Below are 201385 nucleotides of genomic sequence, written 5' to 3'. Positions count from 1 at the left end.
GCGATGTCCTGCGCGGCGACGGTGGCAGTGGCGCCGGCGGTGGCAGCTGCGGTCTCGGAGGCAGCGGGGGTGGTGGCGGCGTCGGTGCCGGCCGGAGTCCCGGTCTGCTGCTCGTTCTCGGCGTCCATCTGCGGGCGGGCCCTTCTCTGTACTGAACTCACGGATGCCGCGGCGGCCGCTCGGGCCGCTACGGCGGTGTGGTGGAGGTGGTGCTCTGCCTGGCCGCCCCGGGCGGGAACGGCCGGGCGGGTACTACTTGACGACGACCGCGGCGCCCAGCTTCGACAGCGGCTCGCCCAGCGAGTTCACCGCGTCGGAGAAGGTCTTGCGCTCGACCTCGGTCACCTTGTCGTACGAGGTGTAGGTGCCGTCGGCCTGCTTGTACTTGGCCAGCAGCGCCTGGATCGCGGCGAACTCCGAGTCCAGGGTCTTGGCCAGCTCGGCGTCCTTCTCCGAGGCGACCGGCTTCAGCAGCTCGTAGGCCCTGCGCGCCCCGACGTTTTTTTTTTTTTTTTTTTTTTTTTTTTTTTTTTTTTTACACACACACACACACACACACACACACACACACACACGTTGTTGGCGGCGAAGTCGGCGAGGTCGGTGTGGCTGTAGCGCTCCTCCTCACCGGTGATCTTGCCGGTGGCGACCTCGTCCAGCAGCTCCTTGGCTCCGTTGGCCATGCTGGTCGCGGTGATCTCCGCCTCGGGGATCTTCTTCTGCCAGTCCTTGAGGTCGGCCACCAGCTGGTCGGCGAGCTTCTTCTCGTCGTCGCCGATCTTGGCCTCGGCGAAGAGCGACTTCTCCAGCTTGTGCCAGCCGGTCCACTCCTGGCCGGCTTCGAGGCCGTCCTCGCGGGTGTCGGTCTTCGGGTCGACGTCACCGAAGCTCTCGGCGACCGGCTCGGTGCGCTCCCAGCCGGTACGCGACGGGGCGTACAGCGACTTGGCCTTCTCCAGGTCACCGGCCTTGATCGCGCCGGTGAAGGCCTCGACGGCCGGGATGGTGGCGTCGGCCTGCTCCTGCGCGTACGTGCGGTAGGCGTCGACGGCGGCGGTCAGCCGCGGGTCGGCCGGGGTGGCCGGGGCGGAGGCGTCACCGGTGGCGGTGATCTTCTGGCGGATGCCGTCGCCGACCATGCCGGGCTTGCAGGCGACCTCGTACGAGCCGGCCTTGATCTCGGCGTTGATGGTCGCCTTGGTGCCGGGGCCGATGTTCTCGCGCTCGGTGATGATCTTGTCACCGGCGGCGTAGACGTAGACCTCGGTGGTCTTCGAGCCCTTGTTGGTGATGTCGATCACGACGTGGCCGGCCGGGAAGCTGGTCTTGGAGACCTCGCAGGCGGTGTCGGTGGCGTTCACCTTCACCGCGTCGGCGGACGCCTTGTCGTCCTTCTTCTGCGAGCAACCGGCCAGCGCGGCAGTCGCCACAGCGAGGGTGAGCAGCGTGGCTGTGGTGGAACGACGGGCGGACATGAGGGCTCCAGCGGGAAGGCAGGGTGAACCAGGGCGGGGCTGAGTGTGGGTGCGGGAACCGGAGCCACCCGGACCCCCACTCACTTAGCTAAGGCATACCTTAGGGATATCTGATTTCGCCGTCTACACCGCCCCCCGTTCACGATCCGCCCAGGTGGGGACCGCCTTGGCGGCAGCGTGCCGTCTGCCCACCGACGAGTTCCGGCCACCGGGCCGCCGAACGGCGGGGTTGACCTCGGCGGCCACCTGCGCCACCGCTCCCCTCGGCCCTCCCGTCCGGCGCCCCCGTCCGACGCCCACCCGTCCGGCGCCCACCCGTCCGGTGCCGTCCCGTCCGACGCCCACCCGTCCGGCCCCCTCCCGCCGCGTCAGCGCTCCGGCGTACGGCGGGCGGCCGCGCGGGCGGTCCAGCGGCCCTCGTGCCGGCTGATCCGGATCGGGTGGCCGAAGCAGGTGCTGATGAGCTCGGTCGTCATCACCTCGTCCACCGGCCCGGCCGCGACGCACTCGCCCTCGCGTAGCAGCAGCGCGTGGGTGGTGCTCTCCGGCAGCTCCTCCAGGTGGTGCGTCACCAGCACGCTCGCCAGCCCCGGGTGCTGGTGGCGCAGCAGGTCCAGGCTGTCCAGCAACAGCTCACGGGCGGTGAGGTCGAGGCCGGTGGCGGGCTCGTCGAGCAGGAGCAGGCGGGGGCTGGGCATCAGCGCGCGGGCGATCAGGGTGCGGCCGCGCTCGCCCTGGGAGAGCGTCGTCCAGGGGGATTCGGCGATCGCGGCCATGCCGAGGGTCTCGATCAGCCGCCCGGCCCGCTCGAGCTCCTCGGGGGCGGGCTTGCGGTTGAGGTCCGGTTCGATGGTGTTGCGGGTGCCGGTGAGCACCACCTCGCGCACGGTCAGCGGCGAGCGCAGCGGGTGGCGCGGGTTGACGTGGCCGAGGTGGGCGCGCAGGTCACGGATGTCGACCCGGCCGAGCCTGCGGCCGAGCACGTCCACCTCGCCGTGGGTGGGGTGGGAGACCGCACCGAGCAGCCCGAGCAGGGTGGACTTGCCCGCGCCGTTGGCGCCGAGCAGTGCCCAGTGCTGCCCCGGCTCGATGGCCAGGGTGATCCCGCGCAGCAGGTAGCGGCCGTCGCGGACGACATCGACGTCGCGGGTGCGCAGCAGCGGGCGGGTGGGCAGCGGGTCGGACGTACTCATGGCGGGCGGTCCTCCGGGGGTTGGCGCCGGGCAGGGGTGCGGGGTGCGGCGCCGCGCCGGGCGGGCAGCCCCCGACCGTACGCGTGCAGAGTACAACCGTCCGCGCGGTGGCGGCCGGGCCCGTCCGAGGGGTGGACGGGCGGAGCGAGGGGGCGCACGTGATGCGGTCTGCTGCACGCCCCTGTCGCCGGGCGGCAGTTGGCGGGAGGATCGATGCGAAGCACGGTGTGAAGGGGGCTGGACGGATGGGGTGGGACGCAGAACCGGCGGGGCGGGACGCGAAGCCGGGGGCACAGGACGCAGAACCGGCGGGGCGGTTCGCGAAGCCCGCGGCACGGGACGCCGAACCGGCGAGGCCGGACACGAGGCCCGGGGCACGGGACGCCGAACCGACGGGGTGGGACGCGAAGCCCGCGGCACAGGACGCAGAACCGACCGGGTGGGCGGGGACGCTGCACGGGCGGTTCGAGGAGCAGGCGCGGCAGTCGCCGGGCGCGGTCGCCGTCCGGTGCGGCGTCCGGGAGCTGACGTACGGTGAGCTGGACGGGCGGGCGGACCGGCTGGCCCGTCACCTGGTGGCGCAGGGCCTGGCGCCGGGCGGCCGGGCGGCGGTGGCGCTGGGCCGGGGCACCGAGGTGTTCGTCGCGCTGCTCGCGGTACTCAAAGCGGGCGGCGCGTACGTGCCGCTGGAGCCGGGCGCGCCCGATCCGCTGCTGCGCCATGTGCTGGCGGACGCCGATCCCGCGCTGGTGGTCACCGAGGAGGCCCACCGGGTGCGGCTGACGGACGCCAGCGGGCGGGCGGTGGTCTGCGTGGACTCGGCGGCGGAGGCGATAGCCGCCCTGCCCGCCGGCCCGCCGGAGGTGTCCACCGGGCCGGAGGACCTCGCCTGCGTCTTCTTCACCTCCGGCTCCACCGGTCTGCCCCGGGGCGCGCTGATCGAGCACCGCAACCTGCTGGCCGCCCACCGGGGCTGGCACGAGGTGTACGGGCTCTCCCCCGCCGACCGGATCCTGCAGACGGCGAGCCTGGAGTTCGACGTCTTCACCGCCGACTGGGTCCGCGCGCTCTGCACCGGCGCCACCCTCGTGGTCGCTCCGCGCAACCTCACCCTGGACCGCACCGCCGACATCGCCGATCTCCCGGCGCTGGTGGCCGCCGAGCGGATCACCGTACTGGAGCTCAACGTCCGTACGGCGCGCCGGCTGCGCGACCACCTGGAGGCGGCAGGCGGCTCGCTGCCGAGCGTGCGACTGCTGACCGTGGGCGCCGAGAAGTGGTACCTGGACGAGCAGCTGAGCCTCCAACGGCTGCTCGGCCGCGACGGGAACACCGGCGGCTCCGGCGCGCGGGTGCTGAACGTGTACGGCCTCGCCGAAGCGTCCGTCGACAGCAGTTACTTCGACGCCGCCGGCTCAGCCGGCGGCGAGCTCAGCGAACGGGTCTCACTGGTCGGCACCCCCTTCCCCGGGGCCCGCGTCCACGTGCTCGGCCCGGACGGCGCCCCGCTGCCGCGCGGGGAGGTCGGCGAGATCGCGGTGGCCGGCCCGGGCCTGGGCCGGGGCTATCTGAACCGGCCCGAGGAGACGGCGCGGCGCTTCGTCCGGGCGGTCTTCGACCCCGACGGTCGGGTGCTGCTGACCGGTGACCTCGGCCGGGTCCGCGAGGACGGCGTCCTGGAGTTCACCGCCCGGGCCGAGGGCGTGGTCGGTCCCACCGACTCCGTGCAGGCCGCCGGCGTGGTCGAGCGGGTCACCCGGGCCGCGCGCGCCGAGGGCGTGCTGCGCGCCCACCCGGCGGTGCGGGAGGCCGCCGTCGCCGAGGTGGAGCCGGAGCCGGGGCGGCGCGTCGTGGTCGGGTACGCGGTGGCTGCGTCCGGGGCCGACGAAGTGGACGCCTGGTCGCTCTCCGCCTACCTGGCGAAGCAGCTGCCGGCCGGGGCGGCGCCCGTCGCCGTGGTGCCGCTGCCCGCACTCCCCCGCACCCGGGCGGGCAAGCCCGACCGTTCCGCCCTGCCGCTGCCGGCCCCGCGCCACTACTTCTCGTTCAGCGCGTCACGGGGTTCCAAGGGCGGCAAGGGCGGCGGCAAGGCGGGCGCCGGCAAAGCGGGCGCGTCCGGCGACGGGTGCGGAACGGGCTGCGGCTGGGTCGTCCTCTCGCTGCTCTTCGCCGGGCTGGCCTGGCTGGTGACCGACGGTTTCTGGCCCGGCTCCACCGATGTCTCCACGGTCCCCGACCCCTACGCCTTCTACTTCCGGATCCTCTACCTCTTCGAGTGGCTGTCGTTCGGCGTGGGCATGGCCTTCCTGTTCTTCGGCGCGCCGATCGTCTCCCGGTACGGACGGCCGCCGTGGCTCACCGTCGCCACCACGTTCTCGCTGTTCTGGCTGCTGGCCTCCTGGTGGCCGCAGGACAACCTGTACCGGACCAGCTCGCCGACGGACTGGCCGCAACAGTCGGTGCTGGTCTACCTGTTCAACATCGCGCTGATGGTCGCGGCGGCGATCGTGGTGCGCTTCCTCGCCTGGCGTCCGCGGCCCGAACGGCGCTGATGCCCCCGGCGGTGCGCGCCTCCCGGGGGGCGAGGCCCCCACCGCCGTGACGCCCGCACCGCCGTGACGCTCAGTCATAAACCAGGCCCACTCAGCGCAGCGCCTCGAACATCCGGCCCAGGGCCTGGTTGGCTGCCCCGACCAGCGCCTGGGCCGCGTCCAGGGCCTCGACCGCGCCCGGTGTCCCGGCACCGCGCGCGGCGAGTGCCAGACCGACGACCGGCTCCGGCTCGTAGCCCGCCGTGACGACCAGCGGCAGCAGGGTGACGCCGAGCGCGGTGCAGCGCGGACGCAGCCGGTCCAGGTGGTCGTGGAGCGCCTCCTGGGAGAGCCGGGCACCGAGCGGCATCCCGTCCAGCGTGCGGATCACGTGGCCGGGGCCGCGGACCCGGTCGAGCCGGGCCCGCAGCACGAAGGCGATCGCGGGCCCGGTCAGCCGCAGGTTGGTCTCGGTGGGGGCGAGCCGACGCTCCCGGTCGGTGACGAAGTCGACGTCGTACCAGCCGCGGTGGCCCTCGGCGGCGAGGCGTTCACCCACCGCGAGGCCGAACCGCCCGGCGGTCGCCGCCGCACCGGGCGGCACCACGCCCGGACCGACCGTCACGCCCTGGTACCGGGTGCCGTCCACGTCCATCGCGCCGACACCGACCGGGTGGACCGTCCCGTCCTCGCCGATCACCGCGTCGAAGGTGAGGTCGCGCAGGTGCTCCGCCCGGCCACCGTCGATGTACTCCTCCAGCAGCAGCGCGCCGCCGGGCGGCAGCACCTCCTCCCGGGCCAGCCGGCGCAGCAGGGCCCGCGCGCCGCCGGCCGCGAACAGCTGCTGCGGGGTGACCACGACGGTGCCGTAGCCGCCGACGCCGTGCGGGCTCTTGACCACCGTGGTCAGGCCACGGCCGGCCCGGGCGGTGAGCCGGCGGGCGGTGTGGCGCGGGGAGTCCGGCTGCTCCTGGCGCGGCACGACGATCCCCGGGTGCTCCGGGGCCAGTTCGGTGAAGAGCCCGTGTGCGGCCGCCTTGGACTCGTACCGGCGTACCGCGGCCAGGCCCGGCCCCTCCCCCTGTGCGGCCGTCCGCCCCCAGGGCACCACCGCCTCGGGGCCGTCCGCGATCCGCGCCGCCAGCGCCGGCCGGGCGGCCAGGGCCCGGGCGAGGGTCTCCCCGGGCGCGACCCCGCTGTACAGCTCGACCGGCCCCCATGCCAACTCCCCTGCCAGCCAGTCGATCCAGGCCGCCTCGACCTCCGCCGGCAGGATCACCAGCGCCGGCTCCGGGCTGTAGCAGGTGGCCATGCCCGCGTAGTGGTGCGCCTGCCGCAGCCGCCGCGCCCGCTGTTCCTCGTCCATGCCGGCCGCGAAGAACTGCTCGTTGAAGTCGGCCACGTTGCCGAGGTGCACGGCCCGCCGGCCGCCCGTCCAGGCCCCCACCCATCCGTCCATCCGGCGAGCCTACGGTCTGCCGGGCACGGGCGGGGTCGCAATGGGGCGAGGCGTAGGCGCCAGAGGGCGGCGGCCAACGGCGGGGGGTCCCCGGTAGGGCGTCTTCGGCCGGGGCGTCGGAGGGCGGGGGCGTCCTCGGCCGGGGCGTCGGAGGCGCCCTCGGCGGGGGCGTCAGAGGCGGAAGAGGCCGGCGTCGGTGGTCCGGAAGCCGCAGGCGTCGAGGTAGTAGCCGCGGAGGTGGGGTTCGAAGTCGACGTGGAGCCACTCGCAGCCGGCGGCGCCGGCGCCGTCGACGGCGGCGGCGATCAGGCGGGTGCCGACGCCGGTGTGCCGGGCCGGTGGTGGCGACGACGGTGTCGAGGAGGAAGGCGTGGGCGCCGCCGTCCCAGGCGACGTTGACGAAGCCGGTGAGCGGACCGCCGTCGGCGGGGCGGGCGCAGACCCAGCCGAGACTGTGGCGCTCCAGCCGGGAGCGCCGGTCGATGCTCACGGCCTGGTGGCCGAAGCCTTCGGCGTGCAGGGCGCTCAGCTCGTCGTCGGTGAAGGCGTCGCGCCAGGTGTAGCGAATCGTCATGGGGTCGACCTCAAAAAAGTGTTCGCAGTCGATCAAATTTGATCAGTACAGGACACAACTTGGTCAAGATCTGACGCAATGTCTAGCCGAGGTTGGCTGCCCACCGTCAATCTCGGTCGCAGCTCTTTCCCTGCAGCTACCCCGACTGGAGTCAGAGTGAGCCCCACCTCCTCTCACCGCCGCCACCTCGCGGCCGGAGCCATAGCGGCCACCGCCGCTCTCGTCGCCGCCACCTTCCAGGCCGGCACGGCGTCCGCCGCCCCCACCGGCCGTGACGCGGCGATCGCCCAGGCCAGGGCCAATGTCGCCCACAACGCCGGAGTCTTCGGCTTCGGCGACGGCCAGGACCTTCAGGTCAAGGACGTCATCATCGACGCCGACGGCACCCAGCACGTCCGCTTCGACCGCACCTACCTCGGACTGCCCGTCGTCGGCGGCGACCTGGTGGTCCACCAGGACGCGCGCGGCCGGCTGAAGGACTCCACCCGCGCGGCGGCCCACGACGCCTCGGTGAAGTCCACCGTCCCGAAGGTCCCGGCGCAGGCGAGCGCCGGCCAGGCGCTCCAGGCCGCGCCGACCATCGGCGCCGCCACCAGCTCGCCCGAGCTGGTCGTCTGGGCCGCCGACGGCACGCCCCGGCTCGCCTGGAAGACCACCGTCGCCGGCGTCGGCGAGCACGGCCAGCCGGCCGGCAAGGTCGTCGTCACCGACGCCACCACCGGCGAGCAGATCGAGTCCTACGACTCCGAGCACCAGGCCGCCGGCACCGGCCACTCCGAGTACACCGGTGACGTCACCATCGACACCACGCAGACGACCAGCGGCTTCTCGCTGATCGACCCGGTGCGCGGGACCATCACCAAGGACGCCCACAACGCGTCGTCCGGCTCGCTCAACGCGAACTCCGGGACGCTCTTCACCGACGCGGACAACGTCTGGGGCGACGGCAAGAAGTTCTCCACCGACCGCGCCACCGCGGCCGTCGACGCCCACGCCAACACCGCCTGGACGTACGACTACTACAAGAACACCTTCGGCCGCAGCGGCATCAAGAACGACGGCAAGGGCGCCACCGTCTTCGTCCACGTCGGCACCAACTGGGACAACGCCCAGTGGTCCGACAGCTGCTTCTGCATGATGACCGGCGACGGCGACGGCACCACCGACCCCGAGCAGGTCGACCTCGACACCATGGGCCACGAGATGACCCACGGCGTCACCAGCGCCACCGCCAACCTCCGTTACAGCGGCGAGTCCGGCGGCCTCAACGAGTCCACCAGCGACATCTTCGGAACGATGGTCGAGTGGTACGCCAACAACAAGGTGGACACCCCCGACTACCTGTTCAGCGACCAGTCCACCCCGCCGTGGCTGCGCCGCATGGACAAGCCCTCGCTGGACGGCCGGTCCGCCGACTGCTGGAGCCGCAAGGTCGGCCAGCTCGACGTGCACAACTCCTCGGGCGTCGGCAACCACTGGTTCTACCTGGCCAGTGAGGGCAGCGGCACCAAGACCATCAACGGCTACACCTACAACAGCCCCACCTGCAACAACTCGACGGTGGCCGGCATCGGCAACCAGAAGGTCGCCAAGATCTGGTACCGCGCGCTGACCGTCTACATGACGTCCACCACGGACTACAAGGGCGCGCGCACCGCGTCCCTGAACGCCGCGAAGGACCTCTACGGTCTCAACAGCACCGAGTACAAGGCGGTCGCGGCCGCCTGGAGCGCCGTCTCGGTCGGCTGACCTCCCTCCCGGCTGTGGGCCCGTCACCTCGGCGGGCCCACAGCCGTTTCCGCACGACCCCGGAGGTCCGCACACACGCGGACGGGCAACGGAGACGGAAACGCAGGCGAGAAGCGGGGCCGGGAAAAGGGCCGGGACACCGCGACAGGAGACGGGCGGGGTGGCCCGGGCCCGGGCCACCCCTATCGTGCCGTCCATGACTCCCTCTCCGTTCCATCTCCGCGCGGAACAAAAGCACTTGGCGCACCGCCGGCCGGCTCACCCGCCCACCGGTTCACCGGTGCTCCGGCGACGGACCCGTGCCGGCCGCCCCGTGAGAAGATCGCTCGGCGGCGTGTGCCGCCCCCGATCCCGAAGGGTGACCATGTACGCGATGACGCTGGGCGAAGACGGCGCGGTGCTGGGCCCGCTGGAGCCGTGGCAGGCCGAGGAGTTCCTGGCTCACGTGGACCGGGGGCGGGAGTTCATCGGACGGTTCAACGGCCTGCCCGACGCCGTCACGGACCTGGAGTCGAGCCGGGCGTTCCTCCAGGCGTACGCGGAGAAGACCGCCGCCGACAGCGGGCGGCTCTTCGGGATCCGGACGGCCGAGGGCCTGCTGGTCGGCGCGGTGCTGTTCCGGCGGTTCGAGATCGGGCAGGGCATCGCCGAGGCGGGCTGCTGGCTGGAGCCGGCAGCCGCGGGCAAGGGTCTGGTGACCAGGGCCGTGCGGGCGATCATCGACTGGGCCGTCGAGGAGCGCGGCATCCACCGCGTGGAGTGGTGGGTCTCGGCGGGGAACGAGCCCAGCATCGCCGTCGCCCGCCGGCTCGGGATGACGAAGGAGGCCGTGCTCCGGGAGAGCTACCTGTACCGGGGAGTGCGGCACGACGAGGAGATCTGGTCGGTGCTGGCCCCGGAGTGGCGGACGGCCAAGCAGGCGGCCTGAGCCCTGCCGCCGGACGGACGGGCGCACTGGCGGAGGGCGGAGAGCGGACCAGAGGACATCGGCGGCGGATGCCGGACGCCGGCGTTCTCACCTGGTCGACAGGAATATGCAGACCGGTCTACTGTTTCCGCATGGGAGTCAAGGGTGAGGAGACCCGCGCCCGGCTGATCGCCGGGACGCGCAGTCTGATCGAGGCGCAGGGCTACTTCGGCACCGGCCTGAACCAGATCGTGGCGGAGAGCGGCGCACCACGCGGCTCGCTCTACTTCCACTTCCCCGAGGGCAAGGACCAGTTGGTCGCCGCCGCCCTGCGCCAGGCCGGCCGGGAGATCGAGGAGCTCCTCAAGACCCTGGCCCGCAAGGACGCGGACGCCGCCGCGATCGTCGGACAGCTCACCGAGGTCTTCACCACTCGCCTGGAGGAGTCCGGCTACACCAAGGGCTGCCCCATCGCCACCGTCGGCCTGGAGGTGGCCGGTGCCAACGAGGCGCTGCGCACCGTCTGCGCCGAGGTCTACGCGAGCTGGCAGGCCGTCCTCACCGAACGCCTGACGGCCGAGGGCTTCGACCAGGCCGAGGCGGAGACCGCGTCCGGCCAGGCCCTCGCCCTGCTGGAGGGCGCGGTCCTGCTCGCCCGCGTCCGCCGCTCCCGCCACCCCCTGGAGGACGCCCGCCACGCCGTCCGCCACCTCCTCGTCGTACGGGCCGGCCGGGCGCAGCGCTGACGCTCGGCGTCCGTGCGCGACGGCGACGGTCGTGCGCGACGTCGAGCGTGCGCCCGGCGGGCGGGCGAGCCATAGGTGTGCCCTATGGGGCCATAGGCCCGCGGCGGCTACAGCCGCGGGTGGGGAGCGGGTTTGCTTCAGACACCCGACCTCCCGCCCCCTCTCCCCCCGCCGCCTCTCTGCTCGCCGTCCGTCTGCCCGTCTGCCCGGAGGAACGCCCCGACATGTCCCGCCCGATCCGTATCGCGATCGTCGGAGCCGGCCCCGCCGGCATCTACGCCGCAGACGCCCTGCTGAAGTCCGACGCCGCCCGGGAGCCCGGGGTCTCGATCGACCTGTTCGAGCGGATGCCCGCCCCGTTCGGGCTCATCCGCTACGGCGTGGCGCCCGACCATCCGCGGATCAAGGGCATCGTCACCGCACTCCACCAGGTGCTGGACAAGCCCCGGATCCGCCTCTTCGGCAACATCGACTACCCCGGGGACCTCGACCTCGACGACCTCCACCGCTTCTACGACGCCACCGTCTTCGCCACCGGCGCGACGGCCGACCGTACGCTCGACATACCGGGCGTCGGCCTGGACGGCTCGTACGGCGCCGCCGACTTCGTCTCCTGGTACGACGGACACCCGGACGTCCCCCGCACCTGGCCGCTGGAGGCCGAGAAGGTCGCCGTGCTCGGCGCGGGCAACGTCGCCCTGGACGTCGCCCGGATCCTCGCCAAGACCGCCGACGAGCTGCTGTCCACCGAGATCCCCCCGAACGTCCACGCCGGGCTCCGGCGGAACAAGGCGCTGGAGGTGCACGTCTTCGGCCGCCGCGGGCCCGCCCAGGCCAAGTTCAGCCCGATGGAGCTGCGCGAACTCGACCACTCACCCACCATCGAGGTGATCGTCGCCCCCGAGGACATCGAGTACGACGACGGGTCGATCGCCGAGCGCCGGGCCGCGAAGCACGTCGACATGGTCGCGTCGACGCTCGAGAACTGGGCGATCCGCGATGTCGGCGACCGGCCCCACCGGATCCACCTGCACTTCTTCGAGTCCCCGGTCGAGGTGATCGGCGCGGACGGCCGGGTGAGCGGCCTGCGCACGGAGCGCACCGAACTCGACGGCACCGGCAACGTCCGGGGCACCGGCCGCTTCACCGACTGGGACGTGCAGGCCGTCTACCGGGCGATCGGCTACTACTCCGACGAACTGCCCAAGCTGCCCTTCGACCCCGTCTCCGGCACCGTCCCCAACGAGGCCGGCCGCGTCCTGGCCGGCGACGGCTCGCACCAGGCCGCCACCTACGTCACGGGCTGGATCAAGCGCGGCCCGGTCGGCCTGATCGGCCACACCAAGGGCGACGCCAACGAGACCGTCACCTGCCTGCTCGCCGACCACACCGCCGGACAGCTGCCGGGCGCCGCCGCGCCGGACCCGGAGGCCGTCGTCACCCACCTGCGCGAGCGGGGCGTCCGCTTCACGACCTGGGACGGCTGGCAGCGGCTCGACGCCCACGAGCGGGCGCTCGGCGAGGCGCAGGGGCGGGAGCGGGTCAAGGTCGTGGAGCGCGAGGAGATGCTCCGCAACAGCGGCGCCTGAGAGGTCTCCGGCAGAGGAACCCCCTGGCTGCCCCCGCCGGACACGCGCCGGATCGGCCCGGGGCACCGGACAGGTGCGTCGCTCCCGACCCGGCCCAGGGTCGGGAGCGACGCACCTGCCGACCGGTCCCGGCTCAGTGCCAGGCGGTCGTCCTGCACTTGCTGAACGGGTCCCCGTGCTTCTTGAGCCCGGCCCTGATCTTGGCACCGTCCGGCCAGTAGAACATGTTGCCGAAGTTCGACCCCTCGATGTCGGTCACCTCGAAGTAGCCGACCAGCGTCCAGCTCTTCCCTCCGTCGTAGGAGCGGTCGATCCAGGCGTCGTACCGGCCGCAGACACTGCCGACGGTGAGCCGGCCCCACCCGTACCAGGAACCGTTGTTCTTGCCGGACCGGAGTTCGACCGTCGAGCAGCCGAGGCTCGTCCGGTCATCGGTGTCCTTCTTGTCCCAACTGGCCTTCCCCGGATCGAAGTCGTCGCACTGGTAGCCCGATCCGCACGGCAGCGGCGTGGCCGCGGAGGCGACCCCCGCGAACGGCAGGAGAACCATTCCGACAGCGGCCGCGACGACGGCAGTCTTCTTCGACACCCATGCACTCCTGTTCCTCGGTCGGACCCTGCCTGACCGGCCTTCACCGGGCGTGATGCTCACGGACGCCACTCCCGCGTCGCACCGCCGTGGCAGTCCCACGGGGTGACGGCCGTGCCGCCGGTGAGACTCCACGCGGTGTCGGTGCACCCGTTGCCGCCGACACCGGGGAAGACTCCTCCGGCCGTCGCCGGCGCGAACCGTTTGCGCATCTCGTTCCTCTTTCCTGTCGGTGCTGAGGACTTACCGGTGCTGAGGACTCGCCGCCACTGCGGGCCCGCCGGTCTGCGAGCCCGCCGGCACCGAGGACTTGCCGGTGCTGCGGACTCGGCGGTGCTGACGGCTTGGCGGTGCTGAGGGCTTCCGTGCCATCCGCCCGCAGCGCTCCCGACGCCTGCGAGGAGAGGCGACTCCCGCCGAGCACGGCCCCGGCCGCGAGGCGCGAGTCGTGCGTCAGGAGTCCGCCGGGCGCAGCGGTGACCGGGGCGCCTCCCCGGCATCGCGGGAGACCGGCAAGTTGTCCGAAGAACCGGTGGAGACTCCAGAGTGCGACCTGTTTTGATTGTCCATCTACAAGAATCCGCCGGCGCTCAGGTGAGCGGCGGACAATCCGGTTTGGCCGCGGACAAGGCAGGGGGCACGGGGTGGTTGGTGCTGGACGCCCGCAGGGGCGGCTCAAGGGAGAGACCGAACAGGCGGACGCCCTGGCCCGGTTCGTGCGGGAGGTGACCGCGGGGATCACCGTCCGCAAGCTCGCGCAGCGCTACCCGGCCGGCAGGACCAGCTGGAGCGAGTACCGCTCTGCGGAGAAGGACATCCCGTGGCACCTGCTCCAGCGGCTGATACACGACCACCAGGCGGACCCGCGGGCCCGGGCGGCGTTGCTGGCACGCGCCGCGCACCTGCACGAACAGGCCACCCGGGCGGCCGAGGGGCTCCGTCCACCCGCCGCGGAACGCTCGGCCGCGCAGCAGGCACTGGACCGGGCCCGGCAGGCACAACGGCAGGCCGAGGCGGGCGTCGCGGACTCGGAGGAACTGATCCGGGTGCTGGTGGCGATCGTGGCCGAGTTGCGGCGTGAACTCGGCGCCGGTGCCACGGACGAGGCGGGCCCCGCGGTCCCGGCCCTGAACGACGGCGAGCCGGCGGAGCTGCGGCGGGCCCGGCTGCGGGAGGCGACGCGTTGCCTCGCCGAGGTGCGGCGGATCAGGGAGACCGCGCGCGAGGTGCAGCGGACGGCCGAGCGGGAACAGGACGCCGTAGGTCTCCTGGTCGACCGGGCGCGGACGCAGGCCCTGGCGAGCGGCGACCGGCAGCCGCCGGAAGCCGGGGCGGCGGTCGCCAGGACGCCGGGGGCCGAACCGACCGGCATCGAACCGGCCGGAACCGAACAGACGACCGGGGCCGTGCCGGCCGGGATCGAACCGACGACCGACATCGAACCGGCCGGGAGCATTCCGACCGGGACCGGAGAGGTGGCAGCACACCTCCCGGTGCTGCGGCACCTGGAAACCGACCTGGTCAGGATGCGGGAGGCCCTGGCCGACCGCTGCCGGGAGGTGATGCGGATGGCCCCCGCCTGTGCCGGCCCGAGGATTGTCCGCGGCGAGCTGGTCCGGGCCCCGGACAACCGCCTGACCGCTCCGTTCGTGCTGGGCCGAGCGACGGTCGGCCCACCGCGCGGCGGGGGCCCCGGCCCACGGCGCCGCCGAACGGCCCGCAGCGGCGCAGCCATGGGCGCGGCGGGGGCGGCACTGGCCGCAGTGCTGCTCCTGGCCGGGGTACTGGTGGGCATGCGCGTCGGCGCAGACGCTCCGGCCCGCTTCGACTCGGCCCCCCAGGCAGCCGGGGCCCGGGTGGAGCCCGCAGCCGGTGCGACGACCGCCGGCCCCTCCTCGGCAACGGCAGACGGCACTCCTCCACCGGCTCCGGGAGCGGCGCCGGTCACCCCCTCGTCCTCTCCCCCGCCGAGCGGCACAGCCCCTCGAACCGAAGCGGCTGCGACCGCACCGGCGGCTCAAGCCCCCGCACTCCCTGCCCCGGCGGCCCCCGCACCCGCCACCCCGGCGCCGGTGGGTACGGCGGCTCCGACCCCAGCCCCCGGCACCCTGCCGGCACCCGCCGCCCCCTCGGCGCCGAACGTGAGCGGCGGGCCCGTACCGCCGCCGGCGTCCGCCACCTCCGTGCCGAAACCGGGCGCGGAGCCCTCGATGCCCGACCGCCTCGGTGGCACCCCCGCCGTCCCGCCACCGGTTCCGGTGGCGATCAAGAACGGCAACAGCTCGCAGTGCATGGCCACAGCCGGCGGCACCAGGGAGGAGGGGCGGGAGGTCCAGCAGTACCCCTGCGGGGACTACCCCGACCACTTCTGGGAAGCCCAGAAGTCCTTCACCGACGCCGACGGGGAGACCTACTACCGGATCGTCAGCTACAACAGCGCACTGTGCCTCTCCGTCCGGGACTCCAGCACCGAAGCCGCCGCCCCCGTCATTCAGTCCACGTGCAGGAACAACCCCGGGCAGTCCTGGAAGGTCGAGAAGTGGCCGAACGGCCTCCGCTTCGTCAACGACAACAGCCACCAGTGCCTCGCCGTCTCCTACCGCAGCAGTGCCCCGCAGGCTCCCCTCATGCAGTACCCGTGCGGGGACTACCCGGACCACTACTGGAACTACGGCCCCCGCCGGTGACGGAGCGGCCTCCACCGAAGGCACCGCGACGCCGGCGGCGACCCCGACGACGGCAGCGACCCGCAACGACGGGCGGCGACCCCGACGACGGCGGCCCACCACCCCGGGGCGACCCCCGGCCCCTCCGGCCGGCTGCCGGGCACCGCCACCGTCCGCCTCCGGAACCAGGTGCCGGGTGGGGAGCGCCGCCCCCGCTGAGTAGGCTGGCGGGCCCCGCCCCGAGGAGATGCGCCATGCCGGCCCGCCCGAGCGTCCTGTTCGTGACCGATCTCGCCTACCCGGCCCGCGGGCGGCGCTACTGCGACGAGGACATCCTCCTGACCTCCCGCCTGCGCGACGACTTCGACCTCGCCCTCTGCCACCCCCTCGACGCCGCCGCACTGATGGACGCCTTCGACGCGGTCGTGGTCCGCAACAGCGGTCCCGTGCTGCACTACCAGAAGGAGTACGACGCCTTTCGGGACCGGGCCAGGGCCCTCGACACCCGGGTCTACAACCCGCTGTCCGGGCGCGGCGACATGGCCGGCAAGCAGTACCTGCTGGACCTCACCACCACCGGACACCCGGTCATCCCCACCATCGACCGGCCCCAGGACCTGCACCTGCTGCCCGAGGCCGCGCAGTACGCCGTCAAGCCGAAGGCCGGCGCGGACTCCATCGGTCTCTCCTTCATACCCCCGGACCAGCTGAGCGGCCTCGCCTACGGCCACGTCCTCGTCCAGCCGCGCATCGACTTCCGCTACGAGGTGTCGTTCTACTACGTCGACGACGCCTTCCAGTACGCCCTCCACGCTCCCGACCCCGAACGGCGCTGGGCCCTCGAACCCTACGAGGCCACCGACGCCGACCTCGCCTTCGCCCGCCGCTTCATCGAGTGGAACACCCTCGACCACGGCATCCAGCGTGTGGACGCCTGCCGCACGCAGGAGGGTGAACTGCTCCTGGTCGAGCTGGAGGACCTCAACCCCTACCTGTCCCTGGACCTGGTCGCCGAGCAGACCCGCGACGCCTTCGTGGCCGCGATGACGGACTCGCTCCACCGGTTCCTGGAGGCCCCGGGCCCCGCCTGACGCCGCACGCGCCGCGGGCCGCGTCGGCGCGGCGCCGCCCACCACCTCGCCGGACGATCTCGCGGCCCCTGCAGACCACCGCCCCCTGCAGGGTCGCCGTCCCCACTTCCTCCGGGCCCCCCGGCGGCGGTATGTTCACCTGCGTACGCCGTTGCTCCCCTTGACCCACCAGGCCGGGGGCATGTCGTCGCGGAAAAAAATATGCAGACCGGTCTACAGAAATTTGGGCCAGGGCACGCCACAACGCCCACCCACGCCCGCAGGCCCCGCCCTCTCAGCCGAAAAATATGCAGACCGGTCTACATAAGTGGACCGGTCTACAGAAAAGGAACCCCCTGCGCATGAACGTCCGAGCCGCCGCCACCGCCAAGTCCACGTCCGGATCGGCATCCGCATCCGCGCCCACCCCGGCTCCCCTCCCCCCGCGCACCCTCGTCCTCGGCGCCACCGGGTTCCTCGGCCGCTGGCTCGTCCTCGAACTCCTCGGACGGGGCGAGCCGGTGGCCGCCGCCGTCCGGGGCGGGCGCGGAACCGCACGGGACCAGGAGCTGCGCAGCTGGCTTCGCGAGCACGGCGCCGACGCCGATGCCCTGACCACCGTCGCCGCCGACCTCACCCGGCCCCGCCTCGGCCTGTCGCCCGAGGACGACGCCCGGCTCGCACACGTCCGCGACGTGCACAACCTCGCCGCCCTCTACCGCTTCGGCCTCTCCCGGGCCGAGGCACACGCCGCCAACGTGGACGGCGCACTGCACGCCCTGGACTGGGCTGCCGGCCTCTCCGGCCTCCGCCGGCTGGTCCACCTCTCCGGCTACCGGGTCGGCCGGGGCGCCGCACCGCGGCATCCGCTGCCCGCCCCCGAGGCCGACGCGCTCTACGCCAGGCTCGGCGCGTACGAGGCGTCCAAGCAACTGGGCGACGCCGCCGTCCGCGTCACCGCCGCCCGGCTCGGCGTGCCGCTCACCACGGTGAACCCGAGCAGCGTGATCGGGCACTCGGTCACCGGCGAGGCCGGGCAGTACATCGGCCCGGCCGAGCTGGTGCGCCAACTCTGGCACGGACGGCTGCCGTTGCTGCCGGGGTCAGCGCGCACGTTCCTGCCGGTCGTCGCGGTCGACCACCTGGCCCGGTTCCTCGCGGCCGTCCCCGAGCACGACGCCGGCCCGGCCCATACGCACACCGTCCTCGACCCCGAGACCCCGCCCCTGCCGGAGCTGATCGCGCTGCTGGCCGAGCACCTCGGCGTGCCCGCGCCCCGGCGGCTCGTCCCGGTCGGCCTGGTCCGCCGGCTGCCCCGCGCACTGACCGGCGCCGACCCCGAGACACTCACCTTCCTCTCCGAGGACACCTACGACACCGCCTCCGCCGACCGGCTCGCCCACGCGGCCGGTCTCCAACACCCACCGGTCGCCGACCTGTTGCGCCGCTGGGCGACCCGGCTGGTCACCGACGGTTTCGGCTCCTCGCCGCAGGGTGCGGCGCTCCCCGGCGCATTCGCAGACGTCGCCGGCTCCCGCAGCTTCGTCGCCGGGGACGTCGAGGCTCCCCGCTTCGTCCTGCTGCACGGGCCGGGCGAGGACGCCGACGCCTGGCGCGAGGTGGTCGCCCGGCTGAGCGCACCCGCGCTGGCGGCCGACCTGCCCGGCCTCGGCCGCTCCTCCCCCGCGTCCGTCCCGGACGACCACTGGCTGGCCGACCTGCTGGCGCCCGTCCGCTCACGCCCCGTCCTGGTCGCCCACGCGGCCTCCGCCACCACGGCCTTGCGCCACGCGGCCGCCCACCCGCACGCCGTGGCCGGGGTCGTCCTCGTCGAAACCCCGTTCCTCCGGTCGCGCACCGGCCGGCCGACCGCCCCTTCGGCGTCGCACCCGTCCCATCGCCCCGGCGCCGCCAGGCGCGCCGCCCGCAGGCTCCGCGAGGCGGGGCGCCCGGCCGGACGGGCCGAGGCGGCCGCCCTGATCCGGGCATGCCCGGTGCCGGTCCACGTGATCCCGGGCGTCCCGCACAGTGCCGCGTCGCGGACCACACCCGGGCCCGCGCCCGCCGACTCCCGCCCGCTCCGCTACGACGCCGGACTCGCAGACGGCATCGACACCTCCACTGCGGGCTGGTGATGCTCGAAGGCGTTCCGAGGGGAACCCGTGGGGTGAACCGGCGGGCCGGTCGGCGCGGGCATGGCCCGCCGGTTCGCCCGCTCCGAACCGGCCTGCCCCGGCCGCCTGACCGCCCGTGACCGCCCGTGATCGCCAGGCGCTACCCCGGGACCACCCCTGCCGACCGCCCGCCCACCGCCCGCGCCTCACCGGACATCCGAGGGCGTGAGGAAACCCGCCACCCCGCCACGGACCGCGCACCACGAGTGCCGCCGCCGAACAGGGAGAGAAAGCGGGCGACCAGCCGGGCATCCAACACCGTTCGGGACGCCCGCAGTGGTCAGCACTGGGTCCAGGACCCACTCCTGATCACTTGGTTGGAACGGTGGTGACGTAGTCGACGAGACCGGAGGTGGAGTCGGCGAACATGCGCAGGGTGATCCGGTCGCCCTCGCCGTGCAGGAAGACGGGCAGCCGGCGCGCGACGGGGTCGTCGAGTCCGGCCTTGCCCTCGTCCACCAGCCGCAGGAGCGTCGTGCCCAGGTAGCTGATCGCCACGCTGCCGTTCCGGAGTGCATGGCGGGGTCGGCCGGGACGCCCGTCATCGACTCGCCGAGCGCGGTTGTGATGACCTCGCGACTGTCTACGGTGACCCGCAGGATGACGGACTTGAGGTCCATCTCCGCCTTTGCCTGCTCGGCGATCTGCAGGATGTCACGTGCGGGGCCGCCGTCGGGCAGCCGGGAACCGACGCAGTGCCGGCGGCTGTCGCCGTCGCTCGCCGCACCGCCGGCGGTCGCGATCGGAGTGCTGAGGTCGACCAGTGCGGTGACCGAGGCGAGGCACAGCAGGGAGGTCGGTCGGGCTGGTCTCATGTCCGCACTATCGGCCGGGCGCGCCCGGAACAACGGCCGAGCGGCAACCGACCCGCACGAAGATCCCCCATTGGGCCTCGCACGGTCAGGGGCTTACGAGTTGCCGCACGATAGTGACTCGATCTTGATCGTGTGGGAGTCCCGCGACTTGAGCGCTGGTATGTGGCGATGCTGGCCTGGCAGGATCGGCTCGTGATCAAAACCTCGGTGACCATGCGCGAGCTCGTTGTCGGTGACTGCCACGCTGTCCATGCCTTCGCCAGCCTGCCGGAGGCTTGCCGCTACCAGGCGTGGGGGCCGAACACGGAGGAACAGACGCGGGACTTCGTCCAAGGCGCGGTGGATGCCCGGTTGCAGTCCCCGCAGGCGAGATTCGTGTATGCGGCCTGCCTCGACGGTGAACTCGTCGGTATCGGCGAGCTGAAGGTTCGTAGCCTGGCCCACCGTCAGGGCGAGATCTCCTATCTCGTCCATCCTCGGGTGTGGGGCCGAGGCGTGGGCACAGTCATCGGCGGGGAACTTCTCGGCAGAGGGTTCGGGCTGACAGGACTGCACCGGATCCATGCGACCTGCGATCCCCGCAACGTCGCATCGGCCCGCGTGCTGGGCAAGCTCGGCATGACCCACGAGGGCCGACACCGGCACACCGCGCGGATCCGGGACGGCTGGCGTGACTCCGACGTCTTCAGCATCCTCGACCAGGAATGGGCGCACCGGACCGGGCCTGAATGATCGGGGCATCGGTGGTCAGACTCCGGCAGCGGCCCTGGTCCCGGAAGGCGAAAGGCCGCGCGGGATCATCTGGCGTGTGAAGTCACGTTGGGCCCGCGCGGCCTGCTCCGATTCGGCCCTGTGCGGGATCTCGAAGGAACACCTGGGCGCCCTGATCACCGAGTTGGCCGGGCCGTGGACCGCCGCCCGAGACTCTGAGCTTGCCAAACGGCGGGGCCATGGCCGATTGCGGGCGGCCGGGGCTGGACAGGATCACCAGTAGTCTTCGTGGACCGGGTGCTGGTGACCTTGGTGGTGCTGCGCTAGGCGCTGTCGCACAGGGCGCTCGCGGCACTGTTCGGAGTCTCGCCCTCCACGACAGTCGGGGACCGCGCTGGGAGCACGGTTGTCGGCGTCCACCAGGATCCCTCCGGGGCGCAGGCGGCCGGCCAGTGTGCGGTAGAGCGCGCCGAGTTCGGCGGGGGTCAGCCAGTGGAGGGCGGTGGAGGACACCGCCGCGTCCCAGGATGAGGGCGGGCCGGCCTCGTCGGCCCACCCGGCGGTGGTGAGGTCACGGGCGAGGAGGCGGGCCGTGGTGCCGGTGACGGCCTCCTCGGCGAGGCCGAGGAGGAGGGGGTCGGCGTCCACGCCGACGACATCGGCGTGCGGGAAGGCGTGGGCGAGGCGGGCGGTGAGTGATCCCGTTCCGCAGCCCAGGTCCACCAGGCGGGGCCGGGGCACCTCGGTGCGTTCGAGCAACCAGCCGACGGTGTCGACGACCACCTGGAAGCGTTCGTCGCGGTCGGGGCCGTAGCGCTCCTGCTGCTGGTCCCATCGCTGGAGCCAGCTACGGGCGGCCTCGCCGAGCATGGTCGCTTCTTCCGGGCGGGGGCCCTGCCGGTTCCGGCGGTGCATTTCAACCGCAACTGCAGCCGGACCCGCGTCTCATGGTCGCGCCTTGCCCGCCGGGCAGATCGCTCGACAGCACCCGACGAAGACCAAGGGTGGCAGACGGGAACGGTCTTGAGTAGTACGGGTACGGCGGTCACCGGAGGCAGGCACGAACGCGAGCCCCGGACGCTGGAACCGGAGGCAGGCACCGGACGCAGGCACCGGACGCCGGCACCCAACGCAGGCATCGGACGCCGGCACCGGACGCCCCCGGTGACCAGCCCGCCGGACTACGACGCCTGCCCACCCGCCGACTCGAAGGCGAGCACCGTCCAGTGCACGCCCGGGCGGTCGTGCAGATCGGGGCGTTCGGTGCGGAGCAGCAGGTCCAGCCCGCGGGCCCGGGCGAGCGCGACCGTCTCGTCGGCCGGGACGTCGAACATCCGGCGGCCGGCCGGGACGGGGCCGTGGCGCTGCGAGAGGAGGACCCGGCCGCCGGGGGCGAGCAGCCGGGCGAGGGTGTCCATCGCCAACGGTCGTTCGTCCTCGGCCAGATGCATCCAGACGGCGCAGAGCAGGATCAGGTCGAAGCGCTCGCCCGCCGTACCGAGCACGGCGGCGGCGGGCAGCGCGTCGTCCACCCAGCGGATGGCGCTGCCGGCATGGATGCGCCGGCCGGCCCGGCGCAGCTCCGCCGTCGGCTCGGCCGCGACGACGCGGTGGCCGCGCGCGGCCAGGGCGGCGGCGTCCCGGCCGGTGCCGGCGCCGATGTCGAGGATGTCGGACGGCCGCTCGGGGAACAGGTGCAGCACCTCGCGGTGGACCTCCTCGAATGTCACTTCCTCGTACTGCACGGCGAGTTGCTCCGCCGCCTCGCCGTAACCCGCGTTGCTCGCCAGCCGGTCCACGTATCCCCCTCGCCCGTCGTGTGCGCCGCGGTCAGGCCGGGTCGGCCGCCACGGTCAGGACGATCTTGCCCCGGTTGGCGCGACTTTCCAACTGCCGGTGGGCATCGGCCGCCTCCTCCAGGGGGAATACGGACTCCACCGGCACCCGGTACGCCCCGGTGGCGACGCGGGCGGCGATCTCCCGCAGGTCGGGGCGGGGGTCGTAGCCGTGGTCCAGCAGGTTGGTGATCTGGAAGCCGTGGATGGACACGTTCTTCGGATAGAAGTGCCGGGTGTCGATGGTGCTGGGCTCCAGGGCGACGTTGGCGAGCGCGACCACCCGCCCGGCCTGGCCGGCCTGGCGCAGGCTCCGGCCGAACACCGGCCCGCCGACGGTGTCCAGGACGACGTGGGCGCCGCCCCGCCGGTCAGCCGGAGCACCTCGTCGACGGCGGCGTGCTCCGGGTGGGCGGAGGTGCCGACGGTTGCGTCGGCACCGAAGCCGGCCGCCCACTCGGCCTTGGCCGCGGAGCCGGCGACGGCGATGACGCGCGCGCCCGCCTGGGCGGCGATCTGCACCGCCGCGCTGGCGACCCCGCTGGCCGCCGCCTGCACGACCACCGTCTCCCCGGCGGCCACCCGGGCCAGCCGGTGGAGGCAGTACCAGGCGGAGGGCAGCGCGGCGGCTGCGAGCAGGCCGACGCCCATCCGGGCCCGGACGGCCGGAAGGCCCGACAGCCGTCAGGCCTCGCCGGGGTGCCAGGCGGGCCATTCCCAGGGGCGGTCGGCCCAGTGGACGCGGACGGGGTCGCGCGGGTCGAGATCGGGGAAGAGCTGGTGGACCCTCGGCTCGAACTCCTCCGGGGCCAGCGGCTCCCAGCCGTGGCCCTCGAAGTGGACCAGGCGGTAGCGGCTGTCGGTGCGGAACTCGGCGACCTCGACCAGGGGCTTCGACGTGCTGTTGGTTTCCATGCCCCCAGCATGTGGCGGACCGGGGACCTCCGCACCCGGGGTACGGCAGGCAGCGTACCGGCGGGGCGGACGGCCGGGAGGCGGGCGCCAGAGAACCCTCTTCCGGGTCATGTCCCGGCGTCCACGCGCTCGTTGAGCACGGCGAGCGGGTCGCCGGTGGTCGGCGACGGCCGGCAGGAGGACTCAGGGCATGAGCGGGCAACCAGCAGGCGGGCAGGCGACGGGACGGCAACCGGCAGGCGGGCAGTGGCAGTGGCCCGCGCAGCGGTGGGAGCCGCCGCCGGTACCGCCGCCACCGGCCGCTGCGGCCCCCGCTCCGTCCTCCGCTCCGTCCTTCGGTCCGGGCGCAGCTGCTCCGGGCACATCCGCTCCGGGCACATCCGCTCCGGGCGCAGCTGCTCCGGGCGCATCCGCTCCGGGCGCTCCTGCCCCGGGCTCAGCCGCTCAGGCCGTGCCCGCTCCGGTGCGGAAGCCGCGCTGGGTGTGGGCGGCGACGGCGGCCGGGATCGTCACCGCGATGGCCTCCGTCCTGGTGATGTGCGGGCCCGGGTCGGGCGACGAGACCCCGGGGGTGGTGGCGTTCCCGTCGGTCTCGCCCTCCCCGTCGACGTCCTCCTCGACGTCCTCCTCGACGTCCTCGTCGACGGAGGCGTCCGCCGCACCGGCCCTGCCCCTGGAGCCATCGTTCCCCCTGTCGCCCGACCTGCTGCCGGCCTCGGACGCGCCGCCCACCGGCACGCCCGCCTCATCACCGGAGGCGGACCCCACCCCCGCGCCGCAGACGGCCGGCGAGGACGAGCCCGCCGCGGCGGACCACGCCGCCCCCGGTACCGCCCGGCCCAGGCCGAACCGGGCACCGCGCCCGGCGCCGTCCCGCCCGCCGGCCACCACGGCGGCGCCGGCCCCGCCCGCGGCGGTGCCGGCGCCCGCTCCGGGCAGGGCCCCGAGCGTGCCGACGGCCGTCGGCCCCGGATCCCTCTGCGACCAGGCCGAGCGCTTCGGCCGCTGGCCGGCCGGCTCGGAACGGGCCCGGCTCTGCCACGGCATCTACGGCTGAGGCCCCGGCGCCGGCCCCCCGGCTCACCACGCCCCCAGCAGTTCCCTGTCCAGCCGGGGCGCCAGCACCCGCGCCAGGGTGTCGGTGATGTGCCCGGTGTCCCGGTAGAGCACCACGCCCTCCAGGACCGCCGGGCAGTCCGGGCCGGTGCCCGGGCAGAGCAGCGGGCCGAGGTCGAGGACGCGGACGCCGTAGCGGCCGGCGAGGCCGCCGTCGGTCAGCGGGTCGCGTTCGAAGGCCGACTCGCGGGGGAAGAAGCAGGAGTCCGAGCGGCCGTCGGAGGCGGCCAGGCAGGTGGGGATGTCCTTCCCGGGCATCGGCGTGTCCGCGAGGTAGGCGAGCGGGGCGCCGACGGCGGAGAGCCGGTCGAGGGTGCGGGTCCAGCCCTCGGTGCGCTCGTCCTGGCTGCCGTAGCGGTTGAGGCCGGCCATCAGGACCAGGCGCGGCCTGGGGCCGGTGGCGAGGCGGGTCAGGGTGTTCTCGCGCCAGCGGTCGCACTCGTCGAAGGTACGGCCGAGGACGTTGTTGCGCACGGTCAGGGTGGCCAGCGGGCAGCCCGGTTTGACCAGCACCTCCAGCGCCCACTTCCGCTGCTCGGCCAGCGCCAGCGCGCTCGAGATCCACTGGCCGGCGTGGGAGTCGCCGACCAGCACGATCCGGTCGGGGCTGGACTCGGTGCCGAACAGGCAGCGCGGGCTGGCGTCGGCGCCGAGCGGGATCTCGCAGCCCCTGCCGGGCGGGAAGTCCTCGCGGGCCCGGGCGAGCGAGGGCGTCAGGGTGAGCACCCGGGTGCCGGGGGCGAGCAGGGCGGGGCCGTCGACCGCGCCGGCCGGGACCACCACGGGCAGGTCGGCGCCGCCGAGGGCCCGGACGGTGCCGCCACCGAGGGCCAGTCCGGCGATCAGCGGGATGACCAGGGCGCTGGCACCGACCGCGAGGCCCCGCCGGGGCGCCGGGCTGCTGCCGTACCGGAGCGGCTGCTCGACCAGCCGCAGGGTGAGCCAGGCCGGCAGGGCACTGGCGGCGGTGAGCGTGGCCAGGGTGGTCCACGGCAGGGCGCCGTAGCGGGCCTGGGCGATGGTCAGCACCGGCCAGTGCCAGAGGTACCAGGCGTACGAGAGGCGGCCGGCGCCGCGCAGCGGGCGGGTGGCGAGGAGCCGGCCGACGTCGGCCGGGCCGAGGGCGCGGTGCGCCGGTCCGGCGAGCAGGACGGCCGCCGTGCCGAGGACGGGCAGCAGGGCGGCGCTGCCGGGGAAGGACGTGTTGCGGTCGTAGCCGAGCACCGCGAGGGCGACGGCCGCCGCGCCGCCCCAGCCGAGCAGGCGCAGCGCCCAGCCGGCGGGCCGGGCGGCCCGGCCCGCGCGTGGCAGCCGGCCTGCCAGGGCCGTCCCGAGCAGGGCGGCGCCGGCGCCGGCGGCGAACTCCCAGAGCCGGCTCGCGGTGGAGAAGTAGCCGCGCGGCGCGGAGCCGGCCGTCCAGCGGATGCAGAGCGCCAGCGAGACGCCGCCGATCGCGGTGGTCGCGAGCGCGATCGCGACGGTGCGGCGGCGGCCCGCGAGGTGGCGGGCGAGGCCGAGCAGCAGGACGCCCCAGAGCAGGTAGAACTGGTTCTCCACGCCCAGCGACCAGAAGTGCTGGAGCGGGCTCGGGTCGCGTTCGGCGGCGAGGTAGTCGGTCTGCCGGCCGACGAACCGCCAGTTGGCGAACTGGCCGGCGGCGGCGATCAGGTCACGGGCGAGGTCGGTGCCGCGCAGCGGGTCGAGCAGGGCTCCGCCGGCGAGCGCGGTGGCGACCAGGACGACGGCGGCGGCGGGCAGGATGCGGCGGGCCCGGCGGGCGGCGAAGTCCCGGAGGCCGATCGGGCGGCCCAGCAGCAGGCCGGTGATCAGGAATCCGGAGATGACGAAGAAGACGTCGACGCCGACGTAGCCGCCGGTGAAGGCGGGGACGGCGGCGTGGAAGGCCAGGACGGCGAGCACGGCGACGCCGCGCAGGCCCTCGATGTCGGGCCGGAAGGCGGCCCGCCCGCGGGGCTCCCCGGCACTCGGCCCGTCCGGCTGCGGTGCCGACTCGGCAGCGGCGGCGGCGATGGGGCGGTGGACGAGTTCGACCAGGGTGTCGGGCGGCCCCGGTTCGGGTGCGGGATCGGTGCGGACGGCGCTCGGCGGTTCGACGGGCGGGCGTCCGGCGCTCGGTGGTACGGCCGTGGGCACGGCGGTGCTCCTTGCAGTGACTGGCAGCGGTGTTCGGGGACCGCCGGGCCGATGGGGCGGCCGGGCGGTGGGTCCGCGCCGGTGGGGCGACGCGCAAGGGCTCTGGAAGAGAGATGAATTGACGAAGTGTCAGAAGACGAGCGGGTCGGCCCAGCCGGAGGCCAGCAGGCCGCAGAGCAGCAGCACGGCGGTGAGGGCGACGGCCTCGGCCCGGCCGAAGCCCAGGTCGGAGGCGAGCCGGGCGGGCGGGGCGACTTCGGCGACGGCGGCACCGTTGCCGCCTCGCAGCAGGGGCCGGAGGGCCCGGAGGAGCGGGATCGTGGTGTAGGCGGTGAGTCCGAGCAACGCGGCGAGTGCCCAGTAGGGCTGCCAGCCGTGCAGGGCGACGGCCCGGGCGAGGCCGGCGACACCGGCGAGGACGACGAGGCCGAGCCAGCCGACGCCGATCCCGGCGACGGTGCGGGCCAGCGAACTTCCGCCGGAGACGGCGCCGGTGGGCACCCAGTCGGCGCTGCGCCGACGCAGCGCGTGGGCGATGGCGACCACGTGGCAGAGCCCGCCCAGGAGTTGGACCCGGGTGACCTCGAAGCGCCAGCGCGTGCGCGACATCGCGGGCAGCAGGACGAGCGCGACCCAGATCGGCGGCAGGAAGGGCAGGACCTGCCAGGGCCGGATCTCGTCGGGGCGGAAGAACAGCATGATCAGCGCGGGCAGCGGCACGGCGAAGACGTTCACCGCGCTGGTGAGGTAGCCGAGGATGCCGTTCCAGAAGCAGAGCCGGGCCGAGCGGGACAGCGGGCCGCTGCGGAAGCCGGGGTCGCCGACCAGGGCGAGCGAGCCGAGGCACCAGCGGTACTGCTGGCTGATGAAGGCGGGCAGGCCGGTGGGCGACATGCCCTTGGCGACCAGCGCGGGCACGTACCGGGTGGTCCACCCGGCGCGGGCGAGCGAGAGGCCGGTGTAGAGGTCCTCGCTGTGGTCGATCTCGGCGAAGCCGCCGACCCGCCTCAGTGCGGCGCGCCGGTAGAGCGCATTGGTGCCGCAGCAGACGGTGCCGTCCTGGGCGTCCCGGGAGGGCTGGATCCACCGGTAGAAGATCTCCTGGGTGGCTCCGGCGGCCCGCTCCAGCCAGGACATGCCGGGGTCGGTGTCGAAGCACTGCGGGCTCTGGACGATGCCGACCTCGGGGTTGTCGAGGTAGGGCACCAGGTGGTGCAGGAAGTCGGGGCGCGGGCAGAAGTCGGCGTCGAGGACGGCGACGATCTCGCCGGTGCTCTCGGCCAGGCCGTGGTTGAGGTTGCCGGCCTTCTTGAACCGGCCCCGGTCGGGCCGGGCCCGGTACTGGAAGCCGTGGGCCTCCGCGAGTTCGCGCACCTCGGGGCGGTCGGCGTCGTCGAGGACGAGGACGGTCAGCTCGCCGGGCCAGCGGACGGCCGCGCTGTGCCGGTAGGCGTTGGCGAGGACGTCGAGCGGCTCGCCGGCGGTGGGCAGCAGCAGGTCGACGCCGGGGTACCGGGCCGGCCGCCAGGCCCGCAGCAGCAGGTCGTGCGAGTCGCGGGTGTAGCGGCGGGCGCGCTGGCCGTCGGCGAGGGAGAGCAGCCAGGTGGCGGCGTTGAGCACGGTCAGGACCAGGAACGGCCAGAGCAGTGGCCGGCTGAGTGCGAAGAGACCGAGCGTGGCGGTGGCGCCGGCGTAGGAGAGGGTGGCGCAGAGCAGCACCCAGCGGCGCTGGGGGCCGAAGTACCAGTAGAGCTCCTCGTCGTCGGGCGGGCTGGGCAGACGCTGCGCACCGCCCGCGGACGGGCCTCCGGCAGCGGCGGGGCCGCGCACGACGGCGCCGGCGGAGGCAGCTGCGGCGGAGGCGGCGGGAAGGGCGACGACGGCAGCCGGACGGGTGGCGTCGATCGCGGGACGAGCCGCCTCGATCGCCGGACGGGTGGCGTCGGCGGCGGGCGGAGCGGTGTCGGTTGCGGGCATGGCGGTGCCATGGAGTGCGGGCATGCGGAAATGGCCCCCCTGGGCAGGACGGAACGTGACCGTTCGTCCGCCAGCCTCTCACATTGGCCTAGACCAATCATGAACGAGGTATGACATCTCCACGTTGCCGCAGGCCAGATAGACGAATCCTCAAACCTACTGCCAAGTAAGCTTCTTCACCAGCTTCTCGAACCGCAGGTCGGGGCGGAGCGGGATGCCGAAACGCTCGTCGCCGTACGGGAACGGGGAGTGGACCCCGGTGCGGGAGAAGCCCCGGCGCTCGTACCAGGCGATCAGGTCGGCGCGCTGCTCGATCACCGTCATCTCCAGCTCGACGGCGCCCCACTCCTCCGCCGCAAACCGCTCGGCCTCCGCCAGCACCGCCCGGCCGACGCCGCCGCCCTGGCGGCCCGGGCGGACCGAGAACATCCCGAAGTAGGCGTGCTCGCCCCGGCGCTCCAACTGGCAGCAGGCGAGCAGCTCGCCGGCATGCTCGGCGAGCAGGACCACGCCGTCGGCATGGGTGACGGCGGCGGTGACGTTCTCGGCGTCGGTGCGGCGCCCGCCCAGCAGGTCCGCCTCGGTGGTCCAGCCGGCCCGGCTGGTCTCACCGCGATAGGCGGACTCGATCAGCTCGACCAGGGCGGGCACGTCGGCGACGGTGGCAGCGCGGAAGGCGAGGCCGCCCGGCTCGGGCTGGGCGGCGTCTCGGGTGGTCTCGGGCACGGGGGTCCTCTTCTCTCCAGCGGGCGGCGGGCTCCGGCGGCCGGCTCCCGGCATCGTGCCACAGCCGCCCAGGGGCCCGGCGCGGGCCGGAACCGGAGCCCGCGGCCGGCCGACCGCGGGGCGGGACCTTCCGGGCCAACCGGCCGGTAAGCCCCACAGATGTGACGGTGGTTCAGGATGTGACCCCGGATACCTGGTCAGGCTGGCGGGTACATGGCTAGTCTGCTCCCGGCCGGGCCCACACCGGCTGTACCGCCATCCACGGGTCACCAGCACCGGACCAGAGGAGTGTTCATGTTCAGCACTTCCCGCTCCGCCAGCCCCACCGGTACCACCGGGACACCGAAGTCCCGCAGACTCCCCGCCGTCGCCGCGCTCGCCGCCGCGGCCGCACTCGTCACGGGCGCCGCCGCGCCCGCGTACGCGGCCGAGCCGACTCCCTCCGAGGTTGCCGAGCAGGCCGCACGGCACCTCCCGCCCATCCACCCCGACCTCGACTTCGCCGGCTCCACCGTCGCGGCCCACGAGGGCAGAGCAAGCACCGCGGGCATCTTCGCCCTCGCCGCCACCCAGACCCCCGGGCTGGACGTCGCCAGCTACCAGGGCAACGTCAACTGGTCCTCGGTGAAGGCCAACGGCGCCCGCTTCGCCTACGTCAAGGCCACCGAGGGCACCACCTACACCAACCCGTACTTCGCCCAGCAGTACAACGGCTCCTACAACGCCGGACTGATCCGCGGCGCCTACCACTTCGCCCTCCCGGACCGCTCCTCCGGCACCGCCCAGGCCAACTGGTTCGTCGACCACGGCGGCGGCTGGTCCCGCGACGGCAAGACCCTCCCGCCCGCCCTCGACATCGAGTACAACCCCTACGGCGCCACCTGCTTCGGCCTCAGCCAGAGCGCGATGGTCAGCTGGATCCGGTCCTTCAGCAACACCGTCCACACCCGCACCGGCCGCTACCCCACCATCTACACCACCACCAACTGGTGGAGCCAGTGCACGGGCAACAACGGCGGCTTCGGCACCACCAGCCCGCTCTGGATAGCCCGCTACGCCTCCAGCGTCGGCACCCTCCCCAACGGCTGGGGCTACCAGACCTTCTGGCAGTACGCCGACTCCGGCACCTTCCCCGGCGACCAGAACCTCTTCAACGGCGCCTACGACCGCCTCCAGGCCCTCGCCAACGGCTGAGCGCGATCCGGAGTGGGCTCCCGCACGCGTGCGGGAGCCCACTCCCCCGGCCGGATCAAATGCACCCGACGCACGCAGGGCCGCGCCGCACGGGCACACCGCATGCAGGGCCGCGCTGCCGCTTCGCGGGGAGGACGTCCGCCCGCAGCGCTCAACAAAAGACAAAGGCAAGGAGGTTGCCCACTCCTTGCCACTCTCAACTTATAGCGCACCAGGGGGCTTGCGGCAAGGCCCTGGTCGTACAGCAGAATCACCGGCCTGAGCCGGGTGCTGTGGACGCAGAACCACCGGCCTGAGCCGGGTGCTGTGGACGCAGAACCACCGGGTTGAGCCGGGTACTGTGGAAGTTGACGGGGGTTTGTGATGATCGACGTGATCGTGGCCGGCGCTGGACCGACCGGGCTGATGCTGGCCGGCGAACTCCAGCTGGCCGGGGTGCGGACGGTCGTGCTGGAGAAGCTGGCCGAGCCGACCGGGCAGTCCCGCGCACGCGGCCTGCACGTGCGCAGCATCGAGGTGCTGGACCAGCGCGGCATGCTCGACCGGTTCCTCGCGGTCGGCGAGAAGTTCCAGGCCGGCGGGTTCTTCGCCGCCATCGTCAAGCCCTGGCCGGGCCGGGTGGACACCGCGCACCCGTACGGCCTCGCCATCCCGCAGACGGTCACCGAGCGGCTGCTCACCGACCGTGCCGTCGAGCTCGGCGCCGAGATCCGGCGCGGCTGCGAACTGGTCGGGCTGAGCCAGGACGAGGACGGGGTGAGCGTCGAACTGGCCAGTGGGGGCACCCCCGCCATCGAGGGCGTAGCCGGCGGGGGAGGCACCCGGCTGCAGGCCCGCTACCTCGTCGGCTGCGACGGTGGCCGCAGTGTGGTGCGCAAGCTGCTCGGCGTCGGCTTCCCCGGTGAGCCCACCAAGGTCGAGACGCTGTTGGGTGATGTGGAGGTGACGGCGGAGCCGGCGGCGATGGCCGCCGTCATGGCCGAGATCCGCAAGAAGCACGTCCGGTTCGGCGCCGTTCCCCTGGGGGACGGGGTGTTCCGCGTCATCGTTCCCGCCGAAGGGCCGGCCGAGGACCGGACGGCCGCGCCGACCTTCGAGGATTTCAAGGAGCGGCTGCGGGCGTTCGCCGGCACCGACTTCGGCGCGCACTCACCGCGCTGGCTGTCCCGGGTCGGCGACGCCACGCGGCAGGCCGAGCGCTACCGGGTCGGCCGGGTGCTGCTGGCCGGCGACGCGGCGCACATTCACCCGCCGACCGCCGGACAGGGGCTCAACCTCGGTGTCCAGGACGCGTTCAACCTCGGGTGGAAGCTGGCCGCCGAGGTCAACGGCTGGGCGCCGGAGGGGCTGCTGGACAGCTACCACGCCGAGCGGCACGCGGAGGGCGCCCGCGTGTTGAGCAGCACCCTCGCGCAGGGCGTGCTGCTGGAGGACACCGCGGGCGCCAGGGCGTTGCGGGAGTTGTTCTCCGAGCTGCTGGACTTCGAGGACGTGAACCGCTCCGTGACGGAGATGATCACCGCCGTCGGGGTCCGTTACGACCTCGGGGAGGGCCACGACCTGCTCGGCCGGCGGCTGCGGGACGTGACGCTGAAGCAGGGTCGCCTCTACGAGCTGATGCGCGGCGGCCGCGGGATGCTGCTCGACCGGACCGGCCTGCTCTCGGTGGAGGGCTGGGCGAACCAGGTCGACCACGTCGTCGACGTCGGCGAGGAGTTGGACGTCCCCGCGGTGCTGCTGCGGCCGGACGGCCACGTGGCGTGGGTCGGTGACGACCAGCAGGATCTGCTCGGTGTGCTGCCGCGCTGGTTCGGCGGCGCCGCCGGCTGAGCGCGCGGTCGCGGCCCGAAGGGGTGAGGCCTCGGCCGGGGCGACGGGCCGGCCGGTTCCGTCGAGCGGCGGGAGCGGCCGGGGGAGCCTCAGCCCTCCTCCAGCACGGCCCGGATCACGTGCCGGGCGTTCCGTGCCATCGCCGGGTTGGTCCTGCGGTAGTACGGCAGGGCGATGAGCGCCTGGGAGAGGGTCCGCCCCCGGCCGCGGGTCCAGGTGGCGTCGTCCACCTCCAGGGCCTCGCGGAAGGTCTTGCGGGCGTCGGCCGGCAGCAGATTCCACGCCGGGAAGAGGTCGCAGGCCGGGTCGCCCACGCCGGTGCAGCCGAAGTCGATCACCGCGCTCAGCCTGCCGCCGGCCACCAGCAGATTGCCGGGCATGAGGTCGGCGTGCAGCCACACCGGCGGCCCGGCCCAGCCCGGGGCCCGCAGGGCCTCCTCCCAGGCGGCGGTCACGGCAGCACCGTCGACGCCCTCCTCCGGGAGGCCGCGCAGTGCCTCGATCGCCCGCCGGGTCGCCGCGTCGAGCGAGGCGAGCGGCCCGCCGCGGTGGGCGGGCGGCGCACCCGGCAGGGTGACGGCCCGCATCGCGGTCACGAACCCGGCCAGGTCCTGGGCCAGCAGCACGGGCTCGCTCAGGCCGCCCGCCTCGGGGTGCTCCCCGGCGAGCCAGCGGTACACCGACCACGGCCAGGGGTAGCCCTCGGCGGGCTCCCCGGCCCCGAGGACCTCGGGGACGGCCGTGGGGAGCAGGGGCGCGAGGCGCGGGAGCCACCTCCGCTCCATCGACACGTCCTCGGCACCGCCGCTCATCATCGGCAGCCGTACGACCATCGCGTCGCCCAGCCGGTAGACGGCGTTGACCGTGCCGCCGGACGGCAGCCGCTCCACCGCGAGCCCGGCCCACCGCGGGAACTGCCCGGCGACCAGCCGCCGGACGAGGGTCTCGTCGATGGGGTGCCGGCCGGGGTGCGTCTGCCCTGTGCTCATGGGATGACATCCGATCGCGAACAGCGGGAGGGGTCAACCGCTTTTCGGGCCCGTGACGCAGCCGGTGCCACAGCCGGCAGCACAACCGGTACCGCAGCCGGCACCACAGGCACCGCAGCCGAACCCGACCGGCCGGCACCCCCGGGTGACAGGACCGCAGCACCGAGACGCTCATGATGGCGGTACGCCACAAGTCGTTCCGGTTCTGGGACAGTTACGCGGGAATGAAGTGTTTCCGCACCACCCCGGCAAGCCTTCCACCTGCACCTGACAACGATTCACACTGCTGTCATGCGAACTGCTCTACGCGCGTTGAAGACCCGCGCCGCCTCCGTTGCCGTTGTCGGCCTGCTCACCCTCGCCCCCACCGCGGTGTCCGCCACCGATGCCCACGCCGCCGTCAGCGGCAGCGTCTGCCTGTCCGACCTGCCGAGCCAGGCCTGGGACACCCTGGACCTGATCGACGCCGGCGGCCCGTTCCCGTACTCGCAGGACGGTGTCGTCTTCCAGAACCGGGAGCGCATCCTGCCCTCCAAGTCCTCCGGTTACTACCACGAGTACACCGTCATCACCCCGGACAGCCCGACCCGCGGCGCGCGACGGGTCATCACCGGCCGGGTCTACCACGAGGACTACTACACCTCGGACCACTACGCGAGCTTCTACAAGGTCGACTGGGGCTGCTGACCGCTCCCTCCCCGCCCCGTCCCTGCGACCCCGGGCGGCCGGTCGGCGGGAGCGGTTGCTGTGGCCGTCCCCGCCGACCGCCCGCCCCGCCGACCGCCCGTCCGTGCGGACCGAAGGCCCCGCCCTCCCCCCGGCTCCGAACGTCCCGCCTCAGCCCCGGACGTCGGAGCGGCTGCGTTCCAGGGTGAAGGTGTCCACCGGGGTCAGGTCACCGTGCGGGCCGTCGAAGGTGTAGTACGTCACCCGCATGCGGGTGCGGCCGCTCCGGCGGTCACCGGGGTCGACGTCGAAGGCGGCGAAGCCGTGGGTGTGCTTGCGGTCCTGGACGGCGGCCCAGGGGGCGTCCTCGGTGACCCAGATCGACTCGCGGTACGGCGCGGGCGGGCGCGGCTTGTCCTCCAGGGCGACGACGACCCGGCCCTTGGGCTGCTCGAACAGGTCGTCCTGGGTGGTGGCGGCGTTGCCGCCGGCGCCGATGATCATGTGGACGGTGCCGCGGTCGGTGTCGATCAGGTCGAGCCGGGTGTCGGACGGCACCGGGGTGCGGGTGTCGTTGGGGAGGGTCCCGCGGACGGGGTGGGAGCGCTCGTAGTAGTGCTCGTGGCCGCTGACGACGAGGTCCACACCGTAGGCGTCGAAGAGCGGGCCCCACGTCTCGCGGATGCCGAGGTCGCTGCCGCTGCCGTGGAGGGAGCTGGAGATCATCGGGTGGTGCATGCAGACGACGATCCAGTCGATCGCCCGGCTGTCCCGGGCGGCCCGCAACTCGCGCTCCAGCCAGCGCTGCTGGGCGCCGCCGGAGTAGCCTCGCAGGTAGGTCTCGCCGCTGTTCTGGATCGCCACGTCGTCGTTGGCGAGGCTGATGAAGCGGACCGCGCCGACCGTGAACGCGTACCACATCCCGCGGGTCTCCTCGTCGAGGGAGGCCGAGGAGTCGGGCAGCGTGAAGTACGTCTGGTAGCCCTCGGCGCCGATCGGGCCGTTGCCGGCCTCGTTCTCGTGGTTGCCGGCGCACGGCATCCACGGGCGCAGCCTGGTCGAGCGGCTGTTGTTGATGAACCAGTCCGCCCAGGTCGCGACCCGGCTCTGTCCGTGGCGGCCGCTGTACGAGGCGTAGCAGAGGTCCCCGTTGACGAGGTTGAACAGCGGGCCGACCCGTTCGACGGCCGCCACGATGTCGGCGGACGCGGCGGTCCCGACCTGGCTGCTGGTGAACACGGGGTACCGGCCGAGCGGCGAGGGGACGCCGTCCGGGAACACGACCTGCCGCCGGAGGTTGGGGGTGGCCTGGTCGCCGAAGCTGGTGAAGGTGAAGGCGGCCCGGCCGCGCGGCGCGGTGGTGAAGGATCCAGTCTCGGGGCTCGCCCCTTCGTGGCCGGCGGCGTACAGGTAGGTGGTCGCCGGGCGGAGCCCGGACAGCCGGGCGTGGTGGACGTACACCTCCTCCTTGGAGAGCGCGTCCCGGTAGGTCCGCGTCTCGGCGTCGGCCACCCGGCCGAGGCCGCCGTCCGGCGACCCGAGCCGGACGTGCGGACGCCGCACCGACTGCGGGGTGATCCAGGAGACGATCATCTCGGACGAGGCGTCCGTCCCGAACTGCAGGTGAAGCCCGCTCACGCTCGGCGCCCCGAGCCGGTGCGGGGTGGACTGGAGCAGCGGGGTGGCACCCGGCGCCGCGTCCGGGGCGGGCGCCGCCGCTGCGGCGGGCGCACCGGCCGCCACCAGCGCGGCACCGGCCGCCGAGGAGCCTTTGAGGATCGACCTGCGCGCGATGTCCATGGAACTCCACTCCCCCGGTGGGCTGTTGACGTCGCAGCACTCTAACGTCATGGACATGCAGAGATGAACCCCTATCCATGGCAGACGCGGCCGGCACCGCCGCGGACCGGGCCCGCTATCATGCGTGGACGCCAGACCGGCCGACATCCCGCCCCGCGCGGATGACAGCCGTTCAGTTCACCGGAGGGGACCGGATGTTCGACGCCAGAGGCACCAGCGATGTGACCGACCTCCAGACCGACCGTCCGCATCCGGCCCGCATCTACGACTACTGGCTCGGCGGCAAGGACAACTTCCCGCCCGACCGGGCCGCGGCCGAGCACGCCATCGCCGCCGCCCCCGACATCCCGCAGGCGGCCCGCGAGAACCGCGCCTTCCTGCGCCGCGCCGTCCGGCTCTGCGTCGAGGCGGGCGTCCGCCAGTTCATCGACATCGGCTCCGGCCTGCCCGCCCGGGGCAATGTGCACGAGGTCGCGCAGGAGATCGCCCCCGACGCGCGGGTGGTCTACATCGACAACGACCCGATCGTGCTCGCCCACGGCCGGGCCCTCCTCTCGGACAAGCGCTCCACCACCGTCCTGACCGGCGACCTCCGCGACCTGGACGAACTGCTGGACCGCCCCGAGCTGCGCAGGCTGATCGACCTCTCGCAGCCGGTGGCCGTCCTGCTCCTCGCCGTCCTGCACTTCGTCGACGACGACCACGCCCGCGCCGCGGTCCGGGCGATCCACAGCCGGCTCGCCCCGGGAAGCCACCTGCTGGTCTCCCACAGCACCTCCGAGGGCAACCCGCAGCGGGCCGCCGAGGTGGCGAAGACCTGGGACAACACCGCGTCGGGGATCACCGACCGCGGCCGCACCGCGGTCGAGGGGCTCTTCGACGACTGGGAGCTCCTGGAGCCCGGCGTCGACTTCGTCCCGCTCTGGCGGCCGGACGGCCCGACCACCGGCACCACCCGCTGGATGTACGCCGGCGTCGGCCGCAAGCACTGAGGACCGGCCAGCACGTGGGCTGTATGCCCGATATTTACCTTGTATCCTTGGTCCCATCTCGCCCCATCCGCCTGACCGGCGTACGAGGAGTGCGGACATGGTGGAGCTGGACGGTCCCGAGAAGCGGCGGCGCCTGAGCCGCCCGCTGGTGCTCGCGGCCGCCGTCGCGCTGGTGGACCAGGAGGGGCTGGCGGCACTGACCATGCGCCGCCTGGCCACCGGCCTCGGCGTCGAGTCGATGGCGCTCTACCGCTACACCCCGGGCAAGGAGGCGCTGCTCGACGGGCTGGTCGAGGCGTTCTTCGCCGAGATCAACGACCGGCTGCGCAGCTCGGCCGAGGCAGTCCGGGGCGCCACCCCCGCCGATCCCGCACTCCCGGCCTGGCGCGCGGAGCTGCAGCGGATCGCCCGCGCCTTCGCCTCGGTCGCCCACGCCCACCCCGCGATCCTGCCGCTGGTAGCCACCCGGCCGCTCACCGTCCCGGTGGCCCGCCGCCCCGCGCCGGCGCTCCAGCTCACCGAGCACATCCTCGCCGTGCTGGGCCGGGCCGGGTTCGACGACTCCGCCGCGCTCACCGTCTACCGCGCCTTCGTCGCCTGGAACGTCGGCTTCCTCCTGGTCGACAAGCGTCAGGTGGTCGACAACCCCGACGAGCCGGACCCGCTGCTGCGCCTGGGCCTGCACCGGCTGCCCGCCGCCGACTACCCCCGGCTGCGCGCACTCGTCCCGCGGCTCTCCGACTACGACGAGGAACGGGAGCTGCTGGCCGGCCTGGACCGCCTGCTGGGCGGGATGCCGCAGGATCCCCTTGACTCCTTCTACGGCGGAAGCGCACGCTGAGGATACGAGGTACACATCGGACATACACGTACATCAGCGCCCCGCGCCGTCGGAATCGCTGATGTGAGACCCGACGGCGCCCGAAAGAGGTCGCCATGTCCACTCCCCGCTACGACATTCTCCGTGTCCGCGTCACCGCCAAGGACGCCGACACCCTGCGCGCGCTGCTCCGCGAGGTCCGCCCCGACGTCGGCGGCCATCCCACCCGGGAGCCGGACGGCCGCTGCAGCATCGATGCCTACGTCCCCTCCGACCAGGTCACGGCCCTCGAACGCGAGGGCGTGACCGTCGAGGAGATCCAGAACGCCTCCGAGGCCGGCCGCCTCGCCCAGGCCCAGGTCGGTGAGGGCGACCGGTTCGCCCCTGCCGACGCCCGTCCGCGCGGCCTGGCCGTCAAGGTGAGGGACTGACCCGCCATGTCCTACCTGAACGTCACCGAGGTCGAGTCCGCCGTGGCCAGCCTCTCCACCGCGTTCCCCTCCCTCGCCGGCCTGATCGAGCTGCCCGAACGCACCGTCGAGGGCCGGACGAGCCACGCCCTGCGGATCGGCGCCGAGTCCCTGGCCCCCAAGGACTGCGTCGTCCTGACCGGAGGTCTGCACGCGCGTGAGTGGGGCAGCTGCGAGGTGCTGATCCACCTCGCGGCCGACCTGCTGGAGGCCTACGACTCCCACACCGGTCTCGCCTACGGCGGTACCACCTTCACCGCCGACCAGGTCCAACGCGTGCTGAACGAGCGGGACCTCGTCATCTTCCCGCTCGTCAACCCGGACGGCCGGCGCCACAGCCAGAGCGTCGACACGATGTGGCGCAAGAACCGCAACCCGGCCAACTCCGGGGGCCGCCCGGAATGCATCGGCGTCGACATCAACCGCAACTTCGACTTCCTCTTCGACTTCACCACCGCCTTCGCGCCGACCGCCGGCCCGCGCGTCTCGGCCGATCCGTGCGACCGCCAGGTGTACGAGGGCCCGCACGCCTTCTCCGAGCCCGAGACCCGCAACGTCCGCTGGCTCCTCGACGAGTTCCCGCGGACGCGCTGGTTCGTCGACGTGCACAGTCACGCCGAGGACATCCTCTTCGTCTGAGGCGACGACGAGAACCAGTCCATCGAACCGGCCATGAACTTCCGCAACCCCTTGTTCGACGGCAAGCGCGGCGTGGCCGGCGACCTCGCCTACGCGGAGTTCATCGAGAAGGTCGACGCCGACAACGCCGCCCTGCTCGCCGAACAGTTCTGCCGGGGACTGCACGGCGTGCGCGGCCGCACCTACAAACCGATGTCCGGGTTCCACCTGTACCCGACCAGTGGAACCAGCGACGACTACGCGTTCTCGCGCCACCTCGTCGACCCGGAGAAGGGCAAGATCCTCGCCTTCACCGTCGAGTGGGGCACGATCTTCCAGCCGCTCTGGCCCGAGATGGAGCAGATCGTCCTCGACGTCGACGCCGGGCTCGTCCAGTTCTGCCTGGCGGCGCTCTGAGCGCATCTGAGTGCAGAGGATGGATCTGAGCCCCGGACCGAACACCGACCGACCACAGTGGTCTGAACTGCGATCGAGGCGCCCGCCGATCGGCGGGCGCCTCAACAGTGCCGCGGACCACGCGGCAGTGCCGTGGGCTACGCGGCCCGGTGGAAGAAGAACGGGTCGAGCGAGGTCGGCACCCGGTGGACGCCATCGACGTCGAACAGCTGACGGGTCACGAAGTTGGCCCGGCGCTGGTACGTCACGCCGGCCGGGAAGTTGGCGTTGTCCGGCAGGTTGTCGCCCGCGAACACGCCGTAGAAGTCCCGGCCGACCGTGATCATCCGGATGTAGTCACCGAGGAACGGCTTCCCGTTCAGGCCCGCCGACGGGCTCAGCGCGGCCTGGTGCAGCACCTGCCGTGCCGGCGCCGTCTGCCAGCCGTCGGCCGTCAGTTCCAGCACCGTCCGCCACTGGTCCTCGACGAACTCCTGGTAGAGCAGCCCCACCAGGCCGTCGGAGTTGACCGCCAGCGCGGGGTTGACGGCCGTGGAGAGCGCGGAGTTGACGGGCGGTGTGCGGGCGGCGGACCACGTCCGGCCCCGGTCGGCCGAGTGCTGCAGATGCAGGGTGTTGTCCACCCCCGCCGGCCCGCCGACGCGGTCGCACCAGGCAACCCAGACGCTTGCCGAGTCGCGGGGGTCGACCGCGATCGTCAGGTCACCGCCGAGGCGCTGCCCGTCGATCTCGTCGTCGAACACCACGAACCGCTGGGCCGCGGCCTTCTGACCGGCGATCCCGTTCGAGTCGGTGAGGGACCGGAACGGGTCGGGTCCGACGCCCCCGCTGTCGTCCCGGGTCACCACGACGTCGAAGGTGATGTTGCGGAGGTCGGGTCCGGTCCGGTTCTGCCAGCTCGTGAACACCGCGTACACCGTGCCGTCGGGATGCACGGCGATCCGCACGGGCGGCCCGTCCTGGCCGGTGGTCGAGCGCCGCTCGATCGGCGTGGCCACGAACCCGGACGGCGCCGGCGCGGTCGGGGAGGCGTCCGAGGCATCCACGGAGGCGGTGCGTCCGCCACTCAGACCGAAGTCATTGCTGCCGACGTAGACCCGGCCACGGCCGTTGCCGTTCGCGACGGCATCGGTGACGACCCAGGGCTGGTCCGGCCCGCCGCGGTCGACGAGGATCTGCATCGGCGTCGTCGATCGCGCGTCCGGCGTCCGCAGGATCTGCATCCGGAGACGGGTCGCGGTGCTCAGCCGGGCATTGAGGATCCCCGCGTAGAGGGTGCCGCCCGTGGGCGTGAAGCCGACGCTGATGTCGGCCGTACCGGTGCCGGGGACACCACCGGGGACGACGCTCCTCAGCACCCAGGTGTCGCCACCGTCCGTCGAGACGTAGATCGGCGCGAGCGGGCCGCCCATCGGGTCGGGGGTGAAGGCGGTCGCGACGAGCTCGTCGGGGTTCTCGGGGTTGACCGCGAGGTTGGGCTCTCCCTTCTGGCTGGTGTCACCGCTCAGCGACCTCGGTGTGATGTTGACGATCTTCAGTGTGGGCACGACGGCTCACCTCCGCTCCTGCAGCACCGCGAGCATCCGCGTCGGCTGGCAGTCGTCGGGATGGAGCAGCTGGAATCGCGCCGCATCACGCAGGGCGGCGGACTCGTCGTCGGCGCCCTCCGTGGCGTGCAGGATCCACATGCCCTGCTGTCCCGGACTCGGCTTCGGGACCCGGTACCAGTGGATGTCCCGGCTGTTGGGGTAGAGGACGGAGAGCCGTCCCGGGGGGACGTCCCCCGACTCCACGTGACTCACGTCCAGCTGGGCCCGCCACCAGTCGGGGTCGTGCTCGGAGATCGGGCGGCCCTCGTTGCCCGGCAGCTTCTCCAGGCCCACGACGGTGCCGATGACCACCGCGTCCGCCTCACCGGCGTGGGTGGTCATGTCCTCGTCCCTGATGCCGCGCAGCACGGCCGAGAAGGGCATCGCGTCGGCCGTGGTGGCCGCGAGGGTCAGGTGCGGCTGGACGTCGTCGGCGGGCAGCCGCCCGACCTCGTCCACGGCGAGCCCTTCGCCGTAGACCGCGCCCTTGGTGAAGAACGCGGCCCTATCGCCGACCGCCGGCGGGGCGAGGCCGGCGGACAGCTGGACGGTGACCTCGCTGCCGGCGAGTCTGCGGAACGCGTCGGGTGCGTGCAGCACTTCGTCGACCTGGACGACCGCGGTCCGTTCGTCGGCGGTGACGGCCGCCAGAGGCGTGCCGCCCAGCCGGGTGACCCTGCCGACGAAGCTCAGTGGGGCCTGCCGGACCAGATCGGGTACGGACTCCGGCGTCGCGGCAGGCGTGCCATCAGGCATGGTGGTTTCCTTCCCTGGGTCGGCCGTCACCGCGCTGCCCGGGCGGCGGCCGGATGGGTCCTGCGCCACTCGGTCCGTGCACCGACGGCGCAGGCGACGGTGACCGTGGCAGTGGTGGCGACGATCAGCCACTCGGCCGCGCCGCTGCCGGCATCCGGGTCGAGACCGAGCAGCAGCTCGATCCAGTCCGGCCAGACCAGGGTGACCAGGAAGAGCAGCCCGGAGAGGCTCCCCAGGGCGATCTCCAGCCAGAAGAGCGGGCGGACCGGACTTTCGGAGTGGAAGGGCATCTCGGCGCCTCCCCTCTCTGCCGCCCGGGCCCCGCGTGGCGCCCACGCCCGGCGTGATCGCTCACGGGCGCGACCGGCCGCACCGGCCCGGGTCGGGTGTCGGCCCCGTCGGGGCCGCCGGTCGGGGGGCAGGCCGCCCACGGGGTGGGTTCGCTTCGGGTACGTGGTCGGGTCCCGGATCCGCGGTGCGGACGGGGGCACGTACACCTACGAGGCACGCATACTTTGTACACAAGTCTCCGCGCACCTCCGAGCCCGGTCAAGGGCGGGCCGCCCCCGTCCGCGACACCCGGGCGGGCCCCCGAATCCCGTCCACGACACCCGGGCGGGTGCATCGGGCCAGCGCCGGCGGGGGCGCGTCGGTAGCTTGGGCGGGACGGCGGCGCGCCGCAGACGGCGGCGCACGGCAGCGGATCACCGGGCGGGTGCAGATGGCCAGCGGCGAACTCGATCTCACCGGACTCCGGCGCGTCTACGGACGGCCGGGCAGCCGGCTCTTCTACACGGCGGTCTGCCGCAACGCCCGGCACTGGGGGTGGACGGAGCCCGGGCAGTCCAAGTGGCGCTGCTGGCGGGCGCAGCGACAGTTGGAGGGTGTCCTCGGCCGGAAGCTGGCCCTGCCGGCCGGCTCGCGGGTGCTGGACGCCGGCTGCGGCGCGGGCGTGGTCGCGCGGGAGCTGGCGAAGCGGTTCGGCCTGCGGATCACCGGCGTGGACGTACTGGACTTCCACGTCCGGGAGGCCCGCCGGCTGAGCGTCCGGGCCGCGCTGGAGGACCGGACCACCTTCTCCTGGGGCGACTACCACGACCTGGAGTTCGCCGACGGTTCCTTCGACGGCGCGTACTCCATGGAGACCCTGGTGCACGCCTACGACCCGGCGCGCGCCCTGGCCGAGTTCCACCGCGTGCTGCGGCCGGGCGGCCGGCTGGTGATCCTCGGGCCGGTAGGGGCGCCGGCGGAGGAGATGAGCCCCCATGACCGCGCGGTACTGGAGCCGTACCTGGACGCCATGTCGTTCCCGGGGGCGAAGCGGTACGACACCCGGAGCCTGAACGAACTGCTGACCGGGGCGGGCTTCCGGATCGAGGAGGCGCTCGACGCCACCGCCCGCTACCGCCCGACCTCGGACGCGCTCTACGCGTACTTCCGGGCGCCGTACGCGCTGCTGCGGCTGTTCGGCCCGGCCGAGCGGTGGCTCGGCCTGCGGTCGGTGGTGGAGATGTACCAGATCCGGGACCACGTCTCCTGGTACGTGCACACCGCGGTCAAGCCCTGAGCCGTCAGACCTTCGCGCCGAGCATCCTCAACACCAGGTCGCCGTAGCGCCGGCCGAGCTCCTCCGGTGTCTCGCTGCTGCGCCCGGTGTACCAGCGGGAGACGTCGATGCCCAGCGAAGTGACGGCGCGGGCGGCCGTCCGCACCTCGGCGACCTCGAAGGCGCCGGCCGCGGCGCCCTCCTCGATGAGGTCGCTGACCTCGCGTTCGATGTCCAGCCGCAGGGCGGCGACCACCGCGTACGCGTCCTCGGGGAGCGCGTGCAGCTCGTAGTTGACCACCCGCCCGACCGTCCGGGCGCGGGCGTGCCAGGCGGTGAACTGCTCGACCAGCCGCCGCATCCGGGCCACCGGGTCTCCCCCGCCGGCCACCGCGGACCGGACCAGCTCCAGCGTGGCGGCGTGGCCGGCCCGGCTGATCTCGGCCAGAAGGGCGGCCTTGGAGGGGTAGTGGATGTACAGCGCGGCCGGGCTCATACCGGCACCGGTGGCGATGTCGCGGGTGGTGGTGGCGTGGAAGCCGCGCTCGGCGAAGGACTCGACGGCGGCCTGGAGCAGCCGGTACGCCGCCTCCGGGCGGGCGTCGGCGCCGCCGGGCAGGGCGGGCCAGAGGTCGGCGATGGGCGTGCTGGTCATGGCGCCATCCTCCCAGATCGGTCGTACGGGCATTCCGGTCGCACGGTCCGTCGTCGGTGACGGGCGGGCGCTGCGGACTGTTGACAGGGTCCCGCACCGACAGCATGCTAAGCAAGCGCTTAGTCAGAGCCCGACCCGGACACCCGCCGGGCCGCCACCGGCCGGGAACGACCACCCGGGCGACACCCCCGGGCGACACCGCCCCGGCGACACCGACCGGCCGCCCCCGCGGCCGGAGCACGTGAAAGGACCTCCGTGGTGCACTCCTTCAAGGGCCAGGTGGCCGTCATCACCGGATCCAGCCGGGGCATCGGCCTCGGGATCGCGCGCGAGCTGGTCGCGCGCGGCGCCCGGGTCTGCCTGACCGCCCGCAACGCCGAGCCGCTCGCCGAGGCCGTCCGCGACCTCGGCGGCCCCGAGGTCGCCATCGGCATCGCGGGCAAGGCCGACGACCCGGCCCATCAGGACGAGGCGGTCGCCCGCACCCTGGAGGCCTTCGGACGGCTGGACCACCTGGTCAACAACACCGGCATCAACCCGGTCTACGGCCCGGTGCTGGACACCGACGAGGCGGCCGCCGCCAAGATCCTCGCCGTCAACGTGCTGGCCCCGCTCGCCTGGACGCGCCGTGCGCACGCCGCATGGATGGGCGAGCACGGCGGTTCGGTGGTCAACGTGGCCTCGGTCGCGGGCATCCGCTCCTCGCTCGGGATCGGCATGTACGGGGTGTCCAAGGCCGCGCTGATCCGGCTCACCACCGAGCTGGCCGCCGAACTCGGCGGCCAGGGCATCCGGGTCAACGCCGTCGCGCCCGCCGTGGTGAAGACCAGGTTCGCCGAGGCACTCTTCGAGGGCCGCGAGGAGGAGGTCGCCGCCGCCTACCCGCTGGGCCGGCTCGGCGTGCCGGAGGACATCGCGGGCGCGGTGGCCTTCCTGCTCTCCTCCGACGCGGGCTGGATCACCGGCCAGACCCTGGTGGTCGACGGCGGCGTGACCCTGGGCGGCGGGCTGTGAGCGGCACCGCGGAGACCACGGACTTCACCGGCCAGGGCGTGGTGGTCACCGGCGCCGGCCGGGGCATCGGCGCCGCGCTGGCCCGCGCCTTCGCGGCGGCCGGCGCCCGGGTGGTCGTCAACGACCTGGACGCCTCGGCCGCCCGCGCGGTGGCCGCCGAGACCGGCGGCACCGCCGCCCCCGGGGACGCCGCCTCGGCCGAGGGCGTCGCCGCCCTGGTCGGCCGGGCCCGCGAGGCACTCGGCGAGATCGACGTCTGGTGCGCCAACGCCGGCGTCGCCCCGGCCGGCGGGGCCGGCGCCCCGGCCGCCGTCTGGGCGAGCGCCTGGGAGGTGAACGTACTCGCCCACGTCCGGGCCGCCGACCTGCTGCTCCCCCGGTGGCTGGAGCGCGGCAGCGGCCGGTTCGTGGCCACCGTCTCGGCCGCCGGGCTGCTCACCATGCTCGGCTCGGCCCCGTACGCCGTCTCCAAGCACGGCGCGCTGGCCTTCGCCGAATGGCTCTCCGCCACCTACCGCCACCGCGGCCTGCGCGTCCACGCGCTCTGCCCGCAGGGCGTGCGCACCGACATGCTCACCTCGACCGGCGCGGTCGGCGAGGCGCTGCTGGCGCCCACCGCGCTGGACGCCGAGGACGTCGCCGAGGCGACCCTGGACGCGGTGCGCCGGGAGCGCTTCCTCGTCCTGCCGCACCCGGAGGTCGCCGAGTACTACGCCGTCCGCGCCACCGAGCCGGACCGCTGGCTGGCCGGCGTCAACCGGCTCCAGCAGGGGCTGGAGAGGAGCAACGCGCTGTGAGGGCCTGGCAGGTCACCGAGCTGGGCGAGCCGCAGGAGGCCATGCGGCTCGTCGAGGACGTCCCCCGGCCGGTCCCCGGGCCGGGTCAACTGCTGGTCCGGGTGCGGGCCGCGGCCGTCAACTTCCCGGACGCGCTGATGGTGCGCGGCCAGTACCAGGTGCGCCCGCCGCTGCCGTTCACCCCCGGGGTGGAGCTGTGCGGCGAGGTCGTGGCCGGGGAGCGCGCCGGCGAGCGGGTGATCGGCAACCCGGTGCTGCCCGGCGGCGCCTTCGCCGAGTACGCACTGCTGGAGGCGGCGGCCGCGTTCCCGGCCCCCGGGGCGCTGGACGACGCCGAGGCGGCCGCGCTGCACATCGGCTACCAGACCGCGTGGTTCGCGCTGCACCGCCGGGCCGGGCTGCGGCCGGGCGAGACGCTGCTGGTGCAGGCGGCGGCGGGCGGGGTCGGCAGTGCGGCCGTCCAGCTCGGACGGGCGGCGGGGGCGCGGGTGATCGCCGTGGCCGGCGGGCCCGAGAAGGCCGCCGTCGCCCGGGAGTTGGGCGCCGACGTGGTGGTGGACCGGACGGCCGGGGACTTCGTCGCCGCGGTCAAGGAGGCCACCGGCGGGCGCGGCGCGGACGTGGTCTTCGACCCGGTCGGCGGTGCCGCGTTCACCGGCTCCACCAAGTGCATCGCCTTCGAGGGCCGGATCGTCGTCGTCGGCTTCGCGAGCGGCGAGATCCCGGCGGCGGCGCTCAACCACGCGCTGGTGAAGAACTACGGCGTCCTCGGCCTGCACTGGGGCCTCTACAACACCCGTGACCCGCAGGCCGTCCGGGCCGCGCACGAGGAGCTGACCAAGCTGGCCGAGGCCGGCGTGGTCCGCCCGCTGGTGAGCGCCCGTCTGCCGCTGGCCGGGGCGGCCGAGGCCGTCCAGCGGGTCGCGGACGGGCACAGCACCGGGCGGGTGGTCGTCCTCGGCGGGTGACACCGGCTCGGCGGGTCGGGCGGGTGACACCGGCTCACGGGCGGCTCACCAGGCCGCGTCCGTGCCCTCGGCGATGACGTCCAGGGCCGGGCGCGGCGTCCGGCCGAGCAGCGCGGCGAGGTCGCCCGGCTTGCCCGGGCCGGCCAGGAAGCCGTGCGCGATCACCGAGTAGGTGCCGGCCACCATCGGCACCTGGAAGGCTTCGGCGCCCGAGGCGGCGACCGCCGCCCGCGCCTGGGCCAGCGTGCCGGGCCGGTACTCGACGGGCTTCCCGCTCGCCCGGGTCAGGGCCGCCGCGACGTCGGCGCCGCCGACCGCCTCCTCGCCGACCACACGTGACCGTACCGCCACAGGTGGAGTACGAGCTGACGCCGCTCGGCCACAGCCTGACCCACCTGATCCGGGCGATGGCGGACTGGTCCTACGACCACCACGACACGATCGTCGACTCCCGGCAGGCCTGGGACGCTGCCAACCCGGGCTCGGAGATCCGCTAGCGCGGCGCGGGCGCCGGCGCCGGCACACGGGCGTCAGCGGGCGTCAGCGGGCGAACTCCATCTCGGGAAAGCGCGGCGAGGGCCCGTCCAGCAGGTGGTCGTCGTGCCCGCGCAGCCAGCGGTCGAAGAAGGACGCGACGTACGCCCGGGTGGCGAGCACCGCCCGGTCCGGGCGGATGTCACCGACGTCGGCCCGCACGGCCTCCCCCGACACCGCGCCCTGGCGGGCGAGCTGCGGCAGCAGCGACTGCGCGTCGGTGTACGAGCCGTGCCGGGAACCGGTCAGGGTGACGTCGGCCTTCCAGCCCCGGGTGTGCTGCCAGAAGGCGTCCCAGCCGGGCTGGTGGTGGTAGTCGCCGGAGTCGTCGCTCCCGGTGCCCATCAGCAGGAACGGGCGGTCCAGGCCGTCCTCGGCGACACTGCCCAGGTGCACGCCCGTGCCGTCCGGGCCCGGGAAGTGGAGCTGGCCGTCCATGTTGACGCCGGCCGCGATCCGGGGGTCGTCGTGCATGGTCTGGGCGGCGGTGAAGCCGCCCGCCGAGTGGCCGGCCATGCCGATCCGGGTGAGGTCCAGCGAGGCGCCCAGCCGGGCGGGCAGCCGGCCGTCGGTGCGCAGCGCGGCGAGCTCGTCCAGCACGAAGCGGGTGTCGTCGACCCGGGTCTGCATGGCCTTGCGCAGCAGGGCGCCGATGTCCAGGCCCGGGCCCGCCATGCCGGGGAGGACGGACTCGGCGAGGCGGCCGTCCGGGAACGCCACCTCGGAGGCGTCGTAGGGGTGGTCGACGGTCACGACGACGTAGCCGCGGGAGGCGAGGTCCTCGGCCAGGCCGGTGCCCCAGGTGCGCGGGTCGCCGAGCCCGGCCGAGTAGAGCACCACCGGGCGGGGCCCGCCGCCGGGCAGGACGGGTGCGTCCTGCCGGGCGTGGGTGCGCACTCCGGACCAGTCCGTCCGGCCGGGCTCCGCCCCGTAGTTGAAGACGGAGGCACCGTCCTTGCCCCCGAAGTGCCCGGCGGCGCGGGGCTCCATGTAGCGGGCCCGCTCGTCGCCGTACGCGGGTCGGGTGGTCGGGTACCAGAAGCTGACCATCAGCTCGCGCAGCCGCCCGGGCTGCCACGGGTCCTGCCGCCCGAGGTCGGTCAGGTGCAGCGCGGTGGTGCCGACGGCGTAGGGCCCGGTGGGCTGCGGGAGCCCTGCCTGGGCCTGCCGTTCCGTCACGGCCGGTGCCGTCACCGCCGTCGCCGGGGCGGCCGCCACGCCCAGCAGCGCCGTCGCCGCCAGCACCGCGGCGATCCCCGTCCGCGCCGCCCGCCCCTGTCCCCGCCCGTGCATCGTGCCCCAGCTCCCCGTCATTCCCCGGCTCCCCGTCGTGGTGGCCCGCCGTCCGCCGGCCGGCCCGTACGCCGACAGTACGGGCCGGGGTGGTGCACGAACGTCATACTGCGGTGCCAACCCTCCGGGTACTACCCCGGTATGACACCGGTCAGCGGTACCGCTTCAGCTCGCGCCGGGCCAGCGAGCGCTTGTGCACCTCGTCCGGTCCGTCGGCGAGGCGCAGCGTCCGGTTGCCGGCCCAGAGCTGGGCGAGCGGGGTGTCCTGGCTGACGCCGGCCGCGCCGTGGGCCTGGACGGCCTTGTCGAGGATCCACTCGACGGTGCTCGGGGTGGCGATCTTGATGGCCTGGATCTCGGTGTGGGCGCCGCGGTTGCCGACGGTGTCCATCAACCAGGCGGTCTTGAGCACCAGCAGCCTCAACTGCTCGATCCGGACGCGGGATTCGGCGATCCAGTCCTGCACGACGCCCTGTTCGGCGAGCGGCCGGCCGAAGGCGACCCGGTCCAGCGTCCGCCGGCACATCAGCTCGACGGCGCGCTCGGCGATGCCGATGGCCCGCATGCAGTGGTGGATCCGGCCGGGCCCCAGCCGGGCCTGGGCGATGGCGAAGCCGGAGCCCTCCTCGCCGATCAGGTTGGCGGCGGGCACGCGGACGCCGTCGAAGTGCACCTCGGCATGGCCGCCGTGGTCGGAGTCGTCGTAGCCGAACACCCTCATGCCGCGCCGGACGGTGACGCCGGGGGTGTCGCGCGGGACGAGGATCATGCTCTGCTGCCGGTGCGGGTCGGCGGCCGGGTCGGTCTTGCCCATCACGATGAAGATCCGGCACCGCGGGTTCATCGCCCCGGTGATGTACCACTTGCGGCCGGTGACGACGTACTCGTCGCCGTCGCGCTCGATCCGGGTGGCGATGTTGGCGGCGTCGGAGGAGGCGACGTCGGGCTCGGTCATCGCGAAGGCCGACCGGATCTCGGCGTTGAGCAGGGGTGCCAGCCACTGCTCCCGCTGCGCGTCGGACCCGAACTGGGCGAGCAGTTCCATGTTGCCGGTGTCGGGGGCGGCGCAGTTGAGTGCGGGCGGCGCGAGCTGCGGGCTGCGGCCGGTGATCTCGGCGAGCGGCGCGTACTGGAGGTTGGTGAGGCCGGCGCCCCCGTCACCCGGAAGGCCCTCCCGGTCCGTCAGGAAGAGGTTCCAGAGCCCCTGCTTTCGCGCCTCGGCCTGGAGCTCGGCGACGATCGGCGGGACGGTCCAGGCCTCCCGGGCCGGGTCGGCGAGCTGGGCCTCCAGCACGGGTTCGGCGGGGTACACGTGCTGGTCCATGAAGGCCAGCAGGCGCTCGCGCAGTTCGAGGGTGCGGGTGTCGTGGGCGAAGTCCATCAGCGGTCCTTGAGGGTGGTGAGGCCGTGGTCGGCGAGGACGGGCGCCATCTCGCCGGCCCGTTCGAAGCCGGCGCCGAGGGTGCGGCCCTGCCGGAAGCGGAAGTGGATGCCCTCGGCGACGACGGCGAGCTTGAAGGAGGCGAAGGCGACGTACCAGTCGAGCTCGGCGGCGTCGCGTCCGGTGAGCCCGGCGTAGCGGGCGACGAGTTCGCCCGCCGGGGGGAAGCCCGGGGCGGTGGCGGCGGAGGGGATGATGCCGCCGCCGACGCCGGCCAGCTCGGTGTACATCACCAGCAGGCCGACGTCGGTGAGCGGGTCGCCCAGGGTGGACATCTCCCAGTCCAGGACGGCGGTGATGGTGTCGTGCTCGTCGACCAGGACGTTGTCCAGCCGGTAGTCGCCGTGGACCAGCGCGGGCGCCGGGGAGTCGGGCAGCCGGGCGGCGAGCAGGTCGTGGAGCCGGTCGACGTCGGGCAGCTCACGGCTTCGGGAGGCGGCCAGCTGGGTGGACCAGCGGCGCAGCTGCCGCTCCAGGTACCCCTGCGGGCGGCCGAAGTCGGCGAGCCCGACCGCGGCCGGGTCGAGCCGGTGCAGGGTGGCGAGGGTGTCGACCAGCTGCTCACCGAGCGCGTGGACACGCTCCGCGCCGAGCGCGGCCAGCGGCGCCACGTCCCGGTGGGCGGTGCCGGGCACGTACTCCATCAGGTACCAGGGAGCGCCGAGCACCTCCGTGCCGGCGTCCAGCAGCAGGGTGCCGGGGACGGGCACGCCCGTGCCGCGCAGGGCGGTCATCACGCGGTGCTCACGGCCCATGTCGTGGGCGGTGGCGAGCACGTGCCCGAGCGGGGGCCGGCGCAGCACCCAGCGGGCGGCGCCGTCGGTGAGCACGTAGGTGAGGTTGGAGCGGCCACCCTCGATCAGCTCCGCCCGCAGGGGGCCGTTCACCGTGCCGGGCAGTTCCCGCTCCAGGTGGGCGCGGAGCCGGGCGAGGTCCAGCCCGGGCGGGTCGGCGGGGGTGTCGGGCATGGGCTCACTCTCCTGGTCGAAAGCCTGGTCGAGACGTGTGACTAAGCGCTTGCTTAGCATTCAGCCGAGGGGTGCGCCCTGTCAATGCCGCCGCACCGGCGGCCCGGGCGGCCGCCCGCCCGCCACCACCGCCAGAATGGGCGCCATGAGGTTGATCCACACCCTGGCCGGCGTGCTGCTCCTGCTGCTGACCATCGCCAGCATCCTGCGCACGCTCGTCGTCCCGCGCGGCCTGTACTCGTCCCTGGTGCACCGGCTCTGGCGGATGCTGCGCACACTGCTGCGGCTCTCCGCCACACCGTTCGGTACCTACCGCGCACAGGACCGGGCACAGACCTGGCTGGCCCCGCTGATCCTGGTCGGCATGCTCGGGGTGTGGCTCGGCAGCATGCTGGTCGCCTACACGCTGCTGCTGCACGGCACCTCGGAGCTGGACTGGACGGTCTCCTTCCGGGAGGCCGGGTCCAGCCTCTTCACCCTCGGCTTCGCCAGCGGGGACCGGCTCCGCCTCTCCGTCATCGACTTCCTCGCCGCCGCCAGCGGCCCGCTGGTGATCGCCCTGCAGATCGCCTACCTGCCCACCCTGTACAGCGCCTACAACCGCCGCGAGGTGGAGGTGACCCTCCTGCAGTCCCGCGCCGGCGAGCCTGCCTGGGGGCCGGAGCTGCTCGCCCGCCAGTCCCTGGTGGACACCGAGACCGCGCTCCCCCAGCTCTACCGCGACTGGGAGCGGCTCGCCGCCGACATCGGCGAGAGCCACTCCAACTACCCCGTGCTGCTCTCCTTCCGCTCCCCGCAGCCGAACCGGAGCTGGGTCGTCGGCCTGGTCGCCGTCATGGACGCGGCCGCCATCCACCTCGCGGTCAGCCCGCGCACGGCCCCGCCCGAGGCACGCCTCGTCCTGCGCGCCGGCTTCACCGCGCTGCGCGACATCGCCCGCTCGCTGCGCGTCGACTTCGACCCCGATCCGGACCCGGAGACGCCGATCCGCCTCACCTACACCGAGTTCGACGCGGCCGTCGCCATGATCACCGCGGCCGGCTTCCCCCGTGACCGCGCCACCGCCGACGCGTGGCCGCACTTCCACGGCTGGCGCGTCAACTACGAGGCCCTGGCCTACGAGCTGGCCCGCCGCAGCGACGCCGTCCCCTCCCTCTGGACCGGCCCGCGCGACTTCCACGCCCCGTCCATCCCCCCGGCCCGCCCGGCCGACCGCCGCCCGGGGACGGCCGGGCGGGCGTGACGGCGTGACCCCACTGCCGGGGCGTGGGGGGCGGGAGGCCGGGCGCCCGGTGCCGCGGTGGCACGAAGCGCCGACGGCGCCGCGACGGCTCAGACCTCGACCGGGCCGCCGGAGGCGAGCGAGCGTTCGGCGGCGGCGAGGATCTCCACCGTGCGCAGGCCGAAGGCGGCCCCGCACGGGTGGGCCTCGCCGCTACGGGCGGACTCCGCCAGGGCGTCCAGGGCACGGTGGAGGGCGGCGACCGGGCCCTCGCCACGCTCGGGGAGGTGAACCACGCCGGACTCCCCGCGCAGCTCCATGCCCGTGCCACCGGCCGCGAACGGCGCGGTCAGGCTGAGCGCGAGCGTGCTGGACGCGCCGCCGGCGTGCCGCAGGACGAGGTGGACGGTGTCCAGCGGGCCGGCCGCAGCCGTCACCTGCGTGGCGTCGCCGAGCACCGGCAGCAGCACGGAGAGCGCGTGCGGGCCGACGTCCCACAGCGCGCCCTTCTCCTGCCGCCAGGGCGAGGCCGCGTACGGGCTGGTGCTGTCCGGGGCGAACACCGAGCCGAGCCAGTCGGAGCGGCCGGTGAACCAGCCACCGGCGGCGGCCTGCTTCTCGATCCACGGGATCTGCTCGCCGCCGAAGCGGACGGTGAAGAAGACCACCGACGCGACACCGTGCGCCTCGGTCGCCCGGACCACGCGCCGCGCGTCCGGGACGGTCAGCGCGACCGGCTTGTCCAGCAGAAGGTGGCAGCCGGCCTCGGCCGCGCGCACCGCGAGGTCGGCCTGCACGGTCGGCGGCAGGGCGATGGAGACGGCGTCCACCTCGGCGAGCAGCCGGTCGAGGTCCGCGTACCCGGGGACGCCGTGGGCCGCGCCGAGCGCGTCGGCCGCCTCGGGGCGGCGCGCCCAGACGCCCGCGAACTCGTAGGAGGGGTGCTCCGCCAGTACGGGCGCGTGCACCCGCTCCGCCCAGGGGCCGGTGCCCAGCAGTCCGATCCGCATGCCGTCCGTGCTCCTTGCTCTCGTGCCTTCCGGTCCACCGGCCGGTCTGCCCGTGGACCGTGTGTGTCCGGGGGCCCTGACTCAGCTCTGCACGCGAGCCAGCGTGAAGCCGTCGTAGCCCTTGCTGCCGACGGTCTGCACCGACGTCGCGGCGACGCGCGGCTCGGCGGCGATCAGGTCGTGCAGCCGCCGGGTGGCGGTGATCGCCGGATCGGTGCTGCCGGCGTCGGCCACGGCCCCGCCGCGCACCACGTTGTCGACGACGATCAGCGAGCCGGGCCGGGTCAGCTGGAGCGCGCGGGCGAAGTACTCGGGGTTGCCCGTCTTGTCCGCGTCGATGAAGACCAGGTCGAACGGCTCGACGCCGTCCGCCACCAGGGCGGCCAGCGCGTCGGCGGCGCGGCCGACCCGCACCTCGGCGACCTGCTGCAGCCCCGCCCGGGCGAGGTTGGCCCGGGCGACCTCGGCGTGGGCCGGGCTGATCTCCAGGGTGATCAGCCTGCCGTCCGCGGGCAGCGCCCGGGCCAGCCAGATCGCGCTGTAGCCGCCGAGCGTGCCGACCTCCAGGATCCGCCGGGCGCCCTGGGTCAGGGCCAGCAGGTGGAGCAGCTTGCCCTGGTTGGGGGCCACCGCGATCCGCGGCAGCCCGGCCGCGTCGGCGGCGGCCACCGCGGCCTCCAGCACCGGATCACGGCCGACCAGCTTCTCGGAGAAGTACGCGTCCACCGCGTCCCACGTCTGCTGCGCCTGCTCCGCCATTACGCCCTCCACCTGCCGCTTTACATGCCACCGCCGGGGTAGCTCGATGCTACCCCGGCGGTGTGCCGGCTCCGGCGGTCCGTCAGTCGACGGCGGGCGCGGGCTCCGCGGCGGTGGTCGCGGCCGCCGCCTCCTCGGCCTCGCGCTCCCGCGCGGCCTTGGCGGCCCGGCGCTTCATCAGCCAGGCCGAGGAGATGCCGACCAGCACGGCCAGGACCAGGCCCAGCCAGGAGAAGCGCTTCAGCCACTGCTCGGCGACCTTGCCGACCTGGTACACCAGCAGCGTGGTGCCGCCGGCCCAGATCACGCCGCCGAGCACGTTGGCGGTCAGGAACTTCCAGTACGGCATCCTGAGCGCGCCCGCCAGCGGCCCGGCGAAGATGCGCAGGAGCGCGATGAAGCGGCCGAAGAAGACCGCCCACATGCCCCACTTCTGGAACGAGCGCTCGGCCGTGGCCAGGTGGCCCGGCCCGAAGTGCTTGGGGAACTTCCGCCCCAGCTTCTCGAACAGCGGCTTCCCGCCCTTGCGCCCGATCGAGTAGCCGACCGAGTCGCCGATGATCGCCCCCAGGATCGCGCACACGGCCACCCAGACCGGGCTGACCACACCGCGCGCGGACAGCAGCGCCGCCGAGACCAGCGCGATCTCCCCGGGCAGCGGGATGCCCAGGGACTCCAGCCCGATGATCAGGGCGACCAGGGCGTAGACCGCACCCGGTGGGACGCTCTCGATCCAGGCGTCGATGTGCAAGGCCAGTACCTCCGTGGCAGGACGAGCCGCGGTGGCGGCACGCGGCGGTGCCTGGCCGGCGGTCTCGGCGTCGATCCGATGGCGGCACCCAGGCCGCACCCCGAAAGTTCAGCCTAACGTGCCGAGGCGGCCTGTCCCCCCGGCCGATCACCCGCCTTTACGACGTACGACGCGCCGTCGTAGTTCCAGCTCAGGCACCGGCCGGCGGGGTTCCCGCGGGTTCGGCGCCTTGCGGGCGCTCCGCGCGTTCCGCGAACCGGAGGGCGACGACCTCACGTTCAGCCCGCGGCCGGGGTGCCGGGCGGGCCGAGCCGTTCGAGGGCGAGGTACAGCAGTCGCTCGGCGGCCCCGGCGCTGCGCTGCACCTCGTCGTCCGTTGTGAAGGCGTCCGTGGGCTCCGGGATGAGCTCGAGGGTGAGGATCAGGTTGTCGACTCGTGCGACGACTGTCACCGCGGGGTTGCGCTCCGCCACCGTCGTGATGGCCTCGTTGCCCAGTCCGACGACGCGGCGGGTCATTCGGGAGGTCTGGTAGTCCTGGTCCGTAGCGGCCGAGAAGTGCCACTCCGCGGCCTGCACGGCGCTTTTGCCACCACGGGGCCCATAGCCTTCCACCTGGAGAAACGCACTCTGCCAGCGGAGTTCTCGGTCTCGGTCCTGCAGCCACATGCACGGGCGGCCTGCCGGCGTCACGGAGTCGCCCTGGTGGAGACTGGCGCTCAGCACGTTCTGGAATTCGACGGGGCTCAGAAGCTCGCAAGCCGGCGGCACGGAGAGTCGCGGCCCCGGCGCGCCTGGCAGCGCCGCCGTGACAGTGCACATCGCGACTCCGCCGAGAAGGGTCGTGCCGGTCAGCAGCGCCGCGGCGGCTTTCCTGGCGAGCAGCCGAATGCGCCCTGCCGCGGCGGAAGGCACGCGGTGGAACGGCACGTGTGCGGCCTGGGCGGCGAGCCGCTGCTGAAGCGTGAGGTGGCGGAACCGGTAGACCATGCCGGCCTGGCGCAGGATGCCACGCCGGTGCGCGTCGTCCAGAAGCCCCGGCACATCCCAGGGGAGACGGCCTGTGAGCCACGGCCAGACCCTGGAGGCCACGGCGGCGCTCCACGCCGACAGTGACGCCCCGAGAACCACGAGAGCGAGAGCTGAAGCGCCGACGGCGACGGCCCAGTCACCAGCACCGACCACGTCGCGTCCGCCAGAATCCCGCCACGTCAGCAGCATCGCCACGGGCAACGCGCAAACCCCGGCCGCCAGCAGCACCGGCGTGTTGAAGCGGGCGATGTTTGCCAGGCCCAGCGAGACCATGGTCACCCGGCGGTCAGACCGGAAAGCCTCGCGAGGGCTGCTCGCCGCCGCCTCCGGCAACCTGGGAAACAGGTTCGCGAGGGTGAGTCCGGCGACGGGCAGGGAGCACGGAACGACCAGCGCCGGAACCCCCATCGCCGCGCCGGCCAGCATCAGCAGGCCGCCGATCGGCAGAATGACGGTCAACAGAAGTCGAACGAAAGACTTCGGGCGGCTGAAGAAGCGGGGTGTGCACGGCAGTTCGGGAAACGAGACGACGAGGCCGAGGGCACCGGCCAGCCCGAGTACCGCGCACACGAGCCAGACCGGCAGAGCTGTCCCTTCGACAAGATCCACCTGAGCCGATCCGAACAGGTACCGGACGGCGCCGACCACCACGGCCGAGGCGATCAGCGCGCCGACTGCCCGGCCGACGACGCGCGACACCCACCCCAGCCGCCACCAGGCCAGGTCCTGTTCGCCCCGGGACTCCAGTCGGGCAGCGAGGTAGGAGAGGTGCCGCAGTGCCTCCTCCGGGCGGTCGGCGTAGAGCGCGGGCAGGAGCTGGTCCAGCAGGTGGTGCCCTATCGCGGTCACCGGGACCGGTGCGCCGGGCTGTCGCAGCGTCAGGCACTCCAGGGCCAGGCGCAGAGCGAGGACGGACTTGCCGCTCCCAGCCGGGCCGAGCATGAGCAGGCGCCCGGAGGGCACACGGGAGTAGAGCGCGGCCACGTCGCGGGAGACTCCCGCGAGGTCGAGCGGCTCGTCGGACTCACCTGCCCGGATGCTGGCCCAGTGATCGGAGAAGGCCTCCGCGGTGAGCCAACGCACCGCGAGGGGCTGCGGGTGGCTGAGTCGGCGGACGGCCTCCTCCCGCTCGCACTCGCGGCGCACCTCATGGGCCAGGTTCTCGGCGGCTGCTTCCATCTGCTCGGCGAGGCGCTGTCTGAGCTCCGGACTCGTGCTCAACCGGGCCCGGCGCAGCCGCTGCCACTCTCTGCGCAGCGGAAGGGACGCCGCCGCCGACGCGCCCATCCCCACGACCAGCCAGGTGACCCCGCCCCGACTTCCCAGCACCTGGCCGACCGGCACGAAGGAGAGAACCAGTACGGCCAGCGGTACGGCCACAAGCAGGGCGGCGACGAGCGGGACGCTCTTCCCGGCCCTGATGTTGATGGTGCGGATGACAATGTCCCGATCCGCCTGGAAGACCTTCGCCCGGCCGTGCGCGGTCGCCTCCATCCGGGTCACCTGCGACGGGGGGACCTCATCCCCTGGCGCGGTCATTCACCCGTGATGTGCTGGTCCCGGCCCGCCATGAAGACTCGTGCGTGGTCGTGGGCTTCCGCCCGCATGACGACCTGGGCGGGCCCCTCCCGTCGCTCCTCGGGCAGCATCGGCAACAGGTGATCGTCGAGGAGGCGGCGCAGCTCGTCAGCGAATCCCGGCACGGTGCGCAGGAGCTGTTGGAGCTGCAGGCGCCACGGCGCGGCCAGTGCCTGCTCGGTATCGGCGTCCTCGGCCACCCGCGCGGCCAGCACCTGGCGGCGAAGAACGTCCAGGTCGCTCCCCACGTCGTCGGCATGTTCCGGCCGGACTCTGCGCCACAGTGCCACGGTCGCCGAACGCGCCTGCTGCCACGCGTCGGTGGCCATGGCGCCCACCAACGCGGATCCGGCTGCCAGTGCCAGCGGATCCATCCGTCCTCCCCTGTTGACCGACCACGGTGCCGGCGGCCCCCCTCACCCGTGCCGAGGCTCCGTGCCCGGAGCACCATCGTAGGACGCGTACCCGAACGCTCGCCCGGAAATGCCCGAAGCCGTGGGCGACTTCGGCCGATGACCTCCTCCTTCCGGTCAGCGGCAACGCCCCCCTCGGAGCGGAGCGTCCTCGACGGGACATCGCACCTCAGGCGGACGGTCGGGCTTCACCGCGGCGTCCCTCGGCCGGCACGTCCGGGACGAGAACTCTGTCGGGCTTGCCGAGCGGGCCCGCCCAGAAGGACAGGGTGCTCACCACGACGGCGAGCGCGATGCCCGCGTAGACGTCCGCGACCCGGTCGGTCCGCTGGATCAGCCAGGCGCCGCCCAGCGCGCCGATCGGCTGTCCGGCGCCGGCTATGACCATGGCGACGGACTGGACTCGTCCCAGGTACTCCTCGGGCACGATGCTCTGGCGGAGTGTGAGGGTGCGGATGGCGAACAGGACGGGTAGCCCGGCGGCCGCCGCCCACAGGATGCAGGACGGCCAGAACGAGGAACTGCGGGACATGGCGAAGATGAGGCAGCCCCACGCGGTGGGCATGCCCAGGATGACGCTGCGGAAGGAGAGGCGCCGGGTGATCCGGCCCGCGGCGAAGGTCACGGCACCGATGCCGACGCCGTCCGCAGCGAACAGCAGACTGACCTGGGTGCCGTCGGCGGCGAGGTGTACATGGGCGAAGTAGACGATCTGCGACCAGATGGTCCCGCTCAGGATGTTGAAGAAGACCGACAGCATCGCGACGCTCCGAAGCGCAGGATGCCCCATGACAAGGCGTACACCAGCCCTGATGTCGGCCCGGACCGTCGCCCCGGTACGGCGGCGGCGTCCGTTGAAGGGAGTTCGGATCATCCTCAGTGCGAGCGTCGAGACGAAGAAGGAAGCCGAGTCGAAACCGAAGACCCAGGAGACCGGCATGCCGCCGCCGACGAGAGCGCCGGCGATGACCGGGCCGAACACGGAGGCGACCGCGTAGCACCCCTGGAGCCTGCCGTTCACCGCCGCAAGGTTGCTCTTCCCGGTGAGCGCCGGGACCGCGGTGCCGTCGACCGCTCGGGACACCAGGCCGAGCGACGTGTTCGCGAACGCGATGCCGTACAGCCAGACGGCGTTCAGGCCGTCGACGAGCCACAGGCCGGGGATCATGCCGATGACCACGCCTCGTGTCGCGTTCGACCAGGCGAGCGCGCGCAGCCGGTCCACCCGGTCGACCCACGCGCCCACCACCAGCCCGAACAACACGAAGGGGAGGAACGTCGACAGCGTCGTCAGGGCCAGGTTCCAGGCCGAGCCCGTGAGCTCGAACACCAGCAGTGGGAGGCCGAAGGCCGTGAACGACGAGCCGAGGCTGGAGACCACCTGACCGGTGAGGTACAGCCGAAGGTCCCGCCGACCGGTCGCGGCCGTGCGCCTGGGGTCGGCCTCTGGCGCGGTCGGAGGCCGACGGTCAGCGGGGCGCGGCCGCACGGGCGACGACGACGTCGGCGAGCTGCGCGGGCGTGCTCGCGGCGAAGACCTCGCGGATCGTCACCTTCGCCTGGAACGCCTTCTGGAGCTTCGCGACGAGGACGCCGGCCAGCACCGAGTTCCCGCCGGACTCGAAGAAGTCCGAGTCCGGGCTGATCTCACCGTCGGCGTCGAGGATGTCGGCGAAGATACCGATGATGTCCGCCACCACCGGCCCGTGTTCCGTCGTGGTCGCCATGAAGCCTCCGGTTGTTCCTGGGGCTGCTTCGGGAGCAGCGCTGATTCGGCGTGCCTTGCGAGGTGGATGCTAGGAACACGGCCTTTCCCCTCGCTTTCGCCCGTCGTCCGGCGAAAAGGTGTCGAAAGCGCCTCCGAAGATCCTGGGAGGGTACCCGCGGGTCCAGCTCGCCGAAGCCTGGCGAGCCCCGCAGACCGCTCATGGAGGGGCACGGCGTTGAATCACGAGGAGGTTCCGATCTCTGCGCACGGGGACGCGTCGGACTCTGAGGCACGGTCTTCCGACCACGGCGCGGCCGGTCTGATCGATCTCGGCCGTACCCGGTGGCGGATCCAGCCCGACTTCGTCCTGCGCGGCGCCGGGTTCCCGGTGGCCGATGCCCTGGCGTTGGGCGATCGGGAGCTGGCGGCAGCGGCGGACCGTGAGCCGGACCAGGGGGACCAGGAGAAGTTCGCCCCGGTCTTCGCCGCCGCGGCGGACCGCTCGGTCGCGACGATGCGTGAGCTCCTGGCCGGTCCGCTCTACGCCGAGGCGCTGACCTGGCAGAACCTTCAGGCGGCGAAGACGCTCAGGAAGCTCGTCACCGACGGGGACATGTCCGAAGGGAAGCGTCGGCGGCGGATGACAGCGCTGACGAGCTACATCCAGCGCTACACCACGAAGAACGACACCGTCGGGTTCTTCGGCCCGGTGGCCTGGGCGCGGATCGCACCGGGCGGCCCCACGTTCACGGTGGACGCCGGGCCCGCGCTGGTCCGCTCCCGGGCCGTGTTCTTCGAATGGTGGGTCATCGACACCCTGGCCGGGCTGTGGTCCCAGGACCCGGAGATCGTCCCCGGCCTGCGGCCGGTCGTCGCGGAACACTGGTCGGTCCGGGAGACCGGAGTGCGCGGCCCGCGCGGCCGGACCCCCGACCTGTCGGCCGAGGACCTGGACCTGCTGCTCCGCTGCGACGGGTCACGAACCGTCGCCCAGCTCGCGGAGACCTCGCCGGAGGGCGACGCACTCCGACGGCTCGGCGCCCTGGCGGAGCGCGGGATGGTCGTCATGAGCCTGGCCGGACCGTTCGAGGCGCATCCGGAGCACCGGCTGCGGGACCGGATTCTGGATCTGGCGGACGGACCGGCGCGGACCAGGATGTTGTCGGACCTGGACGAGCTGATCGCCGGCCGGGATCGGATCGCGGCCGGGGCCGGCGACGTGGACGCGCTGGAGCGCGCCATGGACGACTTGAACGGCGCGTTCGAACGGATCACGGGCGAGAGCGCGGTGCGGCGCAGCGGTGAAACCTACGCCGGGAGGACGCTGGTCTACGAGGACACCACCCGGGACTTCGACCTCGTCCTCGGAGCCGGCGTGCTCGATCGGATCGCCGAGCCGCTTGGCTTGGTCCTGGACAGCGCGGCCTGGCTGGTCGACCGCGTCGGGGCGCAGTACGAGGACTGGCTCTGCGTCCTCCACGAACGCCTTCGGGTGAAGTCGGGGGACGGCGAAGTCACGCTCGACCACCTGGTGGGCGCGGCCACCAGGGGCCTGGAGTTCGGACACCGCAGCATGCCGCAGCTGGTGGCCGACCTGTCGGAGGAGCTGCGGGCGAAGTGGACCGGGATCCTGGCCGCCGAGCCCGGTGCCAGACGGCACCGGGTCCGGGCCCGCGACATCGCCGACCGGGTCCGCGCCGAGTTCCCCAGCGGGCCGGCGCGATGGTCTTCCGCCCAGAATCACTCGCCGGACCTCCTCATCGCCGCCGCGGACGCCGAGGCGATCGCGCGCGGGGACTTCTTCGTGGTCCTCGGTGAGGTGCATCCGGCGATGAACACGCTGGAATCCCGCCCCCTGGTGAACACGCACCCCGACCCCGCCCGGCAGATGGCGTGTGCGGCGGCGCTCCACGCCGGCCGCCGGGTCGTGCCGGTGCCGTCGCGCTACTCGGCCAGCGTCACCTCGCGGACGTATCCGCCGGCGCTCCTGAGCGAGGACTACGCGTACTGGTCCATGCACGCGCGGACGACGGGCGTGCCCGGCCGGATCGTGCCCGCCGCCGACCTCGTGGTCAGGAGGGTCGGTGACCGGCTGACGGTGGCGGAGCGGAACGGCGAGCTGCGGGGGGACCTCCTGGAGTTCGTCGGCGAGTACCTCTCGGGCGTCATCGTCAGCGCGTTCGGTCTCACCGCGGCCGGCTCCCACAGCCCCCGGATCACCGTGGACGAGTTGGTGGTCGCCCGGGAGTCCTGGTCCTTCAGGTGCGCCGGCCTCACCTGGCCGGCCGTCACCGACGACGCGGCCCAGTTCCTGGCCGCCTGGCGCTGGCAGCGCGAGAACGGGCTCCCCCAGCAGGTGTTCTTCCTGGTCACGGGCGAGATCAAGCCCATGTTCCTCGACTTCGCCAGCCCGGCCTCGGTGCGCCTGGCCGCGAAGATGGTCCGCGGGTCGCTCGCCGCCGACCGGGACGGCTCGCTGCGGGTGAGCGAGATGCTCCCGACGCCCGACCAGTGCTGGCTCCCCGATGCGCAGGGGCGCCGCTACACGTCGGAACTCCGCTTGGTCTGCTCCGCCATGAATCCCTGATGGACGGTCCGGTCCGTGTGCCCGTGGAGGTAGGCCCGAACCAGGTTGGGGACCCGGTAGTGGACCCGGCCGGGCGACCCGCCGGGGACCTCGTGCAGCAGATGCCCGTCCACCAGGCGCTCCACGATGCGCTGGGCCGTGGACCGGTGACCCTCGAGGGCCCCGGCCAGGCTCTCCGCGTCGGCCGGGCCCGCGCGTCCGGCTGTGAGGAGCACCGTCCTGAGCATCTCCGCGGGGAGTGCCCGGAACTCCGCCTCGATCCCGGAGAACGCGTCCCGGTCACCGAGACGCAGCGTGCTCCACGCCGCCCTCGGATCCTTCATGCTGAGGAGCATCTCGGCCAGCTGCCGGCGCGGTCGGGCCGCGAGCTGTTCGGCGAGCATGCGGACCGCGAGCGCCTGGCCGTCGGCGAGGCGCACCAGGCGGCGCGCGGCCCCCGGCTCGGCGGCCACCCGGCCCCGCCCGATCACCGCGGTCAGCAGGCCGAGCGCGTCGTCATCGGACAGCGCGCCGACTTCGGCCCAATGCGGTCCGGGAAGCCCCGGCAGCCGCGTCCGGGCCGTGATCACCACGCCGCATCGGCTGCCGCCCGGCACCAGGTGGCGGATCTGCGCCTCGGACGCGGCGTCGTCGAGGACGACGAGGACGTCGCGGGCGGCCAGCAGGCTGCGATACAGGTCGGCGCGCTCGTCGACGTCGCGAGGGACGGCGTCGGACGGGACCCCGAACGCCCGGATGAAGCGGCGCAGCGCGTCCGCCTGCGGCACGGGGTCCGGAGTGCTGCCCCGCAGATCGATGTAGAGCTGCCCGTCCCGGAAGCGCCGTTCCGCCAACCGGTGCGCCACGTGCACCGCGAGCGCACTCTTGCCGTTGCCCGCGGCGCCGTGCAGGGCGACGACCGGGGCCCGCTGGGCGAAGAACGCCTCGACCTTCTCGACGAGGCCGCGACGTCCCGTGAAGTCGTCGAGGTCACGGGGCGTCTGGCGAGGGGGGACCGCCGGCGATCGGCTCACGATCCCCGACCGGACGGGCGAGGCGTCCGCACGCGCGGGAGCTGCGAGGTCCGCTTCCAGCGCCCGCAGTTCGGCGCCCGGCGGCAGCCCGAGCTGGTCACCGAGCAGCCGGCAGCCGGCCCGGCACACCTCCAGTGCCTCGGCCCGCCGACCGGTACGGGACAGGGCCTCGGCGTAGCGGACGCGCAGCCGTTCCTGGAACGGATACCGCTCCACCTGCTCGGCGAGCCCGGCGAGGAGCTGCTCCGGTCTCCCCAGGCCCAGCTCCAGGTCGCTGTACGACTCCCAGGCCGCAAGGAGCTCCTCCTCGAGGCGGCTGATGGTCCCGGTGAACGCGATGTTCTCCAGATCGGCGCCGAACGAGCCGCGCCACAGTGCGACGGCCTGCCGCATCAGCGCAACAGCCGCGGTCGGGTCACCCCGGTCGGCCGCGGCCGCGGCCCGGCCGGTCCGGTCCCGGAACAGCTCGAGGTCGACCTGTTCGGCTGACACGTCGAGGAGGTAGCCGGGGGGCGTGGTGTGCAGCAGGCCGACGCCCCCGAGCCGGCTCAGTGACTTGCGGATCGCGGAGATGCAGATCTGGACCTGGTTGCGGGCCGTCGGCGGCGCCGGGCCGGCCCAGGCCGCCTCGGCCAGCGTGTCGAGGCCGACCGTCCTGCCGCGGTTCAGCAACAGAACCGTGAGGATCGCCCGCTGCCGGCGGGAGCGGACGGGCCACTGCCGCTCGCCGTGGGTGACCTGCACCGGCCCGAGGACCTCGAAGCGCAGACCGGTACTCGCCGTCATGTCTCGAGCGCCTCCTGACGCGGTTCGGTGCGCGACTCCGTGAGCACTTCCGTGAGCGCGTGCGTGAACCGGCGCCCGAGTCCCGCGGGGAGGCTCCGGCCCCACTGCACCTCGATGTCCAGGTGGTCGGGGCGCTGGAAGAACCGGACTCCGAGGTCGTTCTTCGCCGACGGATACCGGGGGTAGACCTTGGTGGACATGGCCAGGCCGCCCGACTCCCGCTCCATCACCTCGGGCAGTCGCACATAACTGGCCATGACGCTGTTCAGCCGGGTGGCCCGGGCATCCCGGCCGGGTGCGGTCCGGCCCGCCAGATCGGTGAAGGGGAAGGTGCGGCGGCGTAGATCGGCCCGCCACAGACCGGCGTTCCGTTTCGCCAGCTCTCCGACGGGCGCGTCGCGCGAGTCCGCGCGCAGCGGGACCTCGTTGACGAAGTAGCCGAGCACGTCGCTCCAGTCGCCCTCGCGGGGCCGGACCGAAGTCGCCGCGCACACGTAGGCGGGATCCCCCGAGGCCACCGGCATCGCACGATGGACCGCGGCCATGAGGTACGCGAAGAGGCCCGTTCCGATCTCGTCGGCGCAGTGCCGGAGCCGAGCGGTCTGCGCCGCCGTCAGCGGGACCAGGCGTCGGCCGTCGTCGGCCGCTGATTCGCCGTCGCCGGACTCCCACGGGGCGGGGCGGACGCCGAGCGGCACCCGCTGATGCCAGTGCTCGGCGTCCTCGTCGCGGGCGGCCCGTTCCGCGGACACCACCCGACGGACGAGGTCGAGATGCCGGGCCTCGTCCTGTCCGACGAGCGAGCCGGCGACCGCGTCGCCCATGCGGCGGACGAGCGCGAGATAGCCGACACCGTCGTAGACCAGGTGGTGGGTGATCGCGATCAGGGCGGTGCGGTCGCCGCCCAGCCGGACCGCGATCACCCGTGCCAACGCGCCCTCGTCGGACTCGAACGGCTCACCGGCCCGGCTCACCGCGTAGTCCGCGAGCGCCTCCGGGCTCAGGCCGGGCAGTTCGACCGTCTCCACCTCCGGGACCTCGCGGCTGATCCACTGGACCACCCCTCCGGTGTCCGGGTCTATACCGAAGCGTGCTCGCAGCCCGGGGGTCAGCCGGATCAGCCGCCGACCCGCCGCCGCCAGGTCGGCATCCGTGACGGGCCCTCGGATGTGCATGACCGTGGGCGCGTTGTACGCACTGGCAGACGGCGCACGCTGCTCGGCGAAGAACATGGAGGTCTGTCCCGCAGTCGCCGGTAGGCGGACCGCGGTTCGGCCGGGATTCATGGTCACTGGGGATGTGCTCCTTGCCGACGAATCGTTCCTGGATAGGGCCGGCCTTCCAGATGTTCCGCCATCGACGCGAGGATTCCGGCGATCCGCTGCGGGCCCCATTCGGCGACCGCCGCGTTGACCGGCACCGCCGCCGTGACGAAGTTCAGAATGATCGTGTCGCGTAGCAGCAGGTGCGCCTCGAGAAGGTCGTCGAAGCCCTTCGGCAGCGGTCGGACCCGGGAGTAGCCGGCCAGGTACGCGTCGGCGAACGCCGCGTAGGCCTCCGGTTCGCCTCCCGCGGCCCGGTAGACGGAGGACAGCACCGTGGCGATGTCGAGGAGGAAGCGGCCGGTGCCGCAGTCGTCGAAGTCGATGACGCCCACACTGCCGTCGGGCAGGGCGATCATGTTCCCCCGGTGCAGGTCGGCGTGGATCCGGCCGCTGTCGCCCGGTTCGCCGGACTCGAGCAGCGGTGTGATCGACGCGGCGATGTCCCGCAACGTGGCCACGCCCTGGTCGCCGAGCTGTCGCCGGGCCGCCTCGGAGGTCAGGGCGTGACCGTCGAGGAGGATGGTCCGGGCGTCCCACACCGGGCGGTCGAAGTCCTGGAGGGACACCTCCAGGGCGTTTTCGTGCAGGTGGGCGGTGACCGAGCCCATGCTCTCGGCCGTCCCCGGTCGCTGGTACGGGGGGTCGGCAGTTCCGGGCACCCAGTGGAACACCGCGAGGGAGGAGGCTTCGCCGTGTCCGGGGACCGCCACGGGCACCACGAAGCTTCCGTCGCCGGCTTTGACCGGCTCGGGGACGGCGACGGTGCCGGAGGCCGCCAGCGACTCCAGCCACCTCATCTCGCTCTGCTGCTGGTGGGCGGAGCGGCCGTCGCGAACGGACAGCCGGGCCATGAACGCCGCGTCGGATCCCCGCTCCGTGACCCGCCACACGGCGTTGTCCTCGTACTGTTGGGCTTCCATGGCCAACAACGCGCCGTCGAAGCCGTAGTGCTCGGACAAGGCGTCCCGCGCCAGGCTCTCGAGGCGGTCGAGCTGTGCATCGTGGCTCAGGTCGGAGAATCCGAGAGACGCCATGTGCTTCCTTTCCACAAAACCGTTCGGAGAGTCGGTCCGATCGACCCGGCTCCGAGTCATCCGTGAGATGTCACCGGGCTGCCCGACCGGCCGCGGGACGTGTGGGACGGACGCCGCCGGCTTCGGCGACGATGTCCAGGAAACCTTGCCGGTAGCGCTCCCACTCCTCGGTCAGAATCGTGCCATCGACATGGCGTCGGGCATCCGGCTCGGCCGACGCCTGCAGCACCGTCAGGAGCTCTGCCGCGAAAGCGTCCACGTCGTCGACCGCTGTGAAGACGGCCGGCGACGTCCCTGCGCCGTCCCGATGGCCCGGGATGTCCGTCAGAACGAGGGGGAGGCCGTGCTGACGCGCTTCCAGGACCGATATCGGCACCCCCTCGTAGCGGCTCATCGAGACGAACCCGACGGCGCCGGCCAGGACGCTGTCCACCAGGTCCCGCCGCCACACGGCGCCGAGCCAGACCACCCGGTCGGCGACGCCGAGCTGGTTCGCGAGCAGATAGAGCGGGATGTTCTGGTCGCCCTCGCCGATGACGACCAGACGGATCACCTCGTCCGTCCGGGCCGCCGCCTGGGCGAACGCGCGCAGCAGCGCGTCGTGCCCCTTGTGGGGGTACAGGCTCTGGATCGCGACGAAGTAGCGGTCCCGGGACCACTCCCAGGACGGCGGCTCGGCCGGGGCGGAACGTGGCTCCACGGCGTTGGTCAGGGTTCGGACCTTCCCGGCGGCCACCCCGACGTCGTCGAGGAGGAACCGGGTCGAGCGGCCGCCGACCGCGACGATGTAGTCCTCGCCGCGGGAGAGCGCGCGGTCGAGCAGGTTCCTCCGGCGGGTGCGGTTGTGGGAGTAGTCGGAATGGCAGAACCTGACCACCGTACGGGCGTTGCGGAGCGCGGGGCGGATCGACGGATACAGGCGGCCGTCCCCGAGCTGCATCAGGACCGTGGTGTCGCGGACCAGCCGCTCGAGGAACGCGAGACGGCGCAGTCGGGCGCGCGGGGCGACGACCAGTCGTGCCTCGGAAAGGAGTTCGGCGACCAGGACGTTGCCGCGGCCGGGCTCGAGGACGCACACCGTGACGCGGTACCCGGCCTCGATGAGGATGCGGACGTGGGAGAGCAGGACGCGTTCGAGCCCGCCGACCGTGAAGTGGCGCAGGAGGAGGACGACGGTGGGGGCCTGCTGTGCAGCGGGCGGGTCGGCGATCGGATCTGCTGATGTGTCAGGGGTCATGGAAGTCTCCGGGAAGGGGTTGCTGCGTCTGCCGCACGCCTCAGCGGTCGAGCAGCCATTCGTGGGCCGGGTCGGTGCGGAGGGCGAAGTGGTTGTCCGCGCTCCCGTGGGCCGCCCACAGGTAGTAGATGTCGTGTCCGCCCGCGACGGCGACGGTGTGGTAGCCCTTGGGCACGGCGGCCAGCATGCCGTCGGTGACGATCTCGGTGTGCGCGTCCCGCACCGATCCGTCGTAGGTGAGGAAGATCCCGAACCCGGTGTCAGGCCGCACCCGGAACAGGAACGCCTCCTGGAGCGCGGTCTCGTGCGGCGGGTCGCTGAGCTGGTGGCGATGGGGTGGATAGGTGGACCATCGGCCGTCGTGGGCGAGTGTCTCTCCGAGGAGCACGCCGCACGTCTGCGGGGGTTGCAGCAAGGTCGTGACATGCCGCTCCCACGACCCCCTGCCGCGGACCTCCGGCTCCGGAACGGTGATCGGCGTGATGCGCGCCGGCTCGCGTGTGGCGGGAGCCGGCGAGGAGATCACCCCCACGTCGGCGGCCGACCGGCCTCCCGCGACGGTGAGCGCGGCACCCGGCGGGACGAGCCATCCGGCCGCGGGCGCGGTGAACGGGTCGATCCGGTCGACCACGTGGCGCTCGCCGTCCACGGTGGCGGTGAGCTCCCCGGAGATCAGGATCAACGCCACTTCCCGGTCCACGGCGGCACAGACCCTGAGGTCCTCGCCGGTCCGGAGCCGGTGGTGGGTGAGCCGCAAACCGTTGGGAGTGTGCACACTGGTCGTCGTCATTCCGCTGCTCCGTGGGAAACCGGGTGGGGGATGCTCATGCGTTGTCCTCGCTCGCTCGCCTCGAACATCGAGACGCCCGTGGCCACGGCGAGAGCGGCGTCCACGGCGGTGGCGAAATCCCGCCGCCCGCCGTCGACGACGGTGTCCACGAGGGCCGACAGCATGCGGGCGTCGGCGCCGGCGTGGGTTCCGTACTCCCGGTCGATCCGGTGGACGACGCGGCCGCCCGGGTCGGAATCGAACCGCACACGGTGAGGGCCGTCGGAGGTGTCGTAGTCGATGACACAGCTGCCACTCGTACCGCGCAGCGTGCAGCGGTACCCCTCGCGCGGCGCGTCGGCGGTCAGCGAATACCGTGCCGTCGCACCGGACTCGTACCGGATGTCGGCGCGGATGCCGTCATGGATGTCCGCGTCGGTGGGGATGCTGTCCAGTCCCGGAAGGTAGCGATCGCGTTTCAGGACGGCCTGGACGCTCACCGGGCGCGAACCGAGCCACCAGGCGAGCAGGTCCAGGTGGTGGCAGGACTTGGTGACCTCCAGGCCGCCGGAGGCGGCGCGGGTCCGGTGCCACCGGGTGTAGTAACTCCGCGCGTGCGAAGGCTTGAGTGTGTAGTGCAACTCGGCGTCGACCACGGCTCCGATCCGTCCCTGCGCGAGCCACTCGCAGACCGCCGCGTGGACGTTCGTGAACCGCAGGTTGTGCCCGACGAGCAGTTTCGCGGACGCTCGGTCGGCCTCCGCGACGAGGTCGAACGCGTCGCGCACCGTGGTGGCCAGCGGCTTCTCCACGAACGTCGTGCAGCCGGCGGTGAGGGACCGGCCCACGTGGTCCCGGTGTGTGGCGTCCGGCGAGGCGACGACCACCAGATCCGGCCGGGTGTCGGCGAGGATCCGGTCGACGTCGGACGAGTGGGCGACCGCGGCGCCCGGGAGATCGGCCGCGATGCTGCGGGCGGCGTCCGGGTCCGAGTCGACGACGGCCACCGGGGTCGCGCGGATCGACGTGAACGGCGCGGCGCCGGCGAGCCACGGTGCGTACAGTTTCCGAGCCCGGGTGCCGGCTCCGATCAGGACCACCCGTATCGGTCTGGCCATCAGAGACCGTCCGGGGTGACGGCCGGTACCGGACGGCCCGCCAGGATCACGTCCCGGATCTCCAGACCGGGAGTGAGGATCACCGCGTCGCCGTCGGATCCGGGCAACAGCGCTCCCTTACGGGGATACAGTCCGACGGTGCGGGCCGGTGTCGCGGTCGCCATCGTCAGGACGTCCGCCACCGGAGCCCCGGTCAGGGCCCGCATCCGAGCCAGCGTCATGCCGAGCGGCAGCACGCTTCCGCACAGGCTGCCGCCGTCCTCCGTGGCCGCGTACCCGTCGTGGACGCGTCCGGTGGCGGCCCCGACCCGGAAGGTCCGGCCGACGGCGAGTCCGGTTCCGGCCGTCGCGTCGGACACCAGGCACAGCCGGTCGGGCCCGAAGCAGCGCAACGCGATGGTCAGCAGCGTCCCCGGCAGGTGACGGCCGTCGGCGATGACCTCCGCGGACAGGCCTTCGGACGCCAGCGAGGCCTCCAGCAGCCCGGGGATCCGGGCCAGGCCGGGACGCGTCAGAGTGGACTGGCCGCTCCACAGATGCGCCAGATGGGTCGCGCCGAGGCTGCGGGCCCGCTCCAGCACCTCGGGAGAGGCGCTGCTGTGGCCGACCGAGACCCGGACCCCGTTCCCGGACAGGTGGGAGATGAGCTCGTCGGCTCCGGCGAGCTCCGGTGCGAGAGTGACCATCCGCAGCACGGCCGGCAGCGGGGTGAGCTCGCGCAGCAGCTCGGCCGGCGATCGCAGCCCACTGCTGTCGTGGGCTCCGCGCTGGGCCGCGTCGATGCAGGGCCCCTCCAGATGGACGCCCGCCAGCGTCGGTGCACCCTGATCTGTCAGCAGCGCCGCAGCGGTCCCCAGGGCGGCGGCGGTGACGGTCGGCGCGGCGCTCGCCAGCGTGGCCACCGCGGTCGTCGTGCCGGCGCTCAGGTGCGCTCCCAGGATCGCCCGCCACGCGGCCGCGTCGGGTTCGGTGAAGTCGTGGCCGAGGGCGCCGTGGACATGCACGTCCACCAGCCCCGGACCGACCACGCAGCCGCTCGCGTCGATGCGTAAGCGGTCGTCGTCGTGCGGACAGCGGTCGCGGACCACGCCTCGGCAGATCACGACGTCGCCGACGCCTGGCCGCCCGCTCCGGGCGCCGATCACCGTCCCCGAACGGATGACGGCGCACCCGCCTGCGCTCATCGCTCCGCCGCCGGCCGTGCCCCGGACGGGGTACAGGCGCACCGGGTGCCGACGGGGCCGCCCGGCAGATGCCGGTCATAGGATCCGCCGTCCCAGAGATAGCGGGTGCCGTCGGGGGCCAAGGGGTCCGCGAGCGCCCGCGGCACCAGGTCGTCCAGGGCGCCGGCCAGGACGTCGGCGCGGTCGGCCTTGCGCAGCAGCCCCAGGCCCTGGAGGCGCTCGGAGTGGATGTGCTGCTCCGACTCCCGCAACTGGCGGGGGATGGCCAGGGTATTGGCCCCGGTCGCCAGGACCTCGCCCAGCATGTTCGCCCCGGCGGCCCCGATGAACAGGTCGCAGGCCCGCAGCCAGGGCAGGAGGTCCGGTTCGTAGTCGCGGATCTCCACGCCCGGGTCCTCCGCCCAGAGTTGCCCGAGCGCCAGCCGGTCGCCCGGCTCGAGGTAGGGCCCGGGCACCAGCAGGGCCCGGTCGAACTGCCCGCGTCGGCGCTGGAGAGCCGCGGAGAGCGCCCGCCACAGACCGCCGGCACCCTGGCCGCCGCCCATGGCGGCGACGACGAGACGCGCGTCGGGGTCGATGCCCAGCGCTTCGCGGGACTGAGCGGCGCTGAACGGATACGGCTCGGCGAGATAGCCGGTGTAGTGGAGGCGGTCCGCCACCTCCTTCGGGACGTCGTAGTACTCCGCGAGGTCGAAGACCTCTCGGTGGGTGTGCACGTTGAACTGGCAGTAGTGGTCCAGGATCCACGGGCTCTGGTCAGGCGAGAAGTACTCGCGCGTCGTCTTCGCCCGGTCGAACAGCACGCCGCGCAGGGTCAGCACCGCGTGTTCGGCGTACCCGGCCTCCAGGGCCGGGACGAGCTCGTCTTCGGCGCCCCGGGGAATGTGGTCGCTCAGCAGCACCTCGGGCCGGTAGTGATCGAGGAAGACCGTGATCAGATCCCTGCGGACCCGATGCAGGACGTCCTCGGGAACGGCGAGCCGCGGCCGCAGGTTCCAGCCGGTCGGGTCGTCGAAGTTGGCGAACGACGGGATCTTGACGACGTCGACCTCGGCGGGGAGCAGGTCCAGGCCCCGGTACGCCCCGGTGACGCCGGCGATCGAGTACGGCTCGGGCGAGCGGAGCAGGTAGTGGGCGACCTTGGCCGTGCTGGACGTGTGGCCGAGGCTGCGGCCGTTGTGCCAGTACAGGGCGACCCTGCGGCGTTCGTCGGGCATGGTCCGACTTTCTCCTCGTGGTGGGCGTGGGTGGGGGCTCCGCCTGTGTGACGTCAGAACCTGCTCGCGAGGCCTTCGGCGAGCGCGGCGTCCGACAGCAGGTCGGCGTGGGGGACTTCCGTCGCCACGGCCGTGAGCGCGGGAACGGCGTGCCGCCATGCGGCGACGTCGGCCCCCTCGGCGGCGACGATGGTGACGGGCAGCGTGGAAGGGTTGATCGGAAACCCTTGGAGCGCGCGCACGTGGGCTGTGAAGACGCCGAGCCTTCGCTGGTAGTGCCCGATGAGGTCGACATCGACGCCCAGCGCCCGGAGCGCGTCGTCGAGAGCCCGGGCGGCACCGGACGACTCGATCCGATCGGCCGCAAGCGCGGGCCCGGCCGGGATCCGGTCGCCCTGACGGACGCGGTCCCGGTGCACCTGGTCGATGATCTCGGCGATGGCGTTCGCCTCGACCTCCGCCATCCGCCCCAGGTCCGGCACCTCGCCCGGGTCGAGCAGCAGCGCCCCGTGGACCTCGAGCCCCTCGGCGGCGGCCCGCCGCGCGACCTCGTAGGCGATGAAGCCGCCTGACGAGTAGCCGACGAGGAAGACCTCCCGCTGCCCCGCGGCCCGGAGTTCGTCCAGCGCGAAGGCCACCAGGTCTTCGAGGTCGGCCAGCGGTGTCTCGCCGGGTTCGAGCCCCGGCGGACGCAGGGCCAGCGCGCGCCGCCCGAACGGCCTGAGGAACCGCTGCGCGCTGAAGTCCTGGCCCCAGGCGCTGGGCACGTAGACGAGACAGGGTCCGGGCGCGTCGGGCCACATGACGAGGGAGGACATCGCACTCGAACCCCCGTCGCGCACCATGTCCGCGAACTGCTCGAAGAGCGGTGCCTCGAACAAGGAGATCAGCGACAGCTGGGACCGCAGGCGGGCGTTGACCTCGGTGGCGCAGACCACCGCGTTGATCGACGATCCGCCCAGCGCGAAGAAGTCGTCGTCCAGGTTCGGACGATCGCAGCCCAGGACTTCCTGCCAGATCCACGCCAGTTGGTGGTGCAGCGGGGTCTGGGGGTGCCGCCTCCCGGCTGCCGGGCTCGTCACGACGCCGCTCCTCGGCGCAACGACCAGCTCTGTGCGTCCGCGAGCTGGGCCAGCGGCGCGGGATCGAGGGCCGGGGAGTGCAGCCACCCGGTCGATCGCCTCGCGTAGTGCTCGGCGATCTCGGCGCCGACGTCCGGCGCGTCGCGCCCGGTCCGGACGGGGATCCAGCCGGCTTCGGCCGGTTCCGGCCGCCGCCAGGCGTCGACCAGCGTGCGGTAGAGCGCCCCTATCGACAGCACCGTGTCGGAGTGGGCGACCGACCGAGGCAGCGTTCCCCGCGTCTCGACGTGCTGACAGAGGCTGGACGCGAGGGCGCGCAGGGTCGCCGGGCGGACGGCCGGCGGATTCGCCGGGAGCTCCCGAGGATCGGCGGGATCGGTCGGTCCCAGTACTTCCGGCAGCGGGTCACCGGCCACGAGGCCGCGGCCTGCCCGCTCGCGGCACAGGACGTACGTCAGTTGCGCGGGTGAAGCCCACGTGGACGTCACCGTCACCGTCCCCGCCTCGCGGGCTTCACCGACAGCCGCCGCCAGCCGGCCGTCGTCGAACCCGGGGCGGGCGCCGGCGAGGGACTGGACGACCTCGGAGAACGGGACGACATCGGCGAAGCCGCTCAACTCGGTCAGAAGCAGGTCGAGGTTGGAGAGCATCAGAGAGGTCGACTCCCGGGACCTGCCCACGGGTCGGCGCAGCGTCGGCGAGTCCGGATTGCGGCCGTCCGCGAAGTTCACCGCGTCCCAGAACTCCGCGTTCACGAACATCGTCGGATGCCCGAGGTACAGGTGGACGACGCCGCCGGCGGCGGCGCGTTCGGCCACCAGCAGCCGGATCCGGGCCAGGAGGGCCGCGAACCGTGCGGCGTCGGCGAGGTCGTCCTCGACCGGGCCGATCATCGAACGCCGGGCGAAGCAGAGCGCGCCGGCGTACCAGTGCGGCTGGTCGTCCGACGGGATGCGGCTGAACGAGTGCACGTGCGACGAGATGCCCAACTCCGCGACCGTGGCCGGGATCTGCGGCCCCCAGGATGTGCCGGGCGTCGCGAACGCCCACAGCCGCCGGCCGGTGAGATCGCGCAGGAAGTCCGCCCCGGACGCCTCGCGGGCGATCACCTCCGCCCTGCCCTCGTCCCACGTGCGGGTCTCGAGGTATTCGGAGATCGTGGGGTGTCTCGAATGACGGTCGGAGTGGAAGCCGATGTCGTGTCCGCGAAGGGCGTTCACGACATCGGTCCGGCCCCGTTCCGCCAGCGCCCGCGCCTTGTCCCCGGTGAGGAAGAAGCCCGCTGACATCCCGTGGCGCCCGATCAGGTCGGCCAGCCACACGATTGCGTCGTCGCTCTCGGCCGTCACGACGTCCTCGACGTCGAAGGAGAGGACGATCCGGGGCCGGTCTGCGGTCGGCGTCATCGGGGATCGGCCTTCTGGAAGTCGTTCATCCACAACGTGCCGGCCGCGTCCCGGAGGACTTCGAAGGCGCACGCCGGTTCGATCTCCAGCGCGCACAGCCCCGAGTAGTCCCGTTCCTCCAGCATCTCCCGCACCCGCCGGAGCGGCATCGCAGCGAACGGGGTCACCGGACCACCCTTGAGGTGGATCTGCCGGACCAGTCCCAGCAGATCGGACAGCGCGGCGACGGGATCGACTCCGGCATACAGGCAGTTGCCGATGTCGAAGTAGAGCCCGACGTTGTCGTGAGCGCTCTGCTCCACCAGGCGGGCGACCTCGTAGGGGTCGGCGCCGCCGACGAACTCGACGGCGAGGGAGGTCCCCGACGCGTCCGCGATCGGTGCGAGCTCGTCCAGTGCCTCCGAGTAGACCCGGAACCGGTCGTACTCGTCCTCGACGACACGTGCGGGGATCAGGATCGGGCCGTACCCCGCGGCGGCACACGTTTCGATCAGACCCCCGAGACCGGCGACCGTCTCGTGCCGTTCGGGTGCGGGCAGCTTCGGCAGGGCGGCGAATTCGGCGAGGACGACCGATCGGACGGCCACGCCGTGCCGGGCGGCGGTGTCGGCCACGGCGCTGAGCGTCGCCGCCCCGGTCTCGATCTTCGCCGACGCCTCGGCGAAGCTGAAACCGAGCCGCTTGATCTCTCCGAAGACCTTGTCCAGGCCCCGGGAGGCGTCGACGGAATCCAGGTTCAAGCCGACGTGGGTCACGACTCATCGCCTCCCCGCCGTGCCTCGGCCGACAGGAGATCGCCGACCCGGACCGGAGTGCCGGTGCGGGCGGACTCCCGGTGGGCCGCGGTCGCGGCCAGCGTCCTCAGGGCGTCGGCGTACGGGGAGCGGATGAGTCCGGGGTCCTTCTCCTCGACGGCACGCAGGAATGCCACGTCCTGCTTCGCCATGGAGTCGTCGTCGAACACCGACTCCGTCACGTCGCCGCCGGCGATGACCTGGACGGTCCGGGCCTCTCCCTCGAACCCGAGCACCGAGATGGTGACGCCGTCCGCGAACAGGTGCAGGCCCTTGGCCCGTTGCGGCTTGCCGTGGCCGGAGATCAGGTTGTTCGTCAGGCTGCCGATCGCGCCGTCGGCGAAGCCGAAGCAGGCGGCCTCGGCCGCGAGGATCTCCGTGTCGGGGCTGTCGGCGCTGCGCCGGCGGCCGACGGCGTAGACCGTGTCGATCTCGCCCATCAGGTATCGGAGCATGTCCACCTGATGGGTGGCCATCTCCAGGACCTGGCCGCCGGACTTGGCGATGTCGGCGTACCAGGGGGCCTTGGGCCACGAGGTGTAGCGGTGCGCGACCGCCATGGCGATCCGGCGACCGTCCAGCACCTGCTCGATGTGGTCGATGACGGCCGAGTACCGGGTCTGGTACCCCGCCGCGGCGATGAGGCCGGCCGCATCGAGGAGACCATTGATCCGGATCGCCTGAGCCAGGTCCACGGACACCGGCTTCTCGACGAACATCGGCACCCTCGCCTCGATCGCCGCCAGCTCGGCGGCTCCGTGGGCGTGGGGCGGCAGACAGATGAAGACCGCTGAGAGGTCCTGCTCGTCGAACATCTCCTGCACGGTGCGGTAGACGACCGGCGCGTGCCCGAACTCGGATGCCAGAGCGGCTGCGGCGGCCGCGGCCCCGCTGTCGATGTCGCAGAGCGCTGCCACCTCGACGTTCGAGAGCGGTGCCACTCGCTTCAGGTGCTCCTTGGCTATGAAGCCGGTACCGACAAACCCGATGCGTAACGTCATCGAACTACCTCCGAGGGAACCCCGGCCTTCAAGCCGGGAGGATGGCAAAGGGGAAGGTTTCCGCCACTCAGGACGGAGAGGATGGCAGGGGCGGGTCCGCGTCACCCGGTCCAGTCGACGAGGATGCCGATCGTGGGGGTCAGGTCGTCGTCGAGGCGCTGGAACGCGCCGGCCACGTCGCCCCGGGCGAAGCGGTGGGTCACCAGCCCGGCCAGGTCGAGGCGCCGCTGGGCGACGAGATCGAAGAACAGATCCACGTTGCGGCGGAACGGCCAGCGCACGACCGGCGTCCGCTCCGCACGCTGGATGTGACTGTCGTGCACGCCGACGACGGTCTGGCTGCGCCGCAGCACCTCGCCGCCGATGACCTGCTGAGCCGGGAAGGGCGTGTCGCCGACCAGGACGATGGTGCCGCCGACGGCGGTGTACTCGGACGCCGCCGCCAGGACGGACGGCGATCCCGTCACGTCGTAGACGACGTCAACGCCGCCGGTGGCCCCGAGGATCCGGTCGCGGGCCTCCGCGGCCGTGACAGTGGCGGCACCTGCGCGGCGGGCCGCGGCCAACCGCGCCTCGTCGCCTCCGACGCACCATACCGTCGCTGCCCCGGCCACGGCTGCGTACCGGGCCACCAGCTGGCCGAGCGGCCCGAGGCCGACGACCGCGGCGTGGTCGCCGAGCCCCGGTTCGCCGCGGCGCACGGCGTGCTGGGCGATCGCCGACAACGCGAACCACACCGCGTCCTCGTCGGACACCTCGTCCGGGATCCGGTACGACCTCGACTCCTCCGCGACGGCGTACGTCTGGTAGCCGGCCCGGGTCGCCACACGGTCGCCCACCGCCAGTGACCGCACCGCCGATCCTGTCGCGATCACCTCGCCGACCATGCTGTATCCCGGCGTGAACGGGTAGGTGATCCACTGCGCCCAGTGAGTGCCCGGCGCGAAGTCGCCGCGGAAGCACACGCGGTCCGTGCCGGAACTCAGGAGCGACTTCCGTGCCCTCACCAGGACCTCGTGCGGGCCCACCGCGGGCAGCGGGACCGATCGCATCTCCACCTGCCGCGGCTCGGTGATGACGGCGCGGCTCGTCGTGGTCACCACGTCCGACCCCTGTTTTCCCTGGTCACCCGGTTTCCGGTCGGCTGGACAGACGCTTCCACTCTAATGTCTTCCTTTCTCGCCGAATGTGTTCCGCAGAGAAACTTTGCGCTTGCCGGACGGCGCCGAAACAGCCGCCGGGGCACCATCCGGGGCAGCGCCGATTGCCCTTTCAGGCAGCGCCGCCGGCTCCACCGACTCGACCTGCGCGTTCGTCCAAGAACCTTGCTCGCGAAAGCACGGCGTTGTACGGTCTGGGTCCATCAGCGGATCACGGCCCGGCCGGCCGCATCGCACCGCCGGGTTATGGCGCCGACGGGTCGCAGTGTCCGGGTCCGAGCCCCGAGAAATCCGGCCCAATTCCGCCGTTGAAAGCCGCACCACCCGCTGGGGATTCCCTGACTCATTGCGGCCTGCCTCGCCGCGAAAGGACGCTGTCCGCGTGTCGAATAGAGCGCTGAATATTCAGGTCGAGTTCACCGCCGATATGCCACGGAAGACGTACCGGGCGTTCGACTCGAGTCCGCTCTGGGGGACGCCGGTCAAGGTCGACCCGCTTCGGGCGCCGGCGTTGGCGGAGCGGCTGCTCACGCTGGCCGATCTGGCGTCGTGTTACGCCGAGGAACTCATCGGCCCGGACGACGAGGAGTGCACGGTGATGGGCTACTGCCTGGGCGCCGGCTTCGCCCTCGCACTGGCCGAGGCCGTGTCCTGCCGGATTCCCGTCACCAAGGTGGTCCTCCTCGATCCGGCCGAGCTGAGCCGGGAGCAGTGCCAGATCGTCCTGAACCGGCTCGCCGGCGGACGCGACACCGACCCCGACGCCCCGGACATCCGGGACATCCCCGCCGACCAGGCGTTCTCACTGGGTACCGCCCATCTCAAGACCAGGCTCGACGAGACACTGGCGAACCTGCCGGACGCGGCGCGAGCGGAACTGCTCCGGATGAACACGTCGTGGTTCGGCTTCGTCCTGGCGTCCGCGACCGCCGAGCTGCCGCGGCTGGACGTCGACCTGCGCTCGGTCTTCAGCCGCGACGTTCAGGGCTCCGGATTCATCCCCCTGTCGGACGGCGTGGACCGTCTCGACGTCCCCGCGTCCGAGTTCTTCTCGGCGCTCTGCGGCTCGGACCTCGTCGCCGCGCTGCGGTGACGCCGTACCCGCGACCGTTCACCCGTCATTCATCCGTCGACTGCAGGAGGGCACGATGATCTCTGCCAGCGAGCGATCGGCCGCTCCCGAGACCGTCCGCCGGCTTCTCGGCCCCGCGTACGGGGCCGGCGACCGGCCATGTCTCGACGACGGCGCGGGCTTGGTGACCCGCGCGGAACTGCGCAGCCGCGTGCGCACTCTCGCCGCGAGGATCGGCGATCTCGCCGGGCAGCACGCCCTCGTCGCAGTGCTGTGCCACCGGGGGCGCGACTTCGTGGCGTCCGTGCTCGCCGTCCACCACTGCGGCGGCGCCTACCTGCCGCTCGACACGTCCCACCCCGACGAGCGTCTCGCGACGGTGCTGGCCTCAGCCGCGCCCGACCTCGTCGTGACCACGTCGGACCTCGTCGACCGGCTTCCGTCCGGGACGGCGGCGCTCCTGCTCGACACCGGTGATGTGGTCGGCCGGACGGCCACGCGCACGACGCGGTGCCGCGGCCTCGCCTATGTCACGTACACCTCCGGCACCACTGGACGCCCCAAGGGAGTCGCCGTCACCCACGAGGGGCTCCGCGCATACTTCCAGGCGATGGACCGCGAGATCGGGGAGAGCCGGGACCAAGTGTGGCTCGCGGCCAGCAGCGTGACCTTCGACTCGAGCGTCGGCGAGATCCTGTGGCCCGCGGTCAGCGGGCATCTCGTCCGGCTCGGGGGCAACACGTTCCCCGAACTCGTGGACGAGGTACTGGACCCGACGCGGCGGATAACCCACATGCAGTGCGCACCGACGCTGCTTCGCCTCCTGCTCTCCGAGCCCGGCGCCGACGAACGGCTCCGCACGGCGGAGACGCTGCTCATCGGCGGCGAGTCCTTCCCGCTCGACCTGGTCCCGAGCCTGAGAACGGGCTCCGGGGGCCCACGACTGGTGAACGTGTACGGGCCGACCGAGGCGACCGTCTGGGTGTCGCGGTGCGACGTCGCCCCCGGGGCGACCGGCCCGGTCAGCGTGGGCGCGCCCAGCGAGGGGAACGTCCTGCGGGTGCTCGACGAGCGCTTGGAGCCGGTCGATCCCGGTGGGACCGGCATGCTGTGGATCGGTGGCCGGCAGGTGGCGGCCGGATACTGGAACGACCCGGCCCTGACCGAGAAGGTGTTCCTCCCGGATCCGTTCGCCGGCGGCTCGACCCGGATGTACCGGACCGGCGACGTGGCCGTGGTGACTCCGGACGGCATCGTGCTTGTCGGCCGCGAGGACGACCAGGTCAAGGTCCACGGCAACCGCGTGGAGCTCGGCGAGGTCGAAAGAGCGCTCCGCGCCGTCCCGGGGGTACAGGACGCGGTGTGCCTGGTCGACCGGGACACGGCGGCTGCCTCACTGCTGGTCGGCGTGTGCGCCGGAGCCGGCATAGACCGCAACGCGGTGCGTGCCCACGTGACCGGCCTCCTCCCCGGCTACATGGTCCCCAGCCGGATCGTCATCCGGGACCTCCTCCCGATGACGGTGGCCGGCAAGGTCGACCGGCGACGGCTCGCCCAGGACCTGGGCGTCGCAGCCGACTCGTTCACCCTCACCGGTCCCGCGCACCCGGCCGGGGGGCTCGCACGCTGAAGGCGGTTCCAGCGGTCGTCGCCACCCGTGGTCGGTGGGTCAGGCCGCGAGCCGCCCACGCAAGACGCTCGGCCGGGGTCTCCCAGCCGAGCGTCTTGCGTGGGCGGACCCAGGGAACCCCACCGGGCAGGGCCGCTCGGTGTACGCGTTCAGCGCCCCGGTTCGACGACCAGGACCAGGCAGTCCGGCTGAGCGCTGATCCGAACCGCCTCGTTGATCCGGGAGAGACCGACCCGATGGGTGATCAGCGGCTCCAGGCGGAGCCGGCCGGACGCCACCAGCCCGAGCGCCTCCTCGAACGCCCCCGGCCGGTAGTGGTAGCTCCCGACGAACGTGAGCCGGCGGTAGTGCACCTCGTTGGGGTCGAGGCGGATCTCGGTCCCCGGCGGGCAGCCGCCGAAGCCGACGACCGTTCCGCCTGTCCGGACCACGTCGAACGCCGTCCGGTAGGTGGCGGCCGTGCCGACCGCCTCGACCACGACGTGCACCCCCCGCCCGTCGGTGAGCTCGGCGATCCGCTCCCGGAACCGGTCGTCCGCCGAGACCGGTATGCCGCCGAACTCGGCGACGAGGGCGCTGCGGTCGGCGTGGTTCACCGAACAGAACACCCGGCGTGCCCCTCGCAACCGTGCCAGCTGGATCTGGATCAGCGCCACCGGGCCGCACCCGATGACCGCCACGTCCTGGCCGGGCCCGATCCCGGCGGTGTCAGTGGCGTCCAGGACGCATGCGACGATCTCGGTCAGCATCGCGGCGGGGAGGGACACGCCTGTGGGCACCGGTGTGACGTGCGTGGTCGGTGAAGGCCGGATCCGCACGAACTCGGCGTGCGCACCCGGCTCGACCACGGGCCTGGCGCCGCACAGCGCCTGCTGGCCGTCGCGGCACTCGGCACACGTACCGCACGGCGGATGCGGGTCGAACGTGACCGGCTGGCCTTGGCGGACATGCCCCACCGCCGACCCGACCCGGACGACCTCGCCCGCGACCAGCGTTCCGAGGACCGCGGGCGGGGCGATCCTGGGATGGCCCACGGTCACCGCCCGCGCGATCGCGGCGCCGAACATCGCCGCTCGGACCCGGACCAGGACGTCCTCGGGGTGCTCGATCTCCGGAGTCGGCACGGTCTCGACGGTGAGCGGGAGGCCTGGTCCGGACCAGACGGCGGCCCGCATCCGCGGCGGCACCTCGTACGTCATGCCCCGCGCCCGACGAGTGACCCGGCGAACCATTCGACCGTGCGGTGCAAGCCCTCGTCGAACCCGACCAGGGGCCGGTAGGCCAGAGCTTCGGTGACGAGACCGAGGTCCGCGAGCGCCGATGCCACGTCGCCCTGTCTGGGTGCCGCCGTCTCCGCCTCGATGGCGCAAACGCCGGCGTGGTCGGCGAGGAGCCCACGCAGGAGCGTGAACAGCGTCCTGATGGGCGTGCCCTGCCCGGTGCCGACGTTGAAGACGCCGGGCGCGGGGGCACCGGATGTCTCCGAGGCCCGGGTGGCTGCCAGGATGTTGGCGCGCACGACGTTCTCGACGTAGGTGAAGTCTCGCGACTGGGTGCCGTCGCCGTAGATCACCGGCGCGTCGCCGGCCAGGAGCGTCCGGATCCAGCGTGGGATCACCGCCGCGTACGGTCCGTCGGGGTTCTGGCGCGGCCCGAACACGTTGAAGTAACGCAGTCCGGTCATCGGGATGCCGTAGATCCCCTGGTAGACGGCTGCGAGCTGTTCCATCGCCCGCTTGCTGACGGCGTACGGCGACATGGCGTTGCCGAGCACGTCCTCGCGGCGCGTCGCGGTGGAGACGTCGCCGTAGACGGAACTGGAGCTGGCGTACACGACACGGGCGACCCCGGCGTCCCCGGCGGCCCGGAAGAGGTTCGCGGAACCGCCGATGTTGACGTCGATCACCTTGTCGGGCTCGTGCAGCGAACGGGGCACGGAGTTCAACGCCGCCTGGTGCAGCACGACATCCACGTCCTGCACGGCGTCCCGGCAGTTCTCCAGCGACCTCAGGTCGCCTTCGACCAGCCGGAACCGGTCCCACTGCTCAGGCAGGACGCGCGCCCTGACGTCTTCGAGGTTCGCCGTCGTACCGGTGACGAAGTTGTCGAGTCCCACGACCCGGCGGTCGGCGCCGAGCAGGGTTTCGAGCAGGTGCGATCCGATGAATCCGGCCACGCCGGTGACCAGCCAGGTGTCCGGCAGCGTGGCGCGCTGTCGGGGTGACAGCTGAAGAGTAGACATGGGTCTCCCAATCGACGGGGCAGGTCAGAGCACTGCGACACCGGGACGGCCGCCCAGCCTGCCCCGGGTGTCGAAGAGCAGCCGCGGTGCGTTCTCGTCGAACTGCGCACGGTACTGCGCGTGCCACTGGAGCAGGATCGTGACGTCGGCGGCGCGCAGCGCAGCCTCCAGCCCGTCGACGCGGTCGACCACCCGCCCGTCGACGGACCAGGAGTCGACGAAGGGGTCGTGGTACCGGACGGCCGCTCCCCGGCTCCTGAGTTGCCGCACCACGTCGTCGGCGGGGGACTCGCGCCGGTCCGCCACGTCCGCCTTGTAGGTGACGCCGAGGAGGAGGACGTCGGCCCGCGCGAGGTCGCCGTTCGCGCCGGCGAGCAGGGCGGCGGCGCGCTGGACGACGTACTCCGGCATGCCGTCGTTGATCTGTTGCGCCAAGTCGATCATCCGGGTCGTGACACCGAGCTCCCTGGCCTTGTAGGACAGGTAGAGCGGATCGACCGGGATGCAGTGGCCGCCGACCCCGGGACCCGGCATGAAGCTGGCGAACCCGAACGGCTTCGTCCGGGCGCAGGCGATCACGTCCCACACGTCGACGCCCAGGCTGTGGCTCACCATGGCGAGCTCGTTGACCAGCGCGATGTTCACCTGCCGGTAGGTGTTCTCGAGGATCTTGGCCATCTCGGCCTCTCGCGTGCCCTTGGCCGGCACGACTTCCTTGACGAAGGCACCGTAGAAATCCAGCGCGCGCCGCGTGCACCCCGGGGTGTGGCCGCCCACGATCCGCGGGGTGTTGCCTATCCCGAATTCGGCATTGCCGGGGTCGATGCGCTCGGGGGCGAAGGCGAGGGCGAAGTCCTCCCCCGCCACCAGCCCGGACTCTTCGAGGATGGGCCGCACCACGTCATCCGTGGTACCGGGATAGGTCGTGGACTCGAGGACGACCAGCATCCCCGGCCGCAGCCGGCGCGCCGCCAGCCGTGCGGCCGTGACGACGCTCGTCAGATCGGGCACCCCGTCGGCGGTCAGGGGGGTGGGCACGCACAGCACCATGACATCGGCAGCACGAACCGCCTCCCCTTCCCCGCCGGCGTGGAATCCGGCCGCCAGCATCTCGACGACGTCGTCGTCACTCACACCGTCGACGTGGGAGGCGCCGGCGTTCAGCCGGAGCGCTACGCGGGGGTTCGTGTCGTATCCGCACACCCGCAAGCCGGCGCGTAAGGCCTCGCGGGCGAGGGGGAGGCCCACGTAGCCGAGCCCGACGACCAGGAGGTCGTAGGCGAGTTCGTCACTCATCATCGCCCCCGTGCACCGCCGCGGCCAGGCGTCGGATCTCGGCGACCGGATCCGCCGCGCCCCACGCGCGTCGCCCGATGGCGCCGCCGCGGACGCCGAGACGCGCGGTGGACCGGAGGAAGTCGTGGAGCGCCGTCGCCGAGCCCGAGGGGCCGCCGGCGAGAACGATGGGCACCGAGGTGGACTCCACACACGCGCGGATGATCTCCTCGTCATCCGGAAGCGATGTCTTCACGATGTCCGCGCCGATCTCCTGCGCGATCCGGCAAGCGTGGGCGTAAGCGCCCTTACCGAGGGCGGCCTCCGCCTCCGGACGCGTGTACACGGTCACCATCACGGGCATGCCCAGCTCGTGCGCGCGTTCGGCGAGCAGCGCGACGACACGCGCGTTCTCCAGGTCGCCGCTCGACCCGAACTTGAACTCGCCGCACACCGCGTCCGCGCCGAGCGCCGCCGCGTGCTCGACGGTGTTGAGCTGCACGTGGTCCACGCCCGTGGCGAGCCGGCCGGTGAGTGCCATGATCACGCCGAGCTTCTCGGCCCCCGGCACCGAGAGACACCCGGTGAGCCCGGGACGCAGCATCACGGCGTCCGCCCCGCCCCGGGCCGCGGCGGAGATGATGGTCTCAGGGCTCTCCAGCCCATTCGCCGGCCCCATGGTGATGGCGTGGTCCAAGGGGACGACGAGGGTGCGTCCCGTGGCCGGAGAAAGAATCCTACGCATGCGAATGTCGCGCCCGCTGAAGACCGGCTGGCTCGTGGTCGTTATCGCTGAGTTCATCAGCTGATCGCTCCTTCCCGGCCGCAAGCCGTATCCGTGTGCGGTGCGGCCGATTCGAGAACTTGGTCGGTCTCGAGTACGTGGTCGGTCTCGAGAACTTGGTCGGTCTCGGGACCTTGGTCGGTCAGGCTCTCGGAATGCGTGTGTTCTGCACGGCATTCGGACGGCGGGTCACGGCCGTTCGGCCCTGATGCCCGGTGAGGGTCGCCACTAGATTTTGACCGAGCCCAGGGGCGGCAAGAACAGGTGTCAGGGCACCGGTCGGGTCAGCGTCGGCTGCCTTTCCGGACAGTTTCGACTGCCTTTCCGGTCAGTTCCGCCGGTCATCACCGGGCGTTCGTGCATGTGATGCCGTGACGCGACGAGGCACCGGGGAAGCGGGTTCGACTCTCCGCTGGTCCCGGACGACGACGCCGTGCATACTGACGACGGCTTGTCAGGGTGACGTTGGCGTGTCGAGGGCCGGACTGCCAACTCCCCGTTCGGTGGCGGCCCGTGGGCACCGCTGCGGGCAACCGACGCGCTGCTGCACCCCGAGGTGCTGTGGCCGCAGCCGAGCACCGCCGCCCTGCTCGTCGGCGCCCGCCTTCGACCCCGCCGTCTACGACAGCCCGCGCCGCTCGGCGAAGTCCAGGACGGTGACGGAGGGGCGGCGGGCTGCCAGCACCGGGATTGTCAGGGCGAGTGGCAGGAGAACGCCCAGGAGGCCACGGCCGCCGGTCGGGCGGACGTCTCGGACGGCTGCCACCGCCGGGCTCGCGGTGCGCAGCTTGTCGCGCTCACCGGCGTCCATCGCCCACGGCATGGCAGGTACCCGGTAGCCCTGGGTGCGGATCTTTCCGCTCACGGTGAGGCGCGCGAACCAGCGCGGCACGGCGTCCAGGACCAGCGAGCCTCCCGGGAACCGCTCGGCGCAGCCGGCGATCAGCGCCTTCACGCGGGCGGGAGGGAGATACATGCACAAGCCTTGCGCTGTGACGCACACCCCTCGGTCGCGGTCCACCTCGTCGGTCCACGACACGTCGGTGGCATCGGCCGCCAGGTAGCGCTGGCGCGGACCGGGCGGCAGCAGCCGCTCGCGCAGCGCCATCGCCTCCGGGACGTCGACGGAGAGCCAGTGGGCGCGGCCGTTGTCGACCCGCCAGTACTGCGTCTCCAGCCCCTCCCCCAGGCAGACGACCGTGCCGCTCGGCTCGCGGGCCAGGAAGTCGGCCACCTCGCGGTCGAAGCACCCCACACGGAGTGCTTGCAACTGCGACTGGGTGTCGCTCGTACCGAACCGCTCGGCAAAGGGGTAGTCGATCCGGTCGACCAGTTCGACCGCCTTGGGATCGCGCAGCAGCCCGTCCGGCCGGCGCGCCTCCACCGCCCGGTGCCAGAGCGTCCACAGCGCCGTCTCCGGCACCTCTCCCAGCTCGGGCCGCTCGCCGCTGCTCATCACGCGCTCCCTCGGACCTGCTCTCCCGGCATGGACCCGCCGATTCTGACACTCCGGGGCGTCCGGACCGGGCGCGCGACGCACCGGCGCGCCGGTGTGCTGGCGGGCCGGTGTGCTGGCGGGCTGCGGGCCGGCGGGGCCGGTGGGCCGCGCGCCGGGGGCGGGCGTCAGCCCACGCTGAAGGCGCCGTCCGGGGGCGGCGGGCTGTCCGTCGCCTCGGCGTCCGTCACCGCCGGCGTGCGACCGCAGAACGCCGCCAGGTCGGCGCCGTCCGTCAGCCGCGCCGGGAAGATGTCGGCCGCCAGGCGGCGCGCCAGGTCCGCGGCCGGCAACGGGCCCGCGGAGCCGGCCAGCAGGATGTTGCCGTACCGGCGCCCCCGCAGCACCGGGGCCTCGGCGACCAGGCAGACCTCCGGGAAGACGGCACGCAGGGTCGCCGCCTGGGCGCGGGCGAAGGCCAGCGGCGGTCCGTCGGCCAGGTTGGCGGCGTAGCAGCCGCCGGGGCGCAGGGCGGCGGCTGCCAGTCGCAGGAACTCCACCGAGGTGAGGTGCCCGGGGGTGCGCGAGCCGTGGAAGACGTCGGCGACGACGAGGTCCAGCGAGCCGGCCGGGACGGCCGCCAGCGCGGCCCGCGCGTCACCGACCACCGCGGTGATGTCGGCGCCGGGCCCCTGCCAGGGCAGGTGCTCGGCCACCAGGTCGAGCAGCGGCCCGTCGACCTCGACCACCTGCTGCCGCGAGCCGGGGCGGGTGGCGGCCAGGTAGCGGGGCATGGTGAGCGCGCCGCCGCCGAGGTGGAGCGCGTCGAGCGGCCGCCCGGCGGGGGCGACGGCGTCCATGAGGTGGCCGATCCGCCGGGTGTACTCGAACTCCAGGTGGGTGGGGTCGCCCAGGTCGACGTACGACTGCGGGGTGTCGTCCAGGGTGAGCAGCCAGCCGCCGTCGCGGTCGAGGTCGGGCATCAGCCGGGCGAGCCCGAGGTCGGTCTTCCGGGCGACCGGGACAGGCTCCTCGGCGCTCACTCCGCCACCGGCGCCGGCAGGTACGCGGTGAGCCAGCGGTCGAGCTCGGTGAAGAACTGGGCGCGCGCGTCCGGTCCGGAGAGGACGAGGTCGTGCACGCCGTCCTTGATCCGGACGATGGTGACGTGCCGGCCCAGGCGCGGGCCGACGGCGGCGATGTCGTCCGCGCGCAGCACGGCGTCGGCGTGGTGCAGGGCGGCCCGCCACTTGGTGGTGGAGATCGAGGCCGTGGAGGCCATCAGCAGGACGGGGACGTCGATGCCCAGGCCCCGACGGGCCTGGCGCTGGCCGCGCTGGATGGCGGCGAGCCAGCCGGCGTAGAGGGGGAAGCCCTCGGCGGGCTTGAGGGTGAGGTCGAAGTCCCACTCGCCGCGGTGGTCCCGGTGCAGGCTGTGCACGTAGTGCGGGTTGAGGGTGGAGGGGAGCTTGCGGGTGGTGGCGAAGCGGCCGAGGGCGTCCAGCGCGGGGGCGCCGAGGGCGCGGACGGCCGGGGCCGCGGGCATGGACAGGAAGGGGCTGTTGAGGAAGAGCCCGTCGACGACGCCCTGCCCTGTGCGCCGGCCGGCCCAGAGCGCGGTGACCAGGCCGCCGGTGGAGTGGCCGTTGACCAGCAGCTGCCGGTGGCCGTCCTGCTCGCGGATGATCCGCACGGCCGCGTCCAGCTCCTCGTCGTAGGCGGCGAGGTCGCGGATGAAGTTCGGCGAGTGGTGGGGGCGCAGCGAGCGGCCGTACTTGCGCAGGTCGAGGGCGTAGAAGGAGTAGCCGCGCTCGACGTAGTGGTCGGCGAGGTGGGTCTGGAAGAAGTAGTCGACGTAGCCGTGGACGTACAGCACGGCCCGGTCGCTGCCCGGGACCAGCCGCCGGACGAGCGTGGCGCTGACGGCGCCCTCCTCGTCGGGGGCGAGTGAAAGCTCGACCGCCTCGTAGGGGGCTCCCAGGATGTCTTCTCGGAATTCCATGCCCGACTCCATGCCCGCCCGCACCCGTCCCTCTGCTCTGACCTGCCTGCCCCGGCAGGAACCACCGATCCGGACGACCGACGATACCGGCCGGTAGCCGGGAGCGCGGCAGCACGGTCGGCGCGGTGCCGCCGTGCCGCGGGCCTCCCCCGCTCCCCGTGCGCCTGCTGTGCGCCGGTGGTTCTGTGGAACGCTACCCGGGCCACAGTCACTCCCCTTGTCAATGACGCGAGTTGAGGAGTCAGAATGCCGCACGGGCACGATCCGCAGGCCGGCCACAGCGACCCGTCCCTCTACCGCACGCCCGCCGAGGCGATCGCCGCGCCGCCGGAGAAGCTGGCGTACGTGGCCGGGTTCGACCGGTCGGCGCAGCGGCCGGACGCGCTGCTCACCGTCGACACCGATCCGGCGTCGCCGACCTACGGGCGGGTGCTCAACTTCGCCGAGCTGCCGGGCCTGGGCGACGAACTGCACCACTTCGGCTGGAACGCCTGCTCCAGCGCGCTGGCGCACGCCTGCCACGAGAACCCGGAGCGGCGGTTCCTGCTGCTGCCGGGCCTGCGGTCCTCGCGGCTGCACGTGATGGACACCCGGCCGGACCCGGTGCGGCCGAAGCTGGTGAAGACGGTGTCGGCCGAGGAGCTGGCGGCCAAGGCCGGGTACTCGCGGCCGCACACCCTGCACTGCGGGCCGGACGGCGTCTTCCTGTCCTGCCTCGGCAGCGGGGACGGCACCGACGGGCCGGGCGGGGTGGCGCTGCTCGACCACACCACCTTCGACGTGCTGCGCGCGTGGGAGACCGAGCGCGGGCCGCAGCACTTCGCCTACGACGTCTGGTGGCACCTGGGCACCAACGTGGGTGTGACCAGCGAGTGGGGCACGCCCTGGATGGTCGAGGACGGGGTGGTGCCGGAGCTGCTGCTGGGCCGCAAGTACGGGCACGCGCTGCACTTCTGGGAGCTGGACTCGGGGCGGCACCTCCAGCGGATCGACCTCGGCGACCAGTACCAGATGGTGCTGGAGCTGCGCCCGGCGCACGATCCGCAGGCCGAGTGGGGGTTCGTGGGCGTGGTCACCAACGTCGAGGACCTCTCCGCCTCGGTCTGGCTCTGGCACCGGGACGGCGCGGCGTTCACGGCGCGCAAGGTCATCGAGATACCGGCCGAGCCGGCGAAGACCGAGGACCTGCCGCCGGCCCTGCAACCGTTCGGGGCGGTGCCGCCGCTGGTCACCGACATCAACCTGTCGGTGGACGACCGCTGGCTGTACGTGTCGGCCTGGGGCACCGGGGAGCTGTTCCAGTACGACGTGTCCGACCCGTTCCACCCGCGCCTGGCCGGCTCGGTGCGGCTCGGCGGGGTGGTCGCGAAGACGCCGCACCCGGCCGAGCCGGGGCGTCCGCTGAGCGGCGCGCCGCAGATGGTCGAGATCAGCCGGGACGGCCGGCGGCTCTACCTCACCAACTCGCTGTACGGCGCCTGGGACGACCAGTTCTACCCGGACGGCATCGAGCCGTGGATCATCAAGCTGGACGCCGACACGGAGTCCGGCGGGCTCACCGTCGACGAGCGGTTCTACCCGCACGGGGACGAGTTCCGGGGCCTGCGGGTGCACCAGACCCACCTGGCGGGCGGGGACGCGTCCTCGGACTCGTACTGCTACCGCTGACCTGTCAGCCCCGCCGTCGGCGGCGGGCCAGGGCCGGGGTGCGGCCGTCCACCCCCGGGCCCGGGCCTGCCGCCGCCGGCATGCCCGGGTGGCTTTCCGGTCATGTTGGCCGGCCTTTCGGCCGTCGCCCACCGTGCGCCGTCCGGGCCCACTAGGGTGCGACGAGTCCCCGCTGACCCGCCTCCCCTGCCGTCCAAGCGCGCCGGGGAGGACTACCGATCGGACCGGTGTGCCATGACTTTGACTCTCCGTCAGCCAAGAGACCGCTCACGGACGACCACCGCCCTCGGGTGGATCGCCCGTACGGCCGCCACGGTCGCGCTGCTCGCGGCCGCGTTCACGGGCACCACGGCCGGAGCGGCCGTCGCCGCCGCTCCCGCCGCTGCTCCCGCCGCCGCTCTCACGGCTGCCATACCCGCGGCCGACTCTTCCTCCTCCGCGATGGCGGCCGGCGCTCCGGCTGCGGCCGCCGCGCCCGCCGCCGCGGCTTCGGTGGGCGGGTGGACGTGTCCCGGTGTGGCCGTCCCCCCGGGCTACGTCATCACGATGTTCGACATCCGCGGCTGCAACGGCTACGGCGCCTGGTTCCAGCAGCCCGTGCGCGACGGGATCTGGACCTGCGGGGGCTCGCCGATCGTCCCCGGCTACGTCCTGACGAACTTCGACACCAAGGGGTGCAGCGGCGTCGGCGCCTGGTTCCACCAGCTGGTCCGGAACGGGATCTGGACCTGCCCGTACTCGCCGATCCCGGCCGGATACCGCAGCACCACGTACGACGCACGCGGGTGCAGCGGCCTCGGCGCCTGGCTCACCGTGCGAGTCTGACCGGTTCGCCCGGGGCGTGTCCGGCGGTGCCCGGCGCACGTGCGCCGCGACTGCCGGCACGCCCCGGGCGAGACCCCGCCCGCACCGGGCTCACCGCCCCGCCACAGCCCCGTCACCGGGGCGGGCCGGTGGTCGCCTCCGTCATCCTCAAGGAGCAGCGCGCCGCGTGGCGGGCCGAGCCGCGGCCGGTCGCCCACGGCGGTGCGGTCGGCCAGCGCCGCACTGACGCCGCCGGGGCCGGCGCGCCGGACACGGAACTCCACCTCGTTGTCCGGGAGAGGGCCGTCCGGTCTCCATGGAACGAAAGACTGACGAACCGTCAGACATCCATGGTTCGACGGCAGTTCGCCCACTCGGCAGGACCCGGCCGCATCCGGGCAGGGGTGGGCCCGGACGGCGACAGGTCCAGTAGACGGCCGGGACAGGGCCGGTGGCCCCGGAGGGACCGGGACCACCGGCCTAACGGGACGTCTCCGGAGAGGACTTCCGGCCCACCGCCTCCGCAGCCGACGCGCCGGCCGCCGCATCGGTCGACGTCCCGGTGACGGCACCGGTCGACGTCCCGGTCGGCGTCTCCGTCGCCACCCAACTTGCCAGAAGCCGGAGCGACTCGGCCGAGGTCGAACCGGGATCGGCGTGGTAGGTGACCAGTACCAGGTCCGGCTCGCCGGCCGGGCGCAGCGTCTCGTACCGCAGGGTGAGCCGGCCGACCACCGGGTGGTGCAGCTCCTTACTGCCGTGCCCCTTGTCGCGGATGTCGTGCGCGGCCCAGAGCCGGCGGAAGTCGGCGCTCTTGAGGGAGAGTTCACCGATGAGGGAGGTGAGCCGGGGGTCGTCGGGGTCGCGCCCGGCGTCCAGCCGCAGGATGCCCACCACGTCCGTGGCCTTGCCCTCCCAGTCGTCGTACAGCTCGCGCGCGGCCGGGTCGAGGAAGACGTGCCAGGCCATGTTGCGCTGCTCGGGCGCCATCGCGGAGAAGTCGCCGAGCAGGGCGTTGCCCAGCCGGTTCCAGCCGATGATGTCCAGCCGCCGTCCGAGCACGTAGGCGGGCACGCCCTCCATCGCGTCGAGCAGCTGCTGCAGCGCCGGCCGGACCTGCTGCGGGCGGGCCGCCCCGGCGCGCCCCGTCCGGCGGCGTGCGGGCTTGGTGATCCGCTGGAGGTGCTCGCGTTCGGCCGGGGTCAGCCGCAGGGCGCGGGCGATCGAGTCCAGCACGGCGGCGGAGACGGACTCGCCGTGGCCCTGCTCCAGCCGGATGTAGTAGGCCGTGCTCACGCCCGCCAGCTGCGCCAGCTCCTCCCGGCGCAGGCCGGGGACGCGGCGGCGGGTTCCGTGGTCGGGCAGGCCGACGTCCTCGGGCCGCAGCCGGGCCCGCCGCGACCGGAGGAATTCGCTCAGTTCGGTGCGCTGGTCCATGCGGCCCAGTATGAGGGTGAGCCTGCCAGTCGTACGTTGGGCGTGCGTACGACAAGCTCTGGCCTGGCTACCCCGATCGGGCCGGCGCAGGCTGATGCACATGACGAACACGACGACGACGGACACCACGAACACGACGGGCACCGGCCGGCCGCGGAGCGTCTCCGCGTACGCCGCCCTCACCCCCAAGGCGCCGCTGGAGAAGACCACCATCCCGCGCCGGGCGCTGGGCGAGCACGACATCCTGATCGACGTCCGCTTCGCGGGCATCTGCCACTCCGACATCCACCAGGTCGGCGAGGACTGGGGCGACGGCATCTTCCCGATGGTGCCGGGCCACGAGATCGCCGGTGTGGTCGCCGAGGTCGGCCCGGGCGTGACCCGCTGGGCGGCCGGCGACCGGGTCGGGGTCGGCTGCTTCGTCGACTCCTGCCGGGAGTGCGACAACTGCCTGGCCGGGCTCCAGCAGTACTGCACCGGCAGCTCGGGCACGGTCTTCACCTACAACGGTGTGGGCCGCGACGGCGAGCCGACGTACGGCGGCTACTCGACGCAGCTGGTGGTGGACGAGGGGTACGCGCTGCGCATCCCGGACGCACTGCCGCTGGACGTCGCCGCGCCGCTGCTCTGCGCCGGGATCACGCTCTACTCGCCGCTCACCCACTGGGGCGCCGGCCCGGGCAAGAAGGTCGCGATCGTCGGCCTCGGCGGGCTCGGGCACATGGGCGTGAAGATCGCGCACGCCAAGGGGGCCGAGGTCACCGTGCTCAGCCAGTCGCTGCGCAAGCGGGAGGACGGCCTGCGGCTCGGCGCGGACGACTACCGCGCCACCTCCGACCCGGCCATCTTCAGCGAGCTGGCCGGCACCTTCGACCTGATCGTCAACACCGTCTCGGCCGACCTCGACCTGAGCGCCTACCTCGGCCTGCTGAGGACCGGCGGCACGCTGGTCCAGGTCGGGGCGCCCGAGAAGCCGGTCACGGTGAACGCCCACGCGCTGCTGGTCGGACGGAAGTCGCTGTCCGGCTCCATGATCGGCGGGCTGCCGGAGACCCAGGAGATGCTGGACTTCTGCGCCGAGCACGGAATCGGCGCCGAGATCGAGCTGATCAGCGCCGACCAGATCAACGCGGCCTACGCACGGGTCCTGGCGAGCGACGTGCGCTACCGCTTCGTGATCGACGCCTCGACCATCTGAGGCCGCCCCCTCCGGCCGAGTACGGCGCCCTGTCCCGTACTCTCCGCGAGCGGTTCACTCCGGCACGGCGCTGCCCGTGGGTGACGCGGGCGGGCCACGGTGGGGCGTCTCCCGATCCCTCGCCAGAGGTCACCAGGAGGCCGGGGAGACACTCCCCGGCCTCCTGGCCGGTTTTCCGACCCCGCGCCCCGAGGGCCCAAGCACAGCGGCGTGGGCATCGAGCCCCCTTCCCGCTCCCGGGATGCACTCGGCGCACCAACGATGCAGGCTCGAGTGGGGCGTGTCGGGCGAGAGGTCGGGAGATGGCTGCAGCACGTGAAGTCTCAGGCGTCAGCGCACGCAGCGCGGTGCCTGCCGCCGGGCGGCGGTGGCCGACACCGGAGGCGACATGACCGATCCGGGAACGATCCTCGCCCAGGCGCGCAAGGGGCCCGTACCGACGAACTGGCGAGTCTTCACCAGGACACGGGGGAAGCTCTCCGGCTTGTTGCACGGGACGTCGCATGATCCGGCCCCGCTGCTGGTCATCACCCCTGACGGCGCCGTCGAATACACCGACGAGAGCAAACCGCTGACGATCGTCGGTTTCCACGACCTGACCGGGATGACGCTGCACGTGAGCGGGCGCAGCTTCTCCGACAGTTCTCTCGTGACCCTTTCCGTCTGGGTCGATCTCCACCACCGCGACGGCAGCACGACGAAGTGGCGGTCCGAATCCTTCGCCGACGATCTTCAGACGGTTCAGGGCTTCATCGAGGCGTACGGCGCGCACAAGGCGCTTCGAGGGTCCTGAGACCGCCTTCTGCAAGGGGTCGTTTCATCGGGTGGGCCGGTGGCGGCGGATGATGCGGGCAGACGGACACGGCGCCCCGCCCCCGGTGCTCTCCCATCGCCGGGGGTGGGGCGCCGTGTCAGGCCCGGGGCCGGATCACGCCCGGGCCGGTCCGGCGGCCTTGCCGCGGGGTGTGCGGCGCAGCCGGCGGCGGCGTGGGGGCTGGTCGGGCAGCCACCCGAAGGTGAGGCAGGCGCCCAGCACTCCGATGATCATGCCGATCAGGAAGCCGCCCAGGTTGGAGGTGATCCAGCTGGCCAGCGAGGCGAGTACGGCGAGGATGGAGTAGAACAGCCGCTGGGCGGGGTTGAGCAGGATCAGCACGCCGCAGATCACCATTACCGCCGGTACCAGGTAGCCGGCCAGCCCCTGCATCCCGATGTGCAGGACGACGGGCAGCGGGGCCCGCAGGGTGAAGAGGATCTCTGCGCCGCCCAGCAGCACCAGCAGACCGCCCCAGAACGGCCGCCGGCCCCGCCAGCCGCGCCACCCCCGGGCGTCGCGCGCGGCGACGGGGGCCGTCTCGGCGGGCTCCCCGGGCGCTTCGGTCGCCCCGGATGCTTCGGCTTTCTCGGGCCCGGCGGCACCGGCGCGGGCGGCGGCTTCGGGTACGGGGTCGGCCACCGTCAGCAGCCCTCCGAGCTGAAGCTCAGCCGGAGGTTGGGCAGCTTGAACGCCCCCGCGGTGGTGGCGTAGTTGTGCTGCCGCAGGTTCTTGATGGTGACGGTGTCGGCCTGCTGCCCGAAGACGCCAGGCAGGCCCTTGACGCCGGCCTTGGTGTACGTGCTGGCGTCGCCGCCGATCTCGATGTTCTTGAACGACGCGTCGCCGGAGAGCAGGTCCGAGTCGGTGGTGAGGTCGGTGGCGGTCACGGGGGTGCCGCCGTCGCCGGCCTTGATCAGCAGGTTGATGCCGCCGAGGTCGACGCTCTGGCAGAGTTTGGTCAGCTCGGCCTGCTTGATCGCCGAGACGGCGACCAGCACCTGGCCGCCGGTGTCGCCGGCGTTCGGGCTGCCGTCGATCATGTGGTCCAGGCTGCCGAACTGCTCGAAGCCGACGCCGTCCAGGCTGTCGGCGGTGACGGTGAACGGCATTCCGGAGATGGCGAACTGGGCGGCGAGCACGCCCTGTGCCGTGAGGGTCATCAGGACGGCGCCGACGGCGACGGCGGGGACGGCCATCAGTGCGGTGCGCCGCAGCCGGACCCTCCCTCTCGTGCCGGCGGGTGTCCCGGTGCTTTCGGGTGTGGGGGCGGCGTCCTCGGACGTGGCCATGTGTGCTCCCTCGGGTGGTGGGGGATGTGCAGGCACTGGCACGTTGCCCTGGCGCGGACAGCGTTCTGCGGCCCGGCCGGTGGCCCGCCCCTTGGCAGCGGGGCGGCCGGTCGGACCGCAGTCGGTAACTGGGAAGCTACTGCCGGGTATCCGGCGGGTCAATACGGGCGCACGAAGGATCACCGTCCGCGCGCCTGATGCTGCGTCAATCCTGCTGTGGAACGACCGAAAGCCGCCGCTCGGCCTCCGCCGGGCCGAGGAACGGCGCCAGGCAGAACAGGCTCAACACCGGCAGCAGGTCGGGTAGTTGGGCAGTAGGGCCGGAGTCGACCGCACGATGGAGGGTGCGGTAGACGCCTCCGACCACCGCGTCCACCAGCGCATCCGCCGCGACACCCCCCGGCGGTTCGGGCACCTCGGCGAAGAACGCCCGGAATCGGGTGAGGAGTTGGGCGATCTCACGGCGCCCCGCCGGGCCGACGGCCTCGACCTCGATCACCGCCATGGTGGCGAACGCCGGGACGCCCGCCAGCAGGCCGAGCAGCGCACGCAGGGCCTCGCGGATACCGGTGCACCAGTCCGGCGCCGCCGCGAACGCGGCCGCCATCCGGCGCATCACCACCCCGGTGCCGTGCCGGTGGGCGGCCAGGAAGGCGTCCTCCTTGCCGCTGAACAGCTCGTAGAACACCGGCCTGGTCACGCCCGCCGCGCGGCAGATGTCGCTCACCGTGGCGTGCTGGTAGCCGTGTTGGGCCACGGTGTGGACCAGGCCGTCGAGCAGCCGCTCGCGCTGGGTGGCCGCGACCGCCTCGGGCGGCAGCCGGCTCGGGCCGCGCTTGATCGAGCGGGCCGGGTCGCGGCCGGTGCGCGCACCCGGCAGCAGTAGCGCCTCGGCGCCCTGGAGAGCATCCGGATTCATCGCCAACTCCTGTGCTCTGTCTTGACATTGACGCAAGGGCTGGTTTACAACACTCGCAGGTTTCCCATTCACGGCGAGCAGCCGCCGGAGACCTTCGCGCGTTCCGACTGTTCAGTATGGCGAAACGCATACGGCGGTGGCAGCCGCCGACATGCACCCCACGCACTCCCTGCACCTTCTCGCCGTACGGGCGGGCCCGTGGCGCCGGGCCCGCCGCACCACCGGACACGCCCTGCCCCACCGTGCACCGCCGACGTGCCGACACGCGCCCTGCGCGCCGCCCGACACTGCCCCGCCGCGTCCACCGCGGCAAACCCTGCGCCATCCCGCCGCATTCACCGCAGCGACCCTGCGCCATCCCGCCGCGCGTACCTCCGCGCGACCTCCGCGGGCTCCCCCACCCAACTCCGTTCGGAGAGAGGCACCCCCATGCGCATCCGCCGCACCCTCGGCGCCGCGGCCCTCGCCGCCATCGCCCTGGCCACCGCCGCCGTCACCCCTGCCCAGGCCGCCGGCCCCGCCGTGCTGACCTACGGCAGCGCGGGCGGCCCCGCCGTCGCCGCCGGCGACGTCCTGACCGCCAACCTGGCCCCCGGCAGCTACGCCACCTTCTACTCCAGCGCGACCGGGACGAGCGGCATCAAGTGTGCCGCCTCCTCGTTCTCCGCGACCGTGACCAGCAACCCGGCCGCGCCGGGCGTGGCCGTCGAGCAGCTCAGCAGCCACACCTTCGGCTCCTGCACCGCCAACGTCATCGGAGTCATCTCCGTGCAGAGCATCACGGTCAACAACCTGGCCTACACCAACGCGGTGAGCGACGCCGCCGGCAACCCCGTCACCCTCAGCCCGGGCACCGCGGGCCCGCTGCAGACCACGGTGGTGCTGAACACCATCCTCGGCACGACGACCTGCATCTACCGGGCCCCCGGCAGCATCTCCGGCACCACCAACAACACCGGGCAGACCATCGGCTTCGCCGCCCAGCCGTTCGCCAAGGTCTCCGGCCCCAGCACCTGCTTCGCCACCGGCTACTTCTCCGCCACCTACGGACCGGTCATCGACAGCTCGGTCGCCGGAAGCCCGCACATCTACGTCAACTGACGCCCCACGGGCCGCAGCAGACGGGTAGAGCGGCGAGTGGCGGGTGGCGGGCGGCCCCGAGAGGGTGCCGCACGCCGCTCGCCGCTTCGCAACGCCTTGCCGCTCCGCTCGGCCCTCCTTGGCACTCCTTGCCACTCCTCTCGCCACTCCTCTCGCCCTCCTCGCCACGCGCCGAGCCCCGGACGGGCCGGGCGCCGAGCTCCGTACGGCGGCGCGCTCCGGTGCCCGCCGGCGGACCGGGGAGTCGAGGCGTCCGGCCCTCCGGCCACCCGGGACGGCGAAGTGACCGGCCGGTAAGGTGCGGAGCACAGGCGCACCGGCAGGGCGATCGACGGGGAGTGGAGCACATGGGCGGCGACGGCACCGGGTTCTTCGAGTCGGCGGCGGATGCCGCCGCCAGGATGGCCGAGGTCGGCTACCTCGCCTCCACCGCAGTGGCCACCACCGTCTTCCTCGCCGACCGGCTGGGCAAGCCGCTGCTCGTCGAGGGCCCGGCCGGGGTCGGCAAGACCGAACTGGCCAAGGCGGTCGCCGAGATCGGCCGGGCGCGGCTGGTCCGGCTGCAGTGCTACGAGGGCATCGACGAGGCCAGGGCCCTCTACGAGTGGAACCACGCCAAGCAGCTGCTGCGGATCACCGCCGGCCGGGACGAGGGCTGGGACCAGGCCCGCACCGACATCTTCGGCGAGGAGTTCCTGCTCACCCGCCCGCTGCTGACCGCCATCCGCGGCGACGAGCCGACCGTGCTGCTGATCGACGAGATGGACAAGGCCGACGTCGAGGTGGAGGCGCTGCTGCTGGAGGTGCTCAGCGACTTCCAGGTCACCGTCCCGGAGCTGGGCACCATCGCGGCGACCCGGCGCCCCTTCGTGCTGCTCACGTCCAACGCCACCCGCGAACTGTCCGAGGCGCTGCGCCGTCGCTGCCTCTTCCTCCACCTCGACTACCCGGACGCCGAGTTGGAGCGCCGGATCGTCCGTCTGAAGGTCCCCGGCCTGGACGCCACGCTGGCCGAGTCGCTGGTGCGCGTGGTCGGCGCGCTGCGGGCGATGGAGCTGCGCAAGGCGCCGTCGGTGGCCGAGACCATCGACTGGGCCCGCACACTGCTCGCGCTCGGCGCGGACACCCTCGACGAGGCGGTCGTCCGCGACACCCTCGGGGTGATCCTCAAGCACCAGGACGACGTGCTGAAGGCCACGCAGAAGCTCACCCTGGCATGAGCGTCCCGACCGGATCAGGTACGGCGGGCGCCGGAGCCGCCGACACCGGTACCACGGGCGCCGGAGCCGCCGACACCGGTACCACGGGCGCCGGAGCCGCCGACACCGGTACCACGGGCGCCGGTGCCACGGTCGATGGAGCCGCCGACACCGGTACCACGGGCGCCGGTGCCACGGTCGATGGAGCCGCCGACACCGGTACCACGGGCGCCGGAGCCGCCGGCGCCGGAACCGCCGGAAGGGGTACCGCCGAGGCCGGTACGACCGACCTCGCCGCCCGGCTGACCCGCCTGGTCCGGGCCCTGCGCGCCCACGGGCTGCGGATCGGCCCGGCCGAGACGGTGGACGCGGCCGCCGTGGCCGGCGTCCTCGGTCTCGCCGACCGGGAGCAGCTGCGGGCCGGGCTGGCGGCCGCGCTGCTCCGCTCGGAGGGGCAGCGCGGCGTCTACGACGCCACCTTCGACCTGTACTTCCCGCTGGGCGTAGGCGCCCCCGAGGCCGCCCGGGACAGCTCGGCGGAGAACGAGGCGGCCGCCCCGGAGGCCGTCCGCGACCAGCTGCGCGAGCGCCTGGCCGCCGCACTGGCCGCCGACGACCGGGCGGCACAGGCCCGCCTGGCCGGCGAGGCGGTCGCCGCGTTCGGCCGCTTCGGCGTCGGCTCCGTCCCCGGCTCGGACGGCTGGTCCGCCCACCAGACCCTCGGCCGGCTCGCGCCCGAGACGCTGCTGGCCCGCGTCCTGGCGGCGCTGCGGGAGGGTGCCGCCGCGGATGCCGCCCCCGGCGCCCCGGCCGACGTCTCCGACCTCCTCCTCGCCGACGAGATCCGCCGTCGCATCCAGGGCTTCCGCGCCATGGTCGGCACCGAGGCCCGCCGCCGGGTCGCCGAGCTGCGCGGCACCGAGCGGATCGCCGAACGCGCCGTCGCACCCAGCGCCGACCGGATCGACTTCCTCGCGGCCGGCCGGGACCAGCTCGCCGAACTACGCCGCACCGTGCACCCGTTGGCCCGGAAGCTGGCCACCCGCCTGGCGGCTCGGCGGCGGCGGGCCGCCCGCGGGCGGATCGACCTGCGCCGTACCCTGCGCCGCTCGCTCTCCACCGGCGGTGTGCCGCTGCGCCCGGCGTACCGCCTGCGCCGGCCGGCCCGGCCCGAGATCGTGCTGGTCTGCGACGTGTCCGGATCGGTGGCCGGTTTCGCCGACTTCACCATGTTGCTGGTGCGGGCGATGAGCGACCAGTTCAGCAAGGTCCGGGTGTTCGCCTTCGTCAACCGCACCGCCGAGGTGACCGGGCTGCTGGCCGGGAGCGGCGACGGCGCCGACCCCGCCGTCCTCGCCCGGCGCATCCTCACCGAGGCGAAGGTGATGGGCCACCACGGCAACAGCGACTACGGCTCGGCCCTGGGGGAGTTCGCCGAGCACCACCTCGACGCGGTCGGCCCGCGCACCAGCGTGCTGGTCCTCGGCGACGCCCGCAACAACCACCGCGACCCGAACGTGCCCGCGCTGCGACTGATCGCCGCGCGGGCCCGCCGGGTGTACTGGCTCAACCCGGAGCAGCCCGCGCTGTGGGGCTCCGGCGACTCGGCGGCGCTCGCCTACGCGGAGGCGGTGGAGATGCACTCCTGCCGCAACGCCCGCCGGCTCGGCGAGCTGATCGCCCGGCTGCTTCCTGTCTGACGAGAGGCCGGGGAGGCAGCCGGGCCGTGAGGTTCAGCCGTCCAGGTGCCGGAGGAAGTCCAGCAGGGCGGCGGTGACCTCGGCCGGGCGTTCCTGCTGCGTCCAGTGACCGGCGCCGGGCAGGGTGACGTGCCGGTGGAGCTTGGGCGTGTTCCGCTCCAGCAGGTGGAGGAGCGCGTCGGGCCCGACCATCGCCGTCACCATGTCCCGGTCCCCGGCCACGTAGAGCGCGGGCACCTCGATGCGCAGCCCCGCGAAGGCGGCGAGCAGCTCGTTGTTGCGGTCGATGTTCCGGTACCAGTTGAGCGGGCCGGTGAAAGCGCGCTCGCCGTGCCCGGCGTAGTCGGCGGCGAAGGCCTCGATGTCGTCCTCGGTGAGCCAGTCGGGCAGCTTCTCCGGGTCGGGGACCGTGTCCAGCAGGGTGCGCCCCTCGGGGACGACCCAGACGCGCGGGCGGTCGGCGCCGGGGCGGTCGCCGGAGCCGCTGAACAGGACGCGGCGGAAGGAGGAATGCGGGTCCCGGGCGAGTTCGGCGTCGGCGACACCGGGCCGCTGGAAGTAGTTCTGGTAGAAGCCGTCACCGAACCGCTCGCGGGACTGCGCGAGCGGAGCCAGCCCGGAGACCGGCAACGGCGGGACGCTCAGCCCGGCCACGCCGCGCACCAGGTCGGGGCGGAGCGTGGCGCTGGACCAGGCGACCGGCGCACCCCAGTCGTGGCCGACCACCACGGCCGGCCCACCGCCGAGCGCGCCGATCAGCGCGGTGACGTCACCGACCAGGTGGAGCAGGGTGTAGGCGTCGACGGCCGCGGGCTGCTCGCTGCGGGCGTAGCCGCGCTGATCGGGGGCGACCACCCGGTAGCCGGCCGCGGCGAGCGGGGCGAACTGGTGGCGCCAGGAGTACCAGCTCTCCGGGAAGCCGTGCAGCAACAGGACGAGTGGCCCCTCGCCCTGTTCGGCGAGGTGCAGCCGGACGCCGTTCACCTCGACGTCCCGGTGCCTGATCTCGCCGTACCTGCTGCCCGTCTGCGTGGTCACGTCGCCCACTCCTGCTCCTCAGCTCGTCATCGTCACGGCCCTCGCGGCCGGCGCGGCCGTCATGGCCCGCGGCGGTCCGTCATGGCCCGTCATGGTCCGTCCGCGGCCGGATGGCGTCCGACCGTTCGCTATCCACCCTGCCCAGGCGAACGGCCCCGGAACCCACCGTGTGCCACCGGCCATCCCGCCACCCACCGACCCCCAGCCGTCACCTGCCCCCGACCGACCCCGACCGACCCCCGTCCGCACCCCCGCCCGACCCCTGTCCATCCCCCGATCGGACGCACGCCCGGACGTGCCGGCCAGGCTCAGCCCGCGGCCTGAGCCTGGGCCAGCTTCTCCTGCGCGTCGGCGAGATCCTCGGCGGTGGGCGCGTCGTCCTGGGTGAGGCGGCGGCGCCAGTACCCGGCGAACTCGACCGAGGCCTCGGCCAGCCCGCGCTCCCCGACCAGGTGGCGGCGGAGCGCCCGCACCGCCGCCGCCTCCCCGGCCAGCCAGGCGAAGGGCGTGCCGCCGGGCAGCTCAGCCCTCCGGACGGCGTCGGTCAGCGGCCCGCCCGGGGCGGCACCGTCGCGGTGAAGCCAGTGGACGGTGAGGTCGGCGCGGGTGTCGAGCAACTGCCGCTCGGCCGCGTCCGCCACCTCCAGGTAGGCCACCGTCGGCGTTCCGGCGGGCAGCGCCTCCAGCAGGGTGCCGACCGCCGGGAGCGCCGTCTCGTCGCCGGCCAGCAGCACCCAGTCGGCCCCGGCGACGGCGGCTCCGAGCGGGACCGGCGGGGCATACAGCTCGGACGGGCCGACCATGCCGAGCCGCTCCCCGGGCCGGGCGCGGCCGGCCCAGGCACTCGCCGGGCCGGTGTCACCGTGCAGCACGAAGTCGATCTCCACCACCCGGGTGCCGGGCCGCCGGCGGCGGAGGGTGAAGCTGCGCATCCACGGCCGCTCGGCCTCCGGGACGGCCAGGTAGGCCTGGTACCAGCTCATCGGATCGTCGCCCTGCGCGGGCAGGCGGGGCCCCTCCTGGCCGGGCCGCGGGAAGCAGAGCTTGACCTGCTGGTCGGGGGTCCTGTCGACGCTCTCGACGAGCGCGTCGGCCGCGAGGGTGATCCGGGCCATGCGCGGAGTGATCCGCTCGACGTCGATGACCTGGACCAATGTGACGGGAAGCTGCACGGTCGACCTCTCCGGTTTCGGCTCCACTGGTAACCTTACGGCATAAAGAGTTACCTCGGGCAGAATACTTTATGCCATAAGGAGTTGCCTCCGTGACCGTCTTCGCCGGACAGGGCGATGCCCAGCGCTCGATGGCCCTGCTCTGGGGCACGCCGGACCGCCCCCGCCCCGCGCGCAGCGGCCCCAAGCCCGGGCTGAGCGTGGACGCGATCGTGACCGCCGGGATCGCGGTCGCGGACGCCGAGGGGATGGCCGCGCTCTCCATGCGCGCGGTCGGCGAGCGGCTCGGCCGCACGGCGATGGCGCTCTACACCTACGTCCCCGGCAAGGGTGAGCTGCTCGACCTGATGCACGACCGGGTGCTCGCCGAGCTGCCCACCGCCTACGACCTCACCGCCGGCTGGCGGCCCGCCGCCACGGCGTGGGCCGAGGACGCGTTCGCCTGTTACCTGCGCCACCCGTGGGTGCTGCAGATCTCCCAGGCCCGGCCGGTGCTCGGACCGGCCGAGCTGGGCGCGATGGAGACGGTGCTGCGGATCCTCGCCGGGGCCCGACTGGCGCCCCGCCAGCTGCGGGGCGTGGTCGCCGCACTCTGGCAGCTCGTCCGCGGCATGGCCCGGACGGCCGCGGAGGCCCGCGCCGCGGCGGCCGCCACCGGCACGCCCGACGAGGAGTGGTGGTACGCCCGATCCGCACAACTCGCCGAACTGACACCGGACTTCGCGGAGCGCTTCCCGCTGCTGACGGCCCTGGAGAGCGATGACACCGCCGCCTCCGAGGCAGGGCACGACAGCGGCAACCCCTTGGAGGCCCAGACCCGGGAGGCGTTCCGCACCGGCCTCGCCGTCCTGCTGAACGGCGTGGAGGCGGCCGTCGCCCGCTAGTTGCTCTGACCGAGAAGGTTCACCGGATCGGCGCTTGCGAGACAGGTAGCGGGTGGATGTCGGCGACATCGAACCGAGTCCCGCAGGGTCAGGCAGACTGAAGAGTTCTCAGCGGGCACTCAAGGATGGGCTGTCGTGTTTTCGCGGGGACGGCCTACGAGTTCAGGCGAACACCCGGGTGAGCGTCGAGCGGACCGGCCCCTGGGCAGCCCCCTCGGGAACGGCGCTGGCATCGTAGGAGTCATGAGATCAGCAGGAACGACACCGGAACCGGAAGCCCCAACGCAGAGCGGCCTCACGACTCTAGGTGAGGTGGCGTGCCGTTATCAGGCAGGCGAGATCCGCCCCGATGACCTGCCGATGATCGCTGCCGAGGCACTCGCGGCCGGTCTGGACACCCCGACGCTGTGCGAGCTCGCCGGCTGGCCGCGCAACGCAGGTACTCACGATATCCGCAACGCGTTCGAACAAGCACTCTCCGAGTCCGCGGTGGCGCTGCCCGATCCTGGTCTGGCACGGCGCCACGCCCTGCGCCGGCTGGCGGCGAGACTCGTCGATGGAGAAATCGCTCCCGCCGACCTGGCGACGGACGACTGGTGGGAGACGGAAGTCGAAACTGCAGAGGAGCGATCGTTTGTGCGGCTGATACCGCAATGCGCGTGCTGCCTTGAGTATGCCTTGGGGGTTGACCTGCGGGCGTGGGCTTCCGAGCTGCGGATCGCCGCGCTCGCCCTGACATCGTCTGCGCCGATCGGCCCAGGCTGCTGACTCTGCCGTGACCGCATGCTCACCCCTGAGGAGCGGGTGGGCGGCGCTGACGAGGGTGACGTGGCGGTGCCAGCCGATGTAGGAGCGGCCCTCGAAGTGGTCCGGGCCCAAGCGGGTCTTCAGCTCGCGGTAGTGGTGTTCGGTCCGCCAGCGTGACTTCGCGAGTCTGACCAGGTCCCGGCGGGGATGTCGGCGGGCAGGTCTGAGATCCAGTACGTGACCGGCTCCACCTCGTTCTCGGGCCACGGGGCACGCGCACTGAGCGGAAGCCAATCGGGCACTGCTCGGGCACGGTTCGCCGGGCGCCGCCGGGCGTTCGGTTCAACGGAGCCCGGTCGAGGATCGTGCTCCGGCCCCCACTCCCCTCGTGGTGGGGGCCGGAGCGAGCCTGGGTCGCGCCGACGAGAGAGAGCATGCCAACGGGGACGGCCGGACGGCCATGCATTAGCCTCTGGGCCTAATAGTCAACAACGCGGCAGGTCAGGACGGCTGCGGGGAACCGGAGGAAGGTTCGTGATCGCACTGAGGTTCGGGGTCGCGGACCTCGCGAGGACCCGGTTCGTCATATCCCCGCTCGACCACCTGATGGCCGGCTCGGCCCGGTTGGGCGTTCACCAGGGCAGCGGGTCGCGCAGCGAGCGCTGGTGGCGGGACGTCCGCCGCCACGTGCCCCACCGGGCCGTGCGCTTCCTCGAGGTGGTCAACGCGAGCCCGGTCGGCGTCCCCGACTTCATGGTGGCGGACCTCGACGCCGTCCGCCGGCAATTGACCGACGAGCTCGACGCGCTCCTCTCCGTCCCGCAGCAGGCCGTGGAGGAGGGTGTCGCGATGTTCGGCAACGGCCCGGAAGTCCCGGCCGCCCTGGCCCGGTTGCGCGAGGACGGCAGCCGGGGCCTGCGCGAGGTCAGCGACGGAGCCTGGGCGCTGTTCCGGTCCTGCCTCGCCCCGGACTGGCCCGACATCCGCCGCGCGCTGGAGGCCGACATCGCCGTCCGGGCCCGCACCGCCGCCCGCTCCGGGATCGGCGAAATGCTCGACTCGCTCCACCCGAAGGCCGTCTGGCGGGACGAGGGAGTGCTGGAGTGCACCCTCGGCGAACTGGAGGGCTCCTTCGAGCTCGGCGGCCGGGGCCTGGAACTGCGGCCCAACTACTTCGTCCAGCGGAGCATCAGCCTGCTGGCCGGGCCGGACCGCCAGAGCCTGCTGCTGCACCCGATCGCCGCCCCGACCGCGGAGCCTGCGGCCCGGACTCCGGCCGCCGACGGCCTCGCTGCTGTGCTCGGCCCCGCTCGCGCCCGTGTCCTGCGCGCCATCGCCGGCAGCGCCTGCTCCACCACCGAGCTCGCCCAGCGGCTCGGCGTCACCCCGCCCTCCGCCTCCGCCCATGCCGTCGCCCTGCGCACAGCCGGCCTGATCGCCACCCGCCGCGAGGGCAAGCAGGTCCGCCACACCCTCACCGACGTCGGTCACGACCTCCTCCTCGACAATCCGCCGCCCCTGCCCCCGGCCTGAGCCTCGGTCGGTGGCGGCTCGGACGGACCATGGGGTGAGCATCCTGACGACAGGGGCCCATCGCTTTGCGGTTTCGCGGGAGCGGCCGCATGCCACCGGGGTGGAGTCGACGACCCACACGGTGTCGGTCCACAAGCGAGATGTCTGTTGCGAGGAGGCGGTTGACCTGGGCGATCAGGTCGGTGGCCTTGCGCAGGCGCCGGTTGTAGCCGGACTGTCCGGGCAGGTAGGGGAACAGGTGCCGCAGGTGGGCCTGGGCGTGGCGGATCCAGCGGCGTTCGGAGGTGAAGCCGAGCAGGGCCTGCATCACCGCGGGGGTGGCCAGCTCGGTATCCGTGAGCCGGGGCGGGATCCCGATGACGGGGCGCCACGGCGCCAGGTACGGCGATTCCTTCAGCAGGTCGTCGGTCTTCACGTAGAGCGCGGTCGCGAGGGAGTCCAGGTCTGGCGTCACAACCGACCAAAGATCCGACGGGGATCCGTCAGACGGGCCAGGTGCCTGTCCGGCCGGTCTCGTCGAAGAGGTGCCTGACCCTGTCGGCGACGATCTCCGGCTGCTCGGCCATGATGAAGTGGCCGGAGTCGACGGTTTCGAACCGGCCGTCCGGCAGCGACTCGGTCCAGCGCCGCTGGTGCTCGGCCAGGGCGGCGTGATGCCGTGCCCGGCCCGTCTGGGAACGGGTGGGCGAGAGCAGGACGGTCGGGCACGTCGGCAGGCCGGGCGGCTCGGCGCGGAAGCGCGGAATGGCCGCGGCCACGGCCTTGATCTCCTTCCTCGTCTGCGCGGTGCCGTCCGGGACGAAGTCCTCGGCGAGCATGGTCTCGTAGGTGTCCGCCGGGAAGAGACGTCGGATGTTCCCGCTGGCCAGGCGGGCCAGCGGGCGGAAGCGGAACAGTGCCTGCATCACGCCCAGTGAACGGTCCACCTTCGCGGCCGTCCGGTCGAAGGTGTCGTAGACGGGCGCGGTCTCCGCTGCCGGATCGAGCAGCAGCAGGCCCCGCAGCCGCGGGCCCAGCCGCTCGACGGCGCGACGCGCGACCAGCCCGCCCATGCTGTGCGCGACGAGCACCAGGCGGCCGGGTACCACCGCCTCTACCAGTGCGACCAGGTCCGCGGCCAAGTCGTCGATGCTCAGCTGGCTCGCCGTCCGGCCGCTGCGGCCGAAGCCGGCGCGGTCGTAGGCGACCAGTCTCGTTCCGTCCGCCAGCAGCGGCAGCACCAGGTCCCAGCAGGTGCGCCCCATTCCCCCGCCGGCCTCGAAGACCACCCAGTGCTCCCCGCTGCCGGACTCCTCGACATGGACGGTCCTCCCGTTCACCTGCACCGCCCGCCCCGCTGCCTGACGCATGTCCCCTCCAGTCCACTGTTTCCAGTTTCGATAATAATAGCGAGTGTGGAATCGTGTAGCCATGGACACCACCGACGTTCTTCTCCACCCGCTGCGCCTGCGCGTGGTGCACGCGCTCTCCGGCGGCCGGGTGCTGACCACCGCGCAGCTGTGTGAGCGCATGCCCGAGGTACCGAAGGTGACCATGTACCGGCACGTCGCCGTGCTGGCCGAGGCGGGTTTCCTGGAGGTGGCCGACGAGCAGCGGGTGCGCGGCACTGTCGAGCGGCACTATCGGCTGCGTCAGGACCGCCCGGTCGTCGATGCCGACGACGCCGCGGCGATGACCCCGGAGGACCACCGCCGGGGCTTCGCCGCCGCCATGGCCGTGCTGATCGCGGAGTTCAATGCCTACCTCGACCGCGACGGCGCCGACCCGGTGGCCGACGCGGTCTCCTACCGCCAGGGCACGCTTTGGCTCAGCCCGGACGAACTCGCAGAGATGACCGCCGAATTGCTCACGGTGCTGGGTCCTTGGCTGGCCAACCGGCCGACTCCAGGACGCGCACCCTACCTGCTCAGCCCCATCCGCTTCCCCCTCGGTCCGCCGTCCCCGGCGATGCCCGCCCCTGAAGCGACTGGTGTCGGTGACGCGAAGGCCTCGCAGGCACGCATGAGATGAAGCGAAGGAGTCCAAATATCGGGTGTGACGCCTGACCTGGACTCCCTCGCGACCGCCCTCTACGTGAAGACCGACGACCTACTGAAGGACTCGCCGCATCTCGCCCCATGACGGCCCAAGGTCGGGATCGCACCCCGGCTCAGCGACGCCGAACTGGTCACTCTCGCCGTGATGCAGGCTCTGCTCGGCTTCACCTCCGAACGCCGCTGGGTCCGCCACGCCCGCACTCACCGGCGACACCTGTTCCCGTACATGCCGGGACAGTCGAGCTACAACCGGCGGCTGCGCAAGGCCGCCGACCTGATCGCCCGCATCAACTGGCAGCTCGCCCGCGACACGTCGCTGTGGACCGACACCGTCTGGGTCGTCGGCTCCACCCCGGTCGAGTGCGGACGCTCCCGCGAGACCGTCAAGCGCTCCGACCTGGCCGGCTGGGCCCAGTACGGCTACTGCGCCAGCCACACCCGGTTTTTCTGGGGACTCCGCCTGCACCTGGTGTGCACCCTGCACGGCCTGCCCGTCGCGTTCGCCCTGACCGGGGCCAAGGCCGACGAACGCGAAACCCTGCTCGGCATGTTCGACACCGATCAGGGTCTGGTCGCAGACCGACGCGCACAGACCCTGATCGGCGACCGGAACTACTACGGCGCAGCGGTCGCGCCACTTGTCACCAGATGGTCGACCTTGGTGCCACCTGCTCCGGGTTTCCGGCCCGGTTGTCACCGAGCGCATGGAGATTCGGCAGGTCGGAGGATTGGTGAACAGCAGTGAGGTCTTGCGATTCGGATCCCCGGGTCACGATTGTTGGAGCCGGTAGCGGTGCGGGGCGCTGCCCCGGGCACCGGAGCCGTTGGCAGGGACGACCACCACGGATCTGTTCGAGATGCGTGGGCGCAGCGGCATCAGCCTGGCGGGTGATGGCCGCCGTGCACGTCACCAGGGCACTACGCCGGCGTCGTCGAAGAACTGTCCGGTGGGGCCGTCGTCGGGCAGGGTCGCGAGTTTGATGGCGATGGCCGCGCCCTGTTCGGGGGTGCGCACGCCGCGGAAGCCGTTGAGGTCGGTGGCGACGTAGCCGGGGCAGCCGGTGTTGATCAGGATGTTCGTGCCGCTCAGCTCCCGGGCGTATTGGAGGGTGACGGCGTTCAGGAACGTCTTCGACGGCACGTACGCCGCGGACACCGGACCTGTCGTCTGCTCGGCGGCGGGTCCTGACTGCCGGGTGAGGGAGCCGACGCTGCTGGACATGTTCACGATCCGTGGTGCGGCGGAGCGGCGCAGCAGCGGCAGCATCGCGTTGGTGACGCGGATGACGCCGATCACGTTGGTGTCCACGACCGTGTGGATGGTGGCGGGGTCGATCCGGGTGGGCTCCTGTGGCATGTCGCCTGCGATGGCGGCGTTGTTGACGAGCACGTCGAGGCGTCCGGCCTGTTCGTCGATCAGCCGTGCGGCGGCGGTCGCGCTCGCGTCGTCGGTCACGTCCAGCGGTACGGCGAACGCGTCGATGCCAGCGGCGCGCAGTTTCTCCACCGCGGTGCTTCGGCGCTGGTCGTCGCGGGCGCCGACGCCGACGCTCCAGCCGAGGGCGCCCAGGCCTGCGGCGATCTCGTAGCCGATTCCCTTGTTCGCGCCGGTGACCAGCGCGATCGTCCGTTCAGTCATAAGGACGATGCTGCCTTCGGACCTCGGCGGAGGTCCAAGACCGATCGAGTACGCAACGATACTGTCAGGGTATTGATCCGATAGCGTGGCCGGATGGAGACCCGGGAACTGCGGTATTTCGTCGCTGTCGCTGAAGAGTTGCACTTCGGGCGTGCCGCGCAGCGGCTCGGGATCGCGCAGCCACCGTTGTCACGGGCGATCCAGCGGCTCGAACGCCGGCTCGGGGCAGTGCTGTTGGATCGGACCAGTCGCACTGTCATGCTGACCGAGGCCGGCTCGGTGCTGTTGGTCGAGGGCCGGGCGGCTCTCGACGCGGTCGAGGCCGCCGAGCGTCGGACCCGCCGCGCCGCCCTTTCCGTGACCGGCCGCCCCGGCCTGGTCCTGGTCACGAAGGCCAGCGCGTCCAGGGAACTGCTGGCGAGACTGCTCGACGCGTACGCCGCCGAACCCGGCGCGGTCCCCATCGACGTCATCCTGTGCGGTCCGGGCGAGCAGGAACGACTCCTGCGCGAGGGCCGGGCCGACGTGGCGCTGCTGCACCGGCCGTTCGACTCGACGGCCGGATTCCATACCGAAGAGCTCAGCACGGAGAGTCAGGTCGTGGTCCTGCCCGCCGGGCATCCGCTCACCGCCCGGGCCCATGTGCACATGGCCGACATCACCGGGCTGCCGGGCCTGCCCCTCCCACGCTGGCCCGACCCCGACGGCACCTACCCGCCCGGCCCCGGCCCGCAGGTCCGCGACCATGCGCAGTTGTTGCAGCTCGTCGCGCTCGGCCGTGCCTGTGCGGTCTCACCGGAGTCGTGCCGAGCCCAACTGCACGGTGACCTCGCCGCCGTGCCCGTGCTGGACGCACCGACAGTCACCACCGTGATCGCCTGGCCACCGCACAGCCGGTCCAGAGCCGTCGCCGACCTCATCCGGACTGCGACACGTCTCCAGTAGCTCCCACCCGCCCGGCCAGGCTCCGCCCATCGTGGCCCGGCCCAACAGCTCCTGGCGACCTGGAACGGCCGACGTCCGACCTGCTACCGACCCACCGCCCAACCAAGACCAGCCCCGACCTGACAGAGCACTACAAGGTCGAGCCCGGTCGAGGCGGGGTCTTCACTGTCCCGGCTTCCCGGCGGCACCGGGACCGCCTCCCGGGCGGACGACGCTACTGCCCCCCCCCCGCGACCGCCCTGTTCGGCTCGTGCCGACGGCCACCGCTGCGCCCAGCACGATCAGGACGGCCCGAGCGGCGGGGTGCAGGCGCCGGCGGCCACCAGGGCGCCGATCAGCAGCGGCGGCGCGCCCGGCCGCCAGGTGGCGGCGGCCGTCAGGGCGAGCAGCCCGGCGTACGCCGTGGCCAGTGGCGGCAGCGCGCGCCGGGGGCCGTACCGGTCGACCAGGGCGGCGCGGGCCGGAGAGAGCAGGACGCTGGTCAGCCCGAACAGGGCGAGCGCCGTGCCGGCCACCGGGTAGGAGCCGGTGGCGTCCCGGACGGACAGCAGCAGGGCGAGCGGGGCCATGCCGTACGAGAGCCGGCCGAGCAGCGCGGCGGCGAAGGTCCGTCGGGCGTGCGGGGTACGCAGGACAGCGCGATAGGACGGGGTCAAGGGGGGCAACGGATCGTTCCTCGGTGGGGCGGGACCGGCAGCACAGCCGTGCCCGCGGGCGTGCGGGGACACCGGGGCGCCGCGCCCGGTGTCGGGGCGCGGTCGCGGCGGGCCGCCTAGACACGGTGGAGGAACATGCCCGGCACCGTACCAGCTGCCCCGCGCGGGACGGCAGCCCGGCGAGAGGCCCGGACGGAGCAGCGGGCGCGGCGGCCCGGCGGCGACGCGGGTACGTTCGCCGTGTGCAGCCAAGGTCAGTGCGGCAGAGCTCCGGACAGCCGATGAACGTGCAGCCGACGAACGCGCAGCCGACGAACGCGCGGCGGGGGTCCGTGCGGCCGGCGTCGGCGCAGCGGGGCTCCGTGCAGCGAAGGTCACGCCACGTCAGAAGGCCGGCGGCGGCCTGTGCCGTCGCCGTGCTGGTCGTCGCGGTCACGGCGCCGGCCGCCGCCGCGCAGGACGCGGCGTCCGTGGTCGGCGGCGAGCGGCTGGGCCGGCCCGCCGTCCAGGTGGCGCCGCTGGCCGGGGCGCCCGCGCTGCCGGCGGAGCTGACGGGGCGCTCCTGGCTGGTGGCGGACGCGGCCACCGGGGAGATCCTGGCGGCGCGCAACGCGCACATGCCGCTGCCGCCGGCCAGCACGCTGAAGATGCTGTTCGCGGACACCGTGCTGCCCAAGTTCGACCGTTCGCTGGAGCACAGGGTGGCGCCGGCCGAGCTGGCCAGCCTGGGAGCGGGCAGCAGCCTGGTCGGCATCAAGGAGAACCTGCCGTACCGGGTGGAGGACCTCTGGCGGGGCGTCTTCCTCGCCTCCGGCAACGACGCGGTGCACGTCCTCGCCCACATGAACGGCGGGCTGGCGCAGACCGTGGCCCAGATGCAGGCCCGCGCGCAGTCCCTGCAGGCCCGGGACACCCGCGTCGTCTCCCCCGACGGCTACGACCAGGACGGGCAGGTCTCCTCGGCCTACGACCTGACGCTGTTCGCCCGGACCGGGCTGCGCAACAAGGACTTCCGCGCCTACTGCTCCACCCGTACGGCCCGCTTCCCGGGCGGGGTCGACAAGACGACGGGGCAGCGCACGGCCTTCGACATCGCCAACACCGACCGGCTGCTCGGCAAGTACCCCGGGCTGATCGGGGTGAAGAACGGTTACACCACGGGTGCCGGGGCCACCTTCACCGGAGCCGCCGAACGCGGCGGCCGCACGCTGCTGGTGACGGTGATGCACCCGGAGTCGCAGGCCAAGGTGTACGACGAGGCGGCGAGCCTGCTGGACTGGGGCTTCGCGGCGGCGGGCAAGGTCGAGCCGGTCGGGCACCTGGTGGAGGAGGCGGGCGTCTCCGCCACCGCCACCGCCACCGGGGCCCCGGCCTCGGGCGGGCTGCCGCAGGCGATCCGTCAGGCCCACCACGCGCTGGGCCCGGCCGGCTGGACGGCCGTCGCCCTGTGCGGGGCGCTGGCGCTCTGGGCGGCGGGCCGGGCACGCGGCCGGCGCGGCCTCCACCCGGTGGCCGCCGAGGCCGTGCCGGTGCCGCTCGCGTTCCCTCGCGCCGGGGCCACCGCGCTGGGCGGCGCGACGGCGGTGGGCGGGCGCGGCCGGCGACGGTTCGTCCGCTCCGTCCGGGCCGTGGTGCTGACGGCGCGGCGGCGGGGCACGCGCTCGCGCTGACCTCCGGGAGCAGCGACCGGGCAGGCTACGGGGCGGTGACCGCCACGGTGCGAGGACCGGGCGGCGTCGCCCGACCGGCGGGGGGCGTGCGCGATCCCTCGGGTGCTGCGCGGGTTCGAGCCGTGAGAAGGGCCCACCGGTGCAGTTCCGGCGGTGTTGCTCGACTCCCTCGCGATCCGCGTCGACGGCCCGCGGGCCTGGGCAGAGGATCTGACGATCGACCTGGTGCTGACCGACGAGGAGCGGCGCTACCGGCTGACCCTGCACAACGGCGTCCTGACCCACCGCTCCTGCCCGGCGGCGCCGGCCCGGGCCCGGGAGACGGGGGCCGCACCGGGTCGCCGCCCGTCGCGCGGACGAGGCCGGTGCCGACAGACCCTAGACTTCCGGTCATGAACGACGTGCCGCCCGACCCCGCGACTCCCGGCCCCGCCTCGCAGGAGCGGCTTGAACGCCTCGTCCGCCTCTCCTCCGGCAGCTACCTGCTGGTGACCACCTACAAGAAGGACGGCACCGGCGTGCCCACCCCGGTCTGGGTGGTCCGCGACGGCGACGCGCTGGGCGTCTGGACCGTCACGGACTCCTGGAAGGCCAAGCGGATCCGCAACCGCGCCGACGTCCTGGTGGGCCCCTGCGACGTCAAGGGCCGGCCGACCGGCGAGCCGTACCCCGCCACCGCCGAGATCCTGGGGCCGGAGCGGACCGCCGCCTACCGGACGCTGCTGCGCCAGAAGTACGGCCTGCTGGGCGTCCTCACCCTGCTCGGCAGCCGGCTGCGGCGCGGCGAGCGCGGCACGGTGGGCATCCGGATCACGCTGACGGACTGACCCGCCCGGCCCCCTCCTCCACCCGCGCGCAGGTGTCCACGATCACCCGGGCCACCAACTCCGGGTCGTCGCTCATCGGCACGTGCCCGCAGCCCGGCAGCCGGACCAGCCGGGCGTCCGCGAGCTCGTGCAGGGCGCGGACGCCCTGACGGCGCAGCAGGATGCGGTCCCGGGTGCCCCAGGCGACGGTGACCGGGAGGGCGGAGAGGTCCCCGGTGAAGCGCAGCCCGCGGCCGGCCGCCAGGGTGGGCTCGAAGCCGGTCGCCCCGCGCAGCGCCCCGGTCTCGGCGGCCGCAGCGGCGGCGTCCCGGCGGCCGGGGCGGGCGTAGATGGTGGAGACGAGCAGCGCCCGGCCGGCCCTGGAACGGGCGAGCCGTTCGACCAACGGCTGCGGCAGCACACGCGCGCCGGCCCGCATCCCGCCCAGCACGGTGTAGGCGTAGCGGCGCTCGGCCTCCGTCCAGAAGCCGGCCGGTGCCAGCGCCGTCACCGAGCGGGCCAGCCCGGCCCGGCCGAGCCCGAGCGCCAGCAGGCCGCCGAGCGAGTTCCCGGCGACGTGCGGCCGCTCGATGCCGAGCGCCTCGCAGAGCCCGCCGAGCACCGGGACCACCGCCTCCACCCCGTACGGCACGCCGGGCGGCAGGGCGGGCGAGGCGCCGAAGCCCGGCAGGTCGACGGCGATCACCTCGTGCCGCTCGGCGAGCGCGGGCAGCACCGGCTCCCAGGCCTGCCAGTGGTGGCCGATGCCGTGCAGCAGGAGGAGCGGGCTGCCGGCGCCGAGCCGCCGGTAGCGGACGGTCACCGCTCCCGGTCCGTGCGGGTCGGGCAGCGGGAAGGTGATGTCGGCGGGCATGGGGCTCCTCTGCTGGACGCGATGTCAGCAAGGATTACCGACCGGTAGCCCACGCGACAAGAGGCCGGTCGCGACGCATGTGGCGCCCGCGCTGCCGGCCTCCGCCGTCCACGGCGGGAGCCGGCAGCGCGGCACCTCGACCCGGCCCCCGGGCCGTCGGCGTCGGCCGGGCCCGGTGCCGCTCAGACGCCCAGCCGGCGGGTCAGCGGCCGGGCGACCAGCAGCAGGCCCGCGGCCACCGCCACCGCCGCACCGCCGAGGGCGAGGAAGAGACCCGGCCCCGGCACGTTCCCGCCGGCCGCCTTGAGCGCGTTGCCGCCGACCCCGGAGCCGAGCGCGGCGGAGAGCCAGAACACGCCCACCAACTGGCTCATGAACGCGGCCGGCGCCACCGCCGTGGTGACGCTCATCCCGACCGGGGCCAGCGCGGCCTCCCCCGCCCCCATCAGCAGGTAGGTGGCGACCAGCCAGAGCGGCGAGACCTTCACCCCGTCCTCGGCCCGGTGGGCGGCCAGCGCCATCAGCAGCAGGGAGCCACCGGTCAGCGCCATGCCGACGGCGAACTTCGCGGTGGCGCTGATCCGTTCGCCGAACCGCACCCAGATCCAGGCGAACAGCGGCGCCGCCAGGACGATCGCCAGCGGGGTCGCCGACTGGAACCAGCTGGCGGGCAGCCGGATCCCCAGCACCTCCCGGTCGGTGGAGTCGCGGGCGAACATGCTCAGCAGCGAGCCGCCCTGCACGTGCAGGCCCCAGAACAACGCCGACGCCACGAACAGCCAGGCGTACGCGCGGATCCGGCCCCGGTCGACGGCGGAGATCTCCGGGTGGCGCAGCAACTGCCGGAAGCAGCCGACCGGCACCGCCAGGCTCAGCACCGCCACCAGGACCAGCGCATGCCGGATCCTGAAGGTGCCGGCCAGCGCGTCGGCCGCGAAGACGGCCGTCACCACGGCGACCGCCCAGCCCGCCACCCGGCCGGCCCTGCGCCGCTCGGCCACCGTGGCCGGCCGCTCCGGCCGGCGCCCGGTGTCGCCGAACGAGGCCGAGCCGCGCAGGTACTGCCAGATGCCGAACCCCATGCCGACGGCCGCCAGACCGAACCCGAGGTGCCAGTTGACCCCCTCCCCCACACTCCCGACCACCAGGGGCGCCAGCAGCGCGCTGCCCTGGATCGAGGTGTAGAAGACCGCGAACCCGGCGTCCCGCTCGGCGGTCGCGCCCCGCGGGTAGAACGCGCTCAGCAGGCTCGCCATGTTCGGCTTGAGCAGGCCGGTGCCGAGGGCGATCGCCAGCATCCCGAGGTAGACGGTCGGTACCGTGGGCAGCGCCATCATGACGTGCCCGGCCGCGATCACCACCGCGCCGTAGAGCGTCGCCCGGTAGCTGCCGAAGAGCCGGTCACCGAGCCAACCCCCGGGCAGGGAGGCGAGGAAGGTGGCGGCCATGTAGACGCCGAACAGCATGCTCGCGTCGGCGTTCGAGAGGCCGAGCCCGCCCTCGGCGGCCGGCGCGGAGGCGAACAGGAACAGGATGGCCAGCATCCCGAAGAAGCTGAACCGCTCCCACATGTCCGTGGCGAACAGCGTGACGAACCAGCGCGGCCTGCCGAACAGCGCGCGCTCGGCCGGCCCGGCCGGCGCGGCCGCCGGGCGTACCGTGGTCGGTGACGTCATGGGTGCACCCTCCTTCCGTGTCGGTCCGTCAGTAGCGGTACTGGTCCGCCTTGTACGGGCCCTCGACCGGGACGCCGATGTAGTCGGCCTGGTCCTGGGTCAGCGTGGTCAGCTTCACGCCCAGCGCGTCCAGGTGCAGACGGGCGACCTTCTCGTCCAGGTGCTTCGGCAGCACGTAGACGCCGATCGGGTACTGCTCGGTCTTCGTGAACAGCTCGATCTGCGCGATCGTCTGGTTCGCGAAGGAGTTGGACATCACGAACGACGGGTGGCCGGTCGCGTTGCCCAGGTTCAGCAGACGGCCCTCGGAGAGGATGATGATCGTCCTGCCATCGGCCTTGCGCCACTCGTGGACCTGCGGCTTGACCTCGGTCTTCACCACGCCCGGCAGCTGGGCCAGGCCCGCCATGTCGATCTCGTTGTCGAAGTGACCGATGTTGCCGACGATCGCCTGGTGCTTCATCCGGGCCATGTGCGAGGCCATGATGATGTCCTTGTTGCCGGTCGTCGTGATGAAGATGTCCGCCGACTCGACGACATCCTCCAGCGTCGCGACCTGGTAACCGTCCATCGCCGCCTGCAGCGCGCAGATCGGGTCGATCTCGGTCACGATGACCCGCGCACCCTGACCGCGCAGCGACTCCGCGCAGCCCTTGCCCACGTCACCGTAGCCGGCGACGACGGCCACCTTGCCGCCGATCAGCACGTCGGTGGCCCGGTTGATGCCGTCGATCAGCGAGTGCCGGCAGCCGTACTTGTTGTCGAACTTCGACTTGGTCACCGAGTCGTTGACGTTGATCGCCGGGAACAGCAGGTTGCCGTCACGGTGCATCTCGTACAGCCGGTGGACACCGGTCGTGGTCTCCTCCGTCACGCCCTTGATCGTCGCGGCGACCTCGGTCCACTTGTTCGGCGTCTCGACCAGGGTGCGGTTCAGCAGCTCCAGGATGATCCGGAACTCGTCGTTGTCCGCGGTCGACGGGTCCGGCGCGGCACCGGCCTTCTCGAACTCGACACCCTTGTGGATCAGCAGCGTGGCGTCACCGCCGTCGTCCAGGATCATGTTCGGGGTCTGCCCGTCCGGCCAGGTCAGCGCCTGCTCGGTGCACCACCAGTACTCCTCCAGCGTCTCGCCCTTCCAGGCGAACACCGGAACACCCCGCGGGTTCTCCGCCGTGCCCTCCGGACCGACCGCGATCGCCGCGGCCGCGTGGTCCTGGGTGGAGAAGATGTTGCACGAGCACCAGCGGACCTCGGCACCCAGCGCCGTCAGGGTCTCGATCAGCACCGCCGTCTGCACCGTCATGTGCAGCGAACCGGTGATCCGCGCACCGGCCAGCGGCTGCGCCGCGGCGTACTCCGCACGGATGGACATCAGGCCGGGCATCTCGTGCTCGGCCAGCTGGATCTCCTTGCGCCCGAACGGCGCCAGGGAAAGGTCGGCAACCTTGAAATCGGGCGCGGCGGTCTCGGGGACGGACATGAGCGAACTCCTCGGCTTGGAAGGGATGTTCAGACGGTGGTCAGCGCGGGCGCGGCCCGGTGCAGACCGAGGTTCCGGTGGATCTCCACGGAGGCGGTCGAGCTGTTCAGCGTGATGTAGTGCAGGCCGGGCGCGCCCTCCGTGAGCAGCCGCTCGCCCATCGCGGTGGCGTGGTCGACCCCGATCCGGTAGCCGGCGGCACGGTCACCGCTCGCCGCCTCCAACTGCCGGGCCAGTTCCGGCGGGAAGGCCGCATTGCTCAGCAGCGCGAACCGGCGGATCTGGTCGAAGGAGGTGGTCGGCATGATCTCGGGGATGATCGGGACGTCGCAGCCGGCGGCCGCGACCCGGTCGCGCAGCCGCAGATAGTCCTCGACCCGGAAGAACATCTGGGTGATCGCGAAGTCCGCGCCGGCACGGCACTTGGCGACGAAGTGCCGGATGTCGCTCTCCCAGTCCGACGAGCGCGGATGCCGCTCCGGGAAGGCCGCGACGCCGACGGTGAACCCCCCGGACGCCTTCAACAGCTCGACCAGTTCGGCCGCGTGGCGCAGACCGTCCGGGTGCGCGACCCACTCCCCCTGCGGATCGCCGGGCGGATCACCGCGCAGCGCAAGCACATCGCGGATCCCCGCGTCGGCGTACCGGCCGATGATCCGGCGCAGTTCGGCCACCGAGTGGCCGACGGCGGTCAGATGGGCGACGGGGCGGAGCGTGGTCTGGTTGCGGATGCGCTCGGTCAGATCGGTCGTCCTGGTCCGGGAGGAGCCACCCGCGCCGTAGGTGACGGAGACGAAGGCCGGGGCCGCCGCCTCGACCCGGCGGATCGTCTCCCAGAGCGCCCGCTCGCCCGCGGCCGCCTTGGGCGGGAAGACCTCGAACGAGTAGCTGCGTCCGCCCGCCGCCAGCAACTCCGCGATGCCGCGCCGGTCGGTCGCCGTACCGTCGGATACGTGGTCGCCGGCCATGGTCACCTCGCGTTGAAGTAGGTGGCTTCGGGGTGGTGGATGACGATGGCGTCGGTGGACTGTTCGGGGTGGAGCTGGAACTCCTCGGAGAGCACCACACCGATCCGCTCGGGCCGCAGCAGCTCCGCGATCTTGGCGCGGTCCTCCAGCTCCGGGCAGGCCCCGTACCCCAGCGAGAACCGGGCCCCCCGGTACTTGAGCGCGAACATGTCCCGCACGTCCTGCGGGTCCTCGTCGCCGAAGCCCAGCTCGTAACGGACCCGGGCGTGCCAGAACTCCGCCAGCGCCTCCGCCAGCTGCACCGACAGGCCGTGCAGCTCCAGGTAGTCGCGGTAGGAGTTGTTCGCGAACAGCTCGTTCGCGGCCTCGGAGATCCGGTTGCCCATGGTGACCACCTGGAGACCGACCACGTCCTTGACGCCCGACTCCTCCGGACGGAAGAAGTCCGCCAGGCACAACCGCCGCCCGCGCCGCTGGCGCGGGAAGGTGAAGCGGGTCCGCTCGGAGCCGTCCTCGTGGAAGACGATCAGGTCGTCGCCCTTGGAGTTGGCCGGGTAGTAGCCGTAGACCACGGCCGCCTCCAGCCAGCCCTCGGTCTGCAGCCGGTCCAGCCACATCCGCAGCCGCGGCCGGCCCTCGGTCTCCACCAGCTCCTCGTACGAGGGCCCCTCGCCGCCGCGAGCCGCCTTGAGGCCCCACTGGCCCTTGAACAACGCGTCCTCGTCCAGCCAGGAGGCATAGTCCGCGAACGGCACGCCCTTGACGATCCGGTCGCCCCAGAACGGCGGGGCGGGCACGGTGTTGTCCACCGCCACGTCCGAGCGGACCTGCCCGAGGCTGACCTCCTCCGCCTCCGTCACCTCCACCCGGGCGTGCCGGCGCTGCTTCAGCTCCGGCAGCACCGCCCCCGGCACGCCACGCTTGACCGCGATCAACGCGTCCATCAACCGCAGCCCCTCGAACGCGTCCCGCGCATAGCGGACCTCGCCCCCGTAGATCTCGTGGAGGTCCTGCTCGACATAGGCCCGGGTCAGAGCCGCCCCACCCAGGATCACCGGGAAGTCGGCCGCCAGCTTGCGCTGGTTCAGCTCCTCCAGGTTCTCCTTCATGATCACAGTGGACTTCACCAGCAGACCCGACATGCCGATCACGTCCGCCCTGTGCTCCTGCGCGGCATCCAGGATCGCCGAAACCGGCTGCTTGATGCCCAGATTCACCACGGTGTAGCCGTTGTTGGACAAGATGATGTCGACCAGGTTCTTGCCGATGTCATGGACGTCGCCCTTGACCGTGGCCAGCACGATCGTGCCCTTCCCCTCGTCGTCGGACTTCTCCATGTGCGGCTCCAGATACGCCACCGCGGTCTTCATCACCTCCGCGGACTGGAGCACGAACGGCAACTGCATCCGGCCGGAGCCGAACAGCTCGCCGACCACCTTCATCCCGGCCAGCAGCGTGCCGTTGACGATCTCCAGCGCCGCACGCTCCGTCAGCGCCTCGTCCAGGTCGGCCTCCAAACCACCCCGCTCACCGTCGATGATCCGGCGCTGCAGGCGCTCCTCCAGCGGCAGCGCGGCCAGCTCCTCCGCCTTGGACGCCTTGACCGACGCCGAGGAGACACCCTCGAACAGCTGCAGCAGCTTCTGCAACGGGTCGTAGCCCTCGCTTCGGCGGTCGTAGACCAGATCGAGCGCCACCTCACGCTGCTCCTCCGGAATCCGCGCCATCGGCAGGATCTTCGACCCGTGCACGATCGCCGAGTCCAACCCGGCCTCCACACACTCGTTCAGGAACACCGAGTTGATCACCACACGCGCCGCCGGACTCAACCCGAACGAGATGTTGGACAGGCCCAGGGTGGTCTGCACGCCCGGATGACGACGCTTGAGCTCACGGATCGCCTCAATGGTCTCGATGCCGTCCCGGCGGGACTCCTCCTGGCCCGTGCCCAGGGTGAACGCCAGGCAGTCCACCAGGATCGAGCCCTCGTCGATGCCGTACTCGGTGGTGAGCTGCCCGATCAGCCGCTCGGCGATGGCCACCTTGGTCTCGGCGGTACGGGCCTGCCCGCCCTCGTCGATGGTCAGCGCGATCAGGCCGGCGCCGTGCTCACGCGCCAGCGACGCGATCCGCCCGAACCGGGTGTCCGGGCCGTCACCGTCCTCGTAATTGACCGAGTTCAGCACGGCACGGCCACCGAGCGCCTCCAGACCCGCCCGCAACACCTCCGGCTCCGTGGAATCCAGCACGATCGGCAGCGTCGACGCAGTCGCGAGGCGGCCGGCGATCTCCTTCATGTCAGCGACACCGTCGCGGCCGACGTAGTCAACGCAGAGGTCCAGCAGGTGGGAGCCGTCCCGGATCTGCTCGCGGGCGATCTCCACACACGCCTGCCAGTCCCCGGCCAGCATCGACTCGCGGAACTTCTTCGACCCGTTGGCGTTGGTCCGCTCACCGATCGCCAGGTACGAGGTGTCCTGACGAAACGGCACCGCCTGGTACAGCGAGGCGGCCGAGGGCTCCGGGCGCGGATCACGGCCGGCGACCGGGCGGCCCTGCACCCGCTCCACCACCTGGCGCAGGTGCTCGGGCGTCGTCCCACAGCAGCCGCCCACCAACGACAGGCCGTACTCGCGGGTGAACACGTCATGGGCGTCCGCCAGCTCGGACGGGGAGAGCGGGTAGTGGGCGCCGTCCCTGCCCAGCACCGGCAGGCCCGCATTCGGCATGCAGGACAGGCCGATCTTCGCGTTCTTGGCCAGGTAGCGCAGGTGCTCACTCATCTCCGCCGGCCCGGTCGCACAGTTCAGGCCGATGAAGTCCACACCCAGCGGCTCCAACGCCGCCAGCGCCGCGCCGATCTCCGACCCCAGCAGCATCGTGCCGGTCGTCTCCACCGTCACCTGCACCAGCACCGGCAGATCCAGGCCCGCCTCCGCCAACGCCCGCTTGCAACCCAGGATGGCCGCCTTGGTCTGCAACAGGTCCTGACTCGTCTCCACCAGCAGCGCATCCGCGCCGCCGGCGACCAAGCCGGCCGCGTTCTGCCGGAAGCCGTCCCGCAACACCTCGTACGGGGCGTGGCCGAGGGTGGGCAGCTTGGTGCCGGGGCCGATCGAGCCGAGCACCCACCGCGTGCGGCCGTCCACGGCAAACGCGTCCGCCGCCTCCCGCGCGATCCGCGCACCCGACTCGGACAACTCGAAAACCCGCTCCGAGATGTCGTACTCCCCCAGCGCCGAGAAGTTCGCCCCGAACGTATTGGTCTCCACACAGTCCACACCCACCGCGAAATACGCGTCATGGACCGAACGCACGATGTCGGGCCGCGTCACATTGAGGACCTCGTTGCAGCCCTCCAGGTCCTGGAAGTCCTCCAACGACGGGTCCTGCGCCTGGAGCATGGTGCCCATCGCACCGTCGGCCACCACCACACGGGTGGCGAGGGCCTCACGCAACGCATCCGCGCGGCTCTGCTGCTGTGCCGTTCCGTTCCGCGGCGTCATCAGGCGCCGACCGGGGTGTCGTCGGTGCGGCCGATCAGCTCCGCGGCCGAGATGCGGTACTCCTGGGTGCCGACCGTCTGCAACACCTCGGTGGCGAGGGCGCAGCCGAGGCGGGCCGCGCGGGGCATCGGCCACCGGCGGGCGAGGCCGGCCAGGAATCCGGCCCGGAAGGCGTCGCCGACACCGGTGGGGTCGGCGACGTGGTCGGTGGGCACGGCGGGGACGAGCAGCGGTGCCGCGTCGCTCCGGAGGATGCGGACGCCGTCGGCACCGAGTGTGGTGATCCAGGTGCCGACCTCCTCGAGGATCTGCCGCTCCGTCCAGCCCGCGGTCTGCTGGAGCAGTGCGGCCTCGTACTCGTTGGTGAACAGCAGGTCCGCGCCCTGGACGAGGTGGCGGACCGCGGCCCGGTCGAGGCGGGCGAGTTGCTGGGACGGATCGGCCGCGAAGGAGAGGCCGAGGGTGCGGCACTCCTCGGTGCGGCGGATCATCGCCTCGGGGTCGTCGGGGGCGATGACGACGAGGTCGAGCCCGCCGGCGCGGTCCACGACGGGGGCGAGGCGGATCTCACGAGCCTCGCTCATCGCCCCCGCGTAGAACGTGGCGATCTGGTTCTGGTCGGCGTCGGTGGTGCAGACGAATCGCGCGGTGTGCCTGGTCCGGCTGATCAGCACGGACTCGGTGTCGACGCCGGCGGCCTGCAACCAGGCGCCGTACTCGGCGAAGTCGGCACCGGCCGCGCCGACCAGGACGGGACGCAGGCCCAGGCTTCCCAGCCCGAAGGCGATGTTGGCCGCGACCCCGCCGCGCCGGACCTCGAGGTCGTCGGCGAGGAAGGAGAGCGACACCTTGGACAGCTGGCCCTCGATCAACTGGTCCGCGAACCGCCCTGGGTAGACCATCAGATGGTCGGTGGCGATCGAACCGCTGACAGCGATACGCACGGCGGTGCCTCCTCGGGGCAACGGTGGGGCGACGGGTTCGGCGGGGCTCGGTTCGGCGGGGATCAGGCCAGGGCGACGGCCCGCAGCTTCTCCACCCGGTCGGCGCGCTCCCAGGTGAAGTCGGGCAGTTCCCGGCCGAAGTGGCCGTACGCGGCGGTCTGGGCGTAGATGGGCCGCAGCAGGTCGAGGTCGCGGATGATCGCGGCCGGTCGCAGGTCGAAGACCTCGCTGACGGCGTCCTGGATCCTGGCCACCGCAACGGTCTCGGTGCCGAAGGTCTCCACGAACAGACCGACCGGCTCGGCCTTGCCGATCGCGTACGCGACCTGCACCTCGGCGCGGCGGGCGAGGCCGGCGGCGACGATGTTCTTCGCCACCCAGCGCATCGCGTACGCGGCCGAGCGGTCCACCTTGGACGGGTCCTTGCCCGAGAAGGCGCCACCGCCGTGACGGGCCATGCCGCCGTAGGTGTCGACGATGATCTTGCGGCCGGTCAGGCCGGCGTCGCCCATCGGGCCGCCGGTCTCGAACCGCCCGGTGGGGTTGACCAGCAGCCGGTAGTCGCTGGTGTCCAGGGCCAGACCGGCCAGCACCGGTTCGACGACGAACTCGCGGATGTCGGGGGCGAGCAGCGAGTCGAGGTCGATGTCGGCGGCGTGCTGGGTGGAGACCACCACGGTGTCGAGGCGGACGGCGCGGTCGCCGTCGTACTCGATGGTCACCTGGGTCTTGCCGTCGGGGCGCAGGTAGGGGACGGTGCCGTCCTTGCGGACCTGGGTGAGGCGCTGGGCGAGCCGGTGGGCCAGCGAGATCGGCAGCGGCAGCAGCTCCGGTGTGTCGTCGCAGGCGTAGCCGAACATCAGGCCCTGGTCGCCGGCGCCCTGTCGGTCGAGCTCGTCGGCCTCCTCCTGACCGGCCCCCTCGACGCGGGTCTCGTAGGCGCTGTCCACGCCCTGCGCGATGTCGGGCGACTGGGAGCCGATGGAGACCGAGACGCCGCAGGAGGCGCCGTCGAAGCCCTTGGCCGAGGAGTCGTAGCCGATCTCCAGGACGGCCTCCCGGACCAGGGCGGCGATGTCGGCGTAGGCGCTGGTGGTGACCTCACCGGCGATGTGCACCTGACCGGTGGTGACCAGCGTCTCGACGGCGACCCGGGACGTCGGGTCCTCCCGTAGGAGGGCGTCGAGGATGGTGTCGCTGATCCGGTCCGCGATCTTGTCGGGGTGGCCCTCGGTCACGGACTCCGAGGTGAAGAGACGGCGGGACACGCTTCCTCCGAAGGGTCGGCTGCCATGGGCTGGCGGGGCCCGCACAGCCTGGGAGGGCGTTCTTCAGCTCGGCTCGAGCCCGGCTGGAAGGGCCGCCACGGGCAGGGGCCTCGAGCCGGACCTGAGCGGTGCGGCGCATCGTGCGGGTGTCCCGTACACGGCGGTGAGGAGAGGTGTCCATGGCGACGACGACGGGCCGGCCGGCCTTCCGGGTGCTGGTGATCGGCGGTGGGATCGGCGGTCTCAGCCTGGCGCAACGGCTGCGGCAGGCCGGGGTGGACGTCCGGGTGTACGAGCGCGACGAGTCGGCGGACGGCCGCCGGCAGGGCTACCGGCTGCGGATCAGCCCGGAGGGCGAGGCCGCGCTGCGGGCCTGCCTGCCGGCCCGGCTCACGGAGCTGGTGGCGGCGACGGCCAACACCCGGGACGATGCCGGGCTGGCCGCCTACGACGAGCAGCTGACGGAGCAGTGGGCGCCGAAGTTCGAGGATCCGCGGGCGGACCGGGCCGACAAGATCGACGCCGTGGACCGGGTGACCCTGCGCCGGATCCTGCTGGCCGGCCTGGCGGACACCGTCCACTTCGGCAAGAACTTCGAGCGGCTCGCGCGGACGCCCGACGGCCGGGTGACGGCCTACTTCGCGGACGGCACCGAGGCCACCGGCGACGTGCTGGTGGCGGCCGACGGCACCAACTCCCGGGTCCGGGCGCAGCTGCGGCCGGGGGACGCTCCCCAGGACCTCGGCATCCGGACGGTGTTCTCCCGGATCCCCCGGGACGCGGCGATCGCGGCCGGCCTCCCGGCGGCGCTTCAGGACCGGTTCTCCTATGTGATCGGCACCGACGGCCATCACCTCGGCCTGATGCCGATGCTGTTCCGCGAGCGCCCCTCGGCCGCCGCCGCGAGGCTGGCGCCCGAGGCGGAGCTGGCGGACGGCGAGGACTACTACATGTCCGTGTTCAACGTGCACCAGCAGGACCTCGGCCTGTCGGAGGAGGACTTCTTCGCGCTGGACGGCGAGGAGCTGTGCGCGCTGGTGGTCGAGCGCACCCGGGCCTGGCACCCGGACCTCCGCGGGATCTTCGGCTTCGCCCAGCCGGAGACGACGTTCGCCGTCGCGCTGCGCGCCACCCGCCCGGTGGAGGCGTGGGAGACCGGCCCGGTGGTCCCGTTGGGCGACGCGGTGCACGCGATGCCGCCGTCCGGGGGCGTCGGGGCGAACACGGCGCTACGGGACGCGCAGGCGCTCGGCGGGCTGCTGGCCGAGGTGGCGGCGGGCCGGCGGGAGCTGGCGGACGCGGTGGCGGAGTACCAGAAGGCGATGATCGAGTACGCCACGGAGGGGGTCGAGATGTCGCTGAGGATCGCCGACTGGTCGATCAAGAAGGCCGCGGGCTGATCCGGGGCCGGACGACGCGGGAGGGGTGGGCCGGATCGTCCGGCCCACCCCTCCCGTTCTGTCCGGCCCGCCGGTCGCTCCCGGTCAGGACACCGCGCCCTCGTAGGCGCCGATGTTCGGCGCGGCGTCGGAGGGCACCGGGGCGCCGCCGCAGTCCTGTCCGCCGGTGAGGGCGACCCGGACACCCGCGCGGATGGCCGGGGACCCGCACTTCAGCCGGTAGCCGGTCCAGTCGGTGCCGGGCGCGGTGAACAGCGGGTCGGCCTTGACCGCGTGGAGGTCGCCGGCGGGGACCTGGTCGATGTTGAAGTACAGGTTGTGGTCGAAGGTGCTCACCGGGTCGGTGATGGTCGAACCGCCCGGCCGGCCGTAGAAGATGTTGTTGCGGTAGGAGACCACGGACTGGCCGTAGTTGCCGATCAGCGCCTTGGCGACGGAGGAGTACACCACGTTGTTGTAGAAGGAGAGGTTGGTCATGGTGACGCCGCAGCCGTTGAAGACCACCGGGAAGACGGCGCCGTTGTAGACGGCGTCGTGGTCGTTCTGGCTGATGTTGTAGCGGACGGTCACGCCGTCGCTGAACTGGCCCGGGGCGGTGCAGAAGGCGAGGAAGCCGCCGCCGTTGTCGTGGCTGTAGTTGTACTGGTAGACGACGTCCTGGTTCGAGCCGTCCGCGTCGAAGGCCATCATCGGCGGCGAGCTGGCGCCGTGCGAGACGTCGTTGTACTCCATCACGGAGTGGTCCGCGTTCCACACCCAGACGCCGGAGTGGTAGGCCGTGGCCCGCAGGCCGAACCCGTCGACGACGTTGTGGTCGATCAGCGGGGAGACGGCGTTCTGGACCACTATGCCGTCCCCGCCCATGTCGGCCAGGCGGTTGCCGGTGACCCGGACGTTGGTCATCGGCACGAAGTGGTTGGTGCCGGTCGGGAAGAGGTCCCGCTTGGACCACTGGGAGACGGTGGCGATGCCGTAGCCCTCGGTGGTGGTGACGGTGCTGTTCGCGACCCGGATGCCGTCGAAGGTGGTGGGCGTGGTCGAGCCGGCCGCCTTGAAGACGATGCCGCCGCTGGCCTCGTCGATCGGTCCGGTGCTGTCGACGCTGGTCACGTCGTGGACGTTGACGTTCTCGACGACGTAGTGGCTGCCGGTGCCGTAGTCGGTCAGCAGCACGTAGATGCCGGTGCGGACGGTACCGTCCTGGGCGGCCTTGTTGGAGACGTCGAGGTTGCGTATCTCCCAGCCCTGGCTGTTCTGCAGGAAGACCGCGGCGCGGGCGCCGCCGCCGGTGATCGCGGCGCGGGCGGTACCGCCGTACGAACCGATGGTGACCGGCCGGTCCGCGGTGCCGGAGCCGAGCGGGGCCAGTTGCCCGGCACAGGTGGTGCCGCTGCGCAGCAGGATCGAGTCACCGGGCCGGAAGGTGACGCCGTCGACCTTGGCGAGGCTGTGCCAGGCGGCGGTGGCGGTGGTGCCCGCGGCCGCGTCGTTGCCCGCCGCACAGTCGACGTAGTACTGGTGGCCGGTGGTGTCGGCGTGAGCGGCCGGCGCGGCGACGGCGGCGGGGGCGGCCGCGAGGGCCAGACCCACGACCGCTCTGAGGGTGCCACCGAGGAAGCCGGGGCGCCCTGGCGGCCGGCCGCGCCGGACGCCGGTCCGGTCTCCGGCCAGCGGGTTGCGGATGCTCATGACTGTTCCTTCCGATCGGGAAAACGCGGGACCGCCGGCGGTTTTCCGGCCGGCGGCGCTGCCTGCGAGGATGTGAGGGACCGCCCGACGCGCGCTCGGGCGGCGCTCGAGCGCGCGTCGGGCGCGGGTGGGGCCGGCCGTCAGCGGCCGCCCGCGGGGTGGATGACCTGTCCGCTGGTGTTCCCGTTGGCCGCCGAGCCGAGGAAGACGATCAGCCGGGCGACCTCGTCGGCGGTGCTCAGCCGGCCGCTCGGGGTCTCGGCGACGGCCTTCTCCAGCAGCGCCGGGTCGACCGCCTCGAGGCTCTCGGTGATGGTGCCGCCGGGCGCCACCACGTTGGCGAGTACGCCGTCACCGGTCCACATCAGGCCGCGCACGAAGCCGTGCAGGGAGGCCTTGGCCGCGCTGTAGATCTCCGAGCCCGGATTGCCGTGCATCGCGGTGACGGAGGAGAGCAGCACGATCCGGCCGAAGCCGCGTTCGCGCATCCCGCCGAGTGCCTGGCGGACCGTCCACAGGTGGCCCTCGACGTTCTCCCGGTACCGGCCGAGCCAGAAGTCCATCGGGAACTCCTGGTAGGGCACCATGTCCTCGGGATTCATCCACACCCAGGTCTGGGCGTTGGCGACCAGGACGTCGACCCCGCCCCAGGCCTCCTCGACGGCGGCGACCGTCTCCGCGATCGACTGCGGGTCGGCCAGGTCGTAACGGTGGGCGGACGCCCGGTCGGCGCCGCCGAGTTCCTCGACCAGCTTGTCGGCGGCCTCCTTGGACTTCAGGTAGGTGACCGCGACCCGCGCCCCCTCCGCGGCGAACGCCTTCGCCGTTGCCCGGCCTATCCCCCTGGTGGCACCGGTGACCAGCACCCGCTTGTCCGCCAACCCCAGATCCATGACATGTCCCCTCGTGCTCTGGCGGCGTGGCCCCACAGCCCCGCCGGCACCCCACCCTCGGCAAGGGCGCTCGAACACCGCTCGGGACACGGTGGAGCGCGACTCGAGCGGGTCGCCGGCCGTACTCCCCCTCGTGGGTTCCTCGAGTGCTTCTGGAGCGGTCGGGCGCACTGTTCGCGCCGTCCGGCCGTTCCTCGTCGAAAGGCACCACGATGGCCACCTCCGCACCGCCCCTGACCACCGCGCCCGCCCCGGACCGGCTCCGCTGGTTCGCCCTGGCGGCGATTCTCACCACCCACTGCATGGACCTGCTCGACGGCATGATGGTGAACACCGTCGCGCCGTCGATCCGCACCGGACTGCACGGCAGTTACGCGGACCTCCAGTGGATGGCCGCCGGCTACACCCTCGCCTTCGCCTCCCTGCTGATCACCGGCGGGCGGCTCGGGGACGTCCTCGGCCGCAGACGGATGCTGCTGGTCGGCACCGTCGGCTTCACCCTCGCCTCGCTGCTGGCCGCCTTCTCGGTCAACCCGCAGATGATCATCACCGCCCGGATCCTCCAGGGAGGCTTCGCCGCGGTGATGGTCCCGCAGGGGCTCGGCATCATGCGCGACCTCTTCCCCGGCCGTGAACTGCCCAAGGCCATCGGCATGATGGGCCCGGTCGTGGGTATCGCCGCGATCGTCGCGCCGGTGCTCGGGGGCGCCCTGGCCACCGGGGACCTCTTCGGTCTCGGCTGGCGCACGGTCTTCTTCATCAACGTGCCGCTCGGCGTCCTCGCGACCGTCGGCACCCTGCGGTACGTCCCCGCCGGGCAGCCCGTCGAACGGGCCGGGCTGCGCCGGCTGGACGGCGTCGGCACGGTGCTGGCCGCCGGGGCGATGGTGCTGGTGGCCTACCCGCTGATGCAGGGCCGCGGCGAGTCGTGGCCCGCCTGGTGCTTCGTCAGCATGGCGTCCGCGCTGCCGGTCCTGGCCCTGCTCGGGCTGCACCAGCTCCGGCGGGCCCGGGCCGGGCGGGTCCCGCTGATCGAGCCGGCCCTGGTGCGCAACGGGCGGTTCGTCGCCGCCCTGGTGGTCGGGATGTTCTACTACATGGCGCTCAGCGGCATGATGTTCGCCCTGCTGGTCCAGCTGCAGACCGCGCACGGCTTCTCGTCGCTGGGCGCCGGACTGGCGATGGTGCCGTGGACGCTCGCTTCGGCGGTCGGCTCGGCGCTGGCCGGCACGGTGCTGGCACGCCGCTGGGACGGCCTGCGCACGCTCCTGGGCGGGCTGGCGCTGCTGGCCGTCGGAGCGGTCGGGGTGATCGCCGTGGTGTCGGCCGGGCCGGACGTCTCCGGCTGGCAGCTGGCGGTTCCGCTGGTGCTGCTCGGGCTCGGCATGGGCGGGGTCCTGACCCCGTACTACAACCTGGCGCTCACCATGGTCGCGGTGCCGGAGACCGGTGCCGCGTCCGGACTGCTCAACTCGGTGCAGCAGTTGGGCAACAGCATCGGGTACGCGCTGCTGGGCACGGTCTTCTTCAGCTACCTGACGGAGGACCCGGCCAGTGCCGACGACGCGCTGCGGGTGACGTTCTGGCTCGCCGCCGGCCTGCTGGTGGCGGCCGGGGCGGCGGCCTTCCTGATGCGCGGACGGACGCTGCGGGCGCCGCGGGCGGGGCTCGAGGCCCAGCCCGAGGTGCCGGCGTAACGGGCCGGGCCCGGGCCCTCCGTGGGGAGGACCTGGGCCCGGCCGCCGGCGGCCGCGCGGTCGGCGCAGCGCGGGGCGGCCGGCGCAGCGCGGAGGGTCAGCGCAGCGCGGGGCGGCTCATCCCGCCGTCGATGGTGTAGTCGGCGCCGGTGATGCTGGGGACCGCGCCGGAGGCGAACAGCACCACCAGGGTGGCGACCTCCTCCGGCTCGATGATCCGGCCGGTGGCCAGCCCGGTCATCCTGGGCACCGCCTCGATGAACTGCTCCGGGGTGAGCCCGGCCTTCTCGGCCGTCGCCGGGTTGGTCCAGACCCTGGTGCGCACCGGGCCGGGCGAGATGGTGTTGACCCGGACGCCGCGCGGGGTGAACTCGGCGGCCAGCGACTTGCCGACGCTGGCGAGCGCGGCCTTGGCGGCCGAGTAGTGGCCGAGCCGCGGGTCGGCCAGGGTGGCGTTCACCGAGCCGATGTTGACCACCGCCCCCCGGCGCTCGACCAGGCTGGGCAGGGCCTCCCTGGTGGTCCGGACGGCGGTGAGGACGTTCAGCCCGAACGCTTCGAGCCAGGTGTCGTCGTCGATGTCGAGGAAGCCGTCGGCCAGCTTCACCCCGCCGCCGACGTTGTTGACCAGGATGTCGATGCCGCCGAACTCGGCGAGCGCGTGCTTCACCAGACGCCGCCCGCCGTCCTCGGTGGCGAGGTCCACGGCACGCGTGTGGGGTGTGGCGTCGAGCAGCTCCGGACCGACGGTCCGGGAGCCGCCTAGCACGTCGGCGCCGGCGGCTGCCAGGGCCCGGACGCAGGCCAGCCCGATCCCGCTGCCGGCACCGGTGACGACGGCCTTGCGGCCGGTCAGGTCGAATCGCATGGGGTCTCCTACGAGGTGGGTCGGCGTTGTTCGGCGAAGAAGCGACCGCTCGGGCCGCCGGCCGGGAGGTCGGCCAGGTCGGCGATGAACCGGGCCGCCTCCTCGGGCAGTTGCTGCTGACCGGGCATCATCCGGGTCCGGACCCGCCCGGGGTTGACGGCGTCGACCCGCACACCGGTGCCCTCGGTGTGGCCGGCCAGCAGCGTGGTCAGCCCGTTGAGGGCGCTCTTGGAGAGCGAGTAGCCGGGGGCGCCCGCGAACAGCCGGCCGCCGAACTCGGCGGTCGTGCCGCTGGAGAGCACCAGCACCTGGCCCCGGCCCCGGCGGACCATCGCCGGGACGAACGCCTGGATCACCCGCCAGGTGCCCAGCAGGTTGACCCGCAGGGTCTGTTCGACCAGGTCCAGCGGGACGCTCAGCGGGTCGGTGCGGGCGTCCAGCAGCACCCCGGCGTTGCAGATCAGCAGGTCGACCGGCCCGGCCGCCGCGGCGGCGCGCTCGACGCTCTCCGGGTCGGTGGTGTCCAGGGCCTGCCAACGGGTGCCCAGCTCGGCGGCGGCCGCGCGGGCGTCCTCGGCGGAGCGGGCGGTCAGCACCACGTCGGTGCCCCTCCGGTGGAGTTCGGCAGCGACGGCCCGGCCGATGCCCCGGTTGGCGCCGGTGATCAGCGCGGTGCGGCGCGCGGGGCCGTCCGGTCCGGCGGTCACGGCTTCACGTCCATGTCACGGTCTCCAGTCCCCGCCGGGTCAGCGGAAGCGCAGCGGCAGGTACTTGACGCTGTTCATGAAGTTGGTCGCCGGCCGGACGGGGTCGGCGGTGAGTTCCAGGCGGGGCAGCAGGTCGACCACGCCGTCCAGGAACTGGCGCAGCTCCATCGCCGCCAGGCCGTTGCCGATGCAGACGTGCGGGCCGCCGCCGCCGAAGCTCACGTGCTGGTTGGGGGTGCGGCCGACGTCGAAGCGGTCCGGGTCGGCGAAGACCGTCTCGTCGCGGTTGGCGGAGCTGTACCAGAGCACCACCGCGTCGCCGGCCGCGACGGGCTGTCCGGCGATCTCGGTGTCGGTGACGGCCCGGCGGGCGAAGTGGGTCACCGGGGTGACCCAGCGCAGCACCTCGTTCGCGGCCGACGGCACCAGGCTCCGGTCCGCGCGCAGCCTGGCGAGTTCGCCGGGTGCCTCCAGCAGGGCGAGGACCGCGCCGGTGACGGAGCAGTAGGTGGTCTCGATGCCCGCGGTGATCAGTGTGGAGGCGAAGAGGCCGACCTCGTCGGCGGTGAGCCGGTCGGGCAGGCCGAGCCGGTCGGCACCCTGGAGCCGGGCCGCGAGCAGCAGCGAGAGGCAGTCGTCGGCGGGGTGCGCGGCGCGGTGGCGGGCGAAGTCCAGCAGGTACTCGTGGATCAGCTGGAACGGGTTGCCCCCGCCGCCGTCCGCCTCGCCCCCGCCGCCCTCGCCCTCGTCGCCGAGGTTGACCGTGCGCCGGGCCCAGCCGAGCATCATGGCGCGGTCCCGGTGGGGGATGTCCAGCAGTTCGAGCAGCACCTCGAAGGGCAGCCGCAGTGCGATCGTCTCGGCGAGGTCGAAGGTGCCCTGCTCGCGGGCCTCGGCGAGCAGGCTGTCGACGATGCCCCGGACCGGCCCTTCCAGGGCGGCCAGCCGGGCGGGGGCGAAGGCCTTGAAGGTGAGTTTGCGGATCCTGGTGTGGTCGGGGCTGTCGAGGAAGGTGATGATCGGCGGGCTGGGGTCGACCTTGCGGATCGAGGTCATGGTGGTGGGGCTGGAGGAGAAGGTCCTGGCGTCCCTGGAGACGGCGGCGACCTCGCCGTGGCGCACCACGTGCCAGAGCGGTTCGCCGTCGGTGTCGACGCCCTTGACCAGGCCTTCGGTCTGCCGCAGCCGGCGGAAGTACGCGTGCGGGACGCCGTCGGCGAAGGAGGCCGGATCCATCAGGTCGAGGTCCTGGGCGGTCATCGGGCTGCCTTTCCGGCGAGGCGTGCCGGCACGCCGGCGCAGCAGTCGGCGAACGCGATCTCGTGCCCGACGCCCTCGGCGAAGTGGTCGATGAGCAGGCGGCGCTGCGCCGGGGTGGCGGCGGCGCCGGCGCGGTCGGCGAGGTCGCGGAACGCCTGGACGGCGTACCGGTAGGAGTCGCCGGGGTGGTAGGCGGTGATCCACGGCAGGTAGCGGGTGCCGGGCTCGGCGTGGTCGCGCAGATGGTCGGAGACCTCGGCGTTGAACCAGACCATGGGCAGCAGGGCGCCGAGGCCCGCGTGGAAGGAGTGCGCGGCGGAGGTGGTGAAGAAGGCGGCGTGCGCGGCCACGGCGGGTTCGGCGGGGCCGTCCTCGCCCGGGGCGGGCAGCCGCAGCTCGTCCGCGAGCGCGCCGTAGGCGGCGCGCAGCCCGTCCCGGGCCTCCAGGGTGCCGAGGACGGACTGCGCGAGCAGCGCGGTGTCCGCGTCGTCCCGGGCGGACGCGGCGCAGCGGGCGAGTGCGCGGGCGTAGGCGGGCAGCAGGTGGCCGGTGTCCTGGCGGACGAAGCGGGCCAGGGCCTCGGCGGGCAGGGTGCCACGCCGCAGGCCGGTCCAGAACGGATGGTCCAGCACCCGGCGCAGGGCCGGTGCGCTGATCTCGGCGAGTTCCCGGTGCAGCATCGCTCTCCCTCTCGGCGTCGTCGGCCCTCGGGTGGGGACGCTAGGCAGACGCGCTCGAAGGAGCCTGGGGCCCGCCTCGACGGCGGGTGGTGCGCGGCGGGTCAGTCGAGGTCGGCGGCGGGGCCGGCGAGTGCGGTGAGCTCCTCCCAGGACCAGGTGAGCCGGCCGGCCTCGATGTCCTCGACGACGGCGGTGAGCCAGGCGAGTTCGGCGGCGGCCATGGTGCGCTGGTAGTCGGTCTCCAGCAGGACGACCCGGCCGAGCCCGTCGTCGCTCTCCTCGGCGAGGGTGGCCTCCAGCTGCTCCAGGGTGCGGGCCACGGCCCGGACGCGGCGTTCCAGGACGGCGCGGGTCTCGTCCGGGGTGAGCATCAGCGCGAACGAGAGCGCGACGGGGAACTGCGGGAACTCCTGCTTGGGGGTGCCGAGCATCTCGAGCAGCCAGGCCCGGGTGGTCTCCCGGCCGGCCTCGGTGACCTTGTAGAGGGTGCGTTCCGCGTACTGCTGGTCGCGGCCGACCTCGTGCACCTCGACCAGGCCGGCGGCCTGGAGCCGCTCGATGGTCCGGTAGATGCCGGCCCGCTGGTTGACGTTGACGACCTGGTCCTTGCCCCACTGCTTGATCAGCCGCTGCATGCCGTAGGGGTGCAGCGGCTGGTAGTGCAGCAGCGACAGGACGGTCAGGGCGAGCGGGGAGCTGCGGAGTGCGGTGTCGGCCATGGGCGCATCGTACGGCCGCGCCACCGTCCCCCGGCAACTAGTCATCACAGAACCAGTTGACACGGAACTAGTTTCACTGCAACTATGAAGAAGTCAGCACGGAAGCTCACCCGGACAGGAAGGACCCACCGAGATGACCGCCACCGAGCGCATCCTCGCCGACCACACCGTGACCAAGCGGCTGGGCAACTGGACCGGCGCGGACAGCTTCGACGTCCGCGGCCGCGACGCCAGCATCGTCCTCGACCTCCGCTCCCCGGACGTCCCGGACGACCTCCAGTTCCACCTCGACCTGCACCGGACCACCGTCAAGCTGCTGGTCTCCGACGGCGACACCCTCGACCACTGGGACGTGACCTGGCCCGCCAAGGGCCGGCTCAAGGACGCCCAGGGCCCGACCGGCAAGACCGGCCGCCGGATCCACCTGTACGGCACCGCCGTCAACAGCGAGATCCGGGTCCACCGCGGCGGCGTCGCGATCGTCTCGGCGATGCTCTCCCGGGAGTACCTGGACGACGCGCTGGCCGCCCGCCGCGAGGGCCGGCACACCACCGTCGACGACCCGTCGCGCGCGGTCTGACGGCATGCCGAAGGCCGGCCCGTGGCGGGAGGGGATGCCACGGACCGGCCTCGAATCGGCGTGTGGAACTGCCTGGGGAACGGCGGAACGGCGTTGCGGAACTACCTGGGGAAGGGCCGGAGGGAACGGCCGGAGGAACGGCGTACTACCAGGTGACGGGAAGCTCGTGCGCCCCGTGGAACACCTTGGACTCGCCGGCCGTGCGGACCTTGTCGGCCGGCACCGCGAGCCGCAGGTCCGGCAGCCGGCGCAGCAGCGCGCGGAACGCCAGCTTCATCTCCACCCGCGCCAGCTGGGCGCCCAGGCACTGGTGGACGCCGTGGCCGAACGCCAGGTGCGGCGCCTGCGCCCGGGTCAGGTCCAGCCGGTCTGGGTCCGGGTACTGCTCCGGATCCCGGTTGGCGGCGGCCAGCGAGACGATCAGCGTCTCGCCGGCCCGGACGGTCCGGCCCCCCACCTCGAGGTCGGCGCGCGCCGTCCGGGTCAGCCCGAACTGGACGATCGTCAGGTAGCGCAGCAACTCCTCCACCGCGCCGTCCAGCAAGGACTCGTCACTGCGCAGCAGCTCCGCCTGCTCCGGGTGGCTCAGCAGCGCGAACGCCCCGAGGCCGAGCATGTTGGCCGTCGTCTCCAGCCCGGCGATCAGCAGCAGGGCCGCGATGCCCACCACCTCGTCGTCCTCGAGCGGGGTGTCACCGTGCAGCAGATCGCTCAGGATGTCGTCGCGACGGTCGGACCGCCGCTCGCGGACCAGGTCGGCCAGCCCGCCGTAGAGGCCGTCCCGGGCCTCCCGCAGCGGATCCTCGGCGACGTCGAGCGAGAGCATGGTGAGGATCCACCGCTGGTAGTCCGGCCGCTGGTGCTCCGGAATGCCCAGCATGCCGGTGATCACCCGGGTCGGAACGGGCTGGGCGAACCACTCGACCAGGTCGGCGGGCGCGCCGTGCGCGATCATCGCGTCCAGCTGCTCGTCGATAATCCGTTCCAGTTCCGGGGTGATCTCGCGGCACCGCTTGCGGGTGAAGTAGCGGCTCACCAGGCGCCGGTAGCGGCTCTGCTCCGGCGGGTCCAGCGCCGAGAACACCCCGGGCGGGACGTCCAGTTCATCCTCGGGGAGCGGCAGTTCGGTGGCCGGCGTGACCTGGATCAGTGGCGGACTGGTCCTCGGGTCGGCGAGCGCGGCGCGGACGTCGTCGTACCGGGTGGCCAGCCAGCCGACCCGGCCGCCGGGCAGCCGGAGCCGGCTCACCGGCCGCTCGGCGCGCAACCTCGCGTACTCCTCGGGCGGGTCGAACGGGCACCCCCGCCGCGACGGCAGGGTCATCGGGTCGGGAAGTGGTCTCTCCATCAGCACACCTGTGTCTCGAATCGGCCGGCTCAAGGGGCCGGACGCGTCTCAAGGGCCTCGTCTGGTCGGACCCGCCGTCAGACCGGCCGGTACTCCAGCAGCGCCACGTCGCCGGGCACCGGCTCGTTGGCGCGCACGAACCCGGCCGCGCCGGCGATCCGGTCCCACTCCGCCAGACCCCGCTCGCGGCCGCCGAGCACGGCCAGCGACTCGACGTCGATCAGCTTGCCCACGTCCCACTCCCCCGGGCCGCGCAGCAGGTTCTCCACGATCAGCAGCCGGGCGTCACCCTCGCCGATCGCGGCACGGACGGACCGCAGGATCAGCTCGGCCTTGGCGTTGTCCCAGTTGTGCAGGGTGTTCTTGATGAAGTAGGCGTCGCAGCCGGCCGGCACCTCGACGAAGAAGTCGGTCGGCGCCACGGTGATCCGGTCCCCCACCCCCGAGCCGTCCAGCACCTCCTTGGCCTCGGCGACGGTGTGCGCCTGGTCGGCCAGCACCCCGGTGGTGCCGGGAAAACGGCGGAGCAGCTCCACCAGGAAGTGCCCGCGGCCGCCGCCCACGTCGGCGATCCGGCGGAACCGGCCGAAGTCGAACTCGTCGAAGATCCGCTCGGTGCCCGGGTAGCGGTTCTGCAGCATCGCCCGGTCCAGCACCGCGGCCTTGTCCGGATTGGCCTGGGTGTACTCGTAGAACGGCGAGCCGAAGGCCTCGACGAACGCGGCCTCGCCCGTCCGCAGGGAGTGCGCGACGTTCTCGTACGGGCGCCAGAGCATCGGGTCCGAGGCGAACAGGAACATGTCCCGGATACCGCCCTCGGCGTCCGAGACCAGGCCCTCGGACACCGGCCGCAGTGCGAACCGGCCCTCCCGGTCCTCGTCCAGGACACCGGCTGCGGCAACGGCCCGCAGGACCCGGTACAGCGCGTCGGCGTCGGTGCCGGTGGCCGCGCTCAGCTCGGCCGCCGTACGCGGGCCGCCGGCCAGCGCGTCCGGCACCCCGACCTCGACGATCGCCCGCAGCGCGCCGATCGCCCACTTCGCATAGATGAATCCGAGTACCTGCTGGCGCGGCGGCAGGCCCTGGTCGAACCAGCCGGCCATGCCCGGGGTCTCGGGTGTGCTGCCCTGCACGTTCATCGTCGTACACCTCTCGGTCGGCGCTCCGGCCGCCCCAGAGTCGGGGCGCCCGCTCGAAGCGGCGTCGCGCGGCGGTCGAGCGCGGGACGGGTCCACCGGCGGTCGAGGGGTTCTCGAAGCGCCCCCCGCACGCTGCCGGGGCTACCCCTACCGACGGAAGGAGACGCCCGTGTGCGGTATCACCGGCTGGGTGGACTTCGGGCAGGACCTCGCACAGCGGCGGCCCGTACTACGGGCGATGACCGCGGCACTGGCCAACCGTGGTGTCGACGGCGAAGGCCTCTGGCTGGGCGGCGCCGCCGCCCTCGGTCACACCCGTACGGCCGTCATCGACCTCGACGGCGGCGCGCAGCCGCTGGCCGCCGAGGAGGACGGCCGGACGGCCGCCGTGATCGTCCACAACGGCGAGATCTACAACTTCCGGCAGCTGCGCGACGAACTGACGGCCCGCGGCCGCCGGTTCCGCACCCGCTCCGACACCGAGGTGGCCCTCCAGGCGTACCTGGAGTGGGGGCCCTCCTTCGCCGAACGGCTGGAGGGCATCTTCGCGTTCGCCATCTGGGACGTACGCCGGAACGAACTGGTGCTGGTCCGGGACCGGTTGGGCGTCAAGCCGCTCTTCTACGCCGAACTGCCCCAGGGGGTGCTGTTCGGTTCCGAACCGAAGGCGCTGCTGGCGCACCCGCAGATCCGCCCCGTGGTGGACGGCGACGGGCTGCGCGAGCTGTTCTCGGTCGCCAAGCAGCCCGGCCGGGCGGTCTTCCGCGACATGCGGGAGCTGCTCCCCGGCCACACCCTGACGATCGGCCGCGGCGGCGCCCGGCTGCGCCCCTACTGGACGCTGACCGCCCGCCCGCACACCGACGGCCTGAAGGACACCGTCGCCACCGTGCGCGACCTGCTGCACGACATCGTGTCGCGCGAACTGGTCGCCGACGTGCCGCTGTGCACCGCGCTCTCCGGCGGCCTGGACTCCAGCACCGTCACCGCGATCGCGGCCGGCCTGCGCCGGGACCGGGACGGCGAGCGCACCCGCACCTTCGTGACCACCTTCGACGACTACGTCGAGCGATTCCAACGCGACGACGTCCGTTTCTCCCCGGACGAGCCGTACGCGATCGAGGTCGCCCGGCACGTCGACTCCGACCACGTCAACATCCGGCTGGACCCGAAGACCCTGATGGACCGCCGGACCAGGCTCGACGTGGTGCTGGCGCAGGACGGCCCCTCCACCCTCGGGGACATGGACACCTCCAACTACCTCACCTCGCGCGAGATCAAGCGGCACTCCACGGTGGCGCTGGTCGGCGAGGTGGCCGACGAGATCTTCGGCGGCTACAACTGGATGTTCAAGCCCGAGTGCATCGCCGCCGACACGTTCCCGTGGGTGGTCAACGAGGGCCTGCACCCCAGCAACCGGGGCGGCCAGGGCCGTGACCTCTTCGGCACCGGCTTCCTCGACAAGCTGGACATGGCCGGCCACTACGCCGACACCTACCGCGAGGCGGCCGCACAGGCCCCGCACCAGGACGGCGAGAGCCCCGAGGAACACCGGATGCGCACCATCGGCTACCTCACCCTGACCCGGTGGCTGCCGATGCTGCTGGACCGCGGCGACCGGCTCTCCATGGCGAACGGCCTGGAACTGCGGGTGCCCTACGCCGACCACCGGCTGGTCGAGTACCTCTACAACACGCCGTGGAGCCTCAAGACCCACGACGGCCGGGAGAAGTCCCTCCTGCGGGACGTCGCCCGCGACCTGCTGCCCGTCTCGGTCCTGGAGCGCAAGAAGAGCCCGTGGCCGGTCACCCAGGACCCGGCGTACACCCGGATGCTGCACGCCGAACTGGCCGCGCTGGTCGCCGACGACAGCGCGCCGATCCTGCCCTACCTCAACCTCGACGCGGTGCGGCGCACCCTGGCCGCGCCCGGTGAGGCGCACGACTGGCCGAGCCGGATGCACCTGGAGATGGCGCTGCAGTTCAACACCTGGCTCACGCACTACGACATCGAGCTGGCGCTCTGAATGGAGACCGACATGACCGACCCCGCCGGCGGCCCGATCGCCGACGAACGCCTGGACCCGCGGATCGCGCACGCCCAGGAGGTGTACACCAAGGGCAAGCTGGCCATCTACGACAAGTGGGTGCTCGGTCTGTTCTGCTCGGCGGTCTGGCGCTGCCCGGCGCACGTGATGCGCCGGCTGTACGACACCGAGGCCGGCCGGCGGCACCTGGACATCGGCCCCGGCACCGGCTACTTCGTGGACCGCTGCGAGTTCCCCGTCCCCGACCCGGAGATCACCCTGCTCGACCTGAGCGAGGAGTGCCTGACCATGTCGGCCCAGCGGCTGGCCCGCTACCGGCCGCGGACCTGCCAGGCCAACCTGATGAACCGGCTGCCGCTGCCCAAGGGGCACTTCGACTCGGCGGCGATGAACCTGGTCTTCCACACCATCCCCGGCGGCTGGGACGCCAAGGGCGTCATCCTCGGGCACGTCGCCGAGACGCTGCGGCCCGGCGGGGTGCTCTTCGGCACCACCGTGCTCGCCGAGGGGGTGCCGATGAACCGCTTCACCCACAAGCTGCTGCTGGAACAGCACCGACGCGGCAACTTCCAGAACCAGGGCGACGACCCGCAGGGCCTGGAGCGCCAGCTCGCCAAGTACTTCCCGGACTACACGGTGCGGATCCGGGGCGCGGTCGCGGTCTTCAAGGGCATCGCCGGCTGACGGCGCCCACGCCGAAGGCGCCGGCCCCCGGGAAGGGGACCGGCGCCTTCGGCGTCCGCCGGGCCGGATCAGGCCTTGGCTGACAGCACCTCGCGCAGCGCACCGGCCAGCGCGGCCGCCGGATCGGCCGGCAGCTCCTCGCTGCGCCACGCCACGTACCCGTCGGGGCGGACCAGCACCGCGCCGCCGTGCCCGAGCCGGTAGCGGGCGGCCCAGTTGGCCTCGACGTCGACCAGGTCGGCACCGGCCGAGGCGGGACCGACCCGGTAGGCCCGCACCGGGACGGACGTGTGCGCCGCCGCCTCCGCCGCCGCCCGCGTCCACTCGTTCCCGGCCGGGCCGGTGACCAGCGTGAACGCGTCGTGGAAGAGGTCGTGCACGCCGATCCGGCGGCCCTCGTGGTCCAGCCACAGGTGCGGTGCCCGGGAGCCGGGCCGCGCCCGCTGCTCCACCTGCTCGCCGATCACGCCGGTGTGCTCGGCCCCCAGCGTCGCCGAGGAGCTGTACAGCTGCGCCAGGATGCACAGCGTCGGCTCCAACGGGTCCTCCTGCGGGGTGGGCCCGAAGCGGGACTCCTGGCTGCGCACCGTGAGGTCCGCCAGTTCGACCGCCACCGCGCGCCGCTCGGCCTCGTAGCTGTCGAGCAGCGCGTCACCGGCCTGGCCCTTGACCACCGCGGCGAGCTTCCAGGCCAGGTTGTGCGCGTCCTGGACGGCCGAGTTGGCGCCCAGCGCGCCGGCCGGCGGCCACACGTGCGCGGCGTCGCCGACCAGGAAGACCCGGCCCGCCCGGTAGGCGTCGGCGACCGCCACCGCCTCCTCCCAGGCGGCCTTGTCCAGCACCTCGACCGGCTGGTCCCGGCCGATCAGCGCCTTCGCGGCCTCGGCGCACCGCTCGACGGTGTAGTCCTCCGGGGACTCCACCGCCGGGTCGTAGGTGAGCGCCACGCCCCACTGGCCGGGCACCGCGTGCGTCACGAAGCCGCCCGACGCGCCCGCCCCGCCGATGATCCAGAACAGCGCGGTCTTCGTCATCAGGTCCGACAGGTCGGCCTTGATCACGAAGGAGACGTAGGAGCGGATCGCTCCGCGGCCGGAGCGGGCGATGCCCACCTGCTCCCGGATGGTGCCCCGGTAACCGTCGCAGGCGACCAGGTACTGGGCCCGCACCGTGCGCCGGTCGCCGGTCGCCCGGTCCTCGACCACCGCGGTGACGCCCTCGTCGTCCTGCTCGATCTCCACGCACTGGGTGTAGTGCCGGATCTCGGCGCCCTTCTCCCGGGCGGCGCCGGCCAGCACCGGCTCCACGGTGCTCTGGTCGGCCATGCCGAACTCGCCCGCGGTGAACTCGGGCAGCGCCCGCGGCGAGTCCTGCTGCATGATCCAGTTCCACTCGGAACTCAGGTTCGCGCAGCGCACCACGCCGGAGTCGGCGTCGAACGGCCGGCCGGCCTCCTTGATCAGCGGCTCGATGCCGAGCGGACGGTAGATCTCCATGGTGCGCGGGTTGATGCCGCGCGCACGGCCCTGGACGGCGACGCCAGCGTGCCGGTCGACCAGGAGGGAGCGCACGCCGTGGTGCGACAGGAACAGCGAGGTCGCCAGACCCGCGTACCCGCCGCCGACGATCAGTACGGGCACGGTGTCGTCGTAAGAGCTCACGTTCGTCATTTCCTTTCCGATGGGATTTCGGCCCAGCTCTGCAACTGCCAGGCCGCCTCGCAGAAGGCCAGCTCGTAGCGCGCGCCGTGCAGGAAGCTGTCCACGAGGACGGACACCTCGGCGCCGGACGCCCGGCGGCCGAAGTCGTCGATCACCCCCAGGTAGGCCTCCACGTAGCCGTGGAAACCGTCCTCCGGGCAGTACTGGTCGATCCACTCGGCGTAGCGGGCCCCGGGCACCGCCCGCGCCCGCAGATCGAGGCACACCTTCTGGTGGAACCAGATCATCGGCAGCAGACCGCCGAGGCCGGCGGCGTACGAGGCCGTCGAGACGGAGGTCAGGAACGACGTCTGCGCCAGCGTCGCCGGTCCGATGCCGCGCACCGGCCCGAAGCCCCCGAACCGCTCGGCGAGCGCGGTCAGTTCGCGGTCCATCCGGGTGAGCGACCCGAAGGTCGCGGCGGCGGCCCCGGCGAGCAGCTCACCCGCTCCGGCCGGCTCCGCCAGGGCCGCCGTCCGCGCCAGCGCCCGCGCGTACGCGGGCACGGCCCAGTGGAAGTCCTGCTCGGCGAAGTGCCACAGGACGGCCGGCGGGAGGCTCCCCTCCCGCAGCCCGGCCCAGAACGGATGCTCCACCACCTGCGTGACCAGGGGCTCGGCGCAGAGCCACAGTTGCTCCCGCAACGCCACCGGCACCGCCCCCGTCGTACCGCTCTCGCCAGCCGTCAGCGGATTCGTACCAGTCATCGTCAACCTCGAAACTCGACCATGGCGCTAGAGCGCCGCTTGAGCGGTCCTCGAGCCGCGCCGGGAGCCCCGGCCCCGGCGGGACCCGCCACCCGGGCCGGCGGACCGCGGGACACCCGGGCGGTGCGGTCAACGGGCCGTGAACGCCGCCCGGTGGCGTGCCAGCCAGGCGTCGAAGGTGCCCGGCGGCCGGCCGGTGAGGTCCTGGACGGTGGGCAGCGGCGTGCCGCCCCGGGCGGGGTCCGGATCGGCCAGCGCGTCCAGCAGCCCGTCCGCGAAGGCGGGCGGCAGGCCGCCGCCGGTCATCGCCTCGAAGGCGGCCCGCCGGGGCGCCTCGACGTACCGCAGCGGGTGCCCGAGCAGCGCGGAGAGCCGCTCCGCCTGCTGCGGCGCGGTCAGGGCCTGCGGCCCGGTGAGCCGGTAGACCCGGCCGCCGTGGCCGGCGGTGGTCAGGCAGACCACCGCCGCCGCCGCGACGTCCGCCGGGTCGACGACCGCCCGCGGGACACCGCCGTACGTCTGGTGGACCGCCCGTTCGGCCAGGACCGAGCCCCGCCACTGCAGGACGTTGGACATGAAGCCGGCCGCGCGCAGCGCCGTCCACTCGGCGCCCGTCCGGGCGAAGTCCCGTTCGGCCGTGGCGTGGGCGAGCCCGTAGGAGCCCGCCGCCGGGCGGTCCGCCGCCACCGAGGAGAGCTTGACCACCCGGCGGACCGGGCGGCGGCGCAGTTCGGCGGCGAGCAGGGCCTCGTGGCGCGGGGCGTCCGGCCCGGCCGTCAGGACGAAGAGGGCGTCGACGCCGTCGAGCGCCGCCCGCACCGACTCCGGCCGGTCCAGGTCCCCCTCGGCCACCTCCACGCCGGGGCCCAGGCCCGCCCGGGCGGCGTCGCGGGTGAAGGCCCGGACGGGCCGCCCGGCGGCGGCCAGGCCGGCCGTCACCAGCCGGCCAACCGTGCCGGTCGCACCGGTGACCAGGATCATCGCGGTTCGCCTCCCGCCACGGGCGTCCGCCCCGGGACCGCCGGCGGGTGCCACCCGCCGACCGCGGCCAGGCCCCGCTGGCTCTCCCGGGGCTCGGCGCGGCGCAGGCCCGCGTTGCGCCGGAACAGCCGCCAGCGGCTCTCGGTGAGTTTGAACTCGCCCATCCGGCGGGAGGATTCGGCGATCGACTGGGACCGCGGGCGGCGCTGCGCGTCGTACTCCGCCAGCGCCGCACCGGGATCGTCGGCGCCGGCGAGCAGCGCGCTGAGCACGGCCGCGTCCTCCAGCGCCTGGCAGGCGCCCTGGCCGAGGTCGGAGGTCATCGCGTGGGCCGCGTCGCCGAGCAGGGCGACCCGGCCGCGGACATAGCCGGGCAGCGGCCGGGCGAGTTCGAAGACGTCGTGGTGGAGCACCCGGCCGGGCGGGGTGGCCCTGATGAGCCGCGGGATCGGCCGGTGCCAGGAGCCGAAGCGCCGGGCCACCTCCGCGTGGTTGTCCGGGTAGCGGGCTCCCTCCGGGGTGTTGGCGACGGCGAACCAGTAGACGCGGTCCGGGCCGAGCGGCATCCGGCCGAACTCCAGGCCGCGCCCCCAGGTGCTGCCGCCCGGCTCGCCGCCGCCGTCCACGCCCTCCGCGATGCCGCGCCAGACGCTGTGCCCGCTGTAGACGGGCGGCGGCACCTGCGGCCAGAGCTCGGCGCGGATCCGGCTGAACGCCCCGTCGGCGGCGATCACCACGTCGCCGGCGGCGGTCCGTTCGCCGTGCGGGGTGCGGTAGACGGCGGCGGCGCCGTCCCCGAGGCCGACCACGCCGGTGACCTCCGCGCCGGTGTGCAGCGCGCCGTCCGGGAGGGCCGCGCGCAGTGCGCCGTGCAGCTCGGGCCTGGTCAGCACGGCCAGCGAGAGGCCGTGCTCCCGCAGGAAGTCCGGGTCGGCGGGCGGCTGGAGGCGGCGCCCGGAGGCGAGCCGCAGGCCCTCGCCGCCGGGCGCCATGGTGGCCGCCGTGCGCAGGACGTCCCCGGCGCCGAGTGCGGTCAGGGCTCGCTGGGCGTTGCTGAGCAGGGAGAGCCCCGCGCCCGACTCACGCGGCTCGGGGGCGCGTTCCAGGACGGTGACGTGCCATCCGGCCCGGTGGAGGCCGACGGCGGCGGCGAGGCCGCCGATGCCGCCGCCGACCACGACCGCGGTGCGGCCGGTCCGGGCGGACGTCACCGCAGGACCGCCTCGGCGAGCAGGTCGAGCTGCCCCGGGTCCGCGGTGACGGGGAGCAGGAACAGTTCGTCGCAGCCGGCGGCGGTGTAGCCGTCGACGACGGCGCGCAGGGTCTCGGCCTCGGTGATCGCACCGGCCGCGAGGTGCTCGGCGAGCTTGCCCATGTAGGCGTAGTAGCCGAGCATGTGCTCGCGGGCGTGCTCCTTGCCGCCGGGCCCGAGCGCCACGTAGCAGTTGGCGCCCATCCGGGGCGTGCCGGTGCGGCCCTCCTCGTCCCAGAGCGCGCGGAAGCCGGTCACCTGGTCGGCGAAGCGCTGCGGCGGGCCGCCGGGCGAGATCCAGCCGATGGCGTGGCGGGCGGCGCGGCGAAGGCCGGCCGGCGAGTGGCCGCCGCCCCAGAGCGGGATGTCGCCGTTGACCGGGCGGGGTCCGACGCCGGGGGTGGGGCCCTTGCCCGCCCAGATCTCGCGGAGCTCGTCGAGCATGGTGTCCAGCCGGCGGCCGCGGGTGGTGAAGTCGGTGCCGGTGGCGGCGTAGTCGTCCTCGCGCATGCCGGCCGAGACGCCGAGCACCAGGCGGCCTTCGGAGATCCGGTCCAGGCTGGCGAGCTGCTTGGCGAGTTCGACGGAGCTGGGCCGGTAGGCGGGCAGCAGGATGGCGGTGACCAGCTTGATCCGGGTGGTGACCGCGGCGGCGGCGGAGAGTGCCACCAGCGGGTCGTAGCTGTCGTACACCACGCGGTCGGTGACGGTCAGGCTGGAGAAGCCGAGGCTGTCGGCGCGGCGCGCGTACTCGACCAGTTGGCTTCCGGCGGCGCCGGGCACGCCGGTCGGCAGGCAAACCCCGATGTCCACTGTTGTTCTCCTCTGGCTGTGGGCGGGCGGGTCAGTCGTCCCGGTCCGCGCTGCGGTAGGCGTGCATGGCGTCGGCCATCCGCTGTCTGCGGGCCGGCACCCTGGCGGTGAGGGCGAGTTGGGCGCGAAGCCCGGCGAGCACCAGGCGGCCGAGGTAAGGGCGGTGGATCGGCTGGTCCCCGCCGGTCTGCCGCTTGGAGGCCAGTACGGCGTCGAAGCCGTACCGGATCATCCTGGTCTCGTAGCCGCGGACGGCGTCGTGCAGGGTGAGCCGGCCCTCGCGGAAGGCGGTGAGCTCACGGGTGAGCAGGGCGGCGTCGCGCAGCGCGGTGTTGGCGCCGACGCCCTGGCCGGGCGTCATGGTGTGGATGGCGTCGCCGAGCAGGGTGACGTTGCCGGTGGGCCACTGCGGGACCGGCACCGAGGTGCGGATGTTGATGGGGAAGCAGGTGCTCGGGTCGGCGCGACGGAAGAGTTCTCGCAGGTCCGGGTGCCAGCCGCGGGTCATCTTCAGGACGAGGCCGATCAGCTCCTTGCCGTCGAGCGTGAGCACGTCGGCGGGGAACTTGTCCGTCGCGGCCCAGAAGCCCCAGTTGAGGTAGTCCCGGGTGTTGTCGAAGAGCAGCCCCGGCCACTGGGCGACGAGTTCGGCGTCGTTGCCGCCGATCCCGTCCTTGGGCCGGCCCTCGCGGTCCCAGGGGAACTCCATGGTGTGCAGGATGCAGGTGTGGCCCTTGGGGGCGAGGACCAGGCCGATGCCCTGGCGGACCGGCTCCGGGAGCAGGGCCAGCGTCTCCGGGGTGGCGGGCACCTTGGCGGCGATCGAGATGATCCCGGCGTCCTCCACCCGGGCGTGCGGCAGGAACTGCCGGCGCACCCGGGAGCCCGCGCCGTCGGCGGCGACCAGGAGGTCCCCGGTGTCCTCGTCGCCGCACTCGAAGCGGGCGGTGATCCGGCCGTCCGGGCGCTGCTCGTAGCGGGTGAAGGCGTGGTCGAAGGTGACCACGTCCTCCATGCCGGTGAAGAGCACCTGGCGCAGCGTCATCCTGCTGACCGAGCGCTCGCCGCTCTCCTCGTCGACGGCGGGACGCACCGGCAGGTCGATGCTGGTGCGCAGCTTCTCGGTGAGCATCACGAAGTGGCGCGGCGGACGGGCGCAGGTGGCCTTGAAGGTCTCGTACAGCTCGGGGGCCAGCAGCCGCTTCAGTGCGGTGCTGCCGTCCGGGCCGATGCCGACCCGGTAGCCGTGCAGGCCGGCCGAGCGGGTGCGGTCGCGTTCGTGGACGGCGACCTCGAAGCCCGCCCGGCGCAGGCCGTGGGCCAGTGCCATGCCGCCGGTTCCGGCACCGATGACCAGGACCTTGAACGGTGCCGCGGTCACCTCGCCCCACCGCCCCCGGTGCCCGTTCCGTCCTCGTCGTCCACGCCGGGGCCCTCGACCCGGATCGAGCGGGTCGGGCAGCCCCGCCGTGCGCGCAGCAGCTCCCGGCGCAGCCCGTCCGGTGGCGTCCCGTCCAGGACCACGACACGGCCCTCGGCGTCCTGGTCGAACACCTCGGGGAGCCGGTAGACGCAGAGGCTGCTGGTGACGCAGCTCTCCCGGTCGGCGGTGACCCTCAGCGCGCCCATCCCCGTCACCAGCTGACCGGGATCTCGGTGTACCCGGCGAGGAAGCCGCCCTCGGGGCGCTTCAGGTCCTCGCCGGGTACCGCGAGCCGCAGTCCGGGGAAGCGGCGCAGCAGCGCCTCGGTGGCCTCCTGGAGCTCCATCCGGGCGAGCGCGGCGCCGGCGCAGAAGTGGATGCCGGCGCCGAACGTCAGGTGGTGGTTGTCCGTGCGGCGGATGTCGAGGGTGAGCGGGTCCTCGAACTCCTCGGCGTCCATGTTGGCCTCCTGCGAGAGCAGCACGGTGGAGTCCTTGGGGATGACCGTGCCGTCGAGCAGTTCGATGTCCTCCTCGGCGTAGCGCAGGGTGCCGAGCGAGGTGCCCATCATCTGGTAGCGGAGCAGCTCCTCGACGGCGGAGGGCACCAGCGACAGGTCGGCCTTGAGGTCGGCGGTGACCTCGGGCCGGTGCAGCAGGACGGCCATCCCCGTGCCCAGCTGGGAGGCGGTGGTGACGTAGCCGGCGATGAGCAGGGTCTTGACCCAGTGCTGGAGCTGGTAGTCGGTGAGCTTCTCCGGGTCCTCGCGGCTGATCTCGATCAGCTCGCTGATCAGGTCGTCCCCGGGGGCGCTGCGCTTGGCCTCGATCAGCTCGGAGAGGTAGTCCCAGTACTGCCGGCGGCACTCGTCGACCTGGTCCTCCGGCAGCCGGGAGACGGAGAGGAAGCCGTCGATCAGGCGGCGGAACTTCGCGCGGTCCTGCGGGGGGACGCCGAGCATGTGGCAGATGACGAGGATCGGCAGCGGGTAGGCGAACGCCTCCATCAGCTCGGCCGGCCGCGGCCCGGCCTCCATGCCGTCCAGCAGCTCGGCGACGATCTGCTTCACCACCGGACGCAGGGCCTCCAGCCGCCGGGCGCTGAACGCGCGCATCACCACGGCGCGTTCGGTGAGGTAGCGGGGCGGGTCGTTGTCGATGTTGGGGTCGCCGAACAGGTCGTTGCTGGCGGAGACCCGGGAGGCCCGGCCGAATGTGTTGCGGCTGAGCCGCACGTCCGCGAAGAGCCGTCGGACGTCCTTGTAGCGGGTGACCAGCAGGGCGGGCTCGCCGCTGGGCAGCTCGATCTCCAGCAGCGGCCGCTCGCGCAAGGTCGTCCACGACGCCGGGATCTCCGGTGCCGGGGCCCACGCAAGGGGATACCCGACGGGGCACGACTCGGTCATGGCTGAACCGCCCTCTCCTGCAAGACTGTTCGGACCGGGCCAGCGTGCTGACAGGCCCTGGGGGGAGGCTCGAACGCCGGTCAAGCGGCGAGGTGACCGGGGGTGCTCCGACGGCGGCCCAGCGGCGGTCGAGCGGTCCTCCATCGGGCGCTGCCAGATTCCGGCCGGTATCTCCGAACGGAATCCAAGGGAGCGCTATGACCAGCCAGATCCCCACCCAGCCGGCGACCGCGGCGGAGTACCTGCCGCTGGCCTTCGGGTTCGCCCTGCACCAGATCGGCGCCGCGGTGTCGAGTCTCGGCATCCTGGCCGCGGTCGCCGAGCGGCCCCGTACGGCCGAGGAGCTGATCGAGGTCACCGGCGCCCACCCGCGCAGCCTGCGCCGGTTGCTGCACGCCGCCGTCAAGGCCGGGCTCCTCGCCCTGGACGGCGACGGCTACCGGGCCACCGCGGTGGCCGCGCACTTCGGCCCCCTCTCCGACATGCACGCCGCGCCGCCGGTGTGGCGGGCCTGGGAGGTGCTGGAGGAGTCGGTGCGCACCGGCCGGTCGGCCTTCGACATCGCCAACGGCGCGCCGCTGTTCGACCACTTCAAGACCGATCCGAAGCTGGCCGCCACCTTCCACGCCGCGATGACCGGCGGCAGCGACGTGCAGTCCCCGGCGATCGTCGACCACTTCGACTTCTCCCGGTTCGAGCACGCGGTGGACGTCGGCGGCGGGCGCGGGACCCTGCTGGCCGCCGTGCTGGGTGCCAACACCGGTCTGCGCGGCACCGTGTTCGACACCGCGAACGGCGTGGTGGAGACCGCCGGGGTGCTCGCCGAGGCCGGCCTGCAGAGCCGCTGCGGGATCACCGTCGGCTCGTTCTTCGAGTCCGTCCCCGCGGGCGGCGACGTCTACCTGCTGAAGAACATCCTGCACGACTGGAACGACGAGGAGTCGGTGCGGATCCTGGGCAACATCCGCGAGGTGCTGCCGGAGGGCGGCCGGGTCGTGGTGTTCTCCTCGGTCCTCTCCGAGGGCGGCGCGGACGAGGACCCGGCCGACGCGCTGGGCGCGGCCATCTCCGACATCGAGATGCTGGTGATGACCACCGGCCGGGAGCGCACCCTGGCCGAGTACCGGGCCCTGTTCGAGGCCGCCGGGCTGGAGCTGACCGCCGCCACCCCGCTGCCCTGCCCGTACCAGTACCACGCGCTGGAGGCCGCGCCCGCCGCGTCCTGACGGCCTCCCGGCGCCGCCCCACGCCGCGCCCCGCCCCTCACCGGGCGGGGCGCGGCCGTGCCGGGCGGCGGCCGGGCTGCTCGACCGCCGCCCTAGCCGGTCCTGCCAGCATCGCCCCGGTTGCGGGAGCCCCCGGAATCCGGCCCACGGCCCCTCCGGCGCCGACACCCGTGGGCCCGGCCAGCGGCGCCGGCGGAGGGACCACATGACGACTGCTTCCGAGGACGCCGAGGGCCTCGACCCGAGGCGCTGGCGCGCGGCGGTCTTCGTACTGGCCGCGATGGCGCTGGACCTGATCGACACCTCCATCGTGGTGGTGGCGCTGCCCGGCCTGCGGGACCGTCTGCACGCGGACGGCGCCGAGCTGCAGTGGGTGGTGGAGGCGTACACCCTGAGCTTCGCGCTCTGCCTGGTGACGGCCGGGCGGATCGGGGACCTGCTGGGCCGCAAGCGGGTCCTGCTGACCGGCATCGTGGTGTTCGTGGCCGCCTCGGTGGCCTGCGGCCTGGCGGCGGACCCGACCATGCTGATCGCCTCGCGGGCGGTGCAGGGCGTGGGCGGCTCACTGGTGGTGACGCAGGGCCTGTCGACCTTTCAGGTGGCCTTCCCGGAGCGCGAACGGGCCCGGGTCTTCGGCCTGTTCGGCGCGCTCTCGGGGCTCGCGACGGTGCTCGGGCCGGTGCTCGGCGGGCTGCTGATCAACGCGGACCTCTTCGGCCTGTCCTGGCGACCGATCTTCCTGATCAACGTGCCGGTCGGGCTGGTGGCCCTGCTCGGCGTCGCCCGCAACACCCGGGAGTCCAGGGCCCCGGACGCCCGCCGGCTGGACGTGCCGGGTGTGCTGCTGGTGACGGCGGCGCTGCTGGCTGTGCTCTACCCGCTGGTGGAAGGCCGTGAACTCGGCTGGCCCGGCTGGACGTTCGCCGCGATGGCCGGCTCCGTTCCGCTGTTCGTGCTCTTCGCCCGGTACGAGCGGGCCAAGCAGCGCCGGGACGGCTTCGCCCTCGTCCAGCCGGCGCTGTTCGCCGGCCGGCAGTTCACGGTGGGGCTGGTGCTGCTGCTCTTCTTCTTCGCCGGGGTCGCCGGGTTCTTCTTCCCGTTCACCTTCTACCTGCAGAGCGGTCTGGGGTTCTCCGCGGCCGGCGCAGGTCTGGCGCTGGTGCCGTACTCGATCGGGGCGATGGCCACCTCCTCGTTCTCCCCGCTGGCGGTGAAGCGGCTGGGCCGCTCGGTGCTGAGCGGCGGCATCGTGGTGATGATCGCCGGCACCGTGGCGCTGCTGCTGACGGTCGGCCACTACGGCGCCACCGTCTCCACGCCGGTGCTGGCGCCGTGGCTGGCCCTGACCGGGCTCGGGATGGGACTGGTGGCCTCGCCGATGATCGGCCTGGTGCTGTCGGACGTCCCGCCCGAGGACGCCGGCTCCGCCTCCGGCATCCTCAACACCGTCAACCAGCTGGGCGCCGCGGCCGGGGTCGCGGTGCTCGGGGTGCTGTTCTTCGGGCTGCTCGGCGGCCCGGACCCGGCGGGCGCCGGAGCGGCGCGGTCCGCGTGGGCGCTCTCCCGGGTGCTCTGGTACGAGACCGGCATCCTCGCGGTGGCCCTGGCGCTGACCCTGCTGCTGCCGTCGGCACCGGACGGCCCCCGCGGGGCCGACGCGCTGCCCGACGGCCTACCTGAGCCGGCCGGAGCCCCGGGGGCGCCGTAGGCGCGCCCGCGGGGCGGGGTGCCGCCCTGCCGAGGCCGGGTCGAGCCGTCCTCCATCCGGTCCTGCGAGATTCCCGTGCTCAGACCCGTCCCGGACGACAAAGGAGACCTGGCCATGACAACAACCGCATGGGACGTCAGAACGGCGGGCGGCATCCTGCGCCTCGGCAACCGGTTCTGCGACGCCAAGGCGCTGCTGACCGCCGTCCGCCTCGACCTCTTCACCCTGCTGGACGAAGGCCCCGCGAGCACCGAGGAGCTGCGCGACCGGCTCGGGCTGCACGGCCGGGGCCTCGCCGACCTGCTCGACCTGCTCACCGCGCTCGGCCTGCTGCACCGCGACGCCGACCGCCGCTACCGCAACGCCGAGGGCGCCGACCGCCACCTGGTGGCCGGCCGCCCCGGCTCCGTCACCGGCTTCCTGCGCGGCTCCGACCTCAACCTCTACCCGGTGTACGGGCAGCTCGCCGAGGCCCTGCGCACCGGGCGGCCGCAGGGGTACACCGACTACCTCGGCATGCTCGAGGACCCGGTCGCCACCGGCCACTTCGCCCGGATGATGGACGGCCTCACCCAGGGGCTCGGGGTCCGGCTGCTCGACGCCCTGGACGGCACCGCGTTCGGCTCGGTGCTGGACGTCGGAGGCTGCCGGGGCCACCTGCTCGGGCAGCTCCTCGCCGCCCGGCCCGCCCTGACGGGCCACGTGTTCGACCTGCCGCAGCTGGAACCGTTCTTCCACGCCTACCAGGCCGAACTCGGGCTCACCGGCCGGTCCGCCTTCCACGCCGGCGACTTCTTCAGCGACCCGCTGCCCCCGGCGGACGTGGTGATCCTCGGCCACGTCCTGCACGACTGGGACCCGGAGCAGCGCAGCCTGCTGGTGCACAAGGCGTTCGACGCGGTGAACCCGGGCGGGACCCTGCTGGTCTACGACCGGATGCTCGGTGAGCGGGCGGACGACACCGAGAACCTCGTCGCCAGCCTCAACATGCTGCTGGTCACCGACGGCGGCGCCGAGTACACCGTCGCCGAACTCCGGGAGCAGGCCGAGGCGGCCGGCTTCACCGGGCTCACCCACCGGCCGCTGGCCGACTTCGACACGCTCCTGGTCTGCCGCAGGCCGTAGGACGGTCCTGCCGGCCGGGGCCGCCCCGGCCGGCAGGACCCACACCGGCGCCGCGACGCCGACGCGCCCCCGGTCCGCCGCAGCGGACCGGGGGCGCCGTCGTACCACCCGTCAGGACGCCTTGTGGCAGGCGACCAGGGTGTCGTAGTCACCGAGCGGGGTGACCTCGGTGCGGGCGAATCCCGCCCGGCCCGCGTACTCCACGATCTCGGCCGCCGGGTACTCCGAGCCGCCGTCGGTGACCAGCAGCATGTCCAGGCTGATCACCAGGTTCTCCGCGTGCTCCGGCTCGTCGTCCAGCATCCGGTCGTAGACCAGCAGGGTCCCGCCCGGGTTCACCGCGTCGAACGCCTTGTGCACCAGCAGGCTGCGCTGCTCCGGGTCCCAGTCGTGCAGGACGTGGCCGAGGATCACCACGTCCGCCGGGGGCAGCGGGTCGGTGAAGAAGCTGCCGCCGTGGAACTCCAGCCGGTCGGTGAGGCCGAGGCCGGCGATCAGCTCCTTCGCGAACGGCTCCATCTCCGGCAGGTCGAAGACCTTCCCCGACAGGTGCGGCCGGGCGCGGACGATCTGCGAGGCGAGGTTGCCCCGGGCGCCGCCCACGTCCACCACCGAGGCGTGGCCGGACCAGTCGTACGCCTCGATCAGCTGGGCGCCGAGCACGTTGGTGAAGGCGTCCATGCTGCCGATGAACTGGCGCAGGATCTCCGGGTTCTGGGTCACCTCGTCGTAGTGGCTGCCGGACTGCTGCTGCCCGGTGCGCAGCGCCTCCTCCAGCCGGCCCCAGGCCGGGTAGAGGTTGCGGCTGGAGCGCAGCAGGAAGCCCCCGACGTACTCCTCGCCGCCGCGCACCAGGTGCCGGGTGGTGCCGGGCGCGTTGCGGTAGCGGCCGTCCGGGCGCTCCAGGATCCGCAGGGCCACCAGCAGGTCGAGGAAGTCGCGCAGCCCGCGGCCGTGCAGCCCGAGCAGCTCCCTGACCTGGTCGGCGGAGGCGGTGCCGCCGGGCGCGTTGTGCAGCTGTGTGAACAGGTCCAGTTCCACAGCGGTCAGCAGAGCCTTGGCATCGCAGAACGCGTTGCCGAGGCGAAGAATCCCGGCGGCGGTGCCGACGTCCGGGGCCTTGGTCGTCATCGGTGAGACTCCTTCCTGGACGCCTGCCAGCCAGGCGGCCAACCTGTCGCGCTGTGACGCTGTCAGGCGGAGATGGAGCACCCCTCGAACGTCCCTGGAGGACGGCGGACGCATCCCGGTCCGACCGGGATGCCAGGAATCCTCGAGGCGGCGTCGGTACCCCTGACGCAGTGCCGCGGACCGACCCCCGTCACTGTCCATCCGTTCATGAGGGGACACGCATGTATGACGTGAACATCCCTGTGCTGATCGTGGGAGCGGGGCCGGTCGGCCTCTCCACCGCTCTTTTCAGCGGTCGCCACGGGATCCGCACGATGGTGCTGGAGAAGCGCGACGGCACGTCGCTGCTGCCGCGTGCCCCGGGTCTCCAGGCCCGCACGCTGGAACTGTTCCGGGCGGCCGGCATCAGCGCCGACATCCGGGCCCTGGAGATGGGCGACTCCCACCCGTACTTCGAGGGCGGAATCATCCAGACCAGGACCTTCGCCGAGATCGACGACGCCGTGGTGCTCGAGGCACCCTCGCTGGACGGGCCGACCGTCAGCCCGGAGCGGGTGATGGGCTGCGGGCAGGACCGCTACGAGAAGGTGCTGGTCGCCAAGGCCCGCGAGTTCGGCGCGGACGTCCGCTTCGGCACCCGGCTGATCGAGTTCAGCCAGGACGAGGAGGGTGTCACCGCCGTCGCCGAGTCCAACGCCACCGGCGAGCGCTTCACCATCCGCGCCCGGTACCTGGTCGGCGCGGACGGGGCCAACAGCAGCGTGCGCCGGCTGCTCGGGGTCGAGCGGGAGGGCCGCGGCACCGTCTTCAACGCGCTGAGCATCTACTTCAAGGCTCCGGAGCTGGAGACCCTGCTCAAGGGCCGCAAGTTCATCCTCTGCTACGCCAGTGTCAACGACACCCTGATGGGCCTGTCCCGGCTGCACGGCTGCGACCCGTACCTCGCGGCCCCGATCTACCACCCCGAACTCGGCGAGAAGCCCGAGGACTTCACCGACGAGCGCTGTGTGGAGATCGTCCGGACGGCGGCCGGGAAGGCCGACCTCGCGGTCGAGATCGTCGACAAGGTGCCGTGGCAGGGCGCCCAGCTGGTCGCCGAGCGGTTCCGCACCGGCCGGGTCTTCCTGGCCGGCGACGCCGCCCACCTCCACCCGCCGGCCGGCGGCTTCGGCGCCAACACCGGCATCCACGACGCCCACAACCTGGCGTGGAAGCTGGCCGCTTCGGTCAAGGGCTGGGCGGGCGACGCGCTGCTCGACACCTACGACGCCGAGCGTCGCGCGGTCGGCTCGGCGATGGCCGCCCAGGCGATGGTCCGCAACCGGATCCGGCACGGCTACGCCACCGACCAGGACCGGGCCGAGATGGTGGACGACATCATCATCACCCTCGGGTACCGGTACACCTCGACCTCGATCACCGGTGAGGGCGCGGGGCCGGTGCTCACCCCCCGGCTGCAGCTCACCGGCGAACCCGGCACCCGGGCCCCGCACGTGTGGCTGGAGCGGGACGGCGAGATCATCTCCACCGTCGACCTGTTCTGGGACGCGTACGTGCTGCTCACCGACGCGAGCGGCGACGCGTGGGCGGAGGCCGCCCACCGCGCCGCCGGTGAGCTGGGCGTGCCCCTGCGGGTGCACCGGGTCGGCCCGGAGAGCGAACTGCGGCCCAAGGACCGCGACTTCGCCGAGGCGTACGGGATCGGCGCGGGCGGTGCGGTGCTGGTGCGGCCGGACGCCTTCGTGGCCTGGCGCACCGGCGGCCCGGCCGGCGCCGACGGCGCCGCGGCGCTCACCGGCGCCCTGCGCCGGGCGGCGGGGCTGACGGACTGACATCACCCGTGCCGGAAGGGCGGCCCGCTCCTCGTCGAGAGGAGCGGGCCGCCCTTCCGGTGGTGCGTCAGAAGCTTCCGGTGGTGCGTCAGGACTTTCGGCGGCGCGCCAGAAGCTTCCAGTGGCGCGTCAGAGCGCGGCGTCCGCCAGCAGGCCGACCTGCTTGAGATCCGCCGTGCAGGGCAGCAGGATCAGCTCGTCGCAGCCGGCCTCCCGGTAGGCCTCGACGGCCTCCCGGATGCTCTGCGGCTCGACCAGCACCCCGGAGGCCGTCCGCTCCGCCTTCGGGCCGACGAACGAGTAGTAGGAGCGCAGGTACGAGCCCGCCACGCGCGCGGCGTCCGGGCCCAGGTGGGCGTAGAGGATCGCCACCATCCGGGGGCGCTCGGCGCGGCCCTCGTCGGCCCAGACCTGCCGGGCCCGGCGGACCAGCTCCGCGTACGCCGTCACCGAGTTGCCGCCGGCGATCCAGCCGGTGCCGAACCGGGCCGAACGCCGCATCGCCCACTCCGAGTGCCCGCCGACCAGCAGCGGCACGCCCTCCGGGCGCACCGGCGCGGGCCCGATCCCGGGCACCCGGCCGCGGCCCGCCCAGATCTCGCGCAGCTCGGCGAGCTGGGCGTCCAGCCGGGCGCCCCGGTCGTGGAACCCGGTGCCGGTGGCCGCGAAGTCGTCCTCGCGCCCGCCCGCCGCGACGCCGAGGACGAGGCGGCCCTCCGAGATGGCGTCGATGGTGGCGGCCTGCTTGGCGAGCAGCGCGGTGTCGCTGCGGTAGCCGGCGATCAGGATGGTGGTCACCAGCCTGATCCGCTCGGTCACCGCCGCCGCGGCCGCGAGCGAGACCAGCGGCTCGAAGTTGTCGTACACCAGCCGGTCGAGCACCCCGAGGCTGGCGAAGCCGCACTCCTCGGCCCGCCGCGCCCACCGGGGCACCGCGGGGCCGAAACTGTCGGGCACGGTGGTGGGCAGCCCCACTCCGATCTCCAAGGCTCTCTCCTTCGTCTTCGTCGTCGGTGTCGGTGGTTCGGTGCCGGTGGTTCGGCGCCGGTGGTTCGGTGTCGGTGTGTCGGTGTCGCTGGTTCCGCGTCGCCGACGCCGCGTCGGTGCGTCCGCCTCGGTGACTCCGCCGCCGCGGCACCGCTGTGGTGCCGGCGGACGATCAGCGGACCGCCGCCACGCGGCGGTCGGCGAGTTCCTCCAGCGCCGCGACCAGCTCCGCCGGGGCCGGCCGCTCCCCGTTGCGTTCGGCCAGCCGGCCGGCCGCCGCCCGCTCGGGGGCGGAGTCCAGCAGCCGGCGCACCTCGTCCCGCAGCCGCTCCGGCCCGGCCTCGTCACGGCTGAGCACCTCGCCGCAGCCGGTGGCCAGCACCCGCGCCGAATGGCCCGCGTGGTCCGGGAGCTGCGGCACCAGCAGCAGCGGCACCCCGGCCGCCAGGGCGGTCAGCACCGTGCCCGCGCCGCCGTGCGACACCACCAGCGCGGCGTCGTCGAGCAACCGGCAGAGCGGGGTGTCCACGGTGACCGTGACGTCGCCCGGCAGCTCGCCGAGCAGCGGCAGCTGGGCGGCCGAGACGGCGAGCACGACCTCGGTGCCGCCGTCGCCGCCCGCCTCGTGCGCGGCCAGGGCGGCCTGCGGGGCGAGGAAGTGTGCCGGCGAGAGCTTCGCCATGGTGTGGCCCCAGGTCACCACCACCCGCCGACGGCCGGCGGCCGGGCCGGGCAGCGGGGTGCCGGTACCCGGGCCGTTGAACGGCAGGTACCGCATCGGGAGCCGCCGGTAGTCCACCGGCACCTGGAACTCGTCCGGGCACGGGTCCACCGTGACGGCCCCGAACGGGTCGACCGGCCCGGCCACGCCGTTTCGCTCGGCCAGCGGCGCCAGCACCCCGGGCAGCACGCCCCGGGCCCGCAGCAGCAGGTCCGTGCCGTAGAGCAGCCGGACGGCGGGCACCCCGGCCGCCGCCGCGGCGATCGGGCCGGCCAGCGCGGTCGGCTCGAACACGACCAGGTCCGCCCGCCAGTCCCGGGCCAGCGCGGTGAGCCCGTCCACCATCGAGTCGGCGTGGGCGTGGAACATCTGCATCGCCCGCGGCCCGCGCCCGGCCGGTACCGCCGGAGCCACCGGCGCGGGCACCGCCTCGGAGGGCAGGAGATAGCCGCGGACGAGCCCGGCCGCGTCCACGTCGTGCCCCACCCGGGCGGCCGGCAGACCGGTCCGGACGATCTCCTCGTACAGCTCCGGCTGACTGGCGATCAGCACCTCGTGGCCGGCCGCCCGGCAGGCCCAGGCCAGCGGCACCAGCCCGTACAGGTGCGAGGGCCACGCCCAGGTTGTGAACAGTACCCGCATCGATCCGCCCCACCCTCCTCGGGAACGACAGTCCATCTGCCGCCCCGAAACGTCCCCGACGCTCCTCACGCCCCGATCGCGCCCCACTCGAACCGGCGCCGAGCAGCCCTCGGCCGCACCCCGCGCGCCCCTCCGCCGGTGGCGGGCCCGGCCGCTCCCCCGTACCGCGACCGCCCGGCGCCCGCCGCGCCGCCCCCTCCGAGCGGGCGTCGAGGGGGCGTCGAGGGGGCCGCGAGCCGGGCACGGGAGGGTGACCCGGCCGATGTCCGGCGGCGGAGAAGGAGAGGCAGCGATGGACCAGGGACTGCACGGCAAGCGGGTGCTCGTCACGGGCGGCACCAAGGGAATCGGACGGGAGACCGTGCTCGCCTTCGCCCGGGCCGGGGCGACGGTCGCGGCGTGCAGCCGGGGCAGCGGCGCCGAGGCCGACGCGCTCGCCGAGGATCTGAAGGAGACCGAGGGGAACCACCTGCTGGTCCAGGCCGACGTCACCACCAGGGCCGGCGTCACCGAGCTGGCCGAACACGTGCGGGCGACGCTCGGCGGCCTGGACGTGCTGGTCAACAACGTGGGCTCGGACGGCCAGGTCTGGTTCACCGACCTGGCCGAGGACGAGTGGTACCGGGTGATCGACCAGAACGTGACCTCGGCGTACCTCGTGACCCAGGCCGCCCTGCCGCTGCTGCGCGACGGCGGCTCGATCGTCAACGTCGGCTCGTCCGTCGCCCTGCGCGGCCGGGTCCGCGGCGTCCACTACACCACGGCGAAGGCGGCCCTGATCGGCTTCACCCGGGCGCTCTCCAAGGAGCTGGGCCCGCGCGGGATCCGGGTCAACACGGTGGCGCCCGGCCTCACCGAGACCGAGCCGGGGGCCGGGCTGCCGCCCGAGGCGGTGGAGCGGATCGTCGGGATGACGGCGCTGGGCCGGATCTGCCGGCCCTCGGACGTCGCGGGCGCGGTGCTGTTCCTGGCCGGTGACACCTCCGCCTACATCAGCGGCGTGACCCTGAACGTCGACGGCGGCGTCTGAGACCGGGGCGGGCGGCCCCGGACCTCGCGTCCGGGGCCGCCCGCGTGCTCCGCCGCCGGCGGCAACCGGTCAGTCCACGGCCGCGGCCCGCAGGTCGTGGACGATCCGGGTGACCGTCATCCCGCCGCCGGCCCGCAGCGGCCCGAGCCGGCGCCGGTGCTCCACGTGCGCCTCGCTGAGCTCGAACTCACGGAAGCTCGCCTCGTCGGCCCAGTCGGTGAACACGTGGTAGACCTCGCCGCCGCCCCCCTCGGCGTCCCGTACCAGCACCTGCCCCCGGTTGGCCGGGTGGGCCGCGATGAGCGTGCCGATCTCCAGCCAGACCCGTTCGAACTCGCGCTCCCTGCCCGGAACGATGTCCATCCGCAGGATCACCCGGACCGGTCCGTCGTGCTGCACCATCCCCGCCGCCTCTCTTCCGGTCGCCGGGCCGGGCGGCCCGGACCGGGCCAGTGTGGCCGGGCGCGCTCGAATCCCGGTCAATGGGCGGTGTGCATCGTGGGGTTGCAGATCGCGGGCCTGGTGTGCGCGGGTATCGACGTGCTCACGCCTTCGTCGCGCCGATCACCGGCCCCCGCCTCGTCCGGCAGCCGAGGGTGTCCGGTCGCGCGCGCGGGGAGGAGTGCGCGCGACCGGACGGTCAAAGCCCGGCCGCGCGCCGGGGGGTACGCGGCCGGGGGTCGGGAGCCCGGCCGCGCGCGGCGTGGGGACGCGCGCGACCGGGCGGTCAGGGGTGGTGGCCGGACGTCACCCGGCCTGGGGAAGGCGCACCAGCCGCAGGTCCGCCAGCGGCCTGGGCTGACCGTTCGGCTCCAGGGGCTCGACGCCCGGGCGGTCGGCCAGCTCCAGGCCGGGTACGCCCAACAGCTGCGACAGGCCGGGCGCCGGGCGCTCGGAGTGGTACGGCGTCGCGGGAGCCTCCCCGGCCGGCGCGTCGTGCGGGTGGACGTGGGCCGCCCCTGCCAGCAGGACGTACTTCCCCGCCCGGCCGGTGTCCCCGTCGATGAAGTCGGCGGCGAGCGTGTTGAACCGCGCGGCCCGGTCGTACAGCGACCAGGGGCCATTGCTGCGGCCGGCCGGAAGCCCGTCAACGAACTGGACCCTGACCCCCTCGGCCTTGGCCGCGGCCATCACGTCCTGGAGCCCGTTGCCCTCCGGCGACTTGTGCTGCTGGTCGTAGCGCTTGACCATCAGGTCGAGTTCCGGCGGCATCCCGGCGCCCTCCGGCGAACGCAGGTAGGCGTCCGTGTGCTTCTGGAAGCTGTCCCCGCGCAGAGCCTCCAGGTACAGCGTGTCGACGCCGTGCTCCTTGAGAGCCGGCAGGTGATTCTTGAGGAACGCCCAGCTCGGTGAGTTGACGTGGTTCTCGCCCAGCACGAAGCCGTCGTGCTCCGCGAGGACCCGGCCGGCACCGGTGCTGAGGTCCGGGCCGTCGTGCAACATGGCGTCCACCCCACCCAGCGCGCGCGGGGACAGCCCGGCCGGTGCCCGCTCCGCATTTGCTGCCGCCAAGGCGTCGAGCCGATCACGGCGGACGTCCTGCGCCTTCCAGTAGTCGGCGGTCCGGTAGTCCTGACGTGCCAGGAACTCGACCCTCTCGTGTCCCGAGAAGCCGTAGTCGTAGGAGGGCAACCGCTGGAGTTCCTTGTCCGTCCCCCTGAGGAGCGTCCCCCTGACGTCCCCCGAGAGATCGCTGAGGGTCTTCGGATCGAGATCGGTCTTGAAGGTCTTGGTGCGCGTGTTCAGCCGCGCACCCTCGATGGGCGCACCGCCGTTGACGGTCGCGTTGACGTACTTGCCGTCAGCGCTCTTGTGCGGCAGGAGCTCCGCCAGGTCGCTGACGACCGGGTTGGGAGCAGACTGTTTGAACAGCCTCCCCGCCTTGTCGAAGGCCTTGTGCAGCGCGGACTTCTGGAACGGGTAGACCAGCGCAGGCCCGGCCGGGTGCTCGTGCAGGGGGCGGACCGGCCGCGACTGGCCACCTTGCCGCAGACCGGGGGTGCCCTCGGCGGGCGACCGGCCCTCCACCCGGGCGGGGGACGAATCGACGCCGCCCGGCAGCGATGGCCGCGGCGCAGCGGGACGGACCGGGCCGGTCCTGAACTCCTGTACGGGCTGCGGGACATGTGCACTCGGATGGCCCGACTGCACGGTGGGATGTGCCGTCACCGAGGCCGACGTACCTGGGTGGGACGCGGTGGCACTGCTGTGCAAGGCCGGCACCCCCTGGATGTCCGGCATGCCGCTCACCGGCCGGCCCGCACCAAACGGCGGCCCCTCGGCCGGGCCAGCCGCGAGCCGGACCTCATCGGGCCCGGACCCGCCCGGGCGGACGGGCGCCTCCGCTGAAGCGAGGGCAGTGACCTCCGACACCGGCACATGCAGCTCGGGTACATCGGCCGCGTGCCGCATCAACGGAACGGCCTCCCTCACGGTGTGCGGCGGCACAGCCTCCGACACCGGCACATGCAGCTCGGGTACATCGGCCGCGTGCCGCATCAACGGAACGGCCTCCCTCACGGTGTGCGGCGGCACAGCCTCCGACACCGGCACATGCAGCTCGGGTACATCGGCGCCATGGTGGCCGACGCCCACGGGGACGGGGGTCTCGTGCGCCGGCGCGCTGACCGCAGCAGCCTCATGGAGCGTCGGCAGCGAGGAGAAGTGGCTCACCACGGGCGCCGCAGCGCCCTCGTGGGGGACGGCCACAGCCGGCACCGGGTCGTGCGCGGAGGCGGGGCCGGCGTGCTGAGCGGGCGTCCCTTCGGACAGCGGCGTGTGCGATCCGGCCGAGGCTGGAGCTGCCGCGTCCGTCACCGGCGTTTGAGTGGCCGCGGCGTGCGCAGACGAGACCTCGGCGTGGGCGGGAGGCAACCCCTCCGCCACGGCCGCCGGGCCGTGCACGGGTATGCCGCCCTCACCGCCGTGACTCGAGGACGCCGCCGGCGGGCCACCGCCCGTATTGCCCTGCTCCGGCAGCGGAGCCCCCGGGTGGGACGAGGCGGTCGGGGACTGCGCGCCGTCGTCGACCACGTGCTGTGCCGGGTGCGCGGCGCCGCCGGCCGGCTCCGTCGCGGGTCCGTGTGTACCACCCGGACCGTCGGGGCCGGCCTCCGTGCCGGCTGCGGGGTGCCGGCCGCCCGCGGGCACGTCGCCCTCGTGCGTACCGCCCGCCGGTGCACCGTCCGCGACCGGCGAGGGAGCCTGTGGCCCGGCAGCGTGCCCGGAGGCAGCGGGCATGCCACGCCCGCCGTCGGCGCCCGTACTGCCCTCCGGCCCGGCCGCGTTGGCGGACGCCGCCGACGGCGACTGCTCCGGGGCGTGCGCCCCGGCGGGGACCTCCACCGTCGGCGCCTTGAAGTGCTCGTTGACCGCGGCGCCTGCGGCGTGCAGACCGGCGGCGCCGGCTCCGCTCAGTCCGGAGCCGAGCAGGCTGTGGCTGTCCACCTTCCCGGTGGTCGCGACCTGGGTGACGACATCCGCTCCGACGCCGACCGCGCCGGCGGTCACCATCTTGCCTGGGAGTGTCCCCATCGCCCTGCCCAGGCCCAGCTTCGAGCCGGCCGCGCCGACGCCCTTGCCCAGCACGTGGCCGGAGGCGCCCGCCACCGCGCCGCCCACCGCGTTGTCACCCAGCTCCTTCATGTCGAGTCCCTTACGGTGTCCCTCCATGACCTGAATGCTCTGCGCGAGCAGGTTGATGGCCGCCATCTGGACGGCCTGCTTGGCGGCGAACTTCATCGCCTCCATGGCCAGCTTCTTCAGGATCTGCTGGACGACCGTGCGGCTGATGCCGACAAAGACCGGGATCTCGGCCAGCGACAGGCCCGCGGTAAACGGCGCCTCCACCTCGGCCGTGGCGATCTCGACCGCGAGAATGCCCAGCTGGGCGATGATCTGGATCTTCGCCGTCTCGGCGGAGTTGGCCATCGACTCCAGCATGTCGCCCATGCCCTCGCAGCCCTTGGCCAGGCCTGGGAAGACACCGGGCTCGGCCTCGCCCTTGCCGACGGTGAACTGGTTCCAGTGCCTGGACAGTCCGGTGGCCGCCACGCCGACCTGACCGGTCAGCGCGCGCTCGACGGCGGCGTCGGTCGACTCCTCGACCTCCGTGAGCGTCTGGGCCATGGTGCGCCAGTGCTCGGCCATGCTGCGCAGGTTGTCCTCGTCTGCCTCGGGCCAACGCGTGCCGGCCAGCAGCAGCAGGACCCACTGGAGGGGTTCGGGAAGCTCGGTTGCCATGGTTAGTGCCTCCCGCCGGTGTGCACCATCGGGCCGATATGGGGGGCGGGAAGGGTCGGCGCCACCGGTACTGGTGCCTGCGGCAGCGCGGCCGCTGCCGGGAGCGCGTCCACGGGACGGTACGTGTCCAGGACCTGCTTGCGACCGTCGAGGGCGTTCACGACCTGCCGCTCGGTGGTCTCGTAGTTCTCCGCCATGACCTTCAGCCCGTGCGCGACCCGGCGCAGCGCGGCCGGCAGGCCCTTGAGGCCCTTGAGCGTGCCGGAGCTGTACGCGAGGTAGCCTTTCTCTCCCTCCGCGAATTCATGCCCCGCATGGTCGTTACCCCAAGGAGAGGTGGCGTTCATACTGGTCAGGAAGCTGTCAAGGGCGAGGTACGCCGCGGAGACCCGGTCCAAGGCGGCAAGCATCGGGGAGACTGCCGCCCGGTACTGTTCCGGGGTGACCTCGAAGCCTGTCCCGGCATCGGCCTTCGCAGTCGCGGCCGCCGCACCGCCGGCAGCCCCGGACGCGGCCGAATCCGCGGAGCCGGCCGCGAGGGTGGCCGTTCCCATCGCCGGCCCGCCGACCACCTCCGTGGCCGTCCCGCTCCCGGGCAAACCGGTGACCTCCGTCGCCGTCTCCGGCCCCCGCGGCTGGACCGGCGCCCCCAACTGGCCGGGCGCGTACACCTTCGTGCGGAATTGATCTTCCATGACTCGACTTCCCCTACCGACGTGAGCCGTAGACCGGTCGAACGACCGGCGGGCCGGAACTGCTCGGGTGGCGGCCGACGGCCGACATCACCCGTTACCTGTTGTTCGTACGGCCGATCACGGCCGGGGCGCGTCCCCCGCCGCCGCGGCCGGCGCCGACCCGGGCGCCGGGGATCCGGGCGGCAGCGGCTTGTCGAGCTCGCCCGAGGCCGCCAGCTTCGCCAGCGCCGCCCGCAGGGTCGGGCTCGGCACCCGGTAGCCGCCCTCCTCCCGGATCGGGGCCCGCTTGCCGGCCGCCGCCGCGCCGTCGGACGCCTTGGCCGAGCCGGCCGCACCCGCGCCCGGTTCGAGCTCGCCCCTACCCCGGCCGGCTGCGGCCTGGACCTGGTCCAGGTGGGCGGCCTCCGCCGACCGCTCGCCACTGCCCCCGCCCGGACTGCCTGCCGAAGCCCCCGAACCGCCTCCCGGACCGCCCACCACCGCTTGGGGGCCGAGGACCGCACTGGTCAGCTGGGTGAGCAGGTCACCCGTCGCCGCAGCCGGGCGCTCCTCCTGTACCGCGGCCGGCGCGGCATCCGCCGTCGGGTGCCGCCGGTCGGCCGCGTCGGCGCGGACCTCGTCCAGCCAGCGCCGGCGGGCCCGCTCGGCCTCCCGGTCGCCCACGGGCGCCCGCGCCGCCAGGCCCTGTATGCCCGAGTCGGTGAGGATCTCGTCCTCGTCCTCGGGTATCGCCTGGCCGAACCCTCTGAAGCGGGCCGAGCCGCGACCGGCGCCGCGCTTGCCCTTGCCGTGCGCGCCGCCCATGCCGGCCGGCCCACGCCCGCCCCCCGGCGCGCCGCCCGTGCCGGTACGGCCGGCCGCGCCCGCACCGGGCGCGGCCTTCGCACCCGCCCCCTGTCCGGCCCCCGGGGCCACGGTCTGCCAGGTCGAGCGGGCACCGACCGTCTGCCCCACCATCCCGGCCCGGGCCGCCGCGCCGGCGGCCCCGGCGGCCCCGGCGATCGCGGACGCGCCGGAGGCGCCGGACGCGCCGCCGAACGCCCCGGCGCCTCTGAACGAGTGCGCACCCGCCCGGGGCCCGCCGCCGCCGGCTCCTCCGCCGCCGTGCGCCCCGCCACCCGCCCGGGCGTCGGCTCCCGGTGAGCCCGAGGCCGGCACCCCGGCACCGGACACATCACCGGCACCACCGCCGGACGCCCCCGGCACCCCCGCACCCGTCCCTTCGCCGGTAGCGGTACCGGAGAGGCCCGCCAGGTTCAGCCCAGGCATGGCACCTGCCCCCGGCCGGCAGACAGTGGCTCCCGGCACCTGCGCCGAGGCGAACTCGGACCGCAGCGTGCCGGGCCCGCCCAGCCCGGCGAGCACCGGCCGGGCCGCAACAGCCGAGGCCCCGCCCGCGGCGGCGTCGGCCGGGCCGTCCACCCCACTGGCGGCGGTCGTCGAGTAGGCGGTGCCCACCCCACCGAGCAGGCAGACCTTGCCGGCATCCGTCGTGCGCTCGATCTGGCCGGCGCTCTGACGGAGCATCGAATCGACGTCCGCACCGACCTGCCCGGTGTGCTGCCGGCACAGGTCGGCGGTCTTGCGTACGCCCTCGGACCGGGCGGCGACCTCGGGCAGCGCGCCGGGCAGGCCGGTGTCCAGGTACTCCTTGGCGGCCCTGAGCTGCTGCACCATTGCCGTCTTCGCCTGGGTGACGGTGTCCGACGCGCCGCGCAGGCACTGGGCCATCGTCAGCCCGGCCTCCAGGGTGGTGACGGCGTGGGCGTCGTCACGGCCGGCGTACTTCTCCAGGTACTGCCGGAAGTTGTCGGCGGCTGCCCCGGACATGTGGGCCATCGCCTGCTGCGCGCTCGCCACGATGGCCCGCACCCGGGGGTCGGCCGCGGTGTTCCACGCCTCCCAGGCCGCGGCGAGTTCGGCGAGTTGGCCCTCATCGGTGTTCGGGAAGGCGATGCCCGACCCATTGGGGCTGCTCTGGACGGTCTTGAGCACCTCGGCCAGGTCGGCGGGCAGCTCGATCATGATCGATCACTTTCTGGGCGAACGGGACGTCCGGTCGTGGTGGTCCAGGCGGGTCGGGCCGGAACAGGCCTCACCGGTCGGCGACCGGACCGAGCTGAACCGCCGGATTCCCCCGCACAAGCGGCACGGGCTTCGCGAGCGGCAGGGACACGCCGGCCGACTGGCCATCGGCCCCGCCGAGGATGCCCAACAGCTCGGCGGCGTGGCCGTCGTCGGCCTCGCGGTAATGGCGGCACATCAGCAGCAGGTTGTCCGCCATCGCTGCGGAGTTCCGGAGGTAGCGGCGAATGGCCTCGACGGCCTGCTGCTGGTGCTCGACCAGGCCGCCGACCCCGGACCCGCCGCCCAGCAGGGCCGAGCCCACCGGATCGGTGCCGTACGCGGCCCGGGAGACCCCCCGAACGGCGGTCTCGACCTTGACGGTATGCGGTTCGAGTTCCGCGACCAGGCTCCGGATCTTCCTCGCGGCCGCCTCGACCTCCTTGAGGTCGATCCTGAACTCCCCGTTGCTCATCCGACTCACGCTCACCAATCTGGCTGGACCGACTTCCCGCTGACACTGGTGACCGACGATCCATCATGCAGGTAATGGATCTATAAGCAGACTGTAAGTAGCCCGCCCTCCGGGACCGGTCTTGTCCGGGGCCTTCACCGTTCCTGGCCTTCACCGCCCCGGCACGGAGCGCCTACCCGGAGGGGCTGCGCAGCGCCGGTCGACGAGGTGGCGTACGCCCGGACGTGCTTCCGGGCCTTGGAACCCCGGCCCGGCGTGCCGAACCGTTTCGGGTCCGGCCCGAAATCTTGTCGGTCCCGATCGTCATGACCTCCGGCCCGCCCGTTCCTATCGTGGAGCCATCGGGACACACCGGACACCGGACCCGCCGGCATGCCGGGGCGTCAGGCGCGGCCGCTCGATTCCGGGTCACCCGTCGCCCCGCGCCCTCCCACCGTTCTCGCATCTGAGGAGCAGCATGGCCATCCTGACCGCGGTCCCCGCCGGCCACGACGTCTGCAGCCTGACCGTTGTCGGCCCGCACGGCCTGGTCGACCTCGCCGCCCCGGTCACCGTCCCGGTCGCCGGACTGCTCGCGACGTTTCTCCGGTACGTCGGCGGACCCGATGCCACCGACGGCGACTGGGTGCTCCGGCGCCTCGGCGGCGCGGTGCTCGACCCCGACGGCACGCCCATGTCGCTCGGCCTGCACGACGGCGACGTCCTACACGCGTTGCCGGCTGCTCTGCTCTGACCGGCCGACTCCGGCCCCTGGACGCGGAGTCAGCCGGTCAGCCCCTCGGCGGTCCACCAGGACCGGGGGTCGTCGCAGCCTCCGACGCCGAGCCGCTCACCGTATCCCTGCTCGATCAGGCAGCCGCCCCGGTGGGCGTGGATCCTGAGCCGGGTGGCGGACCGTCCGTCGGACAAGGTCCACCCGAGGGACGCGGAGGTGTCCGCGAACGTCCACAGCTGGCCCGGAATCCCGTCCTCCTGGCCGCTCCCGGACCGCTCGTGCCCGAGGTAGACCGAGCCATCCGGGTCGGTGGTGAGCACCAGGGGACCGGTGCGGTCCTGGTCGGTGCTCAGCAGCAGGGATTGGACGACCAGTTCACCGTCAGCCGTGGGCCGCACGAGCCACTCCTGGCTCTCCTCGGCGTTCTCCGGCATGGCGGTGACCGCGGCCCCGTCCGCGGCACGGGACGCGCCGGCTCCGGCGGCCGCCATTCTCAGCCGCGACTGCCGGGCCGTCAGGGTGCCGAGTCCGCGCAGCAGCCGGGGGGCGGACCCCTGCGGGACGCGGTCCGGCTCCGGCGGCAGCATCCCGGTCCGATCGGCCGGCTCGTAGGCGAACGGAGCGCTGTGGCCGCCTGCCCGGTCCGCGTCGGCGGTGATCGCAGGCGCGGCCGCGGCAGTGTCCGTCAGATCGTCCTGACCAGCCACCAGGAGGCAGGGGAGCAAGGCGAGCGCGGCGGTGGCTTTTGCGGCCGCGCGTGCTGGGCTTTGTGACAACTGAGCTATTCTCCAAGGGAGTTCGACGAAAATGGCGGGACTCTCCTGCGCCGCGGAGATTCCGCGGCTCCGCAGGGCCGCTCGCCGGAGCTGTGCCGCCGAGCGGCCCCGCATCGGGTGCGGTGCCGGTCAGTCCCTGCTCAGGGTGCTGGTCAGCATGGTCTGAACGGACGTCATCACGGTGCTGTCGGCCAATGTGGTGGTGTCGCCGACCTCGCGGCCCTCGGCGATGTCCCGCAGCAGGCGGCGCATGATCTTGCCGGAGCGGGTCTTCGGCAGCTCGCCGACCACCTTGATCTGCTTCGGCTTGGCGATCGGGCCGAGCGTGCGGCTGACGTGCGCCCGCAGCTCGTCGACCAGCTCGGGGCTGTCGGTGGCGGTGCCGCGCAGGATCACGAAGGCGACGATCGCCTGGCCCGTGGTGGCGTCGGTGGCGCCGACCACGGCGGACTCGGCGACGGCCGGGTGGCCGACCAGGGCCGACTCGACCTCGGTGGTCGAGATGTTGTGGCCGGAGACCAGCATGACGTCGTCGACCCGGCCGAGCAGCCAGATGTCGCCGTCCTCGTCCTTCTTGGCGCCGTCACCGGCGAAGTAGCGGCCCTGGAAGCGCGACCAGTAGGTGTCGATGTAGCGCTGGTCGTCGCCCCAGATGGTGCGCAGCATGGACGGCCACGGCTCGGTGAGCACGAGGTAGCCGCCGGAGCCGTTGGGGACCTCGCGGGCTTCGTCGTCGACGACGGTGGCGGCGATGCCCGGGAGGGCGCGCTGGGCGGAGCCGGGCTTGGTCTCGGTGACGCCCGGCAGCGGGCTGATCATGATCGCGCCGGTTTCGGTCTGCCACCAGGTGTCCACGATGGGGGTCTTGCCGGCGCCGATGTGGTCGCGGTACCAGATCCAGGCCTCGGGGTTGATCGGCTCGCCGACGCTGCCCAGGATCCGCAGCGAGGAGAGGTCGAACTTCGCGGGGATGTCGTCTCCCCACTTCATGAAGGTGCGGATCGCGGTGGGTGCGGTGTAGAGGATCGTGACGCCGTACTTCTGGACGACCTCCCAGAACCGGCCCTGGTGGGGGGTGTCCGGGGTGCCCTCGTAGATGACCTGGGTGGCGCCGTTGGAGAGCGGGCCGTAGACGATGTACGAGTGGCCGGTGACCCAGCCGATGTCGGCGGTGCACCAGTAGACGTCGGTCTCCGGCTTGAGGTCGAAGACGGCGTGGTGGGTGTAGCTGGCCTGGGTGAGGTAGCCGCCCGTGGTGTGCAGGATGCCCTTGGGCTTGCCGGTGGTGCCGGAGGTGTAGAGGATGAAGAGCGGGTGCTCGGCCTCGTGTGCCTCGGGGGTGTGCTCGGTGGACTGACGCTCGGTGATCTCGTGCCACCAGACGTCGCGGCCCTCGGTCCAGGAGATGTCCTGGCCGGTGCGGCGGATGACCAGGACGTGCTCGACTCCGTCGGCCTTGGTCAGTGCCTCGTCGATGGCGGGCTTGAGTGCGGACGGCTTGCCGCGGCGGTATCCGCCGTCGGCGGTGATGACCAGCTTGGCCCGGGCGTCCTGGATGCGGGAGGCCACGGCGTCGGCGGAGAAGCCGCCGAAGACCACGGAGTGGGTGGCACCGATCCGGGCGCAGGCGAGGATCGCGACGACGGCCTCGGCGATCATCGGCAGGTAGATCGCGACCCGGTCGCCCTTGGCGACACCGAGTTCCAGCAGTGCGTTGGCGGCCTGCGAGACCTCGTCCTTGAGCTGGGCGTAGGTGATCGAGCGGCTGTCGCCGGGCTCGCCCTCGAAGTGGATGGCGACCCGGTCGCCGTTGCCCGCCTCGACGTGGCGGTCGACGCAGTTGTACGCCACGTTGAGCTTGCCGTCGGCGAACCACTTGGCGAACGGCGGGTTGGACCAGTCCAGCGTCTCGGTGGGCTCCACGGCCCAGCTGAGGCGGCGGGCCTGCTCGGCCCAGAAGCCCAGGCGGTCCTCGGAGGCCTGCGCGTACGCGGCCGCGGTGACGTTGGCGGCTGCGGCGAGCTCTGTCGGCGGGGCGAATCGCCGCTCCTCCTTGAGCAGGTTGGCCAGGCTCTCGTTGCTCAACACATTCTCCTCTTGTCGTGCTGGTCCGGACGTCGCCGGGATGGTGCGGTGGTGGTGCCGGCCGCCGCCGGCGGTGTCGGTGCGCTCCGACCCTCGCTGCATGAACGGACCTCCGGATCCGCGCACGTGGCAGGCCGTCGCCTCGCGGGCGGCGAGGGGGCGGGGCGTGAGCGGGGGAAGGCCGATCGGTACCGCGGACGGGTCCGGATCCTCCCCCGGATCCGGCCGAAGTCGGCGCACCACCTGGTCCCACCAACCTAGGCACGCGCCGGCGCCGAGGCATGACGGGCGGTACCGAAATGTCCGGCGCGGCCTGTTCCGCGCGCGGAGTCGCCCGGGCCCGGCCGCGATGACAAGGTACTTACGCGGCGATGACACGCACGGGTGAGAATCGGCCTGTGAGTGGCCGGTCCCGTCCGTGGTGCCGCGGAGTCCGCGTGCCCCTCGGCCGTCCGCCGCTCCGGTTCCACAGCGCGACCTCGCCTCGGAGGGGCCGGGACCGCTCCGCAGACGGACAACCCTGGTGTGACATGGCAGCAAGCCCAGCAGTGATCGATCTCGGTGGAGCGGGAGTTCGTCCCGTCCTGCACGGGCGTGAGCGTGAGTCGCAGGCTCTTCGGCAGTTGCTCGCCACCCCGGGCGACGGCTCCGTCTCCGTGCTGCTCCAGGGCGACTGGGGCAGTGGGAAGACAGCGCTGCTGCGGGAAGTGCTGGCCGGGGTCCGAGAGGACCCGAATGTCCTCGTGCTGTCGGCATCGGTCGATCCGCTCGAACGGGAGCTGCCCTTCGGTACGGTCCGCCAGTTCTTCGAGAACCTGACCATGGGCGACGCGCCCGACCGGGGGCGCACCTGGCTGTCGGCGGACGGCGACCGCGGCGCCGCTCCCTGGGCGCCGCGACCGGGCGCCCAGGCGGTCCCGGCCGCCGAACCGGATCCGGCGGCGCTCGGCGACCTGTACCGGCTGGTGGTCCGGCTCACCGACCACAGGCGCCTGGTGATGGTCGTCGACGACCTCCAGCGGGCTGATCCCTGTTCCCTACGCTGGCTGCGCTACGTCCTGTGCCGTGGCGCCGAGCTGCCCGTGGTCGTCCTCGCCACGCTCGGCGAGGAGGGGACGCACGCGAACACGGACGCCCTCGCCGACGTCGTGCCGCTGTTCGGCCACCGGCTGACGCTGCGCGGGCTGGCCGAGGAGGCGGTCGCGTCGTTGGCCGAGGAGATCCTCGGCCAACCCCCGGGACCCGGCTTGACCACCGCCTGCCGGGAGGCGAGTGGAGGCAATCCGCTCCTGCTTCGCGCTGTGCTGCGCGGGGTCCGTGCCGCCGGCCCGTACCACGCCGTCGCGGGCCCGGCCGTGCGGATCGCCGAGTATGTCCCGGTCGACCTCGGCCGGGCCGTACTCGCGCGGATCGAGGTGCTCGCGCCGCACGCGGTGACTACAGCCACTGCCGTCGCGGTCCTCGGCCGCGAGCCGAGCATCGATCTGCTGGTCGAGGTCACGGGGCTCGCCGAACCGCAGATCGAGGACGCCGTGCACGGGCTGGTGCGGGCGGGCTGTCTGACCCGGACCGCGGCCGGGCCGTCCTTCGGGTGTGAGGCCCTCGCCGCAGCGGTGGCCTCCACCGTGCTGCCCAGCAGGCGGATGGACCTCCACGTCCGGGCGGCACGCTTCTTGCGGGCACGCGGCGCCTCGGCGGCGCGAGTCGCCGTCCATCTCCTGCCCGGCCCCCTGGGCGAGGCGTGGGCCCCGGAGGTCCTGGCCCGGGCCGCGGAACTGGCGGGCGGGCGGGGCGACACCGATGAGGCCGCGGCCTACGTGCGGCGCGCCCTGCGCGAGGAGCTGGACGACGAGTCCCGGGCCGGTCTGCTGGCTTCCCTGGGCCGACTGGAACTCGCCACCAGCGTTCCGGTGGCCGTCCGCAGCCTTGAACGCAGCCTCCGACTGTGCCGGGATCCGGCCGAACGGACCGCGGTGGCCCGCAGGTTGGCCGGTGCGCTGCTGGCCCTGGACCGCCATTGCGACGCTCTGGACGTCCTTCGGCGCACCGGTGAACACGTCCGGGAGGCCGACCCCGCCAACGCCATGCGCCTGGAGATCGACCACATCCACATCGCGCTGACCAACGCGCCCTCGGCCCCGGACGTCGTGAAGCGACTGATGGAGCTCAATGTCCTCGACGCCGTGGACGCCGGTGTCCGGCGGCCGTTGGCCGCTCTGTTGAGCCTGCGTGAGGTCATGGTCGGCCGGTGCCCGGAGGAGGTTGTGAGCCTCGCGCGGCTGGCCCTGGGGCAGGGCGTCGACCCGATGTCCGACGACTCCGTCGTCTATTACGACGCCCTGATATCCCTGCGGGCGGCCGGAGAGACGGAGTTGGCGCTGGAACACGCCGACGCCGCCGTGCGACAGGCGTGCGCTCGCGGCTCCGTCCTGGGGCAGGTCCAGGCGCTCGGCGTACGGGCGAACCTCGCAGGACGGCTGGGACGCCTTGCGGAAAGTCAGGCGGACGCGGCCTCGGCGCTCGGGGAACTGCGGGGGATCGGCATCGGACCGTCGCACAGCTTCGCCGTTTTCGCGACCGCGACGTCGATGGACTCGCTCGTCCGGCAGGGGAAGCCCGACGACGCCGAGGACCTGCTCCAGCGCGCTGACCTCGCCGGCGAGTTGAACTCCAACTGGGTCAACGACCATGTCCTGATGGTCCGAGGCCGACTGCGGGTCGCCCAGGGGCGCCTGGACGAGGGCCTCACCGACTTCCTGCTGTGTGGTGAACGGGCCTCCGCCCGCGGGATGTCCGGTCCGGGTTTTCACTCCTGGCGCTCCGAGGCGGCGCTGGTCCAGGCGGCACTGCGGCGCGCCGAGGCCGCCCGGTCGCTGGCGGCGGAGGAGCTCAGGCTCGCGCGCATCTGGGGCGTGCCGGAGACGGTGGGCACCGCTCTGCACGCCATGGGCCTCGTCCTCGGCGGAGTGAAGGGGCTCGACCTGCTCCGCGAGGCCGTCGGACTCCTGGCAGGCGCGCCCGCTCACCTCCGGTACGCCCGGGCCCTGGCCGACTGCGGCGTGCTCGCCCGGAAGGCCGGGCGGCTGCCCGAGGCGCGCACCTGCCTGCAACGGGCCGCGAGCGTCGCCCACGAGTGCGGTGCGACCCCGCTGGTCGACCTGGCGCTCGCGGAACTCCGGGCCGTCGGGGACCGGCCGCGCACCCGGACGTTCCACGGGGTGGCCTCCCTCACCCCCACGGAACGGCGCGTCGCGGACCTCGCCATCCAGGGCATCACCAACCGTGAGATCGCCCAGCACCTGTTCGTCGGCCTGCGCACCGTGGAGGTGCACCTCACCAACGTCTACGGCAAGCTCGCCATCGACGGCCGCGCGGGCTTGGCATCCGCGCTGGCGTTCTCGGAGGCCCCCGGATCACGGCTACCGGACAATGGCGCGGCCGTCGGCCCGGAGCGGCTGCCCCAGCTGTCCGGTGTCTCGGGCTAGGGCCGCTCGTCCGTCCGGCTGCACGGCCGCCTCGCCGGTCGGATCACCCTTGCGCCGGCACGACGGCCGCGAGCCGGCCCAGGAGAGCGCGGGCCCGCTGCTCGCCCACGGTGTCGCCGAGCCGCACGACCGCCGTGAGCGCCTGTGTCAAGTACGCATCGGCCTCGTGGTTCCGCCCCGCGTCGACCAGCGCGGACGCGCAGGACAGCAGGGTGCGGGCGTGCTGGGTCCGCAGTCCCCGCATCTCGCAGAGCGCGAGGGCGGCGCGGTACTCGGCCAGCGCCTCGTCGTACCGGCCGAGCGCCGCCAGGGCCTCGGCCAGGGAACGCTGGGCGACCACGACGCCGGCCGGGCTCTCGGCCGCGCGGCAGCCTGCGAGCGCGTCCCGGGCGGCCTCCAGCGCCTCGTGGGGCTGACCGAGCGCGAGATGGGCCGGGGCGAGTTCGAGGGCGCACCGGGCCGTCATGCTGATGTCCCCGACCGCGCCGGAGAGGTCACGTGCGCGGCGGTTGTGGTCGAGCGCCTCCTCCAGGCCGTCGGGTCGCTTGCCGGCCACCATCCCCATGACGTGCAGCATCCGGTGGGACATGTCCAGGCCCGGGGTGGGCGGTGTCTCGTAGGCGCGACGGGCCAGCGACCGCGCCTCCTCATGGCGTCCGAGGTGCGCGCACGCGATGGCCGCCACCGCGCAGCCGTACATGACCGCGGCGCGCTCGCCGTGCCGCTCGCCGGCGCCGATCAGCTTGTGGGCCAACGCGCCCAGGGCCGGCCAGGGCATGCACAGGTCGGTGTACGCGGTGAGAAGCGCCAGCAGGCCCGCCAGCGTCCGGGTGTCCTCCACGCCGATCGGCCGGTAGGGATGGTCGAGGATCTGGGCGGCGACCGAGAGCATCGCCGGGAGTTCGTTGATCACCCACTGCTGCGCCTGTGCCTCGCCGGTGAAGGCCAGGCCGGTGGAGCCGGTGTTCGGATCGACGGACGCGCGCAGCCGGCTGTGCGGCCACTCCACGCGGATGGCGGCGGCCGTCCCGGAGAGGTGGAACCGGGCGATCCGGCCGAGGACCTTCTGCCGTACCTCCGAGGCGTCGGTCGCCAGCGTCCGGTGCCGGGCGAACAAGCGCAGGAGGTCGTGGTACCGGTAGCGTCCGGGGTCGCAGGGCTCCAGCAGCCCGACGTGGGCCAGCTCGTCGAGGATCGCCTCGGCTCCCCGCCGGTCGCACTCCAGGATCGCTGCTGCGGCGGCGACGGACACGTCGGCCAGGTCCGGGATCGCCAGCAATCTGAAGGCGCGCGCCTGGTCGGCCTCCAACGCCGAGTAGCCGAGATCGAAGACCGGCTCCACGGCCAGGCTGCCGGTCTCCAGTTCGACGAGCCGCTGGCGCCGGTCGTCCAGCCGCTCGGCCAGGAAGGCCACGCTCCAGCGCGGGCGGGCCGCCAAGCGGCTGCCGACGATGCGGACGGCCAGGGGCAGCATGCCGCTGGCGCGCACCAGATCGCGGCTGGCCTGCGGCTCCCGACGGCACCGGTCGGCGCCCGCGATCCGCTCCAGCAGGCTGATCGCCTCCGGCTCGCTGAGCGGCTCCAGCGCGGTACGACCGGTCGTCGGCAGGCACGTCAGCGGTGCCCGGCTGGTGACCAGCACGGCACACTCGGACGTCCCCGGGAGTAGCGGGCTCACCTGCTCCGTCCCCGTGGCGTTGTCCAACAACAGGAGGATGTCGCGGCCGGACAGCCGCGAACGGTAGAGCGCGGTGCGCTCGGCCCGGTCTGCGGGGATGTTCTCGGACGCGACGCCCAGCGTCCGCAGGAACACCTCCTGGACCTCGTACGGGTCCGCGGCCTCCGCGCCGGCCCCCCGCAGGTCGGCGTAGAGCTGGCCGTCGGGGAACCGTGCGCGCGCGATGTGGGCGACGTGGACCGCCAGCGCGGTCTTGCCCACGCCGCCCATTCCGTGGATCGTCCAGACGGCGGGCGCCGTCCTCGAGGTCCGGCTGTCGTGGTCCAGGGCGTCGAGTACCGCTGCGACGTCCTCCGAGCGGGCTGTGAAGTCCGGCACATCGGGCGGGAGTTGGGCCGGCGGAGTCCAGGGGTGGTTCGCCCCGGTCTGCCGGGCCCGGCCGGCTGCGGATGTGGCGGCCGGTGCGGCGGCCGTCGAAGGCGGTGCGGCGAGCGTCGGATCCGCCGTGAGAATGCGCTGGTGCAGCCGGACCAGGCCCGGCCCGGGATCGATGCCGAGCTCCTCGGCGAGCAGCTCCCTGGCCGTCGCGAACGCCGCCAGCGCCTCCCCCTGACGGCCACATCGGTACAGCGCCAGCATCTGCAGCTCACGGAGCCTCTCGCGTAGCGGGTGCTCGTCCGCCAGCGACGTGAGCTCCGCGACGGCGGGCGTGTGGCGACCGAGCCGGAGCTCCAGCTCCAGCCGCGCCTCGATCAGCACCAGCCGGTACTCCGTGAGGCGGTCCCGGTGCCGCTGTGCGCTGTCGCCGGGCACCCCGGTGAGGGGCGCGCCGTCCCAGAGGTCGGCCGCCGTGCCCAGCAGCCAGGCCGCCGCCTCCAGGTCGCCGCGGCCCTCGGCCGCCTCGGCCTCCGACTGCAGCCGCTCCGCCTCGGTGAGGTCGAGCGCCCCGTCCGCAAGGCGCAGCGCGTAGCCACCGGCACGCGAGATCAGCACCTTCGGCGCGGACGGCTGGGTCTCCAGTGCTGCGCGCAGGCGCGAGACGTGGTTGCGCAGGGCCGCCGGCGCGCTGGTCGGCGATTCCGCTCCCCAGACGTCCCACACCAGATCCTCCGCGGCCGCGACCCGGCCGGACCTGAGCGCCAGGGCGGCCAGAACGGCGCGCCGCTGTGCCGGTCCGGTGTCAAGCTCCCGTTCACCGCGCCACGCGCGGAGCGGCCCGAGTATCGCGATCCGCAGTCCGTCCATGTCCTTGCCCCGCTGTTCCGGTCAACCCCGTTCCACGGCGTCAGCCGTTGAGCGGGGTGGTCACCTGCTGGGCGGCCGGGCCCTGGTGCGCACCCATTGTCCCCCGTCGGAGCACATGCGGACGCACGGCAGCCGGGCCCCGATCCGTCAGCCGGTACCAAACGCTTCGGTCCCCACCGTCGTGCACGCCGGCAGCGCGACGCCTACCGTCGTCCCGCTGCCTGTCCCCGGGCGGGCAGGAACGGACGAGCCGGTACGTGCCGGTGGGAGTGAGGAGAGCCTACGGATGGCCCTGCGCAAGTCAGCGACGGTGGACCAGGTGACGAAGGCGGTCGCGCGGGACCTTCCGACGGATCGCCCCGTCGTCACCCTGGGCGTCCTGCCCGGCGGGAACATGTACTGGCCCGCCCTGATCGGGGGCACCTTCGACGACGACAGGTACTTCCTCACCCTCACGGACCGCTCCCTGGCCTTCCACGACATCGAGCCCATCCGCTTCCGGCCCCGGAGGCTGGTGCACGTCGTCCCGAGGGCGGAGGCCTCCCAGCGGTTCGGTCTCATCCGGCTCGGCGTGCTGTGGAACCGCTTCGGCTTCGTCCTGCCGGGCGACTCGGCCCCGACCCGGATGAACGTCCGCCGCGCCTGGAAGACGGAACTGGACCGGCTCGTCACCGAGCTGACCACGTCCTCCGCCAGTGGCGGGCCCGGGGCCCGGCACGGCCGCTGACCGTTCGTCGGCGCCGCACGTCGGCGCGGCGGGCGGCTGCGGCCTTGCGTCTGGCACGGCCGGTCACCGGCGGCTCTGTGACGGCGCCGCTGCCCGGCGATTGCCCCAAGATCCTGGCGATCGTGCGGGAGGCCGACGGCCCGGCGTAGGCAGAGCGGTGGGCGAGGAGCCGGCCCTCTCGGTGGCGGTGCCCGGTAAGCCGGAAGCCCCGGACCTGCCCGAGCTTCCCGACGCCTATCCACACCAGGCCGTCCGACGTGCAGATTTCACGATGCACCGTGCCCAATGGGGTCCGTCTTGAGCCGGACCCGATGCCCGGTGGCGATCCTCTGCCTCCAGCCACCGCAGCAGAGGAGTACAGGATGACCGAACATCCGCACGTTCCGGTCCTGATCACCGGAGGCAGTCTGGTGGGGCTCTGCACCGCGCTCTTCCTCGCCCGGCGGGGGGTGCGCTGCCTGGTGGTGGAGCAGCGCACCGGGCTCTCGTCGCATCCGCGCACCCGGGGCGTCAACCCGCGTTCGATGGAGCTCCTGCGGGAGGCGGGGCTGGAGGAGGAGCTGCGGGCGCTGCCGTCGGCGCGCGCGCTGGCCCGCAACAGCGGGATGCTGCTGGCGACGTCGCTGGCCGGCCGGCAGCTGGGCGCCTTCCAGGAGGAGTACTACCGCGAGGTGGCCTCCGACCTGAGCGCGCTGTCGCCGACCACCTGGTGCCTCTGCCACCAGAACGAGCTGGAGGCGGTGCTGCGTTCGGCGGCGGCCCGGGCCGGGGCCGGGTTCCGGTTCGGCTCCGAGCTGGTCGGGCTGGAACAGGACGACACCGGGGTGACGGCCCTGCTCCGGGACGGTGCGGGCCGCACCGCCCCGATCCGGGCGGACTACCTGGTCGGGGCGGACGGGCCGCGCAGCACCGTCCGGCGGGAGCTGGGCATCCCGTTCGGCGGCACCGGGCAGCTCGGACGCTTCGTCGCGATCCACTTCCGGGCCGACCTCTCCGCCGAGCTGGGCGACCGCCGGTTCATCATGTGCTACACCTTCAACTCCCGTGTGCGCGGCGCCCTGATCCCGCTGGACAACGCGAGCGAGTGGCGCCTGGACGTCATCGTCGACCCGTCGGTCGCCGACGACGTGGCTGCCGCCTTCCCGCCGGAACGCTGCCTGGAGCTGATCCGGGCGGCCTCGGGCGTGGACGGCCTGGCGGCGGAGGTGCTCGGGGTCGTCCCGTGGGAGGCGGCGGCGAAGGTCGCGCTCCGCTTCGGCTCGGGCCGGGTGTTCCTGGCCGGGGACGCCGCCCACGTGATGCCGCCGAGCGGCGCGTTCGGCTCCAACACCGGGGTGCAGGACGCCCACAACCTGGCCTGGAAACTGGCCGCGGTGCTCACCGGGCAGGCCGCGCCGGAGCTGCTGGACAGCTACGAGGCGGAGCGGCGGCCGGTCTGCGCGGCCACCGTGCGCCAGGCCGTGCTGCGCCAGCAGGACCGGCCCCGGGGCGGGGACCGCCACGGCCGGCGCGGGGTCCCGCCGGGGGTCGTGGAGGACGTCACGCTCTGGTTCGGCTGGCGCTACCCCTCGCTCGGGCTCCCGGCCGCGGCGGCGGACGGGCCGGTGACCGCGGACGGTGAGCCGGAGGTCTGGGCCGTCGACCCGCGCGGCCTGCCGGGAAGCCGGGCCCCGCACGTGCGGCTGAGGCGGCCCGGCACCGGGGAGCTCTCCGCCCTCGACCTCTTCGGCCGCTCGGCCGTGCTGCTCACCGGCGCCACCCCGGGCCGCTGGCCGGCCGCGGCACGGGCGGCCTCCCGGCAGCTCGGCGTGCCCCTGACGGTGCACGGCATCGGCGGCGCCGGCGAACTCTCGGACCCGGACGGCACCTGGGCCAAGTCGTACGGGGTGAGCGAGGCGGGCGCGGTACTGGTCCGGCCGGACGGGGTGGTGGCCTGGCGCTCCCCCGGTGCGCGGTCGGACGCGGAGCACGCGCTCGGCACGGCGCTGGCCCGCCTCTACGCCCGGACCGTGTAGCGCCGGCGGGAGGGGCGCACGGAACGGGCCCGCGCCGGATCGGCGCGGGCCCGTCGGGGGATCGGCGGGACCGGGGCCACCGGGAGGATCGGTGGCCTGTCGGCCCGTCGGGGGCCCTCAGATGTGCTCGATCACGACCGAGGCGTCCTTGTCGCCGTCGCCGGCCTCCACGACGGCGGCGAAGCGGGCCCGGACGGTCTCCAGCACCGGCATCGCCACCCCCGCGTCGGCGGCGTCGGCGACGGCGAGGCGCAGGTCCTTCTCCATCAGCTCGGAGCGGAAGAAGGCCGGCCGGTAGCTGTTCTTGCGCATCAGTTCGGCCCGGAAGCGCATCACCTGGGAGCTGAAGCCGCTGCCCGCGATGGAGGCGAGCAGGCGGTCCCGGTCGAGGCCGGCCCGTTCGCCGTAGGTCACGGCCTCGGCGAGCGAAGCGACCTGGGCACCGAGCAGCAGGTTGAGGATGAGCTTGGCGGTGGCGGCGGAGCCTGGGGCGCCGAGCGGGACGAGTTCGGACCCGATGGTCTCCAGGACGGGCCGGACGGCCTCGACGTCCCGGTCCTCGCCGGAGAGGAACACCCGCAGCTGCCCCTCCCGCGCCTGGATCGGGTTGCCGACGACGCACGCCTCGACCCGCCGGAGCCCCCCGGCGGCCAGCCGGGCGGCGGCCTGCCGGGCGTACTCGGGCGAGACGGTGGAGGTGTCGATCACCAGGGCGCCGGGGGCCAGCACCGGGACCACCTCGCCGAACAGCACCTGCTCGACCGCGGCCTCGTCGCTGAGGCTCAGCAGCACGGTGCCGGCACCGGCGGCGGCCTCGGCCGCCGTCGCGGCCACCACCGCGCCCTCGGCGCGCAGCGGCTCGGCCCGGCTCGCGGTCCGGTTGTGCACGGTCAGCGGGTGTCCGGACCGGAGCAGGCGGTGGGCCATGCCGCCGCCCATGCTGCCGAGTCCGATGAACGCCAGTCTCGCGCGGCTCATAGTGCTGCCTTCCTTCATCCGTCGTGCTGGTGGGAACGTGCGGGCAGAAGGCTGTCCCCGGCACCGGGGGTGAGCGCCGGGGACAGCGGTTCGGGGCGGCGGTCAGTACGCCGCGTCGACCTGGTAGATCGCGAAGGGGGTGCCGGTCCGGTTGTCCCGGAAGGGCCGCAGCGGCGCGGTGTCGTCGCGGTGGCCCGCACCGCGCTCCCACGCCTCGAACGCGGACCAGCTCTCCCAGCGGCTGACCACGACCAGCGAGGACGGGTCGTGGTTCTGCCGCAGCAGTTCGTTCCCGAGCATCCCGGGCACCGCGGCCAGTCGCCGGCTCACCTGGTGGTAGGCGGCCCGGACGGCCGCCAACTCCTCCTCGTCGCGCGCGATCTGGTAGACCAGGACACGCACCTCAGGCATGGGCGGCCGCCCGGCCCCGGATGTGCGAGACCACCTCCATGGTGTGGAAGGACGCGCCGCTGCGGTACGGGTACAGCCGGGCCCGGTGCTCCAGGTGGGCCTGGCTCTCCTCGAACTCACGGAAGCGCGGCTCGTCCAGCCAGTCGCTGACGATCCAGTAGACCCTGTCCTGGTGGCTGTCCTTGGACAGCCACTGGCCGAGGTTGGCGGGGTGGCCGGTGACGGCTTCGGTGCCGCGGTGCCACTCCTCGACGAACGCGGTCTCGGCCTCGGGCCAGATCTCCATCCGCAGCATGACCCGGAACGTCATCAGGAGATCCCCCCGTCCACGCTGACGGTCGAGCCGGTGACGTAGCGGGAGAGGTCGCTGGCGAGCCAGAGGACGGCGCCGGCCACCTCCTCCGGGGTGCCGAGCCGGCCGAGCGCGGTCTTGGCGCTGTACCGCTCGACCATCACCTGCTGCTGCTCCTGCGGCATCCGGTACAGGTTCTCGGTCTCCACCACGCCGAGCGCGACCACGTTGAACCGGATGCCCCTGGCGCCGAACTCCTTGGCCAGCGAGCGGTTCAGCCCGACCAGCGCGGCCTTGGTGGCGGTGTAGTGGGAGCGCAGCGGGATGCCCGCGTCGACCGCCTTGGAGCCGATGCTCACCACCGAGGAGCCGCCGTGCAGCAGCGGCAGCGCGTGCTGGATCACCAGGTGCGCGGCGGTGACGTTGGTGGTGAAGACCCGCTGGAACTCCTCCAGCGGCAGCTCGGCGTACGGGATGTGGCTGATCGCCCCGGCGTTGTTGACGACCAGGTCGAGCCGGCCGTACGCCTCGCCGGCGCGCGCCACCAGGTCGGCGACCTCCTCGGGCCGGGTCACGTCGGCCCGCAGCACCAGGTGGTTGCCGCCGGTCTCCTTCAACTCGCGCTCCAGCGAGCCGACGTAGTCGCTCTGCTGCTGGTAGCAGGTCACGACATCGACGCCGGCCCGGGCGAGGGCGAGCACGATGCCCCGGCCGACGCCTCGGGTACCGCCGGTGACGAGGGCCTTCTTGCCCTCCAGGGCCAGATTCATGGTCTTCCTCCGTGTGGCTGTGGGGGTCGGTGGTCAGAGCAGGGCGGCCAGCGCTGCGCAGTTGGCGACGAAGGCGAGGATGGCGAGCAGGCTGCGCCTGCGGTTCCACGGCCCCCAGACCGCGCGCGGGTCGAGGTCGGCGAAGTTGTCCGGCAGGTTGTCCGGGTCGATGCCCTGGATCCACTTGTTGACCGGGACGTTCTTGGTGAGCGAGATGGCGATGGTGACGGCGGCGAGTGCCGCGGCCGCCAGGCAGAGCAGCCGGGCGGCGGTGCCGGAGCCGCCGGCGGCCAGCGCCAGGTCACCGGCCAGGGTGCCGACCAGGCAGATCGGCATCAACGGGTCGTAGCGGGTGGCGAAGAACGCGTGGGCGTGCACGTAGCGGTCCGGTGGCAGCGCGGCCAGCAGCGGCCAGCCGCCGAGCTGGGTGCCCAGGAGCACCCCGGCGGCGAGGCCGTTGAGCAGTACCACCAGCGGGGCGAGCAGTGCGGTCACCGGAGGTCCCTTTCCCGGGGTGTCAGGCGCGGGCGCGGGCGGCGGCCTCGACCTTGCCCTTGATCAGGTCCATCTGGACGGCGGTGTTGCGGTTGAGCCGGTCGGTCATGGCCGCGTCGTCGACCGGGGCCTGCGGCTTCATGTGGAAGTCCTGGATCCAGCGCATCCGGACGCCGGCCGCCTCCTCCGTGTACTCCCAGCGGATGTCCATGTACTCGAACGGACCGGTCTCGACCCGGTGAGCCGTGACGGTGCGGGTCAGCGGGTCGGGGGTGCGCCGGGAGACCCAGCTCCACACCGCGCCGTTCTCGTCGGGGTGCATGGTGAGCCGGAAGGTGACGGTGGCGCCGTCGCGTTCGAGCACCTCGGCGGAGGCGTACTCGCTGAACAGCCGCGGCCAGTTCTCCAGGTCGTTGGTGATCTCCCAGACGGTCTCCAGGGGGGCGTCGATGACGATCGAGTTGTCGGTGTGACCGGCCATGGCGGGTCTCCTTCCGTCAGCGTCCGAGGATCAGGGCCGAGGCGAACCCGCCGTGGCCGCGGGCCAGCACCAGGGCGTGCCGGAGCGGGCCGGTCCGGGGTTCGTCGGTGACGAGGTCGAGGTCGCAGCCGGGGGCGAGCGCCTCGACGCCGGGGGTGTGGGGGATGACGCCGTCGCGCAGGGCGAGCAGTGCGGTGGCGACGTCCAGCGGCGCGCCGCCGCCGTAGAGCCGGCCGGTGAGCACCTTGGGGGCGGTGACCGGTACGGCGCGGGGGCCGAAGACCCCGCTGATCGCCCGGGCCTCGGCGAGGTCCTCGGCCGGGGTCCCCGCGGCGTCGGCGAAGACCACGTCGATGTCCCCGGCGGTGAGCCGGGCGTCGGCGAGCGCGGCCTCGACGGTGCGGCGCAGAGCGGGCGGGCGGCCGGAGCCGGGCGCGGGGTCGAAGCCGGCCGCGTAGCCGAGCACCCGTCCGTAGCGCTGTCCGGCGCCGCGCTCGTCGGCCGTGGCGGCCCGTTCCATGACGAGGATCGCACCGCCCTCGCCGGGCAGGTAGCCGGCTGCGGAGCGGTCGAACGGCAGGTAGGCGCGGGCCGGGTCGGGCACGGTGGAGAGCTTGCCGGTGGAGAGCTGGGCGGCGAACCCGTACGGGCAGAGCGAGGCGTCGGTGCCGCCGGTGACGACCAGCCGGGCGTCCCTGCGGGTGAGCCGGCGGGCCTGGCCGATGACGTCGAGCCCGCCCGCCTGTTCGGCGCAGAGCACGCCGCACGGGCCGCGCAGCTTGTGCCGGATGGAGATCTGGCCCGTCGTGGCGGCGTAGAACCAGGCGATCGACTGGTACGCGCCGACCCATTCGGGTTCGTGCTGGTAGAGCGCCTCCATCTCGTGCTGGCCGAACTCGGTGCCACCGGAGGAGCTGGCGGTGACGACGGCCATCTCGTACTCGGGGAGCGCAGCCGGGTCGACGCCGGCGTCGGCGAGGGCGGCCTCGGAGGCGGCGAGCGCGAGGTGGGTCCAGTGGTCGGTCTGCGGGATGAGCCGGCTGGACACCGTGTCGGCGGCGCTGAAGCCGGTGACCTCGCCGGCGAACCGGACGGGGTAGGGCTCGGGGTCGAAGCGGGTGATCCGTTCGATGCCGGACTTGCCGGCCAGGACGGCGGCCCAGTGGGCCTCGACGCCGATGCCGGTGGGGGCGGTGATCCCGATGCCGGTGATCACCGGGGGCTGGTCGTCGGCGGGCATGGTCAGCTCCTCCCGTGGCCGGCCGCGCCGGGCCGGGCCAGGACCATCGCGCTCTGGAAGCCGCCGAATCCGCTGCCGACGGTGAGCACCACGTCGGTGCGGTGCTCACGGGCGGTCAGCGGGACGTAGTCCAGGTCGCAGTGCGGGTCGGCGTTGTGCAGGTTGGCGGTGGGCGGCACGACCTGCCGGTCCAGGGCCAGTGCGCAGGCGGCGACCTCGATCGAGCCGATCGCGCCGAGCGAGTGCCCGATCATCGACTTGATGGAGCTGACCGGGATGTCGTAGGCGTGGTCGCCGAGTGCGCGCTTGAACGCCGCGGTCTCGTGCCGGTCGTTCTGCTGGGTGCCGGAGCCGTGCGCGTTGATGTAGTCGACGGCGGTGGGGTCGAGCCGGGCCCGGTCGAGGGCGACCGAGATGGCCTCGGCCATCTCCCGGCCGTCCCGCTTGAGGCCGGTCATGTGGTGGGCGTTGCTGCGCCCGGCGCTGCCGACGATCTCGCCGTACACGTGGGCGCCGCGTGCCTCGGCGGCGGCCTTCTCCTCCAGGACCAGGACGGCGGAGCCCTCGCCGAGCACGAAGCCGGCCCGGTCCCGGTCGAACGGCCGGGAGGCGTGTTCGGGGTCGTCGTTGTGGGCGGTGGTGGCCCGGATCGCGTCGAAGCAGGCGGCGCTGATCGGCGAGATCGGCGCGTCGGTGGCGCCGGCCAGCGCGACGTCGGCGCTCCCCTCCTCGATCAGCTGGACGGCGTGCGCGACGGCGTCGATGCCCGAGGTGCAGCCGGTGGAGACCAGCGAGACCGGGCCCTCGGCGCCGGCCGCCCAGGCGACCTCCACGGCGAGTGTGGACGGCACCATGTAGCCGTAGAGGTGCGGGACGCCGTAGGTGTGGTCGACGAGCCACTGCCGGCCGCGGTCGCTGAGGACGAGGTACTCCTCCTCCAGGCCCATGGTGCAGCCGACGGCGCTGCCCACGCCGACGGCGATCCGCTCCGGCCGGACAGTGGCCAGGTCGAGGCCGCTGTCGGCGATCGCCTCGCGGGCGGAGACGACGGCGAACTGGGCGGCCCGGTCCATCCGCCGGATCTCGCGGGCCTCCAGGCCGGCCGCGGCCGGGTCGAAGTCCACCTCGGCGGCGACCTTCGAGCGGAACCCGGCCGGGTCGAAGAGGCTGAGCCGCCGGGTGGCGGTGCGGCCCTCGGTGAGCAGCTGCCAGAACGCCTCCCGGCCGACCCCGCCGGGCGCCACCACGCCGATCCCCGTGATCACCGCCCGCCGTTCGGCGGTCATCGGGAACCGCCCACCTGCGGGTTGGCGGCCGCCGGGTGCTGGGCCGGCTCGGTGTCCACGTGGCCGAGTTCGGGGCGCGGCGCGAGCGGCGACAGGTGGAAGGCGCAGTTCGCGGTGGTCTCACCGGTGTTGACGAGCCGGTGCCGGACGCCGATCGGCACCAGCAGCGAGTCCCCGGCGCCGAGGGCGACCGTCTGGCCGTCCAGGGTCATCTCCAGCACGCCGGAGACGACGTGGATGAACTCCTCGGAGTAGGGGTGGTAGTGCTCGGTGACGTGGTCCCCGGGGGCGAGGCGCAGCACGCCGCCGAAGCCGGAGGTGCAGCCGACGGTCTTGGGGCTGAGGGTCACCCGGATGTCGCCGCCGCGCTTGACGTTGGCCTCGACCTGGTCGGCGGAGACCTTGACGGTGCGGGTGATGGTGTCGCGGTCGGTCTCGGTGGTCACTGGATCCGCCCCTCGTCCTTGGTCCACACGTAGAAGGGGGTCGCCATGGCGTCCTTGGGCTCCTTCCAGTTCGGGTCGTACGGGTTCACGCAGGCGGCCAGCCGGGTGTTGATCTCCTCGTAGAGCGGGTGGCTGCGGGCCCGGTAGAGATCGGGCGTGATGTCCTGGTCGGCCTCGACCAGGTGGAAGTAGAGGTCGTGGAACCGGAACAGGGTGCGCCGGGAGACACCGACCAGGTGGGGCAGTTCGGTGGCGTCCGAGTCGCCGAAGATGCCCGCGATGTCGTCCGCCTTGCCCGGCTGCAACTTCGCCACGATGAGGGTTCGGTGCATTGCTGTCCTCCTGCCGCTGGGGTGCCCTTCCGACACGCCGGACTGTTGCAGCGGCAACTGGAGCCAGGCTCAAGAGGCCGTCCAGGCAAGGGACTTGAGGAGAATACGAGCCGCCGGTGGTGGCCTTGGGGCGTTCACCGCCCACCGCACACGCAGGAGCCACCCATGCCGTTCGCCGCCATCACGTACGACATCAAGCCGGGCTTCGAGGCCGAACTCACCGAGATCTTCGGCAGTTTCCGCCGGGTGAGGTCGGACCGGGTCCGCACGGAGAGCGGTGAGGAGGCCGGCCGGATCCTGGCCACCGCCGTGTTCATCCGGGACGACACCCTGGTGCGGGTGATCGAGTACCAGGGTGATCTGGACGCGGTGGCCCGGCACATGGCCGGCCAGCCGGGGGTGCGCGAGGTGGAGCTCAGGCTCAAGCCGTACCTGAGCCGGCTCCGGGACACCGACACGGTCGAGGGGTTCGTGGCGACCTTCCGGCGCAGCCTGCTGCGGACGGTCGCGCAGATCTCGGTCAGGGACACGGCGCCCGCATCCTGACCGGGCGGCGCCGCGCCGCGCCGCCCCGGAACAAGGGCCGGGCCGGTCTCCCCGTGGGGAGGCCGGCCCGGCCCTTCTCCGCTCATCTTCCGAGTGCTGCAACGGTGTTGGCGATCAGTGCGGCCACCGCGAGGGTGGTGCGCAGCAGGTGCCAGCGCCGCCAGAGCGGGCGCGGGTCGGTCCAGTCGGCGGGGAGTCGCTGCGGGTCCTCGACCGCCTTGACCCGCCGGTTGATCGGGACGTTGCACAGGTGGGACACGGCCGAGACGCCCAGCAGCAGGACCGCCGCGGTCACGGCCGCGGCCCGGACGGCGGAGCCGCCGAGGAGCGCCCAGAGGACGTCCGCCAGGGTGGATCCCAGCACGATGGCCGGCATGGTCGGATCCCAGTTCCGCCCGAGCAGCTGATGGGCGTACACGTAGGTGCTGGTGGGCATCGCGAAGAGCGCGGGGAGCACGCTCAGCGCGACGGCGAAGAGCACTCCGGCGGTGACTCCGCTGCCGAGCAGCGCGAGGACGCCCAGTGCCGTGGTCATGGTGGGGCCGCCTTTCCTCGGGTGACCGGGGCGGTCAGGCCCGGTTCGGGTGGGTGTCCACGGTGAGCTGGGAGATCGAGCGCATCAGTGCGTTGCGGAAGTACGCGGCGAAGCCCTCGGCACTGGTGGTGTCCCGCTCCTCGGCGAGGTAGGGGGCGAGCTTCTCCTCCAGCAGATGGACGCCCCGCTGGGCGGCCATGTGCCGGCCGACGGCGGCGAACTCGCCCTCGTAGTGGATGACCCGGATCAGGACGTCGTCCTTGATGAAGACGCCGGTGCCGAGCAGCCGCCCGGCCTCGCTGCCGTCGGCGGCGGCGTAGTCGGGGGTGTCGACCCGCTGGAACGAGGCGAAGATCGCGGCGATCTCGTCCTCGTGGCCCGGCTTGACGCGGTAGGTGATGGCTGCGTACGGCATCAGGCGGCCCGCGTGGCGAGGCTGTGGTTGATCAGGTCGAGGAGCACCCGGGGGGTCTCGGCCGCGATCACCTCGTCGTCCGGGATCACGATCCCGCGCTCGCGCTTGAGCACTCCGGTGACCTGGAGCAGCGCCAGCGAGTCGTAGCCGAGTTCGAGGAACGGTACGTCGGTGACGTCGTCGGTGTCCAGGTCGTAGCCCTCGGCCTCGCCGGCGCAGTCGCGCAGCTTGCCGGTGAGCTCGGACAGGGAGAACTCGCTCATCGTATGCCTCTCTCGTGGGGTGGTGACGGTCGGTCAGATCGCGCGCAGCAGCCGGCCCGGGGTGACGGTGCCGACCAGGTCGAGGCCGGGGTCGGCGTCCAGCAGGGCGCTCTGGAGTTCGCGAAGCTCCGGGGACGGGTCCAGGCCGAGTTCCCGGCTGAGCACGGTGCGCAGCCGCTGGTAGGCCTCGAGGGCGGTGGAGCGGCGCCCGGAGCGGTAGAGGGCGATCATCAACTGGCCCTGGAGCCCCTCGTGCAGCGGGTACTGGGCGCAGAGGCCGGAGAGCTCCCCGACCAGTTCGTGGTGGCGGCCGAGCCTCAGGTCGGCCTCGATCCGGCGGCCGAGGATGCTCAGCCGGGACTCCTCCAGGGAGCGCGCCTCGGCCTCCAGCAGCAGCCCGCACTGGACGTCCACCAGGGCCGGTCCGCGCCAGAGTTCGAGCGCCTTGCGGAAGGTGGCGGAGGCGGTGACGTGGTCCCCGACGTCCATCGCCCGGTGTCCGCGGCGGCAGAGCAGGGCGAACTCGGTGCTGTCCAGGGTGCCGCCCTGGGTGTCCAGCAGGTAGCCGCCGGCCTCGGTGACCAGGACGCTCTTGGCGCCGAGCGGCAGGCCGACGGGGGCCGGCCCGTCCAGCGCGGCCGCGATGCAGCCGCGCAGCTGGAGGACGTAGGTCTGGAGGGTGGTCTGGACGCTGCGTGGGGGGTGTTCGCCCCAGACCTCCTCGATCAGTGCTTCCACCGACACCAGCCGGTCGGCCCGGCAGGCCAACAGGGCCAGGACCTTCCGTGGCTTGCCCGCCGTCGGAACGATGGACACCCCCGACTGGTCGACCCTCAGCGGGCCGAGCAGGCCGATATCCATATCGCCTCTCCCTTCAGGGTTGGGATGCTCTGTTCACTCACCGGCGCTGCGGAGCCCGCGGATGCCATCCCGGGCGGTGCCGGCACCGAGAGGTTCGAACGTGCGTGGAGTTTCCCGGTGCTCGGCCGCGAGTACCACCGACGGGTCGAGCAACTCGCCCAGCAGCCGTGGCAGTTCGCCGTCGCGGACGAAGAAGTGGCCGCCGGCCAGGGTGCGGAGGTGGAAGGCCGAGGTGGTCCACCGCTCCCAGGCGGCGACCGCCGTGGGGGTGGCGATCCTGTCCTCCGCCCCGGCGAACGCCCAGATCGGGCAGGGCAGCGGCGCGGTGGCGCCTTCCCTCAGCGCGCGGCCGAGGACGAGGTCGGCGCGGGTGGTGGCGAGCATCCCGCGCAGCCAGGCCGGGCGGGCGAGCAGTTCCTCGGGCACCCCGCCGAGGCCGGAGAGCAGGCCCAGCAGCCGGGTGTCGTCGGCGTCCGCGGCCGAGATCAGCGGGTTCGGCAGATGGGGAGCCATACAGGCGCCCACCAGGACCCCGGCGGGGGCCCGCCGCCCCGAGTCGATCCGGTGACCGGCGAACCGGTGGGCGACGAGCGCGCCGAGGCTGTGCCCGTAGAAGGCGTAGGGGCCCTCGTCGAGCAGCGGGCCGAGGTGTTCGTCGAGCTCCCGGAAGAGCCGGTCCACGTCGGTGATCCGGTCCTCGCCCAGCCTGGTCTCGCGGCCGGGCAGCCGGACCGGCACCACCGAGACCAGCGGCCCGATCCGGGCGGACCAGCCGGCGAAGGTCAGCGCGCCGGCCCCGGCGTGGTGGAAGCAGATCAGCCGAAGGGGTGCCCCGGGCCGCGGTCCGGCTGCTACGTACTGGTTCACGCGGCCTCCATCGCTCCAGCTGCACCACCGGACGGCGGTGCCCGACGATGGTGGCCAGCGGCTCTGGAAGGTCGCTGGACGTGGGCTGGAGCGGCGACGGAAGGCCCGGAGCCCCCCGGGGCCCGCCCCCGGACCCACCGTGCCGCCGGGCGGACGGGTGTCCGGGGGCGGGCCCCGGGGTCTGCGGCGGGCTCAGCCCACCAGCCGGCCGCCGCGCAGCAGCGGGGCGGCGGCCTCCGGCCCGTACTCGTCCAGCGGTTCACCCCGCAGGATGGCCCGCTGGAGCAGCTGGAGCTGTCCCGACGGCTCCAGCCCGAGCTCGTCGATCAGGGTGTCGCGCAGCTTCTGGTACACCTCCAGCGCGCGAGGAGCCCGCCCGGCGCGGTACAGGGCGACGATGAGGTGGGCGTGCAGCGCCTCGTCCAGCGGGTGGTGGCCGGTGAGTGCCGACAGTTCGCCGATCACCTCGTGGTGGCGGCCGAGCCGCAGGTCGGCGCGGATGCGCCGCTCCAGGACGCCGATCCGGCACTCCTCCAGCCGGGTGGCCTCGATGGCGAGCTGGTGACCGTGCCGGACGTCGACCAGCACCGGTCCGCGCCAGAGCGCGGAAGCCGCGCCCAGCAGGCTGGCAGCGGCCTCCATGTCCCCGACCGCGAAGGCCGCGTGGCCGGCCGCGGTCAGCCGGTCGAACTCGTGGGCGTCCACCGCGCCCGGCGGCACCTCCAGGACGTAGCCGCCGTGCCGGGTGGCGAGGGTCCGCTCGGCGCAGAGGGGCTCCCCGCTCTTCACCGCGGCCGCACGGAGCTTGCGGCGCAGCTGGAGGATGTACGTCTGGAGCGTGGTGGTGGCGCTGCGCGGCAGGTCGGCGCCCCACAGCTCCTCCATCAGCTGGGGAACGGAGACGATCCGGTTGGCGTTGAGCGCGAGCAGCGCCAGGATCTGGCGCGGCTTGGCCGCCGTCGGGACGATGGACAGACCCGAGGCGGCGGCGGTCAGCGGGCCGAGCACCTGAATTTCCATCCGAGGACTTCCCCCATCTCTCCGCGATGCCGGGCTGCGGGATGCGTCCGGTCATTCTGGATCGTGACACGAGGGAGAGCCGCCATGACAGTGAGATCTTCAGGAATCGGACAGGAAGTAACCGCCTTGACGTGCTGTGAGATTCTCACGGCCGCCGGGTGACGGCCGCACTGGTGGCGGGCCGGCCGCCGGGTGGATGATGGCAGGGTCAGCTTGGGGTGCGGGCGGCCGGTCCCCCGGTGAGTTCGGCGAGGAGGTCTCCCGCCACCCGCAGGGCGTCCACGCCGTCCCCGGTCTGGCCGAAGCCGGTGTCGCAGAGCGCGAGGCTGACGGTGTAGCGCTGTTGGATCACACAGGTGTGGAAGGCCCACTCGGCTCCGGTGCCGGGGGAGCCGTCGGGCAGCCGGACCTCGCCGGCCTGCCGGTCCCGCGGTCCGAAGCCGAACTCGGTGAAGCGGAACCGCATGCCCTGGCCGATGGCCTTGCTGTAGGCCTCCTTGAGGGTCCAGAGCCGGACGAGCGCGCTGTTGCGCTCCTCCTCGGGCATGCGGTCCAGCTCCTCCTGCTCGTGGCGCGTGCACATCTGGGGTTCGGTGCCCAGGCCGGTCATCTGCCGGTCGGTGAGCTCGGCGTCCACGCCGATCCAGCCGCGCCGGGTGAGCCCGAGGACCAGCAGGTCCGCGGTGTGGCTCAGGCTCAGGTCCAGCTGGCCGAAGCCCCGCAGGTACGGACGGCCGCCGAGCTTGTAGGCCAGCTCCAGGGCCTGCGGGGGTTCGCCGACGACGGCGCCGGCGGTGTGCTTGAGCATCATCCGGGAGGCGACGAACCGGGCCCGGACGGCCGGGTGCCGCATCCGCCGGAACCGCGCGTGGTCGGGCCCCAGTTGCTCCGGGAGCCGGGGGTCGGCGAGGTCCCCGGGCAGCCAGTCCTCCATCCGGGCGTGCACGAGGGCGCTGCCGTGCCGTTCCATCGCCTCGCGCAGCTCGTCCCACGGCCCGTCCGGCCCGCGGGCCTGGACCGGGTGGGCAAACACCCGCCCGGTCCGTGCGTCGGGCGCCGGTTCCAGCGAGCGGGCCATCTCAGGCCGCCCCGGCCGGTGCCAGCCGCCGGTTCAGGTACTCCAGCAGCGTGCCGACGGTGTGCAGGCTGGGCAGCACCTCCGGCATGGAGAGCCCGCCGAGCTCGGGGAAGTGCTCCTCCAGCGAGGCCTTGAGGCTCATCAGCATCACCGAGTCGAAGCCGAGGTCGTCGGCCAGCTGGAGTTCCTCGTCCAGCTCGTCCTCGCAGGGGCCGCCCGGCTCGGGCTGGAGCAGGTCCGGTGTGAGCTCGTCGGCCGCGGCGAGCAGGACGGCCTGCAGGCGCAGCGTGACGGAGGCGGGCGCGGTGGTGGTCGGAGTGGTCATGAGCGGGCCGCCGGGCCGGACGGGCGGGCGGCGGCGAGGCCGCCGAGGTGGACGGCGAGCTCGTCGACGGTGGCGAAGCGGTAGACCGTGCCGGGATCGAGGCCGAGCGCGAAGAGCTCCTCGATCTCGCCGTACAGGGCGAGGGCGACGACCGCGTCCAGGCCGTACTCGGTCAGCGGCACGTCGGGTTCGACGGGGGCGTCGCCCGGCAGGTGGTCGCGGAGCCGGGCGGTGAGCCAGCCGTACAGCTCGTACTCGGTGCCGTCGACCGCGGTGATCACCAGCGACTGCCAGTCTGTCGTTCCGGTTGTCATCAGCTGTCCCCGTCTCCTCGGAGGGTGGGCGTGCCACCGGCCAGTGGCGTGTCGTACAGGTCGTAGCTGCGGCGCCCGCGGTAGCGCCGCAGGACTTCGGCGAGCAGCGGTCCGTCGTGGTCCGCGGCGCTCTTCGGGGTGGCGGTGCCGAGCCGGCGCAGCAGCCTGGTGAGGGCCGCGGCGATCCAGCCGGTGCCCGCCAGGAACCCCTGCCCGGCCTCCCGCTGCCCGCGCCAGACGCCGAGGCAGGCGGCGGCGGTGAGCAGCAGGGCGTACCGGTCCGCGAGGGCGTGGCCGCGTGGGTCGGCGAGGGCGGGGCGGCCGTCCCGGTCGAGTGCGGCGCAGCCGTCGCGCAGGGCGGCCAGCTCGTCGACGAACAGCCGTGCCAGCACGGCGAGTTCCGGGTCGGGCGCCTCGCGCTCCAGGGCCGCGGCGGAGGCGGGCAGGGAGCCGGCGAGCGGGTCGCCGGTGGCCGCCGGGCCGATCAGGCCGAGGTCCAGCGGTGGAAGTCCGCCCGCCTCCAAGCGGAAGAGCGCGTCCGGCGCCCCGCCCTCGGTGAACCACGACTGCGCGGCCAGTCGCGGCAGTTGGGGGACGACGGTGGCCCGGCAGGCGGCCGAACCGGCCGCGCCGAGGCCGATCATCGGGAGATCGCGGACGTTCTTCGGGAACTCCCCGTACGCTCCGGCCGGATCGTGGAACTCGGCGCCGAGCAGGGTGGAGAGCTCGTACGCGGTGTCGGTGAGCAGTTGCGGCAGCAGGTACTTGACGGCCGCCGCGTAGAGCGCGGTCCCGGCCGGGGCCAGGTGGGCCGCGCGGGTGGCGACCAGCGCCAGGCAGTCGCACATCAGCAGGTCGACGAAGGCGCCGGCCAGGGTGGTGCGGGCGTGCGAGACCCGCTGCCGGCCGTCGCCGTCGTCGGGGCGCTCCTCGGCCACGCCGCGGTCGACGGCGCAGGCGACGGCGGTGCGCAGCGCGGTGTCGGCGCTGCCGAGCGCCACCGACGGGCCGACGCTGCGGATCAGGGGGAAGACCCGCAGGGCGAGTTCGAGGCCGCGGCCGGGGCCGCCGAGCAGGGCGCCGCCGGGCACCGGGCAGTCGGCGAACTCGATGCCGTCGACCAGGCAGCCCCGGACCCCGAGGGTGCGCTGCCGGGGCAGGGCGGTGGCCGCTCCGGCGGGCAGCTCGGCGCGTTCGACCAGCAGCGCGGAGTGGCTCTCCCGGCCGCTGCCGGTGCGCGCGAACAGCACCAGGGCGTCGGCCCGGCCGACGTTGGCGAAGGCCTCCTTGCGGCCGCTCAGCCGGAGGCCGGCCGGGCCGTCGCCGCCGGGAGGCGCCCCGGTGGCGGTGAGCTCGTTGGCGAGGAAGCTGCTGCCGCGGGCCAGTTCGGGGTAGGCGACGACCAGCCGGCCGCCGGCGTGCAGCAGCCGGGCGGCGGTCCGGCGCTGGGCGGGGGTGCCGGCCGCCCAGACCGCCACCGCCGCCTGGAAGCTGGTGACACCGGAGCCGAGGCCGAGCGACGCGTCGCGGCGGAACACCGCGCGGACGACCCGGGCCAGGCTGTCCAGCTCGGTCAGCCGGCCGCCGAGCTCGGCGGGAACGAACTCGTCGTTCAGCCCGAACCGCTCGACCAGCAGCTCGGCGGCGGCGAGCGGCTCCTCCCGGGCGTCGGCGGCGAGGAACGCGGCACTGCCGGTCGGGTTGTGCGGGTCGTCCGGGTCGCCGAAGGCCCGTTCCAGCTCGGCGATCCGCCGCCGGACCTCCGCCTCGGCGGCGCCGGGCGGCGGGAACCCCGCCGCCGGCGCCGATGCCGCTCCCGTGCTCACCCCGCCGCGCGACTGCACCTTTCGTCTCCTTCCCTGGCCGGACCGGTGGCCGGTGGCTGGGGCATGGTCAGCAGCCTGCCCTCGCCCACCGTGGTGTGCAGCGGCTTGATCCGGCCGGTCAGGAAGAGCTGCCGCATCGCCGTTCGCCGCAACTTGCCGCTGGTGGTGCGCCGGACGGTGCCGGGGCGCACCAGCAGCACCTGCTCGACGGCGACGCCGAACTCCTCGGCCACGCACCGCTGGACGGCTCCGGCCAGGGCCGGCAGCTCCTCCTCGGCGCCCCCGGTGCGGACCTCCTGGACGACCACCACCTGGTCCTGGTCGGCGCCGACGGTGAAGGCGGCGCCGGAGCCGAACAGCACGCTGAGCTTCTGCACCTGCTGCTCGATGTCCTGCGGGTGCAGGTTGCGGTCGGCGACGATGAGCAGCTCCTTCAGCCGGCCGACGACGAACAGTTCGCCGTCGTCGAGGAAGCCGAGGTCACCGGTGCGCAGATGGCCCCCGCCGTGCTGCGGCCCGGCGCCGGAGGGCCGGGCGTGGAAGAGCTCCGTGCTCTCCAGGTGGCGGTTCCAGTAGCCCTGGGCGACGGCGTCACCGCGGAGCCAGATCTCGCCGACCGTGCCGTCCGGCAGCGGGGCGGTGCTCTCCGGGTCGACGATCAGCACCTCCAGGCCCTCGGCCGGCCGGCCGACCGACACGAAGCTGCGGGAGGCCCTTCCGGGCACGGCCGCGACCACCCGGTTCTCCGCGAGCGCCGCCGCGTCCACCTCCCGCCGCCCGGGCCGGGGTGCGGGGCCGCCGACGGTGGCCAGCAGGGTGGCCTCGGCCATCCCGTACCCGGGCCGCAGCGCGGCGGGGCGCAGCCCGGCCGGCGCGAAGCGGGCGGTGAAGGCGTCCAGGGTCTCGGCCCGGACCGACTCCGCGCCGGTGACCGCGACCTCCCAGCGGCTCAGGTCGAGCGCGGCGGCCTGCTCCTCGCCGACCCGCTGCACGCAGAGCCGGTACCCGAAGTCGGGCGCGCCGGAGACGGTGACGCCGTAGCGGTCGATCATCTGGAGCCAGCGGACGGGCCGCTGGGCGAAGGTGAGCGGCGGGAGCAGGACGGCGCCGGCGCCGAGGTAGAGCGGGTGGAGCAGCTGGCCGATCAGGCCCATGTCGTGGTGGAACGGGAGCCAGCCGCCGATCCGGGAGTGCTCGGTGGTGCCGAGGGCCCGTTGGATGGCGCGCTGGTTGGCGAGCAGGTTGGCGTGGCCGACCACGACGCCCTTGGGTTCGCTGACCGAGCCGGAGGTGTACTGGAGTAGTACGGGCTGATCCGGCCGGGCGGGCGGGCGCACCCAGGCGTCCGGGTCGCCGAGGTCGGGGCGGTCGGTGGCCAGGCACGGGATGTGCGACTGCCCGGCGTTCGCGAGCAGTTGGGAGACCAGCGGGCCGTGCGCGGCGTCGGTGAGCACGTAGCCGGCGGCGGCGTCCTTGAGGATGCCGGCGAGCCGGTCGTCCGACTGCCGGGTGCCGCTGGGCGGGGGCGCGGGGACGGGGATCGCCGCGGCGTAGAGGCAGCCGAGGAAGGCCGGGACGAACCCGGCGCTGTCCCCGTGGCAGAGCACCACCCGCTGGCCGGCCGGCTGCCCCTGTTGCAGCCACGAGGCGATACGTTTCGCCGCCCGGTCCAGCTCCCCGTAGGTGACCGCGTGGCCCGCCAGCGGGTCGGCACCGGGCTGCCCGGGCCCGGCTCCCTCACCGTGGACGAAGCGGTAGACCTCGCGGTCCGCCAGCTCTTCGCCGCGGCGCAGCAGCAGTTCGGTGAAATCGGCAGCTCTGGCCACCACAACCCCCATGACATCTGGTCCGACGGAGCGTCACGCACACCCCGGCCGCCCTGCGCGCCACTGGCCACGGGACGGCTGCTGGCCTGCACGCGCCAGAGCATGCGTACGGCCGCTCAAGCGCCGCTCGAAGCCCCGAGGACCGCCACGCCGCCGCTACCAGCCCCGCAGCCTGGTCAGCACGCGCATCCGCCCGAGCTGCCGGGCCATCATCAACTCCGTCTCGCTGAGCGGAACATCGGGGACCACCTGCTCGGGGTGGTGCTGCCCGGGCGAGCTCGACGAGGCGGCCGGGGCAGCCGGCTCCGGACGGTCGGCGGCCTCGGAACGGACGGCGGGCTCCGCGCCGGGCACCGCCTCGGGAGCGGAGCGGCCCAGCACGTGCATCAGGGCGTACGTCGGCGGAGTGAACCCGTACATCGCTCCCAGGATCGCCAGCGGCCGAAGAAATGCCGACAACCACCGCTCTGTGCCGGTGATCTCGTGCCTCATGCGTCCTCCTCTCGGACGGTCGATGGCCGCGAGCGTGCCATCCCACCCTCGAGAACGACTCGGGACCGGTACCGGAGGTGGGCATCCTGCCGACGATCCCACCGGCGCGGGCCGCGGGCCAGTGCACGGCTCCCGATCCGGCCGTGACTTCCTCACATCGAAGCGGTGACACGGGCACTGGTCGAGGATCGCTCGGATTTCGTTCACTACTTCCCTGAGCACAGGTCCGACGCCCATCCGTCCCGCGGCCCGCTACCGCCATCTCAACGGAGGAAATCATGTCCATAGACAAGGACTGGCGTTTCGCAGAGGTCATCCTGCGTGCCTGGACCGAGCCCGGTCTGCGCCACCGGTACGAGGACGACCCCGCCCAGGTGCTGGCCGAGGCCGGCATCCAGACCGTGCCCGGGGAGCCGCTGCCCGCGCTGCCGCTCGCCGAGGAACTCGACGTGGTGACCGAGCTGTTCGACCTGCTGCCCGCCCAGGCTCCGGCGACCGCACTGTGCCTGAGCATCCGGGACGCCGAGTTCGAGCCCCTCCTCGCCGGGGCGGAGGCCTGATTCCATGACCGTCAGCGGGGGAAACGAGCGGGCCGCCCTCATCGGCTTCAAGGACCACCTCCGTCCGAAGGTGGTCCCCGGGGACGCCGTCTACCTGATGTCCGAACACGGGGTGACGGCCGTCCGGGGCCCCCATCTGGCGGCCCTGGTGCCCCTGCTCGACGGCACCAGGGACCTCCCGGCGCTGCTCGGTGCGGCCGCGCCCGCCGTTCCCCCCGCCCAGGTCGCCCGGATTGTCGGCGAGCTGACCCGGCGCGGGCTCCTCGACCACCGCCCGCCCCGGGAGCGCGCCGAGACCGGCCGCGACGGCGCCGACAGCGCCGCCCGGGCCTACTGGGAGCAGGCCGGCGGCTCCGCGCCCGCCCCCACCGGCACCGTCCGGATCGTCACCCTCGGCGAGCTGGACCCGGCCCCACTGCGCGCCGCCTGCCGCAGCGCCGGGCTGGTCCACGCCTCGCCGGGCGCCCCCGCCGCCCTCGACCTGGTGATCTGCAGCGACTACCTGGACCCCCGGCTCGCCGCCCTGGACGCCGGCTACCGCGCCGACGGCCGGCCCTGGCTGCTCGCCAAGGTGACCGGCACCACGCTCTGGGCCGGCCCGGTCTTCCGCCCCGGAACCGGCGCCTGCTGGCACTGCCTCGCCCACCGGCTGCGCGGCCACCGCTCGGGCGCGGAGCCCGTCCGCCGCGCACTCGGCGACGCGCCGTTGCCCGTCCCGCTGGCCGCCCTGCCCCTCACGGTCGGGCTCGGTGCCCAGCTCGCCGCGCTGGAGTGCGCCCACTGGCTGGCCGGGCACCGCGCCGGGGAGGACGCCCGGGTGGTCACCCTCGACACCCTGACCCTCGCCAGCCGCTCGCACCGCCTCACCCGGCGGCCGCAGTGCCCGGAGTGCGGCGACTCCTCGCTGATGACCCGGCAGGCCGCCCGCCCGGTGGAGCTGGCCCCCCGCCGGTGCACCGTGCGCAGCGGCGGCGGCCACCGCGCGCTCTCCGCCCAGCGGATGCTGGACCGGTACGGGCACCTGCTCAGCCCGGTCACCGGCGTGGTCAAGGAGATCCGGCGCGACCCGCGCGGCCCCGACCTGCTCAACGTCTACCGGGCCGGGCACAACCTGGCCCTCGGCGCCCGCCACATGTCCGACCTGGCCGGCTCGCTGCGCCAGGAGAGCTGCGGCAAGGGCCGCACCCCGCTGGACGCCCGGGTCGGCGCGCTGTGCGAGGCGGTCGAGCGGATCAGCGGCCTCTGGCAGGGCGACGAGGCGCGGGTGCGCGGCTCGCTGCACAGCCTCGGCCCGGACGCAGTCCACCCCGGCAGCTGCCAGCTCTGGGACGAGCGGCAGTACGCCGACCGCGCCCGCCGCAACGCCGACGGCCACCCGTTCCACCAGGTCGCCGAGCCCTTCGACCCGGACGCGGAGCTGGACTGGTCGCCGGTCTGGTCGCTCACCCGCAAGCGTCAGGTGCTGCTGCCCACCGCGCTGCTCTACTACAACGTGCCCGACCGGGCCGGCCGGCGGATGGTCCACGCCGACTCCAACGGCTGCGCCGCCGGCGGCACCCTGGAGGACGCCACCCTGCAGGGCCTGCTGGAACTGGTCGAACGCGACGCGGTGGCCCTCTGGTGGTACAACCGCACCCGCCAGCCGGCCGTCGACCTGGCCGCCTTCGGCGACCCGTGGACCGCCGAGGTGAGCCAGGCACATTCCGAACTCGGCCGCCAGGTCTGGGCGTTGGACCTCACCTCGGATCTGGGCGTGCCGGTCTTCGCCGCGCTCTCCCGCCGCACCGGCCGACCGGCCGAGGACATCGTGTTCGGCTTCGGGGCGCACCCGGATCCGGCCGTCGCCCTCAGCCGCGCGCTCACCGAGATGAACCAGCTGCTCCCACCGGTGCTGGAGGCCCGCCCGGACGGCACCGGCTACGGCTGCACCGACCCCGTCGCCCTGCGCTGGTGGCGCACCGCGTCCCCCGACACCATGCCCTACCTCGCCGCCGATCCGGCCGTCCCGGCCCGGACGCCGCGCGACCACCCCTACCGCCCGTCCGGCGACCTGCTCGACGAGCTGCGCCGGCTGCAGGGCGTCCTGGAACGCCGGGGCCTGGAAGTCTGCGTCCTGGACCAGACCCGACCCGACCTCGCGCTGCCCGTGGTCCGTACGCTCGTCCCGGGCCTGCGGCACTTCTGGCCCCGCTTCGCGCCCGGCCGGCTCTTCGACGTCCCCGTGGCGCTGGGCCGGCTGTCCCGTCCGACCCCGTACGACGAGCTCAACCCGATCCCGCTGTTCGTCTGAGCCCGCTCCCGTCCGGGGCCGGCTCCCCGCCCGGGCCCCCGACCAACCGCCGAATCCGAGCCCCACCGCCCTGCCCGGGCGAACCGTACCGAGGTCCGCCCGGGTGCATCCGACCCCGTCCAGGAGCCACCGTGCCGCCCGCCCCGCCGTCCCGGCCGTCCGACAGCCACCAGTCCGCCGCGTGGATCGAGCTGTGGTCGCTGAGAGAGGACACCCTGCTGGAACAGCAGCCGGGCGACGGCTCGTTGATCCTCCGGTCACAGTGGGGCGACCTGCACATCCCGCGGCCCGGAGCGGTGCTCAGCGAGGCGCTGCGCCGGATGCTGCTCGGCCCGGTGCAGCTGGAGAACGTCCCCGGGACCGAGGAACTCGCCGCGCGGGTCCGGCTGTTGGCGGCCCTGAGGCAGCTCGGCGGCCTGGTCGTCCGCTCGGTCGGGGCGCCGGACGGCGAGCAGCCGCTGCTCTCCGTCCTGCCCACGGCCACCGGCGCCCGGCTCGACCCGGCGCCGGTACCCGAGGACCGGCCGCTGCGGCTCTCCCGCTTCGCCGCGCTGCGTTCCAACGGGCGCGGAAGCCTGCTGGAGTCCCCGCTCTCGCCGTTCCGCGCGGTCTTCACCCGGCCCGAGGCCGGCTGGCTGATCGCCAGCCTGTGCCGCCCCATCACCCTGGACGCGGCCGCCGAACGCCTCCCCGTCGCCCGCCCGGCGGTGGCCGCGCTCCTCTCGCACCTCGTCCCCACCGGCATGGTCGAGGTCGCCGACCCCGCCACGCAGGCGGACGGCTGCCCGCGGCCCGCCACCTTCCCCGAGGACCGCGACCCGGCCCTGCTGCCGTGGTCCCCCGACGACCTCCGGTTCCACTGGAGCAGCCGGCCCGGCCTGCACGACGGCCAGTTCGGCGCCACCTATCCCCTGCGGGGCCGGCAGGAGCAGCCGCCCGCGCTCAAACCACCGCCCCCGGGCCCCCGGATCGAACTCCCCCGGCCCGCCGCCGGACCGCCGGACTGGGACACCTCGCTGGTCGAGGCGCTGGAACGCCGCCGCTCCGTCCGGCGTCACGGCACGGCGGCGCTGACGCTGCGCCAGCTCGGTGAACTGCTGCACCGGTCGCTGCGCGTGCGGGAAGCCGGCGAACCGCTCCCGTCCGGCCGGACCCGCCCGCCCGGCAGCCGGCCGTACCCCAGCGGCGGCGCCTGCTACGAGCTGGAGTTCTACCTCACCGTCGGCCGCTGCGCCGGCCTCGAACCGGGCGCCTACTACTACGACCCGCTCGGCCACGCCCTGATCCGGCTGCCGGCGGCCGGGCAGCTGAACTCCGCGCTGCTGCGCGAGGCGCAGGCCGGCACCGGGATGACCGAGCCGCCCGATCTCCTGCTCACCATGACGGCCCGGTTCGCCCGGGTCTCGTGGAAGTACAGCGGACTGGCCTACGCGCTGACGCTGAAGCACGTCGGCGTGATGCAGCAGACGCTGTACCTGGTCGCCACCGGCATGGGCCTGGCCGCCTGTGCGCTCGGCACCGGCAGCACCAGCCTCTCCGCCGAGGCGTTCGGGCTGGACTGGCGCGTGGAGTCCGCCGTCGGCGAGTTCGTCCTCGGCCCGCTCCCGGAGACCGGCCCGCCCCCGGAGACCGGCCCGCCCCCGGCCCGACCGGCCGAACCCAACCCCGTTGCCGGAAGGGCGGAATGACGCTCCGCCGACGACCGACCGCCACCGCCTCCCGACGGGAAGGACCGGTCCGTCCCGGGGGCCTCCGGACGGGCGGGTTCCGCCCTACCATCGACCGTGTCAGCGACCACCGGAGGGAGTGCCATGACGGGCAGCGCCACTGGACGGGAAGAGCCCTCGCCCGGGCCGCCGGGCCCCGACTCCCCCGACGACCTCGTGGAGCACCCGGGACGCCCCGAACCGGGCGTGCGGGTCCTCGGCATCGAGGCCCCCGCTCCTCGCTTCGCACTGACCGTGGTGTGGACGGTCCTCACCGCGTTCCTCACCATGCAGATCGTCAACATCCTCGACGAGAGCGTCACCCCGCTGACGGTCTCGCTCTGCCTGACCGTGCTGCCCGCCACGATCGGGCTCCAACTGTTCCACACCCTGCCGAGATTCCGCCGGTCACGGGCCCGCTACCGGCACTGGACCCTGCTGCTCCAGGCGCTGCTCGTCACCGTCCCGCCGCTCTTCCTCGGCTGGCCGTGGGGCGGGATGGGGGGCTTCGTCGGCGGCTCGATGCTGTTGCTGCTGCCGATGCGGGCCGCGCTGCCGGGCTTCGGCTGTCTGATCGCCGGGATCGGTCTGACCACGGGCCTGAGTTCCCAGGGCACGCTGCCCACCGTGCTCTACATGATGGTCTCCACCCTGGTCACCGGCACCATCGTGTACTGCCTGACGCTGCTCGCCAATCTCACCCTGGCCGTCCACGAGGCCCAGGAGGACATCGCCAGGGTCGCCGTGATCAAGGAGCGGCTGCGGTTCGCCCGCGATCTGCACGACCTGCTCGGCTACAGCCTCTCCGCGATCACCCTGAAGAGCGAACTGGCACATGCCATGGTCAACCGCTCGCCGGTACGGGCCCAGGCGGAGTTGGAGAGCATCATCCAGTTCTCCCGCCAGGCGCTCGGCGACGTCCGCGAGGTGGCCCGCAGCTACCGCTCGATGTCGCTGCTGACGGAGCTCTCCTCGGCCCGCTCGGTGCTGTCCGCGGCCGGGATCGACGCCCATCTGCGGGTGGAGTGCGGCCGGTTGACGACCGGCGCCGACACCGTCCTGGCCACGGTGCTGCGCGAGGGCATCACCAATGTCATCCGGCACAGCAAGGCCTCCCGGTGCACCATCGACGCCGTAGCCCAGCACGGCCGTACCAGCCTGCGGCTCGCCAACGACGGGGTGCCGGCGCACGACCGCGGGCAGCAGCCGGGCGCCGACGGCGGCCTCGCCAACCTGGCCGCCCGGCTCGCCGAGGTGGGGGGCACGTTCACCGCCGGGGTCCGTGCGGACGGCTGGTTCCAGCTGGAGGCGGTCATCACCAGCGAGCTCTCCGGCACCCTGGAGGAGGACGAGCCCCGGGTGGCCTGAGGCCCCGTCACGGCCCGGGCCGACCGGCAGGCCACCGGGGGCGGGCGGCGGACTGCCGGACGCCCTGCTAGACCCAGCCGGCCTCGCGGGCGATCCGCACCGCGTCCAGCCGGTTGCGCGCGTTCAGCTTGACCACCGTCGAGGTCAGGTAGTTCCGCACCGTTCCGACCGAGAGGTACAGGCGCCCCGCTATCTCGGTGACTTCGGCACCGTCGGCGGCCAGCCGCAGGACCTCGGTCTCCCGCTCGGTCAGCGGGTTGTCGCCGCTGTCCCAGGCGGCCACCATCAGATCCGGGTCGACCGCCCGCTCGCCCTGTGCCACCCGCCGGATGGCCTGGGCGAGTTGGCGCGGCGGGGCGTCCTTGAGGATGAAGCCGCGCGCTCCGGCCGCCAGCGCCCGGCGGAAGGTGCCCGGCCGCCCGAGACTGGTCAGGATCAGCGTCCGGCACTCCGGCATCACCTCCTGGAGCCGGGCGGCGGCCGTCAGCCCGTCCATGCCCGCCAGGTCGATGTCGATCACCGCCACATCGGGCCTGCGTTCCAGCGCGGTCGGCACGATGTCGTCGCCGTTGGCGAGTTCGGCGATGACCTCGATGTCCTCCTCCAGCTCCAGCAGCGCCACCAGGGCGCCCCTCACCATGTGCATGTCCTCGGCCAGCAAAACCCTGATCGCCAAAGGAAGAACCCCCGTTTGCCCACTCTGGACGACTCGTACGCCGTTCGACCGCGCCCGCGCGGCAGCTGATGCTACCCGCGTGACCGCCGTTCAGCGCCGCTCTTGACCTTCCGCCCGGCCGCACCGGCCGCACCCGGCCCGCACGGTTCCCCGGCCGCGG

176 protein-coding genes and 7 pseudogenes are annotated in these 201385 nt (G+C 73.3%); 61 read left to right on the top strand and 122 right to left on the bottom strand.

Annotated elements, in window-relative coordinates; translation table 11 throughout:
* Positions 1-252 precede the first annotated feature (252 nt).
* Positions 253-1475, bottom strand: a pseudogene (efeO, locus tag OG286_RS36230) (iron uptake system protein EfeO).
* 368 nt (positions 1476-1843) lie between these two features.
* Positions 1844-2668 (bottom strand): ABC transporter ATP-binding protein, encoded by an 825-nt coding sequence (locus OG286_RS36225; RefSeq protein WP_396325844.1) that lies wholly within the window; start codon positions 2666-2668, stop codon positions 1844-1846.
* 245 nt (positions 2669-2913) lie between these two features.
* Between OG286_RS36225 and OG286_RS36220 the strand changes: the two genes are divergently transcribed.
* Positions 2914-5220 carry an amino acid adenylation domain-containing protein gene (locus OG286_RS36220; RefSeq protein ID WP_405366025.1) on the top strand — a complete coding sequence of 769 codons (2307 nt, stop codon included), beginning with the start codon at positions 2914-2916 and terminating at the stop codon, positions 5218-5220.
* A gap of 91 nt (positions 5221-5311) precedes the next feature.
* Here OG286_RS36220 and OG286_RS36215 read toward each other — a convergent pair whose 3' ends face one another.
* Together OG286_RS36215 and OG286_RS36210 are read right to left on the bottom strand one after the other, a co-directional pair.
* Complete coding sequence (locus OG286_RS36215) at positions 5312-6658, bottom strand: hypothetical protein (RefSeq protein WP_396325846.1); 1347 nt, start codon at positions 6656-6658, stop codon at positions 5312-5314.
* Between the two features lie 171 nt (positions 6659-6829).
* Positions 6830-7232 (bottom strand): annotated as a pseudogene (locus tag OG286_RS36210) (GNAT family N-acetyltransferase).
* A 156-nt stretch (positions 7233-7388) separates the two neighbouring features.
* On the opposite strand from OG286_RS36210, the gene OG286_RS36205 reads away from it, so the two are divergent.
* The 4 genes from OG286_RS36205 to OG286_RS36190 all read left to right on the top strand — a co-directional run bounded on the left by OG286_RS36205 (position 7389) and on the right by OG286_RS36190 (position 12223).
* Entirely contained in the window at positions 7389-8981 is a 1593-nt protein-coding gene (locus OG286_RS36205) for a M4 family metallopeptidase (protein WP_396325848.1), read from the top strand.
* Between the two features lie 364 nt (positions 8982-9345).
* On the top strand, positions 9346-9909 hold the full coding sequence (locus tag OG286_RS36200) for a GNAT family N-acetyltransferase (protein WP_396325849.1): 564 nt from the start codon (positions 9346-9348) through the stop codon (positions 9907-9909).
* Between the two features lie 131 nt (positions 9910-10040).
* Positions 10041-10634, top strand: coding sequence for a TetR/AcrR family transcriptional regulator (locus OG286_RS36195; RefSeq protein WP_396325850.1), 594 nt, complete (start codon positions 10041-10043; stop codon positions 10632-10634).
* Between the two features lie 224 nt (positions 10635-10858).
* Positions 10859-12223: an FAD-dependent oxidoreductase gene (locus OG286_RS36190; RefSeq protein WP_405366024.1), complete on the top strand. Its 1365-nt coding sequence runs from the start codon at positions 10859-10861 to the stop codon at positions 12221-12223.
* Between the two features lie 133 nt (positions 12224-12356).
* Here OG286_RS36190 and OG286_RS36185 read toward each other — a convergent pair whose 3' ends face one another.
* On the bottom strand, positions 12357-12812 hold the full coding sequence (locus OG286_RS36185; RefSeq protein ID WP_405366023.1) for a hypothetical protein: 456 nt from the start codon (positions 12810-12812) through the stop codon (positions 12357-12359).
* A gap of 59 nt (positions 12813-12871) precedes the next feature.
* On the bottom strand, positions 12872-13024 hold the full coding sequence (locus tag OG286_RS36180) for a hypothetical protein (RefSeq protein WP_396325853.1): 153 nt from the start codon (positions 13022-13024) through the stop codon (positions 12872-12874).
* Between the two features lie 432 nt (positions 13025-13456).
* Here OG286_RS36180 and OG286_RS36175 point away from each other — a divergent pair, with 432 nt between their 5' ends.
* The 3 genes from OG286_RS36175 (at position 13457) to OG286_RS36165 (ending at position 18683) form a co-directional block, all read left to right on the top strand.
* On the top strand, positions 13457-15499 hold the full coding sequence (locus OG286_RS36175) for an RICIN domain-containing protein (RefSeq protein WP_396325854.1): 2043 nt from the start codon (positions 13457-13459) through the stop codon (positions 15497-15499).
* A 233-nt stretch (positions 15500-15732) separates the two neighbouring features.
* Positions 15733-16569 (top strand): hypothetical protein, encoded by an 837-nt coding sequence (locus OG286_RS36170; protein ID WP_405358722.1) that lies wholly within the window; start codon positions 15733-15735, stop codon positions 16567-16569.
* Positions 16570-16910: 341 nt separating this feature from the next.
* Positions 16911-18683 carry an alpha/beta fold hydrolase gene (locus OG286_RS36165; protein WP_405366022.1) on the top strand — a complete coding sequence of 591 codons (1773 nt, stop codon included), beginning with the start codon at positions 16911-16913 and terminating at the stop codon, positions 18681-18683.
* Positions 18684-19031: 348 nt separating this feature from the next.
* Here OG286_RS36165 and OG286_RS36160 read toward each other — a convergent pair whose 3' ends face one another.
* Positions 19032-19220 (bottom strand): serine hydrolase domain-containing protein, encoded by a 189-nt coding sequence (locus OG286_RS36160; RefSeq protein ID WP_405358724.1) that lies wholly within the window; start codon positions 19218-19220, stop codon positions 19032-19034.
* A gap of 485 nt (positions 19221-19705) precedes the next feature.
* Here OG286_RS36160 and OG286_RS36155 point away from each other — a divergent pair, with 485 nt between their 5' ends.
* Entirely contained in the window at positions 19706-20269 is a 564-nt protein-coding gene (locus OG286_RS36155; protein ID WP_396325858.1) for a GNAT family N-acetyltransferase, read from the top strand.
* A 252-nt stretch (positions 20270-20521) separates the two neighbouring features.
* Here OG286_RS36155 and OG286_RS36150 read toward each other — a convergent pair whose 3' ends face one another.
* From OG286_RS36150 to OG286_RS36110, 9 genes and pseudogenes are all read right to left on the bottom strand, one after another.
* Positions 20522-21118: a class I SAM-dependent methyltransferase gene (locus OG286_RS36150; RefSeq protein WP_396325859.1), complete on the bottom strand. Its 597-nt coding sequence runs from the start codon at positions 21116-21118 to the stop codon at positions 20522-20524.
* A gap of 311 nt (positions 21119-21429) precedes the next feature.
* Positions 21430-22047, bottom strand: a complete 618-nt coding sequence (locus tag OG286_RS36145; RefSeq protein ID WP_396325860.1) for a class I SAM-dependent methyltransferase — start codon at positions 22045-22047, stop codon at positions 21430-21432.
* 31 nt (positions 22048-22078) lie between these two features.
* A complete protein-coding gene (locus OG286_RS36140; protein WP_405358725.1) occupies positions 22079-22408 on the bottom strand; it encodes a zinc-binding dehydrogenase in 330 nt (109 codons plus the stop codon).
* Between the two features lie 92 nt (positions 22409-22500).
* Positions 22501-22734 (bottom strand): annotated as a pseudogene (locus tag OG286_RS36135) (hypothetical protein); the annotation flags it as partial.
* Between the two features lie 33 nt (positions 22735-22767).
* Complete coding sequence (locus OG286_RS36130) at positions 22768-22998, bottom strand: hypothetical protein (RefSeq protein WP_396325862.1); 231 nt, start codon at positions 22996-22998, stop codon at positions 22768-22770.
* Between the two features lie 444 nt (positions 22999-23442).
* Positions 23443-24045 carry a hypothetical protein gene (locus OG286_RS36125; protein ID WP_405366021.1) on the bottom strand — a complete coding sequence of 201 codons (603 nt, stop codon included), beginning with the start codon at positions 24043-24045 and terminating at the stop codon, positions 23443-23445.
* A gap of 33 nt (positions 24046-24078) precedes the next feature.
* Positions 24079-26268 (bottom strand): acyltransferase family protein, encoded by a 2190-nt coding sequence (locus OG286_RS36120; RefSeq protein ID WP_405358726.1) that lies wholly within the window; start codon positions 26266-26268, stop codon positions 24079-24081.
* 129 nt (positions 26269-26397) lie between these two features.
* Complete coding sequence (locus OG286_RS36115; protein ID WP_405358727.1) at positions 26398-28269, bottom strand: glycosyltransferase family 2 protein; 1872 nt, start codon at positions 28267-28269, stop codon at positions 26398-26400.
* Between the two features lie 132 nt (positions 28270-28401).
* Positions 28402-28971 carry a GNAT family N-acetyltransferase gene (locus tag OG286_RS36110; protein WP_396325866.1) on the bottom strand — a complete coding sequence of 190 codons (570 nt, stop codon included), beginning with the start codon at positions 28969-28971 and terminating at the stop codon, positions 28402-28404.
* A 294-nt stretch (positions 28972-29265) separates the two neighbouring features.
* Here OG286_RS36110 and OG286_RS36105 point away from each other — a divergent pair, with 294 nt between their 5' ends.
* Positions 29266-30165 (top strand): lysozyme, encoded by a 900-nt coding sequence (locus tag OG286_RS36105; RefSeq protein WP_396325867.1) that lies wholly within the window; start codon positions 29266-29268, stop codon positions 30163-30165.
* A gap of 363 nt (positions 30166-30528) precedes the next feature.
* Positions 30529-31995, top strand: coding sequence for a rifampin monooxygenase (rox, locus tag OG286_RS36100; RefSeq protein WP_405366020.1), 1467 nt, complete (start codon positions 30529-30531; stop codon positions 31993-31995).
* 89 nt (positions 31996-32084) lie between these two features.
* Here rox and OG286_RS36095 read toward each other — a convergent pair whose 3' ends face one another.
* A complete protein-coding gene (locus OG286_RS36095; RefSeq protein WP_396325234.1) occupies positions 32085-32984 on the bottom strand; it encodes an aminoglycoside phosphotransferase family protein in 900 nt (299 codons plus the stop codon).
* Positions 32985-33275: 291 nt separating this feature from the next.
* Here OG286_RS36095 and OG286_RS36090 point away from each other — a divergent pair, with 291 nt between their 5' ends.
* Positions 33276-33671 carry a ribonuclease domain-containing protein gene (locus OG286_RS36090; RefSeq protein ID WP_396325233.1) on the top strand — a complete coding sequence of 132 codons (396 nt, stop codon included), beginning with the start codon at positions 33276-33278 and terminating at the stop codon, positions 33669-33671.
* Between the two features lie 150 nt (positions 33672-33821).
* Here the strand turns inward: OG286_RS36090 and OG286_RS36085 are convergent, their stop codons facing one another.
* A complete protein-coding gene (locus OG286_RS36085) occupies positions 33822-35450 on the bottom strand; it encodes a purple acid phosphatase family protein (RefSeq protein WP_396325232.1) in 1629 nt (542 codons plus the stop codon).
* Positions 35451-35644: 194 nt separating this feature from the next.
* Between OG286_RS36085 and OG286_RS36080 the strand changes: the two genes are divergently transcribed.
* The 5 genes from OG286_RS36080 to OG286_RS36060 all read left to right on the top strand — a co-directional run bounded on the left by OG286_RS36080 (position 35645) and on the right by OG286_RS36060 (position 38767).
* The gene (locus OG286_RS36080; RefSeq protein WP_396325231.1) at positions 35645-36442 is read left to right on the top strand and encodes an SAM-dependent methyltransferase; all 798 of its coding nucleotides are present in this window, start codon (positions 35645-35647) and stop codon (positions 36440-36442) included.
* Between the two features lie 97 nt (positions 36443-36539).
* Entirely contained in the window at positions 36540-37283 is a 744-nt protein-coding gene (locus OG286_RS36075; protein ID WP_396325230.1) for a TetR/AcrR family transcriptional regulator, read from the top strand.
* Positions 37284-37378: 95 nt separating this feature from the next.
* Positions 37379-37693, top strand: a complete 315-nt coding sequence (locus OG286_RS36070) for a hypothetical protein (RefSeq protein ID WP_396325229.1) — start codon at positions 37379-37381, stop codon at positions 37691-37693.
* Positions 37694-37699: 6 nt separating this feature from the next.
* Positions 37700-38371 carry a M14 family zinc carboxypeptidase gene (locus OG286_RS36065; protein WP_405366019.1) on the top strand — a complete coding sequence of 224 codons (672 nt, stop codon included), beginning with the start codon at positions 37700-37702 and terminating at the stop codon, positions 38369-38371.
* A 33-nt stretch (positions 38372-38404) separates the two neighbouring features.
* Positions 38405-38767 carry a hypothetical protein gene (locus tag OG286_RS36060; RefSeq protein ID WP_405366018.1) on the top strand — a complete coding sequence of 121 codons (363 nt, stop codon included), beginning with the start codon at positions 38405-38407 and terminating at the stop codon, positions 38765-38767.
* A 137-nt stretch (positions 38768-38904) separates the two neighbouring features.
* Here the strand turns inward: OG286_RS36060 and OG286_RS36055 are convergent, their stop codons facing one another.
* Genes OG286_RS36055 through OG286_RS36045 form a run of 3 tightly spaced genes read right to left on the bottom strand, consistent with a single transcriptional unit; the run spans position 38905 to position 41402 of the window.
* On the bottom strand, positions 38905-40314 hold the full coding sequence (locus OG286_RS36055) for a hypothetical protein (protein WP_405358729.1): 1410 nt from the start codon (positions 40312-40314) through the stop codon (positions 38905-38907).
* A 6-nt stretch (positions 40315-40320) separates the two neighbouring features.
* Complete coding sequence (locus OG286_RS36050) at positions 40321-41112, bottom strand: hypothetical protein (RefSeq protein WP_396325226.1); 792 nt, start codon at positions 41110-41112, stop codon at positions 40321-40323.
* A 26-nt stretch (positions 41113-41138) separates the two neighbouring features.
* Entirely contained in the window at positions 41139-41402 is a 264-nt protein-coding gene (locus tag OG286_RS36045; protein ID WP_405358730.1) for an ABC transporter permease, read from the bottom strand.
* Positions 41403-41833: 431 nt separating this feature from the next.
* On the opposite strand from OG286_RS36045, the gene OG286_RS36040 reads away from it, so the two are divergent.
* Positions 41834-42679 carry a class I SAM-dependent methyltransferase gene (locus tag OG286_RS36040; RefSeq protein WP_396325239.1) on the top strand — a complete coding sequence of 282 codons (846 nt, stop codon included), beginning with the start codon at positions 41834-41836 and terminating at the stop codon, positions 42677-42679.
* Positions 42680-42683: 4 nt separating this feature from the next.
* Here the strand turns inward: OG286_RS36040 and OG286_RS36035 are convergent, their stop codons facing one another.
* Entirely contained in the window at positions 42684-43313 is a 630-nt protein-coding gene (locus OG286_RS36035) for a TetR/AcrR family transcriptional regulator (RefSeq protein WP_396325224.1), read from the bottom strand.
* Positions 43314-43568: 255 nt separating this feature from the next.
* On the opposite strand from OG286_RS36035, the gene OG286_RS36030 reads away from it, so the two are divergent.
* Genes OG286_RS36030 through OG286_RS36020 form a run of 3 tightly spaced genes read left to right on the top strand, consistent with a single transcriptional unit; the run spans position 43569 to position 46092 of the window.
* Entirely contained in the window at positions 43569-44327 is a 759-nt protein-coding gene (locus tag OG286_RS36030) for an SDR family oxidoreductase (RefSeq protein ID WP_396325222.1), read from the top strand.
* Positions 44324-45124, top strand: a complete 801-nt coding sequence (locus OG286_RS36025) for an SDR family oxidoreductase (protein ID WP_405358731.1) — start codon at positions 44324-44326, stop codon at positions 45122-45124. Before OG286_RS36030 ends, OG286_RS36025 begins: the two co-directional genes overlap by 4 nt.
* Positions 45121-46092 carry an NADPH:quinone oxidoreductase family protein gene (locus OG286_RS36020; protein WP_396325220.1) on the top strand — a complete coding sequence of 324 codons (972 nt, stop codon included), beginning with the start codon at positions 45121-45123 and terminating at the stop codon, positions 46090-46092. The genes OG286_RS36025 and OG286_RS36020 overlap by 4 nt, the downstream gene beginning before the upstream one ends.
* A gap of 45 nt (positions 46093-46137) precedes the next feature.
* Here the strand turns inward: OG286_RS36020 and OG286_RS36015 are convergent, their stop codons facing one another.
* Entirely contained in the window at positions 46138-46443 is a 306-nt protein-coding gene (locus OG286_RS36015) for a hypothetical protein (RefSeq protein WP_396325219.1), read from the bottom strand.
* Positions 46444-46445: 2 nt separating this feature from the next.
* Here OG286_RS36015 and OG286_RS36010 point away from each other — a divergent pair, with 2 nt between their 5' ends.
* Positions 46446-46589, top strand: a complete 144-nt coding sequence (locus tag OG286_RS36010; protein ID WP_396325218.1) for a hypothetical protein — start codon at positions 46446-46448, stop codon at positions 46587-46589.
* 43 nt (positions 46590-46632) lie between these two features.
* Here OG286_RS36010 and OG286_RS36005 read toward each other — a convergent pair whose 3' ends face one another.
* From OG286_RS36005 to OG286_RS35995, 3 genes are all read right to left on the bottom strand, one after another.
* Positions 46633-47940: an alpha/beta hydrolase family protein gene (locus tag OG286_RS36005; RefSeq protein ID WP_396325217.1), complete on the bottom strand. Its 1308-nt coding sequence runs from the start codon at positions 47938-47940 to the stop codon at positions 46633-46635.
* Positions 47941-48070: 130 nt separating this feature from the next.
* Positions 48071-49300, bottom strand: a complete 1230-nt coding sequence (locus OG286_RS36000; RefSeq protein WP_396325216.1) for an acyl-CoA dehydrogenase family protein — start codon at positions 49298-49300, stop codon at positions 48071-48073.
* Positions 49300-50328: a phosphotransferase family protein gene (locus tag OG286_RS35995; RefSeq protein ID WP_396325215.1), complete on the bottom strand. Its 1029-nt coding sequence runs from the start codon at positions 50326-50328 to the stop codon at positions 49300-49302. Before OG286_RS35995 ends, OG286_RS36000 begins: the two co-directional genes overlap by 1 nt.
* Positions 50329-50473: 145 nt before the next feature.
* Between OG286_RS35995 and OG286_RS35990 the strand changes: the two genes are divergently transcribed.
* On the top strand, positions 50474-51571 hold the full coding sequence (locus OG286_RS35990) for a hypothetical protein (RefSeq protein WP_396325214.1): 1098 nt from the start codon (positions 50474-50476) through the stop codon (positions 51569-51571).
* Positions 51572-51660: 89 nt separating this feature from the next.
* Here the strand turns inward: OG286_RS35990 and OG286_RS35985 are convergent, their stop codons facing one another.
* From OG286_RS35985 to OG286_RS35955, 7 genes are all read right to left on the bottom strand, one after another.
* Entirely contained in the window at positions 51661-52560 is a 900-nt protein-coding gene (locus OG286_RS35985) for a Gfo/Idh/MocA family protein (RefSeq protein WP_396325213.1), read from the bottom strand.
* Positions 52561-52641: 81 nt separating this feature from the next.
* The gene (locus OG286_RS35980; RefSeq protein ID WP_405358734.1) at positions 52642-53319 is read right to left on the bottom strand and encodes an O-methyltransferase; all 678 of its coding nucleotides are present in this window, start codon (positions 53317-53319) and stop codon (positions 52642-52644) included.
* An 82-nt stretch (positions 53320-53401) separates the two neighbouring features.
* Positions 53402-54070, bottom strand: a complete 669-nt coding sequence (locus OG286_RS35975; protein WP_396325211.1) for a DedA family protein — start codon at positions 54068-54070, stop codon at positions 53402-53404.
* Between the two features lie 278 nt (positions 54071-54348).
* The gene (locus tag OG286_RS35970) at positions 54349-56595 is read right to left on the bottom strand and encodes a hypothetical protein (RefSeq protein WP_405358735.1); all 2247 of its coding nucleotides are present in this window, start codon (positions 56593-56595) and stop codon (positions 54349-54351) included.
* 41 nt (positions 56596-56636) lie between these two features.
* Positions 56637-57053 carry a hypothetical protein gene (locus OG286_RS35965; RefSeq protein ID WP_396325209.1) on the bottom strand — a complete coding sequence of 139 codons (417 nt, stop codon included), beginning with the start codon at positions 57051-57053 and terminating at the stop codon, positions 56637-56639.
* Between the two features lie 208 nt (positions 57054-57261).
* Positions 57262-58473 carry an MFS transporter gene (locus OG286_RS35960; RefSeq protein WP_396325208.1) on the bottom strand — a complete coding sequence of 404 codons (1212 nt, stop codon included), beginning with the start codon at positions 58471-58473 and terminating at the stop codon, positions 57262-57264.
* An 88-nt stretch (positions 58474-58561) separates the two neighbouring features.
* Positions 58562-58819, bottom strand: coding sequence for an acyl carrier protein (locus OG286_RS35955; RefSeq protein WP_396325207.1), 258 nt, complete (start codon positions 58817-58819; stop codon positions 58562-58564).
* 216 nt (positions 58820-59035) lie between these two features.
* On the opposite strand from OG286_RS35955, the gene OG286_RS35950 reads away from it, so the two are divergent.
* Positions 59036-61387, top strand: a complete 2352-nt coding sequence (locus tag OG286_RS35950) for a lantibiotic dehydratase (protein ID WP_405358736.1) — start codon at positions 59036-59038, stop codon at positions 61385-61387.
* On the opposite strand, the gene OG286_RS35945 is transcribed toward OG286_RS35950, so the two are convergent.
* From OG286_RS35945 to OG286_RS35885, 13 genes are all read right to left on the bottom strand, one after another.
* A complete protein-coding gene (locus tag OG286_RS35945; RefSeq protein WP_396325204.1) occupies positions 61342-63186 on the bottom strand; it encodes a BTAD domain-containing putative transcriptional regulator in 1845 nt (614 codons plus the stop codon). The two genes, OG286_RS35950 and OG286_RS35945, sit on opposite strands and share 46 nt — an antisense overlap.
* Positions 63183-64472: a condensation domain-containing protein gene (locus tag OG286_RS35940; RefSeq protein WP_396325238.1), complete on the bottom strand. Its 1290-nt coding sequence runs from the start codon at positions 64470-64472 to the stop codon at positions 63183-63185. Before OG286_RS35940 ends, OG286_RS35945 begins: the two co-directional genes overlap by 4 nt.
* 2 nt (positions 64473-64474) lie before the next feature.
* Complete coding sequence (locus OG286_RS35935; RefSeq protein WP_396325202.1) at positions 64475-65545, bottom strand: phosphotransferase enzyme family protein; 1071 nt, start codon at positions 65543-65545, stop codon at positions 64475-64477.
* A gap of 70 nt (positions 65546-65615) precedes the next feature.
* Positions 65616-66782 carry a glycosyltransferase gene (locus tag OG286_RS35930; protein WP_405358737.1) on the bottom strand — a complete coding sequence of 389 codons (1167 nt, stop codon included), beginning with the start codon at positions 66780-66782 and terminating at the stop codon, positions 65616-65618.
* A 40-nt stretch (positions 66783-66822) separates the two neighbouring features.
* Positions 66823-67572, bottom strand: coding sequence for a 5-deoxy-glucuronate isomerase (locus OG286_RS35925; protein WP_396325200.1), 750 nt, complete (start codon positions 67570-67572; stop codon positions 66823-66825).
* A complete protein-coding gene (locus OG286_RS35920) occupies positions 67569-68669 on the bottom strand; it encodes a Gfo/Idh/MocA family protein (protein WP_396325199.1) in 1101 nt (366 codons plus the stop codon). Before OG286_RS35920 ends, OG286_RS35925 begins: the two co-directional genes overlap by 4 nt.
* On the bottom strand, positions 68669-69853 hold the full coding sequence (locus tag OG286_RS35915) for an N-acetylglucosamine-6-phosphate deacetylase (protein WP_405358738.1): 1185 nt from the start codon (positions 69851-69853) through the stop codon (positions 68669-68671). The genes OG286_RS35920 and OG286_RS35915 overlap by 1 nt, the downstream gene beginning before the upstream one ends.
* Positions 69850-71070, bottom strand: coding sequence for a glycosyltransferase family protein (locus OG286_RS35910; protein ID WP_396325196.1), 1221 nt, complete (start codon positions 71068-71070; stop codon positions 69850-69852). Before OG286_RS35910 ends, OG286_RS35915 begins: the two co-directional genes overlap by 4 nt.
* 53 nt (positions 71071-71123) lie before the next feature.
* Complete coding sequence (locus OG286_RS35905) at positions 71124-72152, bottom strand: alpha/beta fold hydrolase (protein ID WP_405358739.1); 1029 nt, start codon at positions 72150-72152, stop codon at positions 71124-71126.
* On the bottom strand, positions 72149-73558 hold the full coding sequence (locus OG286_RS35900; RefSeq protein WP_405358740.1) for a polysaccharide deacetylase family protein: 1410 nt from the start codon (positions 73556-73558) through the stop codon (positions 72149-72151). Before OG286_RS35900 ends, OG286_RS35905 begins: the two co-directional genes overlap by 4 nt.
* A complete protein-coding gene (locus OG286_RS35895) occupies positions 73555-74313 on the bottom strand; it encodes a sugar phosphate isomerase/epimerase family protein (protein ID WP_405358741.1) in 759 nt (252 codons plus the stop codon). The genes OG286_RS35900 and OG286_RS35895 overlap by 4 nt, the downstream gene beginning before the upstream one ends.
* Entirely contained in the window at positions 74310-75353 is a 1044-nt protein-coding gene (locus tag OG286_RS35890) for a Gfo/Idh/MocA family protein (protein WP_396325192.1), read from the bottom strand. Before OG286_RS35890 ends, OG286_RS35895 begins: the two co-directional genes overlap by 4 nt.
* Positions 75354-75454: 101 nt before the next feature.
* Positions 75455-76453, bottom strand: a complete 999-nt coding sequence (locus OG286_RS35885) for a zinc-binding dehydrogenase (RefSeq protein ID WP_396325191.1) — start codon at positions 76451-76453, stop codon at positions 75455-75457.
* A gap of 487 nt (positions 76454-76940) precedes the next feature.
* Between OG286_RS35885 and OG286_RS35880 the strand changes: the two genes are divergently transcribed.
* Together OG286_RS35880 and OG286_RS35875 are read left to right on the top strand one after the other, a co-directional pair.
* Positions 76941-77606: a hypothetical protein gene (locus OG286_RS35880; protein ID WP_396325190.1), complete on the top strand. Its 666-nt coding sequence runs from the start codon at positions 76941-76943 to the stop codon at positions 77604-77606.
* 55 nt (positions 77607-77661) lie between these two features.
* Positions 77662-79215 carry an amino acid adenylation domain-containing protein gene (locus OG286_RS35875; RefSeq protein WP_396325189.1) on the top strand — a complete coding sequence of 518 codons (1554 nt, stop codon included), beginning with the start codon at positions 77662-77664 and terminating at the stop codon, positions 79213-79215.
* 149 nt (positions 79216-79364) lie between these two features.
* Here OG286_RS35875 and OG286_RS35870 read toward each other — a convergent pair whose 3' ends face one another.
* From OG286_RS35870 to OG286_RS35840, 7 genes are all read right to left on the bottom strand, one after another.
* Positions 79365-80414: a zinc-binding dehydrogenase gene (locus OG286_RS35870; RefSeq protein WP_396325188.1), complete on the bottom strand. Its 1050-nt coding sequence runs from the start codon at positions 80412-80414 to the stop codon at positions 79365-79367.
* A complete protein-coding gene (locus tag OG286_RS35865; RefSeq protein ID WP_396325187.1) occupies positions 80411-81457 on the bottom strand; it encodes an NAD-dependent epimerase/dehydratase family protein in 1047 nt (348 codons plus the stop codon). Before OG286_RS35865 ends, OG286_RS35870 begins: the two co-directional genes overlap by 4 nt.
* 24 nt (positions 81458-81481) lie before the next feature.
* Positions 81482-82756, bottom strand: coding sequence for a nucleotide sugar dehydrogenase (locus OG286_RS35860; RefSeq protein ID WP_396325186.1), 1275 nt, complete (start codon positions 82754-82756; stop codon positions 81482-81484).
* Positions 82746-83534, bottom strand: coding sequence for a class I fructose-bisphosphate aldolase (locus tag OG286_RS35855; RefSeq protein ID WP_396325185.1), 789 nt, complete (start codon positions 83532-83534; stop codon positions 82746-82748). Before OG286_RS35855 ends, OG286_RS35860 begins: the two co-directional genes overlap by 11 nt.
* A gap of 601 nt (positions 83535-84135) precedes the next feature.
* A complete protein-coding gene (locus tag OG286_RS35850; protein ID WP_396325184.1) occupies positions 84136-84972 on the bottom strand; it encodes a class I SAM-dependent methyltransferase in 837 nt (278 codons plus the stop codon).
* Positions 84973-85139: 167 nt separating this feature from the next.
* Positions 85140-85934 (bottom strand): spermidine synthase, encoded by a 795-nt coding sequence (locus OG286_RS35845; RefSeq protein WP_396325237.1) that lies wholly within the window; start codon positions 85932-85934, stop codon positions 85140-85142.
* A gap of 56 nt (positions 85935-85990) precedes the next feature.
* Positions 85991-86953: an alpha/beta hydrolase gene (locus OG286_RS35840; RefSeq protein ID WP_396325183.1), complete on the bottom strand. Its 963-nt coding sequence runs from the start codon at positions 86951-86953 to the stop codon at positions 85991-85993.
* Positions 86954-87199: 246 nt separating this feature from the next.
* Here OG286_RS35840 and OG286_RS35835 point away from each other — a divergent pair, with 246 nt between their 5' ends.
* Positions 87200-88621 (top strand): selenium-binding protein SBP56-related protein, encoded by a 1422-nt coding sequence (locus OG286_RS35835; RefSeq protein ID WP_396325182.1) that lies wholly within the window; start codon positions 87200-87202, stop codon positions 88619-88621.
* Between the two features lie 234 nt (positions 88622-88855).
* On the top strand, positions 88856-89446 hold the full coding sequence (locus OG286_RS35830; RefSeq protein WP_405358742.1) for a hypothetical protein: 591 nt from the start codon (positions 88856-88858) through the stop codon (positions 89444-89446).
* A 459-nt stretch (positions 89447-89905) separates the two neighbouring features.
* Here the strand turns inward: OG286_RS35830 and OG286_RS35825 are convergent, their stop codons facing one another.
* Positions 89906-90862, bottom strand: a complete 957-nt coding sequence (locus tag OG286_RS35825; protein WP_396325180.1) for a helix-turn-helix domain-containing protein — start codon at positions 90860-90862, stop codon at positions 89906-89908.
* A gap of 100 nt (positions 90863-90962) precedes the next feature.
* On the opposite strand from OG286_RS35825, the gene OG286_RS35820 reads away from it, so the two are divergent.
* Together OG286_RS35820 and OG286_RS35815 are read left to right on the top strand one after the other, a co-directional pair.
* Complete coding sequence (locus OG286_RS35820) at positions 90963-92060, top strand: NAD(P)-dependent alcohol dehydrogenase (RefSeq protein WP_405358743.1); 1098 nt, start codon at positions 90963-90965, stop codon at positions 92058-92060.
* A 388-nt stretch (positions 92061-92448) separates the two neighbouring features.
* Positions 92449-92853: a hypothetical protein gene (locus OG286_RS35815; RefSeq protein ID WP_405358744.1), complete on the top strand. Its 405-nt coding sequence runs from the start codon at positions 92449-92451 to the stop codon at positions 92851-92853.
* Positions 92854-92988: 135 nt separating this feature from the next.
* On the opposite strand, the gene OG286_RS35810 is transcribed toward OG286_RS35815, so the two are convergent.
* The 3 genes from OG286_RS35810 to OG286_RS35800 form a co-directional block, all read right to left on the bottom strand.
* Entirely contained in the window at positions 92989-93516 is a 528-nt protein-coding gene (locus OG286_RS35810; RefSeq protein ID WP_405358745.1) for a DUF6114 domain-containing protein, read from the bottom strand.
* A gap of 2 nt (positions 93517-93518) precedes the next feature.
* Complete coding sequence (locus OG286_RS35805) at positions 93519-94166, bottom strand: DUF6230 family protein (protein ID WP_396325176.1); 648 nt, start codon at positions 94164-94166, stop codon at positions 93519-93521.
* Positions 94167-94371: 205 nt separating this feature from the next.
* Complete coding sequence (locus OG286_RS35800; protein ID WP_396325175.1) at positions 94372-95085, bottom strand: TetR/AcrR family transcriptional regulator; 714 nt, start codon at positions 95083-95085, stop codon at positions 94372-94374.
* Between the two features lie 429 nt (positions 95086-95514).
* Here OG286_RS35800 and OG286_RS35795 point away from each other — a divergent pair, with 429 nt between their 5' ends.
* The 3 genes from OG286_RS35795 (at position 95515) to OG286_RS35785 (ending at position 99085) form a co-directional block, all read left to right on the top strand.
* Complete coding sequence (locus OG286_RS35795; protein ID WP_396325174.1) at positions 95515-96186, top strand: Tat pathway signal sequence domain protein; 672 nt, start codon at positions 95515-95517, stop codon at positions 96184-96186.
* Positions 96187-96533: 347 nt separating this feature from the next.
* Positions 96534-97406 (top strand): AAA family ATPase, encoded by an 873-nt coding sequence (locus OG286_RS35790; RefSeq protein ID WP_396325173.1) that lies wholly within the window; start codon positions 96534-96536, stop codon positions 97404-97406.
* On the top strand, positions 97403-99085 hold the full coding sequence (locus OG286_RS35785; RefSeq protein WP_405358746.1) for a VWA domain-containing protein: 1683 nt from the start codon (positions 97403-97405) through the stop codon (positions 99083-99085). Before OG286_RS35790 ends, OG286_RS35785 begins: the two co-directional genes overlap by 4 nt.
* Positions 99086-99118: 33 nt before the next feature.
* On the opposite strand, the gene OG286_RS35780 is transcribed toward OG286_RS35785, so the two are convergent.
* Together OG286_RS35780 and OG286_RS35775 are read right to left on the bottom strand one after the other, a co-directional pair.
* On the bottom strand, positions 99119-100123 hold the full coding sequence (locus tag OG286_RS35780; RefSeq protein WP_396325171.1) for an alpha/beta fold hydrolase: 1005 nt from the start codon (positions 100121-100123) through the stop codon (positions 99119-99121).
* A gap of 308 nt (positions 100124-100431) precedes the next feature.
* Positions 100432-101295, bottom strand: a complete 864-nt coding sequence (locus tag OG286_RS35775; RefSeq protein WP_405358747.1) for a siderophore-interacting protein — start codon at positions 101293-101295, stop codon at positions 100432-100434.
* A gap of 92 nt (positions 101296-101387) precedes the next feature.
* Here OG286_RS35775 and OG286_RS35770 point away from each other — a divergent pair, with 92 nt between their 5' ends.
* Positions 101388-102179, top strand: a complete 792-nt coding sequence (locus OG286_RS35770) for a TetR/AcrR family transcriptional regulator (RefSeq protein ID WP_405358748.1) — start codon at positions 101388-101390, stop codon at positions 102177-102179.
* Between the two features lie 243 nt (positions 102180-102422).
* On the top strand, positions 102423-102947 hold the full coding sequence (locus OG286_RS35765; protein WP_396325240.1) for a hypothetical protein: 525 nt from the start codon (positions 102423-102425) through the stop codon (positions 102945-102947).
* A 27-nt stretch (positions 102948-102974) separates the two neighbouring features.
* Here the strand turns inward: OG286_RS35765 and OG286_RS35760 are convergent.
* Positions 102975-103192, bottom strand: a pseudogene (locus OG286_RS35760) (IS701 family transposase); the annotation flags it as partial.
* Positions 103193-103460: 268 nt separating this feature from the next.
* Between OG286_RS35760 and OG286_RS35755 the strand changes: the two are divergent.
* The gene (locus tag OG286_RS35755) at positions 103461-104459 is read left to right on the top strand and encodes an ArsR/SmtB family transcription factor (protein ID WP_396325168.1); all 999 of its coding nucleotides are present in this window, start codon (positions 103461-103463) and stop codon (positions 104457-104459) included.
* Positions 104460-104519: 60 nt separating this feature from the next.
* Here the strand turns inward: OG286_RS35755 and OG286_RS35750 are convergent.
* Together OG286_RS35750 and OG286_RS35745 are read right to left on the bottom strand one after the other, a co-directional pair.
* Positions 104520-104913 (bottom strand): annotated as a pseudogene (locus OG286_RS35750) (IS982 family transposase); the annotation flags it as partial.
* 28 nt (positions 104914-104941) lie between these two features.
* Positions 104942-105808 (bottom strand): alpha/beta fold hydrolase, encoded by an 867-nt coding sequence (locus tag OG286_RS35745; RefSeq protein WP_405358749.1) that lies wholly within the window; start codon positions 105806-105808, stop codon positions 104942-104944.
* A 61-nt stretch (positions 105809-105869) separates the two neighbouring features.
* Here OG286_RS35745 and OG286_RS35740 point away from each other — a divergent pair, with 61 nt between their 5' ends.
* Both OG286_RS35740 and OG286_RS35735 read left to right on the top strand, forming a co-directional pair.
* Positions 105870-106469, top strand: a complete 600-nt coding sequence (locus OG286_RS35740) for a helix-turn-helix domain-containing protein (protein ID WP_396325166.1) — start codon at positions 105870-105872, stop codon at positions 106467-106469.
* Positions 106470-106493: 24 nt separating this feature from the next.
* Positions 106494-107168, top strand: a pseudogene (locus OG286_RS35735) (transposase); the annotation flags it as partial.
* Between the two features lie 234 nt (positions 107169-107402).
* On the opposite strand, the gene OG286_RS35730 reads toward OG286_RS35735, so the two are convergent.
* The gene (locus OG286_RS35730; RefSeq protein WP_396325165.1) at positions 107403-108134 is read right to left on the bottom strand and encodes an SDR family oxidoreductase; all 732 of its coding nucleotides are present in this window, start codon (positions 108132-108134) and stop codon (positions 107403-107405) included.
* A gap of 93 nt (positions 108135-108227) precedes the next feature.
* Between OG286_RS35730 and OG286_RS35725 the strand changes: the two genes are divergently transcribed.
* Positions 108228-109079 (top strand): LysR family transcriptional regulator, encoded by an 852-nt coding sequence (locus tag OG286_RS35725; RefSeq protein ID WP_396325164.1) that lies wholly within the window; start codon positions 108228-108230, stop codon positions 109077-109079.
* 287 nt (positions 109080-109366) lie between these two features.
* Here OG286_RS35725 and OG286_RS35720 read toward each other — a convergent pair.
* Positions 109367-109744: pseudogene (locus OG286_RS35720) on the bottom strand (MFS transporter); the annotation flags it as partial.
* A gap of 407 nt (positions 109745-110151) precedes the next feature.
* On the opposite strand from OG286_RS35720, the gene OG286_RS35715 reads away from it, so the two are divergent.
* The 3 genes from OG286_RS35715 (at position 110152) to OG286_RS35705 (ending at position 112232) form a co-directional block, all read left to right on the top strand.
* Complete coding sequence (locus OG286_RS35715) at positions 110152-111405, top strand: D-alanyl-D-alanine carboxypeptidase family protein (RefSeq protein WP_396325163.1); 1254 nt, start codon at positions 110152-110154, stop codon at positions 111403-111405.
* A gap of 153 nt (positions 111406-111558) precedes the next feature.
* Positions 111559-111801 carry an alkyl sulfatase C-terminal domain-containing protein gene (locus tag OG286_RS35710; protein ID WP_396325162.1) on the top strand — a complete coding sequence of 81 codons (243 nt, stop codon included), beginning with the start codon at positions 111559-111561 and terminating at the stop codon, positions 111799-111801.
* Complete coding sequence (locus OG286_RS35705; protein ID WP_396325161.1) at positions 111798-112232, top strand: PPOX class F420-dependent oxidoreductase; 435 nt, start codon at positions 111798-111800, stop codon at positions 112230-112232. The genes OG286_RS35710 and OG286_RS35705 overlap by 4 nt, the downstream gene beginning before the upstream one ends.
* On the opposite strand, the gene OG286_RS35700 is transcribed toward OG286_RS35705, so the two are convergent.
* The 7 genes from OG286_RS35700 to metK all read right to left on the bottom strand — a co-directional run bounded on the left by OG286_RS35700 (position 112216) and on the right by metK (position 122930).
* Complete coding sequence (locus tag OG286_RS35700) at positions 112216-113085, bottom strand: alpha/beta fold hydrolase (protein WP_396325159.1); 870 nt, start codon at positions 113083-113085, stop codon at positions 112216-112218. The two genes, OG286_RS35705 and OG286_RS35700, sit on opposite strands and share 17 nt — an antisense overlap.
* Before the next feature lie 182 nt (positions 113086-113267).
* Complete coding sequence (locus OG286_RS35695; protein WP_396325158.1) at positions 113268-114761, bottom strand: peptide MFS transporter; 1494 nt, start codon at positions 114759-114761, stop codon at positions 113268-113270.
* A gap of 28 nt (positions 114762-114789) precedes the next feature.
* A complete protein-coding gene (gene ahcY / locus OG286_RS35690) occupies positions 114790-116244 on the bottom strand; it encodes an adenosylhomocysteinase (RefSeq protein ID WP_405358750.1) in 1455 nt (484 codons plus the stop codon).
* Between the two features lie 29 nt (positions 116245-116273).
* Positions 116274-117212 carry a methylenetetrahydrofolate reductase [NAD(P)H] gene (metF, locus tag OG286_RS35685; RefSeq protein ID WP_405358751.1) on the bottom strand — a complete coding sequence of 313 codons (939 nt, stop codon included), beginning with the start codon at positions 117210-117212 and terminating at the stop codon, positions 116274-116276.
* A gap of 2 nt (positions 117213-117214) precedes the next feature.
* The gene (gene metH, locus OG286_RS35680) at positions 117215-120718 is read right to left on the bottom strand and encodes a methionine synthase (RefSeq protein WP_405358752.1); all 3504 of its coding nucleotides are present in this window, start codon (positions 120716-120718) and stop codon (positions 117215-117217) included.
* Complete coding sequence (locus OG286_RS35675) at positions 120718-121662, bottom strand: carbohydrate kinase family protein (RefSeq protein ID WP_396325736.1); 945 nt, start codon at positions 121660-121662, stop codon at positions 120718-120720. Before OG286_RS35675 ends, metH begins: the two co-directional genes overlap by 1 nt.
* Before the next feature lie 62 nt (positions 121663-121724).
* Positions 121725-122930, bottom strand: coding sequence for a methionine adenosyltransferase (gene metK / locus OG286_RS35670; protein ID WP_405358753.1), 1206 nt, complete (start codon positions 122928-122930; stop codon positions 121725-121727).
* A gap of 179 nt (positions 122931-123109) precedes the next feature.
* Between metK and OG286_RS35665 the strand changes: the two genes are divergently transcribed.
* Positions 123110-124330 (top strand): FAD-dependent oxidoreductase, encoded by a 1221-nt coding sequence (locus OG286_RS35665; RefSeq protein WP_396325734.1) that lies wholly within the window; start codon positions 123110-123112, stop codon positions 124328-124330.
* Between the two features lie 84 nt (positions 124331-124414).
* Here OG286_RS35665 and OG286_RS35660 read toward each other — a convergent pair whose 3' ends face one another.
* The gene (locus OG286_RS35660) at positions 124415-126019 is read right to left on the bottom strand and encodes a right-handed parallel beta-helix repeat-containing protein (protein ID WP_396325733.1); all 1605 of its coding nucleotides are present in this window, start codon (positions 126017-126019) and stop codon (positions 124415-124417) included.
* 140 nt (positions 126020-126159) lie between these two features.
* Positions 126160-126912 (bottom strand): SDR family NAD(P)-dependent oxidoreductase, encoded by a 753-nt coding sequence (locus OG286_RS35655; protein WP_396325732.1) that lies wholly within the window; start codon positions 126910-126912, stop codon positions 126160-126162.
* 212 nt (positions 126913-127124) lie between these two features.
* On the opposite strand from OG286_RS35655, the gene OG286_RS35650 reads away from it, so the two are divergent.
* Entirely contained in the window at positions 127125-128609 is a 1485-nt protein-coding gene (locus tag OG286_RS35650) for an MFS transporter (RefSeq protein WP_396325731.1), read from the top strand.
* 97 nt (positions 128610-128706) lie between these two features.
* Here the strand turns inward: OG286_RS35650 and OG286_RS35645 are convergent, their stop codons facing one another.
* The 5 genes from OG286_RS35645 to OG286_RS35625 form a co-directional block, all read right to left on the bottom strand.
* On the bottom strand, positions 128707-129477 hold the full coding sequence (locus OG286_RS35645; protein ID WP_405366017.1) for an SDR family NAD(P)-dependent oxidoreductase: 771 nt from the start codon (positions 129475-129477) through the stop codon (positions 128707-128709).
* A gap of 8 nt (positions 129478-129485) precedes the next feature.
* Complete coding sequence (locus OG286_RS35640) at positions 129486-130184, bottom strand: SDR family NAD(P)-dependent oxidoreductase (RefSeq protein WP_405358754.1); 699 nt, start codon at positions 130182-130184, stop codon at positions 129486-129488.
* 39 nt (positions 130185-130223) lie between these two features.
* Positions 130224-131444 carry a cytochrome P450 gene (locus tag OG286_RS35635; protein ID WP_396325728.1) on the bottom strand — a complete coding sequence of 407 codons (1221 nt, stop codon included), beginning with the start codon at positions 131442-131444 and terminating at the stop codon, positions 130224-130226.
* A complete protein-coding gene (locus OG286_RS35630; protein WP_396325727.1) occupies positions 131441-132124 on the bottom strand; it encodes a TenA family protein in 684 nt (227 codons plus the stop codon). The genes OG286_RS35635 and OG286_RS35630 overlap by 4 nt, the downstream gene beginning before the upstream one ends.
* 101 nt (positions 132125-132225) lie before the next feature.
* Entirely contained in the window at positions 132226-132843 is a 618-nt protein-coding gene (locus tag OG286_RS35625) for a PadR family transcriptional regulator (protein WP_405358755.1), read from the bottom strand.
* Positions 132844-132976: 133 nt separating this feature from the next.
* Between OG286_RS35625 and OG286_RS35620 the strand changes: the two genes are divergently transcribed.
* Positions 132977-133423: a hypothetical protein gene (locus tag OG286_RS35620; RefSeq protein WP_396325725.1), complete on the top strand. Its 447-nt coding sequence runs from the start codon at positions 132977-132979 to the stop codon at positions 133421-133423.
* Between the two features lie 145 nt (positions 133424-133568).
* Here the strand turns inward: OG286_RS35620 and OG286_RS35615 are convergent, their stop codons facing one another.
* Together OG286_RS35615 and OG286_RS35610 are read right to left on the bottom strand one after the other, a co-directional pair.
* Positions 133569-134771 carry a cytochrome P450 gene (locus tag OG286_RS35615; protein ID WP_396325724.1) on the bottom strand — a complete coding sequence of 401 codons (1203 nt, stop codon included), beginning with the start codon at positions 134769-134771 and terminating at the stop codon, positions 133569-133571.
* A gap of 77 nt (positions 134772-134848) precedes the next feature.
* A complete protein-coding gene (locus tag OG286_RS35610; protein WP_396325723.1) occupies positions 134849-135910 on the bottom strand; it encodes a methyltransferase in 1062 nt (353 codons plus the stop codon).
* A gap of 169 nt (positions 135911-136079) precedes the next feature.
* On the opposite strand from OG286_RS35610, the gene asnB reads away from it, so the two are divergent.
* Together asnB and OG286_RS35600 are read left to right on the top strand one after the other, a co-directional pair.
* The gene (gene asnB, locus OG286_RS35605) at positions 136080-137936 is read left to right on the top strand and encodes an asparagine synthase (glutamine-hydrolyzing) (protein ID WP_396325722.1); all 1857 of its coding nucleotides are present in this window, start codon (positions 136080-136082) and stop codon (positions 137934-137936) included.
* 12 nt (positions 137937-137948) lie between these two features.
* Positions 137949-138641: a class I SAM-dependent methyltransferase gene (locus tag OG286_RS35600; RefSeq protein WP_405358756.1), complete on the top strand. Its 693-nt coding sequence runs from the start codon at positions 137949-137951 to the stop codon at positions 138639-138641.
* Positions 138642-138709: 68 nt separating this feature from the next.
* On the opposite strand, the gene OG286_RS35595 is transcribed toward OG286_RS35600, so the two are convergent.
* From OG286_RS35595 to OG286_RS35560, 8 genes are all read right to left on the bottom strand, one after another.
* Positions 138710-140302, bottom strand: a complete 1593-nt coding sequence (locus tag OG286_RS35595; RefSeq protein WP_396325720.1) for an FAD-dependent monooxygenase — start codon at positions 140300-140302, stop codon at positions 138710-138712.
* A 5-nt stretch (positions 140303-140307) separates the two neighbouring features.
* Entirely contained in the window at positions 140308-141048 is a 741-nt protein-coding gene (locus tag OG286_RS35590) for a TenA family protein (RefSeq protein ID WP_396325719.1), read from the bottom strand.
* 129 nt (positions 141049-141177) lie between these two features.
* The gene (locus OG286_RS35585; protein WP_405358757.1) at positions 141178-142029 is read right to left on the bottom strand and encodes an NAD(P)H-binding protein; all 852 of its coding nucleotides are present in this window, start codon (positions 142027-142029) and stop codon (positions 141178-141180) included.
* Entirely contained in the window at positions 142026-143240 is a 1215-nt protein-coding gene (locus OG286_RS35580; protein WP_396325717.1) for an FAD-dependent monooxygenase, read from the bottom strand. Before OG286_RS35580 ends, OG286_RS35585 begins: the two co-directional genes overlap by 4 nt.
* Positions 143237-144094 (bottom strand): LLM class flavin-dependent oxidoreductase, encoded by an 858-nt coding sequence (locus tag OG286_RS35575; protein ID WP_396325716.1) that lies wholly within the window; start codon positions 144092-144094, stop codon positions 143237-143239. The genes OG286_RS35580 and OG286_RS35575 overlap by 4 nt, the downstream gene beginning before the upstream one ends.
* Positions 144095-144125: 31 nt before the next feature.
* Positions 144126-145475, bottom strand: coding sequence for an FAD-dependent oxidoreductase (locus OG286_RS35570; protein WP_396325715.1), 1350 nt, complete (start codon positions 145473-145475; stop codon positions 144126-144128).
* Positions 145472-145723, bottom strand: coding sequence for a ferredoxin (locus OG286_RS35565; protein ID WP_396325714.1), 252 nt, complete (start codon positions 145721-145723; stop codon positions 145472-145474). Before OG286_RS35565 ends, OG286_RS35570 begins: the two co-directional genes overlap by 4 nt.
* Before the next feature lie 5 nt (positions 145724-145728).
* Positions 145729-146922, bottom strand: a complete 1194-nt coding sequence (locus OG286_RS35560) for a cytochrome P450 (protein ID WP_396325713.1) — start codon at positions 146920-146922, stop codon at positions 145729-145731.
* 197 nt (positions 146923-147119) lie between these two features.
* Between OG286_RS35560 and OG286_RS35555 the strand changes: the two genes are divergently transcribed.
* The 3 genes from OG286_RS35555 (at position 147120) to OG286_RS35545 (ending at position 150981) form a co-directional block, all read left to right on the top strand.
* Entirely contained in the window at positions 147120-148148 is a 1029-nt protein-coding gene (locus OG286_RS35555; protein ID WP_405358758.1) for a methyltransferase, read from the top strand.
* 205 nt (positions 148149-148353) lie between these two features.
* On the top strand, positions 148354-149856 hold the full coding sequence (locus OG286_RS35550; RefSeq protein WP_405358759.1) for an MFS transporter: 1503 nt from the start codon (positions 148354-148356) through the stop codon (positions 149854-149856).
* Between the two features lie 114 nt (positions 149857-149970).
* Positions 149971-150981 (top strand): methyltransferase, encoded by a 1011-nt coding sequence (locus OG286_RS35545; protein ID WP_396325710.1) that lies wholly within the window; start codon positions 149971-149973, stop codon positions 150979-150981.
* A 111-nt stretch (positions 150982-151092) separates the two neighbouring features.
* Here OG286_RS35545 and OG286_RS35540 read toward each other — a convergent pair whose 3' ends face one another.
* Positions 151093-152112 (bottom strand): methyltransferase, encoded by a 1020-nt coding sequence (locus tag OG286_RS35540; RefSeq protein WP_396325709.1) that lies wholly within the window; start codon positions 152110-152112, stop codon positions 151093-151095.
* 221 nt (positions 152113-152333) lie between these two features.
* Between OG286_RS35540 and OG286_RS35535 the strand changes: the two genes are divergently transcribed.
* Positions 152334-153944: an FAD-dependent monooxygenase gene (locus OG286_RS35535; protein ID WP_396325708.1), complete on the top strand. Its 1611-nt coding sequence runs from the start codon at positions 152334-152336 to the stop codon at positions 153942-153944.
* A 129-nt stretch (positions 153945-154073) separates the two neighbouring features.
* On the opposite strand, the gene OG286_RS35530 is transcribed toward OG286_RS35535, so the two are convergent.
* Positions 154074-154931 (bottom strand): LLM class flavin-dependent oxidoreductase, encoded by an 858-nt coding sequence (locus tag OG286_RS35530; RefSeq protein WP_396325707.1) that lies wholly within the window; start codon positions 154929-154931, stop codon positions 154074-154076.
* Positions 154932-155103: 172 nt separating this feature from the next.
* Positions 155104-156294: a nucleotide disphospho-sugar-binding domain-containing protein gene (locus tag OG286_RS35525; protein WP_396325706.1), complete on the bottom strand. Its 1191-nt coding sequence runs from the start codon at positions 156292-156294 to the stop codon at positions 155104-155106.
* A 292-nt stretch (positions 156295-156586) separates the two neighbouring features.
* On the opposite strand from OG286_RS35525, the gene OG286_RS35520 reads away from it, so the two are divergent.
* On the top strand, positions 156587-157324 hold the full coding sequence (locus OG286_RS35520; RefSeq protein ID WP_396325705.1) for an SDR family NAD(P)-dependent oxidoreductase: 738 nt from the start codon (positions 156587-156589) through the stop codon (positions 157322-157324).
* A 69-nt stretch (positions 157325-157393) separates the two neighbouring features.
* Here the strand turns inward: OG286_RS35520 and OG286_RS35515 are convergent, their stop codons facing one another.
* The 5 genes from OG286_RS35515 to OG286_RS35495 form a co-directional block, all read right to left on the bottom strand.
* Entirely contained in the window at positions 157394-157726 is a 333-nt protein-coding gene (locus OG286_RS35515) for an antibiotic biosynthesis monooxygenase family protein (protein ID WP_396325704.1), read from the bottom strand.
* A 345-nt stretch (positions 157727-158071) separates the two neighbouring features.
* Positions 158072-161566, bottom strand: coding sequence for a hypothetical protein (locus OG286_RS35510; protein ID WP_405366016.1), 3495 nt, complete (start codon positions 161564-161566; stop codon positions 158072-158074).
* A 2-nt stretch (positions 161567-161568) separates the two neighbouring features.
* The gene (locus OG286_RS35505; RefSeq protein ID WP_405366015.1) at positions 161569-162261 is read right to left on the bottom strand and encodes a hypothetical protein; all 693 of its coding nucleotides are present in this window, start codon (positions 162259-162261) and stop codon (positions 161569-161571) included.
* Positions 162262-162378: 117 nt separating this feature from the next.
* Positions 162379-164286: a hypothetical protein gene (locus OG286_RS35500; protein WP_405358761.1), complete on the bottom strand. Its 1908-nt coding sequence runs from the start codon at positions 164284-164286 to the stop codon at positions 162379-162381.
* 70 nt (positions 164287-164356) lie between these two features.
* A complete protein-coding gene (locus OG286_RS35495; protein ID WP_396325700.1) occupies positions 164357-164800 on the bottom strand; it encodes a hypothetical protein in 444 nt (147 codons plus the stop codon).
* 457 nt (positions 164801-165257) lie between these two features.
* On the opposite strand from OG286_RS35495, the gene OG286_RS35490 reads away from it, so the two are divergent.
* Positions 165258-165533: an EsaB/YukD family protein gene (locus OG286_RS35490; RefSeq protein ID WP_396325699.1), complete on the top strand. Its 276-nt coding sequence runs from the start codon at positions 165258-165260 to the stop codon at positions 165531-165533.
* Positions 165534-165562: 29 nt separating this feature from the next.
* Here the strand turns inward: OG286_RS35490 and OG286_RS35485 are convergent, their stop codons facing one another.
* Together OG286_RS35485 and acs are read right to left on the bottom strand one after the other, a co-directional pair.
* Positions 165563-166222 carry a hypothetical protein gene (locus tag OG286_RS35485; RefSeq protein ID WP_405358762.1) on the bottom strand — a complete coding sequence of 220 codons (660 nt, stop codon included), beginning with the start codon at positions 166220-166222 and terminating at the stop codon, positions 165563-165565.
* A gap of 198 nt (positions 166223-166420) precedes the next feature.
* Positions 166421-168376: an acetate--CoA ligase gene (gene acs / locus OG286_RS35480; RefSeq protein WP_405358763.1), complete on the bottom strand. Its 1956-nt coding sequence runs from the start codon at positions 168374-168376 to the stop codon at positions 166421-166423.
* Between the two features lie 530 nt (positions 168377-168906).
* Between acs and OG286_RS35475 the strand changes: the two genes are divergently transcribed.
* Positions 168907-171861 (top strand): AAA family ATPase, encoded by a 2955-nt coding sequence (locus OG286_RS35475; RefSeq protein ID WP_405366014.1) that lies wholly within the window; start codon positions 168907-168909, stop codon positions 171859-171861.
* Between the two features lie 43 nt (positions 171862-171904).
* Here the strand turns inward: OG286_RS35475 and OG286_RS35470 are convergent, their stop codons facing one another.
* On the bottom strand, positions 171905-174784 hold the full coding sequence (locus OG286_RS35470; RefSeq protein WP_405366013.1) for a BTAD domain-containing putative transcriptional regulator: 2880 nt from the start codon (positions 174782-174784) through the stop codon (positions 171905-171907).
* A 286-nt stretch (positions 174785-175070) separates the two neighbouring features.
* On the opposite strand from OG286_RS35470, the gene OG286_RS35465 reads away from it, so the two are divergent.
* Together OG286_RS35465 and OG286_RS35460 are read left to right on the top strand one after the other, a co-directional pair.
* Positions 175071-175511 (top strand): hypothetical protein, encoded by a 441-nt coding sequence (locus tag OG286_RS35465; RefSeq protein ID WP_396323592.1) that lies wholly within the window; start codon positions 175071-175073, stop codon positions 175509-175511.
* A gap of 362 nt (positions 175512-175873) precedes the next feature.
* Positions 175874-177526, top strand: a complete 1653-nt coding sequence (locus OG286_RS35460) for an FAD-dependent monooxygenase (RefSeq protein ID WP_405366012.1) — start codon at positions 175874-175876, stop codon at positions 177524-177526.
* A gap of 117 nt (positions 177527-177643) precedes the next feature.
* Here OG286_RS35460 and OG286_RS35455 read toward each other — a convergent pair whose 3' ends face one another.
* The 10 genes from OG286_RS35455 to OG286_RS35410 all read right to left on the bottom strand — a co-directional run bounded on the left by OG286_RS35455 (position 177644) and on the right by OG286_RS35410 (position 184257).
* Positions 177644-178504 carry an NAD(P)-dependent oxidoreductase gene (locus OG286_RS35455; RefSeq protein ID WP_396323594.1) on the bottom strand — a complete coding sequence of 287 codons (861 nt, stop codon included), beginning with the start codon at positions 178502-178504 and terminating at the stop codon, positions 177644-177646.
* A 102-nt stretch (positions 178505-178606) separates the two neighbouring features.
* Positions 178607-178915, bottom strand: a complete 309-nt coding sequence (locus OG286_RS35450; RefSeq protein WP_396323595.1) for an antibiotic biosynthesis monooxygenase family protein — start codon at positions 178913-178915, stop codon at positions 178607-178609.
* The gene (locus OG286_RS35445; protein ID WP_396323596.1) at positions 178908-179225 is read right to left on the bottom strand and encodes an antibiotic biosynthesis monooxygenase family protein; all 318 of its coding nucleotides are present in this window, start codon (positions 179223-179225) and stop codon (positions 178908-178910) included. Before OG286_RS35445 ends, OG286_RS35450 begins: the two co-directional genes overlap by 8 nt.
* Complete coding sequence (locus tag OG286_RS35440; protein ID WP_396323597.1) at positions 179225-179977, bottom strand: SDR family NAD(P)-dependent oxidoreductase; 753 nt, start codon at positions 179975-179977, stop codon at positions 179225-179227. The genes OG286_RS35445 and OG286_RS35440 overlap by 1 nt, the downstream gene beginning before the upstream one ends.
* Before the next feature lie 33 nt (positions 179978-180010).
* Positions 180011-180472 (bottom strand): anthrone oxygenase family protein, encoded by a 462-nt coding sequence (locus tag OG286_RS35435; protein WP_405358766.1) that lies wholly within the window; start codon positions 180470-180472, stop codon positions 180011-180013.
* Positions 180473-180494: 22 nt separating this feature from the next.
* A complete protein-coding gene (locus tag OG286_RS35430; RefSeq protein WP_396323599.1) occupies positions 180495-180953 on the bottom strand; it encodes an SRPBCC family protein in 459 nt (152 codons plus the stop codon).
* Between the two features lie 16 nt (positions 180954-180969).
* A complete protein-coding gene (locus tag OG286_RS35425; protein WP_396323600.1) occupies positions 180970-182193 on the bottom strand; it encodes a ketosynthase chain-length factor in 1224 nt (407 codons plus the stop codon).
* Between the two features lie 2 nt (positions 182194-182195).
* On the bottom strand, positions 182196-183479 hold the full coding sequence (locus OG286_RS35420; protein ID WP_396323601.1) for a beta-ketoacyl-[acyl-carrier-protein] synthase family protein: 1284 nt from the start codon (positions 183477-183479) through the stop codon (positions 182196-182198).
* Positions 183476-183925, bottom strand: a complete 450-nt coding sequence (locus OG286_RS35415; RefSeq protein ID WP_396323602.1) for a cupin domain-containing protein — start codon at positions 183923-183925, stop codon at positions 183476-183478. Before OG286_RS35415 ends, OG286_RS35420 begins: the two co-directional genes overlap by 4 nt.
* Positions 183922-184257 (bottom strand): TcmI family type II polyketide cyclase, encoded by a 336-nt coding sequence (locus OG286_RS35410; RefSeq protein ID WP_396323603.1) that lies wholly within the window; start codon positions 184255-184257, stop codon positions 183922-183924. The genes OG286_RS35415 and OG286_RS35410 overlap by 4 nt, the downstream gene beginning before the upstream one ends.
* A gap of 165 nt (positions 184258-184422) precedes the next feature.
* Here OG286_RS35410 and OG286_RS35405 point away from each other — a divergent pair, with 165 nt between their 5' ends.
* Entirely contained in the window at positions 184423-184803 is a 381-nt protein-coding gene (locus OG286_RS35405) for a SchA/CurD-like domain-containing protein (RefSeq protein WP_405358767.1), read from the top strand.
* A gap of 82 nt (positions 184804-184885) precedes the next feature.
* On the opposite strand, the gene OG286_RS35400 is transcribed toward OG286_RS35405, so the two are convergent.
* From OG286_RS35400 to OG286_RS35345, 12 genes are all read right to left on the bottom strand, one after another.
* Positions 184886-185338, bottom strand: coding sequence for a DUF1772 domain-containing protein (locus tag OG286_RS35400; protein WP_396323605.1), 453 nt, complete (start codon positions 185336-185338; stop codon positions 184886-184888).
* Between the two features lie 34 nt (positions 185339-185372).
* Positions 185373-185753, bottom strand: a complete 381-nt coding sequence (locus OG286_RS35395; RefSeq protein ID WP_396323606.1) for a SchA/CurD-like domain-containing protein — start codon at positions 185751-185753, stop codon at positions 185373-185375.
* Entirely contained in the window at positions 185753-186016 is a 264-nt protein-coding gene (locus OG286_RS35390) for an acyl carrier protein (protein WP_396323607.1), read from the bottom strand. Before OG286_RS35390 ends, OG286_RS35395 begins: the two co-directional genes overlap by 1 nt.
* A 33-nt stretch (positions 186017-186049) precedes the next feature.
* Positions 186050-186877: a BTAD domain-containing putative transcriptional regulator gene (locus OG286_RS35385; protein ID WP_396323608.1), complete on the bottom strand. Its 828-nt coding sequence runs from the start codon at positions 186875-186877 to the stop codon at positions 186050-186052.
* A 33-nt stretch (positions 186878-186910) separates the two neighbouring features.
* Positions 186911-187744: a thioesterase II family protein gene (locus OG286_RS35380; RefSeq protein WP_396323609.1), complete on the bottom strand. Its 834-nt coding sequence runs from the start codon at positions 187742-187744 to the stop codon at positions 186911-186913.
* Between the two features lie 192 nt (positions 187745-187936).
* A complete protein-coding gene (locus OG286_RS35375) occupies positions 187937-188764 on the bottom strand; it encodes a BTAD domain-containing putative transcriptional regulator (protein WP_396323610.1) in 828 nt (275 codons plus the stop codon).
* Between the two features lie 208 nt (positions 188765-188972).
* On the bottom strand, positions 188973-189797 hold the full coding sequence (locus tag OG286_RS35370; protein WP_405358768.1) for a 4'-phosphopantetheinyl transferase family protein: 825 nt from the start codon (positions 189795-189797) through the stop codon (positions 188973-188975).
* A gap of 46 nt (positions 189798-189843) precedes the next feature.
* On the bottom strand, positions 189844-190167 hold the full coding sequence (locus OG286_RS35365; protein ID WP_396323612.1) for an acyl carrier protein: 324 nt from the start codon (positions 190165-190167) through the stop codon (positions 189844-189846).
* Complete coding sequence (locus OG286_RS35360; protein WP_396323613.1) at positions 190164-190481, bottom strand: acyl carrier protein; 318 nt, start codon at positions 190479-190481, stop codon at positions 190164-190166. Before OG286_RS35360 ends, OG286_RS35365 begins: the two co-directional genes overlap by 4 nt.
* Complete coding sequence (locus OG286_RS35355) at positions 190481-192325, bottom strand: acyl-CoA dehydrogenase (RefSeq protein ID WP_396323614.1); 1845 nt, start codon at positions 192323-192325, stop codon at positions 190481-190483. Before OG286_RS35355 ends, OG286_RS35360 begins: the two co-directional genes overlap by 1 nt.
* Complete coding sequence (locus tag OG286_RS35350) at positions 192304-194133, bottom strand: fatty acyl-AMP ligase (protein ID WP_396323615.1); 1830 nt, start codon at positions 194131-194133, stop codon at positions 192304-192306. The genes OG286_RS35355 and OG286_RS35350 overlap by 22 nt, the downstream gene beginning before the upstream one ends.
* A 156-nt stretch (positions 194134-194289) precedes the next feature.
* Complete coding sequence (locus OG286_RS35345; RefSeq protein WP_396323616.1) at positions 194290-194625, bottom strand: DUF6059 family protein; 336 nt, start codon at positions 194623-194625, stop codon at positions 194290-194292.
* A 278-nt stretch (positions 194626-194903) separates the two neighbouring features.
* On the opposite strand from OG286_RS35345, the gene OG286_RS35340 reads away from it, so the two are divergent.
* The 4 genes from OG286_RS35340 (at position 194904) to OG286_RS35325 (ending at position 200549) form a co-directional block, all read left to right on the top strand.
* Positions 194904-195185 (top strand): hypothetical protein, encoded by a 282-nt coding sequence (locus OG286_RS35340; RefSeq protein ID WP_396323617.1) that lies wholly within the window; start codon positions 194904-194906, stop codon positions 195183-195185.
* A 4-nt stretch (positions 195186-195189) separates the two neighbouring features.
* A complete protein-coding gene (locus OG286_RS35335) occupies positions 195190-197475 on the top strand; it encodes a TOMM precursor leader peptide-binding protein (RefSeq protein WP_405358769.1) in 2286 nt (761 codons plus the stop codon).
* Between the two features lie 131 nt (positions 197476-197606).
* Complete coding sequence (locus tag OG286_RS35330) at positions 197607-199163, top strand: SagB family peptide dehydrogenase (RefSeq protein WP_405358770.1); 1557 nt, start codon at positions 197607-197609, stop codon at positions 199161-199163.
* A 123-nt stretch (positions 199164-199286) separates the two neighbouring features.
* Positions 199287-200549, top strand: a complete 1263-nt coding sequence (locus OG286_RS35325; protein WP_396323620.1) for a sensor histidine kinase — start codon at positions 199287-199289, stop codon at positions 200547-200549.
* Positions 200550-200616: 67 nt separating this feature from the next.
* On the opposite strand, the gene OG286_RS35320 is transcribed toward OG286_RS35325, so the two are convergent.
* A complete protein-coding gene (locus OG286_RS35320; RefSeq protein ID WP_396323621.1) occupies positions 200617-201225 on the bottom strand; it encodes a response regulator transcription factor in 609 nt (202 codons plus the stop codon).
* Between the last annotated feature and the right edge of the window lie 160 nt (positions 201226-201385).

The organism is Kitasatospora sp. NBC_00039 (assembly GCF_045160625.1).
Classification (GTDB): Bacteria; Actinomycetota; Actinomycetes; order Streptomycetales; family Streptomycetaceae; genus Kitasatospora.
This window is presented reverse-complemented; position numbering and strand designations above follow the sequence as displayed.

Bases quoted from the DNA above. Each gene is read 5' to 3' on its own strand.
- OG286_RS35825 (WP_396325180.1), bottom strand. From the start codon at position 90,862: ATGGACCAGCGCACCGAACTGAGCGAATTCCTCCGGTCGCGGCGGGCC.
- OG286_RS35980 (WP_405358734.1), bottom strand. From the start codon at position 53,319: ATGGCGGAGCAGGCGCAGCAGACGTGGGACGCGGTGGACGCGTACTTC.
- OG286_RS35840 (WP_396325183.1), bottom strand. From the start codon at position 86,953: ATGGAATTCCGAGAAGACATCCTGGGAGCCCCCTACGAGGCGGTCGAG.
- OG286_RS36165 (WP_405366022.1), top strand. From the start codon at position 16,911: ATGAACGTCCGAGCCGCCGCCACCGCCAAGTCCACGTCCGGATCGGCA.
- OG286_RS35985 (WP_396325213.1), bottom strand. From the start codon at position 52,560: ATGCGGATCGGACTGCTGGGCACCGGCCCCTGGGCGGAGCGGGTGCAC.
- OG286_RS35920 (WP_396325199.1), bottom strand. From the start codon at position 68,669: ATGGCCAGACCGATACGGGTGGTCCTGATCGGAGCCGGCACCCGGGCT.
- OG286_RS36195 (WP_396325850.1), top strand. From the start codon at position 10,041: ATGGGAGTCAAGGGTGAGGAGACCCGCGCCCGGCTGATCGCCGGGACG.
- OG286_RS36070 (WP_396325229.1), top strand. From the start codon at position 37,379: ATGTCCACTCCCCGCTACGACATTCTCCGTGTCCGCGTCACCGCCAAG.
- OG286_RS35995 (WP_396325215.1), bottom strand. From the start codon at position 50,328: ATGCCCGACACCCCCGCCGACCCGCCCGGGCTGGACCTCGCCCGGCTC.
- OG286_RS35585 (WP_405358757.1), bottom strand. From the start codon at position 142,029: ATGATCCTGGTCACCGGTGCGACCGGCACGGTTGGCCGGCTGGTGACG.
- OG286_RS35615 (WP_396325724.1), bottom strand. From the start codon at position 134,771: ATGGAGAGACCACTTCCCGACCCGATGACCCTGCCGTCGCGGCGGGGG.
- rox (WP_405366020.1), top strand. From the start codon at position 30,529: ATGATCGACGTGATCGTGGCCGGCGCTGGACCGACCGGGCTGATGCTG.
- OG286_RS35440 (WP_396323597.1), bottom strand. From the start codon at position 179,977: ATGAATCTGGCCCTGGAGGGCAAGAAGGCCCTCGTCACCGGCGGTACC.
- OG286_RS35410 (WP_396323603.1), bottom strand. From the start codon at position 184,257: ATGCACCGAACCCTCATCGTGGCGAAGTTGCAGCCGGGCAAGGCGGAC.
- OG286_RS35430 (WP_396323599.1), bottom strand. From the start codon at position 180,953: ATGGCCGGTCACACCGACAACTCGATCGTCATCGACGCCCCCCTGGAG.
- OG286_RS35870 (WP_396325188.1), bottom strand. From the start codon at position 80,414: ATGACGTACGAGGTGCCGCCGCGGATGCGGGCCGCCGTCTGGTCCGGA.
- OG286_RS35835 (WP_396325182.1), top strand. From the start codon at position 87,200: ATGCCGCACGGGCACGATCCGCAGGCCGGCCACAGCGACCCGTCCCTC.
- OG286_RS36105 (WP_396325867.1), top strand. From the start codon at position 29,266: ATGTTCAGCACTTCCCGCTCCGCCAGCCCCACCGGTACCACCGGGACA.
- OG286_RS35700 (WP_396325159.1), bottom strand. From the start codon at position 113,085: ATGCCCGCCGACATCACCTTCCCGCTGCCCGACCCGCACGGACCGGGA.
- OG286_RS35890 (WP_396325192.1), bottom strand. From the start codon at position 75,353: ATGACGTTACGCATCGGGTTTGTCGGTACCGGCTTCATAGCCAAGGAG.
- OG286_RS35990 (WP_396325214.1), top strand. From the start codon at position 50,474: ATGAGGTTGATCCACACCCTGGCCGGCGTGCTGCTCCTGCTGCTGACC.
- OG286_RS35405 (WP_405358767.1), top strand. From the start codon at position 184,423: ATGCCGTTCGCCGCCATCACGTACGACATCAAGCCGGGCTTCGAGGCC.
- OG286_RS35500 (WP_405358761.1), bottom strand. From the start codon at position 164,286: ATGATCGAGCTGCCCGCCGACCTGGCCGAGGTGCTCAAGACCGTCCAG.
- OG286_RS36095 (WP_396325234.1), bottom strand. From the start codon at position 32,984: ATGAGCACAGGGCAGACGCACCCCGGCCGGCACCCCATCGACGAGACC.
- OG286_RS36125 (WP_405366021.1), bottom strand. From the start codon at position 24,045: ATGCCGTGGCAGAGCCGGGCCCGTTCCGAGCCGGCCGGCCAGCGGCCG.
- OG286_RS35660 (WP_396325733.1), bottom strand. From the start codon at position 126,019: ATGAGCATCCGCAACCCGCTGGCCGGAGACCGGACCGGCGTCCGGCGC.
- OG286_RS35745 (WP_405358749.1), bottom strand. From the start codon at position 105,808: ATGCGTCAGGCAGCGGGGCGGGCGGTGCAGGTGAACGGGAGGACCGTC.
- OG286_RS35540 (WP_396325709.1), bottom strand. From the start codon at position 152,112: ATGACGACCAAGGCCCCGGACGTCGGCACCGCCGCCGGGATTCTTCGC.
- OG286_RS35820 (WP_405358743.1), top strand. From the start codon at position 90,963: ATGACGAACACGACGACGACGGACACCACGAACACGACGGGCACCGGC.
- OG286_RS35930 (WP_405358737.1), bottom strand. From the start codon at position 66,782: ATGACCCCTGACACATCAGCAGATCCGATCGCCGACCCGCCCGCTGCA.
- OG286_RS35705 (WP_396325161.1), top strand. From the start codon at position 111,798: ATGAACGACGTGCCGCCCGACCCCGCGACTCCCGGCCCCGCCTCGCAG.
- OG286_RS35860 (WP_396325186.1), bottom strand. From the start codon at position 82,756: ATGATGAGTGACGAACTCGCCTACGACCTCCTGGTCGTCGGGCTCGGC.
- OG286_RS36200 (WP_396325849.1), top strand. From the start codon at position 9,346: ATGTACGCGATGACGCTGGGCGAAGACGGCGCGGTGCTGGGCCCGCTG.
- OG286_RS35795 (WP_396325174.1), top strand. From the start codon at position 95,515: ATGCGCATCCGCCGCACCCTCGGCGCCGCGGCCCTCGCCGCCATCGCC.
- OG286_RS35655 (WP_396325732.1), bottom strand. From the start codon at position 126,912: ATGGATCTGGGGTTGGCGGACAAGCGGGTGCTGGTCACCGGTGCCACC.
- OG286_RS35785 (WP_405358746.1), top strand. From the start codon at position 97,403: ATGAGCGTCCCGACCGGATCAGGTACGGCGGGCGCCGGAGCCGCCGAC.
- OG286_RS35565 (WP_396325714.1), bottom strand. From the start codon at position 145,723: ATGGGCGCGCTGAGGGTCACCGCCGACCGGGAGAGCTGCGTCACCAGC.
- OG286_RS36220 (WP_405366025.1), top strand. From the start codon at position 2,914: ATGGGGTGGGACGCAGAACCGGCGGGGCGGGACGCGAAGCCGGGGGCA.
- OG286_RS35535 (WP_396325708.1), top strand. From the start codon at position 152,334: ATGTATGACGTGAACATCCCTGTGCTGATCGTGGGAGCGGGGCCGGTC.
- OG286_RS35590 (WP_396325719.1), bottom strand. From the start codon at position 141,048: ATGACTGGTACGAATCCGCTGACGGCTGGCGAGAGCGGTACGACGGGG.
- OG286_RS35490 (WP_396325699.1), top strand. From the start codon at position 165,258: ATGGCCATCCTGACCGCGGTCCCCGCCGGCCACGACGTCTGCAGCCTG.
- OG286_RS35865 (WP_396325187.1), bottom strand. From the start codon at position 81,457: ATGTCTACTCTTCAGCTGTCACCCCGACAGCGCGCCACGCTGCCGGAC.
- OG286_RS35345 (WP_396323616.1), bottom strand. From the start codon at position 194,625: ATGAGGCACGAGATCACCGGCACAGAGCGGTGGTTGTCGGCATTTCTT.
- OG286_RS36005 (WP_396325217.1), bottom strand. From the start codon at position 47,940: ATGACGGGGAGCTGGGGCACGATGCACGGGCGGGGACAGGGGCGGGCG.
- OG286_RS35325 (WP_396323620.1), top strand. From the start codon at position 199,287: ATGACGGGCAGCGCCACTGGACGGGAAGAGCCCTCGCCCGGGCCGCCG.
- OG286_RS36180 (WP_396325853.1), bottom strand. From the start codon at position 13,024: ATGCGCAAACGGTTCGCGCCGGCGACGGCCGGAGGAGTCTTCCCCGGT.
- OG286_RS35360 (WP_396323613.1), bottom strand. From the start codon at position 190,481: ATGACAACCGGAACGACAGACTGGCAGTCGCTGGTGATCACCGCGGTC.
- OG286_RS35510 (WP_405366016.1), bottom strand. From the start codon at position 161,566: ATGGCAACCGAGCTTCCCGAACCCCTCCAGTGGGTCCTGCTGCTGCTG.
- OG286_RS36130 (WP_396325862.1), bottom strand. From the start codon at position 22,998: ATGGAAACCAACAGCACGTCGAAGCCCCTGGTCGAGGTCGCCGAGTTC.
- OG286_RS35475 (WP_405366014.1), top strand. From the start codon at position 168,907: ATGGCAGCAAGCCCAGCAGTGATCGATCTCGGTGGAGCGGGAGTTCGT.
- OG286_RS35375 (WP_396323610.1), bottom strand. From the start codon at position 188,764: ATGGAAATTCAGGTGCTCGGCCCGCTGACCGCCGCCGCCTCGGGTCTG.
- OG286_RS35545 (WP_396325710.1), top strand. From the start codon at position 149,971: ATGACAACAACCGCATGGGACGTCAGAACGGCGGGCGGCATCCTGCGC.
- OG286_RS35395 (WP_396323606.1), bottom strand. From the start codon at position 185,753: ATGCCGTACGCAGCCATCACCTACCGCGTCAAGCCGGGCCACGAGGAC.
- OG286_RS35460 (WP_405366012.1), top strand. From the start codon at position 175,874: ATGACCGAACATCCGCACGTTCCGGTCCTGATCACCGGAGGCAGTCTG.
- OG286_RS36045 (WP_405358730.1), bottom strand. From the start codon at position 41,402: ATGCCCTTCCACTCCGAAAGTCCGGTCCGCCCGCTCTTCTGGCTGGAG.
- OG286_RS35730 (WP_396325165.1), bottom strand. From the start codon at position 108,134: ATGACTGAACGGACGATCGCGCTGGTCACCGGCGCGAACAAGGGAATC.
- OG286_RS35465 (WP_396323592.1), top strand. From the start codon at position 175,071: ATGGCCCTGCGCAAGTCAGCGACGGTGGACCAGGTGACGAAGGCGGTC.
- OG286_RS36090 (WP_396325233.1), top strand. From the start codon at position 33,276: ATGCGAACTGCTCTACGCGCGTTGAAGACCCGCGCCGCCTCCGTTGCC.
- OG286_RS35925 (WP_396325200.1), bottom strand. From the start codon at position 67,572: ATGACGACGACCAGTGTGCACACTCCCAACGGTTTGCGGCTCACCCAC.
- OG286_RS35445 (WP_396323596.1), bottom strand. From the start codon at position 179,225: ATGACGTTCCGGGTCATGCTGCGGATGGAGATCTGGCCCGAGGCCGAG.
- OG286_RS35955 (WP_396325207.1), bottom strand. From the start codon at position 58,819: ATGGCGACCACGACGGAACACGGGCCGGTGGTGGCGGACATCATCGGT.
- metH (WP_405358752.1), bottom strand. From the start codon at position 120,718: ATGACGCCGCGGAACGGAACGGCACAGCAGCAGAGCCGCGCGGATGCG.
- OG286_RS35965 (WP_396325209.1), bottom strand. From the start codon at position 57,053: ATGGATCCGCTGGCACTGGCAGCCGGATCCGCGTTGGTGGGCGCCATG.
- OG286_RS35970 (WP_405358735.1), bottom strand. From the start codon at position 56,595: ATGGAGGCGACCGCGCACGGCCGGGCGAAGGTCTTCCAGGCGGATCGG.
- OG286_RS36085 (WP_396325232.1), bottom strand. From the start codon at position 35,450: ATGGACATCGCGCGCAGGTCGATCCTCAAAGGCTCCTCGGCGGCCGGT.
- OG286_RS35850 (WP_396325184.1), bottom strand. From the start codon at position 84,972: ATGAGCAGCGGCGAGCGGCCCGAGCTGGGAGAGGTGCCGGAGACGGCG.
- OG286_RS35450 (WP_396323595.1), bottom strand. From the start codon at position 178,915: ATGCCTGAGGTGCGTGTCCTGGTCTACCAGATCGCGCGCGACGAGGAG.
- OG286_RS35365 (WP_396323612.1), bottom strand. From the start codon at position 190,167: ATGACCACTCCGACCACCACCGCGCCCGCCTCCGTCACGCTGCGCCTG.
- OG286_RS36225 (WP_396325844.1), bottom strand. From the start codon at position 2,668: ATGAGTACGTCCGACCCGCTGCCCACCCGCCCGCTGCTGCGCACCCGC.
- OG286_RS35625 (WP_405358755.1), bottom strand. From the start codon at position 132,843: ATGGCCGACACCGCACTCCGCAGCTCCCCGCTCGCCCTGACCGTCCTG.
- OG286_RS35815 (WP_405358744.1), top strand. From the start codon at position 92,449: ATGACCGATCCGGGAACGATCCTCGCCCAGGCGCGCAAGGGGCCCGTA.
- OG286_RS35940 (WP_396325238.1), bottom strand. From the start codon at position 64,472: ATGAATCCCGGCCGAACCGCGGTCCGCCTACCGGCGACTGCGGGACAG.
- OG286_RS35550 (WP_405358759.1), top strand. From the start codon at position 148,354: ATGACGACTGCTTCCGAGGACGCCGAGGGCCTCGACCCGAGGCGCTGG.
- OG286_RS35875 (WP_396325189.1), top strand. From the start codon at position 77,662: ATGATCTCTGCCAGCGAGCGATCGGCCGCTCCCGAGACCGTCCGCCGG.
- OG286_RS36155 (WP_396325858.1), top strand. From the start codon at position 19,706: ATGCTGGCCTGGCAGGATCGGCTCGTGATCAAAACCTCGGTGACCATG.
- OG286_RS35495 (WP_396325700.1), bottom strand. From the start codon at position 164,800: ATGAGCAACGGGGAGTTCAGGATCGACCTCAAGGAGGTCGAGGCGGCC.
- OG286_RS35425 (WP_396323600.1), bottom strand. From the start codon at position 182,193: ATGCCCGCCGACGACCAGCCCCCGGTGATCACCGGCATCGGGATCACC.
- OG286_RS35400 (WP_396323605.1), bottom strand. From the start codon at position 185,338: ATGACCACGGCACTGGGCGTCCTCGCGCTGCTCGGCAGCGGAGTCACC.
- OG286_RS35845 (WP_396325237.1), bottom strand. From the start codon at position 85,934: ATGCCCGACCTCGACCGCGACGGCGGCTGGCTGCTCACCCTGGACGAC.
- OG286_RS35600 (WP_405358756.1), top strand. From the start codon at position 137,949: ATGACCGACCCCGCCGGCGGCCCGATCGCCGACGAACGCCTGGACCCG.
- OG286_RS35385 (WP_396323608.1), bottom strand. From the start codon at position 186,877: ATGGATATCGGCCTGCTCGGCCCGCTGAGGGTCGACCAGTCGGGGGTG.
- OG286_RS35910 (WP_396325196.1), bottom strand. From the start codon at position 71,070: ATGCCCGACGAACGCCGCAGGGTCGCCCTGTACTGGCACAACGGCCGC.
- OG286_RS35520 (WP_396325705.1), top strand. From the start codon at position 156,587: ATGGACCAGGGACTGCACGGCAAGCGGGTGCTCGTCACGGGCGGCACC.
- OG286_RS36115 (WP_405358727.1), bottom strand. From the start codon at position 28,269: ATGCCCGCACTCCATGGCACCGCCATGCCCGCAACCGACACCGCTCCG.
- OG286_RS36190 (WP_405366024.1), top strand. From the start codon at position 10,859: ATGTCCCGCCCGATCCGTATCGCGATCGTCGGAGCCGGCCCCGCCGGC.
- OG286_RS36050 (WP_396325226.1), bottom strand. From the start codon at position 41,112: ATGCCTGATGGCACGCCTGCCGCGACGCCGGAGTCCGTACCCGATCTG.
- OG286_RS35935 (WP_396325202.1), bottom strand. From the start codon at position 65,545: ATGGCGTCTCTCGGATTCTCCGACCTGAGCCACGATGCACAGCTCGAC.
- OG286_RS35560 (WP_396325713.1), bottom strand. From the start codon at position 146,922: ATGACCGAGTCGTGCCCCGTCGGGTATCCCCTTGCGTGGGCCCCGGCA.
- OG286_RS35805 (WP_396325176.1), bottom strand. From the start codon at position 94,166: ATGGCCACGTCCGAGGACGCCGCCCCCACACCCGAAAGCACCGGGACA.
- OG286_RS35630 (WP_396325727.1), bottom strand. From the start codon at position 132,124: ATGCTGCACCGGGAACTCGCCGAGATCAGCGCACCGGCCCTGCGCCGG.
- OG286_RS35740 (WP_396325166.1), top strand. From the start codon at position 105,870: ATGGACACCACCGACGTTCTTCTCCACCCGCTGCGCCTGCGCGTGGTG.
- OG286_RS35505 (WP_405366015.1), bottom strand. From the start codon at position 162,261: ATGGAAGATCAATTCCGCACGAAGGTGTACGCGCCCGGCCAGTTGGGG.
- OG286_RS35610 (WP_396325723.1), bottom strand. From the start codon at position 135,910: ATGAACGTGCAGGGCAGCACACCCGAGACCCCGGGCATGGCCGGCTGG.
- OG286_RS36040 (WP_396325239.1), top strand. From the start codon at position 41,834: ATGGCCAGCGGCGAACTCGATCTCACCGGACTCCGGCGCGTCTACGGA.
- OG286_RS35620 (WP_396325725.1), top strand. From the start codon at position 132,977: ATGACCGCCACCGAGCGCATCCTCGCCGACCACACCGTGACCAAGCGG.
- OG286_RS35900 (WP_405358740.1), bottom strand. From the start codon at position 73,558: ATGACGCCGACCGCAGACCGGCCCCGGATCGTCCTCTCCTTCGACGTC.
- OG286_RS36215 (WP_396325846.1), bottom strand. From the start codon at position 6,658: ATGGACGGATGGGTGGGGGCCTGGACGGGCGGCCGGCGGGCCGTGCAC.
- OG286_RS35470 (WP_405366013.1), bottom strand. From the start codon at position 174,784: ATGGACGGACTGCGGATCGCGATACTCGGGCCGCTCCGCGCGTGGCGC.
- OG286_RS35340 (WP_396323617.1), top strand. From the start codon at position 194,904: ATGTCCATAGACAAGGACTGGCGTTTCGCAGAGGTCATCCTGCGTGCC.
- ahcY (WP_405358750.1), bottom strand. From the start codon at position 116,244: ATGTCCGTCCCCGAGACCGCCGCGCCCGATTTCAAGGTTGCCGACCTT.
- OG286_RS35855 (WP_396325185.1), bottom strand. From the start codon at position 83,534: ATGAACTCAGCGATAACGACCACGAGCCAGCCGGTCTTCAGCGGGCGC.
- OG286_RS35645 (WP_405366017.1), bottom strand. From the start codon at position 129,477: ATGCGATTCGACCTGACCGGCCGCAAGGCCGTCGTCACCGGTGCCGGC.
- OG286_RS36000 (WP_396325216.1), bottom strand. From the start codon at position 49,300: ATGGACTTCGCCCACGACACCCGCACCCTCGAACTGCGCGAGCGCCTG.
- OG286_RS35725 (WP_396325164.1), top strand. From the start codon at position 108,228: ATGGAGACCCGGGAACTGCGGTATTTCGTCGCTGTCGCTGAAGAGTTG.
- OG286_RS35335 (WP_405358769.1), top strand. From the start codon at position 195,190: ATGACCGTCAGCGGGGGAAACGAGCGGGCCGCCCTCATCGGCTTCAAG.
- OG286_RS35515 (WP_396325704.1), bottom strand. From the start codon at position 157,726: ATGGTGCAGCACGACGGACCGGTCCGGGTGATCCTGCGGATGGACATC.
- OG286_RS35945 (WP_396325204.1), bottom strand. From the start codon at position 63,186: ATGACGGCGAGTACCGGTCTGCGCTTCGAGGTCCTCGGGCCGGTGCAG.
- OG286_RS35765 (WP_396325240.1), top strand. From the start codon at position 102,423: ATGAGATCAGCAGGAACGACACCGGAACCGGAAGCCCCAACGCAGAGC.
- OG286_RS35635 (WP_396325728.1), bottom strand. From the start codon at position 131,444: ATGACCGCCCAGGACCTCGACCTGATGGATCCGGCCTCCTTCGCCGAC.
- OG286_RS35830 (WP_405358742.1), top strand. From the start codon at position 88,856: ATGACTTTGACTCTCCGTCAGCCAAGAGACCGCTCACGGACGACCACC.
- OG286_RS35800 (WP_396325175.1), bottom strand. From the start codon at position 95,085: ATGAATCCGGATGCTCTCCAGGGCGCCGAGGCGCTACTGCTGCCGGGT.
- OG286_RS36150 (WP_396325859.1), bottom strand. From the start codon at position 21,118: ATGCTCGGCGAGGCCGCCCGTAGCTGGCTCCAGCGATGGGACCAGCAG.
- OG286_RS35525 (WP_396325706.1), bottom strand. From the start codon at position 156,294: ATGCGGGTACTGTTCACAACCTGGGCGTGGCCCTCGCACCTGTACGGG.
- OG286_RS35650 (WP_396325731.1), top strand. From the start codon at position 127,125: ATGGCCACCTCCGCACCGCCCCTGACCACCGCGCCCGCCCCGGACCGG.
- OG286_RS35455 (WP_396323594.1), bottom strand. From the start codon at position 178,504: ATGAGCCGCGCGAGACTGGCGTTCATCGGACTCGGCAGCATGGGCGGC.
- OG286_RS35390 (WP_396323607.1), bottom strand. From the start codon at position 186,016: ATGAGCGAGTTCTCCCTGTCCGAGCTCACCGGCAAGCTGCGCGACTGC.
- OG286_RS35555 (WP_405358758.1), top strand. From the start codon at position 147,120: ATGACCAGCCAGATCCCCACCCAGCCGGCGACCGCGGCGGAGTACCTG.
- OG286_RS35665 (WP_396325734.1), top strand. From the start codon at position 123,110: ATGGCGACGACGACGGGCCGGCCGGCCTTCCGGGTGCTGGTGATCGGC.
- OG286_RS35915 (WP_405358738.1), bottom strand. From the start codon at position 69,853: ATGAGCGCAGGCGGGTGCGCCGTCATCCGTTCGGGGACGGTGATCGGC.
- metF (WP_405358751.1), bottom strand. From the start codon at position 117,212: ATGGCCGGCGACCACGTATCCGACGGTACGGCGACCGACCGGCGCGGC.
- OG286_RS36080 (WP_396325231.1), top strand. From the start codon at position 35,645: ATGTTCGACGCCAGAGGCACCAGCGATGTGACCGACCTCCAGACCGAC.
- OG286_RS36170 (WP_405358722.1), top strand. From the start codon at position 15,733: ATGCCGGCCCGCCCGAGCGTCCTGTTCGTGACCGATCTCGCCTACCCG.
- OG286_RS35420 (WP_396323601.1), bottom strand. From the start codon at position 183,479: ATGACCGCCGAACGGCGGGCGGTGATCACGGGGATCGGCGTGGTGGCG.
- OG286_RS36065 (WP_405366019.1), top strand. From the start codon at position 37,700: ATGTCCTACCTGAACGTCACCGAGGTCGAGTCCGCCGTGGCCAGCCTC.
- OG286_RS35880 (WP_396325190.1), top strand. From the start codon at position 76,941: ATGCCACGGAAGACGTACCGGGCGTTCGACTCGAGTCCGCTCTGGGGG.
- OG286_RS36035 (WP_396325224.1), bottom strand. From the start codon at position 43,313: ATGACCAGCACGCCCATCGCCGACCTCTGGCCCGCCCTGCCCGGCGGC.
- OG286_RS35695 (WP_396325158.1), bottom strand. From the start codon at position 114,761: ATGACGTCACCGACCACGGTACGCCCGGCGGCCGCGCCGGCCGGGCCG.
- OG286_RS36060 (WP_405366018.1), top strand. From the start codon at position 38,405: ATGAACTTCCGCAACCCCTTGTTCGACGGCAAGCGCGGCGTGGCCGGC.
- OG286_RS36075 (WP_396325230.1), top strand. From the start codon at position 36,540: ATGGTGGAGCTGGACGGTCCCGAGAAGCGGCGGCGCCTGAGCCGCCCG.
- OG286_RS35790 (WP_396325173.1), top strand. From the start codon at position 96,534: ATGGGCGGCGACGGCACCGGGTTCTTCGAGTCGGCGGCGGATGCCGCC.